This is a genomic window from Arthrobacter sp. Cza30 (genome assembly GCF_059090765.1).
This window is the reverse complement of record NZ_JBNHGA010000005.1, coordinates 456,712-681,090: the sequence shown is the minus strand read 5'-3', so window position 1 is coordinate 681,090 and position 224,379 is coordinate 456,712. Positions and strand designations below refer to the sequence as shown.

The following is a 224,379-nucleotide window of genomic DNA, read 5'->3' as shown; positions in this document are numbered from 1 at the left end:
CGTGCTCGTTTCCGACGACGTGGTCTTCACCCAGGCCGCCTACGAGGCATTCATCGCAGCTAAGGCAACTGCCAAGGAGGACGCCAAGTGAGCGCGACCACCACAAAAGATCCCCGCGACGTGATCCTTGCTCCCGTCGTTTCGGAGAAGAGCTACGGCCTGATCGACGAAGGTAAGTACACCTTCCTGGTCGACCCCCGCTCGAACAAGACCGAGATCAAGCTGGCCGTGGAGAAGATTTTCTCCGTCAAGGTCGACTCGATCAACACCATCAACCGTGCCGGTAAGCGCAAGCGGACCAAGTTCGGATGGGGACAGCGCAAGGACACCAAGCGCGCAATTGTCACCCTGAAGGAAGGCACAATCGACATCTTCGGCGGTCCGCTTTCTTAAGCGGAGACCACTTTAACGAGGAATTGAACTATGGGAATCCGTAAATACAAGCCGACTACACCGGGCCGTCGCGGCTCGAGCGTAGCCGACTTCGCTGAAATCACGCGATCGACGCCGGAAAAGTCGTTGCTGCGCCCGCTGACCAAGTCAGGTGGACGTAACAACTCCGGCAAGATCACTACCCGCCACAAGGGCGGCGGACACAAGCGCCAGTACCGTCTGATCGACTTCCGTCGCCACGACAAGGACGGCGTGCCCGCCAAGGTCGCTCACATCGAGTACGACCCGAACCGCACCGCGCGGATCGCCCTGCTGCACTACGTTGATGGCACCAAGCGCTACATCCTGGCTCCGGCCAAGCTGAAGCAGGGGGACACGGTCGAGGCCGGCGCCAGCGCCGACATCAAGCCGGGCAACAACCTGCCGCTGCGCAACATCCCCGTCGGTACGGTCATCCACGCTGTGGAGCTGCGTCCGGGCGGCGGTGCCAAGATGGCCCGCTCCGCCGGTGCCTCCGTGCAGCTGGTGGCCAAGGAAGGCAAGTACGGCCAGCTCCGCCTGCCGTCCGGTGAAATCCGCAACGTTGATGTGCGCTGCCGCGCAACCATCGGCGAGGTGGGCAATGCCGAGCAGTCCAACATCAGCTGGGGCAAGGCCGGCCGCATGCGCTGGAAGGGCGTCCGCCCGACCGTCCGCGGTGTGGCCATGAACCCGATCGACCACCCGCACGGTGGTGGCGAGGGCAAGACCTCCGGTGGCCGCCACCCGGTCAACCCGAACGGCAAGCCCGAGGGCCGCACCCGCCGCCCGAACAAGGAAAGCGACCGCCTGATTGTGCGTCGCCGTCGTACTGGCAAGAACAAGCGATAGGAGCCTGGGAACATGCCACGCAGCCTGAAGAAAGGCCCCTTCGTCGATCAGCACCTCTTCGTGAAGGTAGCTGCAGAGAACGAAAAGGGCACCAAGAACGTCATCAAGACGTGGTCCCGCCGTTCGATGATCGTGCCCGACATGCTCGGACACACGATCGCCGTACACGACGGACGCAAGCACATCCCGGTGTTTGTCACTGAGTCGATGGTCGGGCACAAGCTCGGCGAATTCGCCCCGACGCGGACTTTCCGCGGCCATGTGAAGGACGACCGCAAGGGCAAGCGCCGCTAGGCGCTGCTCTGACGGCAGAAGACGAGAGAAGGAAAGCAATGGAAGCCAAGGCTATTGCGCGCCATATTCGCGTGACGCCTATGAAGGCCCGGCGCGTCGTCAACCTTGTTCGTGGCAAGCAGGCGAATGAGGCTCTGGCAATTCTGAAGTTTGCCCCCCAGGCAGCTTCGGAGCCGGTCAGCAAGGTACTCGCGTCGGCAGTCGCCAACGCCCGCGTTATCGCGGACCGCGACGGCGTCGCCTTTGACGAGAGCGACCTGTACATCAGCGAAGCATTCGTAGATGAAGGCCCCACCATGAAGCGGTTCCAGCCGCGCGCCCAGGGGCGTGCCTACCGCATCAAGAAGCGGACCAGCCACATCACGCTTGTTGTCGCTACCCCGGAGAAAGAGGAGGACCAGTAAGTGGGACAGAAAGTAAACCCGCACGGATTCCGACTCGGTATCACCACCGACCATGTCTCCCACTGGTTCGCTGACAGCAACAAGGCCGGCCAGCGCTACAAGGACTTTGTCCGCGAGGACGTGAAGATCCGCCAGCTGATGTCCACGGGCATGGACCGCGCGGGCATCGCGAAGGTTGAGATCGAGCGTACCCGTGACCGCGTGCGTGTGGACATCCACACCGCCCGCCCCGGCATCGTGATCGGCCGCCGCGGCGCCGAAGCGGACCGCATCCGCGGCGAGCTGGAGAAGCTCACGGGCAAGCAGGTGCAGCTGAACATCCTCGAGGTCAAGAACCCGGAGATCGAAGCGCAGCTGGTAGCCCAGGGCATCGCCGAGCAGCTGACCTCCCGCGTGGCCTTCCGCCGCGCCATGAAGAAGGCCATGCAGTCCGCCACCCGCGCCGGCGCCAAGGGCATCCGTGTCCAGTGCTCCGGTCGCCTCGGCGGCGCCGAAATGAGCCGTTCGGAGTTCTACCGCGAAGGCCGTGTGCCCCTGCACACCCTGCGGGCGAACATCGACTACGGCTTCTTCGAGGCCAAGACCACGTTCGGCCGCATCGGCGTCAAGGTCTGGATCTACAAGGGCGACGTGACCGCGAAGGAACTGGCTGCCCAGCAGGCTGCCGCTCCGTCCTCGCGCGGCCGTGGCGACCGTCCGGGCCGCCCCGCTGCCGGTGGCGAGCGCCGTCGTCGTAATGACCGTGCTGCCGCTCCCGCCGCAGGCGAGGGCGCAGCCAAGGCCGAGGCACCTGCCGCTGAGGCAGCAGCGCCGGCGGCAGAAGGAGGAGAAGCTTAAATGCTTATCCCACGTCGAGTTAAGTTCCGTAAGCAGCACCACCCGGGTCGTTCCGGCGCTGCTTCCGGCGGCACCGAGGTCAGCTTCGGCGAGTGGGGTATCCAGGCTCTGACGCCGGCATACGTCACCAACCGCCAGATCGAAGCGGCCCGTATTGCGATGACCCGCCACATCAAGCGTGGCGGCAAGGTTTGGATCAACATTTATCCGGACCGCCCGCTGACCAAGAAGCCGGCCGAAACCCGCATGGGTTCCGGTAAGGGTTCGCCGGAATGGTGGGTCGCAAACGTCAAGCCGGGACGGGTTCTGTTCGAACTGTCCGGTGTCAATGAAGAGGTAGCTCGCGAGGCCCTGCGCCTGGCGATCCACAAGCTGCCGTTGAAGGCACGCATTGTGCGTCGCGAAGGTGGTGAATAGAAATGGCAGTTGGTTCAAAGGAACTGGCAACCGATCAGCTCGAGACTTTCGATAAGGACCGTCTCGCAGAGGAGCTGCGCAAGGCCAAGGAGGAGCTGTTCAACCTCCGTTTCCAGTCCGCCACCGGTCAGCTGGAAAACCACGGCCGCCTGAAGGCCGTCAAGCGGGACATCGCGCGCATCTACACCGTGCTGCGTGAGCGCGAGCTGGGCATTCGTCCCGAGGTCGTTGCTTCTGCGGAGGCTCCGGTTGAGGAGAAGAAGGCCAAGAAGGCTAAGAAGTCTGACAAGGCCGAAGCCGAAACCGCCGGGACCGAAACCCCCGCTTCGGAGGATGAGGCCAAGTGAGCGAAAACACGAACAAGGATGCAACTGTGGAAGAAGCCACTCAGGCTCGCGGTTACCGTAAGACCGCCCGCGGCTACGTCGTCTCGGACAAGATGGAAAAGACCATCGTGGTCGAGGTTGAGGACCGCGTGAAGCACGCGCTGTACGGCAAGGTGATCCGCCGGACCGAGAAGCGCAAGGCCCACGACGAGCAGAACTCCGCCGGCATCGGCGACCTGGTTCTGATCGCCGAGACCCGGCCGCTGTCCGCCACCAAGCGGTGGCGCCTGGTCGAGATCATCGAAAAGGCCAAGTAGGACTTACGTCCTGCGCGGGGCCCGCCTGCCGAGCGGGCGGGCCCCGCACCCTTTAAGTTTCCCTTCCGGCACCATGGATCCCGGTCCGCCGGAGCAGCCGGAAGGGTTTGGAAGGGACCGTGGTTTCGGCCGCGGACCCTTTGAAAAGCACAAGCCCCTGGCCGTGATTTCACGTCCGGGGTGTCTTGGTCATAAACTAGTAATCTTGCCTGTGCCGTTTGGAAAGACCATCCATCCTTCCGCATGGACAGAATAGGCAAATTCCCGCAACCGCCTTCGGACCGCACACGCGTGCGGCCAGGGGGAGTTACGGTGCGGGCTACCCATATCCGTTCCGCAAGGCTCAGCAATGAGAACCGGCGCGACGACAGGAGTAATAAGTGATTCAGCAGGAGTCGCGACTGAAGGTCGCCGACAACACGGGTGCCAAGGAAATCTTGACCATCCGCGTTCTCGGTGGATCCGGCCGTCGCTACGCAGGCATTGGCGACACCATTGTTGCCACCGTCAAGGATGCAATTCCCGGCGGCAACGTCAAGAAGGGTGACATCGTCAAGGCTGTCATCGTTCGCACCAAGAAGGAACGCCGCCGTGCGGACGGTTCCTACATCAAGTTCGATGAGAACGCAGCCGTGATCCTCAAGAACGACGGCGACCCCCGCGGTACCCGTATCTTCGGCCCGGTCGGCCGTGAGCTTCGCGACAAGAAGTTCATGAAGATCATCTCGTTGGCTCCGGAGGTGCTGTAGTCCATGGCTAAGTACAAGATCAAGAAGGGTGACCTGGTTCAGGTCATCACCGGTGCCAAGGCTGAGCGCGGCGGCGACCGCGGCAAGCAGGGCAAGGTCCTGAAGGTGTTCACGGAGTCCAACCGGGTGCTGGTCGAAGGCGTTAACCGCGTCACCAAGCACACCAAGGCCGGGCAGTCGGAACGCGGCACGAAGACCGGTGGCATCGAGACCGTTGAGGCCCCGATCCACATCTCGAACGTGGCGATCGTCGATCCCGAGACCAAGAAGCCGACCCGCGTTGGCTACCGCACCGAAACCGTCGAGCGTGATGGCCGTGAGCGCACTGTGCGCATCCGCGTGTCCAAGGCCTCCGGGAAGGACCTCTAATGACTGAGACTGTCACCAAGATCGTCCCCCGCCTGAAGACTCGCTACGCCGGCGAGATCAAGCAGGCTCTGCGGGACGAGTTCAAGTACGAGAACGTGAACCAGGTTCCCCGCCTGGTCAAGGTCGTAGTCAACATGGGTGTTGGAGATGCCGCCAAGGACTCCAAGCTCATCGACGGCGCCGTGCGCGACCTGACCCAGATCACGGGTCAGAAGCCGCAGATCACCAAGGCCCGCAAGTCCATCGCCCAGTTCAAGCTGCGCGAAGGCATGCCGATCGGCGCCCACGCGACGCTGCGCGGCGACCGCATGTGGGAATTCGTGGACCGCCTGGTCACCCTGGCCCTGCCCCGTATCCGCGACTTCCGCGGCCTCAACGGCAAGCAGTTCGACGGCAACGGCAACTACACCTTCGGTCTGACCGAACAGTCCATGTTCCACGAGATCGATCAGGACAAGATCGACCGCGTGCGCGGTATGGATATCACCGTAGTAACCACTGCAAAGACCGATGACGAGGGCCGCGCGCTGCTGAAGGCGCTGGGCTTCCCGTTCAAGACCGAAGATTAATTAGCTACGTGAAAGGTCCCGCCCCGGCGCCCAGCGCTGACCGGAGCGAGGAAACCGTTACGAGGAAGGGCAAGAGCCCACAATGACTATGACAGATCCTGTCGCAGACATGCTCACGCGTCTGCGCAACGCCAACTCGGCATACCACGACTCAGTGTCGATGCCGTACAGCAAGCTCAAGGCTCGCGTCGCCGACATCCTGAAGGCCGAAGGCTACATCGCCGGCTGGAAGGAAGAAGAGGCCGAGGTTGGCAAGAAGCTGACCCTGGAACTCAAGTTCGGTCCGAACCGCGAGCGTTCCATCGCCGGCATCCGCCGCATCTCCAAGCCCGGTCTGCGCGTTTACGCGAAGTCCACCAACCTGCCGCACGTACTCGGTGGCCTGGGCATCGCAATCCTGTCCACCTCTTCCGGGCTGATGACTGATCGTCAGGCCGGCAAGAAGGGCGTGGGCGGCGAAGTCCTCGCTTACGTCTGGTAACGGAAAGGAAGAGATTAAATGTCACGTATTGGACGTCTCCCCATCACCGTTCCCGCAGGCGTTGAGGTCAAGGTCGACGGCAACGTCGTCTCCGTCAAGGGCGCCAAGGGCGAGCTGAGCCACACTCTGGCTTCGCCCATCACGGCTTCCCTGGACGAGAACACCATCACCGTCTCCCGCCCGAACGACGAGCGCGAATCCCGGTCCCTGCACGGCCTGACCCGCACGCTGATCAACAACATGATCGTCGGCGTCACCGAAGGCTACAAGAAGGACCTCGAGATCGTCGGCACCGGTTACCGTGTGCAGGCCAAGGGCTCGGACCTCGAGTTCGCCCTGGGCTTCAGCCACCCGGTGATCGTCAACGCACCCGAGGGAATCACCTTCGCCGTGGAGGGCGCCACCAAGCTCTCCGTCTCCGGTATCAACAAGCAGCAGGTCGGCGAAGTTGCTGCCAACATCCGCAAGCTGCGCAAGCCTGACCCCTACAAGGGCAAGGGCGTTCGCTACGCCGGCGAGCAAATCCGCCGCAAGGTCGGAAAGGCTGGTAAGTAAACCATGGCGATCAGCATTAATAAGAAGCGGACCTCGAAGTCCAAGTCCGCAGCACGCGGCCGCCGCCACCTGCGCGTCCGCAAGCGCATCACCGGTACCGCGGTCCGTCCGCGCCTGGTGGTCAACCGCTCCGCACGCCACATCTTTGTCCAGGTTGTCGATGACAGCAAGGGCATCACCGTGGCTTCGGCTTCCACCATGGAAGCCGACCTGCGGGCGCTCGACGGCGACAAGTCCGCCAAGGCAAAGCGCGTCGGTGAGCTCGTTGCCGAGCGTGCCAAGGCTGCCGGTGTTGAGGCCGTGGTCTTTGACCGCGGCGGCAACCGGTACCACGGCCGTATCGCAGCGGTTGCCGACGGCGCACGTGAAGGTGGGCTGGCACTGTGACCGCTGAGAACAATGAAAAGGAAACTCAGGTGACTGAAGCAACTGAGACCGCTGCCGCGGGATCCGCTGAAACCACCGCTGCTTCCGGCCAGGAGGACCGCCGCGGCGGCCGTCGTGGCGAACGCGGTGGCAGCGACCGTGGTGGCAACGACCGTGGCGGCCGCGGCCGTGGCCGCGACAACGCCCGCGACGCCGAGAAGGACAAGTTCCTCGAGCGCGTCGTCACCATCAACCGCGTGTCCAAGGTCGTCAAGGGCGGCCGCCGCTTTAGCTTCACGGCCCTGGTAGTTGTCGGCGACGGCAACGGCATGGTCGGCGTGGGCTACGGCAAGGCCAAGGAAGTTCCGGCGGCGATCGCCAAGGGCGTGGAAGAGGCCAAGAAGTCCTTCTTCCGCGTGCCGATCATCGCCGGCACCGTCCCGCACCAGGTGCAGGGCGAAGCCGCTGCAGGCGTTGTCATGCTGCGTCCGGCTGCTGCCGGTACCGGTGTGATCGCCGGTGGTCCGGTCCGCGCCGTACTTGAGTGCGCCGGTATCCACGACGTGCTCTCCAAGTCGCTCGGCTCGGCCAACGCGATCAACATTGTGCACGCTACAGTCGATGCGCTGCGTCGCCTGGAGGAGCCCCGCTCCGTGGCTGCCCGCCGTGGCCTGCCCCTGGACGAGGTTGCTCCGGCTATCCTGCTGCGCAACATGCAGAAGGCAGGTGCGTAATGACCACACCCAAGAATCTGACTCCGTCGGATGCACAGTTGGAAATCACGCAGATCAAGTCCGTCATTGGCGGCAAGCAGAACCAGCGCGACACGCTGCGTTCACTGGGCCTGAAGCGCATCGGACACACCGTTGTCCGCAGCGCCGATGCAGTGACCGTCGGCATGGTCAACACTGTTTCTCACCTGGTGAAGGTTGAGGAGGCGAAGTAAAGATGGCAGAAGAGAACAAAACTCTGAAGGTCCACCACCTGCGTCCTGCCCCCGGTGCCAAGACCGCCAAGACCCGTGTCGGTCGTGGTGAAGGCTCCAAGGGCAAGACCGCCGGTCGCGGTACCAAGGGTACGAAGGCCCGTTACCAAGTCAAGGCTGGCTTTGCCGGCGGCCAGCTGCCGCTGCACATGCGCCTGCCGAAGCTGCGCGGCTTCAAGAACCCGTTCAAGGTGGAATTCCAGGTCGTAAACCTGGACAAGCTCAATGAGCTGTTCCCCGAGGGCGGCGAAGTGACCGTGGACGCCCTGGTGGCCAAGGGTGCGGTTCGCAAGAACCAGCCCGTGAAGGTCCTGGGCACCGGCGACATCACCGTCAAGGTCGATGTGAAGGTTGACGCCTTCTCCGCCAGTGCCGCTGAAAAGATCGCCGCCGCCGGCGGCACCGTGACGGCGCTCTAGCAGCCCGTGACTGGTGGGGTCTTTTAGCAGCCTCTGACTGAACTCGTGGTGGCCGGTTTACGCCGGCCGCCACGAGTTCAGCCGCTTTAAGGCACACCACGTATTCTTAACCCGTTTAATGCGAACGGGCCGAGCCGATAGACTCGGATCTTGTGACTTGCCGCGCAGCGGCATCAGAAACTTCTTGGGAGGACGCTTGCTTAGCGCAATTGGCCGGGCATTCCGGACGCCGGACCTGCGGCGCAAGTTGCTGTTCACGCTCGGCATCATGACGGTCTACCGCATGGGCGTCTTCATTCCGGCCCCCGGCGTGGACTACGGCAACGTGCAGCAGTGTCTGGCGCTGGGCAACACCAGCGGCGGGCTGTACCAGTTCGTCAACCTCTTCAGCGGCGGTGCGCTGCTGCAGGTGTCCATCTTCGCCCTCGGCATCATGCCGTACATCACCGCCAGCATCATCGTGCAGTTGCTGCGCGTCGTCATCCCCCGGTTCCAGGAGCTGCACCAGGAAGGCCCGCAGGGCCAGTCCAAGCTCACGCAGTACACCCGGTACCTGACCATCGCGCTGGGCCTGCTCAACGCCACGACGCTGGTGTCGCTGGCGCGGACCGGCGCCCTCCTGGGGGACTGCCCGGTTCCGATCATCCCCGAGGACAACCTGGTCACGATCTCGCTGATCATCCTGACCCTGACCGCAGGCACCGGCCTGATCATGTGGATGGGCGAACTGATCACCGAGAAGGGCGTCGGCAACGGCATGTCCCTGCTGATCTTCATCTCGATCGCCGCCGGTTTCCCGAGCTCGCTGGGCGAGATCTGGAACACCCAGGGCGTGAACGTTTTCCTGGGCGTGCTGATCGTCGGCCTGCTGACCGTCGCCGCGGTGGTCTTCGTGGAACAGTCGCAGCGCCGCATCCCCGTGCAGTACGCCAAGCGCATGGTGGGACGCCGCACCGTCGGCGGCACCAGCACGTACATCCCGATCAAGGTGAACATGGCCGGTGTCATCCCGGTAATCTTCGCGTCGTCGATGCTGTACCTGCCGTCGCTGATCGCCCAGTTCAACACGCCGGCCGACGGCACCACCGCGCCGCCGGAGTGGGTCAACTGGATCAACACCTACCTGGTCAGCGGGGACTCGCCGGTCTACATGGCGGTCTACTTCGCCCTGATCGTCTTCTTCACCTACTTCTACGTGGCCATCACGTTCAACCCCGAGGAAGTCGCGGAGAACATGAAGAAGTACGGCGGTTTCATCCCGGGCATCCGGGCCGGCCGCCCCACGGCCGAGTACCTGCAGTACGTGCTCGCCAGGATCACGCTGCCCGGCGCGCTCTACCTGGGCATCGTCTCGCTCATCCCGCTGATCGCCCTGGTACTGATCAACGCCAACCAGAACTTCCCGTTCGGCGGAGTCTCCATCCTCATCATGGTTGGTGTGGGCCTGGAGACCGTCAAACAAATCAACGCTCAACTACAGCAACGTCACTACGAAGGACTTCTGCGATGACACAAATGCTCATTATCGGCCCGCCCGGATCGGGCAAAGGCACCCAGGCCTCCCGCATCTCCGACCGGCTGGGCATCGTCGCGATCTCCACCGGAGACATCTTCCGCGCCAACGTGAAGGAAGAGACGCCGCTCGGCGTCGAGGCCAAGAAGTACATCGACAAGGGCGAGTTCGTGCCGGACAGCGTCACCAACAACATGGTGCGCGACCGGTTGAAGCAGCCCGACGCCGCCGACGGCTTCCTGCTGGACGGCTACCCCCGCACCAGCGGCCAGGTCGACGAGTTGGACAGCATCCTGGCCGAGGCCGGCTCGCAGCTGGACATCGTGCTGCAGCTGACCGCCGACGACGAGGAGCTGGTCAAGCGCCTGCTCGGCCGCGCCGCGCAGGAAGGCCGCAGCGATGACAACGAAACGGTGATCCGGCGCCGGCTGGCCCTGTACCACGAGCAGACGGAGGCCGTGGTGAGCCGTTACGCCGACCGCGGGATCGTCGCGACCGTTGACGGCATCGGCGACATCGACGAGGTCACCGAGCGCATCATGTCCGCGCTCAAGTCCGTCACGGCCTGACACCCGCCAGACAGTTAGAAGAGGCAGCCCATGGCCTTCGGCCAGCCCAGCATCGAATACAAGACCAAGGACCAGATCCGGAAAATGCGGACCGCCGGCCTGGTGGTTAGCCGCGCCCTGGACGCTGCGGTTGCGGCCGCCGTCCCCGGCGCGACGACGGCGGATGTGGACGCGGCCTTCGAAGCGGTGCTGGACGAGGCCGGGGCCAAGAGCAACTTCAAGGGCTACCACGGCTTTCCCGCAACGGTCTGCGTGTCCGTGAACGAGGAAGTGGTCCACGGAATCCCGGGCGGCAAGGTGCTCGGCGACGGGGACATCATCTCGATCGACGGGGGCTGCAGCATTGACGGCTGGCACGGTGACTCCGCCCGCGGGGTGATCGTAGGCACCGCCGATCCGGAAGACCAGCGGCTGTCCGACGTCACGGAGGAGGCCATGTGGCACGGCATTGCCGCCCTCGCCACCGGCCACCGCGTGGGCGACATCGGCAACGCCATCGACGACTACGTTTCCTCCGTGCCGGGCAAGCCGTTGGGCATCCTGGAGGACTACGTGGGCCACGGCATCGGCACCGCCATGCATCAGGCCCCGGACGTGCTGAACTACCGGACGAACCACCGCGGCCCGAAGATCCGTCCCGGGCTCTGCCTGGCGATCGAACCCATGCTGGTGCGCGGGGACATCGAGACCAAGGTGCTGGACGACGACTGGACCGTGGTGACCACGGACGGCTCCCGGTCCTGCCAGTGGGAGCACACCGTGGCCGTACACGACGGCGGCATCTGGGTTTTGACGGCCGAAGACGGGGGAGCGGCGAGGCTGGCTCCGCTGGGGGTTACCCCGGTGCCGCTGGACTAACCGCCCGCTGCCACTCCCTAGGCCTGACGTCATCGAAAGGCCGGACCCGCTGGATCCATCGTCCAGCCGGCCCGGCCTTTCGAGGTTAATCCGCCAGCCTGCGCACCGACACCGCACTCCCGAAAGGACCTTGCCCATCATGATGGGAGCCCACCACGCCCTCTCCGGCGCCGCCGCCTGGATCGCGGTCACCAGCCAAGTCCACGTGCCGCTGGATGTCCTGACAACGCCGATGGGCTGGGGCGCGCAGAGCCTCACCCTCGGCTGGGGGCTGCTGGACGTGGGGCCGCTCGGCCTGATCACCGGTGCCATGGTGACCGCCGGCGCGGCACTCGTTCCAGATGCCGACCACCGCCACGCCACCATCGCCCGCTCGCTGCCGCCGCTCTCCAATGTGGTCTGCGCGGGCATCGGCGCTGTGGCCGGCGGGCACCGCAGGGGCACCCATTCGCTGATCGGCTTGGCGGCGTTCGTAGCGATCGCGTGGGTCGCCGGGCTCTGGACGGCCGAGACCGAGCGGTTCGGCACGGTCTACCCGGGCGCCGGTCTCCTGTGCGTGTTGCTGGTGGCCTTTGCCGCCAAGGCCCTGAAGTTCCTGCCCGACGGGCTGCAGAAAATTCCGTGGGTCGTCGGCCTGTCGGTGGCGGTCTTCATCGCCCTGTACGCCCCGGAACAGCACAACTGGTTCCCGCTGGCCATGGGCATCGGCGTCATCATGCATGTGCTCGGCGACATGCTGACCACCGGGGGAGTGAACCTGCTGTGGCCGCTGCGGATCAAACCCCCGAAGGTGTGGCGCAGGATCCCGCTGCTCAACGCCATCTGGCGGCGGAACGGCTACTTCGCCCTGCCGCTGCTGGGCAATGCCGGTTCGGCACGCGAATGGGCGCTGCTGGTCCCGGTCAGCGCCTACGTGGTGGTCCTGCTCCTCGGGGCATGCCTCGACGTCGGGCAGCAGAGCCTGGTGGCCATCGGTGCCGGTTAGCTGCTAAACGCCGGACTTGGGATGAGTCTGAGGGCTGCACCGAGCCGCCAACGGGCTGGCCGCTTACGCCGCTTTCGTTCCGGGTGGAGGGGTGCCCGGCGGTGGCGGCGCGGTGTTGGTGTAGGTGTGCCCGGTGGGGGTCGTGGTTTCGACTTGGTGCGGGGGCCCGCCGACTGTCCGGTTAGACCAGTTTTCGGCTTCTTTGTCCTGGTTACAGCGTTCGCACAGGCCCTGTCCGTTGGTGATGGTGGTTTCCCCGCCGTCGGACCAGGCGACGATGTGGTCGATGTGCCGGATCGGGGCGTCGCACCAAGGGCCGGAGCAGACCTGGTCGCGGGCGATAACCATCCGGCGTAGTCCGGCCGGGAACCTGCGGGCTTTCGAATCCATGCCGAGCAGTTGCCCGGTGCCGGGGGCGGTGTAGAGGCGGCGGATCCAGACGTCCGCCACGCCGCCGGGTTTCAGCTCTTTGCTGCGTCGGGTGGTCTGCCGTGCGGTCTTCCAACCAGGTTCGGTGCCTGCCGGCGGCGCATTCTGCCGGTGCGCTTCGCCCGGCGGCTCCTGGTCGGTCAGCGTTCCTGCCGGTGCGCTGTGGTCGGGCGGCCTCTTGCCGGCCACGCCCGCTGCGTGGCCGATGCCGGCCCTGGCGTTGCCGGTTGGTATGGGCGGGTTTTGCGGGAGGCGGATGAGGTCCCGGGCGTATTGAGCCGGGACGACGCCGTAGCCAGTGAGCCAGACCGGTTCGCTGTCGCCTTGGAGCAGGGCGCGGTCCGTCATGACGAGCTGTATTTCGGTGCGGGCCGGGTCGGCGGTGGAGGCACCGGTGACGCGTTCGAACATGGTGTCGGCCATGGCCTGGCCGCGAGTCCTGGCGTCGCCGTTGTTGCGCAACCGGTCGGCTTCGCGGTGCAGCGCGGCCATCAGGGCCACGCCCTGGACGACGGGCAGCAGTGTCCGGACGGCCACCATGGTGTCGGGTTGGGGTCGGGCGGAGACGTGCCGGTCGGCTTCGGCTTTCGCGGCGCGGTTCACCACGGCGCGGGGGTCCAGACGGTAGGCGATCCGTTTGGCTTCGGCTTCGAGTTGCCGGTTGCCCAGCCCGTGCAGGCGGGCCGGGTTGCCGGCCAGTTCCTGGTCCACCGCGGCCCGGTCTTCCTTGGTCAGGCACGCGGTTTCACGGACCAGGGTCGCTGCGCGCCACTCGTTCAGGTGCCCGGTGGCCAGGGCGTTGAGGGTGTGCGGCATTTCGGTGACCAGGATCTTCGCGACGCCGAGCATGAGCGCGGCGCGGTGCGGGGATTCCCGCCGCGCCAGCCCGATCTGCTTTGCGATGCCCTGGCCCTGCCGGTTCTTCGGGACCCCGGCGGCGGCGCGCCGGGCCCGCGTGGCCTTATCCAGGGCTACCTCCAGCTTGGCCTGGGCGGCGGCGGCCGCGTCCTTGGCGTTTTCCAGCGCGGTGATCCGGTCCACCAGGTCCTGTTCGGAACCGAGCAGGTCGACCCGGGCCAGGGCGCCGGCGAAGGCGGCGATCCCGGGCGTCCGGACCGGCACACCGTCTGCGGTGAGTGCAGGCCGCGTTCCTTGGACTGCCTCGGCTTCTTCGGGTGCCGTGACTGCTTCTGGTGGCTCGGGTCCTGCCGGATCAAACATATCGGCGTCTCAATCTTCGGCGTGCCCGCGGCACGGCAACGACTACGAGAGGTTGTGGAACAAGGTCCACAGACGCCGCCGGGACCCCCGCCCCGTTGGCCAACGATGCTGCTGAACTACTAAGAACAGGCTATTAGCCGGGTACGACAGTTTCGGAACCCGCAGTGGACCGGTGGGCAGGGGAGATGTGCCGAGCATGCTTAACCGATGCACCTCGTCCTTGCTCATCCTCATCCTCCGGGCGAGGATGAGGCCATGGCTTCTTCCATTACCGATGTGCCCGGCATCCGCGTGGGTCAGGTCCAGAAGATCGGCGACGGCTGGCTCACCGGCGTCACGGTGGTGCTGCCGCCGGCCGGGACGGTTGGCGCCGTGGACGTTCGCGGGGGCGGGCCGGCCACGCACGAGACCGACGCGCTCGATCCCACCACGCTGGTGCCCACCGTGGATGCCGTGGTGCTCGCCGGGGGCAGCGCCTTCGGGCTGGTGGCCGCGCACGGCGCGCAGCGCTGGCTGGAGGAGCAGGGGCTCGGTTTTCGCACCCAGAATGCGGTGGTGCCGATTGTTCCGGCCGCTGCCATCTACGACTTGGGCCGCGGCGGGGACATCAAGGCGCGGCCTGATGAGCAGATGGGGTACGACGCCGCCGCCTCCGCCGGCGCGATGGAGGACTTTGGTGCGGTGCAGCGGGGCAATGCGGGCGCCGGCACCGGGGCAGCGATGGGCTTCCAGCAGTACAAGGGGGGAGTGGGGACCGCCTCCCTGCGCATGGGCGGCGCTAACGAGGGCATCGTGGTCGGCGCGCTTGCGGTGGCCAATGCCGCCGGCCATCCGTTCCATGGGACCAAGGGAGCCTCGCCCGCGGCGAAAGCAGAAGGACCGTCTGGAACACCCGGAGCACCGGGAGGAAGCGGCTCACAGGGAGCCGGGCCGCTGAACACCACCCTGTGCGTGGTCGCCACCAACGCAGTGTTGGATCCGGCACAGGCGAAGCGGACGGCCTCCGCCGCGCACGCCGGCCTGGCCCGGGCCGTTAGCCCGTCGCACACCCTGATGGACGGGGACGTGATCTTCGCCCTGGCCACCGGGGCGCAGCAGCTCGTGCAGGACGGGCCCATCGACCCCCGGGCGGAACTGCACGTGTTGGCCGCGGAAGCGGTCTCCGCGGCCATTTGGGACGCCGTGGTGAGTGCCGAACGGATGGAGGCGGCCGGCGTCGTACTGGAGAAGTATCCGCACCTCGGCTGAAGTCTGCCGCGCGGGTCCCCAGGCGTTACCCGGATTTAACTTTATCCGGCTTCCGGAGTACAGTTGTCTGTTGGTTGTCTCTACTTTCATGCCCATCTTCGGGTGCATGGCGCCCGCGAAAGCCTGCCGGAACGTACGGCTCAGTGGGAGTGTAGCGGCAAGCGAAACCCTAAAACTAGCCACCGCTCCGGCGATGGTTACTGACGTTAGCGGAGGATATGGCTAAGAAAGACGGTGTCATTGAGATTGAAGGCACTGTGCAGGAGGCTCTGCCCAATGCGATGTTCCGCGTTGAGCTGACCAACGGGCACGTTGTGCTGGCTCATATCTCGGGAAAGATGCGTCAGCACTACATCAGGATCCTCCCCGAGGACCGCGTTGTGGTGGAACTCAGCCCGTACGACCTCTCACGGGGCCGTATCGTCTACCGCTACAAGTAAAGGCTTATGCCGCAGGCAACTGCGGAGAACCGTAAGTAGTTACAAGGCAGCATCAGCTAACAACGCAAAGGAAAACCATGAAGGTCCAGCCGAGCGTCAAGCGGATTTGTGACAAGTGCCAGGTGATTCGTCGCAAGGGCAACGTCATTGTGATCTGCGAGAACCCGCGCCACAAGCAGCGCCAGGGCTAAGACTCCTGCTTCAAGCAGGGGCAGCACGCCCACGCGTAGTAACTCAAAGATAAAGGCAGCGCAGCAGGGCAACCTGCACACCCCCGGCACGGAGGCCGGGGACCCGAACAACGGGGCCGCGCTGCTTCAGACCTCCGGATACAACAAGGAGAACCGCCACTATGGCTCGTCTCGCTGGCGTAGATATTCCCCGCGAAAAGCGGGTAATTATCGCCCTGACTTACATCTACGGCGTGGGTAAGACCCGTGCAGAGCAGGTTATCGCGGAGACCGGCATCAGCCCGGAAACCCGTGTCAAGGACCTCACCGACGCTGAGCTCGTGCAGCTGCGTGACTTCATCGAGGGCAACTACAAGGTAGAAGGCGACCTCCGCCGCGAAGTTGCAGCCGACATCCGCCGCAAGGTTGAGATCGGCAGCTACGAAGGCATCCGCCACCGCCGTGGCCTGCCCGTCCGCGGACAGCGCACCAAGACCAACGCTCGTACCCGCAAGGGCCCGAAGCGCACCGTCGCCGGTAAGAAGAAGACCCGCTGATTCCCAGCCGGTCAGATAGCTACCAACCAACTTTGTAGGAGAAGCAATGCCCCCCAAGACTCGTGGAGCGGTACGCAAGCCGCGTCGCAAGGACAAGAAGAACATCGCGCTGGGCCAGGCGCACATCAAGAGCACCTTCAACAACACCATCGTGTCCATCACGGACCCGTCCGGTGCCGTCATCTCGTGGGCCTCGGCCGGCGAGGTTGGCTTCAAGGGCTCCCGCAAGTCCACCCCGTTCGCCGCGCAGATGGCTGCCGAGTCGGCCGCCAAGCGTGCCCAGGAGCACGGCCTGAAGAAGGTCGACGTCTTCGTGAAGGGCCCGGGGTCGGGACGCGAGACCGCAATCCGTTCGCTGCAGGCCGCTGGCCTCGAGGTTGGCTCCATCCAGGACGTCACCCCCAGCGCGCACAACGGTTGCCGTCCGCCGAAGCGCCGCCGCGTCTAAACAGCCCAAGGATACTTTTGGCCGCCGCACAGATTCCTCCCACTTTTGCGGGAGAGTCTGTCGGCGGCCGAAAGTTCCACGCTGGAGGCTGCCCAGCCGCCCTTTTCCACCAATTCGTGCTGCGTCATATAGCGGATGCTCGCTGAAAGGAAATCTAAGTGCTCATTGCACAGCGCCCCACCCTTACTGAAGAAGTAGTGGCCGATAACCGCTCCCGGTTCGTCATCGAACCGCTGGAGCCGGGCTTTGGCTACACCCTCGGAAACTCCCTCCGCCGCACGCTGCTGTCCTCGATTCCGGGGGCTGCCGTCACCAGCATCCGCATCGACGGCGTGCTGCATGAGTTCACCACCGTGCCGGGTGTGAAGGAAGATGTCACCGAGATCATCCTGAACATCAAGAACCTGGCTGTCTCCTCCGAGCACGACGAGCCCGTGGTTGCCTACCTGCGCAAGCAGGGACCCGGCGTCGTCACCGCCGCGGACATCGCGCCGCCGGCCGGCGTGGAATTCCACAACCCGGACCTGCACATCGCCACGCTGAACGAGAAGGGCAAGTTCGAACTCGAACTGACCATCGAACGCGGCCGTGGCTACGTGTCGGCAGCCCAGAACAAGTCCGGCGACCAGGAGATCGGCCGCATCCCGGTCGACTCCATCTACTCGCCGGTGCTGAAGGTGACCTTCAAGGTTGAGGCAACCCGTGTTGAGCAGCGCACCGACTTCGACCGCCTGATTGTCGACGTCGAAACCAAGGCCTCCATTGCACCGCGCGACGCCGTCGCCTCTGCCGGAACCACCCTGGTTGAACTGTTCGGCCTGGCCCGCGAGTTGAACACCGCCGCCGAAGGCATCGAGATTGGCCCGAGCCCCACGGACGCCGCCCTGGCTGCCGACATGGCCCTGCCGATCGAGGACCTGGAACTGACCGTCCGTTCCTACAACTGCCTTAAGCGTGAGGGCATCCACACCGTGGGTGAACTCGTTGCCCGCTCCGAGGCCGACCTGATGGACATCCGCAACTTTGGTGCCAAGTCCATCGACGAGGTCAAGGCAAAGCTGGTGGAACTGGGTCTGTCGCTGAAGGATTCGCCTCCTGGGTTCGATCTGGCTGCCCGCGCCGCAGCCATCGACGAGGACGAAACCTTCGAGGACGAACTCTAAAACGCAAGAATTCTGCCGCCACGGCGCTCGGGAGCGCACAGCGGCACCATTGAGGAGAAAACATAATGCCTACCCCCGCTAAGGGTCCGCGCCTCGGAGGCGGTCCTGCCCACGAGCGCCTGATGCTCGCCAACCTGTCCGCCGCGCTCTTCGAGCACAAGCGGATCACCACCACGGTCACCAAGGCCAAGCGCCTGCGCCCGTTCGCCGAGCGCCTGATCACGTTCGCCAAGCGCGGCGACCTGGCCTCGCGCCGCCGCGTGCTGGCAGTGATCAGCAACAAGGGCATCGTGCACGAGCTGTTCACCGACATCGCGCCGGTGATGACCAACCGCGACGGCGGCTACACCCGCATCACCAAGATCGGCAACCGCAAGGGCGACAACGCCCCCATGGCTGTCATCGAACTGGTGATGGAGCCGGTGTCCCCAAAGCAGGCCGTCGTGAACGAGGCCGAGAAGGCCACGGCCAAGGCTGCCCCGGCTCCGGTCGAGGAAGAGACCGCTTCGGCCGAGTCCGCTGACTCGCCCGAGTCGGCGCAGTCCGGCGATTCCGCTGACTCTCCCGAGTCCGCAGAGTCCGCTCCGTCAGCCGAGTCCGCTGAGGAAGCTGCCGAAGAGAAGAAGTAGTTCTTCGCCTTCACGCGTGAGGCCCGCCGCCCCCCTTTCGGGGCGGCGGGCTTTTGCGTACCTCAAAGACTCACATCACGACGCCGGTGCCCGCCGCGGGGGAGCGGGTTCCGTTCCCCCGCGGGAGCCTGTTGCGGCCGGTTCTTTGGGACGCGGTTCAGTGTTGTGGCGGGGAGTCGGCCGGCGTGGCTGCGGCGTGCGCCGGGGCCGCCACGTCGACACCAGCGCGAAGGCCAGCAACAGCTCGGCGACGTCCCCGCCGTAGTACATCAGTTCGCCGGCAAGCCTCAGCTCGGCCGCCGGCGCGGGGACCTGGACGAACAGCCCCGCGTAGAGCAGCTGGGACAGGACCGCATGGCCGGCGATCGCGACGCCCAGCACCACCAGCCTCGCCGGCACGGAGGGCCTGCGCGGCGCCGGGTCCGGCCCGGCGACCACCCAGGCGAAGAGGCAGCCGGCGGCCAAAAAGTGCAGGTGGATGGCGTGGTGCAGCAGCGGGGTGTCCGCCGCCAGTGAGTAGAGCGGCGTGAAGTACAGGCCCGCCAGCCCGCCGAGGGTGAGGATCAGCGCAGTCACCGGGTTGGTCACCAGGTGGGCCGGCCGTGAGCGCAGCACCCTGCCGATCATTTTGCCGCAACGGCGCGGCAACGACCTCAGCAGCAGGGTCACCGGCGCACCGAGCACCAGCCCGATCGGCGCATACATGCCAATCAGCAGGTGCTGGACCATGTGGGCCGGCAGCCCGTCCGGCGGCAGCGGCATCAGCTGTGGCGCGAGGCCCAGCGCCAGCAACAGCGAGCCGGCGAGGAACGAAGCTGTCCGCCAGCGGCTCCAGCCGCGGTCTTCCCGGCCCCGCAGCCACGCCAACGCCAGGTAGACGACGGCCGCCGCTGCCACGAGCGCCGGCGGCAGCACGCCGTCGTACACTGCTGGCTGGTGGTTGTGGGCAGAGTGGGCGCCGATCACGCCGATTCCTTTCCCGGGGCCCTCAGGTCCACCACCCGCCCGGACCGTTGCAGCAGCCAGCCGCCGATCACCAGCAGCGCCCCGAACAGCAGAAAGAGGATGTCGGCCAGCATCTGGTACTCGCCGCCGATGACGTGGTGAATCGCGAGGAGGTGGTGGTCGATGATCCCCTCCACGAGATTGAAGAGTCCCCAGCCGAGGAGCATCCAGCCCCAGAGGGTCCGGGATGCCCAGACCCGCCCGCGCGAGGACGTCACCCGCGAGTACAACAGCCCCAGCCCGATCAGCACGGCCAGCCAGGTCACCGTATGGAACAGGCCGTCCCACAGCGTGTTCATCTGCAAGCCGTGGACGGTGTTCGCCGGGTACGAACCGACGTCGATGTTCGCGGTGTCCGCGCTCGTGAGCATGTGGTGCCACTGCAGGATCTGGTGCAGCAGGATCCCGTCCACGAAGCCGCCCAGCCCCACCCCGAGGACGATCCCGGGCAGGGCGATCCGGCGGTTGTGATCTGTGGTGGTCGCCGTTCCGGGGCTGGCTGCCATGGCTCCTCCGAACCTCGCGATCCCGCCCGGGGTGCGGGCCTCGTCCCAGCAACATAGACCGAATGCCCGCCCCCGTCGACAGTCCGCCGACGTCTGCGGTCGCCCGCTCGCAATCGGGACGGGGCGCCGGCTGCATCCGGGACCCGCGGGGGCTCCCGGTAGCATGGAATCCATGCCTCCGACTGTCTCACCCGTCCCCGACCGGGACGGCGCGCCCTTGCGTATCCGCCTGGATCTTGCGTACGACGGCGGACCCTTCAGCGGGTGGGCCGTGCAGCCCGGCCGGCTGACCGTGCAGGGCGCGCTCGAGGAAGCGCTGGCGGTCATGATCCGCCGGCCGATCCGATTGACGGTTGCCGGCCGCACCGATGCCGGGGTCCACGCCCGCGGTCAGGTGGTGCATTTCGACCTGGACCCGGGGGAGTGGCACGGTTTGGCCCGCGGCCGGGAGGTCGATCCCGCCGAAGCCCTGGTCCGGCGCTTGCGCGGCGTGCTGGCCAAGGTGCTCGGCGGCCGCGTCGGCGCCCCGGTGCCCTATCGGGACCTTGCCGGGGCCATCGAGGTGAAGCGCGCCGTCGTCGCCCCCGACGGATTCGACGCCCGGTTCTCGGCCCTCTGGCGCCGCTACAGCTACCGGATCGCGGACCGGGCCGAGACGTGGGATCCGCTGTCACGCAACACCACGCTGTGGCACAAGCACGCCGTCGACGTCGATCTCCTGAACCTCGCAGCCGCTAAACTCCTGGGCATCGGCGACTTCCTGGCCTTCTGCAAACCCAGGGAAGGCGCCACCACCATCCGGGAGTTGCAGAAGTTCGAATTCGCCCGCGGCGCCGACGGCGTGGTCACGGCCACGGTGCAAGCCGACGCGTTCTGCCACAACATGGTGCGTGCCCTGATCGGCGCATCGTTGATGGTGGGCAGCGGCGAGCAGGCGCCGGAGTGGCTGCGCGACCGGATGTTGGCGAAGGTACGGGACTCGAAGAGCAAGCTGGCTCCGCCGCATCCGTTGGTGCTGGAAGAGGTGCTCTATCCCGACGGCGGTCAGCTGCTGCGCCGGGCGGAGCTGACGCGGGCAAAACGCGCGGACCCGGACGAGGGGTGAGGGTGGTTGCTTCCGGCGGTTCCCCCATAAGCCGCCGGAAGCCATTAACCGGTGATTCCGGATCCCCCAGCAGGTCCCTTGGACCGTGGGCATAACTCTTGCACGGTAGCTGCCGTCAGCTCAAGAGTTTCAGACGTCTGACTTCTCCTGGCGTTACTGCAGTGTCACGCGATCGGCGGGTGCAGCTAGGCGGCCTGCGGCGTCAGTTCGGCACGAAGCGGCCAGTCCTGGCCTTCCAGAATGACTTGGGCGCTGACGCCGGTGTGCACGTTGACCACGATCGGGGCCATCAGGTTCACGGTGGTGCCCGATTCGCCGGGGTTGGCCACCACCAGCAACATGGCGTCCTCGGAGGCGTTGAGGTCCAGGGCGGCACGGTCGTCGTCGGAAATCACGGGGGTGTACTGGTTCAGGTAGGTCGCCGCGTCCAGGACGAAGAGGCGCTTGCCCGGTTCGGCCACGGGCTGCAGGGAGTACAGGCCGGCCGCTCCCGCGATCTCGTCGAGGGTGAAGTCGACCAGTGGTGCCAGTCCCGGGGGAGGGGCCACGAAGGTCAGCGCGGCGCTCATCGCAGGAAGTCCATCAGCGTTGGCTGCAGCACCCGAGCCGTGACCTGCAGGGCGGCCTGATAGGCCACCTCCTGCATCTTCAGGTCCAGGATTACCTTTCCGATGTCCGGATCCTCGATCCCGGAGCGGCGGGCTTCAAGCGAAACAGCTTCGTCCAAGTTCGTCTCCTGCGCTTTCAGGATCTGGGCGTGACGGGTGCCGACCTCGGCGCGTGCGTTGATCACTGTGTTGAGGCGGGCGTCGATGTCGTTCAAGTCTTCGCTGACGCTGCCAGCGCCGTTGAGCTTTGCGATCATCGTATCCAGCAGGGCGAAGACCGATGGGCCCTTGCCCGTGGAATCATCGCCGAAGACCGCAGCAGCGCTGGCATCGACGCGTACCGTCTGGTGTTCCCCGGGTCCGATGCGGCGCTTCACGCCGGTGGCGCTCGGTTCGGTTACGGTGTACGGCGCGGTTGGGGGGTCTTCATATACGTTTGGCTTGTCGGAGTTCCCCGCAAACACGTTGCGTCCCAGGTACTGCGTCCGAGTCGCAGCCAAAAGGCTTTCCTTGATGCTTGCAAGCTCCAAGGCGACGGCCTCGCGTGCCGTTTGCGAGATGGAACCATTGGAAGCCTGGATCGTCAGGTCGCGGGCCTTGTTGAGCAAGTCGGTGACTGTGCCCAGCGCGGAGTCGGCGGTGGTGAGCCAACCATTGGCGTCGTCGATGTTGTGCTTGTATTGCGCGTTGGCGCGCATATCCGCACGAGTGCGCATGGAATCGGCGGTGCCCGTCGGATTGTCCGAGGGGCGGGCAATCAGCGACTCTCCGGCGGCCAGCTCCTGCAGCTTGGCTATACGCGCCATATTGTCCTGCAGGTTTCGCTGGGCGAAGCTGCTCATCGTTTGGTTGGTGACTCGTGAAATCATGGCTACCTCCCGACCAATCCGGTGCGGTTGATCAACGTATCGAGCATTTCATCAATCGCCGTCATGACCCGGGCTGCGCCCTGGTAGGCGTGCTGGTATGTCAGCAGGTTGACGTTCTCTTCGTCCATGTCCACCGACGCGTTGGACAGCTGCAAGGTCTTGGCGGACTGGGACGCAATATCTGCGAGGTTGGACTGCTGCAGCTCCGTCTTCGCGGCTACACCGATGGTCGTGACAATGTTCTCCCAAACGCGATCCGGAGATTTGGAGCCGATGCCGAGCTGGGCCATCTTGTCGGCATTCGAACCGTCGAGGCTGCCGTCCAAGACGGTGGAGCCGGTCGCCAGCTGTGCGACGCCGGTAACGGACACAGAAATTCCTAGCGCGGCAGGCACGCCATCGCCGGATGGCGGAAAGCCAAAGAAATCGCTTCCGGCTGTGCCACCGCGCGTGACGCCGGTCGTGTGGACGTCGTTCACAACTCGCGCCAGCTTGGTGGCGAAGTCGTTGTAGTCCTTGGCTGCGCTCCGCAGCGGACCGCCATCGGTGCCACTCAACATGGACAGTGCGCCCGCGATTTCGCCACCGTCGAGAACCACCGGCATGCCGTTCCGACTCGGACTCGCCCACTCAAGGCGCACACCTTTGGTGCCCGCAATGTCCGTATCCGAATCCGCTGTGACGGCGATTCTTTGGGCGCTGGAACCAGTGACAATCGCATTCCCGCCGATCAGCACATCCACCTGCCCGTCGCTGCCGTGGCGAACTGTGGCTCCGGTAAGGGCAGCCAGCCGTTCGGTCAACAGGTTGCGGTGGTCCATCAGCTCGTTCGCGGAGCCTCCGTTGGCAACAGCAAAACGAATCTTCTCGTTGAGATTGGCTACCTGGGACGCAGCGCCGTTGACCTCCGCGGTCATCGTGTCCACATCGGAGCGCAGGCGGGAGAACTGCTCGCGGACTTCCTGGTAACCGCGCTTGACCATGTTGGCCAGGATGTTCGCCTCTTCCAGCACCACCGCGCCGGCAGCGCCGTCATCCGGCCGGTTCGACAGGGCCTGCCAGGAGGCCCAAAACTCCTGAAGCTGCGTCGAGATGCCGTATTGGCCCGGCTCGCGCAAGGACGCTTCCAGGCCGGACATCGTATTGGCGCGCAGTGCAGAATACCCGGCGACACCGGCCGAGAACCGGACGCGCGTATCCAGGTGCATGTCACCCAGTCGCGCAATCGCGTCCACCGAAACGCCCTGGCCGATCCGCACTCCGCCGGTCAGCAGCCCGGTGCGGTCGAGGGCGCCGATGGACGACGTACTGACCCGCTGGCGGGTGTAGCCCTCGGTATTGGCGTTGGCGATGTTCTGGCCCACCACGTTCAACCCTTGGCGGGCGGCCACCAGACCGGTGTACGCGGTGTTCAGGCCGCTGAAGGTACTCACTGCGAAAACCTCAGATCGTTGTGTCGAACAGCTGGGAGCGGTTGCCCGAAAGCCCTGCCGTCCCCTGTGCGTCGTAGGTCCCGGCATCGGGATTGAAATTGGCCAGCGTTTCCTGGGTGGAACGGGCAGCCGCACGCAGGAACTTCTCGTTCACGTCGCGCAGTTCGCGGATCTGCAGGGTCAGCTGGGTCAGCGCCTGCAGATGCCCCGTGAAGATCTCGCCCCATGGCCCCACCGGAGCCTGCTCGGTCAGCTCCCGCAGCGTGGCGCCTTCCGGCGTACCCCACTCCCGGGCCAGTGCGGCCACCTCCACCGTGCGGGCCAGGCCGGCGTCGCGCAGCCGCTCCAACACCTGTTCCACCTCCCGGGTGGCGTGCTGCAGCCACCGGGACTTGCCGGCAGTCAGGAGCAGCTGCTCCTCCTCGAGTTTGAAGACCAGCAGTTCAAGAAGTTCGCGTTCGTGCCACAGCATGGCGGACAGTTCATGGGCTCCCATGTCAGGCACCTCCCCTGGTTGATTCTGCGGACACAACCCCCGCGGGTCCGCGTCAAAAAGCCGCACTAAATGAACAAAAAGTAACGGCATGGCTACATTCCTATCTATCGGCAGCACCACCCCCTTGCGTTAGGAGCATTTGATGGTAGGTTTCACCAAGAAATGAATCGTTCTTCCGGAGCCGCACCCTTCGGTAGCAGGGATGGTTCGTCCACGTATTTCTGGGCACGGAGGGGGACAAGTCAGTGAATCGTGCTGACCGTAATGCACTGGTGGTTGAAAACCTCCCGCTCGTCGGATACCTGGTCTCCGAAGTGTGTGCCAAAGCCACCCACCTCTCCCGCGACGACCTCGCCTCTGCCGGCTCGGTGGCGCTCATCACCGCCGCCGATGCCTTCAACCCGGATCTCGGCGTCCCCTTCGGCGCCTTTGCCCGCCGTCGCATCATCGGCGCCTTTGCTGACGAGATGCGGGCCATCGACTGGGCTCCCCGCTCCGTTCGCAAGCGGATCAAACAAACGCTGTCCGTCCGCGAAACCCTGACCGCCGAACTCGGGCGCTACCCGAGCGTTGACGAACTGGCTGCCGCCCTCGGGGTGGACCGCGAGACCGCGGAAGCCGCCATGGACGATGCCTCCCGCACCGTCTCCGCCCTGGATGACACCACGGCCGAATTCCTGGTCTCCGAGACGGCGTCGCCCGAAGGCTCGCTCCTCACCGAGGAGCGGCTCGCCTTCCTGAAGGCCGCCGTGCACCACCTTCCCGCGAAGATGCGCTACATCGTGGAGCAAATCTACTTCGAGGACCGCACCGTCAAGGAAATCGCCGAAGAGCTCGGCGCTACCCACTCGGCCGTCTCCCAGCAGCGCTCCGAGGCCATCCGCCTCCTCCGGGACGGCCTGCACACCCATTATTCCGACGACGACGGCGCCAGCCATGTGCCCGAGTCGCGGATCGCTCCCTCCCGTCGGAAGGCGTACCTGACTGCGCTGGCCGATCAGACCATCGGCGGGATTACACGCTTCGCCGCCACGCAGCCACGGGCCGCGGTTTCTTAGCCTGCTCGCGTCAGCGGGCCAGGACGGCCCCACCGCGAAAAAATTCTTTTGCACTTCTCCTAACGGTTCTTCGTTTTCCTCCGATAGCTACAAGTGCCAGCCCATGGACGGGCCGGTGAATTTGTACCATCTCATGGAGGAGTTTCATCATGGCTTTCGCCATTAACACCAACGTTGCGGCCCTGAACTCGTACCGCAACCTGTCCAACACCCAGAACGACATCTCCAAGTCCCTGGAGAAGCTCTCCACCGGCCTGCGCATCAACCGCGCTGCCGATGACGCAGCTGGCCTGTCCATCTCCGAGGGTCTGCGTTCGCAGATCAACGGCTACAACGTTGCCGCCCGCAACGCCCAGGATGGTATCTCGGTCATTCAGACGGCTGAAGGGGCACTCACCGAAGTCCACTCCATCCTGCAGCGCATGCGTGATCTTGCTGTTCAGGCGAGCAACGACTCCAATATTGGAGACGCGAGAACCGCAATTGCAGCCGAAGTCACTGAGCTTACGTCAGAACTGACCCGTATTTCGGAATCGACAAACTTCAACGGCATCCAGCTCCTCGACGGGTCTGTTGCAGAACTCAACTTCCAGGTTGGTGCCGACGGGGTAGATAGTGGCAGCTCGATTAAGGTGTCTCTTGCTGCTGCGGACGTCACCGCAGTGGTCGGTAGCCTCACTCTTGATTTTACCGATCATGGCACCTCCCAGGACGCCATTGACACCCTCGACGCCGCCATTGAGACCGTTTCTGGCGCTCGCTCGGGTCTGGGTGCTTCTCAGAACCGTCTCGAGCATGCGATCAAGAGCATCAACATCGCTGCCGAGAACCTGTCCGCATCAGAGTCTCGGATCCGCGACACCGACATGGCTCTGGAGATGGCGAACTTCACCAAGAGCCAGATCATGTCCCAGGCTGGTACTGCCATGCTGGCACAGGCCAACCAGATCAACCAGGGTGTGCTGCAGCTCCTCGGCTAAATCCGGGTAGCTAACGGCTGAATGCGGCCCGGCAGCGAGGCGAACGAATTGGACCTCACACTCTTCGCTGCCGGGCGTCAGCATTCGCTCTAGTAATCAGACTCTTCAGGAGGGACTGGCGTGGCCTTTTCGATAGGTGGTTTGGTCAGCGGATTGGATACCGCGACCATGATTAACCAGCTGATGCAGTTGGAAGCGCGTCCACAATCCCTCTTGAAAAACAAGGTCTTCAGCACGCAAACGCTGGTCAGTGCGCTACAAGCGCTCAACACACGCATCGCCGATCTGGGAAAAGTCGCCACTGAGACCGCAAAGCCTACGTCTCTGGACATCTTTGCGGGGACAAGCAGTTCTGACGAGATCTCAGTCACTACTACGGGTGGCGCATCGTCCGGCAGTATCGACCTGGATGTCGTCCGACTTGCAAAGGCACAGGTTTCGGTTTCGTCGCTGCTCAGCGACTGGCCGGAAAGCGCCACCATGCTCACCATCGCGCTTAAAGATGGCCAAGTCAAAGACGAGATCGATACCCGTGGGATGACTCTCGATCAGGTCGTCACAGCGGTCAATAAATCCGGCGCCGGCATCACTGCAACCAAAGTGTCGGTGAGCTCCGACCCCGCAAATCCACAGTTCCGTCTGCAGTTCGTTGCGAACGAGACCGGGAAAGCCGGAGGGTTTACCGTGACGCTCGCGGGCGATCCGTCGTTTTCTGCGCCGGACGTCCAAATGGCGCAAGATGCCCAGGTGTCGATTTGGGGCGGGCTACAGACAATCTCTTCGTCCACCAATACCTTCACCGATCTTCTTCCCGGCGTGAGTGTCACCATTGGTGCTGACGCAGTTCCAGGGGAGACAAAGTCAACCATCACAGTCACTCGCGACGACGAAGCCGTGACCGCAAAAGCTAAGGCCTTGGTCGACGGGTTGACAGACCTCTTCTCGTTCATCTCCAAGAACTCATCGGTTAACGTTTCCACGTCCACTGGGTCAACGACGACCAAGGGCGGGATCTTTACCGGCGACAGCAGCGTCCGCGATATTCAGCAGCGCATGATGACCGCTGCCATCAGCCCCATAGAGGGGCGGTCGCCGTCGGAAATTGGCATCAGCGTCACCAAGGACGGCTCGATTGAGTTTGATACCGAGAAGTTCAGCAAGGCGATGACGGAAGACTCCCTGTGGGTCGAGAAGGTCGTCCAGACCATCGCCGGTCGCGTGGCCACTGCCGCGACGGATGCCTCGGACAAGTACGACGGTGCCATCACGAAGCGAATCCAAGGCCAGGAATCGCTAGTACGCAGTCTCAACGACCAGGTAAGCAGTTGGGACACCCGGCTCGCATCGCGGCGCTCCACGCTGGAGCGTACCTGGGCCCAACTTGAAGTAACGCTGAACGGCCTGCAGTCGCAGGGGGACTGGCTCAACTCGCAGCTGGCCACTCTGCCCTCATGGGGGAGCATGAAGAAATGACACTGACATACGGGCCGGGCTTCGGCGCCCAGGCCAAGCGGAACCAGTTCCAGCGTGACGCGATCATGTCCGCCACACCGGCCCGGCTGCTGACCATGCTGTATGACCGGCTGCTCTTGGACCTGAACCGGGCGGAGGCCGCGCAGCAGAACCAGCACTGGTCGGTGGCGTCCGAGAACCTGATCCATGCGCAGGCCATCGTGTCCGAGCTGATGTCCTCGCTGAAGACTGACGTGTGGGACGGGGGCGAGGGCCTGAAAGCGCTCTACACCTACACGCTGACCGCGATGATGAACGCGAACATCCACCGCGACGCGGCCCGGACGCGCGAATGCATTGAACTGCTGGAGCCGCTGCGCGAGGCCTGGCACGAGGCCGCCGGGCAGCTTCCGGCACAGCCATCCCGTGGCGTCGGCCTCGGCGGCGAACTTGGCATTGCCTGACATGCCGGAGGGCGACGTTTCCGCGGTGGAGCGCTGGACAGCCGTGCTGGACGAACTCGAACTGGCTCTCGCCGAGGCGGCCGGAACCGGTGGCCAAGGCAGCGGACGCACCGAAACGGCCGAGCCCGCGGGCCACGCCAGCGGACTCACCGGGACGGCCGAGACCGGGAGCCAGGGCAGCAGCGCGCCCGCCGAGGTTGCCGGACCCGGGGACAAGACCGTTGAAGCGGCGGTGAGCAGCCCGCGCACCGCCGTCGCGCGGTGGAAGGCCCCGCAGGGGCTGGGGCCGATCCCGGACGAGCTGGTGGAGCGGGCGACAGCACTCGCGGCCGCGCAGCAGGAAGTGATCCGTGAATTGCGCGCCGAGATGCGGCAAAACCGGCAGGAGTCGGCGCTCTTGGATGCCGTCCCTACCCCCGGAACTTCGGGTCGTTCCGTCTATCTCGACGTAAACGGTTAACCAATCTCAAGATTTACCTAACGACTCCCGTCTCCGTGCCGATAACTGGTTAGTGAGCACGGATCGCTCACAGAACAGGCCATGGATCGGCCGCCCACATGCCAGTAGTAAGACGGGTCTTTGCTGTGTTCGAATCTGTGACGGGGGCTGCCATGCAGAGCGCCCTGGACGGCCTCGCCATGCGTCAGCGTGCCATCGCCAACAACATCGCGAACGTGAATACCCCCGGCTACCACGCGCAGCGCGTCCAGTTCGAGGAAGCACTCGCCACATCGGTGGCCCGCGGGAACGGCAGCGCCAGCGCCACGATGGAACGCTCGCTGGAGCCCACCCGGCTGGACGGCAGCAACGTCAACCTGGACACCGAGACGCTCTCCAACATCGAAACAGTGCTGCGCTACCAGTTTGCAGCCCGTGCCGCCGAGAGCCCTTTCAGCGGCGTCCGCACGGCGATGAGGACCAACTAATGACTTTCGACGCCATTGGAATCGCCGGCACCGGCCTGACCGTCCACCGCAAGTGGCTGGACGCCGTCTCCGACAACCTCGCCAACGCGAACAACGCCACCAGCACCGACGGCGCGGCCTTCCAAGCGCGCTACGTGATCGCTCAGGAAGGCCAGGGCGTCTCCGGCGTGTACGTGGCCGGCGCGGAATTCGGCGAGGCCGAGGGCCGCATGGTCCACGAGCCCGACCACCCGCTGGCGGATGAGGACGGCTACGTCCGCTACCCGGACATCGACCTGTCCCAGCAGATGGGCAACCTCATCCTGGCCCAGCGCGGCTACCAGGCCAACGCGGCCGTGGTGGACCGGGCGAAGACGACCTACGAGGCCGCCCTCCAGATTGGACGCAACTGATGCCGCTCTCTTCCATTCCGCCGATCCAGGGCGTCGCAGGCACCGGCTACCTGCCGGCCGCCGAAGCCCCGCAGGCCACCAACGGCGTCGGCTTTGCCACCTCCCTGACCGGTGCCATCGACAACCTGCAGCAGCTGCAGTCCGCCTCCAATGAACTGGCCATCCAGGCCGTTACGGGCGACCTGAACGACATCCACAACGCGACCCTGGCCTCCACCCGCGCCGCCGTGACGCTGGAACTCGTGGCAGCCGTCCGGAACAAGGGCGTTGACGCCTTCAACGAGATCATGAGGATGCAGGCCTGATGCCCGGAAAGGTCTCCTCCTGGTTCTCGCGGCTGGGTAAAACCATCAGCGAGTTCACCGTTGCCCAGCGCACCATCGCGATCATCGGTATTGCCGTCGTCGTGCTCGGCGTTGCCGCCCTGACGACGTGGGCATCCAAGCCCTCCTATACCCCGCTGTTCTCCGGGTTGGCCGCGGCCGACGCCAACATCATCGTGGAGCAGTTGCGCACCGACGGCGTGCCGTACGAGCTGACCAACGGCGGCGGGACCATCCTGGTGCCGGAAGACAAGGTCTACGACCAGCGGCTCAAGGCAGCCGCGGCCGGCCTGCCGAGCTCGTCCACCGGCGGCTACTCGCTGCTCGACGACATGGGCGTGACGTCCTCCGAGTTCCAGCAGTCGGTCACCTATAAGCGGGCCTTGGAAGGCGAACTGGCCAACACCATTCAAGCGCTCGACGGCGTCGAGACCGCTTCCGTACGGCTGGCCATCCCGGAGGAGACGGTCTTCGTCTCCGAGAAGGGCGAGGCCACCGCGTCCGTGTTCGTGGACACCCAAAAGACCACCCTGTCCGCCGACAAGGTCCAGGCCATCGTCCACCTGACCTCCGCCTCGATCGACGGCATGAAGCCGGAAAACGTCGCCGTCATCGACGCCGCCGGCACCGTGCTCTCCGCCGTGGGCGTGGGCGCCACCGGCTCCGCGGACAAGCAGGCCTCCGACTACGAGGAGCGCGTGCGCGCCTCGGTGCAGAGCATGCTGGACCGCGTGGTCGGTCCGGGCAATTCCTCCGTGGTGGTTGCCGCGGACATGAACTACGAGTCCGCCGAGCGTGTGGAAGAGACCTTCACGACGCCGGACGGCGCGCCGGCCCTGAACGAGTCCGCGCAGACCGAAGAGTACGAGGGAACCGGCGGGGGAGCGGCCGGCGTGCTGGGCCCGGACAACATCGCCGTACCGGGCAACGCCGGCGGCGACGGGACCTTCACCTCCGAGTCCGAGACCAAGAACAACGCGCTGAACAAGGTGACCGAGACCCGCGCCATCCCGGCCGGGGCGATCAACCGCCAGACCGTGTCCGTGGCCTTGGACGCCGACGCCGCCGGGGCCCTGAACGTGGCCAACATCGAGGACCTGGTGACCACTGCCGCCGGCATCAACGCCGACCGCGGGGACGAGGTCACGGTCGAACTCGTGCCGTTCAACACCGCCGGCGCACAGGAGGCCGCCGAGGCGCTGGCCGCCGCGCAGGCCGCCGAGGAAGCCGCGCGCCAGGCCGAGCTGATCCGCACCGCCATCATCACCGCCGGCATCATCCTGCTGGTGATCATCGCCCTGCTGGTCTACGCCCGCTGGTCCCGCAGGCAGAACCGCGAGCCGGTGGACCTGGGCGAGCTGCAGGACTTCCAGCCCGAGATCGAGGCACCGCAGGACCTGCAGCTTCCCGCGAAGCCCATCATCGTCCCGGAACCGATCCCCGTGGTCACCGGCCCGAACACCACCGCGCTGGAGCTCGCCGGCCCGCCGGAGCTGTCCGACGAACAGAAGGACATGAACCGCAAGCGGGCGGAAATCGACGCCCTGGCCGCCCAGGAACCGGACAAGACCGCCGACTTCCTGCGCTCCCTGATGGATGACAAGCAGAACGCATGAGCGAGTTACTGACCACGTTGACCGGCACCCAGAAGGTGGCCGTGGTGCTGATGCAGATGGAACAGGCCCGGGCCGCCGAGGTCATGAAGCGCTTCAGCGAGGCCGAGGCCGAGCTGATCACGGCCGAGCTCGTGAGCATGGGCCGGGTGGATCCCGAGACCGCCGAGGAGGCGTTCAAGGAATTCCACGACATGACCGTCAAGGGCCGGCGCCGGCCCCGCGGCGGCAGGGAGTTCGCCGCCGGGCTGCTGGCCGCCTCCTTCGGCGCGGAGAAGGCCGCCGGCGTGCTCGACCGGCTGGCCACCTCCATGGCCGGGAAACCCTTCGAGTTCCTGGATGACGCCGACCCCACCCAGCTGATCACGCTGCTGAACGGCGAGATCCCGCAGACCATCGCGCTGGTGCTCGCGCACGTGCGCCCGGAGCTCGCGTCCACGGTGATCGCCGGGCTGGAGGATTCGGTGCGGCCGGAGGTCGCCCAGTGCATCGCCACCATGGGCACCGCCACCCCCGAAGCCGTGTCGATCGTGGCGGACACGCTCAAGGTGCGGGCCGGCGCCGTCGTGCCGCGCCAACAGGTGGAGGTGGTGGGCGGCGTCGGGCCGCTGGTGGACATCATCAACCGCGCCGACGTCGCCACAGAACGCGCGCTCCTGGAAGCCCTGGAGGAACGCGATCCGGAGCTGGCGGAGGAAGTCCGCTCCCGGATGCTCACCTTCGAAGACATCACCAAGCTCGAACCGCGCGACGTGCAGCAGGTGCTGCGCGGCATCGAGATCGCGGTGCTCGCGGTGGCCATGAAGGGCGCCAGCGAACCGGTCACCGAGCTGATCCGCAAGAACGTCTCCGAACGCAACCGCGACATCCTCGACGACGAGATCAAGGCCACCGGCCCGCTGCGCATGTCGCAGATCGAAGAGGCCCGCGCGGACATCGTCCGCTCGATCCGCGAGCTCGAGGCCAGCGGCATCATCACCGTCCAGCGCGCGGCGGAGGAGGACGAGTATGTCTACTGACGCCGCGTTCTCCAGGATGAGCTTCCCGGAGCTGAACACCGGGACCGGGGCCTTCGCCAAGCTGCGCTACACGGAACTGCGCAGCGACGACTCGCAGGAACAGGCGCTCGAACAGGCCAGGGTCCGCGGCCACGCCGCCGGCTACACCGCCGGCATGCGCGAAGGCGCCGAACTGATGCGCGCACGCCAGCTCGCGATGGAGCAGGACCACGCCGCCGCGATGGCTGACGCCCGCGCCCGCCTGCAGCACGCAGTGGCCGCGCTCGGTGCGGCCGCCCGTGCGCTGGAGGAACGGACCGCGCCGGTACTTGCCGCCGCGCAAAACACCCTGGCCGCCGCGGCCATGGAACTGGCCGAAGCCATCCTGGGCCATGAATTGTCCGACGGCGCGGCCTCCGCCCGTTCGGCCCTCACCCGGGCACTGGCAGGGGTGGATGCCTCCCGCGTGCAGACCGTCCGGATGAATCCGACGGACCTGACCATGCTGGCGCCGGAGACGCGGCAGCAGGCCGGGGTGAGCTTCAGCCCCGATTCGTCGCTCGCGCCGGGGGACGCCGTCACCGAGTTCGCCGACGGCTTCCTGGACGCGCGGATCGGCACGGCGCTCGCCCGCGCCAAGGCCGCGTTGCTGGAGGCCCGGCAGTGACCGCGGTCGCCTGGCGCCCCCGCGCCGACCGGTTCGCCGACGCGCTGGCCGCGGCCCGGCCCCCGCGCTACGGGATGGTGTCCTCGGTGGTGGGCCTCGGCGTCGAAATCATTGGGCTGGATTGCGCCATCGGCGACCTCGTGCTTATCGGCGACGGCCAGGGCGTGGAGGCAGAGGTCGTGGCCACCGGCCGGGACAGCATCCGCTGCATGCCGCTGGGCCGGCTCACCGGGATCAATACCGGCACCCCGGCCAAGGCCAAGGGCGCGCCGGTGCTGGTGCCCACCGGCAACGGGCTGTTTGGCCGGGTGCTGGACGGGATGGGACGGCCGATCGACGGCAAGGGTCCGCTGGTCTTCGACTCGCTGGTCCCCCTGGACAACGACACCCCGTCGGCCATGCACCGCGCGCGGATCGAGACGCCGCTGCAGCTGGGCGTGCGCGTGCTGGACACGCTCACCACCGTGGGCAAGGGCCAGCGCATGGGCCTGTTCGCCGGCTCCGGGGTGGGCAAGTCCTCGCTGCTGTCCATGATCGCCCGCGGCACCGACGCCGAGGTCTCCGTGATCGCGCTGGTCGGGGAGCGCGGGCGTGAAGTCCGCGAGTTCCTCGAAGACGACCTCGGCGAGGCCGGCCTGGCCCGGTCCATCGTGGTGGTCTCCACCTCGGACGAGCCGGCGCTGATGCGGCTGCGCGCCGCCTTCACCGCCACCCGGATTGCCGAATCGTTCCGCGACCGCGGGGCGGACGTGGTGCTGATGATGGACTCGCTGACCCGCGTGGCCATGGCCCAGCGCGAGATCGGCCTCTCCGTCGGTGAGCCGCCCGCCACCCGCGGGTATCCGCCGTCGACCTTCTCCCTGCTGGCCCGGCTGCTGGAACGCGCCGGCACCGCCGAAACCGGTTCGGTGACGGGGATGTACACGGTGCTGGTGGACGGCGACGACCACAACGAACCCATCGCCGACTCGGCCCGCTCCATCCTGGACGGGCACGTGGTGCTGGACCGCAAGCTCGCCGTCTCCGGGCACTACCCGTCGGTGGACCCGCTCGGCTCGATCTCCCGCGTCGCGTCCAAGGTCAACAACCCGGAGAACTCCCGCGCCGCCGGCGCCCTGCGCAAGGTGCTGGCGGCCCGCAAGGCCGCGCAGGACCTGCTGGACGTGGGCGCCTACCAGCCCGGTTCCAACCCGCTGGTGGACGCGGCCGTCCAGCACGAAGACGACATCAACCTGTTCCTGCAGCAGCGGATGGATGACCAGACGCCGGCCGCGCAGTCGTGGGAGCAGTTGCACCGCCTGGCCCGCACCCTTGGAGGTATGTAGAGATGGCACGATCCTTCCCCCTGGCCGGGCTGCTGCGGCTGCGCCAGCTTCAGCAGGACCAGGCCGCCGGCAACCTCGCCGCCGCGAACCACCGCGCCCGCGAGTCCGGCGCCCGGGTGGTCGCTGCCCGCGACGAGTTGGGCGAGATCATGAGCGAAGTCTCCGATGCGGCCACGCTGCACGCGGTGGCGGCGGCCCGCTCGGCCTCGCGCAGCATGCTGGCCGACCTGGAAAATCTGGACCTGGCCCGGCGGAACGAGGCGCAGCAGGCCCAGCAGGAGTTCCTCGCCGTGCGCAAGCAGTCCGTGGGCCTGGAGAAGCTCGAGACGAGGCACCTCGCGGCCGAGGCGTTCGAAGAGCTGCGGCGCGAGCAGCTGGTGCTGGACGAGCTGTCCACCGGCGCCCGGGGCGGCGACGGACGATGAGCATGACCGATACCCTCGGGCGGATCCAGCAGATCCAGTCCACGCTGACCCAGCTCGCCCAGCCCGTCCCCGCCGCGGAGGCCGCGGCGAGGGCAACCGCGGCCGGCAGCACCGGCGGCGCCACGGCAAGCGCGTTCGCCGACGCGCTGACGGCAGCAGCCCAGGCCGCCGGCGCCGGCGCCGCTTCCGGGACAGGCGCCGCAAGCGGAACCGGTGCCGCGACCGGTAACGCCGCCGAGCTGATCAAGGCCACCGAGAAGTACGTGGGCCTGCCCTACGTCTGGGGCGGCAACGACGCGTCCGTCGGCCTCGACTGCTCGTCCTTCGTGCAGCACGCCTTCCGCGACATCGGCATCGACCTGCCGCGCGTCACGTGGGACCAGATGAAGGAAGGCACGCCGGTGGCATCCATGGCCGACGCCAGGCCCGGCGACCTGCTCTTCAGTTTCGACGGCGGCCACGTCTCCATCTACCTCGGCAACGGCAAGGCCATCGACGCCCCGCAGCCCGGCGACACGATTAAGGTCCGGGACGCCTGGGAGAACGACTCCAACCTCACCACCATCCGCCGCATCCTGCCCGAGGAATCCTCGGTCCAGGCCGCGGGCGCCGGTTCCGGCGTCGCTCCCGGCGCGGCGCTGACCGCGGACCAGCAGACCGCGCTGACCGACCTGATCGCCGCCGCGCAGCTGTCCACGTCCACCGGGCTGACCTCCATGCTCACCGGACAGAACGGCACGTCCGGCGCGATCACCGCCATGCTCAACGGCCAGACCGGCAACACCGGACTGGCCTCGATGCTCAACGGCGGCCAGGGCTCCGGCGGCGCCGGACTGACCGACCTGCTGGCCACCGCCCAGGCGGCCATGGCGAGGGGACGAACCGCATGAGCCTGCCCATAAACTCCCTGCCCATCGCCCCGGCGTCCTCCGCCCGTTCCGGCGGGCCCGCTGCCGCGCGCTCCTCTTCTCCCGGCTTCGACGCCGCCATGCAGGATGCGCTGCGGCACGGTTCCACTGCTTCGGCCAAGCGCAACAAGCACGACGGCGGTGCCTCCGCCGGGGGCGGCGCGGCTGCCGCGGGTGCCGCCGGGGCGGCCGGTGCGGCCGGAACTGCCCAGACCGAAACCGGTCGCGGTGCAGCATCGCAGCCAGGCGCCGGCACCACAGGCTCTGTCACAGGACCGCCGCCCCGCGGCACTGCGGCGACTGATCCGGCGGCCGCAGTCGCTGGTCTCGAAGGTTCTCCGGCGCCCTGGCCGCTCCTGGCCGGGCAGGGCCTCACCGCCGGCGATCCGACCAGCGCAGGCACTCCGATCAGCGAAGAGGGCGGCGACGCGGCTCAGCCCGCGGGGCCAGCCGATGCTGCCGCCGGAAGTGAGTCGTCGGCAGGTGCGGACACTTCAGCTGGCCTCGGTGCAACGGGTGCAACCGGTGCATTTAGCGGTACCGGCGGCTGGCCCGCCTCTGTCGACGGCACCGCAGGCGGCGCCGGAGCATCCGTTGGGGTCAGCCCGGTTGGCCCGGTTGGTTCCCATGCAGGAGCGGCCGCAACCCTGGCCGGTGCCCCGTCCGCAGCTAGCCCTGCTAACGGCGAGAGCGTCGCCGGGCAAGGCGCAGGAAGTCCGGCCGCCACCGTGGCAGGGGCTGCCGCCACCGACCCCAGTGCACCCCGACCGGCTGCCGGAGCAGGGACTGCCGCCGCGGCCGCTGCCGCCGGCGCCGGCGTGGTGCCGGCGGCCGGGACAGACGACGCTGCGCAGAACCAGCCGGCCGGCCCGGTTGGGCCGGCGGTTCCCACCCAGCCCGCAGCCCAGGCGACCATTCCCACGCAGCCGACCACCGGCGTCGTGCTTCCCGGACAACCCGTGCCGGGCACTCCTTCCGGCGGGGCAGCGACTGGTGCGGCCGTCACAGCAGCGGCCGCCACAACCGCGGCCAGCGCCGTGCGCGGCGAGACCGAACAGCTGCAGCAGGGCATTCAGGTGCCGGTCGCCGCACAGCCGGTCCCGGTGTCCCAGCCGGCCGCCGCCCCCGCCCCCGCCGCTGCTCCCGTCCCCCCGAACCAGCAGCTGCCGTTCACCGCGCAGGTGGCCCGCCCGCTCTTCACCCTCGCGCAGGCCAAGCCCGGCGAGCATGTGATGACCATCAGCGTCACCCCTGACAACCTGGGCCCGGTTACCGTCCGGGCCCACGTGACGGGGGAGGGCGTCCGTGTGGAGCTCTTCGCGCCGAATGACGCGGGCCGCGACGCCTTGCGCGCCGTCATGGCCGACCTGAAGCGCGATCTTGCGGCCACAGGCCTGAACGCGAACCTGGACCTGTCCAACCAGAACCGCCCGAATGATGCGCGCCCCGGCATGCAGTTCGGCCCCGACGGCCGGCCCTCCGGCGGCCCCCAGGGGCAGGAAGACCGCCCCGGCGCGGCCACCGGAACCGCCGCCGACGCGGCCCCGGACACCACCGACCCATCCGCCCTGAGACGTCCCTACGGGATATCGACCAGCCTCGACGTGCTGGCCTGAGACAAGGAGAACCATGCCCACCGACTCAGTCGCGCCCGTCGGCACAGTCGCCCCGACGTACACCGCCCCGCCGGTCCGAGCACCGAAACAGACCATGGACGGCGAGATGTTCATGCACCTGCTGGTCACCCAGCTGCAGAACCAGGATCCCAGCTCGCCGATGGACACCAACCAGATGATCTCCCAGTCCACACAGCTGGCCATGATGGAAAGCATCGCCACCATGACCACCACCAGCGAGGAGAACTTCTCCCTGCAGATGCGTGGCGTAGCCGCGGCGCTGGTGGGCCGCGAGGTCAGCTATTACGGTGCGGACGGTTCGCTCGTCACGGGAACCGCCACCTCGGTGTCCTATGCCGGGCCGGTCCCGCAGGTGACCGTGGACGGCCGGGAGATCCCGCTGGATCTGGTCGCCGGGATCACCGCCGCCGGCGCGCCGGGGGAGTCGGGTCTGGGTGAAACCACCAACGACGCCGGTGCCGGTTCGGGTGCCAACGACGCCGGTGCTGCCTCGGGTGCCAGCGGCACCGATATGCCGAGCGCCAGCGCCGCGGCCGGCGCCGCCGGTACCACCGGGGGTGCCGCCGCCTGAGATGTTCCCCGCTAAGCCGGCTTGTGCCGCCACCAAATTTTCCCAATCACTGAATTACTCGTCCGTTCCACGATCCGAAAGGCGCTGATCATGCTCCGCTCGCTCTACTCCGGAATCTCCGGACTCCGCTCCCACCAAACCATGCTTGATGTCACAGGCAACAACATCGCCAACGTCAACACCACCGGTTTCAAGGCCTCCTCCGTCCAGTTCCAGGACACCCTGTCCCAGATGACCCAGGGCGCAGGCGGCCCGCAGGCTCAGGCCGGCGGCACCAACCCCGCACAGGTGGGCCTCGGCGTGCAGGTGGCCGGCATCTCCACCAACTTCACCCAGGGCTCCTCGCAGGCCACGGGCAAGGCCACCGACATGATGATCTCGGGCGACGGCTTCTTCGTCACGACCAAGGGCGGCGAACAGCTTTACACCCGCGCCGGCGCCTTTGAACTCGATTCCACCGGACGACTGGTTTCCCCTGACGGCGCCATCCTGCAGGGCTGGATGGCTACGAACGGCCAGATTCCGGTCGGGGGTCCCATCGGCCCTATCGATCTGTCTCCCGAAGCCATCTCGGAAGCAAAGCCGACCACAGCTGCTCAAGTCACAGGCAACCTGCCTGCTGATGCAGCGACCGGTGCCCGCCTTGTCCGTGATGTAGAGACGTACTTGGCTGATGGAAGCAAATCGACCTTGTCTCTGGCTTTCCAGCGAACCGTAGCAGGCTGGGATGTCAGCCAAATTGATTCGAATGGAAACGAAACTCTGGCTGGTTCGTTGGCTTTCAGCAACGGCAAAATGACCGCCCCCGCCCCGACGGCGCCGCCGGCAGCCCCCGTATCCATGACCGTGGGCGGGATAGACGTGGACGTCAATGCGCTGACTGGCTACGCCGGCATGACCACTGTCGGTTTCGAGAGCCAGGACGGCCGCGCAGCCGGTTCACTCGAATCCTTCACCATGGCGAATGACGGAACCCTCATGGGTTCCTTCAGCAACGGTCAGCAGGCCGTCGTAGGCCGCATCGCTCTGGCGAACTTCACCAACCCGGGCGGCCTTGAAAAGGCCGGTTCGTCGTCATACCGGGCAACTGCCAACTCTGGCCAGGTCGAACTTGGAACTGCCGGAACGGGCGGCCTTGGCACGCTGGCCGGCGGCTCGCTGGAAATGTCGAACGTGGACCTGTCTCAGGAATTCACTAACCTGATCGTCGCGCAGAGGGGCTTCCAGGCCAACGCCCGCATCATCACCACCTCCGACGAGGTGCTGCAGGAACTCACCAACCTGAAGCGCTAAACCGAAGGCTCATCAACCACCACCGAAGTGTAGCTGCCCGACCGTTCGCGGGCAGCTGCAGCGGCCGCCTGCACCGTTCGCAGGCGGCCGCTTTTTCTTTGCGTCGGATGCAAACCTTGGTTGACCCGTTGCTTTAGCTTGCGTGGCACTACTCCTACACAATGGGCTCTTTCGATGGCTATCGAATGTGTGTACGAATAAAATTGTGGTATGGCTCTTGCACCGTCGGACCGCACCGGGGAGATGGAAGCATCTCTGGACCAGGCGTTTGTGCTGCTGCAGGATGCCGCCGACCGCTTTCCGGCCGAGGCGGTGTCCCTGTCTACCCGGGATCTGGCCAACACGGTGGCGGCGGTGGAGGGCGTTTCGAAGCTGGTGGAGTTCCTGCAGGCGGTCGGCGCCCACGCGGTGGAGCGGGCGGACATCGCCGCCACCGGGGAACACGCGACGGCAGGACTCGGAGCAAGCACAGGGGCCGGCGCAGAGCCCGTTGACGCCGGGTCGAACACCGCGGGGCCCGGCGCAGCGCCCGGTGCCGCCGGGCCGGGCACGGCGGGGGCGGGGGAGTGGGCGGACCCGGCGGCGGCGATCAGCACCGGGAGCGGGGACGCCGCGGCCCCGGAGGGGTCCGGGGCGCAGCAGGTGCGGCGCCGCCGCAAGACGGAGTTTGCGAACACGGCGGAGTATCTGCGCTCCCGGTTGGGGATCGGGATTGTCGAGGCGCGGCGCCGGCTGCGGGTCGGCAAGGCGATCACCGCGCCGGTGCGGTTGGACGGGGAACCGGGTGCGCCGACGCTGCCGGTCTTGGCCGAGGCCATGGCCGGCGGGGAGGTCAGCGGCCAGGCCGCGGCCCTGGTGGTTGATTCCCTGGACCGGGCCCGCCACGCCGGCACTCCGGAGGCGTTGCAGGCGATGGAAGCGTCGCTGGTCCGGCAGGCCGTCGACGCCGACGCGGACACCCTGGTGATGGTGGCCAGGACGTGGGAAACCGCCGTCGACCAGGACGGTGCCGAACCGTCCGAGAAGGAACTGCGGGCCCGGCAGGGCATGTTCTACCGGGGCCGGCGCCGCGGGCTGCACCAGTTCGTCATCAACACCACCGACGCCCAGTACGAAGCCCTCGCCACCGTGATGAACAGCGCCGCCAACCCACGGATCCGCCCCGACGCCATCGAAACCGCCGCCGTCTGCAGCACCCCTGCAGACACAGGGGAAGCAGACGGAACCGGCAACGCCAACACCGCAAAGGCGGGCCCGGCCGGTGCTGGGGAGTCCCGCACAGAAGGTGGCGGAGCCACGGTCGCCGGCACGGCCAACGGCGGCGGTAACCAGGATGTTCCCGGCACCGGAACCGGCACCGGCACCGGCACCGGCACCGGCACCGGCACCGGAACCGGAACCAGAACCGAAACCACGGAAGCAGGCAGGGGCGGAGCCGGTGCCGCTGATGCTGACCGCGGCGACATAACCGGCGCGAGTGGCGATCTGTCCTCCGGGGCCGAAGCCGGCAGCGATAGTTTCGCCGGTGTGGATCCGGCCGTGGTGGAGGCGATGGATGACGCCACCCGGGCGCAGAAGCTGCTCGCGGGACTGGTCGGGGCCTGCCGGATCGCGCTGAACACCGGCAGGCTTCCGGACTCGGGCGGGCACCGCACCCAGGTGATCGTCACCACCGGATATGAGCAGTTGGCCGGGCTGCTCTCCGGCGGCGGCAGCGCGGTCTTCAACGGCCCGGTCTCGGCCACCACGGTCCGCCGCATGGCCTGCGACGCCGAAATCATCCCGGCCGTCCTCGGATCCGAGGGCGAAATCCTGGACCTGGGCCGGTCACAACGGTTCTTCAACCGTGCCATCCGCCGGGCACTGGTCGCCCGGGACAAAGGCTGCGCCTTCCCGGGCTGCAGCATGCCCGCCTTCTGGACCGAAGCCCACCACATCATCCCCTGGTGGGCCGGCGGCCGCACCGACGTCAACAACGGGGTATGCCTCTGCCTGCTCCACCACGACCTGATCGAGCAAGGCAACTGGGAGATCAACGTCATCGACGGCATCCCCTGGTTCACCCCGCCGGACTACATCGACCCCCGCCGCAAACCGCTGCGCAACTCCTACTGGCAAACCCACATCCCACCCCAACCACTCCAAGCCACGTGATGATGCAGGCCTCCCGTAACGCCAGCCGTCCAGCCTTGGTGCGGGATGAATTACCACCCAAACAGCAGGGATGGCCGCCTTCACGGTCACTGAACGAATGTCTTGCTGCGGCAAAATCCGGCATCAGGACCAGGTCCAGCCACTCCGCGCGTGACACGCGCGACAAGTGGCCTGGGCAGCTAACCGCGGGGCGCTGGCGGTCGAAGGTAGTAGGTAGCGGCTCACCGGAGCCCTCGAGAGACCTGGGACGGGGCCAATGATCGTAGTAACGCGGCTGAATGACAGCCAGTTTGCGGTCAACCCTGACCTGATTGAGCGCGTCCATTCCAACCCGGACACCACTTTGGTGATGGTTGACGGCGCCAAGTACATCGTCACCGAGACGATGAGCCAGGTCATCGAGATGATCGCCAGCTACCGCGCCTACGTGCTGCACCTGGCCCGTGAGCTGCCGCCTTCAGTCCACCAGCACGGTCACCCCCAGCTCGGCCTCGTGCCGCCAGCCGCCCCGGCCCCCGGAGACGACTCCGTGGATTCCGGCAACACTGTGCCGCTGCGCCCTAGGAATATGTAAATGGATCCCGCAACACTTATTGGCCTCCTGCTGGCCTTCGGCTCGCTCTACGCCATGATCACCCTCGAGGGCGCCCACGTCTCGGCGCTCCTCATCCCGGCTCCCATGATCCTGGTCTTCGGTGCAACTATCGCCGTGGGCCTGGCCAGCACCACCCTCAGGGACGGGCTGCACGCCTTTAAAGCGTTGCCCCGGGCTTTTACCGGCAAGGTGGCGAAGCCCCAGACGGTCATTGACCGAGTCGTCGAGCTGGCCGAAAAGGCGCGCAGCGAGGGCCTGCTGGCACTGGACGCCGAGGCAACCGAGGAAAAGGACCCGTTCATGCAGCGCGCGCTGCAGAACATCGCCGACGGCACCGACGGCGAGGAACTGCGGATCCTTCTCGAAGACGAGATCAGCACGAAGGCGCGCGCCGATCGCCAATCCTCCAAGTTTTTCATGGGCATGGGCGGCTACGCCCCGACCATCGGCATCATCGGCACCGTCGTATCGCTGACGCACGTGCTGGAAAACCTCTCCACCCCGGACACCCTCGGACCGATGATTGCGACGGCGTTCGTCGCCACGCTGTGGGGCTTGCTCTCCGCCAACTTCATCTGGCTGCCGATCGGCGGCAAGCTGAGGCGCCTGGCCGACCTGGAAACCGAGCGCATGACCCTGCTGATGGAAGGCATGCTGGCCGTCCAGGCCGGCAGCCAGCCGCGCCTGTTGGGCGAACGCCTGCGTGCCATGGTTCCGGAGCATGAGATGGGCGCGGGGAAGCCGGGCAAGGAAGGCAAACCCGGGAAGTCCGACGACAATCCTGCGGTCAAGGCAGCATGAAGTCGCGGCGCCCGCGCCGGCCGCTCGGCGCGGAAGAGGACGAGCACCCGGACGAGCGGTGGATGGCCTCCTACATGGACATGGTCACCGTGCTGATGTGTATGTTCATCGTGCTCTTCGCCATGTCCACCGTGGATGCGGCGAAGTTCGAGAAGCTGGCCAACTCCTTGGCCACGGGTTTCGGCGTGGAACGCACCCAGGCGGTTGATACGGCCGAAGGGGTGGTGGTCCCGTCTGAACTCATCGACGAGGAGGGCCAGGGGTTTACCAGTGGTGACGCCGAAGAGGACACCGAGGGTGAACTGAAAACCGATCTCGACGTGGCCATCAAGGAAGTCAACGACCTGCGCAACATCCAGGAGAAGATCACCAAGGGGTTGCAGGAAGAAGGCCTTGAGAAAGCGGTCCGCTTCCAGCTTGACGAACGGGGCCTGACCGTTCGCCTGATTGGCAGCGAGACGTTCTTCGAGCCGGACTCGCCGGTGCTCACCCGGCAGACCATCAAGATCCTGAACGTGGTGGGTCCGGTGCTGAGGCCGGTCGGCTACGAGCTGAAGGTGGAAGGCCACACGGCCCAGGTGCGCCACCTGGACCCGAACGCATTGGACTGGGAGCTTTCCTCGGAGCGTGCCGTGAACGTGCTGCGCCATCTGGTGGAAGACAGCGGCGTGGTTTCGAAGCGCATCTCTGCCGTCGGATTCGGCGAATCCAGGCCGCTGACCAGCAGCGAGAGCGATGCAGATCTCGCCATGAACCGCCGCGTGGACATCGTGGTGCTCTCCGGCCAGCCGGAGGCCATCCGCAACCTGATCCCCGAAGTCTTGAAGGATCCTGCCGGCGCCGCCAAAGAGGCGGCTGCGGAACGGGCGAAGTTGGCCAAGCAGGCCGCCGAAGCCGAAGCTGCGGAAAAGGCGGAGGCCGAGGCGGCCGAGGGCGAGGCCGTCGAGGACAAACCTGCCGAGCGCGTGGCCGGCGAACCGGGTGGAAGCTCCGGGCGCGACGTGGTCACCGGCGGTGGCAGCAGCGGCGGCCCGGGGCCGGACGCCACCTATGCGCCGGCGCCCGGCGGGGCATCCTCCGGCGACTGAGCGCCTGCCGCCGGCACCGGCCTGCCGGCCTAGATCGTCCTCCGACCACTGAGCGCCCCTGCCATGGGGCCGCCGGTGTTGGACGCGCCGCGGGCACCCCACCCGCATTAGCCAAACTCCTAACATCCCCAACCAGGCTGCCGATAGTGCCTGCTGTGACGGTCCAGGAACATGCGCACTCTAGCGCGCCCGAAAAGCCGGCCAGAGCCGTCGAAGTTTACGACTTCCGGCGGCCGACCACCCTGGCACGCGAGCATTCCCGCGTGCTGGAGTTGGCCTTCGAAACATTCGCCCGACAGTGGGGCACCCAGCTGACCGCCAAGGTCCGCGTGATCTGCACGGTCACGTCGGAGCAGGTCCAGATGCAGACCTACGACGAGTACGCGGCCTCGTTGCCGGCCAGTACCGCAATGGTGCTCTGCGCCCTCGACGACATCACCGGCAAGGCCGTGATCCAGTTTTCGACCACGGCCGCTATGACGTGGGTAGACCACATGCTGGGCGGCAACGGCAGCCACGACTATCCGGACCGCAAGTTCACGCAAATTGAACAGGCACTGGTCAGCCGGTTGATGGAGGACGCGCTGGAGGACCTGCGCTACTCGCTGGGTTCCCTGCTCACCACGCCCATCAGCCTGGACCAGATCCATTACAACTCGCAGTTCGCGCAGGCCGCGGCCACCAACGACCTGATGATCGTCGCCACCTTTGAAATCCGGGTCGGCGACCTGTCCGCGCCCGCCACGGTGGCCATCCCTGCCGAGGTGCTGCTGACCCAGCTTCGCGATTCGTTCGCCATGAGCAGCCCGGCCAACGCCCGCAAACTGCTGGAAACCCAGCTGGTGCAGATCCCGGTGGACGTCGCCCTGCAGTTTGCCCCCATGCGCGTCCGGCCCGGCCAGGTCCTCGACCTGGCCATCGGCGACCTGCTGCCGCTGCCGCACCCGCAACACCGCCCGCTGGATGTTGCCGTCAACGGTGAACGGCTGGCACACGCCGCCGTCGGCGCCAATGGCAACCGCCTGGCCGGAGTCATTGTTACAACCGAGGAGAACGCCCGATGACACAGACCCAGACCCTTCAGGCTGCTGCCGCCGACGCGCTCCTGGGGCTGCTGCCCACCAACACGCCGCTCTACGCGGTGCGCCAGGACGAAGGCGGGCCCCTGCCCGGGCAGGTGGCCTCCGCCGTCGTCGGGTCCTTCGTCGGCGGAACCTCGGCCGATGTGGCCTTGGTGGTGGCCGACCAGGCCGCGCTGTCCGCCGCCGCGGGCACGGATTCCCCGCTGGTTTCGGCCGCCGACCTGCTTCGCCCGGCGCTGGAGGCGGCCACCTCCGTGCTCGGCGCCGGGGTGCTGGGGGAGGCACGCGTCGGCAACGCCGCGGCGCTGTTCTCCGATCCGGAAGCCGCCGTCTTCAAGCTCACCGGCGGCGACGGCGAGGCCGGCGGCTGGTTCGCCATCCGGCTGCGCGAGAACCCGGCCGGGCACGGCGCCGACGACTCGGTCTTGGCCAAGCTGGGCCGCATCAACAACGTCGAAATGGCGCTGACGGTGGAGATCGGCCGCACGCGGATGTCCGTGCGCGACGTGCTGAACCTGGAACCGGGCGGCGTGATCGAACTGGACCGCTCGGCCGGGGCCCCCGCCGACGTGCTGCTCAACGGCCGCCTGATCGCCCACGGCGAGGTCGTCGTCGTCGACCAGGACTACGCCGTGCGCATCACCAAGATCCTCGACGTGCCCGAAGGACTCCTCTAAATGGAGACAGTCGTCCTTGCCGTGCGGGTAGCGCTCTCGCTGGCCGTGGTGCTGGGGCTGCTCTGGGTGCTGCAGCGCCGCTTCAGCCGCGGCGCCCGCACCGGCGCCCGCAAGCTGGTGCGCGTGGTGGAACGCCAGACCATCGGGCCCAAGGCCGCCGTCGTGGTGGTGGACGCCGACGGCCAGCGCTTCGTGCTGGGCGTGACGGACCAGGCGGTGCATGTGCTGGACAGCCGCGAAGCGCCGGTCGAAGAGGCGGCCGAGCCCGCCCACCGCGCCCCACAGACCGCGGCCGACAGCTTCTCCCGGCTGCTGGATCTGGCCACCGGCCGCGCCTCGGGCCAGGACCAGGCGGCTGCGGCCGTCGCGGCGCCAGCCGGGTCCGTCGATGCCGTCGTCGCCGCCCGCCCGGCAACACCTTCCGACGGCGACGCCGGTGTCCCTCGCCGCGCGGCCCGTCGTGCCGCCGCGGCCATGCCCGAGCCGCCCGTCGAACAAACGTTTCAAGAGCACTGTGACATTGCGCAGGAGGTCGACGAGCCGCACCACGACGGCGACGTCATTCCCCTCCGGCAGGCCGGACTGTATCCGATCGACGGCGGGCGGCGTTCCGTCCGCACGGGCCGCCGGGCATCGCGTCCGGCCGGTCGGCAGGAGCAGGTGGCGGATTCCCCGCTGGCCGGGTCCATCCTGTCGCCGTCCACCTGGAAGCAGACCGCCGAAGCCCTGAAGCAGGTCCGTTCGCGTTGAGAAGCACCGGCATCATGGCCTTGACGGCGGGCCGCTGGCCGCGTCTGGCCACCGCAGCATTACTGGCGTTACTGCTGGCAGTGCTTTTGGCCGTGGCGGCCGCCATCCTGAGCGCGCCTTCGGCATTCGCGTCGCCGGTCGCGCCGGTTCCCCCGGTCGACCCGCTGGCCCCCGTCGAGCCGGGCTCGCCGGACGGCGACGGCGGCTTCTCGGTGGAAATCAACGGACCCAACGGCACGCCGTCGTCCGCCGTCATCACGCTGCTGGGCATCACCCTGCTGTCGGTGGCCCCCGCGCTGCTGCTGATGATGACGTCCTTCACCAAGATCTTCGTGGTGCTGGCGATGACCCGCAACGCGCTGTCCCTGCCCTCCATCCCGCCGAACCAGGTGCTGGCCGGGCTGGCGCTGTTCCTGTCGCTGTTCATCATGTGGCCGGTGCTGACCCAGGTGAACGAGTTGGGCGTCCAGCCGTACATGGAAGGGACCACGGACTTCACGGATGCGGTGGGCGCCGCCGCCGCTCCGCTGCAGAACTTCATGCTGGCCCACACCCGCGAAGAAGACCTGGCGCTGATGATGCGGGCCGCCGACCTGCCCAACCCGGAGAATCCCGAGGCCGTGCCGCTGCAGACCCTGATCCCGGCGTTCATGATTTCCGAGTTGCGCGCCGCGTTCATCATCGGCTTCGTCATCTTCGTGCCGTTCCTCGTGATCGACCTGGTGGTGGCCTCGGCGCTGATGTCTATGGGCATGATGATGCTCCCGCCGGTGATGATTTCGCTGCCGTTCAAGATCCTCCTGTTCGTGCTGGTGGATGGCTGGGGCCTGATCATCACCGCCCTGGTCGGAAGTTACGGTACCTAGCCGTGGATACAAACGCCGTCCTCGACATCGGCCTGCAGGGGCTGCTGGTCGCCGCCAAACTCTCCGCCCCGGTGCTAGTCACCGCGCTGGTGGTGGGCTTCGCCGTCTCTCTGGTGCAGTCCATGACGCAGATCCAGGAAATCACGCTCTCCTTCGTGCCCAAGGCCGTGGCGGTGGCCATGGCCCTGCTGATCTGCGGACACTGGATGATTTCCGAGATGGTCTCCTTCACCCGGGAAATGTTCGAGAGAATCCCCGGCCTGCTCGGCGGCGGATAATGAACATCCCGCTCGACCAGGCATGGATCGAGGCCACCATGCTGGCAGGTGTCCGCATGGTGGCTTTCCTGCTGATCGCCCCGCCGTTCTCCTACGGAGCCATCCCGGCCCGCATCAAGGCGATGCTCGGCGTCGGACTGGCCCTGGCGGTGTCCCCGCGGGTGGCCAACGGGTACGAGCCGATGAACACGGCGGGGTTCTTCGGCGCGCTGGTGCTGGAGATCCTGGTGGGCGCGCTGCTGGGATTCCTCGTGCTGGTGGTGTTCTCCGCGGTGCAGTCGGCGGGCACGCTGATCGACCTGTTCGGCGGCTTCTCCATGGCGCAGGCGTTCGACCCGCAGTCGATGGTCAACGGCGCCCAGTTCACCCGGCTGTTCCAGATGGCCGCGCTGGCGCTGCTGTTCGCCTCCGACGGCTACCAGCTGATCATCGGCGGGCTCGCGCGCAGTTTCACCGCGCTGCCGCTGGGCGGGGGAGTGGACCTCGCCGAGCCGGTGCAACTGATCATCACCGGCGTGACGCAGATGTTCCTGGCGGCGGTGCAGATCGCCGGACCCCTGCTGGTGGTGCTGTTCCTGGCCGACGCCGGCCTGGGCCTGCTCACCCGGGTGGCCCCGGCGCTGAACGCGTTTGCGCTGGGCTTCCCGCTGAAGATCTTCCTGACCCTGACCCTGGCCGGCGTGGTGTTCGTGGCGCTGCCCCGGATTGTCTCCTCGCTGGCCGCGCAGGCCGTGACTGCCCTGACGGGGGTGGGCTAGATGTCGCAGGAAACGTCCGAAGAACGCACAGAGCAAGCCACCCCCAAGCGGATGAAGGACGTCCGGCAAAAGGGCCAGCTGTCCAAATCCCAGGACCTCACCGCCTGGCTGGGCGTGGGCGCGGCCGCGGTGATGCTGCCGATGACCATCGACCGCGCCTCCCAAGCCGGCACCGACCAGATGTTCACCGTCACCCGGATGATCCAGTCGCCGGACCCGGGGCTGGTGGTGAAGGCGCTCGAGGACGGCCTAGGCACCATCATGTACACGCTCACGCCGATGTTCCTGGCCGTGGTCGCCGTGATCATCGCGGGCGCGGCGCTGCAGGGCGGCATCCACTGGAAGAAGTTCAAACCCGAGACCCAGCAGTTCAACCTGGTCAACGGGCTGAAGAAGGTGTTCGGCATGCAGGCGCTCTGGCAGGGTGCCAAGGCGCTGCTGAAGACCGTGGTGGTGGGGCTCGCCCTGTACTTCGTGATCCAGGGGCTGGTCCCGGTGCTGATGACCGCCGGCGGGCTCTCGGTCGCCTCGCTGCTCCAAGCTGCGGGCGGCGGCACCGCCGGACTGCTGCAGACCGCGATCATCGCCGGCCTGATGCTGGCCGCGCTGGACGTGATGGTGGTGATCCGGCGGAACCGCAAGAAGACCCGGATGACCAAGAAGGAAGTCCGCGACGAGAACAAGAACTCCGAGGGCGACCCGCTGATCAAGTCGCAGCGGCGCTCGCGGCAGCTGGCGATGAGCCGCAACCGCATGATCGCCGCGGTGGGAGGCTCCGACGTCGTGCTGGTCAACCCGACCCACTACGCGGTGGCGCTGAAGTACGAGCCGGGGAAGTCCGCGCCGCGCGTGGTGGCCAAGGGGGCGGGCAACATTGCCGCCCGCATCCGCGAGGAAGCCGAAACCACCCGCGTGCCGGTGGTGCGCGACGTCCCGCTGGCCCGGGCGCTGCACGGCGCCTGCGAGATCGGCCAGGAAATTCCCCTGGAGCTTTACAACGCCGTGGCACGCGTGCTGGCCTTCGTCATGAGCCTGAAGGCCCGCGGCGCCTCGGCCGGTACAGCCGCGGGCGTCCACACCATGGCGGAGCCGGCGATGACCGACGCCGACGCTGCCGCCCACGCTTCAACCCGGCAGGGCCGCCGAGCCTTGTCCCTACCGTCACCCGGAGGTGACTGATGAACCGCAACCTCTCCAAGCTCGCCGTCCCGATCGGCGTGGTGGGCATCATCCTGCTGCTGGTGGTGCCGATCCCGGCGGGACTGCTGGACGTGCTGATCATCGTGAACATCCTGCTGGCGCTGGTGATCCTGCTGACCACGATGTTCGTGAAGAAGCCGCTGGACTTCTCCGTGTTCCCGTCGCTGCTGCTGGTGGCCACGCTGTTCCGGCTGGGCCTGAACGTGGCGTCCACCCGGCTGGTGCTCGGCGACGGCTACGCCGGGCAGGTGATCGAGGCCTTCGGCCACGTGGCCGTGGGCGGTTCGATCATCATCGGCGCGGTGGTGTTCCTGATCCTGGTGGTCATCCAGTTCGTGGTGGTCACCAAGGGCGCCGAGCGCGTGGCCGAGGTGGGAGCACGCTTCACGCTGGACGCGATGCCGGGCAAGCAGATGGCGATCGACGCCGACCTGAACGCCGGCCTGATCACCGACGTGCAGGCCCGGGAACGCCGTGCCGCGGTATCCGCCGAGGCGGACTTCTACGGCGCGATGGACGGCGCGTCCAAGTTCGTCAAGGGCGACGCGATCGCGGGCATCATCATTATCATCATCAACATCGTCGGCGGCATCGCCATCGGCATGCTGCAGCGCGGCATGGAAATCGGCGACGCGGTCAGCACCTACACCCTGCTGACAATCGGCGACGGCCTGGTCACGCAGATCCCAGCGCTGTTGATGGCGGTGTCCACCGGCATGGTCGTGACCCGTTCAAATGCCGACTCCGAAATGGGCTCCGACGCCTCCGACCAGCTGACCCAGTCCCGGCAGGCGCTGATGATCGCCGGCGGCGCGGCCGTTCTGCTGGCCCTGATCCCGGGCATGCCCAAGATCCCGTTCATCCTGGTGGGCGCGTTCTTGATCTTCATGGCGCAGCGGCTCAAGGCAACGGAGGCTGCCAAAGCCAAGGACGACGACGCCGCTGCCGCTGCGGCGGGTCAGGCGGCTCCCGCTTCGGAGACTACCGAGGACCTGATTGAACAGATGCGGGTGCACGCGCTGGAGATCCAGCTGGCCCCGGACCTGGTGGATCTGGTCTCCGGCGCCTCCGACGACCTGCTGGCCCGGGTGCGTGCGCTGCGCCGCAAGATTGCCATGGAACTGGGCGTCGTGGTGCCGCCGGTGCGCACCCGCGACAGCATCGACCTGCCGATGTCCACCTATGTGATCCGGATTGCCGGCGTGGAGGCCGGCCGCGGCGAGGCACCCTCAGGCAAGGTGTTGGCGCTGGGGGACAACCTCGAATCGCTGCCGGGCATCGCCACGGTGGAGCCGGTGTTCGGGCTGGCCGGCAAATGGGTCCCGGCGGAGATGCGGCACAGCGCGGAGATGGCGGGAGCCACGGTGATCGACCGGGTTTCTGTGCTGGTCACCCACTTGTCCTCGCTGATCTCCGCCAACGCCGCCCGGCTGCTGACCCGTGAGGACGTGCGCGTGCTGACAGAGGGCGTGAAGTCGGTGAACCCGTCCGCGGTGGACGAACTCACCCCGTCGCTGCTGTCGCTGGCCGAAGTGCAGCGCGTGCTGCAGGGGCTGCTGGCGGAGCAGATCCCGATCAACGACCTGCCGCGGATCTACGAGGCGTTGGCGCTGAAGGCCAAGTCGTCCACCGACCCGGAGGGCCTGGTCGAGGCCGCCCGGCAGGCGCTGGGCCCGGCCCTGACCGCGCAGTACCTGGACGGGCAGTTGCTGCGGGTGATCATGATCGATCCCACGCTGGAGCAGTCCATGCTGGAGGGCATGCGCCCGTCCGAGCACGGCACGCAGATCCTGCTCTCGGTCGAGCGGACCGAAGCCGTGCTGGCCTCGCTGCGGGATGCGCTGGAGAAAGTGGAAGCCAACGGCCTCACCGCGGTGCTCGTGTGCGCGCCCGCGCTGCGCCCGGCCATCCGGCGCCTCGTCTCGGCGCAGGCCGGGGGACTTCCGGTACTGTCCTACCAGGAGGTCACCTCCGCCAACGTGAAGATCGAGACCGTGGGGGTAGTACGTGTCGGCCAGACGGCTGCAGCTTAAGGGCGCTTCCCTCCAGGAACTCAAGGCCAAGGTCCTGGCCGACCACGGACCCGACGCGAAGATTGTCGCGGCCGAGAAGGTCACGGTCGGCGGCATCCGCGGCTTCTTCGCCCGCGAACACTACGAGGTCACGGTGGAACTGCCGACCTCGACCGTGCGCGGACAACATGCCCTGGACCAAAAGGCCCGCGCCGGAATCGCGGCGCTGCTGGCCGACGCCGAGCGCACCGAATCCAGGCTGCACGGCAAGGCGCCGGAACTGCACGTCTCCACCCACACCGACCAGTTCGCGGTCATCATGGACAACCTGACCCTCAACACGGCGCGGCCCACCCGTCTGCCCAGGGGCGCCCGACTGGAGGAACCGCTGCCGGAGGCTGCCGGGCAGGCGGAGCGTCCCGGAGCCGCGGCGGCAAGGCCCGGCTGGGGACGGCGGCGGAACGACCCAAAGCCCCCGAAGGACGCTGCAGCAGATTCCGGCGGCGCAACCGCGCCGGGACCGGAGGCCGGTGCAGGGGCCCTGGAAGTGCCGGTCACGGCAGTCCCCGCCGCTGCAGTCCCCGTTGCGGAAGACTCGGCCGGGGCAGCGGCCGCCGGGGAAGTCGCAGCCGCAACCCCAGCGGCTCTGGCCATGCCCGCCGCCGCCCGGGCCGACGACGCCCCGGAGGCCGCCGGGCCCGTCAATCGGACGGCCGGGACGGGTCGGCGCGCGGCGGCCGCCGGAGCCCCTGCGGACGGGGCGTTCGAGGTGGAGCAGGTTGGGCAGGCGGGGCAGGACGACGAGGCCGGGCAGGCCGGGCAGGCCGGGCAGGCCCGACAGGCAGGCAGGGCGGCCACGGACCCGGCTGCCCACCGCTCGGCCCTCACCGGCGGCCACGCGGGCTCCGGCACGGGCTCCAGCGTCGTCGTTGGTGCCGTCCTGGAGGATGGGCAGCCGCCGGCAGTGGAGGCACAACCCGCCGCCGCCGAAAGGGCGCGCCAGCCGGCCGTTCCGGTGCCGCTCTACGGGCCCGGGGACCTGGTGCTGGTGATCGGCCAGGGCGACCTAGCCCTGGAGGCCGCCAACTCCATGGCCGCCGCGGCGCCGGCGGTCAACGGTGCGCCCTCGGAGGCCGCCGACTGGATTTCGGGCGGCGGGAACATGGTGAAGATGGCCGGCGCGCACGCCGGCGATGTCCGGCGACCGGTGCAGGACCGCAACAGCGCGATCGGTGCCCGCGCCCGGGGCGTGGAGCGGGGACAGAGCGTCTTCGTGGCCTTTGGCCTGGGCCAGGCGCTCACGCCGCCTGTGGAGCTGCTCGCGCTGCTGCCGGCACTGGGAGCCGACCAGGTCTGGCTGGCGGTGGACGCCGGGCGAAAGGCCGAGGACACCGACCGCTGGGTGCAGGCCGTGCAGCGGGTGGTGGTTCCCGACGGTTTGGCGGTTACCGGTACGAGGCACACCGGCTCGCCCAAGACCGTGAACACCCTGGGCGTGCCGGTGGGTTGGGTGGACGGCGTGCCGTCCGAGACCGCCTGGCTCTGACAGACGCGGCGGCGCGCGCGGGGCTGCCCGGGCGTCAAGTTCAGCTGCGATAGAGTTGACGCGTGCTGGTGCTGACGCGAAAACCCGGAGAGCGGATCCTGATCGGTGACGACATTGTCATCACCGTGCTGGACGCCCGCCGCGATGGCGTCCGCCTCGGCATCGAGGCCCCGCGCGGCGTGAAGATCCAGCGCGACGAAGTTGTCCAGGCGGTCAGCGAGGCCAATGTGGCTGCCGCCCAGAGCGGCCCGGAGGCCGAGGAACGCATCAAGGCCCTGCTGGGACTGAACCTCCCTGGCAGCAGCGGCCCCGGCGGCGCCGGCAGCTAAACGCTGCTGGCCACTAAAACACGTCACCGGCGGCCCCAGAGCCCCGGCCAGGCACCGGCGTCGTCGTGCTGTTGTGGGTCTTTTTGACCTAACCCGGCACGGCAGGATAACCTTGGTAGTCGTTGTGCGTGTCCAACCTCGATACGCTATGTCCGTGTGGCGGCCCAGTTGCAGGGCCAACCTGGTCCACGGAAATAGCCGAGACTTTCTGGGCCACTGGTTACATTTCAGTCCTCACCTGAAGTTCCGGTAGCGCATCACCAACTTTGCGCGTGTGTTCTGTGAAGAATGCGCCGCTACCTTAGAACACCAAACGAAGGCAAAAACCGTGCGTACGTACACTCCGAAGCCCGGCGATATCAACCGCCAGTGGCACGTCATTGACGCCACCGACGTCGTCCTGGGTCGTCTTGCCAGCCAGACCGCAACACTGCTGCGCGGAAAGCACAAGCCGACCTTTGCTCCTCACATGGACATGGGCGATTTCGTCATCATCATCAACGCTGAGAAGGTGGCCCTGACCGGCGCCAAGCTCGAACAGAAGCGTGCCTACCGCCACTCCGGTTTCCCGGGTGGCCTGTCCTCCGTCAACTACGCCGAACTGCTGGAGAAGAACCCGGTTCGTGCAGTTGAGAAGGCCATCAGGGGCATGCTGCCGAAGAACTCCCTGGCTGCCCAGCAGCTGTCCAAGCTGAAGGTCTACACGGGTGCCGAGCACCCGCACGCTGCCCAGCAGCCGAAGACCTTCGAAATCACCCAGGTCGCCCAGTAGCGCCGGCCACCACTAGAAACTTAATTCAAGGAGAATCGTGGCTGAAGAGCTGAACACCGCTGCTGAGGGCGAAACCCTCACCAGCTACACCTCGGAATCATCCGAGGTCACCGAGACCGCCAAGAAGGAACGCCCCGCCCTCACCGTAGGCGGAGGCGCCGTGGGTCGCCGCAAGCAGGCGATCGCCCGCGTACGTCTGGTTCCGGGTGCCGGCAACTGGACCATCAACGGCCGTGAGCTGGCGAACTACTTCCCGAACAAGCTGCACCAGCAGGAAGTAAACGATCCGTTCAAGATCCTGGATCTGGAAGGCGCTTACGACGTCATCGCCCGCATCCACGGCGGCGGCCCCTCCGGCCAGGCCGGTGCGCTGCGCCTGGGCGTTGCCCGTGCGCTGAACGAGATCGACCGCGAGAACAACCGCCCGACCCTGAAGAAGGCCGGTTTCCTCACCCGCGACGCACGCATCATCGAGCGCAAGAAGGCCGGCCTCAAGAAGGCCCGCAAGGCGCCGCAGTACTCGAAGCGCTAAACCGCTTCCGAAGCTTCTGCTTCCACGCGAGGCCCCGCAGCATGGCTGCGGGGCCTCGCGTGTATTTAAGCGGCTGTAGCGAGGGGGCGCGGGATGGAAGGCCGACGATGCCTAATTCCGGGTATTGCGCCGCCTCTTCCGCTGCCCGCTTCCACCTGTGGAAGGCCGCCCGCGGCAGGGTCAGCCGCCAAATCACGGCCTGGCACGGGACCGCCGGCGGGAGGTGAACCGGGTCCTTGGCGCGCTGCCGTAAAATGGTTCGCGATGTCTAGATTATTTGGTACCGACGGAGTCCGCGGACTGGCCAACGGATTGATCACTGCAGAGCTGGCGCTCGAGGTCGCGCAGGCGGCCGCAGTGGTCCTTGGCCACCGGCAAGTTGAAGACGGCAAGCGCCCGACGGCGGTGATCGCCCGCGACCCGCGCGCCAGCGGCGAGTTCATCAGCGCCGCCGTGGAGGCCGGCCTCGCCAGTGCGGGCGTCGATGTCTACGACGCCGGGGTGCTGCCCACCCCTGCGGCCGCTTACCTGGTGGGGGACCTGGCGGCGGACTTTGGCGTGATGATTTCCGCCTCGCACAATCCGGCCCCGGATAACGGCATCAAGTTCTTCGCCCGCGGCGGGCACAAGCTGCCGGACGAGGTCGAGGACGCGATCGAGCAGGAGATGGCGCAGCCGCGCGTCCGGCCCACGGGCGCGGAGATCGGACGTATCCAGCGTTTCGCGGACGCGGAAGACCGCTACATCCTGCACCTGCTGCAGACCCTGCCTTCCCGCCTGGAGGGCCTGAAAGTCGTTCTCGACTGCGCGCACGGCGCGGCCAGCGGCTGCTCGCCGGAGGTGTTCCGCGCCGCCGGCGCGGACATCGTGGTGATGGGTGCCGAGCCGGACGGGCTGAACATCAACGACGGCGTGGGGTCCACCCACCTGGAGAAGCTGCAGGCAGCCGTGGTCGAGCACGGCGCCGACCTGGGCATTGCCCACGACGGCGACGCCGACCGCTGCCTGGCCGTGGACGAGCGCGGCGACGTCGTGGACGGCGACCAGATCATGACCATCCTGGCGCTGGCCCTGCGCGACGCCGGCCGGCTCAAGGACGATGTCCTGGTCGCCACGGTCATGAGCAACCTCGGCATGAAGCTGGCCCTGCAGGATGCCGGCATCCGCATCCAGGAAACCGCGGTGGGCGACCGGTACGTGCTGGAATGCATGCGCGCCCACGGATATTCGCTGGGCGGCGAACAGTCCGGGCACGTGATCTTCTCGGAGTACGCGACCACCGGCGACGGCGTCCTGACCGGGCTGCAGCTGGCCGCGCAGGTGGCCAAGTCCGGCAAGCCCCTCTCGGAGCTGTCGCAGCGGATGGTCCGGCTTCCCCAGGTCCTGATCAACGTCAAGGACGTGGACAAGTCCCGGGTCGAAACCAACCAGCCCCTCCAGCAGGCCGTGGCGGCCGCGTCCGCCGCGCTGGGTGGGACCGGACGGGTGCTGCTGCGCCCCTCCGGCACCGAGCCGGTCGTGCGCGTGATGGTCGAAGCCGCTGACATGGAAACCGCCCAGGCTACCGCCGAGGAACTGGCCCGGACCGTGAAGGCGCACCTGTCGCTGGAGGCGGCCGCCGCCGCCGAGTAGGGCACCCGCGTGCGGGGCAGCCCTCAGCGCCAGGCCTTCACCACCACCACCTCGTAGCTGTCCGCCGTCGGCGGGTTCCCGGTGTCGAACTTCGCGTTCACGACGGCGAGTCGGTGGCCGAACAGCGCGGCGGTGGTCGGGGTCTGGAAAGCGTCACTGGTGATCACGGACCCGACCTCCCCGGAGTCAATCCGGCGGTCCAGCCTGATCACGCTGATCTGGTTGTCCATGTTTTGGACCGCCCAGAGCCAGCGGCCTTTCAGCACCAACCCGTCGACGTTGGGTACGCTGACGCCGGAGATTTCCGTGCTGGCACCGGTCCGCGGGTCCACGGCGTACAGCGCAGCGTTGGCCGAGTGGGCCACAATCAGCTGTCGCCCGTGGTCGGCCGCCACGATGCCGTTCAGGTTGAACGCCGCGGGGGTTTCCGCGGCAGGGCCGCTCAGTTGCAGTGTCCGCGGGCTGCCCAGCTGCCCGCGGTGGCCGATCGGTACGAAGTACAGCTCACCTTCGCGCGAGTTCGTAAACCACGCGCCGCCCCGGCCAAGGGTTACGTCGTTGATGAAGGAGCTGGCGGGGTCGTTCAACTGGAACTCGGCCACCGGTTCTGCGGTCCGGGTGTTGTAAACATAGGCCTTGCCGGTAGGTCCGCCGGCTACGAAGAGCAGGTTCCGCCGCGTGTCGGCAGCCATACCGACGGCGAACCGGCCGTCCGGTGCGTCGATGAACTTCTCGGCGGTGCCCCGCCGTATGTCGCCGCGGAAGATGTCGCCCGCCAGCAGGTCGCCGGCGTAGAAGGTGCTGCCCCGGCCGGCGGCGATACCCTCCGCGGACGTCGCGTCCGGCAGATCGATGATTCGGTCGGTGCACCCCGGTGACGAGCCGTGGGTGTCGGAGGCAACGTGGCCCGCGGAAGCCGGCAACCCCGTCAGCATTAGGGCGACGGCGGTCAGCAGGGCGGCGGCACATCGTGCCGCCAAGGAGAGGGGGAGAATGGGTCGCATGGAGGATCACCTGATTCTTGAGGGGAGGTGTCGGGAGCTCCCTCCAGCAGGCCCCCGATGGTGATGCTCATAGCGTACGCCGGACGCGAGGAAACGTCAGGCCCTCCGGGAGGCGCTGCCAAAACGGCCCGCAGCGGCGGTAGCGGCCGGCTTCCGGACGTCGCCCTTACGCCTGGTTGCGTGCCTGCAGTGCGTCTCGGATCTCGGTGAGCAGCGCGACGTGAGGGTCGACGGCCTCTTCTTCCTTGTTGATTCCCAGGCGGCGGTTGCGCCGCTCGATCATGTGGTTCATCGGTGCCACGATGACGAAGTAGATCGCCGAGGCGATGAGCAGGAAGTTCACGATGGCGGTCAGCAGGACGCCGAACGCGACGTCGTTCCCGTTGAAGTTCCACAGCAGGAAACTGTCGAAATTTGGCGAGCCGACCAACCCGGCGATGAACGGCATCAGCACGCTGTTGACCAAGGCGTTGACCACGGTCCCGAAGGCTCCGCCGATGATCACGGCCACGGCAAGGTCAATGACGTTGCCCTTCATAATGAACTCTTTGAATCCGTTTATCATGTGGCCAATGTAGCGCCTCGGGGAGGGGACCTGCGGCCGCCGGGGCAGGGACAGGAGGCCCCCCGCGGGATTGGGGCCGCCGCAGGTTGGGACCGCTGCGCCCGCTCACGAATAGCGGGCGGCTCCGGACAGCCCGAAGTACTCTTCGAGCGTTTCGATGCCCCGTTTGGCCATGTCCGCGGCCACTTTCTTGCCCACGTAGCGCAGGTGCCAGGGTTCCGGCGAATAACCGGTCATGGCCTCGGAGCCGGGCCGGTAGCGGATGATGAATCCGAAGCGGGCGGCGTTGTGGGCCGCCCAGCTGCCCGCTGCCGTGTCGGCGAAACACTGCTGCAGGTTGCAGACCCCGGTGGCGTCGCCGATGTCCAGGGACAGCCCGGTCTGGTGCTCCGAATAACCCGGCCGCGCCGAGACCATGTCCGCTGCCACCTCGCTGCCGTGTTGCCGGACCCAGTGGTTGTAGGTGCTCGCCTGCGTGGCGTAGGACCTGAAACCGCTGACCATGATCATGAAGGCGCCGTCGGCGGCGGCCGCGTTGAACATGTCCTCGGTGGCGGTCGCCACGGCGTCGCGCAGCAGCGCCGATTCCCCGCCGGTCCCCAGGGCCACCGCCGGCTGGCGCAGGTCTCCGGGGTGGTAGTTCAGGGGATCGAGCGGCCGGGCCTTGTTGACGACGACGGCGATGCTCGCCGGATCTGTGTGGTCTTCCCCGGCGGCCGCGGCGCCGTCCTTTTTCCCGCCGCCGCCCGCGCCGTCCTTCTTGCCGCCGGCCGAGGCCCCGCCCTTGCTTCCGCCGTCCTTCTTCCCGCCGCCGGTGGCGTCACCGTCGTTCTTCGGAACCTTCGGGCTCTGTTCGGGGACCGGAAGGGACGTGGTTCCCTCGGCCGGGGTCGCCGGCGCAGTCGGTGCGGGCGTCGTCGTCCCTGCGGACGCGGCGGGAGGCGGAGCGGTTTCCCCCGCCGGGGCGCAACCGGTGAGCAGGGCCAGCGCGGCGGCCAGGCCGGCTGCGAGCACCGGAGCCCTCAGAACGGCCATGTCAGGTTTTCCGCAGCAGCATTCTGCGGATCGAGTGGTCCGCGTCCTTGGTGAGCACCAGCTGTGCCCGCCCGCGTGTCGGCAGCACGTTCTCCCTCAGGTTGGGTTCATTAATCCGGCGCCAGATACCCAGGGCCGTCTCGGTGGCCTCCTCGTCCGTGAGCGAGGCGTAGCGGTGGAAATAGGATTCCGGATCCGTAAAGGACGTCCGCCGCAGTTTGTGGAAACGGTTGACGTACCACTGCTCAATATAGGACGTCTTGGCATCCACATAAATGGAGAAGTCGAAGAAATCGCTGAGCGCCAGCCCGGTGCGTCCGTCCGCCCGCGGGCGGGCCGGAGCCAGGACGTTCAGGCCCTCCACGATCAACACATCCGGACGGTGGACCACCACTTCCTTGTCCGGCACGATGTCGTAGGTCAGGTGCGAATACCACGGCGCATGCACTTCCTCGGCCCCGGACTTCACCTCGGACACGAACCGCAGCAGCGCCCGCTGGTCGTAGGACTCGGGGAAGCCCTTGCGCTCCATCAGCCCGCGCCGCGCCAGTTCGGCGTTGGGGTAGAGGAAACCGTCGGTGGTGATCAGCTCCACGTTCGGGGTGTCCGGCCAGCGGCGCAGCATCTCGCGCAGCACGCGGGCGGTGGTGGATTTCCCGACGGCGACCGATCCGGCCACGCCGATCACGAACGGTGTGCGGCGGCTGGTTTCGCCCAGGAACGTGGTGGTGGCCTTGTGCAGCTCGCCGGCCGCGCCCACATACAGGTTGAGCAGCCGGGAGAGCGGCAGGTAGACCTCGCGGACTTCGTCCAGGTTCAGGGCATCGCCCAGGCCGCGGAGCCGCTCGATATCGTCCTGGTCCAGGGGCTGTTCAATCTCGTTGGACAACCGGGACCAGGTCTGCCGGTCCAGCTCCACGAATGGTGTGAAGTTACTCTCACCGTTGGACGCCGTCGTCTTCGGTGTCGCATCAGTCACCTATGAATTGTGCCTGCTGCGGGATTCAAATCCCAAAAGGCGCCCCGCTGCGGCGCGCCGGATCGTCCCGTCCTACCGCCGCAGCTGCCGCCGGGAGGGCGTGCGGAACCCGCTGTCGGTGACGGTCCCGCGGGCAGGTACCCTTAATTCCATGTGTGGAATCGTAGGTTATGTTGGCCGCCGCGACGGCGGGGCCGGAGTCAGCGCTGCTGATCACAGCGCCCTGGACGTCGTTCTCGAGGGTCTTCGCCGCCTGGAATACCGCGGTTACGATTCCGCGGGAGTGGCAGTCATCTCCAGTTCCGGGATTGAGGCGCGGAAGAAGTCGGGCAAGCTGAGCAATCTGCTGGACGAGCTCAAGGCCGCCCCGCTGCCCGAGTCGCTGACCGGCATCGGCCACACCCGCTGGGCCACGCACGGCGGCCCCACCGACGAAAACGCGCACCCGCACCTGGCCGACGGCGACAAGCTCGCGGTGATCCATAACGGCATCATCGAGAACTTCGCCGAGATCCGCGCCTCCATGCTGGCCAAGGGCCACACGTTCCGCTCGGAAACGGACACCGAAGTGGCCGCGGTGCTGCTCGGGGACCTCTACCGGTCCCTGGTCGCGGAGGATCCCGCCACCGCGACCCTGGCCAAGGCCATGCAGCTCGCCTGCCAGCGGCTGGAGGGCGCCTTCACCCTGCTGGCCATCCACCAGGACCAGCCCGACGTCGTCGTCGCCGCGCGCCGTAACTCGCCGCTCGTCGTCGGACTGGGCGAGGGCGAGAACTTCCTGGGCTCCGACGTCTCCGGCTTCATCGACTTCACCCGCCGCGCCGTGGAGCTGGAGCAGGACCAGATCGTCACCATCACCCCCGACTCCTTCGAGATCACCGACTTCTTCGGCAACGCCGCCCAGGGCACCGAATTCGAGGTGAACTGGGATGCCGCCGCCGCGGAGAAGGGCGGCTACCCGTCCTTCATGGAAAAGGAAATCAACGACCAGCCCGAGGCGGTCGGCCAGACCCTGCTCGGCCGCTCGGACCTGCACGGCAGGCTGACCCTGGACGAGCTGCGGATCGACCCGGAGCTGCTCAAGACCGCCAACAAGATCATCGTGCTGGCCTGCGGCACATCGGCCTACGCCGGGCAGGTTGCGAAGTACGCGATCGAGCACTGGTGCCGCATCCCGGTGGAGGTCGAACTCTCGCACGAGTTCCGCTACCGCGACCCGATCGTGGACGCCAACACCCTGATTGTGGCCATCTCCCAGTCCGGCGAAACCATGGACACCCTGATGGCCGTCCGGTACGCCAAGGAGCAGGGAGCCAAGGTCCTTGCCATCTGCAACACCAACGGTTCGACGATCCCGCGCGAGGCAGACGCCGTGCTCTACACCCACGCCGGCCCCGAGATCGCCGTCGCCTCGACCAAGGCCTTCCTGGCGCAGATCACCGCCGCCTACCTGCTGGGCCTCTACCTGGCGCAGTTGCGCGGGAACAAGTTCCAGGGCGAGATCAAGGACATCCTGGCCGACCTGGGCAAGATCCCGGCGAAGATCCAGAGCGTGCTGGACAACGCCAAGGACATCAAGGACCTGGCCGTGCTCATGGCCGAAAGCAAATCGGTCCTGTTCCTGGGCCGGCACGTCGGCTTCCCCGTTGCCATGGAGGGCGCGCTGAAGCTTAAGGAGCTGGCCTACATCCACGCCGAAGGCTTCGCCGCAGGCGAGCTCAAGCACGGGCCGATCGCCCTGATCGAGGAGGGGCAGCCGGTCTTCGTGGTGGTACCTTCCCCGCGCGGCCGCAACTCGCTGCACGCCAAGGTCGTCTCGAACATCCAGGAAATTCGCGCCCGCGGCGCCAAGACCATTGTCATCGCCGAGGAGGGCGACGTCTCCGTCAAGGACTTCGCCGAGTTCGTCTTCTACGTTCCCGAGACACCGACGCTGCTGGCTCCGCTGCTCACCACAGTCCCGCTGCAGATCTTCGCCTTGGCACTGGCGACGGCCAAGGGCTACGACGTGGACCAGCCGCGCAACCTGGCCAAGAGCGTCACCGTCGAGTAGCGGGCAGTTGGCAGGCATGTCTACCCGCTTACTCTTCGCGGCGCCCCGATCTCCGTACAACAGGATCGGGGCCTGCTCCGTCCCGAGGCGCCCCGTCCGCGCCCGCCACGCGGCGGTCCGGCGGCACGTCCGGCTGCTGTCCGTGCCGCCCGTGCGGTGCACCCTGATATCCACCGGGGAGCCGGTTCTGGCTCCGCGGTGTGCCCGCTCGCCGTGGTCGGTTCGGGCGGGAGCCGAAGAATGATCGTGGGCATCGGCGTGGACGTGGTGGAAGTTTCCAGGTTCCGCCGGCAGTTGCAGCGCACCCCGGCCCTGCTCGAGCGACTGTTCACGCCGGCGGAACGGGAGCTCAACACCCGGTCCCTGGCCGCCCGTTTCGCCGCCAAGGAAGCGATCGCCAAGGCACTGGGGGCTCCAGCCGGCATGAACTGGCAGGACTGCACCATCTGCGTGGACGCCGGGGGAGACCCCTACCCGGAATTCACCGGCACCGTCGCCGCGGCATCGGCGGCCCGGGGCGTGAAGTTCTGGCACCTGTCCATGAGCCACGACGGCGATCTGGCAACGGCCATGGCGGTCGCCGAGAAGTAGCGGCCGGCAGCCGGGCGCGCGTTGAGGCCGGGCTAAGGTTCCACGCGGTAACGCAGGTACACGACGCCGTTGCCGAAGCGGCGCTCGTCCAGCAGCTCAAGCCCGAGCCTCAGGTCCTCGGCCAGAAAGCGCTTCCCGCCGCCCACCACGACCGGCGAGACGAAGAACAGGCATTCATCGACCAGTCCCGCCGCGAAGGCGTGGCCGGCGAGCTCGGGCCCGCTGATGCTCAGGTCCGCCGATGCCGAGGCCTTCATGCGCCGGACCGCCTCAGGCTCGAATGCCCGCTCAATCCGGGTGCGGGCGCTTGAAACCGTCTGCAAGGTCCGGGAATAGACCACCTTGTCCTTCCGCAGCCACGACTCCGCGAAGTCCCGCTCGACCGGGGGAACCTCCGGGCCGACGGGCACGGTTTCCCAGACGGCCATCACCTCGTACATGCGCCGGCCGAAGAGATAGGTGCCCACCCGTCCTTCCAGATCGTTGACGAAGGAGTGCACCTCCTCGTCGGGAACGCTCCAGTCGAAGTTGCCGTCCCGGTCGGCAATGTAGCCGTCCAGCGACATGATTGCGGAATACAGCAGCTGTGCCACGATGACTCCTGAGCTTTGGGCAGGACGGGGGAGCGTCCGCCCATTGTTCCCGACCTTGCGCATCGGCGGAAGGCCGGGCGGTCGTTCCGGCTCGCTGCGCCGTTCCGCGTCGCTGGGCCGTCGCGCTCGTCGTCGGCGGGGGACCGGTGCCGGGCCCTGTCCCGGGCAAAGCGTGCGATGTATCCTGACAGCCGGCGCCCGCTAGCCGCACATTGAGGGGAAGAGCCGTGCCAGCATCGGAGCAGTACGCCAGCGTCCGCTACCTCGTGGACGACGTCGGGGCAGCCGTGGACTTCTACACGGGCCATTTCGGCTTCACCGTCAACATGCGCTCGCCCGCCTTCGCCGACGTGACGCGGGGATCGCTGCGGCTGTTGCTCTCCGGGCCGGCAAGTTCGGGGGCGCGCGCGACCCCGGCGGATTATGCGGCCGCCGGGCGGAACCGCATCCACCTGGTCGTCCTGGACCTGGACGCGGAGATCGACCGGCTGCGCCGGGCGGGACTGTCGTTTCGCAGCGACGTGGTTGCCGGTCCCGGCGGACGCCAGATACTGCTCGCCGACCCGGCAGGAAATCTGGTGGAACTGTTCCAGCCCGCGCGGCAGTCGGCAGGGTAACGGGGCCCGCCTTCAGCTGCCGCCCAGGCCTTTGACGTACGCGTACGCCTCGTCGACGACGCTGAGCCACTGCTGCCCGGCCGCCGACGCGCCGTCGGCCACCGCCGGGAAAGCCACCCATTCCCTCATCGTCCGCTGTCCCATGGTGACCGGTTCCGCCGCTCCGGAAGCAACATACTCTTCCGCGCGGTGCCGCGGAACCTTCACGATCAGCCGGTCGCCGTGGCCGAGGAACGCGAAGACCTTTCCAGCCACCCTCAGCCCGCGACTGCGGAACATGGTGCCGCGTTCGACCAGCGGGTCATCCGCAAACCGGCCGGCGAGAGTTTCCAGCAGGACGAGGCCCTGGTCGTCGTCGGAGGGGGAGGCAGGCGTCATGGTTTCGTCCCGCATCAGGCCCGTATGAAGATGGCGGATGCCGCCGCGGATTCGACCATGAGGTCGCTCATGCCGACCACCACGTACCAGTACGTGCGTCCCCGGACGGCGCCCATGTCCACGAACCTTTCGGGATTGCCGCGGCGGCGGTGCACGCGCCGGAGGGCTCCAGCCTGCGAGGGAATGAACGCGGCCGCGGCGCCGTCGGACTCCCAGCGGTAGATGGCATAGTGCCTCGGCAGCGTCCCGCTCGTTGCGCCCCGCCAGATGAGCTCGACGCCGGATCCGTTCCACCGGGCGCTGGCGATCAGCGGCGCGTAGGGCCGCTGGGCGCCCAGATGGGACATCACCGGGGTCATCGCCACGCGCCGGTAGAACTTGTCCTGGACGAGGCCGATGCTGCCCAGCCGATTGGCACGGACGGACTTGGCGGAGAAGTACACCTGGCCGCGCACCGCCGGCGTCGCCCGGCATTTCGCCGTGTGGTTATAGAGCTCGCGCGGGTCCTGCCAGTCGGCCCCCTGGGCGGGATCGCCCACCTTGTAGGCCGCCTCGCCGATGTAGAGCTTGCAGACGGTGCCGCCCACCTGGGCCGCCCACCAGTTGACCAGCGTGTTGTAATCGGCCGCCGGGTTCCCCTGGTGCCAGTACAGCTGCGGGACCACGTAGTCCAGCCAGCCTTGCTTGACCCAGAGCCGGGAGTCGGCGTACGTGGCGTCGTAGCTCTGCAGGCCGGAGGTAGCGGAGCCCAGGCTGTCGGTCGATCGGTTGCGCCAGATGCCGAAGGGGCTGATGCCGAACAGCATCCGCGGTTTAGCCGCGAAGATCGCGGCGCTGAGGTCGCGGACGAACGTATTGACGCTGCGCCGCCGGAAATTGGCCACGCTCTCGCCGGCCAGCCGGTAGGCATTGTAGGCAGCGGAGTCCGGGATGCTTTGCCCCGCGACCGGGTAGGGGTAGAAATAGTCGTCGAGGTGGATACCGTCCACGTCGTACTTGGCCACGACTTCGGTGATCACCTTGATGATGTAACTGCGGACGGCGGGGATGCCGGGGTTGTAATAGCGCCGGCCTCCGTAGGCGAAGCTCCAGCTCGGGTTTTTCCGCGCCGGATGCCAGGAGATCAGGTCCGAAAGGCTCGTTGTCATGGACACGCGGAACGGATTGAACCACGCGTGCAGGTGCAGGTTGCGGGCATGCGCCTGGCCGATCGCGTAGGCCAGCGGATCGTAGCCGGGGCTCCGTCCCTGGGTGCCGGTCAGGTAGCGGGACCACGGCTCTCCCGCCGTCGACGGCCAAAAGACATCTGCCGCGGGACGGACCTGCAGCAGCACGGCGTTCAGGTTTCGGCTGCGGGCAAGGTCGAGCCAGCCGCGCAGTTCGGCCTGCTGAACGGTTGCCGCCAGCCCGGGGCGCGACGGCCAATCGATGTTCAGCACGGTGGAGAGCCAGAAGCCCCGGAACTCGTGCTTGGGCGCGTCCGTGACCCGCGCCCGTTCACGGGCGGTGATGCGGTAAACCCGGTTGATGACCGCCGCCGCGAGGCTGACTTCCAGCGGACCGCCGGGGGCTGTTGCCGCCCGGGAGAGGCTGCCGCCCAACAGGCCCGCCGCGCCGAGCATGGTGAGGGCGGTCGCCGTCGTGAATTGGCGCCGGGAGACAGCGCCTGGGGAACCGGAACCGCTGCCAGTCATGGCCAGCCCTGCCTCACGCGAACCTGATGGTAGCTCAACGATACGCCCGCATCCATCCCGCCGACAGTGGTCGAAACCGTGATGCCGACAGTGGCGGAGACCGTGACGCGGGCCGGCGGGGTGCCCGTGGCCCTGGCCGTCCCTCCCGGGTGTGCCGCCGCCCGTGTGTCCAACGCAACGAGCGCCGGACCGAGGGCCGCAAACGCCTGCCGCACCGCCTCGGGTTGCCCGCCGGGCGGACAACCCGGGATATCCATTGTCAGGACCATGGGGTATGAAGGGAACAGGGACCACAACCGATCATCAGGAGTTTGCACATGGAAGTTTGGCCGGGAGACGCCTATCCGCTGGGGGCCACGTATGACGGCAACGGCACCAATTTCGCCGTGTTCAGCGAGGCAGCGGAGGCCGTTTTCCTGTGCCTGTTCGACGACAACGGGGCCGAGACGCGGATCGAGCTCAAGGACGTCGACGGCTACGTCTGGCACTGCTACCTTCCGCAAGTCCAGCCGGGACAGAAGTACGGCTTCCGGGTGGACGGGCCATACGACCCGGGCCAGGGGCAGCGCTGCAATGTGAACAAGCTGCTGCTGGACCCCTACGCGAAGGCCGTCAGCGGCCAGATCGACTGGGCCCAGCCGCTGTTCGGCTACAACTTCGGGGACGAGAATTCCCGCAACGACGAGGACTCGGCCGGGCACATGATGCTCGGCGTCGTCGTGAATCCGTTCTTTGACTGGGACGGCGACCGCAAGCCGCGCACGCCCTACCACCGCTCGGTGATCTACGAGGCGCACGTGAAGGGCCTGACCCAGCTGCACCCGGAGATCCCGGAAGAGCAGCGCGGTACCTACGCGGGCATCGCGCATCCGGCGGTCATCGAGCACCTGCAGAAGCTGGGCGTCACCGCCATCGAGCTGATGCCGGTCCACCAGTTCGTCAACGACAGCACGCTCCAGGAGAAGGGGCTGTCCAACTACTGGGGCTACAACACCATCGGCTTCTTCGCGCCGCAGAACACGTATTGTTCCTCCGGCGATACCGGGCAGCAGGTGCAGGAGTTCAAGGCGATGGTCCGGGAACTGCATCTGGCCGGCATCGAGGTGATCCTCGACGTCGTGTACAACCACACGGCCGAGGGCAACCACCTGGGCCCCACGCTGTCCTTCCGCGGACTCGACAACGCGGCCTACTACCGGCTGGTCGAGGACCAGCAGCAGTACTACATGGACTACACCGGCACAGGAAATTCGCTGAACGTGCGCCACCCCCATTCGCTGCAGCTGCTGATGGACTCGCTGCGCTATTGGGCCTCGGAGATGCACGTGGACGGCTTCCGCTTCGACCTGGCCTCCACCCTGGCCCGCGAGTTCTACGACGTGGACCGGCTGTCGACCTTCTTCGAAATGGTGCAGCAGGATCCGATCGTGTCCCAAACCAAACTCATCGCCGAACCGTGGGACATCGGCCCGGGCGGCTACCAGGTGGGCAACTTCCCGCCGCTGTGGACCGAGTGGAACGGCCTGTACCGGGACACGGTCCGCGATTTCTGGCGGGGCGAGCCCTCCACCCTCGGCGAATTCGCCTCCCGCATCACCGGCTCTTCGGACCTGTACGAGGCCACGGGGCGGCGCCCGGTTGCCTCCATCAACTTCGTCACCGCCCATGACGGGTTCACGCTGCGGGACCTGGTGTCCTACAACGAGAAACACAATGAGGCCAACGGCGAAGACAATAACGACGGCGAATCGCACAACCGCTCGTGGAACTGCGGGGTAGAGGGGCCCTCGGACGACCCGGCGGTCCTCACCCTGCGCGCCCGCCAGCAGCGGAACTTCCTGGCCACCCTGCTGCTGAGCCAGGGCGTGCCGATGATCGCGCACGGGGATGAGCTGGGACGCACCCAGCAGGGCAACAACAACGTGTACTGCCATGACTCGGAATTGTCCTGGGTGGACTGGAACAACGTGGACCAGCCGCTGCTCGAGTTCGTGGCCACCGTCAACCGGTTAAGGGCCGAACACCCGACCTTCCGGCGGCGGTTGTTCTTTGACGGGAAGCCGGTCCGCCGGGGCCAGGGCGAGCCGCTGAGCGACGTCGTGTGGCTGACCACGGAGGGAACACCGATGGAGCCCGAGGACTGGGACGAGGCCCTCGGCCGCTGCATCGGCGTCTTCCTCAACGGCCAGGGCATCCGCGGGCGCGACGACCGCGGGCAGCGGATCACCGACGAGCACTTCCTGGTGTACTTCAACGCCGCCGACGACGACGTGCCGTTCGTGCTGCCGCCGCGGGAGTACTCGGCGGCCTGGGACATCATCATCGACACGGCCGGCGGCGACCAGCTGCCCGGCCCGCTGACGGCCGGGACGAAGGTGCCGGTCGCCGCCAAGTCCACGGTGGTCCTCAAGGCCCACACGGCGCCGGAAGAAGAGCCGGACCACTCGGTCGCCGCCTCCGTTGCGGCCATGGCCGAGGCGGAGCGGACGGTCGGGGCCGAGCCGGCCGCGGCCGAGCCGGACGGGGACCCCGGGCTGCAGGGCGCCGGGAGCGAGACGGGGCAGGAGAAGGGATGAGGGCCCCGGCGTCGACCTACCGGCTGCAGATCAGGGAATCGTTCACGCTTTATGACGCCGCCGAACTGCTGCCCTACCTGCACCGGCTCGGCGTCGACTGGGTGTACCTGTCGCCCCTGCTGACCGCGGAGCCGGGGTCCGATCACGGCTACGACGTGGTCGACTTCAGCACGGTGGACCCGGCCCGGGGCGGGATCGACGGGCTGCGGACGCTCTCCGCCGCCGCCCGGAAGAACGGGATGGGCGTCCTGGTGGACATCGTGCCGAACCACATGGGCGTGGCCACGCCGGCCAACAACCGCTGGTGGTGGTCGCTGCTGTCGGAGGGCCGCGGCTCCCGCTACGCGGAGGCGTTCGACATCGACTGGGACGCCGGCGGCGGCAAGCTCCGGCTGCCCGTGCTGGGCGACGGCGACGCGGAACTCGAGGCGTTGGAGCTGGCCGACGGCGAGCTGCGTTACTACGACCACCGCTTCCCCCTGGCTGAGGGGACCGGCGACGACGGCGCTACCGCCCGCGAAGTCCATGAGCGCCAGCACTACCAGCTGGTGAACTGGCGGCGGGCCGATGCCGAACTCAATTACCGCCGGTTCTTCGGCGTCAACTCCCTGGCCGGGGTCCGGGTGGAGGTGCCGTGGGTCTTCGACGAATCCCACGCGGAGATCAAGCGCTGGTTCGACGAGGGCCTGGTCGACGGGCTGCGCGTGGACCATCCCGACGGGCTGGCAGACCCGAAGGGCTATCTGCAGCGGCTGCACGAACTGACCGGCGGCGCCTACGTCCTGGTCGAGAAGATCCTGGAGCCGGGGGAGGAGCTGCCGGCAGACTGGGCCTGCGCGGGCACCACCGGGTATGACGCGCTGGCCGACGTGGACCGGCTGCTGGTCGATCCCGACGGGCGGGAACGCCTCACCGACGCGGCCCCCGTCGAGCCGTACCAGCACATGATCCACGACACCAAGCGGGGGATCGCCGACGGTATCCTGCGCTCCGAGGTGCTGCGCCTGGCCCGGCTGGTTCCGGCCGGCGCCGGCCTGGAGTTCGAGACGGCGGCCGATGCGATCGCCGAGCTGCTCAGCTGCTTCCCGGTGTACCGGAGCTACCTCCCGGTCGGCACGCAATACCTCGAGGAAGCCGGGATCGCCGCCCAGGTCCGCCGTCCCGACCTGGCCGAAGCCGTCACCACCCTGCTGCCGCTGCTGAATCCGCAGGGAGTGCTCACCGAACTCGCCGTGCGGTTCCAGCAGACCTCCGGCATGGTGATGGCCAAGGGGGTGGAAGACACCGCGTTCTACCGCTACACGCGCCTGACCTCCCTGAACGAGGTGGGGGCGGACCCGTCGATCTTCGCGGTGGAGCCGTTCGAGCTCCACACCCGGTTGATCCGCCGGCAGCAGGAACTGCCGCTCGCCATGACCGCGCTGTCCACCCACGACACGAAGCGCAGCGAGGACACCCGGGCCCGCATCTCGGTGCTCGCGGAACTGGCGGACCAGTGGCCGGATTGGCTGGCGGAGCTCGACCGGCTGGCACCCTTCGGGGATCTGCCGTTCGCGGACCTGCTCTGGCAGGCGGCGCTGGGGGCGTGGCCGTTCAGCCGGGCCCGGGCCCACGCCTACGCGGAGAAGGCCGCCCGGGAAGCGGGCAACAGCACCTCGTGGATCGACCCGGACCATGACTTCGAAAAACAACTCCACGCCGCCGTGGACGCGGCCTTCGACACCCCGGAGGTGAACCGGCTGCTGGTCAGCCTGGCCGAGAAGATCAAGCCCTTCGGCTGGAGCAACTCCCTCTCGGCAAAGCTCATCCAGCTGACCATGCCCGGAGTGCCCGACGTCTACCAGGGCACCGAGTTCTGGGACCATTCGCTGGTGGACCCGGACAACCGCCGGCCGGTGGATTTCACCGCCCGGCGCCAGGCGCTGGACAACCTGGACCGGGACGGGACGCCGCCGGTGGACGACGGCGCGGCGGCCAAGCTGCTGGTGGTCGCCCGGGCACTTCGGCTGCGCCGTGACCGGCCGGAGCTGTTCACCGGCTACGAAGTCGTCCCGGTCCAAGGCCCCGCGGCCGACCACGCGTTCGGCTTCGACCGCGGCGGCGCCATCACGCTGGCCACCAGGCTCCCGGTGCGGCTGCAGCGAGACGGCGGGTGGCGGGACACCGCCGTCGTCCTGCCCGCCGGACGATACCGCGATGTGCTGAGCGGGCGGAGCCACGCAAACAACGGCGTCCTGCCGTTGGCCGGCGTGCTGACGGAATTGCCGGTGGCGCTGCTGGTGCGCGAACAGGAGGACAAGTCATGAGCCGGAACTTCGCGGTGTGGGCCCCGCGTGCCGGAAGGGTGGAACTGCAGGCCGGCGCCGCACGGCTGCCGATGCAGGGCCCGGACGACGCCGGCTGGTGGCGTCTGGCGGACCCCGCCGCAGCGCCCGAGGGGGAGTGTGACTACGGCTATCTGCTGGACGGCGGGGACGCGGTGCTGCCGGATCCACGCTCGCGCCGCCAGCCGGACGGGGTGCACGGGATGTCCCGGACCTTCGACGCGGGGGCCCATCGCTGGCAGGACCAGGACTGGGTTTCGCCGGGGCTGGGCGGGGTGATCTACGAACTGCACATCGGCACGTTCACCTCCGAGGGCACGCTGGATTCCGCCGCGGCCAAGCTCGACTACCTGGCCGGACTCGGGGTGGATTATGTGGAACTGCTGCCGGTCAACGCGTTTAACGGCACGCACAACTGGGGCTACGACGGCGTGCTCTGGTACGCGGTGCAGGAGAGCTACGGCGGGCCGGCCGCCTACCAGCGGTTCGTGGACGCCGCGCACGCCAAGGGCATCGGCGTCATCCAGGACGTGGTCTACAACCATTTGGGTCCCAGCGGAAACTACCTGCCGCGGTTCGGGCCGTACCTGAGCAGCAGCAGCGCCAACACCTGGGGCGAATCCGTGAACCTGGACGGCCCCGGATCGGACGAGGTCCGCCGCTTCATCATCGACAACGTGCTGATGTGGTTCCGCGACTACCACATGGACGGCCTGCGCCTGGATGCGGTGCACGCGCTGCGGGACGAGCGCGCCGTGCACATCCTCGAGGAGATCGCGGCGGCGACGGACGCGTGTGCCGCCGAGCTGAACAAGCCGTTGTTCCTGGTCGCCGAGTCCGACCTCAACAATCCGCGGCTGATCGAGTCCCGGCAGGTGAACGGCTATGGCCTGGCCGGCCAGTGGAGCGACGACTTCCACCACGCCGTGCACGTGAACCTCACCGGCGAAACCAGCGGCTACTACGCCGACTTTGCCGGGCTGGGCGCGCTGGAAAAGGTGCTGCGGGACGGCTTCTTCCACGACGGCGGCTATTCCTCGTTCCGGGAACGGCACCACGGCCGGCCGATCAACAAGGACCGGGTGACCGCCCGGCAACTGGTGGTCTGCACCCAGAACCACGACCAGATCGGCAACCGTGCCGCCGGAGACCGGCTCACCGGCACCCTCGGCTACGGGCAGCTGGCGCTGGCAGCCGTGCTGAACCTGATGTCTCCGTTTACGCCGATGGTGTTCATGGGCGAAGAGTTTGCGGCCTCCACGCCGTGGCAATTCTTCACCTCCCATCCCGAACCGGAGCTCGGCGAGGCGACCTCTGCCGGCAGGCTCAAGGAGTTCGAGCGGATGGGCTGGGACCCTGCGGTAGTGCCCGATCCGCAGGACCCGGCGACGTTCCACAACTCGAAACTGGACTGGGCCGAGCCCGGCACGGGCGACCACGCCCGGCTCCTCGAGCTCTACACCCGGCTGATCGCCCTCCGGAAGCAGCATCCGGAGCTGACGGAACCGGACTTCGCGTCCTTGTCAGTGGAGTCCCAGGCGGAGGAGGGCTGGCTGATCCTCCGGCGCGGCTCCTTCGCGATCTGCTGCAACTTCTCCGCCGAGCCGCGGCGGCTCCCCGCCCGGCCGGGCACGCTGGTCCTGACCACCGACGACGGCGCCGCGCTCGCCGCCGACGACGGCACCACGATCGCCGGGGACGGCGCCAGCGGGATTGGGTCCGAGGAGGCCGCACCCGGCGGGACCGGGTCAGCGGCGGCCGCAGCAGCCGGCCGGCTGACGCTGCCCGCACACTCGGCCGCCATAGTCCGCAGCGCGCCCGCCCGCTGAACCGAGGGGATGGCATGATCCGCGCCTGGTCTCCGGAGGACATCCGCGCCGCCGAACGGCCGCTGCTGGACGCCGGGCAGGGACCGCTGCTGATGGCCCGCGCCGCGGCCGGACTGGCGGCCGCCGTCATCCGGGAACTGAAGCGTGTCCGGGGCCGGGTCTATGGTGCCCGGCTGGTGGTGCTGGCCGGCAGTGGCAACAACGGCGGAGACGCCCTCTTCGCCGCTGCTTCGGTGGCCCGCCGCGGCGCCACGGCGACGGCGGTGCTCACCTCGGAGCGGGTGCATGCGGCGGCGTTGGCCGCGTTCGAGAGGGCAGGAGGATTGGTGCTGCGGCTGGCGGCAGAGGGAGCCGGCGAGGACCCGGCCCGCCGGGCCCCGGAGGTTTCCACAGCTCCGCATTTACGGGAGGTCGCGCGGGCCATCCGCGAGGCGGCCGCGACCTGTTGTGCCGCCGACGTGCTGGTCGACGGGATCTTGGGCACCGGCGCGTCCGGGGCGCTGCGGGGACCGGCCCGGGAGCTGGCCCAGGCGGTCCTTGACGCGGAGCCGGGCCGCCGCCGCCCCGGCGTCGTGGCGTGCGACCTGCCCAGCGGCGTCAACGCCGAGACCGGCGAGGTGAACCACCCCGTGCTGCCGGCTGACCTCACGGTCACCTTCGGTGGAGCGAAGACCGGCCTGTTGCTGGATCCTGCGGCGGCGCTCGCGGGCCGGGTGGAAACGGTGGACATCGGCATCGGGGACCTTCTTCCGCCGCCGCGGCTGCGGCGGCTCCAGGTACAGGATCTGGCCCGGTTGTGGCCCGTGCCGCGCCGAACCGACCACAAGTACACCCGCGGAGTGCTCGGCGTCGCCGCCGGATCTGCGTCCTATCCCGGGGCCGCCTTGCTCGCGACCCAGGCCGCCGCCGCCACCGGTGTGGGCATGATCCGCTATCTCGGCCCGGCCGAGGTGTGCCACCAGATCAACGTGCTGACCCCCGAAGCAGTCTGCTCGCAGGAGTCCGTCGCCGCTTCGCGCGTCCAGGCGTGGCTGGTGGGACCGGGAACCGACGGTGACGCGGAGCAGCGCCAGCGCGCCAGGGACGCCCTGGCATCCGGGCTGCCGGTGATTGCCGACGCCGGTGCCTTCGACGTGCTGCCCGCAGAGCCCGGACCCCGGGTGGTCCTGACGCCGCATGCCGGCGAACTGGTGCGCATCCTCTCAGCCCAGGGGGTGGAGACCGACCGGGAGCACATCGAAGCGGCCCCGGCGGAGTTTGCCGCGCTGGCCGCCGGGCTCACCGGGGCCACCGTGCTGCTCAAGGGCTCCGTGACGGTGATCGCCGCACCGGACGGCGCCCTGTTCAGCCAGGACGACGGGCCCGTATGGCTGGCCACGGCCGGTTCGGGCGACACGCTGGCCGGGATCCTCGGAGCGCTCGCGGCGACCATCCGGACCGAGGACCTGGACGCTGCCGGTTTCGCCGCGGCCGAGCACGGGGCGGTGGTCGCTGCCATGGCTGCCTGCCTGCACGGGCTCGCCGCGTCGGAGGCATCGGGGCGGGACAGCGCAGGGCGGGACGGCGGGGCGCAGCCGCAGCCTTTGGAGTCGGAGAACCGCCGCGGACGCGCCGGAAGGCGGGCAGCGCCGTCGTCGTCACCGGGTGCACCCCTGGCCGCCTCCGATATCAGCGCCGTCCTCCCCGCGGTTGTGGGCAGGATCATCGCCGGTCGGAACCGGTAGCCGCACGATGGCATGATGAGGGGATGGCGTATGAGGCTGCAGAGAACCGGTACCAGAACATTCCCTACCGCCGGGTGGGCCGCAGCGGGCTGAAGCTGCCCGCCGTCTCGCTGGGCCTCTGGCACAACTTCGGCGACGACAAGCCGTTCGAAGTGCAGGGCGCCATCCTGCGCCGGGCCTTCGACCTCGGGGTGACGCACTTCGATGTGGCCAACAACTACGGCCCGCCGGAGGGCAGCGCCGAAACCAATTTCGGCCGGCACATGCGCCAGGATTTCCTGCCCTACCGGGACGAACTGGTGATCTCCACCAAGGCCGGCTACCTGATGTGGCCCGGCCCGTACGGCGAGTGGGGTTCGCGCAAATACCTGCTCTCCAGCCTGGACGCCTCGCTGAAGCGGATGGGTCTGGACTATGTGGACATCTTCTACAGCCACCGGCCGGACCCGAACACGCCGCTGGAGGAGACGATGGGCGCGCTGGACCAGGCCGTCCGCTCCGGCAAGGCCATGTATGCGGGCATCTCTTCCTACACCCCCGAGCAGACCCGGGAGGCCGCACGGATCATGCGCGCGCTGGGGACCCCGCTGCTGATCCACCAGCCCTCGTACTCCATGCTCAACCGCTGGGTGGAAGGCGGCAGCCCGAACCTGCTGGAAGTCCTGGACGACGAAGGCATGGGTTGCATCGCGTTCTCGCCGCTGGCCCAAGGCATGCTCACCGACCGCTACCTGAACGGTATCCCCGGTGACTCCCGCGCCGCACAGGACAAGTCGCTGTTCCCGCAGATGCTCTCCGACGAGAATCTGGACCGCGTCCGCGGACTGAACCAGCTGGCGGCGGACCGCGGCCAGTCACTGGCGCAGCTGGCCATCGCCTGGGTGCTTCGCCGGCAACCCAAGGGCGCCCCGGTCACCTCGGCCTTGATCGGGGCCTCGAGCGTGCAGCAACTGGAGGACAGCCTCGCCGCCGTGGCCAAACTGGACTTCACGACCGAGGAAGCCGACGCGATCAACCGGTTCGCGGTGGACTCCGACATCAACATCTGGAAGCCGAAGGGCTGAAGGCGGATGGTCCCGCCGCGATGATCCAGCGCGGAAAAACCGCGTGACGGGGTACCCGGCGATACCTGTTTCCACTACGCTGTAGACGTGCCAACCGCACCTTGGGGCAGGGTGCGGGGCACCGGAGGCAGGATCCTCCCGAGGGATGGCAACCTCAAGTAACTTCTGTTGGGCCGGGGGCAGTCCCGTCTTTTTTCCGGCACCAGTGAGCGGCAGCGGCGATAGGAAGCCGGGGGGCCCCGCCAGGCCGCTCATCGATGACAGGCGGACGCGCCTTCCGCGTTCCTGGCCTCCCGTAAAAGCACGGAAGCACTCTCAGTAATGAAAACTTCAGCAAGACTGCGCGTGTGGTTGATGGTGACCGGCGTACTCCTGGGACTTCTCGCATCAATCGGCCTGGCGGCACCGGCCGGTGCCAGCAGCGTGGCGGTGCCTGCTTCGCATTCCCACGAAGACAAAGGTGACCACGGCAACGGCAACGGCGACGCCGAGCTGTCGCTGCGCATTTATGATGACGGCGATTACCGGGTAAGGGGCGAGGGCTACGAAGCGAACCGCGTCCATGTCTGGATCATCAACGTCTCCAAGCATAAGGTCGTGGATCATTTCCGCGTCCGGACCGATGACGGCGACTTCACCGTCCGTGGCGACGACCTGAAGTGCGGCAAGACGTATAAGGCGGTCAGCTACAGCCGCGCCGACGGATGGGTATCGAGCGACCGCGTGAAGTTCCGGTGCGACGACGACGACAACGGCCACGGCCACCACTAGGAGACCGCCCTTAGGGTAGGTATCCCTCGGGTGTACCCCAACGGTGGGGAGGACAGGGATCTCCCGGTCCTCCCCACCGTCTTGGGCCACCGCATCACTCAAACGGCAGCGAGGAGCCGTCGGCACCCGGAACGGTGTGCCGGCGGCTCCTCGCTGGTGCGGTCGGGCTGTGGTCCGGTTCTAGGCGAACCAGGTATCCGGCGGACCCAGGTAGAGCAGCAAGCCGAAGACGGCGGCGACGGCGACGACGACGACGGCGATGGCCGCCAACGGGCGGGCGAGCACTGCCGCCTGCAGCTTCTCGAGGAAACCGCGCGGCGCGTCACCGCCGGCGCCGAGCCGCCACACGTCGCCGAGCAGGCCGTTGCGGTCCATCGACTTCTCCACGGGAATCGTCGCAAACGGGATGGCGGCGGAGACCACGGCCAGGATGCCGCGGCCCGCAGACCACCTTTGGTTCACCCACGTGAAGCAGGTGCTGACGACATAGCAGAGGAAAACAAAGCCGTGCAGGCCGCCCGCGATACTGACCGCCAGGCGTGCTTCCGGCACCAGCGCCCGCAGCAGCAGGGCCAGCAACAGCAGCGTCCACGTCACGGCTTCGGCGAAGGCGACGGTGCGGAACAGGGTGCGGGGAGACATGAACGTCCTAGGAGATTAGTCGGCGTCGGCAAGGTGCCAGGGGGTGTCCTACGGGGAGGGGCATCCCCACTAATTTAGCCGAGGACCCGGCCACACCTGAAATATCATGCACCCAAGGCAATTTTGCATGGTGTGCAACTTAGCCCTACACTGGCCCGATGAGCGCAGGAACCTCGGTGCCCCTGGAAGGGCTCCGTGAACGCAACAAGGCGGCCACGCGGGGCGCCATCACCGCGGCCGCGTTGCGGCTGACCAGGGAACAGGGGCCGGGCGGCTTCACGGTGGACCAGGTGGCAGCAGAGGCGGGCGTCTCGCGCCGGACCTTCTTCAACTACTTCCCCTCCGTCGAGGCGGCGGTCACGCGGCCGGTGGAAGAATTCCTGGCCGAGTCCTTTAAGCGGCTCGATGAGCGGCCGGACGACGAACCGATCATGGACGCGGTCCTGGCCACTTTCGGCGGGGAGATCAGCCAGAGCCGGCTTGCGCTGCTGTGCGAGATCTACCAGATGGGTATAGACGACGCCCAGTTGGAGCGCGTGCAACTGCAAGCCTGGAGCCAGGCCAGGCAATCACTCGAAGACGGGCTGCGCCCCCGGCTGCCGGACAGCGCCGGCGAGCTGATGGTCACGGCGCTTGCCGGATCGCTGATCGCCTGCGCGCAGGCGGCCATGCGCATGGCCGCAACCCAAACCCCCGCCGGCGGGGCACCCGAACCGTCGGCCTTCCGCCAGCAGTTGCTCGAGAGCCTTGACATGCTGCGCAGCGGCTTCAACCACTATCCCAAGGACTGACCCCGTGGCCTCACTGCTCTACAGACTCGGTAAGCTCGCCGCGCGGAAACGCTGGTGGTTCGTCTCCGCGTGGCTGGTGGTCATGGTCGCCGTCGGCGGATCCGTCGCTGCCTTCATGGGCACCCTCTCCAACAGCTTCACCATTCCCGGCACTCCCGCCCAAGCGGTGGCGGACGACCTGCGGGAGAAAATGCCGGCCGCCTCGGGCGGCCTCGGCACGATCGTGTTCACGACGGTGGACGGCCGCGCGTTCACCGCCGGGCACCAGGACGCCATCGCGGCCATCGCCGCGGACCTGACGAAGCTGGACGCGGTCAAGAACGCCACGAACCCGGTGGAACTGCAGGCCGCCCTGGACAAGGCGCCACGGACGATCGCCGACGGCGAAGAGAAGCTCGAAGCCGCCGCACAACGGCTTGAGGACGCCCAGGCCGAGCTGGATGCGGGCAAGGCGCAGCTAAAGCCGGGCCTGCAGCAGCTGAAGGCGGCGGAGGCGCAGATCGGGCAGCTGGAGGCAGCCGGCCAGGCGGCGATGGCCGAGCAGGCACGTGCCCGGCTGGAGCCGCAGCGGGCGCAGCTGGAGACGGCACGGGCCCGGTTGGCGGAAGCCGAACGGCAGCTGGCAGACGGCCGGGCGGAGTACGAGTCAGGCGTCGCCGATCTGGAGGCGGGGAAGCTGCGGGAGCAGTCCTCGGCGGGGCTGCGGTTCGTATCCGGGGACGGCTCGGCCGCCTTCGTCCAGGTCCAGTTCGAGCAGGGCATGATGGAGGTTTCCAAGGAGGACCGCGAACAGGTCCAGCAGGTCACCGAGGCCGGCCTGGTGCCGGGCCTGCGGGCGGAGTACAGCAAGGACATCGTCGAAGACATCTCCAGCCTGTTCGGAGCAGCCGAGATCATCGGCATCGCCGTGGCCGCCGCGGTGCTGGTGCTCATGCTCGGCACGCTCATCGCGGCCGGACTGCCGCTGCTGATGGCGATCGTGGGCGTCGGGGTCGGCGTGGGCGGCACCATGGCGCTCAGCGGTGTCATCGAGATGAGTTCCGTCTCGCCGGTGCTGGCGCTGATGCTGGGCCTGGCCGTGGGCATCGACTACTCCCTATTCATCGTCAACCGCCACCGCACCCAGCTGCTCTCCGGCGTGCCGCTGGTCGAATCGATCGGCCGGGCCACCGGCACCTCCGGCAACGCAGTGCTCTTTGCCGGGCTCACCGTGATCATCGCCCTCGCCGCGCTGGCGGTGCCGGGCATCCCGTTCCTGACGGTGCTGGGACTGGCCGGAGCCGCAACGGTGGCGGTCGCCGTCGTCGTCGCCCTGACCCTGACCCCGGCGATGCTGGCCATCATGGGCAGGCGCATCCTCTCCCAACGCGCGTGGGCCAAGGCCGGCCTGCCCGGCCCGGTGGCCGCCGATGCGGAGACCACGGAGCGTGAGGCGCACTTCCACAACGACCCCAAGCGCAGCTGGGGCAAGACGGTGACGAAGCACCCGTGGCTCGCGCTGGTCGCGGGCATGGCGGTGCTGGGCGCGATGGCGGTGCCGGCCGCCGAGCTGCGGCTGGGCCTGCCCGACGGCAGCTCCGAGCCTGCGGACTCGACGGCCTACCAGTCCTACCGCCAGCTGGGCGAGAGCTTCGGCGAGGGAATTAACGGCCCGCTCATCGTGGTGGCCGACCTCCCGGCGGGACTGGAAGGCAGCGAGACCGATGAGGCGCTGCTGCGGCTCTCGCAGGAGCTGCGGGCGATGGACCACGTCGCCGCGGCCGTTCCGACCGGCACCAGCGGAGACGGGCGCACCGCCGTGCTCCAAGTCATTCCCGCAGAAGGCCCGGCCGCCGAAAGCACCGAGGAGCTGGTCCATAACCTTCGGGCGCAGGCCGGCGCACTCGAGCAGGATACCGGCGTCGCGATCTCCGTGACCGGGCAGCCGGCGATGCAGATCGACGTCTCCGACAAGCTGGCGGACGCCATGCCGGTCTACCTGGCCATCGTGATCGGGCTCTCCCTGATCCTGCTGCTGCTGGTCTTCCGCTCCGTCCTGGTGCCGCTGCTGGCCACCGCGGGCTTCCTGCTGTCACTCGGTGCCAGCTTCGGCGCCGTGGTGGCGATCTACCAGTGGGGCTGGCTGGGCGGCATCTTCGACGTCCACGACCCCGGGCCGATCCTGAGCTTCCTGCCGATGATCATGATCGGCGTGCTGTTCGGGCTGGCGATGGACTACCAGATGTTCCTGGTCGCCGGCATGCGCGAATCCTATGCACACGGCGAGGACGCCAGGGCCGCCGTGGTCAGCGGCTTCAACCACGGCGCCAAGGTAGTCACGGCCGCGGCGATCATTATGGTCTCCGTGTTCGCCGGATTCATCTTCTCCCACCTGACCATGGTCCGGCCGATCGGCTTCGCGCTGGCCCTGGGCGTGCTGCTGGACGCGTTCGTGGTGCGGATGACGCTGATCCCGGCGGCGATGCACCTGTTCGGCAAGGCGGCCTGGTGGATGCCGGCGTGGCTGGACAGGGTGCTCCCGGACGTGGATGTGGAAGGCGCCCAGCTGGTGCAGCACGCCCGGCGGCCCGAGCGGGCCGAGGCGCAGCCCGCCGGGGCGCGCTAAGGCCCCGGACGGGCTCGGCCCCGCCGCAGGGCGGCTGCGCTGGTCGGAGGCGGGCAGCGACTGTGCCGGCCAACGCCAATGCAGGTCAGCGGCTGTGCCGGCCTCCGGCGAGCCGGAACGATTCGTCGAGCAATTCTTCGAGATGGCCGGGCTCGACTTTGTCCAGGCGCATCAGCACCAGCAGCGGCGAACGCTCGTGGTGCGGGGTCCAGAAAAAGACGTCCGGGGCCGTCGCGGCCAGGGCGTCGCGCTCGTCGGACTTGACGGTCAGCACGCCCGGCTCCCACATCCGCGCCATCAGCGACTTGACGAACCAGGCGGGCTGGCCCCAGCTGGGCCGCTCCGTGACGCCGGGCAGGGCCAGGCAGAGGCGGCGCACATCGTCCTCGGTGGGCATGCCCTCACCCTGCCACGCGCGGCGCCAGCGGGCCAGCCTCCCCGGCGGGCCGACCTGACCGGCCGGCCCGAGGCGGCGATCAGGTCCCGGTCAGCTCCAGCGGTATCCGTGGGCCTGTTCATAGGCCGCGAGCAGGCGGTGGGCCACGTGGCCGGAGGTAATCAGCGGGTGGATCATGAAGGCCCGCAGGGCCGCCGCGCGGTCTCCCTGCCCGCCGCGGATGACCTCCTGCTCCACGGCCTTGATCTGCGTCATCAGTCCGGCCTGGTGCAGGGTCAGCGGCTTCACCGGCAGGGGCCGGGCGCCGTCCGCACCGACCACCGACGGCACCTCGATGACGGCGTTCTCCGGCAGCTGCGGGATGGTGCCGGCATTCCGGACGTTGAGGATCAGCTCGCTGCGCTCGCCGGACAGCAGGGCGCGCATCACGTCCAGGGCCACCTGCTCATAGCCGCCGGCGGCCAGGTCCTGTTCGTCGCGCGAGACGCCGATGTCGCGGGCCTCGGACAGGTAGCCCTCCTCGCGGCGGCGCAGGGCATCCTCCCAATCCGCGTAGGGGGTTCCGGAAGCCTGCAGCCTGGCGTACAACTCCTGCTGCAATTCGTGGATGGACTCGCCACGGGTCTGGGCGGCGCCGGCCAGGGCCAGGGTGGCCTCCCGGCGAAAGTAGTAATAGAACAGGTAGGCATTCGGAATGGCACCGAGCACCTGCAGTTCGCGCGTGCCGAAGATCCGGCCTTCTTCGAACGACTGGAGCCGCCCCGGGTCGCCGAGCAAAGCGGGAAGCCGGTCCCGGCCCTCGTGCTCCAGCCCGCGCAGCCACCCCAGGTGGTTGAGGCCCGCATAATCCACGCCCGCCAGCGAGCCGCGGTGCAGCGTGACCCCGGCTGCCCTCGCCGCGCGGCGCACCAGCCCGATGGGCGTGTCACAGATCCCGACCACCTGATGGCCGAGCAGCGGCAGGACGGCTTCGGTGACCAGCCCGGCGGGATTGGTGAAGTTGATCAGCCACGCACCGGGGCAAAGCTCGCGCATCCGCCGGGCGATGTGCAGGGCGGCGGGGACAGCGCGCAGGCCCGCGGCTATCCCGGCAGCGCCGGTGGTCTCCTGGCCCAGCAGGTTCAGCCGGGTTGCCACGCGTTCGTCCAGCGTCCTGCCCAGGGTGCCGCCGGGACGGATGGCCGAGAAAACGACGTCGGCGCCGGCCAGGGCGCTATCCAGGTCCCGGGCGGACTCTATCTTCGGCGGTCGGCCGCCTCCGGGCAAGGGCGCGTCCTCCAGCACCCGGACGATCGCCTGCTGGCGGCTTGCGTCGGCGTCGTGGAGCACCAGCCGGTCCACCAGGCCGGCCGCGGATCCGTTGGCCAGCGCGCGGTAGACCAGCGGCACCCGGAACCCGCCGCCGCCCAGTATGGCAAGTGTTGCCACTGCTTCCCCCGAACGATTGACATTGCATAACGATCGGCCGCCCGCAGCCCGGGACGCGGCCCTTGCTTGTATTGTGCCAGCAAGGGCCAACCACAAGCCCTGGCGGCTGAACCTGCGCCCGGGCCGAAGATCGTTGACCGCGCTCGCCGCGGTGCATTGCGCTCCGCGGCGCAGGCCTTCAGCCGGAAGCATGCTTCGGATGGGAGAATGGATCCGTGAGCTCTACAACGTCACCGTTGCCCTATGACCGCCAAGCCGTCATCAACCTTGCCGCCATCCGCGCCAACGTGCGGCACCTGCGCGAGGTCGCGGCCCCCGCCCGCGTGATGGCGGTGGTCAAGGCGGACGCCTATGGCCACGGTGCGGTCCCGGTGGCCCGGGCGGCACTGGAAGCCGGTGCGTCCTGGTTGGGCACTGCGCACTTCACCGAGGGGCTGGCCCTGCGCGCGGCGGGCATCGATGCCCCCATCCTGGCCTGGCTGCACACCCCGGACACTGACTTCGCCGCGGGCATCGAGGCGGGGATCGACGTCGGCGTGTCCGGTTGGGAACTCGAGCCGGTGGTCAAGGCGGCCCGGCGGCTCGAACGGCCGGCACGCGTGCACCTGAAGATCGATACCGGGCTGGGTCGCAACGGCTGCCCGCCGGCCCTCTGGGAAGACCTGATCAACCGGGCCGTGGAGTACCAGGAACAGGGGCTGCTGCGGGTGGTCGGCGTCTTCTCCCACCTGGCGGTCGCCGATGAACCGCACCGGCCTGAGACGGACGGGCAGGTGGACCGCTTCCGCGAGGCTGTAGCGGTGGCCGAGAACGCGGGGCTGGATCTGGAGGTCCGACATCTGGCCAACACGCCCGGTACGCTCAGCCGCCCGGACGCGCACTTCGACATGGTCCGCGTGGGGCTGGGCATTTACGGGCTCTCGCCCTTCGAGGGGCAGACCCCCGAGGAACTCGGGCTGGTTCCGGCCATGACGTTGCGCGCACGGGTGGCCAACTGCAAACAGGTGCCCAGCGGCCAGGGCGTCTCCTATGGGCTCAGCTACCTCACCTCCGGGCCGACCACGCTGGTGCTGGTACCGCTGGGCTATGCGGACGGCATTCCGCGCAGCGCCGCCAACGTCCAGGTGTCCATCCGCGGCCGCCGCTATGACGTGGTGGGCCGGGTGGCCATGGACCAGTTCGTGGTGGACCTGAGGACCACCGACGCCGAAGACCTCGTGGGCGAGGAAGTGATCGTTTTCGGGCCGGGCCGGGACGTCCCGGACGCGCAGGACTGGGCGGCGGGCGCCGGAACCATCAACTACGAGATCGTCACCCGCGTCAGCCAGCGGGTCCCGCGCTACTACACGGGAACCGCCGACCAACGGGAGGGCGGCGAGGTCGGCACTCCGGCGGCCGCGGCACCCGGAGTCACGGCATCCGCGGCCGAGCAGGCAGCGGCGGCGGCCCAAGTCCGGGCGGCGCTGGCGGCGATCGACGACCGGAACACCGACAGCGCCGGGGATCCCGGCGCCGTGCTGGCATGAAGGCGCCGCTGACATGAACGATGACGCCGACCGGACAGGGGGAGCACCTGCCATGACGCAGCAGCAACCGGCCTCGCCGGTGTGGGAGCGCGAGTTCCACGTGGGCTCGGCCGAGGAAACCCAGGCGCTCGCCGCCCGGCTGGGCAGGATCCTGCGCGCGGGCGACCTGGTGGTGCTCAGCGGCGGGTTGGGGGCGGGCAAGACCACCTTCACCCAGGGGCTGGGAGAAGGACTCGGCGTCCGTCCCGGCATCATTTCCCCCACCTTCGTGCTGGTCCGCAGCCACCCCAGCATGAACGGCGGGCCGGACCTGGTCCACGTGGATGCCTACCGGCTGCAGTCAGACGGGGAGATCGACGACATCGACCTGGAAAACACCATGGACCAGGCCGTGACCGTGGTCGAGTGGGGCCGCGGCCGGGTGGAGCACCTCTCCGAGAGCTGGCTGGACATTTCGCTGGTCCGGGCCACCGGGGCAGACCTGGCGAACCGGCCCGCCGAGGGAGCGCCGGCCGGGCCGCAGGGTGCGGCACCGGGCGCCGCCGTGCCGGGCGACGCCGCCGTCCAGGCCGCCGCGGGTGGCGCCGCCGCAGCGCAGCGCAGCACCGGCGTCGTGCTCGACTTTGACGAGCCCGACGACGGCGAGCCGCGGCTGATCCGCATGGCCGCCTACGGGCCGCGCTGGGCCGCGTACATGTTTGCCTGACCCGCAGGACATTTTCCCCGCGCGCCTCTTGCGGAGGCGCCGCCGGGCGGCCAGACACCGCCGTTTCATCGGCGCGGGCGAATTTAGCCGGGCGGGGACCCCGGGGGAGCCCGCGGTCTTCACGGCCCCCGGGCGCAGGTCCATAATCGATGGCGTCATCAGACCACGAGGAGGCCCGCCATGGAGACCAAGCTGAACCCGTACCTGGGATTCCGCGACCAGGCCAGGGAAGCCATGACGTTCTACCAGTCGGTGTTCGGCGGCGAATTGACGCTGAACACTTTCGGCGACTTCCAGGCCAGCGACGACCCGGCGGAGACCGACAAGATCATGCACTCGCAACTGTCCACCGAGCGCGGGCTGGTGCTCATGGCAGCGGACACCCCCGCCAGCATGGAATACACCCCCGGGTCCAGCCATTCGCTCTCGCTCAGCGGCGACAACGAGGCCGAACTGCGAGGCTACTGGGAAAAGCTGATCGACGGCGCCGACGTCACGGAGCCGCTGCAAAAAGCGCCCTGGGGCGACACCTTCGGCATGTGCACGGACAGGTTCGGCATCCAATGGCTGGTCAACATCGCCGGCACGCCGCAGGAAGCCGGCACACCGCAGGCGTGAGAGCCGACCCGAAAACATGGCCCGCCTCCGCGGCCGCCGGTCGGGCCCTCACCCTGTCCCGGCCGCGGCCCGGCACCCTGTCCAGGCCGCGGCCCGGCACCTCCTGATCGGCGCCCGAAAGTCACCCCGCGTCCCTCAAGTAAAATTGACGCGTGCTCATTCTCTCCATTGATACCTCCGCCATCGCCAGCGCCGCGTTGCTGGCCGGACAAGGGGAGACCCTGGCCGCGTTTGCCACCGAGGACACGCGCACCCACGCCGAGGTGCTGGCCCTCGGAATCAGCAAAATCATGACGACGGCGGACGTCACCGGCGCCGACATCGACGCGTTGGTGGTGGGGGTTGGCCCGGGACCGTTCACCGGCCTGCGCTCCGGCATCACCACCGCACGGGCGCTGGCCTTCGCCTGGGGCAAGCCGCTGCACGGGGCGATGAGCCTGGACGCCATCGCCGTGGACGCCGCACCGGACGCGTGGCGCGCCGGCGTGGACGAGTTCGTGGTGGCCACCGACGCCCGGCGCAAGGAAGTGTATTGGGCGCGCTACCGCAGTACCGGCGGCACGCACGAACTGCTCGATGGCCCGCATGTCGGCGCGCCCTCGGACGTTCCGCGCCTGCCGGCCTACGGCATGGGCGCCGGGCTGTACCCGGAGCAACTGCTGGCCGTCACCGAGTACGGCGGCACCCAGCCGACCGCCGAAGCGCTGGGCCGCACCGCCGTCGCCCGCCTGGACAAGGGGCTTGCCCTGCCGGACACCACGCCGCTGTACCTGCGCGAGTCCGATGCCAAGGTTCCCGGACCGCGGAAGCGCGCCCTGTGACCGCCCGCACGCTACGGCCGGCGGGCGGCATCCGGCCGATGACCGAGGCCGACGTACCGGCCGTGGACGCGCTGGAACGGAAGCTGTTCCCGGACGACGCGTGGCCGACGGAGATGTTCTACGAGGAACTGGCACAGGACACCCGCAGCTACTATGTGGCCGAGGACGCGCTCGGCACGGTGATCGGCTACGCCGGGCTGATGTGCGTGCGGCCGATCGCCGATGTGCAGACCATTGCGGTGGTCCCCGAGCGCGAGGGGCAAGGCATCGGCACCACGTTGCTGACCCTGCTGATCGACCTGGCACGCAGCCAGCGGGCCGACGACGTCTTGCTGGAAGTGCGCGCGGACAACCCCCGGGCGCAGCGGCTCTACCGCTGGTTCGGCTTCGAGCAGATCCACGTGCGCCCGCGTTACTACCGCGGCGGCGTTGATGCCCTGATCATGCGGCTGCGCCTCAAGGACTGGGCAGGTGCTCCCGGCGCCGGGGCCCGCACCGGCACCGGCACCGACGGCGGCACCGGGACCGGCCGGACAAACCACGAACCCGAGACGACGGAGGACACGCGATGAACCGCACCGAACCGCTGGTGGTGGGCATCGAGTCCTCCTGCGACGAAACGGGCGTGGGCATCGTCCGCGGGGATACGCTCCTGGCCAACACGGTGTCCTCCTCGATGGAGGAACACGTGCGCTTCGGCGGAGTGATCCCGGAGATCGCCTCGCGCGCCCACCTCGACGCCTTCATCCCCACGCTGGAACAGGCGCTGGACACGGCCGGCGTCACCCTCGGCGAGGTGGACGCGCTCGCGGTGACCTCCGGCCCCGGGCTGGCCGGCGCCCTGATGGTCGGCGTGTGCGCGGCCAAGGCCCTGGCGCTGGCCACCGGCAAGCCGCTGTACGCCATCAACCACCTGGTCGCCCATGTGGGCGTCGGCGTGCTGGACGGGGGAGCGCTGCCGGAGAACCTGGGCGCGCTGCTGGTCTCCGGCGGACACACGGAGATCCTGCGCGTGCGCTCCCTGACCGACGACGTCGAACTGCTCGGCTCCACCATCGACGACGCGGCGGGTGAAGCCTACGACAAGGTGGCCCGCATCCTGGGCTTGGGCTATCCCGGCGGCCCGGCGATCGACAAACTGGCGCGGGAGGGCGACCCGAGGCGCATCCGGTTCCCCCGCGGACTGAGCCAGCCCAAATACATGGGCTCGGCCGAGGCCCCCGGCCCGCACCGCTATGACTGGTCCTTCTCCGGCCTGAAGACGGCCGTCGCCCGCTGCGTGGAGCAGTTCGAGGCCGCCGGGGAACCACTGCCGGTGGCCGACATCGCCGCGTCCTTCCAGGAAGCCGTGGCGGACGTCATCACCGCGAAGGCGATGCTGGCCTGCACCGAAAACGGCGTCACCAACCTGCTGCTCGGCGGCGGCGTTGCGGCGAACTCGCGGCTGCGGGCGCTGACCGAGGAACGCTGCGCGGCGCACGGCATCTCCCTGCGCGTGCCCCCGGTGTCCCTGTGCACGGACAACGGGGCGATGGTCGCCGCGCTCGGCGCCCAAGTCGTCATGGCCGGCGGCAGGCCCTCCGGCCTCGAATTCGCTCCGGATTCGTCGATGCCGGTCACCAGCGTGCACCTCTAGGCGCGCAGGCGCCGGACCAGGCCCCTGGCCGCCAGCGCGGCCAGGCCGCCTGCCGCCAGCCAGGGACCGGCCACGATGACCGGGTCGAGCCATTGATGGCTCAGGTCCGCGCGCTTCGTCCCGGTCCGGGAGGCCAGCCCATGATGGCTGAACTCGCTGCGCACACCGGATTCAGTGACGGGATTGTCCGGCCGCCGGGTCGCGAAGGAGCGAAGGTGGCTTTCCCAGGCATCGACCCGGTCGGCGGCCAGCAGGATCAGCCAGTGGGCCGCCCGCGCCTCGCTGTACTTCCGGTAGGAGTACCGCCGCATCGCACCCGAGAGTCCCTTGGGCGGCGTCGACGTGCCGAAGACGGGCGTCAGCATGCGGTGCTCAAGGGATCGCTCGCGCGGCCATTTCTCCTCCTGGCGGTCTGGGAAATCCCAGTGCGCGCCGGTGGCTCCGGGATCGAAGCGTTCCTTCGGCACGGCCGGACGGTCCTTCGGATCCAGGTCGGCACCCCAGCCCGGGATCCGGGCGCGGAGTTCTTCGCTGGTATGCCTGCGCTCGGGTTTTTCGGCTCTGTAGGGCATCGCGGAGTCTCCTAGCCGGCATTCGGCACGATGAGCGGCTTGATGCAGCCATCGAGTTTCGACGAGAAAATGTGATAGCCGTCGGAGATATGCTCCAGCGGTATGCGGTGGGTGACGATGTCGTTGGGTTTCAGGTAACCGTTGCGGATGTGCTCGAACAGCCGCGGCCACTGGCGCTTGACCGGACACTGGTTCATCCGCAGCGTCAACCCCTTGTTCAGGGCGTCCCCGAACTTCACGGCGCTGAACATCGGACCGTAGGCGCCCATCACGGAAATGGTCCCGCCCTTACGGACCGAATCGATGGCCCAGTTCAGGGCGACGGGCGAGCCGCCCTGCAGCTTGAACGTCGCGGAGGTGAGGTGCTGGGCCAGGTTGCCGTCCGCCTCGGCGCCCACGGCGTCGATCGCCACGTCCGCCCCCAGGTCATCCGTCACCTTCTTCAGGTGCACCACGATGTCGTCGTACTCGACGAAGTTGTAGGTTTCCGCATGCGCGAAGGAACGGGCCATCTCCAGCCGGTACTCCAGGTGGTCGATGACGATCACGCGCCCCGCTCCCATCAGCCAGGCGGACTTCGCGGCAAACAGCCCCACCGGTCCGGCCCCGAACACCACCACGGTGTCGCCTTCGACGATGTCGCCCAACTGCGCCCCGAAGTAGCCGGTGGGCAGGGCGTCGGTGAGCATCACGGCGTCCTCGTCGTCCATCCAGTCCGGGATCAGGGCGGGTCCGACGTCGGCGAAGGGCACCCGGACGTATTCGGCCTGGCCGCCGTCGTAGCCTCCGCAGGTGTGGGAGTAGCCGTAGATGGCGCCCACCGCCGTGGCATTCGGATTCACGTTGTGGCAGTTGGAGTACAGGCCCCGCGCGCAGAAGTAACAGGAGCCGCAGTACACGTTGAACGGGACCATGACCCGGTCGCCCGGCGCGAGGTTCCGGACCGACGGCCCCACCTCGTGGACCACACCGATGAACTCGTGGCCGAACGTCATCCCGACCCGGGTATCGGGCATCATGCCGTGGTAGAGGTGCAGGTCCGAGCCGCAGATCGCGGCCAGCGTCACCCGGACAATGGCATCGTTGGGGTGTTCAATGGCGGGAATGTCTTTTTCTTCCACCCGAGTCTTATAGGGCCCGCGGTACACCATGGCTCTCATCGGTGCCTCCTTGAGGAAGCGGATAGTCGAGTGCCCGCAAGCTTCACACGCCCGGTGAGCAACGGTCAAGGGCCCTCAGGCGTCGAAGAGGCCAGCGCCCGGGAGACCGTGCGGCCGGAGACGGGGATGGCCGGTCCTAGCCGCCGTCTTCCGGTTCCTGGGGGGACGCCGGGTCCTTGTCGCCGTCTTCCGGCCGGTCCTCGGGCCCGCGCTCGACGTCCGGTTCGATGGCGGCATCCAGGCTGGCCGAGCCGGCGTGCGGCGGCGCGTCGGAGTCCTGCTCCGGGACAGGGGCCTCCGCCTGGTACAGCGCCTCGTCGTCAGCATGCTTTTCCCCGGCCATGCCCAGCCCTTTCCCGCATCCGGCTCTGTTTCCTCGGGTGTTTCCTTGGGGCAGAGCCTACGCCTGTTCGGGACCAAACGGGACCGGTTTCGGGCTCTCAGTTGCTCCCGCGAAGCTGGCTGACCACGTCGAGGACGACGGCGCGCAGGTCGCCGTCGTGTTCGGCGGCAACCCTGCGCTGGCGCTGGTAGCCGGCGCCGGCCTCGAGGATCTTCTCCACGTCTGCCAGTTCGTCGCTGCAGCCAAGCTTCCGGGCGACCGGTTCCAGTCGGTTCAGCACGTGTTCGCGCAGGTGCTCCGTGACCGGCATTTCCTTGCCGGCTGCGTTGAGGATGATGATGGCGTCCATGCCGTAGCGGGCGGCACGCCACTTGTTCTCCTGCACGTGCCACGGCGGCATGGTGGGGATGGCCCAGCCGTTGTCCAGGGCGGTGGAGAACTCGTCCACCAGGCACTGCGTCAGCGCGGCCACGGCCCCGACGTCCTGCAGCGTGGACAGCCCGTCGCACACCCGCATCTCGATGGTGCCCAGCGCGGGAACCGGCCGGATGTCCCAGCGGATCTCGCTGATCGTGTCGATCACCCCGGTGGTGAACATGTCCTCGACGTAATCCTCGTACACCGCCCAGCTGGGGAACTGGAACGGCAGCCCCGCGGTGGGCAGCTGCTGGAACATCAGCGCGCGCTGCGAGGCGTAGCCGGTGTCCTCTCCCGCCCAGAAGGGGGAGGAGGCGGAGATCGCCTGGAAGTGCGGGAAATAGTTGACCAGCCCGTCCAACACCGGCAGGGCCTTGTCCCGGTGGTCAAGGCCCACGTGCACGTGCACGCCGTAAATCACCATCTGGTGCCCCCACCACTGGGTACGGTCGATCAGCTTGGCGTAGCGTTCCTTGTCGGTAACCGGCTGCAACCGCGGCGCGGCAAACGGATGGCTGCCCGCGCAGAAAAGCTCCACCCCCATCGGGTCGGTGACGTCGCGGACGGCCGCCAGGGCGCTGCTCAGGTCCGCTTTGGCCTCACGGACGGTGTTGCAGACACCGGTGACCAGCTCCACGGTGTTCAGCAGCAACTCCTGCTTCACGTGCGGGTGCTCGTCATCGTCCCGCAGCTCCGGATGCCCGGCGCGGACGGCGTCCAGCACCTGCTCGGCCACCGAGACCAGTTCGCCGGTCTGGGCATCCACCAGCGCCAGCTCCCACTCAACCCCGAGGGAAGATTGGGCGGACCGTGCGAAATCGATGTACAAACGTTGCTCCGTCTTTGGCTGGACCGGCTGCCGCCGGAGGTATGGGTCTGCTGGGGCCGCGGGGCCAAGACACAGCTTGATTCTAGTGCGTCAAGGCCTCGCGCTGCGCTCGCGGCTGCGGGCCCCGGCGGCGGGGACGGGCTCGACGACGATGGCGATCCGGTCCTCGCCGACCCTCGTCAGCACCAGGGTCGCCTTGTTCGGCCCCTTGCCGGAACCGGTCAAGAGGGTCTTGCGCAGCTCGTCCGGGGCAACCGAAGTGCCGCGCTTCTTGATCTCCAGCGTGCCGATCCGGCTCGCCTTCACCCAGGCCTTGAGCTTCTTGACGTTGTACGGCTTGACCTCCAGCACCCGGTATGCCCGGGCGAACGGCGTTGGCTGCAGGTGCGGGGCGCAGATATACGCGATGTGCTCATCCAGCAGGTGCCCGCCCAGCCCGCGGGCGAGGTCTGCCACCAGCCCGGCGCGGATCACCGCGCCGTCGGGCTCGTACAGGTAGCCCGCCGCCGGTCCGATTGCCACGTCCTGGTTGGCCGGGTCGTAGCTGACGGCGCTGGTCAGTTCGGCGGTGCCGCCGGCTCCGGTGACCAAGGCCGCCCGCCGGATGCCCGGCCGCGCCAGCCGGTTGAACCACAGCGCCGCCTCGACCACGTCGCCGTCGACGGATACCCATTGGGCCTCGCAGTTGTCCGGCAGCGCCTCATGGGGAATCCCCGGGCCCAGCTTGACCCCCACCGGCATTCCCCGGTCGGCCAGCCTCTCCACGAAGGACAGCGGCGGAGAAAACGCCTCCGGGTCGAAGATGCGGGTGGTGCCCGAGGCCGTCGTCGTCCGCCGCGCCGGATCCAGCCACACGCCGTCGATCCCGGTGAGGTCCAGTCCCTCCGCATCGGCGTTGACCACGGTCGCGGTCGGCCACGGCATCAGGTTGATGGTGGCCACCGCGGCGGTCGTCTCGTCCCGTTCCACGGCGGTGACCCTGCGGTCCAGGCTGGCCAGCGCCATGGCGTCTGCGCCGATTCCACAGCCCAGGTCCGCGACGTGCTCCACCCCGGCGGCCTGGAACCGTCGGGCGTGCAGGGCCGCGATGTTCAGCCGCGTGGCCTGTTCCAGCCCCGCCGGGGTGAACAGCATTTTTTCCGCGAAGGGACCGAACTTCGCCGTGGCCTTCGCACGGAGGCGGGACTGGGTCATGGCGGCGGAGACCAGTTCGGGGGAGTGGCCGGCCTTGCGCAACTCGGTGCCGGTGTGCAGGCTTTCCGCTTCGGAATAGGGGCCGAGCGAATTCAGCAGCTCCCAGCCTTCCGGAGTGAGGATCGGTGCAATGCTCTCGGCGTGGGTCTCGGGTGCCATGGTTTCAAGCCTAGTGCAGCGGATTCAGGCCGGCGGACCGGCCGATTCGTGCCTTTAAAGCGGCGATGGGTAGTTCTCCCCATAGCGGGATATGCTGGGACTCCGTAGGGTCGGTAAGGAAGCTTACTGTGAGGAGGCGTGCACGATGTCCACATCCATCGACGGGTACGACATTGATACAGACGCTTGCCAAGCCGAGATTGAAGCGGAACTTGGCGAGCTGATCGAAGCCGGCAACAGGGCACACCGGGGCTGGCAGGCCCTCTGGGATGACGTCGCAGCAGGCGTCGCTGCGCCTGCTGCGGGCTGGAAGCCGGAGCTGCGGCGCCTCGCCTGAACGACCCGCGACGGCCGTTTCCGGCAGGATCGGCCAGGACGAAGGGCGACGCTGGTCGCGGCCGCCTGCCGGCCGTAGCATGGGCGCATGATCGAATCGGCGGCAACGTTCCTGTCCGCGGGCCGGTACTTCCGCGAGGTGCTGGCAAACGTGCCGCCGACCGCATGGAACGCACCCGGGCTGGACGATTGGAGCGTCCGGACGCTCGCCGGACATACCAGCCGGGCGCTGTCCACGGTGCTGACCTACTTGGGGCGCCCCGCCAAGACAATCCAGGTAGAATCGGCAGCTGACTATTACCTGGCCACCGGACTGGCCAATGATCCCGGCGTCACCGAGCGGGCCATGGCAGCCGGCAAGGAGCTGGGCCCGGACCCGGTGGATATGGTGGACCGGCTGCTGGCCCAGCTGGAAAACACGCTGCCGCTGACCGAGGACCGGGTCATCGAGACGGCCGCCGGCGGGATGCGCTTCAGCGACTACCTGCCTACCCGGATCTTCGAACTTGCGGTGCACACCCTCGACCTGTCCCGGGCCTGCGGCCTGGTGGCGGAACTGCCGCGCAATGTGGAGCTGGAAGCCGGGCGGCTGGCGATGGAGATTGCCGCCGAACGCGGCGACGGAGCCCAGGTGCTGCTGGCCCTGACCGGGCGGACCATGCTGCCCGGCGATTTCTCCGTGGTCTGACGCCGTGCGGGCGTCGGGTGGGACTGCGCCCGCCACAACCCCGCCGGCCCGGGCCGGCACCAACCCCGCCGTCCGGCGTCAGGCGAAGTAGACGCCGATCCGGTTGCCCTCGATCTCCTCGATGCGGATGTCGATGTCGTACACGTCGCGCAGCACGTCCGGCTGCATGATCTGCGCCGGCGGACCCTGGTGCACGAGGCGGCCGGAGCGCATGGCGATGATCGAGTCCGAGTAGCAGGACGCGAAGTTGATGTCGTGGATGACCAGCACCACGGTCTTGCCCAGTTCGTCGGTCAGCCGGCGCAGCAGCCGCATCATTTCCACCGAGTGCTTCATGTCCAGGTTGTTTAGCGGCTCGTCCAGCAGCAGGTAGTCGGTGTCCTGGGCCAGCACCATGGCGATGAACGCCCGCTGCCGCTGGCCGCCGGAGAGCTCGTCCACGAACTTGTCCGCCATCGCCGTCAGGTCCAGGTACGCCAGCGCCTGCTCGATCTGCACGAGGTCGGCCGGGCCCGGCCGGCCGTTGTTGTGCGGGAAACGGCCGAAGCCCACCAGGTCCCGCACGGTCAGGCGGACGGTCAGCTGGTTGTCCTGGCGCAGGATGGCCATCTTGCGGGCCAGTTCCTTGCCCGCGGTCTTGCCGACGTCGAGCCCGTCGATGGTCACCGCCCCGGCGTCCATGGGCAGCAGCCGGGAGACCATGGACAGCAGCGTGGACTTGCCGGCGCCGTTCGGCCCGATGATCGAGGTGATGCCGCCGTCCTTGATGTAGCAGCTGACGTCGTCCACCACGGTCTGCGTGCCGTAGGTCTTGGAGACTCCGGAGACGTGGATCATTTGATGGAGCCTTTCAGCAGCAGGGCGATGAACAGGACGCCGCCGGCGAATTCAATGACGATGCTCAGCGCGGTATCGAAACTGAACACCTGCTCGAGGACCAGCTGGCCTCCGACCAGGGCGATGGCGCCCAGCAGCACGGCGATGGGCAGCACGTACACGTGCCGGAAGTGCGAGCACAGCAGGTAGGCAAGGCTGGCCACCAGCAGGCCAAAGAACGTGATCGGGCCCACCAGCGCGGTGGAAACGGCGACCAGGATGGCGCAGAGCATCAGGACGGTGGTGACGGCCCGCCTGTGGTCCACGCCCAGGTTCAGCGCCGTGTCCCGGCCCAGCGCCAGCACGTCCAGCTGCCGGCGCATCCGCCAGACCGGGACGGTGGCCGCGGCCACGGCCACCACGGACACGGCCAGCAGCACGCCGTCCACGTTGTTGAAGCTGGCGAAGAACAGGTCCTGCAGGATGATGAATTCGCTCGGATCGATCAGCCGCTGCAGCAGCGAGGAGATGCCGCGGAACATGGTCCCGAACACGATGCCCACCAGCAGCATCAGGTGCAGGCTCTTGCCGCCGCCGGTGAACAGCCAGCGGTAGATCAGGAAGGAGAAGCCCACCATCAGCATCACTTCGATCACGAAGCGCACCGGCGCGCCCAGGCTCAGCAGCGCCTGCCCGCCGATGGCGAAGGTCAGCCCGGTCTGGATCAGCATGTAGAGGGCATCGAAGCCCATGATCGACGGGGTCAGGATCCGGTTGGCGGTCACCGTCTGGAACAACACGGTGGACACGCCCACGGCGTACGCCACCAGCAGCATCGAACCGACCTTGATGGCACGCCGGGGCAGGATGTAGCCGAGGTTGCCGCGCAGGTCGATGGTCATGAACACCGCCACGAGGCCGGCCGTCAGCAGGCCCAGCAGGATGATCCAGGTCCGCGGCCGGACCGTGGTGAGGGTGCGGCGCTTGTGCGGCGTCAGCGCGGCCGGAAGTACCGAATCAGCCATTCTTGCGGGTCCTCAGCAGCAGGTACAGGAAGACGGCGCTGCCCACGGCGGAGACGATCACGCCCACCGGGATCTCGTAGGGGTAGCGGATGGTGCGGCCGATGATGTCGCACAGCAGCACAAAGCCCGCACCGAAGACTGCCACCCAGGGAACGGCTCGGCGGGCGCTGTCACCGAATGCCAGCGACACCAGGTTGGGCACCACCAGCCCCAGGAACGGAATGGCGCCGATGTTGACCACCACCACGGCGCTGATCAGCGAGACGATGACCAGCCCGAGCGTCAGGATCCGGCCGTAGTGCAGGCCCAGATTGGTGGAGAATTCCTGCCCCATGCCGGCCATCGTGAACCGGTCCGCGCACAGGTAGCCGATCACCGCGAGCAGCGCGACAATCCAGAGGAGTTCGTAGCGGCCGCGGAGCACGCCGGAGAAGTCGCCGATCATCCAGCTGTTCAGCGTCTGCAGCAGGTCAAAGCGGTAGGCGAAGAACGTGGTCACCGCGGCGATGACGCCGCCCAGCATGATGCCCACTAGCGGCACAATGAGCGTGTTGCGCAGCGGGATCCGGCGCAGCACCAGCAGGAACAGGCCGGTCCCGGCGGCCGCGAACACGGTCGCCACGGACATCTTGGCCAACAAGGTGGCACCGGGGATCGCCACCGTGACCACCAGGATGCCCAGCGAGGCGGACTCCACGGTGCCCACGGTGGACGGCTCCACGAATTTGTTCCGCGCCATCAGCTGCATGATCAGCCCGGCAATCCCCAGCGCCGCGCCGGCCAGGATGACCGACAGGGTGCGCGGCAGCCGGCTGATCCAGAAGATGTCCCAGGCCTTCTGGTCACCGGCCAGCAGCGCGGGCAGCGACACGTCGCTGACGCCCACGAACATGCTGGCAATGGCCAGGACGACGACGGCGGTGGCCGCCCAGGCGAGCTGGGAACCGGATCCGCGGGCGCGGGAGCGTCCCGCCGCGGCTGCTGCCGCCGGGGCCGGACTGGAAATCGTGGAGGAAGCCATGGGTCGGGCCACCGCGCAGGCCGCCGGCGGACGCCGGCGGCCGTACGGGTGCTACTTCGTGATGGCTGCCTGGACGGCGCTGATCATGGCGTCCGTATTATTCAGGCCGTAGCCCACCAGGTACCAGGAGGCCGAATCCAAATAGGTGATGCTGTCGTTCTTGGCGGCGCTGGTGCCGTTGACCAGGTCGTTGTCCAGGACGGCCGCGGCGGCCTCCCCGGATTCGCCGACGGCGGAGTCGCGGTCGATCACGAACAGGTGGTCCGGGTTGGCCTCGGCCACGAATTCGTGCGAGATGGCCTCGCCGTGCGGGCCCTCGGACTTCACGTCCGCGGCGGTCTGCACGCCCAGGACATCGTGCACGATGCCGAACCGGGACCCGGCGCCGTAGGCCGTCATCTCGCCGCCGCTCGTCATCAGCACCAGGCCGGTGCCGGCGTCGGCAGCTGCGGCCTTGGTGTCCTCGATCCTGGTGTCGATGGCCGCCAGCTTTTCGTCGACTTCGGCTTCCTTGCCGAAGATCTCGCCGAGGGTCGCGGAGACTTCCTTGAAGCTCTCGATCGGAGCGGCGGTGTCCACGCTCAGGTCGATGGTCGGGGCGATTTTGCTCAGTTCCCCGTAGGCCTCGGCGGTACGGCCCGAGATGATGATCAGGTCGGGTGCGCCTTCGCTGATCGCCTCGAAGTCGGGTTCCTTCATGGAGCCGATCTTGGTGTATTCGTCCCCGGCGTACTGTGCCAGCGATTCGGGGAACACGGCCGCCTCCGGGACGCCGTCGACCTCGACGCCCAGGGCGGTGAGGCTGTCCAGCACCCCCAGATCGAAGGTGTAGACGGTCTCCGGGTTCACCGGCACGTCGGTGGTGCCGGAGGCGTGCTCTACGCTGATCGTCTCGGCGTCGGTGCCTGCCGCGGCGTCGGTCTGCTGGCCGCAGGCGCTCAGGGCGAGCATGGAAACGGCTGCGGTCATGGCCACCAGGCCGGACTTCAGGGGCTTTTTCACTGACTCTCCATTGTTCGTCAACGCCGCCCCGGGCGGGACCGGCATTAGGCAACATAAACGTTTGCTATTTGCGCGCAGCTTGAAAGCTACCGGGTTAGGTTAGCCTTACGCAACTTGGGCCCCGGGCAGCGGAGCCGATTTTCGTCACACAGGCGGCGGCCGGGGAAGCCGGAGGGCCCGCCGCTGGCACTCGCCTTGACCGAGTGCTAATCCTTCTCATAGAGTCGCAGTTAGCACTCACCCCGTGTGGGTGCTAATCAAGGAACCGCCTGCCGGCACCGCGACGACGGCAGACATCTCCTTGGCCAACCTATTCGTAGCGCATGAAAAGGAGAGAGCCGAGTGTCGGTCTCCATTAAGCCTCTTGAGGATCGTATTGTTGTCCAGCCGCTCGAAGCAGAGCAGACCACGGCCTCCGGCCTGGTCATTCCGGACACCGCCAAGGAAAAGCCGCAGGAAGGCAAAGTTGTCGCGATCGGCCCCGGCCGCGTCGATGACAATGGCAACCGGGTTCCCGTTGACGTAGCCGAGGGTGACGTCGTCATCTACTCGAAGTACGGCGGAACCGAGGTCAAGGTCGGCGGGGAAGAGTACCTGGTGCTCTCCGCCCGCGACGTGCTGGCCATCGTCACCAAGTAAGGCCCATCAGCTGAGTCCGGCGGCTCGGGCGCGCGCAGTCGACGCCCGCAGCCGGAATCACGGACAACCGAAATGCCCCGGCTGCCTCCTATAGCAGCGCAGCCGGGGCATTTTGCGTGAAAGGAACAAATTCATGGCAAAGCAGTTGGAGTTCAACGACGCCGCCCGCAAGGCGCTGGAAGCCGGCGTCGACAAGCTCGCCAATACCGTCCGGGTCACCCTCGGTCCGCGTGGCCGCAACGTGGTCCTGGACAAGAAGTGGGGCGCCCCCACCATCACCAACGACGGCGTGACCATCGCCCGCGAGGTGGAACTCGACGATCCGTACGAGAACCTCGGCGCGCAGCTGGCCAAGGAAGTCGCCACCAAGACCAACGATGTTGCCGGTGACGGCACCACCACCGCTACCGTCCTGGCCCAGGCACTGGTGAAGGAAGGACTCCGCAACGTGGCCGCCGGCGCCGCACCCGGCGCCCTCAAGCACGGCATCGAGGTAGCGGTCGAGGCCGTGGCCGCCCGCCTGCTGGAGAACGCCCGCGAGGTCGGAGGCAAGGTCGCCGAGGTCGCGACCATCTCTGCCCAGAGCCCCGAGGTCGGCAAGCTGCTGGCCGAAGCGTTCGACAAGGTGGGCAAGGACGGTGTCATCACCATCGAAGAGGGCTCCAGCATGGAGACCGAACTGGTGCTCACCGAGGGCATGCAGTTCGACAAGGGCCTGCTGTCGCAGTACTTTGTCACCGACCAGGAGCGCCAGGAGGCAGTCCTCGAGGACGCGCTGATCCTGATCTCCCAGGGCAAGATCTCCACGGTGCAGGAGTTCCTGCCGCTGCTGGAAAAGGTGCTGCAGGCCAACAAGCCGCTGTTCATCATCGCCGAAGACATCGACGGCGAAGCCCTCTCCACCCTGGTGGTCAACAAGATCCGCGGCACCCTGAACGTTGCCGCCGTGAAGGCACCGGGCTTTGGCGACCGCCGCAAGGCCATGCTGCAGGACATCGCGGTGCTCACCGGTGCCCAGGTCGTGTCCGCGGACCTCGGTTTGAAGCTGGACCAGGTGGGCCTCGAGGTGCTGGGTACGGCACGCCGCATCACCGTCACCAAGGACAACACCACCGTTGTGGACGGCGCCGGTTCCGAGGCCGACGTGGCCGACCGCGTGGCCCAGCTGCAGGCAGAGGTGCTGCGCACCGATTCCGATTGGGACCGCGAGAAGCTCCAGGAGCGCCTGGCCAAGCTGTCCGGCGGCATCGGCGTGATCAAGGTCGGCGCTGCCACCGAGGTCGAAATGAAGGAGAAGAAGCACCGGATCGAGGACGCCGTGTCCTCCACCCGCGCTGCCCTGGAAGAAGGCATCGTGGCCGGTGGCGGCACCGCCCTGGTGCACGCCGCCCAGGCTCTGGAGACCGACCCGAACGTGCTGGCGCTCGAGGGCGACGCAGCCACCGCCGTCGGCCTGGTCCGCCGCGCACTGGCCCAGCCGCTGCGTTGGATCGCCGAAAACGCCGGCCACGAGGGCATGGTCGTCGTCTCCAAGGTCGGCGAGCTGGAGGTTAACAACGGCTTCAACGCCGCCACCGGCGAATACGAGGACCTCGTCGCCGCCGGCATCATCGACCCGGTGAAGGTAACCCGTTCGGCGTTGCGCAACGCAGCCTCGATCGCGGCACTGGTGCTGACCACCGAAACCCTGGTCGTCGAGAAGCCGGCCGAAGAGGACGGTCACAACCACCAGCACTAGCGCACGCCGCCAGCTGCTGGTCGGGCCTCGCCCGTCCGGAGGGGATCCTGCCCGTGGCAGGGTCCCCTCCGTCGTCGTGGGCGCCCCGGTGTTGTCCGCCCGCGTTAGCTCCGCCACATCGGTGCCCGCGGGAAATAGTGGGCGGGGCGGAATCGTTTTAGGATGTAACCAACCCCGGAAACCGATTCTCGCTGTCGGTGACTGGCGGCCGCCACCGGTATCGTTCGAAAGGCCCTGCAGTGTCCGAAGAATTTAATCCGTTCGCTTTCGAGGGTCTGACCTACGACGACGTGCTCCTGCTGCCCGGCCCGACGGATGTGATTCCGTCCGAGGCCGACACCAGCTCCAGGCTGACCCGCCGCATTACGGTCCAGACCCCGCTCCTCTCCGCCGCCATGGATACCGTGACGGAATCGCGGATGGCCATCGCCATGGCGCGCCAGGGCGGCCTGGGCGTCATCCACCGCAACCTGTCCATCCAGGACCAGGCCGAGCACGTGGACCGGGTCAAGCGCAGTGAGTCCGGCATGATCACCAACCCGGTGACCATCGCCCCGGATGCCACGCTGGCGGAACTGGACGAGCTTTGCTACAACTACCGCGTGTCCGGACTGCCCGTGGTGGACTCCGAGGGCAAGCTCGTGGGCATCTGCACCAACCGCGACACCCGTTTTGTGCCCCGCGCCGACTATCCCACCACCAAGGTGCATGAGGTGATGACCTCCATGCCGTTGATCACGGGCAAGGTGGGCATCAGCCGCCCGGAAGTCATCGAACTGCTAGGCAAGAACCGGATCGAGAAACTCCCGCTGGTGGACGACGCCGGCATGCTGCAGGGTTTGATCACCGTCAAGGACTTCGACAAGGCGGAGCAGTACCCGCTGGCCACCAAGGACGACGACGGCCGGCTGCGCGTCGGCGCGGCGGTCGGCTTCTTCGGCGACGGCTACGAGCGCTCCATGACCATGATCGAGGCCGGCGTGGACGTGCTGGTGGTAGATACCGCCAACGGCCACAGCCAGGGCGTGCTGGACATGATCGCCCGGCTGAAGAAGGACCCGGCCGCGGCCCATGTGGACGTGATCGGCGGCCAGGCCGCCACCCGCGAAGGCGCGCAGGCACTGGTCGACGCCGGCGCCGACGCCATTAAGGTGGGCGTGGGTCCGGGCTCCATCTGCACCACCCGCGTGGTCGCCGGCGTGGGCGTACCGCAGATCACCGCGATCTACGAGTCGGCCAAGGCGGCCATACCGGCCGGCATCCCGGTGATTGCCGACGGCGGCCTGCAGCACTCCGGGGACATCGGCAAGGCCCTGGTGGCCGGCGCGGATACCGTGATGCTCGGTTCGCTGCTGGCCGGCGCCGCGGAGTCCCCGGGCGACCTGGTGTTCGTCAACGGCAAGCAGTTCAAGGCCTACCGCGGCATGGGCTCGCTGGGGGCGATGCAGACGCGGGGGAAGAATACCTCCTACTCGAAGGACCGCTACTTCCAGGCCGATGTGCCGGACGACGAGAAGCTGATCCCCGAGGGCATCGAAGGCCAGGTGCCCTACCGCGGCCCGCTCTCGGCCGTCGCGCACCAGCTGGTCGGCGGCCTGCGCCAGACCATGTTCTACACCGGTGCCCGCAACATCGCCGAGCTGAAGGCCAAGGGCAAGTTCGTGCGGATCACGGCGGCGGGGCTGAAGGAGTCCCACCCGCACGACATCATGATGACCGTGGAGGCGCCGAACTACAAGCGGTAGTCCCGCAGCCGTCGGCGGCGCCGCTCCCCGCATCAGGGGAGCGGCGCCCCTCGCGTTAACCAGCGGCAGGACTTTCGTCGGCGCTTAGCGGGGCGACCAGCCGCGCGTATGGACGGGACAGCGCCCCGGTGCGTGGGCGCGGGCCTGCACGCGGCCGCCGACCGCGACGCGGGTGAGCCAACGGAGCCGGCGTCGGAAGGTCAGAAGCGCGATGATCGCGAGGGCCGCGGTGTCGGGCCAGCGCGGCGCCGGCCAGTTATCCGGCGCCGGCGGATACGCCCCGTCAGACAGTCCGGCGGCCCGCTCGAAGTGGTTGCGTGAGGAGGGGAACAGCGCCCCGTCGATGATGTACGCCGCCGGAAAGGCGAACGGGCCGGCGAGCACATTAGCTACGGCCCACTGGTCAACATGCCGCGACTCGTGGATGGCGAGGGCCTCATCCCCGCTCCGGGTCTGGGAGATGTTCGGGCCGTAGCGGACATACTGGCCTTCGTCGGTGATGCCATATCCGTTGACGCTCAAGGGGCCGGCCGGGTCTACCGGCGGCATCCACGCCACGAACACGTCGCCGAGCATCGTTCCGCCGCCGCTGGTTCGCGGCGGGGGCCAGAACATGACCAACAGCGACGGCCCTGAGCACGCCTCCATATCAAGGCTGCGCCCGGTCAGGACCCCGACGCCGCTGATGGGTGCGACCAGAAAATTGCGGGTGATGCGCCACGGGGCCGGCGGAGAAATCTGCAGGCGCGGCTCAGGCTTGATTTGCCCGTCGGCAGTGATATGGCTGTGGCAAACGATCTGCGGGGAGAGTGCCTCCTGGACGCGGGCACCGGCCCCGGCGACCAGGAGGGCCGCCACCACAAAGAGGGCGGTACCGCGAACCCGCTGGTGCGAAGCGCAAACGGTACACGAGGCGGCTCTCCGCAACCGGCGCGAATGAAGGGAGGGCATGGACCAGATCAGCCCGGCGATGCCAAAACACAGGGTGGCCGCCAAGCCGCTCGCGAACGGCCGCATGCGCCCCACGGACCGCCGGAATCTTCCTCCCATGACTGACCACTTCCCGCTCCGGCTACCTGAGCCGGCCAGCGGCAACCGTCAAGAGAGAGGGCCTGCGGTGCGCTTGCCGGCCGTGCGGCAGGTTGAGCGTACCGCCTGCGCCGGGACGACGCCAGCAGTCGGTACAGGCCAGCCGTGCAGCCGACACGAGGGGTCCGCCCTGTCCGCCAGGCGCCGGCGCAAGTCCCGTCCCTGCCCGTTCCAGGGTGAAGCGTTCCAGCGGTGGGATAACCTAGAGCCGTGACTTACGAGATTGAAATTGGCCGTGGCAAGCGTGGGCGCCGAGCCTACTCCCTCGATGATGTGGCGATCGTCCCCTCGCGCCGGACGCGTGATCCCAAGGATGTCTCGGTCAGCTGGCAGATCGACGCCTACACGTTCGACGCGCCGGTGATCGCCGCGCCGATGGACTCGGTCATGTCGCCCGCCACCGCCATCGCGCTGGGCAAGCTAGGCGGCCTGGGCGTACTCAATCTCGAGGGCCTGTGGACCCGGTACGAGGATCCGCTGCCGGTGCTGGACGAGATCGCCGCGCTGGGCACGGAGAACTTCAGCCCGGCCGCGACCAAGCGGATGCAGGAGCTCTACTCCGCCCCCGTGCAGCCGGAACTGATCACCTCCCGGCTGGCCGAGATCCGGGAAGCCGGGGTGACCGTCGCCGGTTCGCTGACGCCGCAGCGCACCCAGGAGTTCTACAAAACCGTGGTGGCCGCCGGTGTGGACATCTTCGTGATCCGCGGCACCACCGTCTCCGCCGAACACGTCTCCAAGACGCAGGAACCGCTGAACCTGAAGCAGTTCATCTACGAGCTGGACACCCCGGTGATCGTCGGCGGTGCCGCCGGCTACACCCCGGCGCTGCACCTGATGCGCACCGGCGCCGCCGGCGTGCTGGTGGGCTTCGGCGGGGGAGCGACGACGACCACGCGCCGGGCGCTGGGCATCCACGCCCCGATGGCCTCGGCCATCTCCGATGTGGCGGCCGCGCGCCGGGACTACATGGACGAATCGGGCGGCCGCTATGTGCACGTGATCGCCGACGGCGGCGTGGGCTTCAGCGGGGACATCGTCAAGGCCATCGCCATGGGGGCCGACGCCGTGATGCTCGGTTCCGCGCTGGCCCGGGCGGAGGAAGCGCCGGGACGCGGCTGGCACTGGGGCCAGGAGGCCCACCACGACGAACTGCCCCGGGGCGACCGCGTGAACGTGGGAACCGTGGGACCGCTGGAGCGGGTGCTGCACGGCCCGTCCAACCACACCGACGGAACCTCCAACCTGGTCGGTGCGCTGCGCCGGTCGATGGCGACCACCGGGTACTCGGACTTGAAAGAGTTCCAGCGCTGCGAAGTGGTGCTGGCGCCGTTCCAGGCCCGCGACTGATCTGATCATGCTGGGAGGCTGATAGGCGATGACCACCGGAGCCCTGAGTCCCGAGAGCCGCGAGCAGGCGCTGGCCGCGCTGCGCGCCACACAGGAGCGCGGGGCCGAGCTGGACGTGCTGATCGTCGGCGGCGGGGTGGTGGGCGCCGGGGCCGCCCTGGACGCGGTCACCCGCGGGCTCGACGTGGGCATCGTGGAGGCCCGGGACTGGGCCTCGGGCACGTCGTCGCGGTCTTCCAAGCTGATCCACGGCGGGCTGCGGTACCTGGAGATGCTGGATTTCGCCCTGGTCCGCGAGGCGCTGCAGGAGCGGGGACTGCTGCTGGAGCGGATCGCGCCGCACCTGGTGCGGCCGGTTCCGTTCCTGTACCCGTTGACGAAGCGGTACGTGGAGCGGCCCTACGTGGGCGCCGGCGTCGCCTTGTACGACGCCCTGGCCATCGCCTCGGGCCGCGGCCGCGGCGTTCCCTTCCACAAGCACCTCTCTCGGCGGGGGACCCTCCGGGCGGCCCCCAGCCTGAAGAAGGACGCCATGGTGGGGTCCATCCGCTACTACGACGCGCAGGTGGACGACGCCCGGCTGGTGGTCAACCTTGTGCGCACGGCAGCGGCGTTCGGGGCGCACGCGGCAAACCGGCTGGCAGTGGTCGATTTCCTGCGCGAGGGCGAACGGGTGGTCGGCGCCCGGGTGCGGAACCAGGAGGACGGCAGCGAGTTCAACATCCGGGCCAAGCAGGTGGTCAACGCCACCGGCGTGTGGACGGACGAAACCCAGGCCATGGTGACCGAACGCGGCCAGCTGAGCGTACGTTCCTCCAAGGGGATCCACCTGGTGGTGCCGCGGGACCGGTTCCAGTCCACGGTGGGGCTGATCCTGCGCACCGAGAAGTCCGTGTTGTTCGTGATTCCGTGGGGCCGGCACTGGATCATCGGCACCACCGACACCGACTGGAACCTGGACAAGGCCCACCCCGCGGCCTCGTCCAAGGACATCGACTACCTGCTGGAACACGTCAACCGGGTGCTCCAGCGCCCGCTCACCCGCGAGGACGTCGAGGGTGTCTACGCCGGGCTCCGGCCGTTGCTGGCGGGCGAGAACGATTCCACCGCCAAGCTCTCGCGCGAACACGTGGTGGCGCACCCGGTTCCCGGGCTGGTGGTGGTGGCCGGCGGCAAGTACACCACGTACCGCGTGATGGCCAAGGACGCCGTCGACGAGGCGGCCCGGGCCCTCGACGAGCGCGTCCCGCCCAGCTGCACGGACACCATCCCGCTGCTCGGCGCCTCCGGTTTCAAGGCGGCCTGGAACAGGCGCAGCCGCACGGCGGACCACACGGGCATCCACGTTGCCCGGGTCGAACACCTGCTCAACCGGTACGGATCCATGGCCGGCGAGGTGCTGGACATCATCACCGAACGGCCCGAGCTTGCCGAACCGCTGCCCGGCGCCGACGACTACCTGGCGGCCGAGGTGGTCTATGCGACCACGCACGAGGGAGCCCGGCACATCCACGACGTGCTCACCCGCCGGACCCGGATCTCCATCGAGGCCTGGGACCGCGGTGTCTCCGCCGCCCCGGTCGTCGCCGGGCTGATGGCGCCCCTCCTCGGCTGGAGCGAAGGACAGGTGGAACGCGAGGTGAAGCACTACCTGGCCCGGGTCGAAGCCGAACGGCTCAGCCAGGAGCAGCCCGACGACGTCACGGCCGACAGCGCCCGGATGGACGTCGACGACATCGTTCCGCTGGCCTGAGGTACCCGGGCAGGATTCGTTTTCTACATGGTTGCGAAGTACCTTTAATGGGTGCTCAAGACTGCCCTGAAACCCCGCTGGATAGCGGCGCTGGTGCTTGCGCTGGCGCTGTCCACGGTGTTCGTGCTGCTGAGCCAGTGGCAGTTTTCCACGTCGCAGAGCGAACCGCCGCCGCCCCCGGGCGAGACGGAAACCGTCAAGCCGCTGACCGACGTTTTTGAACCCGGCATCCCGATGATGGCCGCCACCGCGGACCAGATGGTCACCCTCGACGGCAGCTTCGTCCCGGGCGGGCAGGTGCTGGTCCGGAACCGCCTGCAGGACGGCGAGGAAGGCCTCTGGGTGGTTGACCCGTTCGCGGTGGACGGCGTGGAGCAGTTTGGCGAAGACGTGGTCATCCCCGTGGTCCGCGGCTGGGTGGAGGAACCGGCGGATGCCGTTCCCGCCCCGGAAGGCGAGGCCACCGTCGTCGGGCGGCTGCTGCCCACGGAAGCCCCGCTGCCCGGAAGCCTGCCCGCCGGCCAGGTGGCTTCGCTCTCGGCGGCCGAGCTGATCAACCGCTGGAACGCGCCCGGCTACTCCGGCTTCGTGGTCGGCACCGGCTTTACCGTCGGCGGGACGGACCTTGGCACCGCGACCGAGGGGACCTCGATGCAGCCGGTGGTCGTCGGACCGCAGCCCCAGGAAGCACCGGTCAACTGGATGAACGTCTTCTACGCGGTGGAATGGGTCGTGTTCGCCGGATTCGCCATCTTCCTCTGGTGGCGGCTGGTGGCCGACGACTACCGCCGCGACCTGGAGGCGGCCGAAGACGCGGCCGAAGCGGCCCGCCATGCTGCCGAGACCGGGCGGGGGAGCGCGGCAGGCCCCGCCGGCACCCGCCAGGATGGCGACGCCGCCGCCGACCAGACCACATCCAGCACACCCCACACAACGAGGTAGTCCACGTGACCGAAAACGCCCCCGACCGTTCCGCCGCGACCCAGCGTCCGGCCAAACGCCGCTTCGGCGGAACCCACGCCCAAATCCGCTCCGCCCTGACCTTCTACAAGGTCACCTCCTACATCACCGGCATCATGCTGCTGCTGCTCTGCGTGGAGATGGTGCTGCGGTACGGCTTCAACCTGTTCCTGTTCGCCGGGGCCACCAACACCCTGACGGGCGAGACGTTCGCGCTCGGGCTGGCGCAGGCCGAGCCGTCGGTGATTGACGGCCTGAACCTGTCCATCGCCGTGCTGGTGGCACACGGCTGGCTGTACGTGTTGTACCTGATCGCCGATTTCCGGCTCTGGTCGCTGATGCGCTGGCCGTTCACCAAGTTCGTGTTGATCGCCCTGGGCGGCGTGATCCCGTTCCTGTCCATCATCCTGGAACGCAAGATTCACCGCGAGGTGGAAGAAGAACTGGCCGCCCACCCCGAAGCCGCCAAGCGCTACTGACCGGAGCCGGGCGCCCGGCTCCGGGAGCTGCCGCCGCGGTGCCGGGCACGGCGCGCGCACCCGCCGGGCGTGCGCTAGCTCACGCGGCGGGACCGGACGCCGGCGTGCGGGGCCCCGGACACGGCGACTATCCTGTAAGGGTGACTACTCCTCCCCCCGCCACTACGGACCACCGGCCCGTCCTCGTCGTCGACTACGGGGCCCAGTACGCGCAGCTGATCGCCCGCCGCGTGCGCGAGGCCAACGTGTATTCCGAAATCGTTCCGCACACCTACACCACCGAACAGCTGATGGCCAAGAACCCGGTGGCCATCATCCTCTCCGGCGGGCCCTCCAGCGTCTACGCCGAGGGAGCGCCGAGGATCGGCCCGGACCTGTTCGAGGCCGGCGTCCCGGTGTTCGGCATCTGTTACGGCTTCCAGGCCATGGCGAACGCCCTGGGCGGCAAGGTGGCCAAGACCGGGCTGCGCGAATACGGCGCCACGGACGCCACCGCGGTGGGGGAGGGCCGCTCCATCCTGGCCGGCGTGCCCTCCGTCCAGAACACCTGGATGAGCCACGGCGACTCGGTGCAGGAGGCACCCGCAGGCTTCGACGTGCTGGCCAGCACGGCCGGCGCCCCGGTGGCCGCCTTCGCGAACGACGAGAAGAAGCTCTACGGCGTGCAGTGGCACCCCGAGGTCAAGCATTCGGCCCACGGCCAGCGGGTGTTGGAGAACTTCCTGTTCCGCGGTGCCGGGCTCGAGCCCAACTGGACCACCGGCAACATCGTGGAGGAGCAGGTGGAGCGCATCCGCGCCCAGATCGGCGACTCCCGCGTGATTTGCGGGCTGTCCGGCGGCGTGGACTCCGCCGTCGCCGCGGCCCTGGTGCAGCGCGCGGTCGGCGACCAGCTGACCTGTGTCTTCGTGGACCACGGACTGTTGCGCGAGGGCGAAGCCGAGCAGGTGGAGCGTGACTTTGTCGCGGCCACGGGCGTGAAGCTGTACGTAGCCAACGAACAGCAGCGCTTCCTGTCCGCGCTGGCCGGCGTCACCGACCCCGAGACCAAGCGCAAGATCATCGGCCGCGAGTTCATCCGCGCCTTTGAAGCCGCCGAGAAGGCGGTGCTGGCCGAGGCGGCCGCCGAGGGTGAGTCGGTGAAGTTCCTGGTGCAGGGCACGCTCTACCCGGACGTGGTCGAGTCCGGCGGCGGCGAGGGCGCCGCGAACATCAAGAGCCACCACAACGTGGGCGGGCTGCCCGAAGACCTGCAGTTCGAGCTGGTCGAACCGCTGCGGACGCTGTTCAAGGACGAGGTCCGTGCGGTCGGCGCCCAACTGGGCCTGCCGGCCGAAATCGTCGGGCGCCAGCCCTTCCCCGGCCCGGGACTAGGCATCCGGATCATCGGCGAAGTCACGCAGGAGCGGCTGGACCTGCTGCGCAAGGCGGACGCGATCGCGCGCGCCGAACTGACCGCTGCGGGCCTGGACCAGGAAGTCTGGCAGATGCCGGTGGTCCTGCTGGCCGACGTGCGCAGCGTGGGCGTCCAGGGCGACGGCCGCACCTACGGACACCCGATCGTGCTCCGTCCGGTCTCCTCCGAGGACGCGATGACCGCGGACTGGTCGCGGCTGCCCTACGACCTGCTGGCCAGGATCTCCAACCGCATCACCAACGAGGTGGAGGGCGTCAACCGCGTGGTGCTCGACGTGACAAGCAAACCGCCGGGAACCATCGAGTGGGAGTAGCCACAACGGGCGACCGCTGCCCGCCCGCAGCGCGGCTGCGGGTGAACTGCGAGGCAATTTCGCCGAGCAGTGTTGCGGTCGCCCGTTTGGCGTTTAAAGTCCGATACCTTGTTTGACATGCCGTTGTGGTCCAGGCAAGTCGCCGAGAGTGAAGTAAAGGGGGCAGCCGTGTCGCTGGCCAGCGTAGCTGAGGCTGCTGAAGACGTTGTGGCATCGTGGCTGGAAAACCTGGGCGATCTCGCCGGGTCGGACACCCTGCTGCGGTTCGCGCCGACGTCGTCGAACAGCATTGACCTGACGCATGCCCACCCTTCCGGCCTGGCGCAGTTGCTGGCCGGCCGCCGCACCCGTCTTTCCACCCTGCTGCGCGAGCCGAACCAGTACGCTGCGGCCATGCGCACCGCCCGCAGCCTGCGCGCCAAAATCTACGAACTGGGTTCGGACCGCGGTATCGACGTCGGGTATCTGGCCGCCGGAACCGCGTCCTGGCGGGTTCCCGAGATCGGACGGTCGGAGTCCCTGAATGCCCCGGTGATGCTGATCCCGGTGGCGCTGACCGTCCGCCCCAGCCAGGACGACTTCGAACTGCAGCTGACCGACCGCGCCCGGCTGAACCCGGCGCTCGTCCGCCACCTCTCCGCGGAGCAGGGGATCGGCATCGATGCCGAGGCGACCGCCCGGCTGGCCTACAGCACCGCCCGCCTCGATCCGCACCCGGTGCTGGAACGGCTGCGCCTGCTCACCGCCGACGTGCGGAACATGACCATCGAACACCATTTGCTGGTGTCGACCTTCGCGGATCTGGAAGCAGTCACCGACCCGGTCCTGCTCGACGCCGGGCACCCGGTGATCCGCATGCTCGCCGAAGCCGGGGCCGGATCCCAGGCCGGTCCCCGTCCCTTGGCCGGCCGGAACGCCGTGCCCGTGCCGGAGGTGGAGCTGCCGCCGATCGACGAACGCGATCCGCAGGATGAATTCCTGCTGCTCGACGCAGACGCCGCGCAGCAACAGGTGCTGGACATGGTCCAGGCCGGGCACTCGCTGGTGGTTTCGGCGCCGCCGGGCACCGGACAAACCCAGACCGCACTCAACGCCGCGGCGGCCCTGGCCTACGAGGGCAAGAGCGTGCTGGTGGTCGCCGAACGCCGAGGCACGCTGACCGAATTCGCACAGCAGCTCGAAACCGTGGATTTGGGCTCGCTGGCGCTGCAGCTTAGCGCGGACCTGACGCCGGAGCAGCTGCGCCGGGCGATGATCCGCGCGATCAGCCGCAACGAAAAGGCGCAGGAGCCGCAGCTGCAGAAGCTGCACACCACCCTCACCGAGCACCGGCACAAGCTGATGGAGCATGTGAAGTCGCTGCACAATGTGCGCAGCCGCTGGCGCTGTTCCCCCTACCAGGCGATGCAGTCGCTGGCCAAGCTCACCTCGCTCGACCCGGCTCCGGCGACCACCGTGCGGCTGAAGCGGTCGGTGCTGGACAACATCACCGACCGGGCGGAGCTGGCGGCACGGCTGGTCCGGGCGGCCGAGTTGGGCAGCTTCAGCAAGTCCGCGACCACCAGCCCGTGGTTCGGCGCCAAACTGCTCAACCGCAAGGAAACCGAAGACGCCCACCAGCTGGCCGCCGAGCTGGCCAAGGACGTCCCGCGGCTGCGCGAACGGATGAACAAGGTCGCCGAACACTCGCAGATCGCCCTCGCCGGGACGTTCCGCGAGTGGGGGGAGCAGCTCCAGCTGCTGGTGGAGGTACGCGGCAGCCTGGACAAGTTCACCCCGGACATCTTCGACCGGCCGGTCACGGACCTGATTTCCGCGACCGCGCCGAGTTCCTGGCGGCGCGACCGCGGAATCGAAATGAGTTCGATGACGCGTTCCCGGCTGCGCAAGGTGGCCAAGGAATACATCCGTCCGGGCGTGCACATCTCGGATTTGCATGAGTCCCTCTTCGAGGTGCAGCAGCAGCGGACAAAGTGGGCCGACTACGCAACGTCGCAGCGGCATCCGGCGGTGCCCTCCGGGCTGGCGGACCTGAACGGCTTTTACCGGGAGGTGGCGCAGCGCCTCGAGAAACTGGCCGCCCTGCTGGCACCGGTGCCCGAAGACCGTGCCCTCGCGGCCCTGCCCGACGGCGAACTCCAGGAACAGCTGGACGCCCTGGCAGTGGACCACGAAACGCTGGTGAACCTGCCCGAACGGACGCTGCTGCTGGAGCAGATGCGCGAACACGGCCTGACCGAACTGCTGGACGATCTGGCCAAACGCGAAGTCGGCGCGGGCGAGGTCAGCGCCGAACTGGACTTGGCGTGGTGGCAGTCGGCACTCGAAGCCATGATCAGCGGCGACGACTACCTGGCCATGTCCGACGGCGACAATCTGCGCAAGCTCGAGGCGGTCTACCGGCTCGCGGACAACGCGCACATCGCGTCCGGGCCCGCCCGGCTGCGCTGGGAACTGGCACAGAACTGGCGGCATTCGCTCAAAAGCAAGCCCAAGGCCGCGCAGCGGTTGCGCGACCTGCTCAAGGCCGGCGAACCCACCCTGGCCGCGTTGGGACAACAGTCGGAGTCGCTGGTTTCGGCGCTGTTGCCGATCTGGACTGCCTCCCCGCTGGTGCTGCCGCTCCTGCTCCCGGAAGGCAAGCACTTCGATGCCGTCATCATCCTCGACGCCGAGGCCACCAGCCTGCCGTCGGCGCTGACCGCGGTCTCCCGGGCGCACCAGGTGGTGGCGTTCGGCGACGGCGAGTTGGGCCGCGCCGAGCCCTTCGAAGTCAACGTGGACCGTCGAAACGACCCCGTGACCGGCGAAGCACCGCAACCGTTGGCCAGCTGCTTCCACGCGCTCTCCGAGGTGCTGCCGGTGGTGGCGCTGACCACGGCCTATCGCGCCGTGGACCTGGACCTGACCCGCTCGCTGAGCGAGAAGTTCTACGGCGGATCGCTGTCCCGGCTGCCCGGCGCCAGCTCCATCCGCGGGGGCGGCCTGGAAGTGGAATATCTGCCCGACGGCACCGGGATGCCCGGCGCCGGACACGAAGGCGTGGAGAGCGTCCCGGCCGAACTCAACCGGGTGGTGGACCTTGTCTTCGAGCACATCAGCCTGCGGCCGTCGCGGTCGCTGGCGGTGGTGACGGCCAGCGCCCGGCACGCCGCCCGGGTGGCGGAGGCCATCCGGCTGCAGATGCCCAATCATCCGTCGGCGGCGGACTTCTTCCACCGCCGGCAGGAGCCCTTCCGCGTGGTTCCCGTCGAACGCGCGTCCGGACTGGTCCGCGACGACGTGATCTTCTCGCTCGGCTTTGGCCGGACGCCGCACGGGCGGGCCGTCCACGACTTCGGACCCCTGTCGGCGCCGCACGGGCGGGCGCTCTTCGCGACCGCGGTCACCCGTTCCCGGCAGTCGCTGCACGTGCTCAGCTGCTTCCGCCCGGAGGATCTGGACCCCGAGCGGCTGCGGCATGGGGCCGCCGACTTCCATGACCTGCTGGACCGCCACCTCGGCGACGGCCGGTTCACGGCGCCCGAACTGTCTCCCGGGATCGACGACCCGCTCGTCGCGGACCTCGTGGAGCGCATCCGCACCCGCGGCGCACGCGTCTGGGACCACTATTACGGGGTCATCGACATCGCCGCCAGCACCGGAACGGTGCAGTATTCGCCGGATGTTGAACCGGCCCTGCCCGTGGCACTGGAGTCTGACGGCAGCCCGCAGTACCAGGAGCTGACGGTGCGGGAGCGCAGCCGGCTGCGCCCGCAACAGCTCGAGCGGCTGGGCTGGCGGCCGCTGACGCTGTGGACGATCGAGGTGTTCACGGATCCGGAGAAATGCGCAGACCTGATCGGAGGCTACTTGGGACTGCAGAAGCCGGAAGAACCGGCAGACAAGGACGACCGTCCCGCCACCGCACGGGGCCCGAAGCCGGCGGCCGGGCAGGCCCGGCAGGGGGAGGAGTCCCCGCACTCCGCGCACTCCGCGGACTCTGCGGACGAGGCAGGCGAGGCCGGCGAGGCGGGCGACGACCGGTTGCGGCCGCGCCGGGCCCGGCGGAACCAGTCGCCGACGCTGCCGACCAAGGCAGCGGAGGACGACCCCCGTGCGTGGGGCGAACGGGACGAGGACCGGGACGCCTGGCTGCGCGAGCAGCGCCCGCCGCACTGGGGCTAGGCCGGGAGCCGGTCCGCGGGCCGGCCGGTCCGCGGCAGTCATCAGCCGACCAACACGAGGAAGACGTTGCCCCGGCTGGAGGCGCCGGCCAGCGCGGTAGCGTCGGACGGTGCCGCCGCCACCACCACGAGCCCGTCGGGCTCGCCCGCGCCGAGCAAGCCGGCCGCGGCAGCGCCGTCGTCGGCCTTCCACAGCACCGGAACGGCCCGCGCCAAGACTGTGGTTTCGGCAGGCTCTTCGAACCCGTTGCCGCTGCTGAGCACGATGTCCACCAACTGGCCCGGCGACACCAACTGGACGGTGGAGGGGTCTGCGGGGCGCACGGGCACGGCCACCGTTCCCGGCGGCGCCCCGGTCAACAGGCCGGGGCCGACGATCGAGGTGTCCACAACCGGAGAGCCGGCGCGCAGCGCCGTCGCAAGCCGCTGGCCCACCACCAAGGCCGGACTGTCGGCAGTTCCCTCGGGTACTGAACCGGCCGGCAGCTCGCCCAGAACGACATCGTCGGCGGACAGGAGGGCGCCTGCCGGGAGGTCGGACGCGGCGACCACCACGGAGTCGGTGGGGCTCGGTGCAGGGGTCAGCTGCTGCACCACCAATGCCGCGGCCGCACAGAGCAGCAGGGCGGCCAGCAGCCGGTAATGCCGGCGCAGCAGGCGGCGCGGCGACAGCGCAGGGCGGGCGGTGCGGGATACGGCAGCAACGGGCATGCGGCCACGCTAGAAGCATCCGGCCCGCACTGTCAGCGGGGTACGCTCACCTGTGGATCAAGCGCCGCCGCCGCTTCGCGGTGTAGGAGCGGCCGCCGGCGTCCAATGCGGCTAGCTGGCTGCTGCCGCCGGAGCCGGGGCGGCTGCCGGCTTGGTGGTTTCGGAGGCGGCGGGCTTCGTCGACTCGGAAGAAGCGGCTGACCCGGTGCCGGCCGACCCCGAGGCGGCAGCGGGAACGGAGCCTGCCGTGGAAGAGTCGCGCGAATCGGTGCGGTAGAAGCCCGAGCCCTTGAAGACGACCCCGACGCTGTTGAACTTCTTGCGCAGGTTGCCGCCGCATTCGGGGCAGACGGTCAGCGACTCATCGCTGAAGGACTGCTGGATGTCGAAGGCATGGGCGCAGTCTTTGCAGGCGTAGGCGTACGTGGGCACAGTAATTTCCTCCTGAAAAAAACTTGGCAGGAGCAGGAAGCGCCCGGCCAGGCGTTGGCACTCACCCGCTCAGAGTGCCAATTCTACACCGTCCGCCGGGGGAACCACGTCCAGCCGTCGGGCGACACGGCGCCGTCCAGCGGCGCGTCGAGCGCCGTAAACTCGAAGGCTCCCGCCGCCACCACCTCGTCGGCGTAAAAAACCCCGACAAACCTCGGGCGGTCGTCGCCGTCGCCGAGCGACGCCAGGAACCGGTCGTAATAACCGCCGCCCTGGCCCATCCGGTTGCCCTCGGAGTCCACGGCCAGCCCGGGCACGAGCACCAGCGGTGCACCGGCCATGATCTCCGCTCCAAAACGTTCACCGACGGGCTCGTCGATCCAGGCCCGGGGGCTGCGGACCAGCTCCACGCCGCTGAACCAGCGTGCCCACCTGAGCCGGTAGTCCGGTTCGCAGATCGGGACCACCACCTGGTAGCCGGCCTCCTCAAGGGCCGGAAGCAGCATGCGCGTGGACGGCTCGGAACCGACGGACAGGTAAGCCGGCACGATGGTCCCGGCCGGGACGTTCAGCCGCCGGAGACCGTCCACCACCTGCTGCGCCAGGGCGGCCCCGGCGCTGATCTGCTCTTCCTCGGGGCGTGCCCGGCGGCGGGCCCGGAAGAATGCGCGGGCGGTTTCCTTGTCCATGCCGGTCTGCATCTCCATGGCCGACATCGTAGTTGCTTCCCCCCGGATCGGCTTGCTTCGCACCTTCGTTCGGTAGTCTGAACCCATGACGTCTCATCGCACGGTACGCAAAGCTGTCATTCCGGCCGCTGGTTTGGGAACCCGTTTCCTGCCCGCCACCAAGGCCATGCCCAAGGAAATGCTCCCCGTCGTGGACAAGCCGGCCATCCAGTACGTGGTCGAGGAAGCCGTGCGCGCAGACTTGAGCGACGTCCTGGTCATCACCGGCCGCAACAAGCGCCCGCTGGAAGACCACTTCGACCGCGTGCCCAACCTTGAGCAAATCCTGGAGGAGAAAGGCGATCTGGAGAAGCTCGCCGCCGTGCAGGCCGCCTCGGAGCTCGCCGACATCCACTACCTGCGCCAGGGGGATCCGCTGGGCCTCGGCCACGCAGTCCTGCGGGCCCGTCAGCACGTGGGCGACGAACCGTTTGCCGTGCTGCTCGGCGACGACCTGATCGATGAACAGGACGACTTGTTGACCCAGATGATCGAGGTCCAGCAGCAGACCGGCGGCTCCGTGGTCGCCCTGATGGAGGTGGACCCCGCCCAGATCAGCGCCTACGGTTGCGCGGACGTTACCCCGATGGGCGACGGCGGCTACGTGCGGATCAACGAACTGGTGGAGAAGCCTTCGCCGGACGAGGCCCCGTCCAATCTGGCGGTCATCGGCCGCTACGTCCTGCACCCGTCCGTCTTCGACGTGCTGGAGGACACCAAGCCGGGCCGCGGCGGCGAAATCCAGTTGACCGACGCGCTCGAAGCCCTGGCCGGCCGCGAGGGCGAAGGCGGCGGCGTTTACGGCGTGGTCTTTTCCGGGCGCCGGTACGACACCGGCGACAAGCTCAGCTATCTCAAGGCCGTCGTGACCATCGCCTCCGAGCGTGAAGACATCGGCACGGAACTGCGGACCTGGCTGAAGAGCTTCATCGACGGCTCGGGCGACTGAGCCCCGTCGCGACCGCAAAGAACTTCACATGGGGTACGGACCGGCCATCTGGCCAGCGACGCTGGCATGCGGGGACTTGTCGCTGCGCCCGATCCGGTATCGGGATCGGAGCGAGTGGACGGCCGTGCGGCGCCGCAACGCCCGCTGGCTGGAACCGTGGGAGGCCACGAATCCGGCTCCGGACGGGTATCTGCCCTCGTTCTCGGAGATGGTCCGCTCGCTCAAGCACCAGGCTCGCCTGGCCACGGCCCTGCCCTGGATCATCACCGAACTGCAGGAGGGGAGGCCCCGGCCGGCGCTGGTCGGGCAGCTGACTGTCTCCAGCATCGTCTGGGGCTCTGCGATGTCGGCCACTTTGGGGTACTGGGTGGATGAGGCGCGTGCCGGCCGCGGGATAGCGCCGACGGCGGTGGCCATGGCGACCGACCATTGCTTCCAAACGCTCGGGCTCCACCGGATGGAGATCAACATCAGGCCGGAGAACCGCGCGAGCCTGCGCGTCGTGGAGAAGCTCGGCTTTCGAGACGAAGGACTGCGTCCGCGGTACCTGCATATCAACGGGGCCTGGGCAGACCACCGCAGCTTCGCGCTCACTGCCGAGGAGGTTCCCGGCGGCCTGCTGGACCGCTGGCTGGAGCACGGCGACGTCGGACCGACGCCATAGTCGGGCCGACACCGTAGCCGGGCCGACACCATAAGGCAGCGCCGCACGGAATCGTTATCCGACACACCGTGATGAATGCCGCGTACGGCATGCTTGAGCTTCTACGGTTTTGAGAGTGGACATTCAGAGCTCTGTGATCTTGGCGGTCATCGTTGGGCTGTGGTTTGTCTGGGTAGGACCGTACGTGCTCCGCGGAGCATTCCGTCCCGCGATGGCTGAACCGGCGCCGGGACACGCAGCACCACTAGTTTCAGTACCCGCAACCGCCTCGGGCGGCAACCAGGGGATCATCATGGAATACAACGCCCAGCCGGCACCCTCGACATCGTCGCCCGTCCCCCCGCCCGCCCGGCAGCCCGAGTTCCGCATCCGCTACGGCCGGACCGCGCTGGCCCTTGCCGGGGCCTCCGCCCTGTTGGTTTTCGTCGTCGGCGGCGCCCTCGCGCTGGCCGGCGCAGTGTCGGGCCGCGTGCCGGGCTTCGCGCTGCTGGCGGTGGCCGCCGTCGTCGTTATCCTGCGCTCCCTGGCGGTCCGCGACCGCAGCAAGCGCGCCGCCGCACGCGCCCGGCAGGCCGCCCGCGCGGCAGCGGCGTCGCAGCCGGCGGGCGCCGCGAAGACTCCCGGGAAGCCCACCGAACTGTTTGACGGGGCTGCGGGGGACACCGGGTCGGCGGACCAGGCCGCCCAGCCCGGGCCGGTCCCGCTGACGGCCGCCGAGCTGCGCGAGGAAGCCTTGAAGGTTGCCGCCGACGCCGGCGACACCGCCGCGCCGGGCCAGCCGTCCGGCACCCCCTGGCAGCCGGTCGACGTGCCCAAACCGACGTACGTCGCCGCGGCCAAGGCCACCCGCCCGGCTCCCGCGCCGCTCCCGGTTCCCGAGGTCAAGAAGCCGCAGACCAAGACCTCGATCAAGCAGACCGCCGCGCAGCGGACCGACGAGGCCGCCGCCCGGACGTCAGAGAAGACTGCCGCCACACAGCAGCCGTCGGACGGCACCTCGGCCGCCGAGGCATCCGCCCAGCAGTCGGCCGCGAACCGGCTCAACCTGGACGACGTCCTGCAGCGCCGGCGGGCCTGACCCGAGGCGCCCGGCAGGTAAGCTGCGGCCCGTCCACACCGCACGGGCCGCAGCTTTGTCCGGTGCGCGGTACCGAGCGTTCCGGGCCGCGATGGTGTGCAATGGAGACATGGACGCACCGAACGTTGACCTGATGGCTACCGAGACCGCCGGCATCGACCTGTTGGAAAGTGCCGGCATGCGCGAAGCGCTGGAACTTGCAGTCGGCACCGTCGGCGGCACGGTCCAGTCCTGGCGCCTGGCGAAGCTGCAGCACCGGCCCGGGGCCGGGGCGACCGGGATCTACACCGTGCGGCTCCGCGGGCACGACGGCGGAGAGCGGACCGAGTACGTCTGCGTCACGACGGCGCCGGTGCCCGACTGCGGGCTTCCGCTGGTACGCCTGGACGGCGGGCCCGTCCCGCTGACCGCCTGGCTGTATCCGTCCGACCCGGTGCTGGTCGGACTGCCTGCGGCGTGCGACCCGGCGGCGGTGGGCCGCAGCGTCTTCGGCGGGGGAGAAGCGGACCTGACAATGGTCAGCTACCGGCCGCTGAGGCGGGCCGTGCTGGAAGCCGTCCAGGACGGACACCGGGTCTTTTTGAAGGTGGTCCGTCCGGACCGGGCGGCGCAACTGATGCGCCGGCACCGGCTGCTGACCGACGCCGGCCTGCCGGCCCCCGTTGCCTCCGCCGGCCCGGCCGACGGCGTGGTGGTGCTCACGGAGGCGAAGGGGACGCCGCTGGCCCAAGCCCTGATGGACGACGGCGCCGCCAGCCTGGCGCCCGAAACCCTCCTGGCGCTGCTGAATGCCCTCCCGGCCGGCGTGCTGGAACTCTCGCGGCGCCCGGCCTGGGCTGACCGCGCAGCCGACTACGCCAAGGCAGCGGCGGCCGTGCTCCCCGACGAGCAGGACCGGGTGTTCAACCTGGCAGATCGGGTGGAACGGCTGCTGGCGGCCACCGACGCCGGCCCGCTGGTCCCGACGCACGGCGACTTTTACGAGGCGAACCTGCTGGTGGACGGCGGGAAGATCACCGGACTCATGGACGTGGACTCGTTGGGTCCGGGCCATCTGGTGGACGACCTGGCCTGTTTCCTCGGGCACCTGGCCGTGCTGCCCGCCGTGCACCCGGGGTACGTGCATGTTCCGGCGGCGCTGGAACGTTTCGCGGCCGCCTTCGACACCGTGGTGGACCCGGCGGCCCTGCGCGGCCGCGCCGCCGGCGTGGCGCTGTCGCTGGTGGCCGGAGCGAAGACCTCCGGGGAGGGTGACGGGTGGCAGCAGGACGCCCGGCAGCGGCTTGCCATCGCCGAGGACCTGGCCGCCGGCGCGGCCTGACCGGACCCTTGCCTCAGGCGTCGGCGACGAGGCGGTAGCCCATGCCGCGGACGGTGGCGAACTTCTCCGCCCCGAGCTTGTTGCGCAGGTAGCGGACGTACACGTCCACTATGTTCGAGCCGGGGTCGAAGTCGTATCCCCAGACCCGCGAGAGCAACTGCTCGCGGCTGAGCACCTGGCCCGGATTCCGCAGGAAGGCCTCGGCGAGGGCGAACTCCCGGGCGGAGAGATCCACCTCCCGCCCGCCGACGCTGGCCCGCCGGGTCCGCAGGTCCAGGCTCAGCGTGCCGCTGCCGAGGATGGCCAGGTCGGCCGGCTGCGCCTCGGAGCGCAGGCGCAGCCGCACCCGGGCCAGCAGCTCCTCGAACCGGAACGGCTTGGACATGTAGTCGTCCGCGCCGTTCTCCAGCCCGGCAACGGTGTCGTCCACCGAGCTGCGGGCGGTGAGGATGATCACCGGGATGTCGTTGCGGCCCTCGCGCAGGCGGCGCAGCACGGTGAAGCCGTCTTGGTCGGGCAGCCCCAGGTCGAGGATGGCCAGCTCGAAGTCCCCGGTCATGGCCAGATGGTAGCCCTCCCGCCCGGTGCCGGCGACGGTGGGCACGTAGCCGGCGGCCTTCAGGCCCTTGGCCACGAAGGAACTGATCCTGTCCTCGTCCTCAATGATCAGAATCTGGCTCACGCTGTCTCCTCCTTGTCTGCGCCCGCCTCCGGGCCGGTGAGCACGACCGTGAAAGTGGAACCGGCGCCCGGCGCCGAGGCCAGTTCAACGCTGCCGCCGTGCGCCGCGGCGATGGCGCTGACGATGGTCAGCCCCAGTCCCGAGCCTTCCGCCCGCGTCCCGTTGCTGCCGCGTGCGAAGCGGTCGAAAATCCTGCCCTGGTCCTCCGGGAGGATGCCCGTTCCCTCGTCCCTGACCCACAGCCGCAGCTCGTTGCCGCGCACGGCCGAACCGATCGCCACCGTGGACCCGGGCTCGGAGAATTTCACGGCGTTGGCCGCCAACTGCAGCCAGGCCTGCGTGATCCGCCGCCCGTCGAGCGGCCAGCGGGTTTCGGCCCGTGCATCGACGGTCCAGCGCTTGGCGCCCAGCGGCCGAGCCTTGTCCAGCACGTCGTCGGTCAGCTGCCCCACCTCGACGTCGGACGGGCTCACGAAGCCGGGACGTTCCGCCTTGGCCAGCAGGACCAGGTCGTCGACGAGCAACCGCATCCGGTCCAGCTCGTCCAAGGCGATGCCGCGCACCGACTCGACGTCCGCCGGGTCGCGCGGGTCCTGCAGTTCCAGGTGGCCCTGCAGGATGGTGATGGGAGTGCGCAGTTCGTGTCCGACGTCGTCCAGCAGTTGCCGCTGCGCCGTCATGGATGCCTCCAGGCGGTCCAGCATGTCGTTGAAGGTGCGGGAGAGTTCGGAGATGTCGTCGTTGCCGCTCACCGGGATGCGCTGGGTTAGGTCCGCGTCGGTGATCCGTTGTGCCGTTTCGCGCACCAGCCGGATGGGTGCCAGCAGCCGGCCGGCCACCTGCCAGCCGACGACGCCGATCAGTACCAGCGAACCGAACCCGATTAGTGCGTAGGTCAGGAAGATGTCGTCAAGTTGCTGCAGCTCGGCGTCGTAATCGTAGGCCAGCACGAACGTGCTGTGGGCGGGGTCGGAGGAGAGTTGCACCGGCACGGTGACCACCCGGTACGTCGTGGTCGACGTCTCCATGGTGGTGAGCACCACCCGGTCGGACGCCGTTGCGTCCGGGCCCAGCAGGGCGACGAGTTCGGCATCCCGCTCGAGCCTGAGCCGCACGGACGGGCTCGCCGTGTATGTCACCTTCCCGTCGACGAGGCCAAGCATGCCTTCGTTGGCGGAGGGAAGCGTCCGCTCCATCGCCAGGAAGACCAACCGGCTGGCCTGCGTGAAGGGTTCGCCCGTGTCCGGGTCGATGCCTGTTGCCGCCAGGGTCTTGAACTCGCTGACGCTGCGCTGCAGCGAGTCGTCCACCCGCTGGATGATGTGGGAGCGCTGCAGCGCGAACGCCACCGATCCGGCGACCAGCAGGCCCAGGGCCGAAAGGGCGAGCACGGCAGCCAGTACCCGGACGCGGACGGACAGCCCGCCCGCCGGCCTACGCACGGCCGCCGGACAGGACGCGGGCGCCGGAAAGGACGCGGGCGCCACGCGGAGCGCGCCCGCCGTGCGGGCCGCCGCCGCCACGCGGAGCGCCGCCGCGCTGCCGGACGGTGTGGGGGTGTGGGGATAGCGGTGCGGACTCAGTCATCGTCCCCGCCATCGTCCCAGTCGTCCACGTCATCGTCGTCGTAGTCCTGCGGCGGCGCCGGCTGGACCGGAACCGGCCCGTTGCCTTCCGGCGGGCGGGTCGGAGCGGCCGGGGACGAGGGGGCGGCCGGCGTGGGCGTGGGCGACGGCGGCTCGCTGCCGGCCGGCCCCGGGTCGCCGGCAGGGGACGGCGGCCCGGACTGCGTGACGCTGATGGAAGGGCCCAGGTCGGTGGGCCCGGGCTCGCGCAGGGTCGCGGCCAGTGCGGCGCCTCCGGCGCCCAGCCCGAGCAGCACGGCCAGCGTCACCAGGACGGTGCGGATGGCGGTACGAGGCATGACACCAGTATCCACGGCGCAGATGAGACCAAGATGAGAACCCGGTCCGCTCGGCGCAACGGGCCGCGTCAGCCGGCGGTCAGTCGGGGCTGTCCGCCGCGGCGTCCGCGGCCCGGCGGGCGATGTCCGCCTCGACCGTCCGGCCCAGGGCGTCCAGCGCCGAGGCCAGCCCCAGCTGCGCCGCGACGCGGAGTGTGCGGCCGACGTCGGGCTCCTGCAGCACCAGCTTGAACATCGGCACGGCGTCGTCGGCCCGCCCCATCTCGGCCAGCACATGGGCGGCGAACAGTTCGGCGTTGCCGGCCGAGGCTGCGTCGTCGGCAGCCGAGTAGAGGTCCGCCGCCTGCAGCGCCGCCGAGACCGCTGCCGTGCCGTCCTCCAGCGCCCACAGCCCCCTCGCCCGCGTGTCGCTGTAATCCGCCTCGTACCACCGGGCCCCGTAGAGGTGCGCCAGCCGGATCGCCTCGTCCAAGACCGTGAGCCCGTCCGGGTCGCCGGCCTCGCACAGGGCATGTCCGAGGGCATGCAGGGCCTGCGGCAGCGCGGCGTCGTCGTCCTCGGCCTTGCGGGCCGCGGCCACCGCCGCCTCGAAGCAGACCAGCGCGTCCGTGTCGCGGTCCTCGCGGGAGAGCAGCGTGCCGGTCGCCAGCAGGCCTCGGGCGGCCTCGCCGAACTCCCCGCCGTGGCTGAATTCGGCCACCGCCCGGCGCCAGCAGTCCAGCGCATCGGCGGTCCGGCCGGCGTGCCGGTGCGCGTGGCCCAGGCTCATCAGCGCCCTCGCCACCTGCGCATGGGGCGCCTTGGTGTGTTCCAGCCGCGCCAGCAGCTTGGACAGCACCTCGCCCGCCAGTTCGTACTCTTCCGCCTCCAGCAGTTGGTTTCCCAGCGCCAGCCGCAGCGTGAGCTCTTCCTGGACCTCACCGCGTTCGGCCTGGGCGACCGCCGCCTGCCAGGCCAGCACCGAGTCTTCATAGTCGCCGATGCCGGCGCAGAGCCGGGCCAGCACGACGGCGGCACTGATGGCACCCTTGCGGACCCCGGCGGCCGCATACAGTTCCAGCGCCGTCAGCGCTTCCTCCAGCCCGGCCGCGCCGTCGCCGCCGGCGGCATTGGCCTTCAAGAGCCACATGCTGGCGGTGGTGGCACGGTTGCCGGGCAGCGCCAGCATCCGGTCGGCAACTGCGGTGGCCCGTTCCGGCTGGTCGGCCTGCAGGTAGGTATTGGCCAGGTACATCAGCGCGCCGGACAAGCTGTCCGTCCGGCCGGAATGCTCGTAGCCGGCCACCGCGTCTTCCAGCAGCGCGATCGCCTGCTTCGCTTCCCCGCGCTGGGAACGGACGACGGCGATGGCCAGCCGGACGTCCGCCGTCACCGACCCCGGGGCATGGGCCTCCAGCAGGCGGTCCAGTTCAGCCTCCAGGAGCGGGAGGTCGTCGTCGCCGGCTTCGCGGAACAGCGCCGTTCCCAGCCGCTCACCGGCCGCGGCCTCGGCCTCCAGCCCGTGGCTGCGGAGCAAGGCGATGCGGGCGTGGAGATATTCCCGGGCCTGCTTCTCTTCGCCGGCCAGCTGGGCGAGCGCAATCAGCACCGAGTACAAGCCCAACCGCACGTCAAGGTCGGTGTCCGAGGAGCGGGCGAGGCCGGCCCTGGCCAAGGCACGGGCGCCCGCGTGGTTCTCGGCATAGGCTGCCTCATAAGCGCGGTCCAGGCAGTCCCTGGCAGACGACGGGAACCGTGCCGGGTCGGGGCCGGCGCTCTCCAGCACGGCGCGTAGGCGGTCGGCGATCAGCCCGCGCGGCACCGTTGCGGCGGACTCAGGCACGGCGGCCCCGCCTCCGCAGCGCTGTGCCGTGGAACCCTGCTGGCGCGTTCCCCATGGTCTTAGTTCTAGCCGCGAACAGGGGTGGGCGCAATGCCCCGGCGCTCCCCGAACCGATGCGCAGGCGGCGGCGCACAGCGGCCTCAGCCTCCGGTAGCCGCCTCGCCCGCCGCCCTACACTGGGGGACATGGAATTCGACACGCGCGTGGCCGCCTACGGCGTGATCGTGGCCGACGGCGCGGTGCTGCTGGTCCGCTGGACCGGCGCAGGCTGGCTGCGCTGGACCCTGCCCGGCGGCGGCCTGGAATACGGCGAAGACGCCGCAACCGGCGCGGTCCGCGAGATCCGGGAAGAAACGGGCTACGCCGCCAGGCTCGGGCAGTTGCTGGGCGTGGACAGCAAGCACATCCCGGCCGCGAAGCGCCTGCACGGGCACCGGCCGCTGCACGCCTTCCGCGTCATCTACGCGGCCAGCGTTGTCGGCGGCGAACTGACCGACGAGGCCGACGGGTCCACGGACCTGGCCCGGTGGATCCCGCTCCATGAGGTTCCGACGCTGGACCGGGTCGACCTGGTGGACCTGGGGCTGCGGCTCTACTTCCCGGACGGCGTGCCGGCCGGCCATTCCGCAGACGGCCGGTGAGCGCTATGCTGATCCAGTTGCCGGGCTGACCAGCCCGCCGGACAATCTCGAGGAGGTGGGTGTGATGACCGTTTATCCCGCAGATCCTGCTGCCATCACCAGCCCAGCCTCCGTACCCCGCCCGCGCCGCGGCTAGCGGCCGGAACGTCCGGCGCTGAGGCCTCACGTCCCGAGGTAACCGTCGTGACCGACACTTCTCACCCGCACTCCCTGCTGCGCAGCTACGGCTACACCCGACACACCGCCGCGCAGTTCGACCTCCATTTTCCCGATCCGGTGCTCCGCCCCGCCCGGGTGGTGCGCACCGACCGGGGCCGCGTCCTGCTGGCGGCCGAAGGCGGCCTGCTGCACCTGTCCACCGCAGGCGTCAGTCCGCAACCGGCCACCGGTGATTGGGTGGCGTACGACGCCGCCCGCCCGGCTTCCGCAGGCGGCCCGGCCATCGCCGGGCTGCTTCCGCGGTTTTCCGCCCTGTCCCGCAAACAGGCCTACGACCCGCTGGCAGCCGAGCAGATCCTGGCCGCCAACATGGACCTGGTCGGTATCGCGGTGCCCTTCGACCGCCCGCTGTCGGCCAACCGGCTGGAGCGCACCCTGGTGGCAGCGTGGGATTCCGGCGCGCTGCCGGTGGTCATCCTGACCAAGGCAGACCTGAGCGGCCGCCATGACGAGGTCGCCGCCCAGATCGTCGAGCAGGCCGCCGGCGCGGACATCCTGGCGACGAGCGCGGAAACGGGCGACGGACTCGATGCCGTGGCCGAATACCTGGGCCCCGGCCGGACGATGGTGCTGCTCGGACCCTCGGGCTCGGGCAAATCCAGCCTGATCAACGCGCTCGCAGGCCGGGCGGTACAGGACACCGGAGCAGTCCGGGCCGGCGACGGGAAGGGTCGGCACACCACCACGGCGCGCGAGCTCATTCCCCTGCCCAACGGTGCCGTGCTCATGGACACGCCGGGCATCCGCGGCTTCGCGCTGTGGGACGCGGAGGAGGGGCTGGCCACCATGTTCGCCGACATCGAAGACCTGGCCGCCGGCTGCCGGTTCAACGACTGCGCCCATGATGCCGAACCCGGCTGCGCCGTGCTCCGGGCCCTCGCCGCCGGAAGCCTGGAGCAGCGGCGCTGGGACAGCTACCGGAAGATGGAACGCGAGTTGGCCCGCCTGCACCTGCGGCAGAACGTGGCGGAGCAGCGCCGGGCCGGCCGGCAGTTCGGCAGGATGGCCAAGGCCGCCGCGCAGGCCAAGGACCATCGCGGCAGGCGCTGAGCGGGTGCTCGCGGGCCGCACCGTTGACTAGACTCGGTGCCAGCACCTGTGGGCCTGCCGGCCGCGCAGGACCCCCCACGGAAGGTTCAGCATGCCCGAGCCCACGAGGCCGGCCGTTCGGCCGGAAGAGCTGCCGGCCGCCGTCGCCGAGGCCGGAGCCGGCCCCATGGTGCAGTTCCGCGCAGTCACGAAGACCTACGCCGGACAGGCGGCGGTCCAAGACCTGACGCTGGACATCGACCGCGGCGCGATCACCGTCTTCGTGGGCCCTTCGGGCTGCGGCAAGACCACCTCGCTGCGGATGATCAACCGGATGGTGGAGCCAACCTCCGGGTCCGTCCTCGTGGACGGCCACGACGTCTCCGACCGGCCCGCAGCGGCCCTGCGCCGGTCCATGGGCTACGTCATGCAAGCTGCCGGGCTGCTGCCGCACCGCACGGTGCTGGACAACATCGCCACCGTGCCGCGGCTGGACGGAGTCCGCCGGGCCGCGGCCCGCAAGCGGGCCGACGAGCTGCTCGCCGTCGTCGGGCTGTCCCGGGAGCTGGGCGGCAGGTATCCGGCCCAACTCTCCGGCGGCCAGCAGCAGCGCGTCGGAGTGGCGCGGGCACTCGCGGCGGACCCGCCGATCCTACTCATGGACGAGCCGTTCAGCGCGGTGGACCCGGTGGTCCGCGCCGAGCTGCAGCAGGAACTGCTGCGGCTGCAACAGCAGCTGGCGAAAACCATCGTCTTCGTCACGCACGATATCGACGAAGCGGCCCTCCTCGGCGACAAGCTGGCCGTCTTCGCCACCGGCGGCCGGCTGGCCCAGTTCGCCCCGCCCGAGGAGGTCCTGCGGGCGCCGGTGGACGATTTTGTCGCCGGCTTCGTCGGCCGGGACCGCGGTTTCCGCTCCCTGTCCTTCAGCAGCGCGCACGGGCTGCCGCTGCTGCCTGCCCGCACCGCGACCGCGGACAGGGCCGGCGAGGCGTCCCGGGAGGGCTGGCTGTTGTTGACCGACGACGGCGCACCCGCGGGGTGGCTGCCGCCCGGGGAACGGGACCCGGCCCGGGCGCGCATCGGCGGGTCGCTGTTCACCGTGGGGTCCAGCCTGCGCCAGGCGCTGGATGCGGCATTGTCGTCGCCGTCCGGGGCCGGCGTCGCCGTCGACGCCGACGGGCGGGTGGCCGGCTTGGTCGATCCCGCGGCCGTGCTGCAGAGGCTCCGGGCGGGCGGCAGTTGATGGAGTGGCTCCTGGCGAACCTGCCGTATGTGCTGGAACTCAGTGCCCTCCACCTGTTCCAGTCCGCGCTCCCGCTGGTGTTCGGGCTCGTGCTGTCGCTGCCGCTGGGCTACCTGGCCTGGCGGATCCGCGCCGTGCGCGGCCTGGTCCTGTCCCTCTCCTCGGTGCTGTACACGATCCCCTCGCTCGCCCTGTTCGTGATCCTGCCGGTCATCCTCGGCACCGGCATCCTGGAAATGTCCAACCTGATCGTGGCGCTGACCGTGTACTCGGTCGCGCTGCTGGTCCGCGCCGTGGTGGACGCGCTGAACTCCGTGGACGACGGCGTCAGGCAGGCTGCGGTGGCCATGGGCTACCTGCCGGTCCGCCGGTTTTTCAGCGTGGACCTTCCGCTGTGCATTCCGGTGCTGGTGGCCGGGCTGCGGGTGGTGTCCGTGAGTAACATCTCGGTAGCCAGCGTCGGCGCGCTGATCGGTGTCCGGAACCTCGGTTTCCTGTTCACCGACGGGCTGCAGCGCTATTTCATGACCGAAATCGTGGTGGGGATCCTGATGACTTTGGTGCTGGCGGCGCTGATGGACGTGCTCCTGGTGGCGCTTGAGCGGGTGCTCACCCCCTGGCGGCGCCCGGGGGCCGCCGCCGACGGAACCGGGCCGCGGACTCGCGGCACGACCGGCGCGTTGCCGGCGGCCGGTGGCGCCGGGCCTGGCTCCCTTGCTGCCGCAGGGGAACGGCCCGACGCCGCGGAAGCGGCGGTGCGCGGATGAACCTGTTCCAGGAGACCGCGGCGTGGCTGGCGGATCCGGTCAACTGGGCCGGGCCGGCGGGTGTGCCGGCCCGGCTGGCCGAGCACCTGTACTACAGTGCCCTGACCCTGGTCATCGCCGCGGCCATCGCCGTGCCGCTGGGGCTGTTCGTCGGTCACACCGGAAGGGGGCGCATCGCCGTCGTCGGCATTGCCAGCGGCCTGCGGGCCATGCCCACGCTGGGCCTGTTGACCCTGTTCGTCATCCTGATGGGCCTGGGCCTGATGCCGCCGATCTACGCCCTGGTGATCCTGGCCATCCCGCCGCTGCTGGCCGGCACCTATTCGGGGATCGCCGCCGTCGACCGCCAGCTGGTGGACGCCGCCCGGGCGGTGGGCATGACCGAGTGGCAGGTCCTGTTCCGCGCCGAATTGCCCAACGCGCTGCCCGTGCTGCTGGGCGGCGTGCGCGCCGCGGTGCTGCAGGTCATTGCCACGGTGGCCGTCGTGGCCTACATCAACCTGGGCGGCCTGGGCCGGTATCTGATCGACGGGCTGGCGGTCCGGGACTCGGTGCGGCTGTTTGCCGGTGCGCTGCTGATCGCGGCGCTGGCACTGGTCGTGGACGCCTTGCTGGCAGCGGTGCAGAAAGTGGCCGTATCGCCCGGCCTGCGCGACTTGAGGGGGCGGGCCGAAAGGCAGAACAAGTAAGGTTGGAACAGCCAGTGCCGGCACATGAGGAGATGAGTATGAAGGACCACCCCGGGAACAACGCCCGCAACCGCGGAAACGACACACAACCCGCCGCGCGGCGCAGCGTGCTCGCCGCAGGGGCGGCCGCCCTTGCCCTGGTGCTGACTGCCTGCGGCGGGGGATCCGACCCCCTGCAGGACGCGACGCCGGCACCCGAAGGCAGCGCCGGCGGGTCCCTGGTGGTCGGTGCCAGCGGCGGCACGGAGAGCCAGATCATCGCCGAAATCTATGCTGGCGCCCTGACCGCCGCCGGCTATGACGTCACCACGCAACCGGGCATCGGCTCGCGCGAGGTCTATGTCAGCGCCGTCCAGGAAGGGTCTGTGGATGTCATCCCGGACTACAGCGGCAACCTCTTGCTGTTCCTGGACACCGAGGCGACGGCGGCCTCCGCCGGGGACGTGATGACAGCCCTGGCTGATGCCCTCCCCGAGGGGCTCGGCGTGCTGGAGCCCGCGTCGGCGGAGAGCAAGGACGCGATGGTGGTGACCAAGGCTACGGCGGAGGAATACCAGCTGACGTCGATCGAGGACATGGGCCCGGTGTGCGGCGAACTGGTGCTCGGCGCCAACCCCGAATTCGCCGAGCGCGAGTACGGGCTGCCGGGGCTGGAGGCCAACTACGGCTGCGTGCCCAAGTCCTTCGAGCCGATCAACGACTACGGCGGACCGACCACGCTCAACGCCCTGATCACCGACAAGATCCAGGTGGCCGACATCTACACCACCACCCCGTCCATCGAGGACAACGACCTGGTGGTGCTGGAAGACCCGAAGAACAACTTCATTGCCCAGCAGGTGCTGCCGCTGATCCGCAGCGACGCCGTGGACGAACAGGCTGCCCAGGTGCTCAACGAGGTCTCGGCAGCGCTGACCACCGAGGACCTGATCGATCTCAACCGCCAGGTCAGCGGGGACGAGAAGCGCAATCCGGCCGACGCCGCCGCGGACTGGCTGGCGGAAAAGGGCCTGGCCGGCTAGGCTCCCGGCTCCCGTTCACGCGCCGCTTCGGTCTCCGGGGCGGCGCGTGCCGTGTGCGAAGATCGTTGGATGGCCCAGTTCAAGCAGTCCAACAAGCTCCACAACGTCCTCTACGACATCCGCGGTCCGCTCCTCGAGCATGCCCAGCGGATGGAGGCCGAGGGCCAGCGCATCCTCAAGTTGAACATCGGCAACCCGGCGCCGTTCGGATTCGAGGCTCCGGACGCCATCCTGGTGGACATGATCCGCAACCTGCCCACCGCGCAGGGCTACAGCGATTCGCGCGGCATTTTCTCCGCCAGGACCGCCGTGTCGCAGTACTACCAGACCCGCGGCATCCAAGAGATCGGCGTGGACGACGTGTACCTGGGCAACGGGGTCAGCGAGCTGATCACCATGAGCCTGCAGGCGCTGCTGAACAACGGCGACGAAGTGCTCATCCCGGCCCCCGACTACCCGCTCTGGACCGCGTCGGTGTCGCTGGCCGGCGGCCACCCCGTGCACTACCTCTGCGTCGAGGAAGAGGGCTGGCTGCCGGATCTCGAAGACATCGAACGGAAGATCACGCCCAACACCAAGGGCATCGTGATCATCAACCCGAACAACCCCACCGGCGCCGTCTATCCGCGGCACATCCTCGAGGGGATGCTGGAACTGGCGCGCCGGCACAACCTGGTGGTGTTCTCGGACGAGATCTACGAGAAGATCCTGTACGAGGATGCGGAGCATGTGAACACGGCGCTGCTGGCCGACGACGTGCTGGTCATGACGTTCAGCGGCCTGTCCAAGGCCTACCGCGTGTGCGGCTTCCGCAGCGGCTGGATGGCCATCTCCGGGCCGAAGCACCTGGCCGCGGACTACATCGAGGGCATCAACCTGCTCACCAACATGCGGTTGTGCGCGAACGTGCCCGCCCAGCATGCCATCCAGACCGCCCTGGGCGGCCACCAGAGCATCAACGACCTCATCCTGCCCGGCGGCAGACTGCTCGAGCAACGCAACAAAGCCTATGAGCTGTTGAACGCCATCCCCGGCGTCAGCACGCAGCAGGCCAAGGGCGCGCTCTACCTGTTCCCCAAGCTCGACCCGGAGGTTTACGGGATCAAGGACGACGAACAGTTTGCCCTGGATTTGCTCAAGCAGCAGAAGATCCTGATCTCGCACGGCCGGGCGTTCAACTGGACGCAGCCGGACCATTTCCGGCTGGTCACGCTGCCCAACGTGGACGTGCTGACCGAAGCCGTGGGGCGGATCGAGGAGTTCCTGGCCGGATACCGGCAGTAACGGCCGCGTCCGCGTAGCCGCGCCGCCGGCGGCTCGGTAGGCTGTCGCCAGCCGCACCGCCGGCTCGGTAGGCTGTCGCCAGCCGCACCGCCAGCCGCACCGCCGGCCAACCGAACAGGAGGACCAGGTGGAACAGACCGGATTGCCCGAGTTCACGCGGACGCCGTCGGAGATGCTGCGGGTCGGCCCGGGATTCGGCCTGGCCGGCGTCGATACCGGCTCCACGCCCGGATTCCTCGGCGACAGGACCCAGGGGAAACTCCTGCTCAGGGCCTCCGACCGCCGGCTGTCCGAACTGCAGGAACGCCTCTTCGCGCAGAGCCGCGCCGGGGCACAGGACGCGGTCCTGCTGGTGCTGCAGGGGATGGACACCTCCGGCAAGGGCGGGATCGTCCGGCACGTGGTCGGAGCCGCCGACCCGCAGGGCATTTCCCACCGGGCCTTCAAGGCGCCGACGCCGGAGGAGCTGGATCACGATTTCCTCTGGCGGGTGGAACGGGCCTTGCCCGGCCCCGGCATGATCGGGGTGTTTGACCGGTCGCACTACGAAGATGTGCTCATCCACCGCGTGCACGGGCTCTCGCCCCTCGAGGAGGTGGAAGCACGCTACGGGCAGATCAACGACTTCGAGGCGATGGTAACCCGCCGGGGCATCCGGATGGTCAAGGTCATGCTGCACCTGGGCAAGCGCGAACAGGGCAAGCGGTTGCGCGCGCGGCTGGACCGGGCCGACAAGCACTGGAAGTACGATCCCGGCGACGTGGACGCGCGGCGGCGCTGGGACGAATACCAGCAGGCCTACCAGGTCATGCTGGAGCGGACCAGCACCGTCGACGCCCCGTGGTTTGTGGTGCCGGCCGACCACAAATGGTATGCGCGGATCGCCGTGCAGGAGCTTCTGCTGCAGGCACTGGAAGACATCGACCCGCAGTGGCCTCCGGCGGACTTCGACGTCGAGGCGGAAAAGGCCCGCCTGGCCGCCTCGTAACGGGGCCCGCCGCGCCCCCGGTCCGATGCCCGGGAACCGGGCGGGCCGGGCCGGACCAGTGGGGTGACGCCGGGGCGGGCGGGCCGGGGCGACTAGAGGGGTGACACCGGGGACGCGGCGGTGCGGGGGCTGCCCGGGCTGGCCGGCGACGGCTCGGTCCCTGCCGCCTCGCGTGCCCCGTCGAGCCGCTGCCGCGCGCCTTCCAGCCATGCCTCGCAGCGGGCCGCCAGCGCCTCGCCGCGCTCCCACAGCGCCAGGGACTGTTCGAGGCTGGCGCCGCCGGCTTCCAACTGGCTGACGACGGCCACCAATTCCTCGCGCGCCTGCTCATAGGAGAGGGAGGCGACGTCGGGCGGTGCGGGCTGCTCTGCCATAAGGGTCTCGCTTTCGGTTCCGGTGATGTCTGGTGGTGTCTGGGATTCCGGGAGGGGCGTCAGGGAAGGGCTTCGGCGGAGAGTTCGCCGACGGCCACGCGGAGCCGCAGCCGTGTTCCGGCCGGTGCGTCCGCCGCGTCGCGCAGCACGCTGCCGTCGGGCAGCTGGGCCACGGCATAGCCGCGGTCCAGGGTGTTTTGGGGGGAAAGCGCACGCACCTGCGCCTTCAGGTGGGCGACCCGGTCGGTGTCACGGTGAACCGCCGCCGAGACGGCCTGGTGGGCCCGCGAGACGAGCCGGTGGAGATCTTCCGCCCGGACGTCCACCATGCCCGTGGGGTTTGCCATCACCGGGCGGCTGCGCAGCGCGGCCAGGCGTTCGGTTTCGCGGTGGACCAACTGCTCCACCCGGCGGGCAAGCAGGGCGCGGGCCTGCCCGATCCGATGCAGTTCCTCGCTGACGTCCGGGACGATGCGCTTGGCGGCGTCGGTCGGCGTGGAGGCACGCAGGTCCGCGACGTCGTCGAGCAGGGGCCGGTCCGCTTCGTGTCCGATGGCGCTCACGACCGGGGTGGCGGCGGCGGCCACCGCCCGGACCAAGTCCTCATTGCTGAAGGGCAGCAGGTCCTCCAGCGAACCTCCGCCGCGGGCGATGACGATGACGTCAACATCGTTGCGGGCGTCGAGCTCTGCGAGTGCCTGCATCACCTGGGCCACGGCATTCACGCCCTGGACGGCAACTTCCCGGACCTCGAACTCGACGGCGGGCCAGCGCAGTGAGGCATTCCGGATGACGTCCTTCATGGCGTCGGAATCGCGTCCGGTAATGAGGCCGATGCGGTGCGGCAGCAGGGGCAGCCGCCGCTTCCGGGACGGATCGAAAAGGCCTTCGGCGGCCAGCGCCCGGCGCAGCCGCTCCAGCCTCACCAGCAGGTCGCCGAGCCCCACCGGCCGGATGTCCCTGGTCTGCATGGTCAGCCGCCCGGTCTTGACGTACAGGTCCGGTTTGATCTGGGCCACCACCCGGGAGCCCGGTTCCAGCGGCATCTCCAGGCGCGCCATCACGCTGCCCCAAACCACCAGGCTGAAGGATGCCTCGGCGTCCGTGTCCCGCAGCGTCAGGTAGGTGGTGGCGTTCCGGCGGTTGAGCTCAATGACTTGGCCTTCCACCCAGGTGGGCGGCACGCGGTCGATGTGCATCTTGAGCTTTTGGGACAGCAGCCGCAGCGGCCACGGGTTGTCCGCCGTCGTCTGGTTGGCAGTCGGGGGCAGGGTCGATTGTCCGGTGCCGGCGCCTTGGACCGCGCTTGACTCCATGAATTGCCCCTTCCGGAGGTGTGATTCCGACGGCTGCCGGAGACCCTCCATTCTTACCAGTTATCCCTGTCAATCGGATTCTCTGTTGTACTGGGTAGGGGTAGGCGGCGCTCCTCGAGCCCCGCCGCATCTGTGTGAAGCAAGCAAGGAAACGGAGGCGACCGTGCGGACGTTGTTGGCTGCGGTCGGCGGGCTGCTGGCCGTGCTCCTCGCCGGGGCCGCGCTGTGCGGGGCCTGGGCCGACCAACGGGTGCTCGACCGGGCGGGCTTCGTGTCGCTGGCCGCCCCGCTGGGCGACGACGCCGGGTTCCGGTCGGCGCTGGCCGCGACCATCACGGAAGAAGTTGCCGGCAGTGCAGAGTTGCCGGCCGGTCTGCAGGAACTCGTGCGGCCGATCGTGGAGCGAACCGCGGAGGCGATGACCGAACTGGCCGGATTTCCGCGGGCCCTGAACGAGTCGCTGGCCCTGTCGCACGCGCATACGTTCTCCGGGACTTCCGGGGGAGAGGCGGCCGTCACGCTGGATATCGCCCCCATGGTGGCGCTGGCGGTTTCGCGGGTAGCGGACGCGCTGGGTACTAATATCCGGAGCCCCGAGCAGGTGTTGTTGCCGCTGGGCTCTGCGGAGGCAGGCGGCGTCCTGGCCTCGGTGCGGGACCTGCCGTCGCTGTGGTGGGTCGCGGCGGTGGCAGCGGCTGCGGCACTGGTGCTGATGCTGCTGGCCGCCCGGCGTCCCGCCACGGCGCTGGCCTGGGCCGGTATTGGCGCGGGATTACTGGGCGCGGTCCTCTGGCTGGCCGCCGGGCTTGCGCCGCCGCTGGCAGTGAATGCGGCGGGCGAAAGTGCGTTGGCCCAGGTGTTCCTGGGGAGGCTGGTCGAGCTGGCCGTTGCCGACTTCCGGCCCTGGGCCGCCGTCTTCGCCGGCGCCGGAGTGGTGGTCGCGGTGGCCTGTTTCACTCTGCGGGCGGTGCTGGGCGGGGCCCGGCGGGCCGGGCCCACGGGCTAGCATAGAGGCATGGCCAGTACTGCTGTTTCCCTTTCCATGCCTACCATTCCCCGCAAGCGCCGCACCCCGGACGACGTCTGGGCTGCCGCACCCGTGGACGGTGACAAGAAGGTGCTGCTGGCGGCCCCGCGTGGTTACTGCGCCGGCGTCGACCGCGCCGTGATCGCCGTGGAAAAGGCGCTGGAGCATTATGGCCCGCCCGTGTACGTGCGCAAGCAGATCGTCCACAACGTGCACGTGGTCTCCACGCTGGAGGAAAAGGGCGCGATCTTCGTCGAAGAGACCGACGAGGTGCCCGAGGGCGCCCTGGTCGTTTTCTCGGCGCACGGCGTTTCGCCGGCCGTGGTGCAGTCAGCCGAGGACCGCCAGCTGCGGACCATCGACGCGACCTGCCCGTTGGTGACCAAGGTGCACCGGGAAGCCGTGCGGTTCGCCCGCGACGGCAACGAGATCCTGCTGATCGGTCACGAGGGACACGAAGAAGTCGAAGGGACCTACGGGGAAGCGCCGGACCACACCACGATCGTCAACAACCCGGACGAGGCGCGGACAGTGCAAGTGCGCGATCCGGAAAGGCTGATCTGGCTGTCGCAGACGACCCTCTCGGTCGACGAGACGCTGGAAATCGTGTCCATCCTGCGGGACCGCTTCCCGGCTCTGCAGGATCCGCCGAGCGACGACATCTGCTACGCAACCTCCAACCGCCAGGCCGCAATTAAGAAGATCGCACCCCAGGCGGACCTGGTGATTGTGGTCGGCTCCGAAAACTCATCCAACTCCGTGCGGCTCGTCGAGGTGGCCCTCGAATACGGCGCCAAGGCGGCCTACCGCGTGGACTTCGCCAACGAGGTTGACGAGTCATGGTTCGAGGGCGTGGCCACCGTAGGCGTGACCTCCGGAGCCTCCGTTCCGGAGGTCCTGGTGCGCGAGGTGCTGCGCCTGTTGGGCGACTACGGCTACGGCGACGTGGAAGAAGTGGTCACCGCCCAAGAGGACATCCTCTTCTCGCTGCCAAAGGAACTGCGCGCCACGCTCAAGGAACGCGGCGACGAATCCCGCGGCCTCGGGGGACGCGTCACCCACCCGGCCCGCTAACCCTGGCATCCGCTGCGCAGGGTGGCCCCAATGGGCCGCCCTGCAAGGCGTACCGATTGCCCTGCTACGCGGCCGGGTCCCGGCCTTCAATCAGTTCGGGGGCCGAGAGCAGCCGGGGCGTGTTCTCCAAGGCCGCCGGGGCGGCGGGTTCCTCCAAGGACGTGCCGTCGAAGGCGTAGATCTTCCGCGCGGTCGGCAACACCCGTGATTCCAGCGTCCCCACAAACGAGTTGTAGCGCTCGACCGAGCTCTTGAGCGACGAGCCCAGCCGGGTGACATGATCGCCCAGCGTGCCGAGCCGCTCGTAGAGCTGCCGCGAGAGGTCGAAGATCTCGCGTGCGTTGTCCTTGAGCACTTCCTGCCGCCAGGTAAAGGCCACCGACTTCAGCGTGGCCAGCAGCGAGACGGGGGAGACCAGCGCAACGCTGCGGGCAAAGGCGTGGTCGAGCAGGCCTGGATCGGCATGCAGGGCGGCGGAGAGCACCGCCTCCGAGGGCAGGAAACAGAGCACCAACTCCGGGGAGGCCTGCAGGCTCTCCCAATACTTCCGCGCCGCCAGGGCATCCACGTGCGCGCGCACCGCCTTGGCATGCGCGTTCAGCAGATCCACCCGTTGCTGCTGTTCCGCAGCCGATGCGGCTGCCGGGATTTCCTGCGCCTGCAGGTAGGCACGCAGCGGGACCTTGGCATCCGCGACGATGGACTTTCCACCCGGCAGCCGGATGATCATGTCCGGGCGGCCGGTCCGGTCCGCGCCGGCGAGGTGCACCTGCTCATCAAAGTCCACCCGGGCGAGCATGCCGGCAGCCTCCACCACCCGGCGCAACTGGACCTCGCCCCACTGGCCGCGGGCGGAATTGGACTGCAGGGCGGACGCGAGCGTCTGCGTGGAACGCATCAGCGCCTCGTCGCTGCGCTGGGCCGCGCGCAATTGTTCGGCCAGCTGGCCGAACTGCTCCACCCGGTCCCGTTCCAGCAGGCTGACCTGCTGCTGGACGAGCTTGAGCTTCTCACCGACCGGGATCAGGGCGCGCAGCACGGTGTTCTCTTGCTCATCATGGGCGTAGAGCTGCGCGTTCTGCTCGGCGAGCATCCGGCGCTCCGCCTCCGCCCCGGCGAGGCGGGCCGAGAGCTCTGCCAGCCGATCGCCGTCGTCCTTCGCGGCGTCCTGCAGATCCGCCAGCCGGCGGCGGAGAAGGACGGCCACGGCCGCGGCGCCGGCGGCGGCACCCACGAACAGGGCCAGAAGGGCGAGAAGTACATGCGATGCATCCATACCTTCACCATGCCAGCCGCCTCGGACAAAATACGGCACGCGGGTCGATGTGTCCGGGCCACGGTATCCTTGACTACCGTGGCTCTAACTATTGGCATCGTCGGACTGCCCAACGTCGGCAAATCAACTCTCTTCAACGCACTGACCCGCAACAGCGTGCTCGCGGCAAACTACCCGTTCGCCACCATCGAGCCGAACGTCGGCGTGGTCTCGCTGCCGGACCCGCGGCTGGAGAAGCTGGCGGAGATCTTCGGGTCGCAGCGGATTCTGCCCGCCACCGTGTCCTTCGTGGACATTGCCGGCATCGTCAAGGGCGCTTCCGAAGGTGAGGGGCTGGGCAACCAGTTCCTGGCGAACATCCGCGAAGCGCAGGCGATCGCCCAGGTCATCCGTGTTTTCGACGACCCCGATGTGGTCCACGTGGACGGCAAGGTCGACCCGCGTTCGGACATGGAAACCATCAACACCGAGCTGATCCTGGCCGACCTCCAGACCTTGGAGAAGGCCCTCCCGCGGGTGGAGAAGGAAGTCAAGATCAAGAAGCGCGACGCCGCGGAGCTGACCGCCCTGCACGCGGCGCAGAAAGTCCTGGAGCGCGGCGACACCGTCTTTTCCTCGGTCGAGAGCGACAAGCTGGACATGGAAAACCTCCGGGAACTGAGCCTGCTGACCGCCAAGCCTTTCATCTATGTGTTCAACGTGGACGACGCCGTGCTCGGCAGCCCCGAGCGGCAGGCCGAGCTGCGCGGGCTGGTGGCACCCGCCGACTGCGTGTTCCTGGATGCCAAGCTGGAAGCGGACCTCGTGGAATTGGACGAGGAAGAGGCCCGCGAGATGCTGGAGATGAACGGCCAGGACGAGTCCGGGCTGGACCAGCTGGCGCGGGTGGGCTTCCACACGCTGGGCCTGCAGACCTATCTGACGGCCGGGCCGAAGGAAGCGCGCGCCTGGACCATCAACCGCGGGGACACTGCTCCGCAGGCCGCCGGCGTGATCCACTCGGACTTCCAGCGCGGTTTCATCAAGGCCGAGGTCGTTTCCTTCGCCGATCTGGTGGAGGCCGGGTCGATGGCCGAGGCCAAGGCCCGCGGCAAGGTGCGGATCGAAGGCAAGGACTACGTCATGGTCGACGGCGACGTGGTTGAATTCCGCTTCAATGTCTGATGCTCTGCCGGCTTGCCCGGAGTGCCGCGAGGCGTTCACCTACGAGCAGGGCGCCTTGCTGGTGTGCCCGATGTGCGGCCATGAATGGCCGAAAGACTCGGCCGAGAACATGACGCCGGAGGCCGCTTCGATCAAGGATGCCGTTGGCAATGTGCTCGCTGATGGTGACACGGTCACGGTCGTCAAGGACCTCAAGGTCAAGGGCGCCGGTGGCGGTGTGGTGAAGGTCGGCACTAAGGTGCGCGGCATCCGACTCATTGAGGACGGCGTGGGCGATCACGACATTGATGCGACTGTTCCCGGGTTTGGGCGGATGCAACTAAAGTCCAGTGTGGTGAAGAAGGTCCTCTGATCCGCGGCACTCCCAAGGGGCCGGGGTTTCGTTATCGATGCGGATGCTCGATTGCGTCAGATCAATAGTGGGTTGGTGATTCGTAAAGGTCCGATTCCTGCCACGCTCCTGGCGCTCGGATTAGCGTTCGGCAGACGTCGTTACAAGCGGACCGCGACACCCGCACGGGGGAGCGAGATCATCGCACCTCGTGGAGCATCACGGTTGCAGACGTGGCCCGTCCCAGGTTCCATTTGTCGGTTTGGGACCCAGCCGGAAGACTTGGCCCATGGTTCCTATTCAGCGGAATGTCCTCACGCTGCGGCCGACCCTTGTGACCATCGAGACGCACATATCGGCACGGCGAAGCCGAAGGGTTCCTGTTCCATTCCTTGACTTCATCGTCGACGGCGTCCCGCTGGCCGAAGGGATTTTTGGTGACGGTCTGGAACGGCTTCCTACACGATTGCAGCCGGAGTGGGCGGAGCTCAGCCTCGAACAGCAGTTAGGGAAGCTGCTTGGGAACGGGGTAGCTGACTACCCCGACGGTCGAACAGCAATGTATGTCTGTAGGTGCGGCGATCTCGATGATGCCGGCGTCGGTGCGCGAATCTATCGAAACGAAGGCAGCATCATCTGGACGGATTGGGCGTGGAAAGACGGCTTTGACTTAACCGAGCCCATCGGTGGGCTCGGAACAATGTCCTTTGACTTGAACGCGTATGAGCAGACACTTGTCGAAGCTCGGGAACGGCTTGCGTCCATTCCGGACTGGGACCCGCCCAAGGACAAATTTCTGTGGCCGTGGCAATGGGGATGGTCCTTGGCTGGCAATAGTCCTGTGAGGGGCAAGCCGGACATACTGCTGCTCAGGGAGGCGGTGCTCAGGGCTTTTCTCCATACAGACCCGGCCGGGATGGGGGGCGGAGGTACGTGGTTTCCCGAATCCGAATATGACACCGAGGTCGACAGGGCAACGAGTTGGCTCGCCAAAGGCGTGCCGCCGGGGGAGATCGCCGCGAGGACGATGCGCTTCCTAGTCCGTGATTGGGGAGTCGAGGAGCAAGCCGACAAGCAGGAACAGCTCACACACGCCCTGGAATCAATCGGCCCTCTGCCCTGATTTAACTACAAACCCTTGAAGGATCCGTGAACGCGAGAGTCCCGCAGGGGAGCCGGCGCTGGAGATTGCGGGGTGGCGGATAAATCCACTACATAATGTCAGTTATGTTGTGGATGGGGCGATATCACGCCACCTGACTCATGGAACAATCACCTCCTCGCCGGGGGTGAGTCCACTGCTGTGTAAGCTCCTGATATGCCAGTGAATAGAGCGGGAGAGCAGCACATTGCAGTGTTCGGCGAGAGCGGGAGCGGCAAGACCGTCATGCTCTCCTCGTTCTACGGAGCCACGCAAGAGTCGCAGTACCTGCAGAAGAGTTTGTTCCATGTAGTGCCGGACGACATTGGCCAAGGCAATCGGCTGCACAGAAATTACCTTGGGATGAAAAATTCGGCGCGACCACCTGAGGCGACCCGTTTTGCTGCCACGTCATATTCTTTCAAGATCAAAATGAAGGATGGGCTGAGACCAAGCAGAAGGGGCAGAGGCGCTACGCCGATCGACGCCCTTCGCCTCGTCTGGCACGACTACCCTGGGGAGTGGTTCGAGGAGGAAGTAATCGGGTCTGAAGAGGCGCAGCGCAAGGTTGACACGTTCAGGTCTTTGCTGGGATCTGACGTTGCCCTCTTGCTGGTAGACGGCCAGCGATTGCTGGACAACTCCGGCAAGGAAGAGCGATACCTGAAGTCCTTATTAACGAATATCCGCAACGGACTGCTGTCCCTGAAAGATGACCTATTAAAGGATGGCCAGCCTCTTGTGGTGTTTCCGCGCATATGGATTATGGCGTTGTCCAAGTCCGATCTGCTGCCCAACCTGGATGTGTTCAAGTTCAGGGATCTCCTCATTGAGAAGTCGTCCGACGACATTGAGGAGCTTCGGAAAGTTCTCGCTGGGCTAGTGGAAGATAGCGAGGCACTGTCCGTGGGTGAGGATTTCGTGCTGTTTTCGTCAGCGAAGTTCGACGCAAACAAAATTGAGGTGAACAAGCGCGTTGGTCTGGAGTTGATCCTGCCGCTGGCCGCGATGCTCCCGTTAGAACGGTACGCACGGTGGGCCCAAGCAAGGCGGATCCGTGGAAAAGTGGTAGAGAATCTGCTGGTCGGCACCGAATTCTTGGCCGCAGTGCTGATAGCGGGCGAAGGTCAACTGCCTGGTCGGTTAGGTCAGCTGCTGAACCGTTTTGATGCCAATCGGGTGAAAGATGCGGCCCGGCTAGCTAGCGAAGCGGCAAAGCTGGCAGGAGACAAACTCAGAAAGATCAATTCTGAAGCGCGGGCGAAGCAGGACAATCTCAAAGCCACGCTGTCCGGTTTCCGGATGGACTTGGACAAGGGTGAAGAGGAGCAGACTCTTCTGAGGAGTCGTAGGTGAAGCTCATCTGGGCCACCCGTGGACGAACCTGGGGATTTAGGTTTCTTCGAGACGGGGGAGTAGAGGATTTGCTCCTGGTCTACGACGAGGCCTTTTCTGGTGCCGAGGATGAGCGGGAGGTATGTCGCCGTCTCGACAAAAAGGTGGCACTTCGTTTCCCCGATCCAGAGGGGCGGCAAGATCGGGCGGGCCGAGTGATCTCGCACGATTTTGTAGTTTTCGAGCCGTTGGCCGATCGGCTCAACTCGGCAGAAGACGGCATTCAATTGGTCTGGCCCGCGGTTGCCGGCGAATATGCCCGGGTGTGGGATCGGACCGAACCGCCGTAGACGTTGACTGGGGAAGGGGATGCCTCTCAGCCCGTATGAATGTTGAGACGACGACCAGCGCTGGCGTTCTTTTCGGGATCGAACGATGTACATAGGGGATCTCAAGGCCGGCTGATCTGCACGGTTCTTAGGCCGAACGCCTTAACACCTCGGGATGCGGGAAGCGCCGTACTTGGCACAAGGTGTCGATTAATGACCGCAGTGCACCGAGATATGAAGTCCAGCGGACGTGTAAACATGCGGCCGGTCACATCCGGGAGAATCGGATAACAGGCCGGCGACAGCGAACAGGAGCAGGGGCAGTGACGATGGGACGGACGGACACGGGGACATACCTCGACTTCGGGCAGTTGCGGCTGAGACCGCTGGATCATGACGAGTCGAAAGCCGACCTGATTGCTGACTACTGGCAGAACGAGGTCCAGGACGGAGACCTGGTTTTTCCCATCGCGGTCAAGGATGTCCTGAAGCTGGCTGATGGCGTTGCGAGCGCCTCCCGGCTGCCCGCTCATGTTGCCCGGTTTGTCACCGCCGAACTGACGGGACTGCTTTGCCCCCGCTGCGGCGGGGCGCTGGGTCCGGTGCAGGTGAGGAACCGGACCCAGGCCCAGCAGGCATGGAAGGATCGCGCCGCAGCCTCCACCAGCTGCGCGCACTGCTGGGAGCTGATCGAAGGATGGATTGGGGACTGCGACCGTCCGCTACCGGAGGAGGCTTCTCTGGTCGCGTTACTGGCCGCCCACGACCTGCGCGGGACCGACGCCTATGGCGACCTGATTGCCGGCCAGACGCTGGAACGCCAGCTCGGCCACCAGGATGCTGAGCGGCTCAGTTGGTCCGTGCTGGTGCCGCACTCGGCGACCGGTGCGGACGCGTTGATCTTCACCGAGGACGGCCGTCCCTCGTACTACATCGCCCGCCTGAACTGGAAGTTCGCTGGCGAAGGCGGTCCCGCCGCACGTCGGCAGGCGTTCGAAGATTGGCTGGACGAGCGGCTGGAAAACATCCTGTGGGAATTCTTCGACGATGTGGCTGCCGCGGCGGCGACCGCGATCGAGGACGAGGTGCTGCGGTTGATCCGCCAGTACCTCGAAGAGCGGTCATTCCCGGCTCTCGATGCGCCGCAGCAGGCCCGGGTCCGGCAGCTCGTCGCCGACTACTGGGGCCGGCTGAACCTAGGCCATTTCTTCAGCATCGCTTGGTCGGCGGTGCGATCAGCTACGGACATCAAGGCCGTGCAGCCGAGGATGGGCCGCGCCTCAGTGGCCGGCTATGTGATCAACGAGTTCGGCCGCGGCATCGAGAAGATGCTCACGGGTGAGTGGGAGCGGCGTGAATACGGTCCGCACCGGAAGCTGCCGCACACGGACCGGTCCCTGACCCTGTTCCGGACCGTCTTTGGCTTGGACATCCTCAAAGCCCTGCCCTCCGACATCGAGGACCTGCGTCCGGCGGCGGATCCGCGCGAGGTGAATCGGCTGCTGCTGGAGATCATCGACCGCCGCCGCGACGAGGCCGGTGAGAACAAGGCCGGGCTGATGGAGTCTTTCACCAGGGTTTACGGCAGAAACCTGGAACGGATGGAGGAGCCCCTGGCTTTCGCGGCCGCCCTGCATGGGATGGACTATTTGGAAGAGTTCATTCCGGCTGCCATCGTGCAGGGGGTGGCCGGGGAGATCGTCTCCATGCGGGAATCCGCCGAGGCAAAGGCCCTGCGCGATATGGTCTAGGTTGCCGGCTTCACCACCTTCGGCGACATGATCGATCTCGGAATTGTCATCAAAGACAGTGCTATCGAAGAAACGGTGCTCGAGGTGTGCGAGGCGAATAAGGCCTCGCTGACAGTCGTTATGGTGCACCGTCGAAGGTCCTAACCAATTGTCAGCGTGGGTGGGCGAAGGATCTGTTGATCTGATTTAGAGTACTGAAATGGGACACAAAGAACCGATGTCGATCGCCAGCGCTTTGCGGCAGATCCAGGACCGACGACTCATACTTCCTGCGATTCAACGCGAGTATGTGTGGAAACCCTCACAGATTATCCGGGTATTCGACTCAGTCATGCGTGGGTACCCCGTCGGCAGCTTTCTATCCTGGAAGGTGTTGCCGGAGACGATCGGCAAGTTCAAGTTCTATGGATTCATGACGGAATACAGCGCCTTCGACAACCGCCACAACCCGGTGATCGATATTCCCACAGACCGTGAAGTGGTCGCCATCCTTGATGGTCAACAGCGTTTGACCTCTCTCAATATCGGGCTTCGCGGGACCTACGCGTACAAGAATCACGGTGGTTGGGCGAATAAGTCGTGGTCTTATCCGGAACGCCGTCTGCATCTGAACCTGGCCAGCGAGGCCCCGGAGAACGAGCTCGGCCTCAAGTACCATTTTCAATTTCTGACGAAGAAGGACGCTTATGCGGCGTCGGACGACGAGAGCAAGAAATGGTTGCCGGTTTCCGACATCTTCGACGCATCGGACACGGCATCTTTAATACAACTGTTGGCCAAGCACGAAGTCGGTAATGACCCTGAAGCTGCGGCATTGGTCAGTAAGCTGTGGGAGGCAGTCCACAAGACCGCCAGCCTTCATTTCTACGAAGAGAACGACCAGGACATCGAGCGTGTCCTGGACATCTTCGTGCGGGTTAACTCCGGCGGCACCGTCCTGTCGTATAGCGACCTACTGCTGTCTATCGCTACCGCACAGTGGGAAGGTGACGCTCGAGCCGCCGTTCACGGGCTGGTGGATGCCCTCAACCACACCGGGAACGGATTCAGCTTCTCCAGAGACACGATTCTGAAGTCAGGGCTGATGATGGCTGACGTTCGTGATATTGGATTCAAGGTCAAGAACTTCACTACGACAAACATGGCGAAGCTCGAGTCTGACTGGGACGTCATGAGCAAATCGCTCCAGGTTGCGGTCGGCCTACTCAGTGATTTCGGTCTGTCCGATGGATCGCTCACCGCAGATAGCGTGTTGATCCCGGTGGCTTACTACGTCCACCACCGTCGGCTCGATCACTCTTACCGCGAATCGCCTAAATCTCGCGAGGACCGCGAGTCTCTCCGGTCATGGGTTCTGAGATCGCTGATCGTGCGTGGCGTGTGGGGCTCCGGCTTGGACACCTTGCTCCGCGATCTCCGCGAGATCATCAAATCGCAGGGCAATTCCGCGTTCCCCGTGGCCGAGATCGAGCGGGCGATGTCTCGGCGTGGCAAGCCGCTCACCGTTACCGACGCCCTTGTGGACGACATCTTGAGTCTGTCGTACGGAAAGGCACGTACCTTCGCCGTACTCGCAGCGCTTTTCCCACATGTCGACACGCGCAACCAGTTCCATGTAGACCACGTCTTTCCAGCCGCGCTGCTCGACAGGACAGCCCTACGACGTCAGAAAAAAGACGACGGTACGGCGAGGTTCACGCCCGATGAGATCGATGAGCTAATCGATCGGAGAGACCGTCTGCCGAACTTGGAACTCCTCCCCGGTCTCGAGAACATCGGAAAGTCGGCTAAATTACCGGAGAAGTGGCTGGCGGCGGAGTATCCCTCAGCGCACGACCGCAGTGCTTTCCTGGAACGCAACGCGTTACCTGAGTCGCTTCCCCTCTCGGTAGAGGAGTACATGGACTTCTTCGACGAGCGAAGTGTGAAACTTGCTGCTCGTATCCACAGTTTGCTCAAGCCTCAAACAAAAGACCCATCAAATACAGAATCGACAGTGCTCATTGACCTTGACGAGGAGCTCTCCGAAGGGGACGATTCCGACTAACGGGTCGAAACCGAGATTCGCCTCGCCCCACCCATTGAACTGTTGATCGTGAGAGGTTATTCCGCTACGGAACGTGGTGGAATTTAGGTTTGCGCTCTAACCTCTGGTGATGGTTTCGTCGCAAGAACTGTCAGGGCCGGGACCGTGACTGCCCCGTCCTGGCAGTCAAGGCCCGCTTATCCACACGGGTCAGCCTGCCGGTGATTCCGCCGTTCCACTTCGCCGCCGTTCTGGCCGCCTTGGCCACACAAGGTGCCCGGGATCGAAACGGTCGATCCGGCGGTAGGGACCTGTACGCCGCCTTTCACGACCAGCGGGGGAACCGTTTGGGCCACCGCATCACTGGCGCCTGATGCCGTCGGTCTAGACATCGGCAGCGACGACCGGTCCGTCATGGGGAAATCACGACGGCGGCGCGCGGCTGGCTCGATCTGGGTACGGAACCAGCGCGTGCCGGCTGCGGGTCTGTGCGGGGACCCGCCGCCGGCACGCTACTCGCCGCCCGCGCGGGCCGCGGATCCTCGGCTACCTGGACGGCTTCGGGGGCGTCTCAACCGTTTTCGGCCAGCCGATGATCAGGGTGTGGTAGCGCTGGGCCAATACGAGGTTGGACGCGTCGGCCACCCCAAACTGTCGTGGTCGCTGTCTAGCGCCGTTAGCTACCCTGAACTGATCAAACGTGTGTTCCATTGAGATCGAGTGCGATGTCTACGAGCATGTCTTCCTGACCACCTATGAGTCCGCGCCGACCGACCTCGACCAGCAAGGTACGCGCATCGGTACCATAGGTTTGCGCCGCGTGCTCGGCATGACGGAGAAAGCTCGAATACGCGCCGGAATAACCAAGGGTCAGTGTCTCCCGATCCACCTGAACCGGGCGATCATGGAGTGGACGTACAAGGTCGTCAGCCGCATCTTGGAGGGCAAAGAGGTCGGCTGCGACCTGCCAACCTGTCAGTTTTGCCACCGCCACGAACGGTTCGATCGGGGTGTTCCCGGCACCGGCGCCGTGACCGGCTAGCGAGGCGTCGACGCGGAAGGCACCATCCTCGACTGCCGCGACCGAATTCGCGACAGCAAGGGACAGGTTCTGGTGGGCGTGAATCCCGATTTGAGTACTCTCGTGCAGCACATCGCGATAGGCGCGGATGCGCTCCCGCACGCCATCCACCGTGAGGGCACCGGCGGAATCGGTGACGTAGACGCAATCGGCCCCATAAGATTCCATGAGTTTCGCCTGAGCGGCTAGCGAGTCCGCATCGGTCAGATGTGCCATCATTAGGAACCCCGAAACATCCATGCCCCACGACTTCGCGGTCTCGATGTGCTGTCGGGAAACATCAGCTTCGGTGCAGTGGGTGGCGATCCGCACTGAGCGGATCCCGCGTTCATAGGCCTCACGCAGGTTCTGTATGGTCCCAATCCCGGGCAACAGGAGTGTCGTAAGCTTTGCACGCGTCACAGCTTCCGCCGCCGCGTCGATCCATTCTAGGGTGTCATGCGACCCCGGTCCGTAGGTGAGGCTCGCACCGGCTAGCCCATCGCCGTGGGCAACCTCGATGGCGTCGACGCCTGCCGCGTCGAGCGCCCTGGCAATGCGGCCGACCATTTCCGGTGTGATGTGGTGCCGGACAGCGTGCATTCCGTCGCGAAGCGTCACGTCTTGTAAGTAGATGCGTGGGGTGGTCATACGATCGCCTCCTGGGTTGCGAGCGAGATGCGCTCTGCCGCTTGGAGCGCGGCCGAGGTCATGATGTCGAGGTTCCCTGCATAGGCAGGCAGGTACATGGCTGCGCCTTCCACCTCGAGGAACACGCTCACTCGCGTGTAGCCTGCCTCGTGGCGCAGGGACTCGGGTACAAGGATCGCGCTGTCGGCCGGTTCAGCCTCGAAGACGACCTTTTGTTTGAGCCGGTAGCCGGGGACATAGGCTGCGACCTCGGCGACGCGTGCGTGCACTGCCTCGGTTATCCGGGCGCGAGCTTCCCCGTCCGTGGGCCCGGTGAGCACCTGCACCGTGTCGCGCATGATCATGGGCGGATCCGCGGGGTTTAGGACGATGATCGCCTTGCCGCGGGCAGCTCCGCCCACTTCCTCGATCGCGGCCCGGGTTGTCTCGGTGAACTCGTCGATGTTTGCCCGGGTGCCGGGCCCGGCCGAGCGGGAGGATATCGATGCGACAATCTCGCCGTAGAGGACGGGGGTCACGGTTCCAACCGCGTGGATGACCGGGATCGTGGCCTGGCCACCGCAGGTGACCATATTGATGTTCGTCTCGCCCAGGTGTTCCTCGAGGTTGACCGAGGGGATAACGTACGGACCGATCGCCGCGGGCGTGAGGTCGACCAGGCGTTTGTCGAACGGAGCGAGTTTCCTTGCATTCTCCTCATGCGCCGAGGCGCTTGTCGCGTCGAATACGATCCGGATATCGGCAAAATAGGGGCTGGCGATGAGCCCTTCCACTCCATCTGCCGTGGTGGCAATACCCATCGATTCAGCACGTGCGAGCCCGTCCGATGCGGGGTCGATGCCCACGAGCATTCCCATTTCCAAGTTCCTGCTTGTGCGCATTACCTTGAACATCAGGTCCGTTCCAATATTGCCGGACCCGATGATGGCGACCTTCGTCTTCGACATGCTCCTCATTCCGTTCAGTCGGGTGGCCGGTTTCAGGCCAAGGTGGTAAGTGTCGCGGGCGTGAAGCCGGGTGCGCCAGCGGCCCAGCTGCCGCCTGACTCCAGCGGGAACGAGGCGGTGACGGCACCGGCGAGTACGATGGAACCGCGGTGCAGCGCCTGGCCGTAGCCACCGATGGTGGCCGCGAGCCAGTGGAGCGCGTTGACGGGATCCTTCAGCACTGCGGAGCCGGGGCCGGAGACGAGGGTTTCCCCGTCGTGGGTGAGCGTGATTTCCGTCGAGATGATCCGCTCTAGCAGCTCCGGCGTGGCTTCGCACCATTCGCCCACGACAATCCGCGCAGAGGACGCATTGTCCGCCACCGTATCCACGAGACCAATGCGCCAGTCGGCGACCCTCGAATCGATCACCTCGATGGCGACCGCGACCGCCCCGATCGCCTCCCGCACCTGGGCAGGGCTCGGAGAAGCGGGCAGTTGGTGGTCGATGCGGAAGGCGAACTCCGGTTCCAGGCGCGGGGCGACAAGGTCCCCACATTGGATCGCATCCCCGTTGCCGACCACCATGGCGTTGGTGATGACCCCGAAATCAGGGCTGTCGACGCCGAGCTGCTGCTGCATCGCGGCCGAGGTCAAACCGACCTTGCGCCCGATAACCAACTCACCGTTCTCGAGCCGCCGGGCCAGGTTGATGTTCTGTACTGCGTATGCATCGTCCAGGCTTAGCTTCGGGTACGCCAGGGACGGTTGCGGTATCGGCTTCCGAAAGGTTTCCGCTTCCCACAATGCGTCGGCTATTTCCCTGATTTCCAGATCGGTGAGTCCCACGCCCTTCAGAGCTCCTTGGCCAGGAACGCGTGCACCAGCATGAGCATGGCATCCCGCCGCTCGATTTGGACCCAGTGTCCACACTTTTCAAAGATATGCACTTGGGCGTTTTCGAGATGTTGACTGAAGTAGATCGAGGCATCGGGGGTGATGAACCGGTCTTCCTGCCCGTGGACCAGGAAGACCCTGTGGTTGATCCGGCGAAGCGCCGACGGGGGCACGGTCATTTCGGCCGGCGAGGTCGGGAGCGCATACATCGACTGGAACGAGCGGCGCACCTCGGGCCGGTGCACCTCGGTGTAACGCTCTTCAACGATCTCGTCAATCGAGGCGCCGAGGACGTCTTCGTCATACACGAACCAGCGCGTGAGCGACTCGATGCCTTCTCGCGTGGCATCCTTGTAGAAGGAGACCATGCGAATCACCTCGGGGGTGGGTGCCATCATCTGGCCGCCTGCGCTCCCCATGAGAATGATGTCGCCAACGCGTTCGGGTGCGGTAGTGGTGATCCACAGCGAGAGCGCTCCGCCTGCTGAGTTCCCAACCAGATGCACCTTTTCGATGCCGAGCGCATCAAGCAGGGCCAGCACCTGGCGCACCCGGGCACGCATCCATTGCGTCATGGAAGCGGGCGCATCTTCGGCTTGGGGGTGTTCGGTATTACCGAAGCCGTAGAGGTCCGGGGCGATGACGCGGTACCGGTCCGAGAGGCCGGGGATGAATTCCCGCCAGTTGGTGGAGGCGTTCGCGCCCGGGCCGCCGCCGTGAAGCAACAGCACGACATCGCCGTCGCCATTTGAGTCGATATACTCGGTCATGAACCCGTTGGTTTGTACGTGCTCGATTGTGAATTCGGCCATTGGCGTTACGCCTCCGTCGTCGTATTCATGATGTGGTCATCGGTATGGGGCACGTAGTCGGTCGGGCCCCACATGGTCAGCGCCGTGGCAATGTCGTCGACACCCCATTCCACGGGCTCCCAATCCGGGTCGAAGATCAGGTAGCCGTTGCTGAAGATCTCCACCCGGTGGCCGGATCCCGGGTCGCGCACGTAGAGGAAGAACGCCTGGCTCACCCGTGCTTGCCGGGGCCCTGGTCAGGCTTGATCCCGGCCTCGACCATGATGTCGGCGGCACGGAGCACGTCTGCAGCATTATCGAGCCAGAACGCCAGGTGGTGCATGCGGGCCGGGGTTGTTTCACGCGGTCCGGCCTGCATGAGTCCGATGTCGTGGACCAGTGGGGTCACGCTCATCCAGCCGCCCAGACGGCCGTTCGGGGTTTGGATGTACTCGCGCAGCTTGAACCCAAGATTGTCGGTGAGCCACTCGTGCTGGGCTTCGGGGTCCTGTGTCGTCCAGAGGTTGACGTGATCGACGCGGCGCACGCCAATGCCGCGGTTCCACGACTTGTAGCGCTGGTTCAGCAGCACCGAGCGGTCCGCCTCGGCCACTCCCGGCTTGTCCACGTCGTAGTACAGGCGGAATTTGTGTCCTGACGGCATTTGCACACGCAGGGATTCGCCGTAGCCGTCTTCCCTGTTCGGGGCTTCGACGGTCACGTCGTTACCGTTGTCGGTGAGCAGCGTGTGGAAGCCTTCGAGGTCCTCGGGCCGCTTGACCCGCCAAGAAACGTGGTCGAGCCGAGCGCGGTCCGATGCCTCGAGTACGAGGCTGTGGTGCTCACGCTCCATTGCAGCACGGAGGTAGACCTTGTTTTCGGTGCAGGCGGTGACTTCGAGGCCAATGACGTCGCGGAAGAACCAGAGTGACTTCTCCAGGTCCGGGGTCATCAAGTGTGCGGCGCCGAGCTTTGCGATTTCGGGTGCGTACGCGAACGTCATGATCGCTCCTTTGGATGAATGCTTCAGTGGCTGATGAGGTTAGGCAGTGAATTCTTCGAGGCGGGCCATGCCGGAGTGGCCAGCCCGGATACGTCGGCGGCCGCGGCGAACCGGTCCGGGCGAAGCGCCACAACCCGCGTGCCGAACTTCCGCATCCAAGCCAGCAGGCTTCCGCCCAGGTCCACGAACTCCTCGGCGCGTTTGGTGCCCTGGCTCCGCTCGCGCACCGTGAGGTATCTGGCACCCAGCGCGTCCCAGCCGGCCCGCTCTTCGGATGAAAGGACCCCGAGCGGGTCGACCCCGTCGCCGAGCAGCACATAATCGCGGCCGAGGACCTCGTCGAGCCGCAGCATCCAGCCGTCCGCGGTTTCCACCTTCGGCTGTGGCGCCATCGTGCCGATGATGCTCGACTCCCCAACAGGGCCGTTAAGCCATCCGTCGATGAGAAACGGCGGGGCAATGAGCGGCGGTTCGATGCCTTCCGGTGGCGGGGCCGTCGCTGCGGCGAGTTCTTCGTCGGTCAGCTCCTGCTTGATGATCCTGCCCAGTCCCACCGCTAGCCCGGTAAAGTGTTCCACGTTCGGGCGCCGTTCGGTCTCATACGTGTCAAGGAGTGCCTCGGGGGCAGTGCCGGCGAGCACACGTGCGATCTTCCACGAGATGTCATACGCGTCGCGCATACCTGACTGCATTCCGGCCCCCGCCCAGGGCGGCATGAGATGGGCCGCATCGCCGACGAGGAAGACCCTGCCCTCGCGCCAGCGCTCGGCCATGCGCTCATGGTGCCGGTAGAAAGCATGCTGATGGATGTCAACATCCTCGCGGGTCACGCCAAGGTCGTTGAGCAGGCGCCAGACGTCTTCTTCGGTCTGGAAGTCGGCCTCGCTCTCGGTGGGTCCAAGTGGCAGTTCCCAACGGTGATTGCCCAGCGGGAGGGGCAGGTCCACCACAGGGCGCTCCTTGTCGGACCAGAAGGTGAGGAAATCACGGTCCGGCCACCAGCGCTTGACCCGGCAATCGACGACGATCCACTGGACATCCAAGGTGTCCCCTTCGAGTCTGATGCCCAGGTCATGGCGGGTGCGGCTCGCGCCGCCGTCGCACGCAAGGACATAGCGGACCCGGATGTTGCGCTCTTCGCCGGTTCCCGGGCTGCGATACGTGACCGTGGCTCCGTGTTCGTCTTGCCTGGTTCCGGTGACCTCCCAGCCGTAACGCACGTCTATCAGTTCGGGGAAGCGTTCACTACCTTCGCGCAGGACCGGTTCGAGGGCTGGCTGGTAGACGTTGTAGAAGCGGGTGCCCTCGATCGTTCCGAGCGACGATGGGGGAAACTCGATGTGCAGCAGTTCCGTGCCATCGTAGGTGATCCAGCGCAGTGCGCGCTGGGGATCGAGCACCTTCAGCGCGGCCTCGTCCAGACCCAGGTCCTGGAAGATGCGCATCGTCCAGTCGTTGACTGTTACCGCACGTGCTCGGGGGTAGATCTCGACGTCCCGTTCGATAGCCACCACCGAAAGCCCGCGCGTGGCCAGCGTGTTGGCGGCCGTGACCCCGGAGGGCCCGTACCCGATAATCGCGACGTCCGCATCAAAGTGCCCGTGTGATTCGAAACTCTGCACTGTCCTGCCTCCAGATCCTCATTGATCGTTACTGGATGTGTGCGACGGGGCGTCGCGAATGGACTCACCATACGTACGCTGGTGGCACAGCTGCGAGCACCCGTGCCACTGGGTGGGCCGAGCATGGCTGGCCCACCGGTTATGTGGGGCAGACTGAATTTGGCAGGTAAGGCCGCCACGGAGCGCATCGCGAAGGAGCCGAAGAATTGCAGCATCCCACCCAGCGGGACAACCCGATTGCAGTGGTCGACCGGATCGCCTCCATCGTGAACTGCGTGGCCGAGCAGAGCCACCCGATCTCGGTCAGCGAGGTCGCTCGGAAGACCACGCTGCCGAAGTCGACCGTTTCACGCATCGTGCGCTCGATGGTGCCCCATGGCCTGCTCGAATTTCAGGACGAGGGGCTCGTGCTCGGGCTGAGGTTCTTCGAGCTCGGGGAACAGGCCTCCCGTCCCCGCACGCTGCGCCGGCTCACCTACGCGCATATGGAAAGCTTGCGCCGGGTCACAGGCCATACGGTGCACCTGGCAGTACTCGACGGACCCCATGTGGTGTACATCGAGATCTTGCGCTCCCGCTCCACCCCGCCGCTGCCTAGCCGCATCGGCGGCAGGGTTCCAGCCCACGCGACAGCGGTCGGCAAGGCGATCCTCGCGTTCTCCCCACCGGAGGTGACCGAGGGCATCATCGAGAACGGGCTGGCGCGGGTCGGCCCGTGCACCATCACGGATCCCGATGGGCTGCGTGCGGCGCTGTGGCGCGCCCGCGCCGCCGGGAGCGCCGTTGAAAAGGAGGAATCCGGGCCGGGCCTGGCTTGTGTCGCCGCACCGGTGCTCGTGGGCGAAGAGCAGGCACCGATCGCCGCGATCTCAATCTCAGGGGTCTTGGCGGATATGGATTTCACCTCCAGCACGCAGGCACTCAAGGAGGCCCTGGCCGCGCTGCGTCGCCAGTCAACTCTGCTGCCGCGAAGCGGACGCACCCTGTAGCCCGACTGGCATGCCACAGCGCCTGTACAGCAGACTCCTGATGGCCGCCCCACCTCTGGGCGTGGTGATGAGAGGTTTCTCTGTGACGGAATGTGGTGGTGGAGTTCCGCTTCAACTGTAGCCGGGCGTTGTCTCCATCGTGATCGGTAATGCCGCCCAAGGCTAACTTACTGCCGGTAACAAATGGACGAGTCGATCAACGTTCACTGCCTAGCGTGGCCGTCCCTTTGAGCCGGCGAATCACACCTCATCAATTGCTTCCATGGTCCTACCCCGCCCTAGGGGAAGCACCTTTCCGGTCTGTCATAACGGGGTCGCAGCGCCGAGTCGCTGTTGAGGGCCATCCTGGTTCGTCAACATAAACTTTGGTCGATTGCGTCATCGCGCCATTCTCATCCCTGCTCTAAATAGGCGAAGGCCCTGCTGCAGCAGAGCTTACTCGGCTACGGAACGCGGTTGAATTTCGGTTTGCGATATAACGTCTGGGCTCCCGAAACGTGGCGGGTGGTGATGTGGGGAACTTCCGGGTGACGCGCCGGAGGCTGGAGCTGACTACCGACCCGCACACCGCCGCAAAATGGTTCGAAGAACTGCCGGCCACCGGTATCGAAGGACTTTTCACGTCGAACAGCTGCGGTACTACGTATTCGAGCTGAAGACCGGCCGGTTCCAACCCGAGTACGCCGGGAGACTGACTTACCGGCCTGCGCGGCTTGGAAAAACAGTGCTCTTGAACCGCCCGCGAGGCATTGCCGAGAACCACAACAGGTTTGTCGGTGAGCTGTTCCTCCGCGGCTGTCAGCCGGATATGAGATCGGCAACGCTGACTCTTTCAGATGCTGCACCCATCCCCTTAATGAGAATGGTGCCTTCGTGCAGATCGGTGACTGTTGTACACAGCGTTGCCAGAGGGTCGTTGTTGCGAGCGGTCCGCAGCACGCCATTGGGCAATTCATCACCTGCCAGGATGTCCAGGAACCAGTCGGCGTCGGGTTCCTTTGCAGGCAATGGCAGGGAAGACAGGAAGCGGCCCCTCGCCATGCTTTCTCCGACCTGACCCAACTGGGCGGTGGTGCCGTTAGGCTGTTCGTCTCGCGGGTTCGACGCCAGGTTTTGGGGGAGCTGGCGGATGTGGTTGGTGTGCCAGTCGAAGGGATCCTCAAGATGCGGGCGTTGAACGGCGACCTTCCCTGCGGCACTCTCGACCACGGCTACGTCCCCGGTTTCTAGTTCGCCGAGGTTGAAGCTGAAGCCGCCGGAAATCGGGTGCGTTTGCAGGAATTCGAGGGCTTCCTCCATGGATTGCGTTTGCTGCAGTCGGCGGGCAACAAAGTGTCGTCCGGCGCCGTTGCCCGGCTTTGAGATTGGCAGGTGGTTGATTCCCCAGACAAGATTTCCTGCTGTGGCAGCGAAGGCGTTCGAGGCGATAAAGCCGGGATACCACTGCACGGCAACCGCCTGTTCGCCGTCGATATTTAGGCTCAGGAACATGAGGTCGGTTCCGACTGCCGGCGCGCCGTCTTCGTTGTGGGCCACAAAGGACTTGCCGCGGCGCCAGACGAGGTCGGTGCATCCGGTTCCGTCGTAGGCGCCGATGTCTCCGCGGATGTTGGCCAGGAACAGGTCTTCGGCATCGAGGCCAGCCCCGTCTGCCATGGCGGTAAGTTCCGAGAGCACCTCTGGATAGGATTGCTCTGCGGCCGACAAAAGGTCCTTATAGCGGCGCATGCCGTCTGCAGAATCCCTCCACCTGCGCAGGCCTGAGCGCTCGGGCATTGCGCCCTGCACGGCCCAGATCTCCCGAGCGCACAGGCGTCCCAATTCGGTGAAGACTTCGCGCCTGCTGCCCCGCAGAGTCAGCCACCGCAGGCCCGACAGCTGCGTGTCCCTGACCAGAGTCTTCATACCCGTTGTCCCTTCTTCGCGGCAGTTACGCAGAAAAAATGTATTGACGAAACGCAATTGCAATTGCATGCTTGCGTACACAGGCAATTGTAGTTGTATCACCCGAATGCTTCATCCGGAACCCGAGCTGTCCTGGAGGACACTATGCGATCTGCGTTGCGCACTAAAACAATCTTGGCCGGTGTCGGCATTATGGCTTCCGCCGCTCTCGCACTAACCGGATGCGGGGGCGGTTCGGATGCGGCCTCCGAAAAGGACCCGCTCACGGTCGCGACCGATACCGCGTTCGTTCCCTTTGAATTCAAAGAAGGCGATACCTACGTCGGCTTCGACATCGATCTCTGGACGGAAATCGCGGGGGTGATGGGCCGTGAGTTCAACCTGCAGCCCATGGACTTTAACGGGATCTTGCCGGCTCTGCAGACCGGCCAAGTCGACGTAGGTCTCGCGGGCATCACCATCACGGAGGAACGCAAGGAAGCCATCGACTTCTCCGACGGCTACTACGACAGCGGTTTCATGCTCATGGTTCCCAGCGATAGCGAGATTACCGGTACCGAGGACCTGGCCGGCAAGACGGTGGCCATGAAGACCGGAACGTCCGCGAACGAATGGGCAAAGGAAAATCTCTCCGACACCGAACTGCGCCTGTTCCCAAACATAGACAATGCCTACCTGGAACTTCAGTCCGGCCGAGTGGATGCCGCCATGCACGATACGCCCAACGTCCTCTACTACATCAAGGAGAACGGCGGCGGCAAGGTCAAGGCAGTGGGCGAGCAACAGATGGCCCATGAGTACGGCATCGCTTTCCCCAAGGGAAGCGAGCTGGTTCCGCAGGTCAATGAAGCCCTGGCGGCAATCAAGGCAGACGGCCGGTACGACAAGCTTTACGAAAAGTGGTTCGGCGAAGCCCCGTCCAAGTAGGACATGCTCGTACGCCAAACCAGGGGGGGGGCCGCGGCGCGGCCCCCCACTTAGATCGGAGACCCATGCAATTCGACTGGTCAGTTATTGCCGAGGCATTGCCCGAGCTGCTGCGCGGGGCCTCTGTGACCATTTACATCACCGCTGGCGGCCTGGCCGGCGGCCTCGCGCTCGGCCTGATCATAGGCCTGCTGCGCGCGTATGCGCCCAAGGCCATCAACGCACTGGCGTTCACCTACGTGGAAGCGATCCGCGGCACGCCCATCGTCGTACAGGTCATGTTCATCTACTTCGCGCTGCCGATGCTCATAGGTTTGCGCGTTGACCCGATGGCCGCCGCGTTCACGGCCATCATCATCAACGCAAGTGCATACATCGCCGAAATCGTCCGCGGCGCCTTTCTTTCCGTCCCAACCGGGCTGAAGGAAGCAGGCTTGGCCATGGGCCTGCCGATGTGGAAGGTCCTAGTGTTTGTGCTCGGACCGGTGGCATTCAGGAGGCTTATCCCGCCTCTGGGCAACCAATGCATCGTCAGCCTCAAAGACACTTCGCTGTTCATCGTGATAGGGGTCGGAGAACTGACCCGTACCGGCCAGGAAATCATGGCCACCAACTTCAAGGCGGTCGAGATCTGGACCGCCGTGGCTGTGCTCTACCTGATCATGACCGGTTTCCTCAGCGCCGTGCTGCGCTACACCGAACGAAGGGCGAAGATTCTGTGAGCATCGTCGAATTCCACAGCGTCACCAAGACTTTCGGCGACCTGACGGTCTTGGAGAGCATCGACCTCTCGATCGATGCCGCGGAAGTCGTCGTCGTGATTGGGCCCTCCGGCTCCGGCAAGTCGACTCTGTTGCGCTGTATCAATGCCTTGGAAGGCATTGACTCGGGGGACCTGGTGGTTGATGGAACCAGCGTTAGATCTTCCCCTTCCAAAGTGCGTCTGATCCGCCAGGAAGCGGGCATGGTTTTTCAGCAGTTCAACCTCTTCCCGCAGCTGACCGCCCTGGAAAACGTTGCCTTCGGTCCCCGCAGGGTCCGGGGCGCGACGCGCGCCGAGGCACGTGAACAGGCCCGACAGCTGCTAGCCAAAGTGGGCTTGGCCGAACGGGCGGACCACTTGCCCAGCCAGCTCTCCGGCGGCCAGCAACAGCGCGTGGCAATTGCGAGGTCACTGGCCGTCAAACCCAAGGTCATGCTCTTTGACGAGCCGACCTCCGCCCTGGACCCCGAACTGCGCCAAGAAGTGCTCAGGGTCATGCAGGGACTTGCCCAAGAGGGCATGACCATGATCGTTGTCACCCACGAGATGAGCTTTGCCCGCGAGGTAGGAACACGCCTGATTTTCATGGAGGGCGGCCACATCGTTGTAGACGACGACCCGCGGAAGATCTTGGCCGATCCTGAAAACCCGCGTCTGCGCGAATTCCTCAAGCACGTTTCCTAGACCACAGCACAGAAGGAAAGAGCAACCGATGACGATGCATTCGGCCACCCTGGCCATCAATGAAACCATTCGTGCCAAGGCCGCCGCCGGAGAAAAGGTCCTGCACTTGGGCTTCGGAGAGGCAGGCCTGCCCGTGCCGTCGTTCGTCCTGGACATACTGCGCCAAGCGGCACCCCTCAACAGCTACGGAGCGGTTGTCGGTTCCGAAGCCGCCCGTGCCGCCGCCGCCGGCTGGTTCACACGACGCGGATCCGTGACCCGCGCCGCCCAGGTGATTTTCGCACCCGGATCCAAGCCGCTGCTGTTTGCTCTGATCGCGGCGCTTGAAGGCGACTTGGTAATCCCGCAGCCAGCCTGGGTCAGCTATGCCGCTCAGGCGGAACTGCTCGGAACCGGAATCATCCGGGTTCCGGTGACCGAAGGCGCCGGCGGCGTCCCGGCGCCGGAGCTGTTGAGGACCGCACTGGAAACCGCCAAGGCGAAAGGGCAAAAGCCCGGGATCCTGCTGCTGACGGTACCGGACAATCCCACGGGCACGGTGGCCGCTGACCGTGATGTCAAAGCGGCAGTGGAGATTGCCCGGGAATACGGCATGGCCGTAATCTCCGACGAGATCTACGCCGAGGTCGTCCACAACGGTTCCGCACCGAGCCCACTCACCCATTATCCCGAACGCACCATCGTCACCTCTGGACTGAGCAAGTCCATGGCCCTAGGCGGCTGGCGGATCGGATTCGCGCGCGTACCCGACAACCATTGGGGCCACGACCTGATGGACCGACTGGTTGGGGTGGCCAGCGAAATCTGGTCAGCCCTCGCCGCGCCCATGCAAGCCGTTGCGGCATACGTCCTCTCCGATCCCCAAGAGGTTACCGAGCACATTTCCATAGCGACACGCTTGCATGCAAAGATTGCCCGGGCCGTCCATGGCGAGTTCGTGCAAGCCGGCGCCATCTGCCGCCCGCCAACAGCGGGCTTCTACCTCTATCCCGACTTCGAACCGCTCCGTGGCCACCTGGCGGCCCAAGGCATCCACACCAGCCAAGATCTGGCCACATCACTTCTAGAACGTTTTGGTATCGGTGTTCTGCCAGGATCAGCCTTCGGCGACCCCGACGGCGCCCTCAGGCTCCGCGTTGCCACCAGCTTGCTCTACGGCACCACCGACGAACAACGCTGGCAAAGCCTTCAGAGCGAAGACCCCGCCTCGCTTCCGTGGATCGCCGAGTCCCTTACCTTCCTGCGCGAAGGACTGCACCGCCTGGCCCGGAATGGGTAGGTTGAATCCATGAATGATGCCCCCTGGCCAAAGACCTATGCAGGGCTACGCGAACAGCTCCAGCAAGGATTAACCGGCTTTGCCCCCGGTCAGGGGCGCATCGCCCGACTTATACTCACAGACCCTGAGGGCACGGCCATGCGCAGCTTGGCCGAAAACGCCCACGCTGCAGGAGTCCACGAATCCTCACTTGTGCGCTTTGCTAAAGGACTCGGCCTGGAGGGCTATCCCGCGCTGGTCAGACTGTGCCGAGAGTACATCTCCGAACAGGCGCATCTGGTCCAACGCTTCGACAGTGCGCTGAAAGAGGCTGCCTCCCCTTCAGCGGACCTGGCCTTGAACGTTCTTGCGCAAGCGACGCAGCTCGAACAGCGCAACATCGCGGAAACCTTCGGGCGCATTGATCCGACCGACTGGGAACGGGCCGTCACGCTATTGGCCGAAGCCCCGGCCGTGCACGTGATGGGACTGCGTAAATGCCGGGCCGTCGCCGAGTTGCTCTCCTACCTGCTGCACATGGTCCGAAACCGCGTCTACCACGTCGACCCGCCCGCTGCGGGCCTGATTGACTGCGTGCGCGAATTCAATGCCGGCGACGTCTTCGTTGCCGTTTCCATCCGGCGCTATACACGCGCCACCATCAACGCCGCGCAGGAAGCGCGTCGCCGGGGGCTTAGAACCATCGCGCTGACAGATAACCCCGCCTCCCCCTTGGCGAAAAACGCGGATGTCGTGTTTTATGTACACAGTGACAGCCCCTACATCCTCCGTTCGATCACCGCCTTCATTTCCCTGGCCCAGTCACTGGCCGGTGCGACATCACTCAAGCTCGGAGCAAGCAGCCGCTCCCAGCTGCTAGTCGACGAAGAACTGCTTGAGTCTTTTGACGTCTACGCCGAAGCCTGGCCCGAAGGCGGCGACTAAAACACCCGGGCATCGGCTCCGAAGTAAGCAATCCTATTCCGCACTCGCCTCACCGCCTACGTTCAGCCCACTCCTATTGGCACATCATTCCGGGGACAACATATGCGCCGTTATCGGCGTCCAGGACCTGCCAGTTCAGCAATGTCGGCGACCGCCTCTACGATCAGAGAAAGTTAGCCGTCGAAAAGGTTATTCGGCCACGGAACGTGGTCGAATTTAGGTTTGCGCTCTAACCTCTGGGCCCAAGCTGCACGAATGCATCACGACGGAGGAGTGGAAAAGCGGAGGGTACACTCGGCAACACCTCTCGTAGTGTGCTGACGGTCGCAGGTTCACGGCTCAAGGTCACGCTGGACAGGAAACTGGGCCGTGAGACCTCGCCGCAGGTGAAGCTGCTGGCCGGGATGACCCTGCCGCCGCTCGTCAGGCAGTCCCGCCGTGCCCGTAATGCCCAGACTGATGAAGGCGGGCCGGCCGCCTCGCCGGAATAGAAGCTGGTGGTCGAGGCTGAAGCCATGACGGTCAGCGGGAGTCTGATTTCAGCAGTTCTGCATGGCGCATGATGAGGGAAGGGCCATCAGGACAGCAGAAAATATGACACATGCGGCTGTCGCCAAGAGCCAGGTTAAGGCCATCCTGCGTAAGTGTCCTTCTGTGAGTTCTTGGTAGTTCTCGCTGACCTTCGCACGATGGCTTTTCACATCGCCGGAGCGACACATCAAGCCCGGGAAACTACACCACTGCCAGGGACGCTACCTGCAATTATGTTGGCCAGGCGGTTCGGCTGGCACTCACGCGTCCTCGGCAGATTTCGGGAACCGCCGTCGAAGATCGTCCAGACGTGCCTGTGTTTCCTCTGCCTCGACGGAGAGTCCTAGGTCGCGAAGGCAAGTTCCGAGACGATCGAGAAGATGTATGAGGTGTTGCATGTGGTCATCTGGGTTTAGCTCAGCAGGCAACTGGAGATGGCCAACAGCTCGGGTAATTGCCTGCACGGCCTCATTACGACGGTCGAGTGCGCTTAACGATTCTCCTAGGAGAGCAAGCGCGTGTGCGAGCGAGACTTGGAGTTCGTTGTCGCTGGGGTCGCCGTCAACTAGTGCCTGCCACACGTTGGCTGACTGTTCGGCGGCGATAGCGGCTTCGGAATGCTCCAGGAGCCGGTTGTGGGCGTAGGCAAGCATGAAAAAAACAGCCGCCATGCTCCTGCGTTGGTCCCTGGCTCCACTCGACATGGCCCGATAGATCGCGATGGCGTCCATTAGAGGTTGAATAGAATCCTGCCATCGGCCTGCGGCGAAAAGAGTCTTCCCCAATTCTTGAAGGGCATCGCCGAGCGTTCTCATTGAATCGTGGTCATCGGGAGTCTCAGCAAGTGACGCCCGGCAGGATTGCACTCTTTGTGTCAAAGACACTACGGCTTCGTCCGCATCGCCCTTCTGGAGGAGGGCCTGCCCGAGAACTGAAGTAGCTGCGCTCAACCAGATCCGGGCTTCATCTTCCAGTCCTTCGAGCCCTTCAAGGACTTCGAGGGCTTTTCGCGCGTGCCTTACTGCAGCATCCGGTTGGCCAACCCTGGCGTGAGATGAAGCCAGCCAATAGAGTGATTGCCCGTACTCCAACCGTCTCTTGTGGTGTGCGGGAGACATCTGCCAAAGCAATTCCGCGATGTTCGCCCCACTCGCGAAGTGCGTGGCAGCCACCTGAAAGCGGCCAGCCTTTAACGAGGTATATCCGGCGTGGCGGTAGGCGTTGGAGAGTTTGATGGGATCTTCGCCGGGGGACGCGTCAGACTTGGCTCGAGCGAGTTCGAGGCCTCCTTCTGCCAAGTCGGCTGCATCCTCCCACCGCTCGTGCTTCATCGCCGTTTGAGCCAGATAAGCGAGCAAGAACGGGAGTTCGTCCTTAATCAATTCGCGAATCTCCGAGTCAACCTCCCGATCGTCGCGATCGGGGTTCTGATTTGAGCGGGCGGAGTATTTCGACGCGGAAGAATCGATGTTGGCTCGTGCCTCTCTTACTCGCCCCTGGTGCAGCTGAACGCTGGCAAGGAGAAGAGGGTCGCATTCCGTTCGCTCGAACCATTTTTCAGCTTCCCGCCACTCGCCCAACTGGGAGCACACGTACGCCAACCTTGTGTGGATAGGCTTGAGTCGGACCAAGCGGCCAATTTCCGTCTTTTCGTTGAGGCGGGCTGCCTGAAGCAAATAACTTTTCGCCTCGGTGAGTCGTCCTGCTATTGCCAGCTGCTGCCCAAGCTTTGCGAGCGTTGATGCCTCCTCATCCGCATTACTATCTTCAACTGCGCCGGCGGGCGGTCGGCTCTTCCAGAGTGATAGAGCGCTATCGAGCGCGGCCCGGGATTCGTTATCGTCAGACAGGTTCTGATAAATCTCGGCCAGTGCCAACCTGTCCGAAATCGGGGCATCGCTCGTCGACTTTCGTCCGGCCCATCGTTTTAGCAGTTCTGCAGCCTTTCTACGACGTTCCAGAGACAGTTCGGGCTGATCCATTTCTGCATCGATGTCTGCCAGGGAGACGAGGTATTCTGCCCGCAAATTGTCGTTGAGATCCGGGAGTGCCGCAAGGTCGCGGTATATCGAGGAAGCGGCATCCAGATTCTTGTGCGCTTCCGAGTGTCGTCCCAGTTCGCGTTGAGCGCGTCCAATGTTCGCTAAGCGCTCCGCCAGGTCAGCACGCCCTACAGCACCGCCACGGACTAGGTGCGGTTCCAGTATCTCCAGTTCCCACAGTCCCCGCTCGATATTTGTTTGGTCCGTCGATGGCGCGGAGAACCCCACAAGTGCGGTTGCCGTGCTTCGTGTCAAAGCGTTCAGCTTGGGTAACGCCGCGATGGGTCCTACGGCCGCCCGAATATTCTGGTTCTGTGCGTTGGCTGGATTCGACGTGAGCTCCCGCAGCCACTGCTCGGTCAGGACGGCGCCAGCTTGGGCGAGTTCCTCGGGTGCTGAGGTCTCACGGATGGCGCGAGCTGCCAATTGATGAATCGCGAGGCGGCCAGCCTGCCAGCTTCCTGTGAGCTGGATGATTTCGTAGTCAACGAGGCGTTTGACCCCGGCATGCATTCTCGTTCTGGTTGCCGGCAGATCTGTCTCACCTGCAACCCACTCGCAGATACTATCCCGCTGCCAGAGCCACGTGGGGTGTCCATCTGGATCCTGCAGGGCCGCGACCATTGCTGTCCGTTCCACCACGCCGTTCGGCATGTCTCGAGCAGCTTTGTCTAGTGCGACCTTCCAAGTGGCGCCAATGAGCGTTGGATAGCCTCCGGCATCAGAATAATCGGCCGCTTCATCCATTCGCGGGGACTCATGGAACTCTTTGACCCAGTCAGAGACAGTCATCCTGTTGGCGGCAATTGTGGAAGCCGCAATGGACAGCGCCAACGGGTGGTGCCTCACTGTGTCGGACAACCCGGCCCTGTCATGCACGGACGTCTCGGGCAGGCGGGTATTGAGAAATTCTTCAGCCTCGCCCGGAGAGAACAGCTCCGCTTCGACCTGATGGCCAGAGCCGCTGATCCGATGGGAGGCGCTCAATGTTGTGATGAGAACCCGTCCCCTCGGATTCGTCCCGGGTGGGACCAATTTGCGCTCAATTAGCTCTTCGGCGTTCGCGTCGTCTAAGACGATCAGCCAGCGCATGTCGGCCGTTCTCAGATGATGGAGTAATCCGCGCGCAAGCTGTTCTTCGCGATCCCCGGCGTGTGCTGCGACGGAGTTTTTGGGGCCACCATCAAGTCGTTCCGCTGCCCGTGCCAATTCCCGGGTTACGGCCACGGCATCGGCGGACTCCACCCAAATCAGCAAGTTGTGACGCTCGTCGTCTAAACCCCTGAGCGCTTCCTGCATGATCTTGCGAGCCGCGTAGGATTTCCCCAAACCAGGCCCGCCACGCAACCACACACGCCGATCGCCGCTGTCGTCGCTCCAATGGCGGTCAATCTCGTTCTCGAATGCACGAGGCTGATAGTGACCCCCCACCTCCGCAAAGTTACCAACAAGTATCTGATCGGTTGACGATCCTTTTGGTTCTGGCGGTAACGCGTCAGTTGGTACTTGGACCGCAGAGATGGGGAGGCCGGCGTCATCCACCTTGTCAGCCGTTGTCGATGCCCAAACAATCCTTCTGCTTCCTGGCTTGTCACCGTTCAGCATTCTCGCTCCGCCAACCGCTGGCGCTGACTTCGTTAGGGAGCCGAGGAACCATTGGGCGGCCAGTACGGCGAGCCTAGCCGTCTGCCTGCGGAAGGTGTCACCGGAAGATTTTCCTGAAACCCCCTTTTGGTTTCCGCGATCGGTCCAATGCATCCTCGCAAAGTCCTTGTGGGCGCCGGGGACTGGAATGTCGACCGTGACCTGCTTCCCATCCTTCAGGATTCTTCCTGGAAGCAACGGCAGCGAAGGACGCTGGTCATTGCGTTCCAGATTCCAGGCCACCTGAGCCAGAAGAAGGACCTCACGCTGGCTCAGGGCGCGGTTCTTATTGAGAACGCTACGCACCGTTCCGTCATCAGCCAGATTCTCGAAAGCCTCATAAAGCGAGTTCCTAAGCGATTCGGTGTTGGCGGAATCGACAAAGCTGTCGACAAATTGTCGCGCTGCGAAGGGCAATACTGGGCGCTCGAACTCATTGGGATCGAGGTGTTGACTGTCCGTCAGGCCGTATCGTGCGACCAAACTATGCAGATAGGCGGCGAGAACCACCACAGGCTCCGCTGTGTTCGGAGAGTCTCCCAAAATGAATTCGATTGCTTGTGTGAGTGTGCCGTTTACACGCAGCTCCGCGTTTCCCATGACTGGATTTTCTCACCTGTCGCACTTAATCTGCGCCAAGGCATCGCTAGGCATACGGGCAGTTGATGCCTAGCGATGCCCCGTTCGATCGTGGAACCAGCGTCAAACTGACGCAACCGGAACGGAAGGAACGCAGGACATGAACACAACCATTGCAGCGCTACTTATCGGGGCGGCTATTCTCGCTGCTTTTTCTCTTTGGCTTCTCACTTACCTGAGAAGCCAACGGTCATCCCGGCCCCGATTTGCCGTACCGCCCGTATACACGAAACATGCAAAGGAACGGATGCTCGAACGCCAGGTACAGCAGCACCACATCGAACAGGTTCTTGCCAAGCCCACTCGACAGATCCCGGATCGGGATAATGAGAGCGTGCGCCTCGAAGCCCAGATTGATGGACGGATCCTGAAGGTCTGGGTAGTAGCAGAACCCTGGATTACAGCAAAGAAAGCGACAGTAAAGACGACGGCGTGGGCTGACCTAGTCCAGACGTTTCAGATCCCGGCTGGTCAAACTGGAATCGTCATCGGGCCTGGGGGCTCCAGCATTCGCCAGATCGAGGCCGCCACGAACGCTCGGATAAGTATCGGCAGGACTGGGATGGTGACAGTTTCGGCCGGCTGTGCTGCGTCCGTTGAAGAGGCCAAACAGATGATCTTCAGAGTCATCGATCGCGCCCATGGCGCGGGCCCCAGCGGCTATCGAGCAGCCTGAAGTGCTCGTGCACAATCCTACGAAAAACGTAAGGAGGTGATCATGATGACCAGCAAGAATTCCAATGGCGCAGCTAAAGCGGGAGCCGTACCCCGCACGGTTTCTCCGGCGCGCCTTCAGCAGAAGACTGGCTCAGCCAACGCGTTCGGCGGCTACGAAAAGGTGAAGCATTCTAACAACACCTTCAGCATGCGTACAACGAAGAAGTGACTCGGAAGTAGGAAAGCGCCTCGTCCGGATAGCCTTAATGGCGGCCCCGGACGGGGCGCTATTCATAGGAAAGAAGATGCGTCCCCTCTAGATGAGGTTATTCGGTTACGGAACGTGGTTGAATTCCGCTTCAATGTCTGACGGTCTGCCGGCTTGCCCGGAGTGCCACGAGGCGTTCACCTACGAGCAGGGCCCCTTGCTGGTGTGCCCGATGTGCGGCCATGAATGGCCGAAAGACTCGGCCGAGACCACGCCCGAGACCACGCCCGAGACCGCTTCGTTCAAGGATGCCGTTGGCAATGTGCTCGCCGATGGTGACACAGTCACGATCGTCAAGGACCTCAAGGTCAAGGGCGCCGGTGGCGGTGTCGTGAAGGTCGGCACGAAGGTGCGCGGCATCCGACTCATTGAGGACGGCGTGGGCGATCACGACATTGATGCGACTGTTCCTGGGTTTGGGCGGATGCAACTAAAGTCCAGTGTGGTGAAGAAAGTCCTCTGACCCGCGGCCATTGCCCATGGATAGGGGTTTCGTCGTCGACGATCCTGTTCACAACTGGATCATCTAAACCAGTCGATGCGTCGTCCGCTGCGCTATCTGCGGCCGGGCCTCGGCGCCGGCCAACCTTTGGCGAGGAAACGGTCCGCCGCCCTGACAGGCTTTTTAGCCGAACTGCTTGCGCAGTGCTGCCCAGGCTTGGAAACCGCCGATAAGGTCGGTCGCACGGGTCAGTCCCAGCCGTTGCAGGGTGTGGGCAGCGAGGCTGGAGCTGTAGCCCTCATTGCAGACGACCACGATCCGTCGAGCGGGGTCGTCAGCGATCGGGAGCCGGTGGGGGCTGGAAGGGTCGAGCCGCCACTCGAGAACGTTTCGGTCAATGACGACCGCTCCCGGCAGATCTCCGTCGCGTTCTCGCTGATCGACCGGCCGTGTGTCAACAACAAGGGCGCCCCCAGCCATCTCCCGCTCAAGATCCGAAGCGTGAACACGCTCGAGCCCGATGCGGCTCTCAAGGAGTAGTTGGTCGATCGTAAGAGCCCCGGGGGAATCGTCGGGATCTGGACTGCGTTGGCAGGTCACGCCGCCGTCGTCGGAGATGTGACGCTGCTTCACCGTTTTCCTCGCTTTGCCTGCTTATCGGTCGGTCGTTCCAAGCGCAATGATGAGCTACTTTGGTCGTCAATTTCAAGGGTATGTCGTTGGCCGCAGCGCTCGGCACCGACTCGACCGCGTATGTGAGTCCTTGCTGTTGGTCACGGAAATGTCCCGGCAGGCTTGGACAGGGCTGAATGTCCAAGGACAGAAGCGCCGTTGCCGGCGTTCTCCGCCTGGCGGCTAAACGGTGCTGGTTCTAGGCCTGCGTGGCCTGTTCATGATGAAGTGGGACCATGGCAGCTGTCCGGGCGGCGAGGCGGATTCCGGGGCTGGCCTTGTATTTTCGACGGGGTCGGTGCACGGTGGGCATCCACTAGTTTTTACTGGAGTGCGTGATGGATTCTGCACGGAGCTTTGAATCGATTGTCATCATCTTCAATCCCAACAGCACCGGTGATGCACCGAAGTTGGCGGAGCAGTTGTGCGACGGGTTGAGGGAGCTGTTGTCCTATGCCCCGGATATCAGGCTGCAGCCAACGGGGCATGCGGGCCATGCCGTCACGCTGGCGCGTGAGGCGGCTGCCGGAGGCCGCGACGTGCTCATCGTGTCCGTCAGCGGTGACGGCGGGTACAACGAAGTGGTCAACGGTGTCATGCAGTCCGGCAACCCTAACGCGGTGTGTGCTGTGATGGCGGCTGGAAACGCGAATGATCACCGGCGGACCACGGGCACGATGCCGCTGGCAGAAGCGATCGCCCAGGGCCGGGTGCGGCATATCGACCTGCTGCGCATCCACACCGGCCAAGGGCCGGACGCTCCGGATGAATACGCGCACTCCTATGTCGGATTCGGTCTGACGCCGGTGATGGCGATCGATCTGGAAAAGGGGAGCAAAGGCGCCCTCAAGGAGATGTTCTCCGTGGTGCGGACATTTTCGAAGTTTCAGCCCTTCGCAATCCTCCAGAGCGACGGCAAGCGCCGGAAGTTCGACAGCATCGTCTTCGCTAACATTGCCGAGATGGCGAAGTACGCCACGCTCAGCGAGGCCGACGACAAGCTCTCGGATGGAAAATTCGAAGTGGTTATCTTCCCGCACATGTCCAAGTGGCGGGTCCTGCTGAAGGCCCTGCGCGCCACCACCCAGGGGCTCGGGGACCAGCCCAGCGTAAGCAGCTACGAGTTCACCACGCTCAAGCCCCTGCCCTATCAGATCGACGGTGAAGTGAAGTCCGTAGACGCCGGCACCTTCGTCAAGGTCGAGAGCGCACCCTCGGCCCTGCCGATTCTCGGCTAAACACGTTGCTTAGGCCGTCCCGCTACCCGCGGACGCGCCTGAGTCTGCGCGGCTTGCCTGGTGGGTGAACCTTCGCGGCCCCGAGTACTCCGCGGTCCCGATGACCTGGACCGGCCGTGATAGCGAACGTGAAGTGTCCAGGGCTACCGGGCAAGCCCGAGCGCTGCAGGGCAGCAGGGTCAAGCGCTGAAGCCGACTGCTTGGCTCCAGCGCCGCTTTCATCCTCCCTCCCGTTGTCGGAGGCCCCGTTAAGATTCCGTATTGGATAGCTTCGAAGGTTTAGGTACGGTAGGTCCGGGAATAAGTGGTGTCCGATCTGCCGGCCCGGTCTGCTCCTTCCCGTAAGGTGACCTGATGGATCCCAAAAGCGCAGAAACTCCAGCCGCGGCTGGAAGGCGCGGCACGCGCGGAACCCCGGGTGGGGACGCGGACACCAGAATATCGGCAAGGATCGTGACCACCGGCCGTTGGGACGCCCATGTTTACTCTCTGGCCGGGCCGCACGCCACGTCGGGAAACCCTGTTTTCGTGTTGCTGCACGGTATCGGCATGTCCCACCGCTACTACCGCAGGCTGCAGCGGATCTTGGCGGGACACGGAGAAGTCCATTCCTTCGACCTACCGGGATTCGGTGCTGCCGCGAAGCCGGACCGGCAGATTTCCGTCGCAGAGTATGCTGCTGTCATCGCGGGCACCCTCGTTGAGCTGGGCACCGGACCGGTCGTGGTGGTCGGGCATTCCATGGGAACGCAGTTCGCCACCGAACTTGCCCTGATACGGCCTGACCTGGTCTCGCACGTTGTGCTGATCGGCCCCGTTGTCGATTCAGCACGCCGAAGCGTCTTACTCCAAGCCCTCGCCTTGGGGGCCAACTCGCTCACGGAAAGCCCGGTGGGCAATGCCATCGTATTCACCGACTACGTGCGCTCCGGCATACGCTGGTACCTGACCGAACTTCCGGTGATGATGTCCTACGATCTGGAAGCGAGAGTGAGCCGGATCGCCCAGCCCGTTCTGGTAGTCCGCGGCTCACGCGATCCGGTGGCGCCCCGGTCCTGGTGCCAAAAACTGGCAGCCATCGCTGCGCACGGCCGCTTCCTGGAAATACAGGGCAAGCCGCACATCGTCCAGCACGGAGCGGCAACCAGAATGGCAGCCGGCATACTGGCATTCACCCGCTCCTAAGACCCGACCAAACCTGGGAAAGCGAACCTGATGAAGAAAGGGGCGCTCAGCATCAAGGAAACGGCAGGCCGTGAAACTGTCCCTGTTCGTGCCGACCCTGGCCGCATCCTGGCTGTTCTTCGTTATGTCCGGGTTCTATCCGATCTTCGGCCCCTCCTGCTCACCGCGGTGCGGTGGGTGCCGCTGACACTTTTCATCGCATCTCCTGTCTATCGGGGGCAGCCGGTGCGGGCTGGCACTGAGTTCCTGCTCTCCTGCTTGGTCATTACGGTCGCACTGACCAAGCCGTCCACTGACTGGACCTCGTCGGAAGGCTTTGCCGGGGCGGCGGTGCTGACAGGACTCCTGATGGCGGCCTGGGCCGGGCGCAGCAGCCGGTAAACATGCAAAAGGGCTGGTCGAACGCAGCGCCTGCGAGAAGGGTTGTACATAGAGAGTTCCCTTATGCTCGCTCTACCCTTGGCAAAGGCTAAGACCCGTTGAGGGGTACATAATAGCGAGTCGCCGCCGTTATCCGCTCCGGTTCGCCCAGGCTGGGTCCGCGGCTCGTCCGCGCCGCGGACCTGTTGGCCCAGGCGCTGGCGGATTCAACAATTCGGGAAAATACTCATTTTTGGTGGTTGCTTTCGCCTGGTTGGCGGGGCGATCCGCCTAGACGGAGAGCGAGGCCTCGGGCCGAAAGCGAGTCACTGGCCAACAGTCCTTGAACCGGGGATCCCGGAATGGCAGACGCTGCTGCCCGGCGTTCCGACACTTAGAAGGACATCGGGTGCCGGGGTTAGCTCGACGTCGTACCCGAGTGGAGCCTCTCCGCCGCCTGCCAGAACTCATCCACCCGCGCGTTCCAGGCGTCCGGGACCTCTTGGAAGGGCTGGTGCGCTTCCTCCTCCATTACCTCGAACCGGGCTCCGGGGATCTCATCGGCCACCGCCTTACCGAGCTCAGGGCGGCTCATCCTGTCGGCGCCGCCGGCGAGCACCAGTACTGGAACCTGAATGGCGTTCAGTCTGCCGGCCGTTACGTGCCGCGCGCAGGCATCGGCGAACGCGAGGAAGTCCTCCGTGCTCTGCTTGTGCGGGAAGGCCATGGCGTCCTCGATGAACCGGTTGACCGTCCCGTCATTGTGGGCCCTGGCGGTGTAGACCCAGATGAAGAACCCCTCCAGGAAGTCACGCTCGCTGGGCGCCAGCTCGGCTTGCCAGTGGAAGGCCCGGATCATCGTCTTCATGAAGTCGTCCATCGCTGACCACGTGCTTTGCAGCACCATGCTGCGGACGGCTTCGGGGTGGCGCAGCGCGAGCTCCTGGGCAATGATGCTGCCGCCGGAGAACCCGGCCACATGGGCCGAGGAGACTCCCAACGAGTGCAGCACCGCGGCAGCGTCGTCAGCCATCGCCTCCACGGTCGGCTGCCCCTGGGGCATGGCCGTCCGGCCAGCCCCGCGGTTGTCGAAAGCCGTCATCCGGTAACGGTCCGCCAGCCCGTCCAGCTGGAACTGCCAGGACTCCACTGTGTCCCCGAGCCCGCCGATCAGCAGCACGTCGGGGCCCTGGCCGACCTGCTCCGTCCAGGTCTCCAGCTCCCCGGCCTTCACATGCTGTCCCATACGACCCTCCAGGCTAGTGCGGTTGCCCGCTTGGCGGTCCCTGGCAGTGGCGGCGCCAGCCCTTGCCCGGCATCTCCCGGGTGATCCATTTCGGTATGCTACTCCCGCTCTGACCGGGCTGCCTAGGGGTTGTCGTTTCCTGCATGATGACGGCGGACGGCGGCTTCCCGGACCACCCTCAGCTTGTCTGAGTAGGGCGGAGGGGTGCTCCATGTCAGGGTCTTCAGGGAAGATCCGCCAATTCGCTCTTCCTTGAAAAGCAGGCACTCCGGTGGGTCTGTTGTCCGGTGACTCGGGCGAATCTATACTTGAGGCCACCACGCGCTGTTCCAGTGCATTGTCGGCTGGACCGTATTCCCGGGCCGGAACACCTCAGGGCGCGTCCTGGGCAGGTACCGCCCCGGGCATCGCCGGCACCGGCGAATTTTAATCCACTGCTGGATTAAGGGACGTCAAACCCCCGCGTCAGGGAAGCAACAGACCAATGAACACAATGGATCATGGCGACCAGGACGGCGAAACCGACCGCGCCCTGCAGGAGCTGCGCAGCCATCTGGCCGGGTCGGTGGTTGAACCGCAGGATCCGCTCTTTGACGAGGCCCGAGCAGTGTGGAACGGGATGATCGACGTGCACCCGCGGGCGGTTATCCGGGCGGGCACGGTTGCTGACATCGACCACGTCCTGGACATGGCGCGGAGCACCGGGCTGCCGCTGGCTGTGCGCGGGGGCGGGCATAACATCGCCGGCCATGGCACGGTCGAAGGCGGCCTGGTGCTGGATTTGGGCCAGTTGCGCGGTGTGGAGGTCGAAGCAGGGCAGCGGCTTGTGACCGTCGGACCCGGTGCGACTTTGGCGGACGTCGACCATGCCACTGTTCCGCACGGACTTGCCGTCCCGCTCGGGGTGATCAGCGCGACCGGGGTCGCCGGGCTGACCCTTGGTGGTGGTGTGGGCTGGCTGACCCGGTCCAACGGGCTGAGCTTGGACAACCTTGTCTCCGCCGACGTCGTCACCGCCACAGGCGAGCACTTGCAGGTCAGCGAGGAGCAAAACCCCGAGCTGTTCTGGGGCCTGCGCGGTGGGGGCGGGAACTTCGGAGTGGTCTCATCTTTCACCTTCCGGGCCCGTCCGTTGCCGGCTGCCGTACTGGGGGGAAATTTCTTCTACCGCCCGGAGCGTTGGAGGGACGCCCTGCAGGCCTTTGATCGCTGGACCCAGGACCTGCCCGATGAGATGAACCCGATCATCTCGATCCTGGTGCTGCCGCCCGACTTCGAGATGGGGGAGGAGCCGTGGATGATCATCGGCTTTGCCTGGGCCTCCGAGAACCATCAGCCAGGGCTCGAGTTGATTGGGCAGCTGCGGGAAGCGGCACCCCCGGACGAGGAGGAAGTGGGGCCCGCGGCCTGGCTGGAGTGGCAGTCCGCCATGGACAGCCTCTTTCCCAAGGGAGCCCGGGGGTACTGGAAGAACGTGTCATTCTCCAGACTGGATGAAGAGGCCGTCGATGTCCTGGTCGGCTTCGCCTCCGAGGTGACGTGGTTCGGAACGGGGATCGACATCCACCACATGCAAGGGGCCTTCGGACGTGTGCCCGAGGATGCGACAGCGTTTCCCAACCGTTCGGCGAAGTACTGGCTGAATGTCTACGGCTTCTGGAAGGACCCAGCGGAGGACGAGCGGCTCAGCGGGTTCGCCCGGAAGGCCTACGCCAATATGCAGCCGCTTGCCGAACACGGCCAATACGTCAACTTCCTCGGTGCAGAAGTCGGTTACGACGCCACCGACGCCGCGCGCCAGGCCTACGGGCCGAAAACGTACGACCGGCTGGTGGCCCTGAAAAACCGCTTCGACCCGCAGAACCTGTTCCGCCTCAACCACAACATCGTGCCGACGCCCTCAACGGCGGGGTCGCGGCCCTCTACGTCGCCATGAACTGGGGCGAGATGGCATCGAGTGCGCCCCGCCGCGTGTAGTCAAGGTGATTGCGGCGACCGTAGATTTCAAATGGTCGAGCCGGCCACGTAAGTCTCCGGCTTTATTGCCATGGAGCCGCCCACCTGTTGGACTGTTGGCCCGCGCCGAGAACCGCATGTCGGACGCGTCGAGACCGTTGGAGACTGGGCCTGCTCTCAGCTGATGAAGGGCATGACTTGGAATGTCACGAGGTTGTACACCAGGACACCGAGCACGCCTGTCGCGCCGATACCGATCGCGGCACCTGAGAGCACCTTCCCTGTGGGCTGCCGTGCGCCTCTGGTTCCAAGGACAAGGGCTAAGAGATCGAGGACGAGCACAATGCCCCAGGCGATGGTCCAGAACGTGAAAAGGTTGCCGTAGTCCCCACGGGCCGCCGCCTGCTGCGCGGCCAAGGGCGCGGCGAATGTGGTGAATCAGGTGAACACGACCGCGACCAGCGCGCACGCGAATGCCACCCGCGTGGTCACGTCAGCGCGCGGCCGGGTCGAAACCGGTTGTGTGGGTGAGTCTGACGAGGCATCAGGGAAAGTCTGCGGATTGCTCATACTCCGGAGTCTAGTGTCGGCCTAGTATCAATCCCGGAACCAAAGGGCTTCAGTCAATCCGCACTCAGGGCCGGGAATCGTGAACCATGGCCTAACTGGGTCATCGCCTGCGCTCGGTATCGGCCGCGCGGGCGGATTCCAGAGCCGACATGAGACGGTGCGCGTTCCTGGGCGACGCCAGCAGGTAGCTTGTTTCCATCAACGAGTCGTACTCGGCTTTCGACGTCAAGACCGCGGACCCACGCTTTGACACAATCTCTACTGCGGTGCGGTCGAGGTGGACTCGTCAATGAAACTGTCAAGGTTGCGCCGGGCTTCGCTCGCTGTGACGGCCACACCCGCCTCCTGTTCGTACAGAAATGCTACTGGTTGGCCTTTGTTAGGTTCTGGACAAGCATCGGATTGGTAATTCATATCGCGAAGCGGAAAGTTCGACGAACTCCGTGGGGAGCGAGCGGAACATTAGCCACATGAAGACTTGCCTATGCCCGCGCCAGAGGTTATTCGGTTACGGAACGTGGTTGAATTTAGATTCAATGTGTAGTTCCTGATCTCCCTCGGACCTTTTGCGATAGCCGCTAAGAACACGTGTTCTTAGCGGCCAGGCGCAGCAGTCGAGGCGAAGGCTGCTCGGCATGCCGCAATTGTCCTCGGTGTCATCATGGTTTCCTGTGCTGTAGGGAGTGCCCGCACGCTTTCGCGATGGCTATGCAGGCGGACGGGACCATAGCCGGCCGAAGGAGGTACCACTCCCTCCTCCTCAGGTTTAGGCTCGGGGCATGGCGACATGGAAGCCGGACCCCCTGTGGTGGGCCCGCTTGCGATCTGTCTACTCGGGCTGACAGTGGCGAATCTGATTCTGATCCTCGTATCCGCCCCCGTCTGGGCGCGGTTAATCCCCGCATGGCTGTACATCCTTTTCTTTATTGTCGCCATGCCGGTGCTCCTGCGGCGGCGCGCGCTACCTAAGAGGGACAGCACTAGCCAGTCCCGGAGACGCACCCCGTAGGTTGTGGTCATGCCATTTCCCGGCAATCTTCAAGTACCGCGGAGCCATCCCGATCTGCCGGCAGCCGCCTTCCACAGCACCCCGGTGCAGCCCAAGTGCGTCACCTGCCGTTTCGACGATTATCTGGACGGCAGCGGACGCCAGACCACGGGCCCGCGTAGGCGCCATCCGTCCAGTAACCCAGACCTGCACATCGGAACGGTCCACGCACGATGCCTGCCAAGTTGAATCTGCGGCATGGACGTCGCCAGCAATAACCCAAAAGGGAACCCTCGACCCCGGCCCGAGCGCCTGTTCCCGAAAAAAGAATCCGGCGGGTCGAGGTTCGCTACGCCAACGTCCCGTCGCGGCTCTGTCGCGGCGAAGCAGAGGTTAGCTAATACCGGGGTCTTCGTGTGGTGTGGGCGCGGGATCAGTTGCCCAAGTGGGGCAGGATAGGAAGCATGCGATTTATTCCGAAGCGTCAGGCATCGACCGCTCGCTCGGTGTCGAGCACTCTCAAGGCTGATCCCGAGGCGGTGGAATCCGCCACCGGACCCGGAGTGAAGCCGCAGGAACCGCGCGGGATTTTCGCCGCCGGCGTTGACCGCACGGCTCTGTGGACTGGACGGGCCGTTGTCATCGCTATCGGTTTAGTGCTGGCCTGGTGGCTGGTCCGTTCGCTGTGGTCGGTGGTTTTCCCGACGATCCTGGCCCTGCTGCTGGCCAGCATCCTGTGGCCGGTGAACCGCCTGGCCCGCCGCCTCATGCCCAAGGCGCTGGCGGCCTTTGTCACCGTGCTCGCTGCGCTGGCTGCCGTCGTCGGAGTGCTGATACTGGTAATTCCGTCGCTGGCCTCGGGAACCGCGGGGCTGGCCGGGAAGGCACGCGAAAACCTCGGGCAGATCACCCAGTTCCTGGCCGGGCCACCGTTCAATCTTGAAAACGCGGACCTGAATTCCCTGGTGGACAGCGCGGTATCCCAGATCCGCGAGCACGCCGGAGACATCGCCTCCGGGATCACCACCGGACTGGGGGCCATCACTTCGGGCACCATCATCTTTGTGCTGGTCCTGGTCTTCACGTTCTTCTGCCTCAAAGACGGCGACCGCTTCCTCGCTTGGACCAGCCGATGGACGGACGCCAAGGTCTACGTGCACGCCGCCGCCGTGACCTCCCGGGCCTGGCAGACTCTGTCCGGCTACATCGCGGCGCAGGCCGCCGTCGCCCTGGTCGATGCTGTCTTCATCGGCGCCGCCCTTTTCATCCTGGGCATTCCGCTCGCCTTGCCGCTGACCATCCTGATCTTTATCGCGGCCTTCATCCCGGTCGTCGGTGCGGTGGCAACAGGTTTGCTCGCCGCCCTGATCGCGCTGATCTCCCACGGCTGGGTCACGGCCCTGATCGTGCTCGGCGTGGTGATTGTGGTCCAGCAACTGGAGAGCAACCTGCTGCAGCCGTTCCTGGTGGGAACTAAGCTGAAGATCCACCCGGCCGTGGTGCTGGCCTCGGTAACAGTCGGCGGCACCCTGTTCGGCATCGTCGGAGCTTTCCTATCGGTACCAACAACAGCGGTGGGAATTGTGGTGCTGCGTTATCTGCGGGACGTAGTCTTCCCCGTCCAACCGGAAGGGGAAGCAGAGGTAGACGGTTCTAACAGCAGCCGGCCGGAAGCCAAGGCAACCGTGGCAGGCGCGCAGGGCTAACCGCAGACCTAACCCGCCGCACCCTCCAGCGGCCAGGTGTGCACCGCCCCGTTGGTATGCATGTTGTGCGAATTCTGCCGCGTCATCTCGGCCTGCGCTGCCGGACGGTCCAGCCCGCCTCCTACAAACAGCCGCAGGGTCTTGATCTGCCAGCTGGCGCCGTTTTGTTCCGTCTAGGCGCGGGCGCGCAGGATCTCCATGTACCTGTCGATCAGATCCGGGCCCACACGAAGATCGGCCAGTCCGTCGGCGGCCAGCGGCAGCAGGCGGCGGACAATCAGCTCCACCACCTCGAATATCTCCGACACGGAAGGTGGGTTGAATTCCGCTTCAATGTCTGACGGTCTGCCGGCTTGCCCGGAGTGCCACGAGGCGTTCACCTACGAGCAGGGCCCCTTGCTGGTGTGCCCGATGTGCGGCCACGAATTGTCAAAAGACTCGGCCGAGACCACGCCCGAGGCCGCTTCGGTCAAGGATGCCGTGGGCAATGTGCTAGCCGATGGTGACACGGTCACAATCGCCAAGGACGTTAAGGTCAAGGGCGCCGGTGGCGGTGTCGTGAAGGTCGGCACGAAGGTGCGTGGCATCCGACTCATGTAGGACGGCGTGGGCGATCACGACATGAATTCGACAGTTCCCGGGTGTGGGCGGATGCAACTGAAGTCCAGCGTGGTGAAGAAGATCCTCTGACGCGCGGCCATCCAGTGGGTAAGGGGTTTCGTCGTTGACGAGCCTGTTCACGGTACGACACCCTGACACGCAGGGATGAAGTCGTCCTGAGATTTCGTATCCTCGATGGCTCCAGCGCGGGCAAGATATTTAGTCGGACTGCTTGCGCAGTACTGCCCAGGCTTGGAAACCGCCGATGAGGTCGGTCGCACAGGTCAGGCCCAGAGGACGGCTCAACGTCGCACAGCCCGCGAAGCCCGTAGCCCCAATCCCCTTAGAACAGCGGCCAGGGCACCGCAGACATCTCACCGCTCGGAGCCGGAAACCGCTCTGCCAAGCGCAACCGGGCGCAGCGCTCCGCGAGCGAAGCGATTTCTTCGGCGCTGAGCAACTCCGCCAGGTTTCGGCCCAGCCCACCGTGCAGTCCCTCGCTGACACGATCTATGCCGTCGCGCTCCTCGGCGGTCAGAGCGTCTCCCAACCATCCCCACAGCACCGTGCGCAGCTTGTGGTCACGGTGAAAGGTGAGCCCATGGTCCACGCCGTGCCGGTGTCCGCCCGTCATGGCAAGAATGTGGTCGCCTTTGCGGTCGGCGTTGTTGACGACGATGTCGAAAACCGCCATGCGTCTGAGCGCCGGCGAGTCTTCGTGAACGAGGGCGACCATCTGTCCGCTCTCGTCACGACCCTTGAGAACGTGTTTCCAGCCCGTCTCCGGCACCCGGTCAGCGGCGACCAGGTTCACGGCGCTTTGGGCGGAGTCTTGCTCCTGCCAGAGCTGCACCATTCCTTCGCCCAGTGGACCATCGCGGAGCCAGGTGTGCGGCACGACGTCCCAGCCGAAGGCCTGCGAGACCAGGTAGGCGGCCACCTCCCGGTGGGCCAGGGTGCCGTGGGGAAAATCCCACAGCGGACTTTCGCCTGCTATCGGCTTATAGACGACCACCACGTCGCCGATGCTGCCCAAAAATGTCGCGTTTGAAGCCGTCGTGATGCGGCCGGTGAGCTCCAGTTCGGCGGTCACCAGGTCCGGCGCTGGCATCAGGCCTCGGGAAGGGGGCAAATGTGCCCGTCGGCGTCTATGGGGTAACCGCAAAGCGGGCACGTCGGACGTCCGGCGGCCACGACCTCGCGGGTGCGCTTGGCGAATGCGCGGGCGGTGCCGACCGGCATTCGCACCAGCAGCATTTCGGCCGCCTCAGCGTCGCCCTCATCAGGCGATTCGTCGTCGTCGGCATCGGCGTCGGTGATGGGGTAGGCCTCGATGACGACCTGGGCCGTCGTCGGGTCCCAGCCTAAGCTCATGGAGCCGGTGCGAAACTGCTCCTGAACGGCCTCGAGTTGGTCATCGTCGACAAGTTCAATGGGAGTACTCGTGGGAACGCTGAAGGGGTTGCCCTCCACGGTGATGAGCTGGTCGAGAATTTCGTCGATCTTCTCCGCGAGCAGGGCCGACTGCTGCTTCTCCAGGGCAACGCTCACGATCTGCGTCCCCGAACGCACCTGGAGATAGAACGTCCGCGCCCCCGGAAGGCCAATGGTGCCAACGACGACCCGATCAGGCCAGGCGAACTCGTGAACACGTGTAGGCATCTCACAATCTTAGGTCATGAGGTTCATGGCGCCTTTTGCCCCGCACCGCCGCCCACCGGTGCTTCGGCAGAGCCGATGCCGTCCGCCAGCCACGAGAGATCACCGGCGTCGGTGTTGGTCGCGTAGACGCTTGGCCGACTAGCGCCGTAGTGAACGATCGATACGGACGCTGGGCCCACGTTGATACGCTGGAACAGGTCAAGGTGCATGCCGAGCGCGTCGGCGAGGATTGACTTGATGATGTCACCGTGACTGACCGCAACCCACACGGCCCCTGGCCCGTACTCGGCCTCAAAGGCTGCATCGTGGCGTCGAATCGCTGCCACCGACCGTGCCTGCATCGCGGCCAGGGATTCACCGCCGGGAAAAACGACGGCGGACGGTTGCGACTGCACGACCGGCCACAAATCCTCGGTCGCGAGATCACTGAGCTTCCGGCCCTGCCACTCGCCGTAATCACACTCGGTGAGATCGAGATCGATCGGCGCGTACGGCGAGCCGGCCTGGCGATCGAGGATGAACCGGGCGGTCTGCCGACAACGCTCCATAGGGCTCGACACCACCCCGGCTACTGGCACGGCCGCGAGACGGTCTCCGGTCAGGGCCGCCTGATCGCGCCCGATCTGGTCCAGGCAGACGCCGTCGGCCCGACCGGCCAGCAGTCCCGTGGCATTGGCTGTGGTGCGGCCGTGCCGCACGAGAATAACTGTCGCCATCCACCCAGCTAACCACCCGCTCGATGGCGGCGTGAACCGCGCAGGTCGCGCGTCGAACAAACAAATAAAGCATTCATAAAGGGACAGACCAACCTGAGGTCTGCGTCCACGTCGAACTGTGGACAAAGTTTGACTGGTTGTGTACCTATTGAAAGGCCGAGCAGCAGACGGGCGTGCTTACCGGATCTGTCGGTGAGTTCCAGCCTGTTCCCACGGCTTCGGACGCATCCACCATCCACGCGGGGACTCTGGAGGCACGTTGAAACTTTTGCTTACCTCAGGCGGCGTGACGAACCCGAGCATTCACTCTGCGCTCGTGCAGCTTCTCGACAAGCCGGTGTCCCAGTGCCGCGCCCTGATCGTCCCGACAGCGCAGTGGGGTCACCCGATGTGCGGACCGGCATCGGTGCGGAACCTCCTGGCCGCCGAACACGACTTCCGTCATTTGTCCGGCTTGGGCTGGGCGTCGCTCGGCGTTCTCGAGCTCACTGCGCTGCCCACCATTGGCGCGGATCGGTGGGTCCCGTGGCTTCGGGAGACCGACGTGCTCTTGGTCGACGGCGGCGACGCGACCTACCTGTCCCATTGGATGCGGGAGTCCGGAGTGGCCGAGCTGCTCCCGTCACTTCCCGACACGGTGTGGGTGGGGGTGAGTGCCGGAAGCATGGTGATGACGCCGCGGATCGGAGAATACTTCGTCGAGTGGCCGTCCGCTCCGGATGACCGGACTCTGGGGGTGGTGGATTTTTCAATCTTTCCGCACCTGAACGCTTTCCCGAGCAACACCCTGACCCACGCAGAGCGGTGGGCCGCCGACATAGGTGTCCCTGCCTACGCCATCGACGAACAGACAGCGATCAAGGTCGTCGACGGCTCCGTCGAGGTGGTTTCCGAAGGACAGTGGAAGAGGTTCGTGTGATGGGTGCCCGGCATGTGTGACGCCGCGTGGCTGTATAGGACGTGGCCGGGCATTGCAAATGGTTTGTTGGGGGGAGACCGAGGGGACCCACAGGTTGTTGCAGGGAATCGGCGCCGGGACGTGAAATCATGCGGGCATGACCGACAAAACGGATTCGGCCACCCTACGGGAAGCTGTGGCATCGAAGAGGAATCAGTACCTGTCACTGAAGAGATGCACCGCGGCATGAGGGCGAAAACCTGGACGCTGCCGCTGCTGGTGGCCGTCTTCGCAATTGCCGGCTGCGGCCCCGGTGAGGAGGTGGCGGCGCCAGCACCCTGCGGCGGCGTCGCCAGCATCGAGGACGGCGGCTTCTGGGACATTATCGAAAGAACGCGCGCGGCCTCGGACGGAAGCATCCAGAGGCAGGCGACCGAGCTGAAAGAATGCCTGTCGGAGCTTTCCGCCGACGAAGTCGCCGCGTTCGACGCTGAGTTCGTCCGCCACAACCAGGGGCTGTATTCCTGGGATCTCTGGGGCGCGGCCTTCGTGCTGTTGACACTCTGCGGTGACGACTGCTTCACGGATTTCCGCAGCTGGGTCGTCGCCCAGGGCCCGGACTACTACGAGGCTGTCCGGGATAACCCGTCTGCGCTGGCAGACGGACGCCTGACCGACCAGGAAGAGGTGGCCGAGGCCGAACTTCTCTCCTACGTCGCCTCCGACACCTACACGCACCTCACCGGGAGGAAAATCTGGGACGACTACCCGGACCATCCCGGCGTCTTCGACGTCGACGAACCCGCAGGCAAACGATGGAAGGAGCCCGACGTCGATGCCATGTTCCCGGAGCTGACACCGCTGCCGCTGGAATGACCTGGCTACGCCGGTCCAGGCTCCCTGAGTGAAGCGCTCCCGCGCCTGCGGGTCGCGGATTCGCCGCGGCGACGGTGCCTTGGACTGTCACTCTTCGGGGAAGCGACGGACGATCATCGGTGGAAAGGCTTGTAGCAGGACAGTACGAAGGTTATTGCTGTTTTTCCATTGACTGACGTCGAGGTCGGTGCTTCGTCCCCGGCAGTCCATCAGCGCGATGCAGCCGCAGCTGCGGTCCCCGACGAGGGCGACGTCGGCGAGCTTGATGGCCTTGGAGCTGCCTGACCGATGTTTGACGAGGTGGGTGTCGGTGAGCTGCAGGCGGGTCCTCGTGGTCTTGCTGCGCCATTCCCTGTTCTCCGTGCCTGTAGTGTCGGCTTGCCGGGGTTCCCCGTAGTCGGCCTGCCATATTTCATATGGATCGACCGCCAGTCCGAGATTTCTGGTGTCTTTCTTTCGGAGTTTCACGTCGCGGTCGACGGCGACGATGAGGGACTGCAGGCTGGTTTTCAACATCGCTGTCAGGTCAGCCGAAGTCATGCTCGTTGCACGGTCGAGCAGCTCCTGCCGGGCAGGGGTGGTTCTCCCGAAGAAGCCGTCGTGGGCCACCTGGTCCAGATAGCTCACCGGGACCGTGTCATCCCAGGCGTTCTCCGCCTCGTACGCCTGGCGGGCGCAGTCGATGGCGGCCTGGCTGAAGCCGGACGCGGCAATAGCGCGGAGGGCCTCGACGCTTTCGTTGAGCGTCTGACCGGTGTTTTCCTCGATCGGGTCCAGCACAAGCTCAAGCTGGAGGGACCCGCCATCGAGCACAGTTGTGATTTTCTCGATGGAGTAGATCAGGCCGCGGTCAAGACGCAACCGTCTATTCAGCTCATAGGCCAGTGCCTCGGCGAGAAGCCCGGCGTCGCGGCGGGGAACGACCAGCGACAGGGCGACGCCGGCCTTTAGCGATTTGACCAAGGTTGGCGCGGTGATGACCGGGGCCGGCTGGTCTCTGACTACAGGCACGCCGGGTGGAAGCCGGACGTCCAGGGAATCTGGGATGGGTCCGGTGAAAGTCAGCGCGGCGTTGGCCCACGTGAACCATCTCTTGACCCAATCGATGGTCTCATCCATGCTGATCCCGATGGTTCCGGGTGCACCGAACTGGCCAATCCCTGGCCCGCGCGGGCCGAATCGGTAGGTCAGCAGCCCCGCCGACACCTGGTGGAAACTGCGCGGGTTCTCTGCCTGGATAATGGCCTTCTCCAGAATGAGGTCCTTCTCCGACAGCGTAGAGAAGTTCCTGATGACTTCGGCGAGGGCATTGAGGAAAGCGGCAACGGCCTCGGGCTTTCCGGAAGCATGGAACTCGGTCGTGTTCGTATCAACCGTGCCCCCGTGCTGCACCGTAACCGGTTGCACCTGGCGCAGGACGAGATGTTCGACCAGATGCGTGATACCGGCCAAAGGAGCTGGTTCATCACGTAATCCAAGGCCGAACACCAGCACGCCCGTACACAGCCCCGGCTTATCGAGCCAATAGGACTGAATGCCGTTGTGTTCGGTGCTATTGACCGTCTGCATCATAAACGAATTCTCCCAGCGCTTTAGATCCTTACATCAGGCAGACGGCACTCAGCTGTTACCGCGATAGCTGGCCTTCGGAATGGTACGAGACATGCTATTGCTCGGCCTTAGTAGCCAGGTCCCTTCGTGAGGAAATACTTATTCTTGCGGAGGCGTGGCGCCCGCCCATCCCAGATCCCAGCCGGGGTTGTGCTCCTTATAGAACGAGCAGGAAGTATTGAAGTACCCTTTGAGGGGCCTGTCATTGCCAAGCTTGGCCGGACCAACTATTTCCTTGCGCCAAACTTCGTCCGGGTCTTCGACGTGCTTCCGGTAATACGGAAGGTCCTCCCAATCGGACGTCAGTCTGTGAAAGGCTGCGTCGGCTGCCGCTTCGTCGCCCGCTGCCTCGGCGGTCAAGTACTCATCCTGCCACGCGCACAACCAATAGAAGGCAGCGACGCCTTCACCAACGCCAGCTGGTGCTACGTAGTTATCCTCCATGTATAGGGGAGGCAGAGTGTTAGGGAAGCTGACGCCGCCGGGAAGTGCTTCAGGGAACTCGGACGCTGCCTTCTGGTACTCGGCCATGAGTTCCTTGGACTGCATGGTCAGTGGCTTTCGGGTCTCCTCTGACGCCGACGGCATTGCCATTATCGCCGGACCTGAAGAACCGGCTGGTTTGCCACAGGACATCAGCATGAGGGAACTAGTGAGGACACCTACCAAACCCAAAGAAGAAGTCAGCTTGATCATTAGATTGCTTCCCCTCGCAACGTAGGAATAGTGATTCGTGCGCCCTTTCCCGCGACTATGTCCGGAAGGAAAAGGATCGCAGGGGATCTGTTTGTGCTGCCACAGCGACCTACCTCACTCTAGGCGCGGAATCCTATAGAAGGTTGGAGTGAGGGCGTTGCGAAACAATAACTTCCTACAATAGCCTGACAATGATTATGGCGCGAAATGATGGCATCGCCACTTCGCATCAGTGCCCTGGCATGGGACCGACGGTCGGCTTCGCAGCTGTCCATGCTGTCTCTGGAAGATAAGGACCACACCGCAGACGCGTTTTTGACCCGACAAGACAGCCGTGTCCGCAGCTGGAATAATTCCCCGGCAGAATCAGGTCAGCACCTGAGCGAAAAGTTCTGGATACCGGTCATCAACAAGGTCCAAAGATATTGCCTCATCCAAACTGAACCATCCGAAGGTGTCGTGTTCATCGGGTGCAGCATTGATAATCTCACCTTCCCAAACGTCAACCCTCCATATTTCCTGGAATATCTCGGCATCTTCGCGGGTCAGTAGCGGATTCCCAACAGGCAGAGTGATTTCTATACCCAACTCTTCTCGAAGCTCACGCACAAGCGCTTGACGGCTATTCTCGCCTGGCTCAAGGTGACCTCCCGGGAAGTCCCAGACATTGGGATACCGTCCCTTCGACGGTGATCGATGCACGAGAAACACTCGGCCTGCGCGTGTTAGCACGCCACATGACACGTAGTGCACCAGAGATTCACCCATAAGACGAGTTTACGAACGGCCCCGCCCGTGGGTGACACGTCTGGTACCCGAAACGTGAACGTTCAGCGGGCGTTGACGGACCTTGCGGCGGTTTGGGGCAGTGGCAGGGCCATGAGGACTTTGTCTTGGTCACCTTCCGGAAACCACCCAGACGGACTCTCACTGGAGCAGAGGCATGATCTGGAACGTCACTAGGTATACACCAGGACACCGAGCGCGCCTGTCGCGCCGATACCGATCGCGGCACCAGAGAGAACCTTCCCCGCGGGCTGCCGTGCGGCCCTGGCTCCAAGGATCAGAGTTCGGGCGTACCGAAGCCGCGGCTTCAGCCTTCGCTTGTGACGGGATTCTTTAGGATTGCAACTTCAGTTTCCGGGGATGTGGTTGGTGGCTGATTCGTCGTTGACTGGCGGCTCGACGCTGTTTTGTAGCTGCCCAGTTAGCCAGCAGCCGCAGTCCGTCGTGGGACGCGGAGCCTGGTTCCGCGGAGAACACGAGCATCTGGAGAGTTCGGTCGGAGGCCAGGCTGCTGACCCGTGGGCACGACGTCGCCCCGATCCCGGGCACCCGCCGGGTCTTCCGGGTCGAGGAGAACACCGCTGCCGGCTGCATCGAACTCACCGGAGACCAGCTGGAGCGGCTGAACAACCTGCGGTCTGCCGCAGGCGAACGCCATGATGAAGCCAACATGGCCTCCATCGACCGCTGATCCCTGGCCGTGTCCCGCGAAGGCGTCCCGGTACCAAGAAATGACGACAAACACTGCTGGTTCAAAGACCCCAGCCGCTGCACCAATCCAGCTCAGGTGTCGTCTGGGGTTGCTTCGTAACGATCCGGTCGGGATCGTGTTCGGCGGCCCTTAGCGCGTGCCCCGCTCTGTTGGTAGAGCGCCAGCACGACGGTCAGCACGGCCGCGGCCGCGATCTGCTGCCACTCTCCCTCGAACGCCTTGAGCTTATCCGAGGCGGAGGCGTTGAAGGATCCGTGAAGGAGGCCGACGATGAGGATGCTTCCGCCCGTGCCCAGATACACCATGCCCGCCAGGAGCCTGAAAATCGGGGCGAAGAGGAACAAGACCGCCCAATTGAAAAGCACCTCCCGGACGGGCGTCCCGGTGAAGCCCTTATCCGCGAAGGCGAGGGGGAGATGGATCAGGGCAAAGGGTACGGCTGTCAGCAGCGAGCCGGCGATCAGGCCCCACCGTTCCATCAGCCGGTGCTGTACCACGGCGGTCCAGGCCAGTTCCTCCCAAATATTCGCCAGAACAGCCCCGACGAGGATGGTATTGAGGAAATAGTTGCCCGTTTCAGCGGCCCATCCGGCTTCCGGTTGCCGAAAAGACCCGGTTGCCGCGGCGATCAACAGGGTCAGCACGGGTATGGCGAGCAGGGCGGCGATATACCAGCCGACGCCTACCCGCCAGCGGACAACCTGCCGAAAAAGGTCCCGGACGGCCTTCCTGCCGCCCCAAGCTCCGGTAACCAGGACCGCAGTACCCGGCAGGATCAGCAGCTCTGCCAGGAGCCCCGGCAAAACATTGCCCAGCACAACGATCGATAGCACCTGCGCTGCCCACGTCAGCCCGATCGCAATGACCACGAAAGCAGTTACCGGATGCCGGGCGATCAGGCGTCGCGCATGGCCTCCGCGGCGAGAGGGCGGCGGTTCGGCTCTCGAAGAATTGTTAGCCATGCTCACCCCATTCCATGATCAAGCGGCCAAACCCGGCTCCCGGGCACTGCTGACGGGGCGTCCGCTAAGGGGGCGGGGGAATCACGAGCGGGCGGTATGGCCGACACTTTTCTCCGCTGCCGGACCTGTGTCAAGCGCTGAAATCCCACTGGCCACGCTCACCGGAAACATCCCCGGGGCGCGAACAGCCAGGTCATTCGGGGTCTGGGCGCCTGCGGCTGCGCTTGGTCTCGGAGCGCAACCGTTTTGCTTCGAGCCGGCGGCGCCGCGAGCCAGCCGTGGGCCGGGTTGCCCGCCGGACGACGGGCGGAGTCACCGCGTCCCGCAGGAGTGCTACGAGGCGTTGCCGCGCCGCAGCCCTGTTTTGCCGCTGGGAGCGGTGCTCGGAGGCGCTGATGGTGAGCACCGTGCCCGAGATTCTCTCGGAGAGCCTGGCGACGGCCCGTTCGCGTTGAATCTCGCTGAGGGCCGTTGTGGTGCCCAGATCGAGACTGAGTTGAACACGTGAGTCGGCGGTGTTGACGCTCTGGCCGCCCGGGCCCGAGGCTCGGGAGAACTGCTCGACCAGCTCTCCCGCCGGCACCCGAAGGCCGCGGGGCGCGCCGGGGCCCGGGGGCACAAACAGGTCGTCCACACGATTTATTGTGCCGCAACTCCGACGCGGCGCAGTTGGCAGGGGGCTTCTTTTTTGTCCCCTCGGCTCGCTAGCATGTCGCGCATGGCCATCAAACTGGAGAACGTCGGTATCGCCGTCCGCGACCTCGAAGCAGCGATCGCCTTTTTCACAGACCTCGGCCTGACGGTCCTCGGCCGCGACACGGTCAGCGGTGACTGGACCGACACCGCCGTCGGGCTTGATGGCAACCACGCCCACATTGCGATGCTCCAGACCCCGGACGGTCACGGCCGGCTCGAGCTCTTCGAATACCTCCACCCCCAAGCGATCGAGTCGACGCCCACCCGCCCCAACGAGATCGGCATGCACCGGGTCGCGTTCTCCGTCGATGATTTGGACAAGGCCCTTGAAATAGCCGCGAAACACGGCTGCCGTCCGCTTCGCGGCGTGGCGGCCTACGAGGACGCCTACAGGCTCACGTACGTCCGCGGTCCGAGCGGCATCATCGTGATGCTCGCCGAGAAACTGAAGAAGAACTGACGTGTGCCGGTGTCGCTGCCGGCCCAAGTAAGGACCGTGAAAAGGCGGAACGATCATGGGAACCCTCGCCTATGTCGCAACAACGTCCATCGACGGCTACGTCGCCGATGCCGACGGCGATTTCCAGTGGACGGGCCCGAGTGATGCCGTGTTTGCTGTGCACCTCGAGCGCATGGCCGAGATATCGACCGAGGTGCTCGGGCGGAAAACCTATGCGTTGATGGGGTACTGGGACACCTATCCGGACGGCGAGGACCGTCCTGCGGCTGAGCGGGAGTTCGCCCGGCGCTGGCGGGACCTGGACAAGGTCGTGGTGTCGTCGACCATGACGGCCGAAGAGCTCACCTCGGACCGGGCGCGCATCGTGCCGCGCCTGAGCTTGGGAGAGCTGCAGCGGATCGTGGAGCGCGCGGAGGGTGTGGTCCAGATCTTCGGGCCCACGGTTGCGGCAGACGCGATCCGTGCGGGCATGGTTGACGACTTCCGGTTTTTCGTGGTGCCGAAGATGGTGGGCGGCGGCCTGCACGCCCTGCCCGACGACGTGCGCCTCGACCTCAGCCTCGCCGAACACAGAATCTTCGACAACGGCATCGCGTACCTGCGATACGTGCCTCGACAACCCGCGACGGCACGGTAAGGATGGAGTGGTGCCTGTCATCGGATTCCATGCATCCCACGAACAGATTTCGCCCGCCCAGCTGCTGCAGGACGTGAAACTGGCAGAAGAAGCGGGTTTTGACGCCGCCATGTGTTCGGACCACATCGAGCCGTGGTCCGCGCGGCAGGGGCATTCCGGCTTCGCCTGGTCCTGGCTCGGTGCGGCGCTGGCCACCACCGCGCTGCGGTTCGGCGTCGTCACCGCCCCCGGCCAGCGCTACCATCCGGCCATCATCGCGCACGCCTCGGCCACCCTGGCCGTCATGTTCCCGGGGCGGTTCTGGATGGCGCCGGGCAGCGGCGAGAACTCCAACGAGCACATCACGGGCGACGCCTGGCCCTCCAAGGACGTGCGCCAGCAGCGGCTGGAGGAGTCCGTGGAGGTGATCCGCCGCCTGCACGACGGCGGGGAGGTCACCCACCGCGGACTGGTCACCGTGGAGCACGCCCGGATTTGGGATGTGCCCGAGCCCAAGCCCGAGCTGATCGCCCCCGCCATCAGCGTGGAGACCGCCCGCCGCGCCGCGCGCTGGGCGGACGGGCTGATCACCGTCAACCAGGCGCCGGAGCAGCTCAGGAAGGTCCTCGCCGGTTACCGGGACAATGGCGGACGCGGGAAGGCCGCGCTGCAGGTGCACTTGTCCTGGGCGCCGTCGGAGGAGGCCGCCGTCGACATCGCCTTGGACCAGTGGCGCTCCAACACGTTCGCCCCGCACGTGGCCGCGGACCTGGCCACGGCCGGCCACTTCGACGCCGTGAGCGAGCACGTCGGCGAGGACCAGCTGCGCACGGCGGTCAACGTATCGGCCAGCACGGGCCGGCATGTGGAGTGGCTGCAGGAGTACCTGGACCTGGGCTTCGACGAGCTGTACCTGCACTTCGTGGGCCAGGAGCAGCGGCCCTTCATCGAGACGTTCGCCGGCGAGGTCCTGCCGAAGCTGCGCTGACGGACTCGACCGCCCGGACGGAAAGCGAGGAGAAGCCAGTGAGGATTACCGACACTTCCGACCTGTGGTGGAAGACGGCCGTGGTCTATTGCCTGGACGTGGAGACGTACTTCGATTCCGACGGCGACGGCGTGGGCGACTTCGCCGGCCTGGCGCAGCGCGTGGATTATCTGGCCGAACTGGGCGTCACCTGCATCTGGCTGATGCCCTTCTATCCGACGCCGGAGCGGGACGACGGCTATGACGTCACGGACTTCTACGGCGTGGACCGGCGGCTGGGGGACCACGGCGACCTGGTGGAGTTCCTCCGCACCGCCCGGGACCGCGGCATGCGGGTCATCGCGGACCTGGTGGTCAACCACACCTCCGACCAGCATCCGTGGTTCCAGTCCGCGCGCCAGTCCACGGACAGTCCGTACCGGGATTACTACGTGTGGCGGTCCGACCCGCCGCCGGACACCTCCCGGGAGGTTGTGTTCCCGGACCAGGAGCAGTCCATCTGGACCCAGGACAAGCCCACGGGGGAGTGGTATCTGCACCGCTTCTACAAGCATCAGCCGGACCTGAACGTGACCAACCCCGAGGTCAGGAACCATATCGCCAAGGCCATGGGCTTCTGGCTGGAGCTGGGGCTTGACGGTTTTCGGGTGGACGCGGTGCCCTTCTTCCTTGAAACCACCGGGCAGGACGGGTCCGGGCTGCCGGATCCGCACGAATTCCTGCGGGACCTTCGCCGTTTCCTGAGCCGCCGCCGCGGCGGTGGAATCCTGCTGGGCGAAGTCAACCTGCCGTACGAGGAGCAGCTGACCTTCTTCGGCGGCACCGACGGCGACGAACTCAACGTGATGTTCGACTTCATCGGCATGCAGAACATGTACCTCTCCTTGGCCCGGCAGGACGCGGGCCCGCTGGCGAAGGCCCTGCAGGGCAGGCCGGCCATCAACCCGGACAACCAGTGGGCTACCTTCGTGCGCAACCACGACGAGCTGACGCTGGACAAGCTCACCGAGGAGGAGCGCCAGGAGGTCTTCGCGGCCTTCGGGCCCGAGGAACAGATGCAGCTTTACGGCCGCGGACTCAAGCGCCGACTGCCGCCGATGCTGGGCGGGGACCCGCGCCGGATCAGAATGGTGTATTCGCTCCTGTTTTCGTTGCCCGGCACCCCGGTGCTGTATTACGGCGAGGAGATCGGCATGGGGGAGAACCTGGACGCGGAAGGCCGCCTGGCCGTCCGCACCCCCATGCAGTGGACGAACGGTCCGAACGCGGGCTTTTCCACCGCGGAGCCCGGACAGCTGATCTCGCCGCTGGCGGACGGCGGCTTCGGCCCGCAGTTCGTCAACGCCGCCCAGGCCAAACGGGACCCGGAGTCGCTGTGGAACTTCATGGCCACGCTGATCAAGCGCTACCGCGAGTGCCCGGAGCTGGGCTGGGGGCACTTCGAGATCCTCGACCAGCCGGAGAAGCCCGTGCTGGCCCACCGCTGCACGTGGGAGGAGTCCAGCATGGTCCTGCTGCATAACCTCTCGCCCGATCCGGTCACCGTCGCGCTGGACCTGGCGACGGAGGACCGGCCGGCGGAAATGCTCCGGACCGTGCTGCTGGACCTGCTGGGTGACGCGGACGTGAAAATCGCCGAGGACGGCACCTGCACCCTGCCCCTCGAAGGGTTCGGCTACAAGTGGCTGCGCCTGCAGCATCCTGGGGACCGGCGGCTCCCGTAGGTCGGCGTGAACGACGACGGCGCGGGAAGGCGTCGGCGACCCACTGCTTCAGGGTCCAAACACCATCCCTTGAACTACGCCCGCTTGACCGTTCTGCAACTGCAAGTAGACCTACCGCTGACGAAGGGCAGGCATTATTGTCGAGTCCCGGTATTGTCCGCAGGCGCTGAGGGGTGCCTACTGGTGGGAGGAGCCCGAACTAGCGGATGGCTTGCCGAGAGGTTGTGTCCATCCTCGAAATTGCGCCTGTACCAAAGCAGCGGCAGGCGAGGCTCCGGATAATAAACCACTGGAGGTAACATGTTCGCTCGAATCAGCACTTACCGAGGCAGCCAGGACACTACCAGCGGGCCCCCGGAGGAGCTCGTCAAACGGGTGCTGGAACTCCCCGGTTGCCGGGGCTTTTATTTCATGAACGGGAAGGGGAACGGCAAATCCTTATCCATCGCGCTGTACGACACGGAAGAAAGCCTGGCTGCAAGTAAGGAAAAGGCGAAAAGTCTCCGGTCTGAGGCAAGCAACTCCCTGGCGTTGGAGATCCTCGAAGTCGAAGAGTACGAAGTCGCCACCGCCGAGCTCAACGACTAAGCGCATGCAGGCGGTCGGATGATCGATCAGGGTACGGCCCTGTGGCGCGGGCTGTTCGGGTTCATGAGTGAGTGCTTGCGGCTGTACAGCAGGTAGATGACCAGGCCGATGATCAGCCAGATCAGGAAGCGCACCCAGGTTTCCCAGTCGAGCTGCAGCATCAGGAACCCCGAGGCCAAGACGCCGAAGGCCGGGACCACCGGCATCCACGGCAGCCGGAAGGTCCGCGGTACCTCCGGCCGGGTGCGCCGCAGCACGATCACGGCGACGCAGACCACCACGAAGGCGGCCAAAATGCCGATGTTGGTCAGGTCGGCCACGGCACGGATGGGGAACACCCCGGCCAGCAGCGCTGACGCGATGCCGGCGATCCACGTCACCCGCTGCGGGGTGCCGTGCCGATCCGTCGCCGCGAACCAGCCCGGCAGCAGCCCGTCGCGGCTCATCGAGAACCAAACTCTGGTCACGCCCAGCAAGAAGGTGAGCATCACGGTTAGGATCGAAACAACGGCGAAGGCGGCAATGATCGTGGCCACGACCGGCAGCCCGACCGACTCGAAGGCGGACGCGAACCCCGCGGTGGGGCTGATGTCCGCGTAGTTCTGCATTCCGGTCAGCACCAGGGTGGCCAGCACATAGAGTGTCATCGCGATCGCCAGCGACAGCAGGATCGCCTTCGGCATGTGCTTCTTGCCGTCTACGGATTCCTCCGCCGCCGTGCTCATCGCGTCATAGCCGAAGACCGCGAAGAATACGGTGGCGGCTCCCGCCAGCACCGGACCGAATCCGGAGGGCATGAACGGGTTGTAGTTGCCCGGGTTCACGAAGAAGAAGCCCAGCCCGATGATGAAGAGGATCAACAGGATCTTCAGCCCCACCGCTATCAGTTCGAACCGGCCGAAGGTGCGGGTCCCGCGGCTGAGGATCCAGGTGATCAGCAGGCAGACCACAATGGCCGGCAGGTTGACCAAGCCGCCCTCGACCGTGTCGGCGGTGCCCTCCATCCACGCCGGGACCTGGACGCCGATGCCCTCCATAAAGGCGCTGAAATAGCCCGAGATGCCGATGGCGACGACGGCGACGATGGCCGTATATTCCAGCAGCAGGTCCCAGCCGATAAACCAGCCGATGACCTCACCCAGGGCCACATAGCCATAGGTGTAGGCCGAGCCGGCAAACGGGATCATGCCCGCGAATTCCGCATATGACAGGGCCGCCGCCGCGCTGGCCAGGCCTGCAATGAGGAAGGAAATGAGCACCGCCGGTCCGACCGGATCCGCGTCGGCGCCGCCGTTGGCCACCAGCCCGGCCAACGTGAAAATGCCGATGCCGATGATCCCGCCGACGCCGATCGCGGTCAGCTGCCACACGCCCAGGCTTTTGGACAGATGGCTTTCCCCGCTCTCCTCCACCAGCTCCGTGATCGGCTTGCGCCGGAGAAGGGACTGGGAACCGCTCCAATTAGCCATGCCAGACTCCGATGTTCGCGCCTGCATCTGCGGCCGGAGCCTGCGCCAGGGGCGGCTCCGCCCCGCCGATGCCCCGTACGTGTCCGAGTATGGACCGCGCGCTGCCCGCAGGGAATACCTGACCGGCCCTAACGGGCGAAACCGGCACACACCGGCCCCGGTCTGCCCGTGGCAGGGTAACTTCGAGACATGGACAAGCCTAAGACCGTGGACGAGTACCTGGCGGCGTTCCCTGCAGACGCCCGCACGCTGCTGGAGGAGCTGCGGTCGCTGAGCCGCGGGCAGGTTCCGGAAGCCGAAGAGTCCTTAAAGTGGGGTTCCCCGGCGTACTCTCTCGACGGCACCATCATGTTTGTTTTCGCCGGATACAGCCGGCACGCGAACATGGTTTTCACTCCCGGCACCCGGGTGGCGTTCGCCGACGAATTGGCTGGCTTCCGGACAGGCAAGGGATCGGTGCAGCTGCCCTACACGCAGCCTGTGCCCGCGGAGCTGCTGGGGAGGATGATTGCCCACCGCGTCCGGGAGTTCCGGGAAGACGGTGTCCTGTGGATGTAGGGCACAACCTCCGCCGCCTCATCGGGGTCCGCGCGAGCCTCCGGCGTCGTCGTTTCCCCTGTTGTGGGCGAATTGGATGGGTTAGGGTGGGCCCATGTCGCGGTTCAGCTTCCTGGAGTGGCCGGTTGTACGGCAGTTCCGCACGAGTGATTCGCTCGGGCGGGGCGAGGCCGTGACCTCGCGGCGGACCCGTGAAATCGCTCCCCGGACGTCCACCGCGGACCGCGTGGTGCAAAGCGTGTGTCCATACTGCGCGGTGGGATGCGGTCAGCGCGTCTTCGTCAAGGACGAAAAGGTTGTCCAGATCGAGGGCGACCCGGATTCGCCGATCTCCCGCGGCCGGCTCTGCCCCAAGGGATCTGCCAGCGAGCAGTTGGTCAACGCGCCCGGCCGGCAGACGAGGGTGCTCTACCGGGCGCCCCACGCCAAGGACTGGCAGCACCTTGACCTGGACACCGCCGTCGACATGATCGCCGACAGGTTCCTCGAAGCCCGCCGGAACACATGGCAGCAAAGCGATGAGCACGGCCGGCCGCTCCGTCGGACCATGGGCATCGCCGGGCTGGGCGGGGCGACCCTCGACAACGAAGAGAACTATCTGATCAAGAAGCTCTTCACCGCTGCGGGCGCCATCCAGCTCGAGAACCAAGCCCGCATTTGACACTCCGCAACGGTTCCCAGTTTGGGAACCTCGTTTGGACGCGGCGGCGCGACGCAATCGCTGCAGGACATGGCCAACGCCGACTGCATCGTCATCCAGGGCTCCAACATGGCCGAGTGCCATCCCGTGGGCTACCAGTGGGTGACGGAAGCCAAGGCCCGCGGTGCGAAGGTCATCCACGTGGATCCGCGGTTTACCCGAACCAGCGCGGTGGCAGACAGGCACGTGCCCATCCGTGCCGGTTCGGACATCGTGCTGCTGGGCGCCCTGATCAATTACGTGATCCGCAACGATCTGTGGTTCAAAGACTACGTTCGGGCCTATACCAACGCGGCGACCCTGGTGAACGAAGACTTCCGTGACACCGAGGACCTCGACGGGCTGTTCTCCGGATTCGATCCGGAAACGGGCCAGTACGACCTCGCGTCCTGGGCCTATGAGCGGAAGTCGGAGGCCGGAGCACCCGGGGGCTACGAACACGGCGCCGACACCGCGGAACGGGCAGCGGGGCACCAGTACGGCAGCGGAGGGCCGACCCTGGCCCACCCCGATTTCGAGCAGGACCCCACGCTGGAGCACCCGCGGACGGTGTTCCAGATCCTGAAACGGCACTATGCCCGGTACACCCCGGAGATGGTCCGGGACGCCTGCGGCATTTCCCTGGCGGACTTCGACTACCTGGCGCGGGCCGTCACGGAGAACTCAGGCCGCGACCGGACCACGTGCTTCGCGTATTCCGTCGGCTGGACCCAGCACACCGTGGGCGCGCAGTACATCCGGACCGCTGCGATCCTGCAGCTCCTGCTGGGCAACATGGGCCGGCCGGGCGGGGGAATCATGGCGCTGCGCGGCCATGCCAGCATCCAAGGTTCCACCGATATTCCGACACTGTTCAACCTGTTGCCCGGCTACCTCCCCATGCCGAAGGCCGAGATGGAGACGTTGCAGGACTACCTCGGCGGCATCGCGTCGCCGGACCAAAAGGGTTACTGGGCCGACGCCGATGCCTACACCATCAGCCTGCTCAAGGCCTGGTGGGGCGACGCGGCCCGTGAGGACTCGGAGTGGGGCTACGGCTACCTTCCGCGGATCACCGGCGCGCACGGGACCTACCAGACAGTCATGGGCATGCTTGCCGATGAGGTCGAGGGCTACTTCCTCTTCGGCCAGAACCCCGCGGTCGGGTCGGCCAACGGCCGGATGCAGCGTCTTGGCATGTCCCATTTGAAATGGCTGGTGGTGCGCGACCTGAACCTCATCGAGTCGGCGACGTGGTGGAAGGACGGCCCCGAGATCGCCACGGGCGAGCTGCGGACCGAGGACATCGGCACCGAAGTCTTCTTCCTGCCGGCGGCGACGCACGTGGAAAAGGCGGGAACCTTCACGCAGACCCAGCGGCTGCTGCAATGGCGGCACCAGGCCATCCAGCCGCCGGGGGACTGCCGGAGTGAACTGCAGTTCTTCTACGAGCTGGGCCAACGCCTCCGGGCCAAGCTGGCGGATTCGACCGATGAACGGGACCGGCCGCTGCTGGACTTGACGTGGGACTATCCCACCGACGAACACGGCGACCCCGACGGCGAGGCGGTGCTCGCGGAAATCAACGGCCGGCATCTCACCGGTCCCCGAGCCGGCATGCCCCTCTCGTCGTACACCGAGATGCGTCCCGACGGCTCGACCTCGGGAGGATGCTGGATCTATACCGGCGTGTATGCCGACGGCATTAACCACGCCGCCGACCGCAAGCCCGGCCAGGAACAAGGGCCGGTCGCCTCCGAGTGGGGCTGGGCCTGGCCGGCGAACCGGCGGATCCTCTACAACCGCGCGTCGGCGGACCCTGACGGCAAGCCCTGGAGCGAACGCAAGAAGTACATCTGGTGGGACCCGGAGCAGAACCGGTGGACCGGAGAGGACGTCCCCGATTTCCCGCTGGACCGCGCTCCCGGGAGCAGGCCGGACCCGACAGCCGGCGGCGCCGCCGCGCTGGCAGGAGACGACCCCTTCATCATGCAAGCCGACGGCAAGGGATGGCTGTTCGCGCCCAAGGGCATGGTGGACGGGCCGCTGCCGACCCACTACGAGCCGCAGGAATCTCCGGTCGCCAACCCGCTCTACCGGCAGCAGCAGAATCCCGCCCGGATCACCTTCCCGCGCGCAGACAACCTCAGTGCGCCGAGTGCCAACGTGCGCGGTTCGGACATCTACCCCTACGTGTTCACCACCTACCGCTTGACCGAACACCACACGGCCGGCGGGATGAGCCGCTGGCTGCCGTACCTCTCGGAGCTGCAGCCGGAAATGTTCTGCGAAGTGTCGCCGGAACTGGCGGCCGAACGCGGCCTGGAACCCTACGGTTGGGCGACAATCGTCTCGCCACGGGCAGCCATCGAGGCCAAGGTGCTCGTGACCGAACGGATGAAGCCGCTGGTCGTCGGCGGGCGCACGGTGCACCAGATCGGGGTGCCCTACCACTGGGGCGTCGGACAGGAAGCGGTCATCAGCGGGGACGCAGCCAACGACCTGCTGGGCGTGACCCTGGACCCGAACGTACAGATCCAGGAATCCAAGGCCGGATCGTGCGACATCTTCCCGGGCCGCCGGCCTCAGGGCCCGGAACTGCTCGCCCTGGTCGCCGAATACCGGGCCCGCGCCGGGGTGACGCCCGAGACCGGCAGCGACAAGATCACCCATCCCGGCCCCGTGCCGGGTGATGACACCACGAGGGAAGGCTTATGAAACGGCTGACCGAAGCGCCCGGGGACATTCCGCACACCGGACACCCGCGCAAGGGCTTCTTCACGGACACCTCGATCTGCATCGGCTGCAAGGCGTGCGAGGTGGCCTGCAAGGAATGGAACCGCAATCCCGCCGACCCGCAGTACGAACTGCTGCAGTCCTCCTACGACAACACCGGCGCGCTGGGAGCCGACACGTGGCGCCACGTCGCCTTCGTCGAGCAGGACCGCGGGCGGATCGAAAAGGCACGCGACTCCGGGCGGGCACTCGTCAGCCTCGGCATGCCCGGCATCGGACCGCCGGGAAGCGCGGCTGCAGCGGTGAAGCCTTCGGGCGTGGATACGACGCCCCCCGATACGCCCGATTTCCGCTGGCTGATGTCCTCGGATGTGTGCAAGCACTGCACCAACGCCGGGTGCCTGGACGTGTGCCCCACCGGTGCGCTGTTCCGCACAGAACACGGCACGGTGGTGGTGCAGGACGACGTCTGCAACGGTTGCGGCACCTGCGTCGCGGGATGCCCGTTCGGCGTGATCGAACGGCGCAGCGACGGCACGGCAGGACCGAAGACGCAGCGTGACTTCACCCCGGGGGAACAAGCCCCGACCCGCAACGTCGGTGTCGCCCAGAAATGCACGCTGTGCTACGACCGGATCACCGACGACCAGACGCCGGCCTGCGCCCAGGCCTGCCCCACGACGTCGATCAAGTACGGCGAGCGCGAGGAATTGGTGGCCACCGCGAAGCAGCGGGTAGCTGAACTGCACTCGCAGGGGCTGACCGAGGCACGCCTCTACGGGGCCAACGATTTCGACGGCGTGGGCGGCACCGGTTCCGTGTTCCTGCTGCTCGACGAACCGGAGGTGTACGGGCTGCCGCCGGACCCGCGGGTGCCCACGGCGGACCTGCCGCGCATGTTCAAACGGGCGGGCATCGCCGCGGCCGGCATGCTGGCCGCGGCCGCGGCCGCCTTCCTGACGGGAGGCCGCGGGTGACAGTCTCCGACTTCGATAGCTACCGCCCGCCCGAACCGCCTCGCCGCTCCCGGCGCGGCGGCAAGCGGCGCCGCGCCGGGACCGGAGACGGCTCGGGCGAAATGCCGGTGGTTCCGGACGCCCGGTTTGACTCCTACTACGGCCGGCCCGTGGTCAAGCCGCCGCCGTGGGGCGACCCGATAGCCCTCTACCTCTTCCTCGGCGGCGTGGCCGGCGGCTCGGCGCTGCTCGGACTCGGCGGGCAACTGACGGGCCGGCGTGCGCTGTGCCGCAACAGCCGCCTGTCCGCCCTCACGGCAGTCGGCCTCGGCGCCGTCGCGCTGATCGAAGACCTGGGCCGGCCCGAGCGGTTCCTCAACATGCTGCGCACCATCAAACCCACCTCGCCCATGAGCCTGGGCTCCTGGATCCTTGCCGCGTTCAGCGCCGGTGCCGGGATCTCCGCGGCGTCCGAAATCGACCGCCTGACCGGCTCCCAGCTGCCGCTGGGGCCGCTGCGCCCGGTGCTGCGCGCGCTCGAGGGCCCGGCGGGAGTCGAGGCAGCGGTGTTCGCGGCACCGCTCTCCGCCTACACCGCGGTTCTGTTGTCGGACACCGCGAACCCGACCTGGAACGCCGGTCGCGACAACTTGCCCTTCGTTTTCGTCAGTTCTGCCAGCCTCGCCGCGGCCGGTCTTGCCATGATCACGACCCCCGTCCGCGAAGCCGGGCCCGCCCGGGCGCTCGCGGTCCTGGGCGTTGCCGGTGAGGTCATCGCCACCCGGGCCCTGGAACGCGGCATGGACCCGGTGGCCGCGGAACCCCTCCACGAGGGTGGTCCCGGGCACATGCTTAAGTGGAGCGAGCGGCTGGCCGTCGCCGCCGGTGTGGGGGTGCTCGCCGTCGGCAGGCACAGGCCGGCGGCCGCGGCCTGCGGCACGGCGCTGCTGGCCGCGTCGGCGCTGACGCGGTTCGGCATCCTGCGTGCCGGTATCCGCTCGGCGGAGGATCCCCGCTACACGATCGAGCCGCAGAAAACCCGGCTCGCCGCCCGTCGCCGCGCGGGCACCGTCCACGATTCGATCACGACCGCCGGCTGAGCCAGACTGGCGCCAGCCAGGCTGGCGCGGGCCTAGCGCACCTCGATCCCGGCTCCCGGAACGGTCTGCCCCACCACGGGGTGCCCGGGCAGTTCCCCGACCACGAGCAATCCGCCGGAAGTCTGCGCGTCGGCCAGCAGCAGCAGGTCATCCTCCGTGATGCCGGCCCCCGGCCGCAGGTGCGGGCGGACCCATTCGAGGTTGCGCCGGGTGCCGCCGGAGATGTAGCCATCCCGCAGCGACTCCCGCGCGCCGTCGATGAGCGGCACGGCCTTCCGGTCGATGACCGCACCCACGCCGGACGCGCGGCACATCTTGTAGAGGTGGCCGAGGAGGCCGAACCCGGTGACGTCGGTCGCCGCGCGGACGCCGCCGCGCACGGCCGCGTCGGCGGCCTCCCGGTTCAGCTGCGTCATCACGGCGACCGCCTCGTCGAAGACCTCCCCGGTCCTCTTGTGCCGGTTGTTGAGCAGGCCGAGGCCGATCGGCTTGGTCAGCGTGAGGGGCAGCCCGGGCCGGGCCGCGTCATTGCGCATCAGCTTGCCGGGGTCGGCGATGCCGGTCACCGCCATCCCGTACTTCGGTTCCGGGTCGTCAACCGAGTGCCCGCCCGTCACCGGACAGCCCGCACCGGACGCCACGGCGAGCCCGCCCCGCAGCACTTCGGTCAGCAGTTCCATCGGCAGGACGTCACGGGGCCAGCCAACCAGGTTGATCGCGCTGACCGGACGGCCGCCCATGGCATAGATGTCGGAGAGGGCGTTCGCCGCCGCGATCCGGCCCCAGTCGTACGCGTCGTCGACCACGGGAGGGAAGAAGTCCGCCGTCGAGAGCACCGCGAGGTCCTCGCCGACCCGCACGGCGGATGCGTCGTCGCCGTCGTCGAGCCCCACCAGGACGTCGGGGTTGGTTTGGCCGGTCAGGCCGCGGACAACGTCCTCGAGCTCGCCGGGCGGAATCTTGCAGGCACAGCCTCCGCCGTGTGCGTATCCCGTGAGCCGGACTGCTGCGGCGGACTCTTCTGCGAGGCCGGTGAACCCGTTCATGATCACAGCATAGGAGCGGCGGGCCGGTGTTACCATGCTCGTGGAGGCGTCCGGGTCCTGGTGGGCCCCCCGGTCTTCAAAACCGGTGAGGCCGAGTACCTCGGCCTGGCGGGTTCGATTCCCGTCCGCTTCCGCCAGCTGCGCAGCTGAAGGTGACCCGGAAGGAGGGCCGTGGGCCAGAACGACCCGCGCCGGCACATTCCGCGCACCGACCAGCTGCTCGCCCACCCGGAACTTCTCCACGCACGCGTGCGCCTCGGCGACGACGCCATCCGTTCCACCGTCCGGGAGGTGCAGGAACAGGCGCGTCGCGGCGACCTTGCGCCGGAAGACGTCGAGGCGACGGTCCTGTCCGCGGTGGCTTCCCGCGCGGCCAGCTCGTTGCGGCCGGTGCTGAACGCCACCGGCGTCATCGTCCACACGAATCTGGGACGAGCTCCGCTCTCCGCGTCCGCACGCCAGGCGGTGCTGTCGGCGGCCGGTTATGTCGACGTCGAGATGGACCTGCCCACCGGCGGACGGTCCCGGCGCGGGGCCGGTGCGCGGAAGGCTTTGCTGGACGCCTGCCCGGCCGCCGAGGAAGCGCTGGTGGTGAACAACGGCGCCGCAGCCCTGGTGCTGGCCACCACCGCCCTGGCCGGATCGCGCGAAGTGGTCATCAGCCGCGGCGAACTCATCGAGATCGGGGCCGGTTTCAGGCTGACCGAGCTGATTGAATCGACCGGTGCCCGGCTGCGCGAAGTGGGCACCACCAACCGGACGCACCTGGAGGACTACGCCTCGGCGATCGGCGCGCAGACCGGCTGCCTGCTCAAGGTGCACCCGAGCAATTTCCGGGTCAGCGGGTTCACCGCGGACGTCGGCGTCGGCCGGCTCCGGTCCCTGGCCGAAGAGCACCGGATCCCGCTGGTCGTGGATCTGGGCAGCGGCCTGCTCCAACCAGACCCGGTGCTGCCCCAGGAACCGGACATCTCCGGCGCGCTCGCCGCCGGGGCCGACGTCGTCATCGCCAGCGGCGACAAACTCCTGGGCGGTCCCCAGGCGGGGCTGCTTTTGGGCCGGGCCGCGGTCATCACCCGGCTGGCCCGCCATCCGCTCGCGCGGGCGATGCGGGCAGACAAACTGACGCTGGCCGCGGTGGAGGCGACGCTCACCGGAGAACAGACTCCGGTGGCGGCGGCCCTGCACGCCGATCCCGCCCGGCTGCGGCAGCGCACGGAGCGCCTGGCGGCCAGCGTTGGCGGCCGTATGGTGGAGCACGACGGAAGGGTCGGCGGCGGGGGAGCGCCCGGGGTGCCGCTGCCCGGGTGGGCCCTCCAGCTGCCCGAAGCGGCCGCCCGACGGCTGCGGACGGGCGACCCCGTGGTGTTGCCCCGGGTCCACCGCGGTGCCTGCCTGGTCGACCTGCGCTGCGTGCCCGAGGCCGACGACGAGCGGCTCGCCGCCGCTGTGCGCTCGGCGTTGGCACACGTCGACGACCAGCAGCGAACCACGGAGTCCTGACATGTTCGTGGTGGCCACCGCTGGACACGTCGATCACGGCAAAAGCACCCTCGTGCGCGCGCTCACCGGAATGGAGCCCGACCGGTGGGCCGAGGAACGGCGCCGCGGTCTGACCATCGACCTGGGTTTCGCCTGGACCGTGCTCCCGTCGGGCAGGGACGTGGCGCTCGTGGACGTGCCCGGGCACGAGAAGTTCCTGGGCAATATGCTGGCCGGACTCGGTCCCGTTCCCGCCGTGTGTTTCGTCGTCGCCGCGGACGAAGGCTGGCAGGCCCAATCCAGCGACCATCGGGACGCCGTCGCGGCGTTGGGGATCAACCACGGGCTGGTGGTGCTGACCCGCAGCGACCGCGCGCCGGGCCGGGCCGGCGAGGTCCTCGCGCGGGTTCGGGCGGAGCTGGCCGGCACCGGGCTGCACGACGCCCCGGCAGTCGCCGTGTCCGCGGTCACGGGAGCCGGCCTCGACGAGTTGCGCAAGGTACTGGATACGACCTTGTCCTCGATCCCCGCTCCCGACCCCTCGGGCCGCGTGCGGTTGTGGATCGACCGATCCTTCACGATCAGCGGCGCGGGAACGGTGGTGACCGGGACGCTGACGGCCGGCTCCCTTGCCGTGGGCGACCGCCTGCAGCTCGCGGGCCACGGCTGCCTCCGGCCGGTGTCGGTGCGGGGCCTGCACAGCCGTAACGAAGCCTTATCGTCCATCGGTCCGAGCAACCGGGTCGGCGTCAATGTGCGTGGTATGGCCGCCGGCGGCATCCATCGCGGCGACGTCCTCCTGTCCGAAGACGCCTGGCTCCTCGTGGACAGCATCGACGTCCGCCGCACGATGGGTGCGGCGTTCCCCGACGGGCCGCGGCACCTGCTCGCCCACATCGGCACCGCGGCCGTGCCGTGCCGGGTGCGTCCGTTCAACGAGGACCACGCCCGGCTGACCCTCGAGCGGCGGCTCCCGCTGGCGATCGGGGACCGCCTGGTGCTGCGGGCCGAAGGCAGCCGGTCGGTGCTGGCCGGGGTCCAGATCCTCGACGTCGACCCGCCGGCGCTCGACCGCCGCGGGGACAGCGCCAGGCGCGCCGAAAGCCTCGCGGCGATGCCTCCCCGGGGCGACGCGCTCATCGAGGTGGTCCGCCGGGGGGCTGTCCGGAGTGACCACCTCCGCCGGATGGGTGTCTCGACGTCCGGCAGGGTCCCCGACGACGTCCGGGCGTTCGGCGAGTGGTGGGTGCACGCACCCCTCTTCGACGACTGGCGGCGGCGGCTTCGGGACGCAGTGCTGGAACTGGGGGAGCGGGACCCGCTTGCGGCCGGCCTGTCCCGCGGGGCCGCCGTTGACCTGCTCGGACCGGCAGGGAACGCGGTGCTCGGTGCGGCCGTCCGGGAGGCGGGGCTGGAACAGGTCGGCGGATACGTCCGGCTGGCGGGCCGGCACGGCGATCTCGGTGCCGCCGAGGACGCTGTCAGCACGCTGGAGCGCCGCCTCGGGGCCGAACCCTTCGCCGCCCCGGAAGCCCACGACCTGAGGGCCCTGGGTCTCGGCAACCGTGAACTCGCCGCCGCGGAACGCAGCGGGCGTCTGCTCCGGTTTGCCGGCGGGGTTGTGCTGCTCCCGCAGGCGCCCGCCCTGGCGATGCGCGAATTGGCCCGCCTGCCCCAGCCCTTCACGGCCAGTGAGGCACGCCGCGCGCTGGGCACGACCAGGCGGGTGGCCATCCCGCTGCTCGAACACCTCGACGCACGCGGCTGGACCCGGCGGCTCGACTCCGGCCACCGGACCCTCGTGCGGCGGGCAATACCGACGGGCTAAGGTCGCGAGGGCCGGCGGCGGGGACACAAATCGGTTAGCGTTCGATAACTGAAGCTTGTCTGAGGCAACCGTTTCCGGCGGCGTCCCGAGCCCTCCAGCAGGCCGGGATCCCCGTGTTTCCGGGCATCCGGCCATGGCACCCTGCCTGGGGCCGAAGTTTTCGCCCGGTGGCGGCCCGTGGCTTTAAGGTTGCATCTCGGTAACAACCGGATATGAAGCGAAGTTTTTATACCCAAGCCGAGGGGTTCCGGTTTACGCTCTATTGCGTGTGAGACATGCCACGTTCGGCGGGAAGCTCGTTGAACTTCAGGCGACGCGGTCTATGTCCGTCCCCTGCAGCACTGCAGGGGACCTTCCAAAGACAGAAACAAGGAGGCGGAATGCGTTTCGGACGTACTTCCAAAGCTATCGGGGTCGCGGCTGTTGCAGCCCTGGCCCTGAGCGCCTGCGCGACTTCGGGTGGCGGAAATTCCCCCGAGGGCACAGGCGATTCCACCGCGGCTGGAGCCGGTGGTTCCATCAGCGTCGCTGAAGTGAACGCCTTCAGCTCCTTTAACTCGGACACCGCCGTCGGCAACGTCGATATCAACTCGAAGATCTCGTACCTGACCCACGCGGACTTTAACTACATCGACAACGAACTCAACGTGGTCAAGAACGAAGAGTTCGGCACCTACGAGAAGGTCAGCGAAGACCCGCTGACCATCAAGTACACGGTCAACGAGGGCGTCGCCTGGTCGGACGGCAACCCGGTCGACGCCGGCGACCTGCTGCTGGCCTGGGCCGTCTACTCCGGCCATTTCGACGACGCCACCTACAACGACGAGGGTGAAGTCGACAAGGGCACTGCCTACTTCTCCTACGCCGGCGACACTTCCGGCCTGGGCCTGACCGACAAGCCCGAGATCAGCGACGACGGCCGCTCCATCACGCTGAAGTACTCCAAGCCGTTCGCCGACTGGGAGATCTCCTACGGAGTCCTAGACAGCCCGGCTCACGTAGTGGCCGAGAAGGCCGGACTGGCGGACGAGCAGGCACTGGTCGACCTGATCAGCGAGAGCCCCAAGGGTAATCCGGACAAGCCGGCCGAGAACGAAGAGCTGAAGGCCGTCGCCGATTTCTGGAACACCGGTTTCGACAGCAAGACCCTCCCATCGGACGCCAGCCTCTACCTCTCCACCGGCCCGTTCATCGTGGACAGCATCACTCCTGATCAGTCCATGACCCTGGTCCGCAACGAGGCCTACGAATTCGGACCGATGCCGAACGTGGAGGAAATCACCATCCGCTACATCGGCGCCGCTCCGGACCAGGTCCAGGCGCTGAAGAATGGCGAAGTGGACATCATCGCCCCGCAGGCGTCCGCCGACACCGTGGAACTGCTCGAAGGCCTGGAGGGCGTGACCGTCAACCGCGGCGAGCAGCTCTCCTACGACCACATCGACCTGAACTTCTCGGGCGTCTTCAAGGAAGCCAACGTCCGCGAGGCGTTCATGAAGGCCGTGCCGCGCAAGGCCATCGTCGACCGCCTGATGGCTCCGCTGGATCCGGAGGCCACGCCGCTGGATTCCCAGTTCTTCGTGCCGGCGCAGGCCGCCTACGAGGACTCCGCCGCCAACAACGGCTCCGAGAACTACCAGGAAGCCGACATCGAGGGTGCCAAGGAGCTGCTGGCCGGCGCCACCCCCGAGGTCCGGATCATGTACAACAAGGACAACCCCAACCGCGTGGACGCCTTCACGCTGATCGAGGAATCCGCCTCCAAGGCCGGCTTCAAGATCGTCGACGGCGGCCTGGGCGGCTCCGACTGGGGCTCGGCCCTGGGCGGCGGCACCTACGATGCCACCATCTTCGGCTGGATCTCCCCGGGCGTGGGCGTCAGCGGCGTGCCGCAGATCTTCCGCACCAAGGCCGACTCCAACTACAACGGTTTCTCGAGCAAGGAAGCCGACGCCCTGATGGACGAGCTGATCGTCACCACGGAGCCGGAGAAGCAGGACGAACTCATCAAGCAGATCGACAAGATCGTCTGGGATTCGTTCTACGGCCTGCCGCTGTTCCAGCCGGTCGGCATCGATGCCTACAACAGCGACCGGATCGACGGTGTGAAGTACATGCCGAACCAGACCGGCGTCTGGTGGAACTTCTGGGAGTGGAAGGTTAAGTAACCGCCCCGCCTGTTCCTCGGCAGATAGCATGCAAGGCGTCGGGACCTTGAGTACCACGGTCCCGGCGCCTTGCGGCATTTACCACCGGATTTTCCCGCATAAGTGATTGGGATTCCCCAAATTCCGCTCGTGTGTAACCTGCATTACACTCACTGTGAAAATGCCGGATCCACAAGATCCGCAAACACATACCAACGAGGTTAAAAACGCTATGGTGACCTACATTGTGCGGCGGTTATTCACCGCCGTGCTCATTCTCCTAGGTGCCTCTTTCCTGGTCTATCAGTTGACGGCGCTGTCGGGTGATCCCCTGCACGACCTCCGGGAGAGCAATGCCGCGAATAAGGAGCAGCTCATGCAGCAGCGCATTGCGCTGCTCGACCTGGGAACGCCGGCACCCATCCGGTACTTCGGCTGGCTGGCGGGCGCCGCCAAGTGCGTCGTCCCGTTCGTGGCGCAGTGCGACCTGGGCTATGCCGTCAACGGCCAGCCGGTCACCGTAGAACTCGGCCGGGCCATGGGCATGACCATTCTGCTGGTCACTGCGGCGACAGTCCTCGCCATCATCATCGGTGTTTCCCTGGGTATTGTTTCGGCACTGCGGCAGTACAGCGCCCTGGATTACGGCATCACCTTCATGGCGTTCCTCTTCTTTTCACTTCCCGTTTTCTGGGTAGCCGTCCTGCTGAAAGAATTCGGTGCCATCGGATTCAATAACTTCCTGAGAGACCCAAACATACCCCTGCAATCCATCCTCATCATCGGGTTGGTCAGCGCGGTCGTGTGGTTCGTCTGCGCCAACGGCAGCTACAAACGGAAACTGGGCGCCGCCGGGATCGGTTTCCTGCTGGCTGCCGCAGTGTTCTGGGGTCTGTCGGTCACCCAGTGGTTCAAAACTCCCGGGCTCGGCCTGGTAGTTATTGCCATCAGCGGCGTCGGCATCGCCTTCGGCATCACCCTGCTGGCCGCGGGCCTGAAGAACCGCAAGGCGCTCTACTCTGCGCTCATCAGCGTCGGCGTCGGCGTGGTCATCTACTTCCCGATCCAGCCGCTCCTGGCCCAGGCCACCGGGCTGATGATCTTCCTGCTGGCCCTTGCCGCCGTCCTGGTCGGACTCGCGGTCGGATGGTTGATGGGCGGGTATGACCGCCGCCAGAGCATGAATGCTGCGGCGATAACCTCCTTCCTGGTCGGATGCCTCATCGCGCTCGACCGCTTCATGCAGGCATGGCCCACTTACTTCACCAACGGGCGTGTCAACCAGCGCCCCATCGCCACCATCGGCTCGGAAACGCCGAACCTGAAGGGCGACTACTGGGTCCACGGCCTCGACACGTTCACCCACCTGCTGCTGCCCACCATCGCGCTGCTGCTGATTTCCCTGGCGTCCTACAGCCGCTACTCGCGGTCGTCGATGTTGGAGATCATGAACATGGACTACATCCGCACCGCCCGGGCCAAGGGCCTGGGCGAGCGCACCGTGGTAATGCGCCACGCGTTCCGCAACGCGCTGATTCCGATCGCCACGATCGTTGCCTTCGACATCGGCGGGCTCATCGGCGGCGCGGTGATCACCGAGCAGGTGTTCGCGTTCGCCGGCATGGGGCAGCTGTTTATCCAGGCGCTGCAAAGGGTCGACCCGAATCCGGTGATGGGTGTCTTCCTCATCACCGGCATCTTGGCACTGGTCTTCAACCTTGTCGCGGACCTGGTCTACTCCGCGCTTGATCCGCGAGTGAGGGTAAAGGCATGAGCACCACGGCAACGAAACCCGTCGCAGCCACCAACGAGAACAAGGCCGGCCTCAGCCAGGGCCAGATCGTCCGCAGGCGCTTCATCGGCAATACGGCCGCCGTCGTCAGCCTGGTGGTCTTCGGCCTGATCCTGCTGATCGCCTATTCGTCCAGCGGGATGTTCGGCCTGCCGGGCTGGTGGAAGTACACGCACAACGGCGTCAACGACATGGTGAACTCGGGAGCGCCCACCCTGCAGCTGTTCCCGTTCAGCCTGGGCGAACATCCGTTCGGCCAGGACCGGCTGGGCCGCGATACGTTCGCCCAGACCATGCGCGGCATCCAGATTTCCGTGGCGGTAATGTTCATCATCGGCCTGGTCGGCGGCGCCATCGGGGTGGTCATCGGCGCCCTCGCCGGCTACTTCCGCGGCTGGGTCGAAGCGGTGCTGATGCGGCTGACCGACGTCGTCATCGTCATCCCACTGATCATCATCGCGGCGGTGCTCGGCCAGGTCGCCGGGCGGGCCGTCGGGCCCGGCATCCAGCCGTATTTCCTGGGCCTGTTCGTGGGCTGCGTGATCTGGACCGGCCTGGCGCGACTGGTCCGGGCGGAATTCCTGTCCCTGCGCGAGCGCGAATTCGTCGACGCCGCACGGATCGCCGGCGCGTCCAGCGCCCGGATCATCTTCAAGCACATCCTGCCGAACGCCGTGGGCGTCATCATCGTCTCGGTGACCCTGAGCATGTCGGCCGCGATCCTGCTGGAGACCAGCCTGTCCTACCTGGGCCTGGGCGTGAAGGCACCCGACGTCTCGCTGGGCCTGCTGATCAGCCAGAACCAGGAAGCGTTCCAGACCCGTCCGTGGCTGTTCTGGTGGCCGGGCATGTTCATTGTGGCCATCTGCCTGTGCATCAACTTCATCGGCGACGGACTGCGCGACGCGTTCGACCCGCGGCAGAAGAAGTTCAATGCCAAGCGGGCGAAGGCGGCAGCGGTTTCCGCGCACCCCGAGACCGGAACCACCGCGACGACGGGTGTCTAGGATGGGCACCCGTCGCCTGCCCGGCCCCCCGAGGCCCGGCTCAGCGGGCCAGCGCCACGACGCTGAGTACCGCGAGCGCCGTCCCGACGGCGAGGACCACCCAGTTCGGTGTCCGTCCCACCGGGACGTTGTCGGCATCTCCGATGCTGATGCTGCCCGCAGCCAGCAGCTCCGCCCAGCGTTTGCGGACGTAGTACGCGGCTGCCCCGGAATCGGTGTTCGCGAGATCGCCGGGGCGGATCGACTGCGCCGGCCCGTAGGTGGTCTCGGGAAGCCCCTGGACGTGATCGGCGCGGGCGCGGTGGACGCCGAACATGCCGGGAGCCGGTGCGGCCCACGAAGTGTACTTTCCGCGCGGGGTGACCAACGTCAGCGCATACTTGGTGTCCACCGTGGCCAGTGCTCCCCAGGGCACGGAGGTTGTCCGCACCGGGTTGCGCAGCACCACGCCGTCGTCGCCGATTACGACGGCGGGATACCAGGCCAGCCACCAGGTCAGATAGGCAATAGTGAGCAGCGGCCAGGAGACGAGCAGGCTGCCCGGGCCGTGCGTGAGGACCGAGGACGCCAGGCTGACCGCCACGATCGCCCAGACGATTCCCGTGAACCAGGTCGCGGAGCGCGGACGGAAGACCGTGGTGCCGGCGGCAGCAGACGTTGTCATGCCCCCATAGTTTCAGGACCGGGTGCCGGTTCTCCACTAGCCACAACCAACTGCGACAAGTTGGAAGGGAAAGACCAGCCATGACTGAAATCATCGATCCGACGCTGCCGGCAGGAAAACTGGAGACGGCCGGCGGAACACCACCCGTCCTGGAGGTCACCAACCTCAGCGTGGACTTCGGCGTGGACAAGGAGTGGGTGCCGGCCGCGATCGGCCTCACCTACGATGTCAAGGCCGGCGAGGTCCTGGCGATCGTGGGCGAATCCGGTTCGGGCAAGAGCGCCAGCTCGATGGCGTTGTTGGGCCTGCTCCCGGGCAACAGCCGTGCCACCGGAAGCGTCAAGCTCAACGGCCGGGAGATCCTGGGCCTTAGCAGCGCAAAGCTCCGGCAGGTGCGCGGCAAGGACGTCGCCGTGATCTTCCAGGAACCCATGACGGCGATGAACCCGGTGTACACCATCGGGTTCCAGATCGTGGAGACGCTGCGGCTGCACTATGCCATCTCGCCCGGCGAGGCGAAGAAGCGGGCACTGCGGCTGCTGGAGCTCGTCGAGCTGCCCGACCCGGACAAGGCCTTCCGGTCCTACCCGCACCAGCTTTCCGGCGGCCAGCGCCAGCGCGCCATGATCGCCCAGTCGCTCTCCTGCGACCCCAAACTGCTGATCGCCGACGAGCCCACCACCGCCCTGGACGTCACGGTCCAGGCCGAAATCCTCGACCTGATGCGCAACCTGCGCAACAAACTGGACAGCGCCATCGTGCTGATCACCCATGACATGGGCGTGGTCGCCGACCTGGCCGACAAGATCGCCGTGATGCGCCGCGGCCGCATCGTGGAGGCCGGCACCGCGATGGAAATCTTCAACAACCCCCGGCACGAATACACGCAGGCCTTGCTGGCCGCCGTGCCGCACCTGGGCGGGCGCCCGGAGGACGGAACGGAAGTCGACCTCACGGCGGCGCTGGCCGCCGCCACCGGGGTCTCGCTGAGCATCGACGAGACCGAGCTGCAGCGGCGCGAACGCGAAAACGCCGAAGCCCTGGCGCAGTCACGCCATGAATCGGCCAAGGGCGACCCCGTGCTTCAGCTGACCAATGTGGCCATCGAATACCCCAAACAGGGGCGGGTGCCCGCCTTCCGCGCCGTGGAGGGGGCCAACTTGTCCATCTACCCCGGACAGGTGGTCGGGCTGGTCGGAGAATCCGGATCGGGCAAGACCACGATCGGCCGCGCCGCCGTCGGACTGCTGCCCGTCGCGGAGGGCTCCCTGCGGGTGGTGGGCCACGAGATCGCCGGCGCCCGGCCCAGACAGCTGCACGCGCTTCGCCGCCACGTGGGCATGGTGTTCCAGGACCCGTCGTCCTCGCTGAATCCCCGGCTGCCGATCGGCGAGAGCATCGGCGAACCGATGTACCTCGCCGGTGTCGCCAAGGGCGCCGCCCTGCAGCGGAAAATCGAGGCGCTGCTGGACCAGGTGGAGCTGCCGCGCGCGTACCGCAACCGCTACCCGCACGAACTCTCCGGTGGCCAGAAGCAGCGCGTGGGCATCGCCCGGGCACTGTCGCTGGAGCCGAAGCTGATGGTGGCGGACGAACCCACCTCCGCGCTGGACGTGTCGGTCCAGGCGACGGTGCTGGATTTGTTCCAGAACCTGCAGCAGGAACTGGGCTTCGCCTGCCTGTTCGTCACCCACGACCTGGCTGTCATCGACGTGCTCGCGGACCGCATTTGCGTGATGCGCCACGGCCGGATCGTTGAGCAGGGCACCCGCGACGAGATCCTGCGCAACCCGCAGGAACTGTACACCCAGCGGCTGCTGGCTGCAGTGCCGTTGCCCGATCCGGAAAAGCAGCGCGAACGCCGCGAGCTGCGCGCCCAGTTGCTGGCCGCCGGCGACTGACCAGACCCGCAAAGCCCGCCATCCATAGTGCCGGCCCCCCGCCCATGATGAAATGGCGGCGGGGGCTCAGCCGCCCCTGGCCGGTGCGCTGCCACGACGGCGCCGCCGGCCATCGCGCAATCCAGGAGGTTTAGTGGTACGCAGCATGAACATCGAGGCGATCGAAAAGGGCATCGGCGTCAGCTGGGCCGAGGTGGAGGAGTACTTGGCCGGAATCGGCGCCAAGGAACTCAGCCACAAGGACATCGCCGCTGCCTTGCATGAGTCGGGGCTCGCGGACGGCTGGTGGGCGCAGACGGCTACCGTCGCCTACGAACAGCAGATCGGCCGCCGCCAGCCCGGCCAGGACTGCGACGGGGAGTTCCAAACCTCGGTGAGCAGGACCGTCACCGGAAACATGGATGAGGCGCGCAACAAGTGGGTGGCCGTGGTGGGCGCGGCCGAGGAATTCTCGGGCATCGCGGTCACCCGCGGACCCGAGTTGAGCGACACCGCCAAGTGGCGGTACTGGCGCTGCGGCTTGGCCGACGGCTCCCGGGTCAGCGTCCATATCTACGAGAAGCCCTCGGGCAAGTCCTCGGTTGGCGTGCAGCATGAACGGCTCGAGTCGACCGAGCAGCTTGACCACTGGCGTGCCTACTGGAAAGCGAAGCTCGCCGAGCTGTCCTGAGGGGACCGCGACCGGTCCGTCGCCGTCGCCCCGGTAATGTTCGTGGCCAGGCCCCCGGCACACCGGCCCGGAAACCCGGTCAGCGGCCGCGTTAGCACCCCTTTTCACCAAATCGCAACCCAATTGGAAGCAAGGCCTGTTATCAGCGTCACAGTTGGCGCCTATGCTGGTGCCACCTGAGCCTGCGCGGCTGCGATCCATGCCGGCGCGGACCGGTCCGGCGTCACAAGCCGCCGGATGGAGCACGGTACCTGAGGAGGCGGCATGCGTTTCGCTCGAACATCCCGACTGGTTGGACTGGCAGCCGCGGCAGTGCTCGCGGTCACGGCCTGTGGGGGCGGCGGTGGTGGCGGCGGCGGCACGGAGGCCGGCGGCGGCAATGCCGAGGCGGTGATCACGGCCAACAGCACGGAGCCGCAGAACCCGCTGGTCCCCACCAACACCAACGAGGTCGGCGGCGGCCGCGTGGTTGACCTCATCTTCGAGGGCCTGATCAGCTACGATCCCGAGGGCAAGCCGGTCAACGAGGTGGCGGAATCCATCGAGACCGAGGACGCGCAGAATTACACGATCACCCTCAAGCCGGACCAGACGTTCACCAACGGCGACCCGGTCACCTCCAGCTCCTTCGTGGACGCCTGGAACTACGGTGCCGCCGTCGAGAACGCCCAGCTGAGTGCCTATTTCTTCGAAAGCATCGAAGGATACGACGAGGTCAGCTCCGAGGGCGCGACCACGAAGGAGATGTCCGGGCTCAAGGTCGTCGATGACACGACCTTCACCGTGGCGTTGAGACAGCCCGAATCCGACTGGCCGTTGCGCCTGGGCTACACGGCCTTCGTGCCGCTGCCGCCCGTGGCCTTCGAGGACATGGAGGCCTTCGGGGAGAACCCGGTCGGGAACGGACCCTACATGCTGGGCGGCGACGGCGCGTGGCAGCACGACGTGCAGATCGAACTGGTGCCGAACCCGGACTACCAGGGCACCCGGACCCCGCAGAACGGCGGGATCACGTTCAAGTTCTATTCGTCCTTTGAGGCGGCCTACCAGGACCTGCTCTCGGACAACCTGGACGTGCTCGACACCGTCCCGCCGAGCGCGCTGGCAAACTTCAAGACCGACCTCGGCGAGGGCCGCTGGCTGGAAAAGCCCTATGCCGGCAACCAGACCATCGTTATTCCGCAGTACCTGGACGAATGGACCGGCGAGGCCGGCCAGCTGCGGCGCCAGGCCATCTCCATGGCGATCAACCGGGACGAGATCACCGAGGTGATCTTCCAGGGCGGCCGGCAGCCGGCCACCGAGTTCACCGCCCCCGTGCTCACCGGCTACAGCGACAGCATCCCGGGCAACGAAGTGCTGCAGTACAACGAGGAGGAGGCCAAGCGGCTGTGGGCGGAAGCCGACAAGATCGAACCGTGGGGCGACAAGACGTTCACCATCGCCTCCAACGCCGACGGCGGCCACAAGGAATGGATCGAAGCAGTCGCTAACGGCCTGAAGAACGTGCTCGGCATCGACGCCCAGTTCGAGTCGTACGCCACCTTCCCCGAGCTGAGGACCAAGGTCACGGCGAAGGAGATGACCGGCGCCTCGCGTGCCGGCTGGCAGGCCGACTACCCGTCGCTGTACAACTTCCTCGGCCCGCTGTACGGCACCGGGGCGGGATCCAACGACGGCGACTACTCGAACAAGGAGTTCGACCAGAAGCTGCGCGACGGGCTGGGGGCGGCCACACCGGAAGAGGGCAACCAGATCTTCAACGAGGCGCAGGAGATCCTGATGCAGGACCTGCCCGTCGTCCCGTTGTGGTACCAGGTCCGGCAGGTCGGCTGGAGTTCCGTCGTCGAGAACGTGGACACCGCCTGGAACGGGGTGCCGATTTACCACCAGATCACCGGCAAGTGACCCCGGGGCGGCGGCGGGCCCGGCCCCCCGCGGGCCCCCGCCCCGCGCCCCAACTCCCGATCCCACCGAGAGGCAGGGTTGATGATCCATCACTTGGCGGCACGCAGGGCGCAAGGAGGAAGCTAGTGCTCTGGTACATCTTCCGGCGCTTCCTGCAGATGATCCCGGTGTTCTTCGGCGCCACGTTCCTGGTCTATTTCCTCGTTTTCTCGCTGCCGGGCGATCCCATCCAGGCCCTGTTCGGCGACCGCACGGTCAACCCCGCGGTGGCCGCCCAGCTCCGGGCGCAGTACAACCTGGACCAGCCGTTCCTCATTCAGTACGTCCTCTATCTGAAAAACCTCGTCACCTTCAATCTCGGCAACGACTTCTCCGGCAGGCCCGTCGCCGAGGTGCTGGCCCAGATCTTTCCGGTCACGGTCAGGCTCGCCATCCTCGCGCTGATCTTCGAAGCCGTCTTCGGCATCCTCTTCGGATTGATCGCCGGGCTGCGGAAGGGCCGGATGTTCGACGGCACCGTGCTGGTCGCCTCGCTGATCGTCATCGCGATCCCGATTTTCGTCCTCGGTTTCGTCCTGCAGTTCGTCGTCGGCGTCAAGCTCGGCTGGGCCAGACCCACGGTCGGCGCCCAGGCGGGCTGGTCCGACCTGATACTCCCCGCCGTCGTGCTGGGCCTGGTGTCGCTGGCCTACGTGCTGCGCCTGACCCGAACCTCCATCATCGAGAACATGAACGCCGACTACGTGCGCACCGCGATGGCCAAGGGCTTGTCCCGGCCGCGCGTCGTCGTCGTACATATCCTGCGGAACTCGATGATCCCGGTCGTGACGTTTTTGGGCGCCGATCTCGGGGCCCTGATGGGCGGGGCGATCGTGACCGAGGGCATCTTCAACGTCCCCGGCGTCGGCCAGCGCCTGTACCAGTCGGTGCTGCGGGGCGAGGGCCCCACCATCGTGTCCATCGTCAGCGTGCTCGTGCTCGTCTACATTCTGGCCAACCTGCTGGTGGACGTGCTCTATGCCTGGCTCGACCCGAGGATCCGTTATGCCTAGAGAACCGCTGGAACGCGACAACCAGGCCATCGAGCATTTCGTGGCGCCCCTGGACGAAACGCCGCTGCTGGCCACCGACAAGGTCGACGAGGATGTCCAGCCGCTGAGCCTGTGGGCCGAAGCCTGGCGGAACCTGCGGAGACAGCCGCTGTTCATCATCTCGGTGCTGCTGCTGGTGCTGGTCATTGTCGTGGCGCTCTTCCCGTGGATCTTCACCCAGACGCCGCCGGCGCAGAATTGCCTGCTGGCCAATTCCGACGGCGGACCGGCGCCCGGGCACCCGCTGGGGTTCACCAAACAGGGCTGCGACGTCTATTCGCGCATCATCTACGGGACCCAGGCGTCGCTGACGGTGGGTATCTTCGCCACGCTCGGCGCCCTGCTGATCGGCGGGACGCTCGGCGCCATTGCCGGGTTTTACGGCGGCTGGCTGGACTCGGTGATCGCCCGGATCGGCGACGTCTTCTTCGCGCTGCCGCTGATCCTCGGCGCCATCATCATCATGCAGCTGCCGTTGTTCCGGGCCAACCGCAACGTCTGGACGGTGGTCATCACGCTGGTGGTCTTCGGCTGGCCGCAGGTGGCACGCATCACCCGGGGCGCTGTCATTTCGGTGCGGAACGCCGACTTCGTCACGGCGGCCCGGTCGCTGGGCGTCTCCAAGCTTGCCGCCCTGGTCAAGCACGTCATTCCCAACTCGCTGGCGCCCGTCATCGTGGTGGTGACGGTGAACCTGGGCATCTTCATCGTCGCCGAGGCCACCCTGTCCTTTTTGGGCATCGGGCTGCCGCCGGACGTGATGTCCTGGGGCAATGACATCTCCACGGCCCAGGTGTCGCTGCGCTCCAACCCGGCCAGCCTGCTCTGGCCGGCACTGGCGCTCTCCGTCACCGTGCTGAGCTTCATCATGCTCGGCGACGCCCTCCGCGACGCCCTTGACCCGAAGGCGAGGAAGCGATGACGCACATCCGCGAAGTCGAGGGTGCCGCGCCCCTGCTGCAGATCAAAGACCTGGCGATTACGTTCCGAACGTCCACCGGTGACGTGGAGGCGGTCAAAAACGCCCACCTGACGGTCATGCCGGGGGAGACCGTGGCGATCGTGGGCGAATCAGGCTCGGGGAAGTCGACCACCGCGCTGGCGGCCATCGGGCTGCTCCCGGAGAACGGCCGGGTCTCCGGAGGGCAGATCGTCTTCGCCGGGGAGGACCTGGCCGGCGCCAGCAGCCAGCGGATCGTGGAACTGCGCGGCAATTCGATCGGCATGGTGCCCCAGGACCCCATGTCCAACCTCAACCCGGTGTGGAAGATCGGCTTCCAGGTCAGGGAAACGCTGCGCGCCAACGGGCTCCGGTCCGATAACGCCGCGGTGGCCAAAGTGCTGGCCGAGGCGGGCTTGCCCGATGCCGCCAGCCGATCCCGGCAGTTCCCGCACGAGTTTTCCGGCGGCATGCGCCAGCGCGCCCTGATCGCCATCGGCCTGTCGTGCCGGCCGCGGCTGCTGATTGCCGACGAACCGACCTCGGCCCTCGACGTAACGGTGCAGCGCCAGATCCTGGACCACTTGGAATCGATGACCCGGGAGCTCGGCACCGCCGTCCTGCTGATCACGCATGACCTGGGCCTGGCCGCCGAACGTGCCCGCAAAGTGGTGGTGATGTACAAGGGCCGAGTGGTGGAATCGGGTCCCGCCCTGCAGATATTGCAGAACCCGCGCCACCCCTACACCCGGCGGCTGGTCGAGTCCGCGCCCTCCCTGGCCTCGCGGCGGATCCAGTCGGCGAAGGCCGCCGGCATCGAAACCACGGAACTGCTGGCCCCGGCCGGCCAGGAGGCCCAAGCCGCGGACAACGTCATCGAGGTCAAGGACCTGACCAAGGTCTTCAAACTGCGCAGCGGGTTTGGGAAGTCCACCGACTTCACCGCCGTGGACAACGTGTCCTTCACTATCAAGCGCGGAACCACGATGGCGTTGGTGGGGGAGTCGGGATCCGGCAAGTCCACGGTGGCAAAGATGGTCCTGAACCTCGAGTCGCCGACCAGCGGCCGCATTGTCTTCGACGGCGTGGACATGACCGGCCTTAACGCCAAGGCCCTGCTGGCCTTCCGCCGGCGGGTCCAGCCGATCTTCCAGGATCCGTACGGATCGCTGGACCCCATGTACAACATCTTCCGCACCATCGAGGAGCCGCTGCGCGTGCACAACATCGGCGACCGCTCCAGCCGCGAGGCAAAGGTCCGGCAGCTGCTGGACCAGGTGGCGCTTCCGGCGTCGGCCATGCGCCGGTTCCCCAACGAGCTCTCCGGGGGCCAGCGCCAGCGGGTCGCCATCGCCCGTGCGCTGGCCCTGGATCCCGAGGTCGTGATCTGCGACGAGGCCGTATCCGCGCTGGACGTGCTGGTCCTGGCCCAGATCCTGGACCTGCTGGCGGGCCTGCAGCAGGACCTGGGGCTGAGCTACCTGTTCATCACGCACGACCTGGCCGTGGTCCGGCAGATCGCCGACCACGTCACCGTGATGGAAAAGGGCAGGGTGGTGGAGGCCGGAACCACGGACGGCGTCTTCGACTCACCGCAGCAGCGGTACACGCAGGAGCTGCTGGCCGCCATTCCCGGCGCGACCCTGGAGTTGCCGCCGGAGGTGGCCTGACACGGGATTCCGGCCCCGCCGCCGGCCCCGGCTCCGGGCCCCCGTTAGGCCCTGAGTGGCGTTGCGGATTACAATGGAGTGCCTACCCGCATCCGGGCACGGCGCTGGCTGTCCGATATTAGGCCCAGGTTCCATGTAATCCACGGAAGAGTAATCCCGCATGTCTGAAACCACCGCATCGACGCAGAGCGCCGTCCGCAGCGACCTTCGCAACGTCGCGATCGTAGCCCACGTCGACCACGGGAAGACCACCCTCGTAGACGCCATGCTGAAGCACACCGGTGCCTTCTCCAGCCACGGCGAGACCGAAGAGCGCGTCATGGACTCCGGGGAACTGGAACGTGAAAAGGGCATTACCATCCTGGCCAAGAACACCACCGTGTTCTACTCCGGCCCGTCTGCCCAGGGCGAGACCATCACCATCAGCGTGATCGACACTCCCGGGCACGCCGACTTCGGCGGCGAGGTGGAGCGCGGCCTGTCCATGGTGGACGGCGTGGTCCTGCTGGTCGACGCCTCCGAGGGCCCGCTGCCGCAGACCCGTTTTGTGCTGCGCAAGGCGCTGGCCGCCAAGCTCCCCGTCATCCTGGTGGTCAACAAGACCGACCGTCCGGACGCCCGCATCGACGCCGTCGTCGCCGAGGCGATGGACCTGCTGCTGGGCCTGGCCTCCGACCTTGCCGACGAAGTCCCCGACCTGGACCTGGATGCCGTCCTCAACGTTCCCGTTGTCTATGCATCCGGCAAGGCCGGCCGCGCCTCGCTGACCCAGCCTGCCGACGGCTCCCTGCCGGAAGACGAGGACTTGGAGCCGCTGTTCGCCACCATCATGGAGCACGTGCCGGCCCCGTCCTACGATCCCGACGGCGTGCTGCAGGCCCACGTGACCAACCTCGACGCCTCCCCGTTCCTGGGCCGCCTGGCGCTGCTGCGCATCTACAACGGCACCCTTCAGAAGGGGCAGACCGTGGCCTGGGCCCGCCAGGACGGCCAGTTGAAGAACGTCCGGATCTCCGAGCTGCTGGCCACCAAGGGACTGACCCGTGTTCCGGCCGAATCGGCCGGCCCGGGCGAGATTGTCGCCGTCGCCGGCATCGAGGACATCACCATCGGCGAGACCCTGACCGACGCCGAGAACCCGCAGCCGCTGCCGCTGATCAAGGTGGACGATCCGGCCATCTCGATGACCATCGGCATTAACACCTCGCCGCTGGCCGGCAGGGTCAAGGGCGCCAAGGTGACGGCCCGCCAGGTCAAGGACCGGCTGGACAAGGAACTGGTGGGCAACGTCTCGCTGAAGGTGCTGCCGACCGAGCGCCCGGACGCCTGGGAGGTCCAGGGCCGCGGCGAGCTGGCGCTGGCCATCCTCGTGGAGCAGATGCGCCGCGAAGGTTTCGAGCTGACCGTGGGCAAGCCCCAGGTGGTCACCAAGACCATCGACGGTAAGGTGCACGAGCCGATGGAGCACATGACCATCGACGTGCCCGAGGAGTACCTCGGCGCCGTCACGCAGCTGCTGGCCGCCCGCAAGGGACGGATGGTCAACATGGCCAACCACGGCACCGGCTGGGTCCGGATGGAGTTCATCGTTCCGGCCCGCGGCCTGATCGGTTTCCGCACCCGGTTCATGACCGAAACCCGGGGCGCCGGCATCGCCGCGTCCATCTCCGAGGGCTATGAGCCGTGGGCCGGGCCGATCGAGTACCGCACCAACGGTTCGATGGTGGCCGACCGGGCCGGCGTGGTCACGCCGTTCGCGATGATCAACCTGCAGGAACGCGGCTCCTTCTTCGTCCAGCCCACCTCGGAGGTCTACGAAGGCATGATCGTCGGCGAAAACTCGCGGGCTGACGACATGGACGTGAACATCACCAAGGAGAAGAAGCTCACCAACATGCGTGCCGCTTCCTCCGACAGCTTCGAGAACCTCACCCCGCCGCGGAACCTGACCCTGGAAGAGTCGCTCGAATTCGCCCGCGAGGACGAGTGCGTGGAGGTCACCCCGGAAGCGATCCGCATCCGCAAGCTGGTGCTGGACGCCAACGAGCGGCTCAAGGCGGCCCGGGCGCGCGCTAGGGCATAAGCTGGACCGTATGACAGAGCAGAGGCAACCCGCCGGAGACCGCGGCGGGTTGCCTTCCGCTGTTTTCGGGCCAGGCCTCGAACGGCGCCCCGCACGACGGCGGCGTCCCGCCCTTCAGGGGTGGGGCACGGCCGTCTTCGGCGCGGTGGCGACGGCGGTCGCCGGAACGGCCCTTCACTCCCAGATTCTCTATGCCGGCGAGTCCGGGTACCCGTGGGGCGCCGCGGCGGCCCTGCTGTTCGCCCTGGCGGTGATGGTCTGGGCCGGACTCAAGACGCACAACGTCCTGACGGCCGGCCTGACGGGTGTTCTCTCGTACGTCCTCGTCGGGCTGATGGCGATGGCTCCCGGTGGGGAGCCGCTGATCGTCACGGGGACCACCGCAGCGGTGGAATTGCCGATCGCCGTGGCCGGCCGGATCTGGATGATCGGGCTGGTTTTCGCCACCATCGTGGCGCTGCTGGCCTGTGCCTGGGCACTTAGGCCGCGGCGGGCCGGGGCCTGATCCGCGTCGCCCGCGCGCCGGGCGTCAGTTCGCCGTCTGGTCCAGATGGTGGGCCATGAAGATGGAAGTTGCGGTCCCGTCTTCGTCGGCGGGCAGCATCGCGTATTCCTCGAAGATTGCGCGGATCTTCGCCAGCATCTCCTCGCGATGCGCGTCGTTGAGCTTGATGCCCATCCGCGTGGTTTCGATCTGGTCAGGGGCCAGGCCGTCGATTTCCTGCAGGAAGGTCTCTACCAGCACCGGTGCCGCGTCCGGCATCTTCGCGCCCCACGACATCCGGGTGGCACGGTAGGGGACCTCCTTGGCGCCCCGGTTGCCCTTCCGCGGTTCCTCGGCCTCCAGGAAGCCGGTGTTGAGCAGCGTGCGCACATGGTGCAGCGAGGTGGCCGGATTCAGGCCGAGCAGTTCCGCGATCTCCTTGTTGGTCCGGGACCGGTGAAGGCAGAGCCGGAGTATACGCAGCCGTACCGGGGAGCTGAGCGCCCGCCCGGTGGCTTGCAGGTCCTGATCCGTAGGCATGTCTCCAGCATACGACACCGACACCTAATGATTGACTTTCCCCAATCGCTGTCTGAGACTGTGACCTGTGACCCAGCTACCCGCGCCAGGGGCCTCCGGAACAGCTCCGGCGGCCGGCGCCACCCACCCGGGCGGCGCACCGCCGTCGTTATGGCGGGACCGGAACTTCCGTACCTTCTGGTCGGCCCAGACGCTCAGCCAGGTCGGGGCCCAGGTCGGCCAGCTGGCCGTCCCGGTGCTCGCCGTGGCCGTGCTCGGGGCCACCGAATTCCAGGTGGGTGTCCTCACTGCCAGCGCCACCGCCGCCTTTCTGCTGATCGGGTTGCCGGCGGGCGCCTGGGTGGACCGCTGGCTTAAGCGGCGGGTCATGATCACGGCCGACCTGGTCCGTGCCGCCGCGATGCTGTCCGTGCCGCTGCTGTGGTGGGCGGGCGTGCTGCAGATGTGGCACCTGTACGCGGTGGCGGTCGTGCTCGGCTGCGCAACGGTGTTCTTTGACGTGGCCTACCAGAGCTACATCCCGGTCCTGGTGCGCAGCGACCAGGTGTCGTCGGCGAACTCCAAGCTGGAGAGTACCGCGCAGCTGGCGAGGATGGGCGGACCCGCCGCGGGCGGCGGCCTGCTGCAGGTGATGGCGGCCCCGCTGCTGTTCCTGGCGGATACGCTCGGCTACCTGTTCTCGGCCCTGTTTTTGGTCCGCACCTCGGACCGGGAAGTGCCTGCTCCGCGGCACGGCCGGCGGCCGCTCGCGGTGGAAATCAAGGAGGGGCTCGGCTTCGTGGTGCGGCACCCGCTGATCAGCCGGATAGCCGCGTGCACGGGCCTGACCAATTTCTTCGCCGGCTTGGCCTTCACGTTGTTTCCCATCCTGGTGCTGCGCGAACTGGGCCTGGGCCCGGCCGCGCTGGGGCTGGTCTACTCGGTCGCCGCGGCCGGCGGACTGCTGGGCGCGGTGGTCGCGCCGCGGCTGGCGAAGCTGACCGGCGAGGGGGCCCTGATTCCGCTGGCGAGCGTCGCGTCGGCGGTCTTCCTGGCGGCGATGCCGTTGTCGGTGCTGATGCCGGACACCGCCTCGGCACTGCTCCTGCTGATCGTGGGCGAGGCCGGCGTCTCCTTCTGCTCCCTGGTCTACAACGTGATGCAGGTGACGATGCGCCAGCGGGTCTGTCCGCCGCGGCTGCTCGGGAGGATGAACGCCTCGATCCGCTTCGTGGTGTACGGCGTGTTGCCTCTCTCCGGACTGCTGGCGGGCCTGCTCGGCGGAACCATCGGGTTGGTGCCCACCCTGTGGATCGGTGCGGCCGGGTCCGCGCTTGCCGCGGCGCCGGTGCTGTTCTCGCCCCTGTGGGCCCTGCGGAAACTGCCGGACAGTTACGAGGGCTGACCGCCGGCCCGCGGGCGGCGCCGCGGCGGGGCGGGCGGCACCTGCTTGGCCGCGGCCACGGCCGACAGGGAGACGACGACGTCGCCGCGCCTGGTGACCACCGTGCAGCTTTCGGCGTCGACGGCGCGCAGTTCGCCGAGCACGTCGGTGAATCCGCCCTCGATCCGGTATCGGACCACCACGCGCGTTCCCGGTGCTGCTGCGGCCAGAAACGCGGCGGGGGTAGCGGGTATCACGTGACCATCTTAGGCAGGCCGTGCCCGGCTGGGGAGATAATGGTCCGAACGGATACGCTGGTGGGAACTGTTCAGAAAGGTGCTGACGGACGTGACGTACGTAATCGCACAGCCGTGCGTGGATGTAAAAGACAAGGCATGTATCGAAGAATGCCCGGTGGACTGTATCTACGAAGGCGAACGGGCCCTGTACATCCACCCGGATGAATGTGTCGATTGCGGCGCCTGCGAGCCGGTCTGCCCGGTTGAAGCCATCTACTACGAGGATGACACCCCCGAGGAGTGGGCCGACTACTACAAGGCCAACGTGGAGTTCTTCGACGATCTGGGTTCCCCAGGCGGTGCCGCCAAGCTGGGCAACACGCACAAGGACCACCCGCTGATCGCCGCGCTGCCGCCGCAGAACCAAGACTGAACTCGATGAGTCCCTTCGGCCTGCTGCTGCCGGAATACCCGTGGGACGCCATGGCGCCCTACGCGCAGAAAGCGGCCGCGCACCCGGGCGGCGCGGTGAACCTGTCCATCGGCACGCCGGTTGACTCCACTCCGGCCGTCGTCCGGGAGGCCCTGGCCGCGGCCGCCGACGCGCCGGGCTACCCCACGACCCACGGCACCGCCGAACTGCGGGAAGCGATCGTGGATTGGTTCGGCCGCCGTCGCAACGTTCCCGGCATGGACCCGGAAGCGGTCATGCCCACCGTCGGCTCCAAGGAACTGGTCGCCTGGCTGCCCACCTTGCTGGGACTCGGGGCGGGCGACGTGGTGGTGCGCCCCGTCGTGGCGTATCCGACCTACGACATCGGCGCCATCCTCGCCGGCGCGACCCCGGTGGCGGCGGACAACTTGGCGGACCTGGATCCGCAGACCAGGAGCCGGGTCAAGCTGGTGTGGGTCAACTCGCCGGGCAACCCCACGGGCATTGTCCGGGACCGGGCAGAGCTGCGCACCCTGGTGGAGGACGCCCGCGGCCTGGGCGCCGTGGTCGCCTCCGACGAATGCTACGCGGAGCTGGGCTGGGGCGCCTGGGACACCGCGCGCGGCGGGCAGGCCGTGCCGAGCGTGCTGGACCCGTACGTCGCGCAGGGCTCGCACGAGGGCCTGCTGTGCGCCTACTCGCTCAGCAAGCAGTCAAACCTCGCCGGGTACCGTGCCGCGTTCCTGGCCGGCGACCCGGCGCTGATGCCGAACATCATTAACAGCCGCAAGCACGCCGGCATGATCGTGCCGTTCCCGGTGCAGGCCGCGATGCGCGCCGCCCTGTGCGACGACGCGCACGTCCAGGAGCAGAAGGACCTGTACCGGAGCCGGCGCGAGCGGCTCTTGCCAGCGCTGGAGAATTTCGGCGTGCAGATCCGCCACTCCGAGGCCGGCCTGTACCTGTGGGGGAGCGCGGGGGAAGATACTTGGACCACCGTGGGCCGTCTGGCCGAGCTGGGCATCGTCACCGGACCCGGCGTGTTCTACGGCGAGGCCGGCAACGGCCATGTCCGGGTGGCGCTGACCGGCAGCGACGAACGGATCGACGCCGCCGTCGAACGGCTTTCCTGACCCGGCCCGGCGGTGCCTGACTGTGGATATGAACAAAAATATATGTCGCGGATTAGATATATCCGTGACTCTACGGGTAGCGTTTTACCCGAGTATGTGCATGCTCAGTGCCACAAGCGCCCGGCGTGCCGTAAGCTTCTAAACCTCCTGAAGGGGACTCAATGACTGAGCAGACCGGTGCCAAGCTGCACTTCGATGGCGGCGAACTCGAACTCCCACGGCTCAAGGCCGCCGAAGGCAACGACGGTTACGACGTATCCAAACTGCTGAAGCAGACCGGCGCGGTCACCTTCGACCCGGGGTTCATGAACACGGCGGCGACCACCTCAGCGATCACCTACATCGACGGCGACGCCGGGGTGCTCCGCTACCGCGGCTATCCGATCGAGCAGTTGGCCGAGCACTCGAGTTTCCTCGAAGTGTCCTACCTGCTGATCTACGGCGAACTGCCCACCCCCACTGAGTTGGAGGAGTTCGACCACAAGATCCGCCGCCACACGCTGCTGCACGAAGAGCTCAAGGGCTTCTTCGGCGGGTTCCCGCGCGACGCGCACCCGATGCCGGTGCTGTCCTCGGCTGTCAGCGCCCTGTCCACCTTCTACCAGGACTCGCTGGACCCGTTCGACGACAAGCAGGTGGAGCTGTCCACCATCCGCCTGATGGCGAAGCTGCCGGTGATCGCCGCCTACGCGCACAAGAAGTCGATCGGCCAGGCGCTGCTCTACCCGGACAACTCCATGAACCTGGTGGAGAACTTCCTGCGCCTGAGCTTCGGCCTGCCCGCCGAGCCCTACGAACTGGACCCGACCGTGGTCAAGGCCCTGGACCTGCTGCTCATCCTGCACGCCGACCACGAGCAGAACTGCTCCACGTCCACCGTGCGCCTGGTGGGCAGCTCCAACGCCAACATGTTCGCGTCCGTCTCCGCCGGCATCAACGCCCTGTTCGGCCCGCTCCACGGCGGCGCCAACGAGGCGGTGCTGAACATGCTCCGCCAGATCCAGGCCAGCGGCCAGGAGCCGGAGCAGTTCATGGAGAAGGTCAAGAACAAGGAAGAAGGCGTGCGCCTGATGGGCTTCGGGCACCGCGTCTACAAGAACTACGATCCGCGCGCCCGCCTGGTCAAGGCCACCGCGCACGAGATCCTGGGCAAGCTCGGCGGCAACGACGAGCTGCTGGACATCGCCATGCGCCTGGAAGAGAAGGCGCTGGCGGACGACTACTTCATCGAGCGCAAGCTGTACCCGAACGTGGACTTCTACACCGGCCTGATCTACAAGGCCATGGGCTTCCCGGAGAAGATGTTCACGGTGCTGTTTGCCATCGGGCGCCTGCCCGGCTGGATCGCCCAGTGGCGGGAAATGATCAAGGACCCGCAGACCAAGATCGGCCGCCCGCGGCAGCTGTACACGGGTGCGCAGGAGCGCGAGTACCCGGCCCGCTAGTACGACGGCGGAGCACGCCTTGACGCCGATGGCCCCCGGAGCAATCCGGGGGCCATTCGTTTGCTTCAGGCGGAGTTCATCGGCGCCTGCCGCCTGCAGCGTTTGGTCAGCCGGCGTAGCCGTTCGGGTTGTTCTTCTGCCAGCGCCAGTGGTCTTCGCACATCTGCTCGAGGTTCTTGACGGCCGACCAGCCGAGCTCGGCCAGCGCGGCCGAAGGGTCGGCATAGCTGATGGCGGCGTCTCCGGGGCGCCGGTCGGTCAGCTCGTAGGGGATGTCGTATCCCGCGGCCTTGCCGAACGCGGCGAGGACCTCCAGCACGGACGAGCCCTTGCCGGTGCCCAGGTTCCATCGGCGCACTCCGGGCCGGCCGGCGATGAAGTCTAGGGCCGCCAGGTGTCCGGCGGCCAGGTCCATGACATGGATGTAGTCGCGCACGCCGGTGCCGTCCGGCGTCGGGTAGTCGCTGCCGAAGACCCGGACCTTGTCCCGGCGGCCCACGGCCACCTGCGCCACGAACGGCAGCAGATTGTTGGGCACACCCGTCGGGTCTTCGCCGATCCGCCCGCTCTCGTGCGCGCCCACGGGGTTGAAGTAGCGCAACAGGGCCACGTGCCAGCGCGGGTCGGAGTCGCCCAGGTCGGACAGGATGTCCTCGATCTGTTCCTTGGTCCGGCCGTACGGATTGATGGCGTCCAACGGAAGCTTCTCGGTCAGCGGCACCTCCTCTGTGGCGCCGTACACCGTGGCCGAGGAACTGAACACGATCGTGCGGACGTTGTGGGCGTCCATCGCGCGGAGCAGGTTCAGCGTGCCGCCCACGTTGTTGTGGTAGTAGTGCAGAGGTTTCTCAACGGACTCGCCGACGGCCTTCAGGCCGGCAAAGTGGATCACGGCGTCCACGGATTCGGTCTCCAATACCCGGTTGAGCGCGGCCTCGTCGAGCAGGTCGGCCTGGTGGAACCGTGCCTGCCGGCCGGCCAGCTCCTGGACCCGTCGCAGCGACTCCTCGCTGGAATTGGCCAGGTTGTCGAGCACCACCACGTCATGCCCCGCCTCCAGCAGGGCGAGCGTGGTGTGCGAGCCGATGAAGCCGGTTCCTCCGGTGACCAGAATTCTCATGCCCACCAGCTTAGTAGCTCACCCCCGATCGCCCCGCCACGGACCGCAGCGGGGTAGGTACAGGGCTGGACAGCAAGGTCTAGAGTTGAGCTACAGGCGGCAGTGGAAATCCCCGCGGGCGGCACCCGCAGCGGGGCCACTGCAGATGAGCTGCGTCGTCGGTCCGAGCGAAAGGACGCGGACAGCATGCACCAGACGGGTGGGCCGGGGTGGCGGATCACCGCAGACACCTCGGGACATATGCTGCTGGCACTCTACCTTCGCGACGTCGCCGGCCTGGCCGGAGCCGGCTGGCCCGCGGTCTCGCCGGTGTTGCCGACGGTCCGCACCGCCGATCCCACCCAGCTGACCGCGCATGTCGGCGGCCCGGCAGCGCTGCGGGACGAATGGGAGAAGTGGTGGGAGGACCTGGTCCGTGACCGCCCGGGCAACGCCGCGAAACTGGCCCCGCCGTCCTTTCCCGCCTTCGCCGGCAGCCCCGCGCTGCAGCGGCTTCTGCAGGCCCACTTCGGCG

The 224,379-nt window shown here is 66.8% G+C and carries 223 protein-coding genes, 1 tRNA gene and 1 pseudogene (2 of these 225 cut by a window edge); 159 read left to right on the top strand and 66 right to left on the bottom strand.

Features of this window, described 5'->3' with window-relative positions; genetic code table 11:
* The 22 genes from rplD to AC5RVZ_RS20350 all read left to right on the top strand — a co-directional run.
* Positions 1-91: the 3' portion of a 50S ribosomal protein L4 gene (rplD, locus tag AC5RVZ_RS20455; RefSeq protein WP_494067518.1), read on the top strand. The gene continues 527 nt to the left of window position 1, outside the view; 91 of the gene's 618 nt are visible here — the last part of the coding sequence; its start codon lies beyond the left edge, outside the window; its stop codon occupies positions 89-91.
* On the top strand, positions 88-393 hold the full coding sequence (gene rplW / locus AC5RVZ_RS20450) for a 50S ribosomal protein L23 (protein ID WP_493941555.1): 306 nt from the start codon (positions 88-90) through the stop codon (positions 391-393). Before rplD ends, rplW begins: the two co-directional genes overlap by 4 nt.
* A gap of 30 nt (positions 394-423) precedes the next feature.
* Positions 424-1,263: a 50S ribosomal protein L2 gene (rplB, locus tag AC5RVZ_RS20445; protein ID WP_493979217.1), complete on the top strand. Its 840-nt coding sequence runs from the start codon at positions 424-426 to the stop codon at positions 1,261-1,263.
* A 12-nt stretch (positions 1,264-1,275) separates the two neighbouring features.
* A complete protein-coding gene (gene rpsS / locus AC5RVZ_RS20440) occupies positions 1,276-1,557 on the top strand; it encodes a 30S ribosomal protein S19 (RefSeq protein WP_074701289.1) in 282 nt (93 codons plus the stop codon).
* Positions 1,558-1,595: 38 nt separating this feature from the next.
* Entirely contained in the window at positions 1,596-1,961 is a 366-nt protein-coding gene (gene rplV, locus AC5RVZ_RS20435; RefSeq protein ID WP_136784918.1) for a 50S ribosomal protein L22, read from the top strand.
* Positions 1,962-2,798 carry a 30S ribosomal protein S3 gene (gene rpsC / locus AC5RVZ_RS20430; protein ID WP_493979216.1) on the top strand — a complete coding sequence of 279 codons (837 nt, stop codon included), beginning with the start codon at positions 1,962-1,964 and terminating at the stop codon, positions 2,796-2,798. It abuts the gene before it with no gap.
* Entirely contained in the window at positions 2,799-3,215 is a 417-nt protein-coding gene (rplP, locus tag AC5RVZ_RS20425) for a 50S ribosomal protein L16 (RefSeq protein ID WP_493979215.1), read from the top strand.
* Between the two features lie 2 nt (positions 3,216-3,217).
* Entirely contained in the window at positions 3,218-3,562 is a 345-nt protein-coding gene (gene rpmC, locus AC5RVZ_RS20420; protein ID WP_493979214.1) for a 50S ribosomal protein L29, read from the top strand.
* Positions 3,559-3,858 carry a 30S ribosomal protein S17 gene (gene rpsQ / locus AC5RVZ_RS20415; protein WP_493979213.1) on the top strand — a complete coding sequence of 100 codons (300 nt, stop codon included), beginning with the start codon at positions 3,559-3,561 and terminating at the stop codon, positions 3,856-3,858. The genes rpmC and rpsQ overlap by 4 nt, the downstream gene beginning before the upstream one ends.
* 380 nt (positions 3,859-4,238) lie before the next feature.
* The gene (gene rplN / locus AC5RVZ_RS20410; RefSeq protein ID WP_127511069.1) at positions 4,239-4,607 is read left to right on the top strand and encodes a 50S ribosomal protein L14; all 369 of its coding nucleotides are present in this window, start codon (positions 4,239-4,241) and stop codon (positions 4,605-4,607) included.
* Between the two features lie 3 nt (positions 4,608-4,610).
* Positions 4,611-4,976: a 50S ribosomal protein L24 gene (gene rplX, locus AC5RVZ_RS20405; protein WP_493979212.1), complete on the top strand. Its 366-nt coding sequence runs from the start codon at positions 4,611-4,613 to the stop codon at positions 4,974-4,976.
* On the top strand, positions 4,976-5,545 hold the full coding sequence (gene rplE, locus AC5RVZ_RS20400) for a 50S ribosomal protein L5 (RefSeq protein WP_493989348.1): 570 nt from the start codon (positions 4,976-4,978) through the stop codon (positions 5,543-5,545). Before rplX ends, rplE begins: the two co-directional genes overlap by 1 nt.
* An 82-nt stretch (positions 5,546-5,627) precedes the next feature.
* Positions 5,628-6,026 (top strand): 30S ribosomal protein S8, encoded by a 399-nt coding sequence (gene rpsH / locus AC5RVZ_RS20395; protein WP_136784914.1) that lies wholly within the window; start codon positions 5,628-5,630, stop codon positions 6,024-6,026.
* An 18-nt stretch (positions 6,027-6,044) separates the two neighbouring features.
* Complete coding sequence (gene rplF, locus AC5RVZ_RS20390; protein ID WP_494067517.1) at positions 6,045-6,581, top strand: 50S ribosomal protein L6; 537 nt, start codon at positions 6,045-6,047, stop codon at positions 6,579-6,581.
* Positions 6,582-6,584: 3 nt separating this feature from the next.
* A complete protein-coding gene (gene rplR / locus AC5RVZ_RS20385; RefSeq protein WP_127511074.1) occupies positions 6,585-6,968 on the top strand; it encodes a 50S ribosomal protein L18 in 384 nt (127 codons plus the stop codon).
* A complete protein-coding gene (gene rpsE / locus AC5RVZ_RS20380; RefSeq protein WP_493989347.1) occupies positions 6,965-7,681 on the top strand; it encodes a 30S ribosomal protein S5 in 717 nt (238 codons plus the stop codon). Before rplR ends, rpsE begins: the two co-directional genes overlap by 4 nt.
* Positions 7,681-7,893, top strand: coding sequence for a 50S ribosomal protein L30 (rpmD, locus tag AC5RVZ_RS20375; RefSeq protein ID WP_127511076.1), 213 nt, complete (start codon positions 7,681-7,683; stop codon positions 7,891-7,893). Before rpsE ends, rpmD begins: the two co-directional genes overlap by 1 nt.
* Before the next feature lie 2 nt (positions 7,894-7,895).
* The gene (gene rplO, locus AC5RVZ_RS20370) at positions 7,896-8,351 is read left to right on the top strand and encodes a 50S ribosomal protein L15 (protein WP_493979208.1); all 456 of its coding nucleotides are present in this window, start codon (positions 7,896-7,898) and stop codon (positions 8,349-8,351) included.
* A 196-nt stretch (positions 8,352-8,547) separates the two neighbouring features.
* Positions 8,548-9,861 (top strand): preprotein translocase subunit SecY, encoded by a 1,314-nt coding sequence (gene secY, locus AC5RVZ_RS20365; RefSeq protein WP_494067516.1) that lies wholly within the window; start codon positions 8,548-8,550, stop codon positions 9,859-9,861.
* Positions 9,858-10,433, top strand: a complete 576-nt coding sequence (locus AC5RVZ_RS20360; RefSeq protein ID WP_494022495.1) for an adenylate kinase — start codon at positions 9,858-9,860, stop codon at positions 10,431-10,433. Before secY ends, AC5RVZ_RS20360 begins: the two co-directional genes overlap by 4 nt.
* A gap of 30 nt (positions 10,434-10,463) precedes the next feature.
* Positions 10,464-11,291 carry a type I methionyl aminopeptidase gene (gene map / locus AC5RVZ_RS20355; RefSeq protein WP_494000473.1) on the top strand — a complete coding sequence of 276 codons (828 nt, stop codon included), beginning with the start codon at positions 10,464-10,466 and terminating at the stop codon, positions 11,289-11,291.
* Between the two features lie 139 nt (positions 11,292-11,430).
* A complete protein-coding gene (locus AC5RVZ_RS20350) occupies positions 11,431-12,276 on the top strand; it encodes a metal-dependent hydrolase (RefSeq protein WP_494067515.1) in 846 nt (281 codons plus the stop codon).
* A 63-nt stretch (positions 12,277-12,339) separates the two neighbouring features.
* On the opposite strand, the gene AC5RVZ_RS20345 is transcribed toward AC5RVZ_RS20350, so the two are convergent.
* Positions 12,340-13,926, bottom strand: a complete 1,587-nt coding sequence (locus AC5RVZ_RS20345) for an HNH endonuclease (RefSeq protein WP_494067514.1) — start codon at positions 13,924-13,926, stop codon at positions 12,340-12,342.
* Positions 13,927-14,181: 255 nt separating this feature from the next.
* Between AC5RVZ_RS20345 and AC5RVZ_RS20340 the strand changes: the two genes are divergently transcribed.
* From AC5RVZ_RS20340 to rplQ, 7 genes are all read left to right on the top strand, one after another.
* Positions 14,182-15,174 (top strand): P1 family peptidase, encoded by a 993-nt coding sequence (locus tag AC5RVZ_RS20340; protein ID WP_494067513.1) that lies wholly within the window; start codon positions 14,182-14,184, stop codon positions 15,172-15,174.
* Positions 15,175-15,392: 218 nt separating this feature from the next.
* On the top strand, positions 15,393-15,614 hold the full coding sequence (gene infA / locus AC5RVZ_RS20335; RefSeq protein WP_005267757.1) for a translation initiation factor IF-1: 222 nt from the start codon (positions 15,393-15,395) through the stop codon (positions 15,612-15,614).
* A 77-nt stretch (positions 15,615-15,691) separates the two neighbouring features.
* Positions 15,692-15,805 carry a 50S ribosomal protein L36 gene (gene rpmJ / locus AC5RVZ_RS20330; RefSeq protein ID WP_005267758.1) on the top strand — a complete coding sequence of 38 codons (114 nt, stop codon included), beginning with the start codon at positions 15,692-15,694 and terminating at the stop codon, positions 15,803-15,805.
* 161 nt (positions 15,806-15,966) lie between these two features.
* Positions 15,967-16,341, top strand: a complete 375-nt coding sequence (rpsM, locus tag AC5RVZ_RS20325; protein ID WP_493979201.1) for a 30S ribosomal protein S13 — start codon at positions 15,967-15,969, stop codon at positions 16,339-16,341.
* Positions 16,342-16,387: 46 nt separating this feature from the next.
* Positions 16,388-16,789, top strand: a complete 402-nt coding sequence (gene rpsK / locus AC5RVZ_RS20320; RefSeq protein WP_429594060.1) for a 30S ribosomal protein S11 — start codon at positions 16,388-16,390, stop codon at positions 16,787-16,789.
* Between the two features lie 158 nt (positions 16,790-16,947).
* Complete coding sequence (locus AC5RVZ_RS20315) at positions 16,948-17,952, top strand: DNA-directed RNA polymerase subunit alpha (RefSeq protein ID WP_493979200.1); 1,005 nt, start codon at positions 16,948-16,950, stop codon at positions 17,950-17,952.
* Between the two features lie 65 nt (positions 17,953-18,017).
* Positions 18,018-18,581, top strand: a complete 564-nt coding sequence (gene rplQ, locus AC5RVZ_RS20310) for a 50S ribosomal protein L17 (protein WP_494022499.1) — start codon at positions 18,018-18,020, stop codon at positions 18,579-18,581.
* Positions 18,582-18,656: 75 nt separating this feature from the next.
* Here the strand turns inward: rplQ and AC5RVZ_RS20305 are convergent, their stop codons facing one another.
* Both AC5RVZ_RS20305 and AC5RVZ_RS20300 read right to left on the bottom strand, forming a co-directional pair.
* Positions 18,657-19,547 (bottom strand): cytochrome c oxidase assembly protein, encoded by an 891-nt coding sequence (locus AC5RVZ_RS20305; RefSeq protein ID WP_494067512.1) that lies wholly within the window; start codon positions 19,545-19,547, stop codon positions 18,657-18,659.
* Entirely contained in the window at positions 19,544-20,092 is a 549-nt protein-coding gene (locus tag AC5RVZ_RS20300; protein ID WP_494067511.1) for a DUF2243 domain-containing protein, read from the bottom strand. Before AC5RVZ_RS20300 ends, AC5RVZ_RS20305 begins: the two co-directional genes overlap by 4 nt.
* Before the next feature lie 172 nt (positions 20,093-20,264).
* Here AC5RVZ_RS20300 and AC5RVZ_RS20295 point away from each other — a divergent pair, with 172 nt between their 5' ends.
* Positions 20,265-21,197, top strand: a complete 933-nt coding sequence (locus AC5RVZ_RS20295; RefSeq protein WP_494067510.1) for a tRNA pseudouridine synthase A — start codon at positions 20,265-20,267, stop codon at positions 21,195-21,197.
* A 185-nt stretch (positions 21,198-21,382) separates the two neighbouring features.
* Here AC5RVZ_RS20295 and AC5RVZ_RS20290 read toward each other — a convergent pair whose 3' ends face one another.
* From AC5RVZ_RS20290 to AC5RVZ_RS20275, 4 genes are read right to left on the bottom strand one after another with little or no spacing between them, the layout of a single operon-like run.
* The gene (locus AC5RVZ_RS20290; protein WP_494067509.1) at positions 21,383-21,766 is read right to left on the bottom strand and encodes a flagellar assembly protein FliW; all 384 of its coding nucleotides are present in this window, start codon (positions 21,764-21,766) and stop codon (positions 21,383-21,385) included.
* Entirely contained in the window at positions 21,763-22,647 is an 885-nt protein-coding gene (locus AC5RVZ_RS20285; protein ID WP_494067508.1) for a flagellin N-terminal helical domain-containing protein, read from the bottom strand. Before AC5RVZ_RS20285 ends, AC5RVZ_RS20290 begins: the two co-directional genes overlap by 4 nt.
* Before the next feature lie 29 nt (positions 22,648-22,676).
* Positions 22,677-24,107: a flagellar hook-associated protein FlgK gene (flgK, locus tag AC5RVZ_RS20280; RefSeq protein ID WP_494067507.1), complete on the bottom strand. Its 1,431-nt coding sequence runs from the start codon at positions 24,105-24,107 to the stop codon at positions 22,677-22,679.
* Between the two features lie 10 nt (positions 24,108-24,117).
* Entirely contained in the window at positions 24,118-24,603 is a 486-nt protein-coding gene (locus AC5RVZ_RS20275) for a flagellar protein FlgN (RefSeq protein WP_494067506.1), read from the bottom strand.
* A 245-nt stretch (positions 24,604-24,848) separates the two neighbouring features.
* Between AC5RVZ_RS20275 and AC5RVZ_RS20270 the strand changes: the two genes are divergently transcribed.
* From AC5RVZ_RS20270 to glmM, 34 genes are all read left to right on the top strand, one after another.
* A complete protein-coding gene (locus AC5RVZ_RS20270; RefSeq protein ID WP_493979254.1) occupies positions 24,849-25,661 on the top strand; it encodes a sigma-70 family RNA polymerase sigma factor in 813 nt (270 codons plus the stop codon).
* Between the two features lie 149 nt (positions 25,662-25,810).
* Complete coding sequence (locus AC5RVZ_RS20265; protein WP_494067505.1) at positions 25,811-26,641, top strand: flagellin N-terminal helical domain-containing protein; 831 nt, start codon at positions 25,811-25,813, stop codon at positions 26,639-26,641.
* 120 nt (positions 26,642-26,761) lie between these two features.
* A complete protein-coding gene (gene fliD, locus AC5RVZ_RS20260; protein ID WP_494067504.1) occupies positions 26,762-28,114 on the top strand; it encodes a flagellar filament capping protein FliD in 1,353 nt (450 codons plus the stop codon).
* Entirely contained in the window at positions 28,111-28,557 is a 447-nt protein-coding gene (gene fliS / locus AC5RVZ_RS20255; protein ID WP_493979190.1) for a flagellar export chaperone FliS, read from the top strand. The genes fliD and fliS overlap by 4 nt, the downstream gene beginning before the upstream one ends.
* Positions 28,544-29,017 carry a hypothetical protein gene (locus AC5RVZ_RS20250; RefSeq protein ID WP_494067503.1) on the top strand — a complete coding sequence of 158 codons (474 nt, stop codon included), beginning with the start codon at positions 28,544-28,546 and terminating at the stop codon, positions 29,015-29,017. The genes fliS and AC5RVZ_RS20250 overlap by 14 nt, the downstream gene beginning before the upstream one ends.
* A gap of 125 nt (positions 29,018-29,142) precedes the next feature.
* Entirely contained in the window at positions 29,143-29,484 is a 342-nt protein-coding gene (locus AC5RVZ_RS20245; RefSeq protein ID WP_494067502.1) for a flagellar basal body rod protein FlgB, read from the top strand.
* Positions 29,484-29,876, top strand: a complete 393-nt coding sequence (locus tag AC5RVZ_RS20240) for a flagellar basal body rod protein FlgC (protein WP_493979188.1) — start codon at positions 29,484-29,486, stop codon at positions 29,874-29,876. Before AC5RVZ_RS20245 ends, AC5RVZ_RS20240 begins: the two co-directional genes overlap by 1 nt.
* Complete coding sequence (gene fliE, locus AC5RVZ_RS20235) at positions 29,876-30,181, top strand: flagellar hook-basal body complex protein FliE (RefSeq protein ID WP_494067501.1); 306 nt, start codon at positions 29,876-29,878, stop codon at positions 30,179-30,181. The genes AC5RVZ_RS20240 and fliE overlap by 1 nt, the downstream gene beginning before the upstream one ends.
* The gene (gene fliF, locus AC5RVZ_RS20230) at positions 30,181-31,815 is read left to right on the top strand and encodes a flagellar basal-body MS-ring/collar protein FliF (protein WP_494067500.1); all 1,635 of its coding nucleotides are present in this window, start codon (positions 30,181-30,183) and stop codon (positions 31,813-31,815) included. The genes fliE and fliF overlap by 1 nt, the downstream gene beginning before the upstream one ends.
* Positions 31,812-32,831 carry a flagellar motor switch protein FliG gene (fliG, locus tag AC5RVZ_RS20225; protein WP_493979185.1) on the top strand — a complete coding sequence of 340 codons (1,020 nt, stop codon included), beginning with the start codon at positions 31,812-31,814 and terminating at the stop codon, positions 32,829-32,831. Before fliF ends, fliG begins: the two co-directional genes overlap by 4 nt.
* Positions 32,821-33,477, top strand: a complete 657-nt coding sequence (locus AC5RVZ_RS20220) for a FliH/SctL family protein (protein ID WP_494067499.1) — start codon at positions 32,821-32,823, stop codon at positions 33,475-33,477. The genes fliG and AC5RVZ_RS20220 overlap by 11 nt, the downstream gene beginning before the upstream one ends.
* Positions 33,474-34,802, top strand: coding sequence for a FliI/YscN family ATPase (locus AC5RVZ_RS20215; RefSeq protein ID WP_494067498.1), 1,329 nt, complete (start codon positions 33,474-33,476; stop codon positions 34,800-34,802). The genes AC5RVZ_RS20220 and AC5RVZ_RS20215 overlap by 4 nt, the downstream gene beginning before the upstream one ends.
* Positions 34,803-34,804: 2 nt before the next feature.
* Entirely contained in the window at positions 34,805-35,227 is a 423-nt protein-coding gene (locus AC5RVZ_RS20210) for a flagellar FliJ family protein (protein WP_494067497.1), read from the top strand.
* Positions 35,228-35,229: 2 nt separating this feature from the next.
* On the top strand, positions 35,230-36,117 hold the full coding sequence (locus tag AC5RVZ_RS20205; protein WP_494067496.1) for a C40 family peptidase: 888 nt from the start codon (positions 35,230-35,232) through the stop codon (positions 36,115-36,117).
* Positions 36,118-36,863: 746 nt separating this feature from the next.
* Positions 36,864-37,751, top strand: a complete 888-nt coding sequence (locus tag AC5RVZ_RS20200; RefSeq protein WP_494067495.1) for a flagellar hook-length control protein FliK — start codon at positions 36,864-36,866, stop codon at positions 37,749-37,751.
* Between the two features lie 13 nt (positions 37,752-37,764).
* Entirely contained in the window at positions 37,765-38,343 is a 579-nt protein-coding gene (locus AC5RVZ_RS20195; RefSeq protein WP_494067494.1) for a flagellar hook assembly protein FlgD, read from the top strand.
* A 90-nt stretch (positions 38,344-38,433) separates the two neighbouring features.
* Entirely contained in the window at positions 38,434-39,636 is a 1,203-nt protein-coding gene (locus tag AC5RVZ_RS20190; protein WP_494067493.1) for a flagellar hook protein FlgE, read from the top strand.
* A gap of 210 nt (positions 39,637-39,846) precedes the next feature.
* Entirely contained in the window at positions 39,847-41,790 is a 1,944-nt protein-coding gene (locus AC5RVZ_RS20185; protein ID WP_494067492.1) for an HNH endonuclease signature motif containing protein, read from the top strand.
* A 256-nt stretch (positions 41,791-42,046) separates the two neighbouring features.
* Positions 42,047-42,364 (top strand): flagellar FlbD family protein, encoded by a 318-nt coding sequence (locus AC5RVZ_RS20180; protein ID WP_494067491.1) that lies wholly within the window; start codon positions 42,047-42,049, stop codon positions 42,362-42,364.
* On the top strand, positions 42,365-43,186 hold the full coding sequence (locus AC5RVZ_RS20175) for a motility protein A (protein ID WP_494067490.1): 822 nt from the start codon (positions 42,365-42,367) through the stop codon (positions 43,184-43,186). It abuts the gene before it with no gap.
* The gene (locus AC5RVZ_RS20170) at positions 43,183-44,274 is read left to right on the top strand and encodes an OmpA/MotB family protein (RefSeq protein ID WP_494067489.1); all 1,092 of its coding nucleotides are present in this window, start codon (positions 43,183-43,185) and stop codon (positions 44,272-44,274) included. Before AC5RVZ_RS20175 ends, AC5RVZ_RS20170 begins: the two co-directional genes overlap by 4 nt.
* A gap of 146 nt (positions 44,275-44,420) precedes the next feature.
* Positions 44,421-45,338, top strand: coding sequence for a flagellar motor switch protein FliM (locus AC5RVZ_RS20165; protein WP_494067488.1), 918 nt, complete (start codon positions 44,421-44,423; stop codon positions 45,336-45,338).
* On the top strand, positions 45,335-46,033 hold the full coding sequence (fliN, locus tag AC5RVZ_RS20160; RefSeq protein WP_493979153.1) for a flagellar motor switch protein FliN: 699 nt from the start codon (positions 45,335-45,337) through the stop codon (positions 46,031-46,033). The genes AC5RVZ_RS20165 and fliN overlap by 4 nt, the downstream gene beginning before the upstream one ends.
* A complete protein-coding gene (locus AC5RVZ_RS20155) occupies positions 46,034-46,783 on the top strand; it encodes a FliO/MopB family protein (RefSeq protein WP_494067487.1) in 750 nt (249 codons plus the stop codon).
* Between the two features lie 14 nt (positions 46,784-46,797).
* Positions 46,798-47,649, top strand: a complete 852-nt coding sequence (fliP, locus tag AC5RVZ_RS20150) for a flagellar type III secretion system pore protein FliP (protein WP_494067486.1) — start codon at positions 46,798-46,800, stop codon at positions 47,647-47,649.
* Between the two features lie 2 nt (positions 47,650-47,651).
* Complete coding sequence (gene fliQ / locus AC5RVZ_RS20145) at positions 47,652-47,927, top strand: flagellar biosynthesis protein FliQ (RefSeq protein ID WP_493979151.1); 276 nt, start codon at positions 47,652-47,654, stop codon at positions 47,925-47,927.
* Positions 47,927-48,685: a flagellar biosynthetic protein FliR gene (locus AC5RVZ_RS20140; RefSeq protein WP_494067485.1), complete on the top strand. Its 759-nt coding sequence runs from the start codon at positions 47,927-47,929 to the stop codon at positions 48,683-48,685. Before fliQ ends, AC5RVZ_RS20140 begins: the two co-directional genes overlap by 1 nt.
* Complete coding sequence (locus AC5RVZ_RS20135) at positions 48,686-49,864, top strand: EscU/YscU/HrcU family type III secretion system export apparatus switch protein (RefSeq protein WP_494067484.1); 1,179 nt, start codon at positions 48,686-48,688, stop codon at positions 49,862-49,864.
* Positions 49,864-51,918 carry a flagellar biosynthesis protein FlhA gene (flhA, locus tag AC5RVZ_RS20130; RefSeq protein ID WP_494067483.1) on the top strand — a complete coding sequence of 685 codons (2,055 nt, stop codon included), beginning with the start codon at positions 49,864-49,866 and terminating at the stop codon, positions 51,916-51,918. Before AC5RVZ_RS20135 ends, flhA begins: the two co-directional genes overlap by 1 nt.
* Positions 51,893-53,443: a hypothetical protein gene (locus AC5RVZ_RS20125; protein WP_494067482.1), complete on the top strand. Its 1,551-nt coding sequence runs from the start codon at positions 51,893-51,895 to the stop codon at positions 53,441-53,443. Before flhA ends, AC5RVZ_RS20125 begins: the two co-directional genes overlap by 26 nt.
* Before the next feature lie 62 nt (positions 53,444-53,505).
* Positions 53,506-53,772, top strand: coding sequence for a carbon storage regulator (locus AC5RVZ_RS20120; protein ID WP_494067481.1), 267 nt, complete (start codon positions 53,506-53,508; stop codon positions 53,770-53,772).
* 328 nt (positions 53,773-54,100) lie between these two features.
* Positions 54,101-54,544 (top strand): 50S ribosomal protein L13, encoded by a 444-nt coding sequence (gene rplM, locus AC5RVZ_RS20115; RefSeq protein WP_493979145.1) that lies wholly within the window; start codon positions 54,101-54,103, stop codon positions 54,542-54,544.
* Positions 54,545-54,581: 37 nt separating this feature from the next.
* Positions 54,582-55,076 carry a 30S ribosomal protein S9 gene (gene rpsI, locus AC5RVZ_RS20110; RefSeq protein ID WP_493979144.1) on the top strand — a complete coding sequence of 165 codons (495 nt, stop codon included), beginning with the start codon at positions 54,582-54,584 and terminating at the stop codon, positions 55,074-55,076.
* A gap of 264 nt (positions 55,077-55,340) precedes the next feature.
* The gene (glmM, locus tag AC5RVZ_RS20105; RefSeq protein ID WP_494067480.1) at positions 55,341-56,708 is read left to right on the top strand and encodes a phosphoglucosamine mutase; all 1,368 of its coding nucleotides are present in this window, start codon (positions 55,341-55,343) and stop codon (positions 56,706-56,708) included.
* A 23-nt stretch (positions 56,709-56,731) separates the two neighbouring features.
* Here the strand turns inward: glmM and AC5RVZ_RS20100 are convergent, their stop codons facing one another.
* From AC5RVZ_RS20100 to coaA, 4 genes are all read right to left on the bottom strand, one after another.
* Positions 56,732-57,712, bottom strand: coding sequence for an SMP-30/gluconolactonase/LRE family protein (locus AC5RVZ_RS20100; RefSeq protein ID WP_494067479.1), 981 nt, complete (start codon positions 57,710-57,712; stop codon positions 56,732-56,734).
* Positions 57,713-57,878: 166 nt separating this feature from the next.
* Positions 57,879-58,277, bottom strand: a complete 399-nt coding sequence (gene mscL, locus AC5RVZ_RS20095; RefSeq protein WP_494067478.1) for a large conductance mechanosensitive channel protein MscL — start codon at positions 58,275-58,277, stop codon at positions 57,879-57,881.
* Between the two features lie 105 nt (positions 58,278-58,382).
* Positions 58,383-59,312 (bottom strand): M15 family metallopeptidase, encoded by a 930-nt coding sequence (locus tag AC5RVZ_RS20090; protein ID WP_494067477.1) that lies wholly within the window; start codon positions 59,310-59,312, stop codon positions 58,383-58,385.
* A 1-nt stretch (position 59,313) separates the two neighbouring features.
* Positions 59,314-60,291 carry a type I pantothenate kinase gene (coaA, locus tag AC5RVZ_RS20085; RefSeq protein ID WP_494067476.1) on the bottom strand — a complete coding sequence of 326 codons (978 nt, stop codon included), beginning with the start codon at positions 60,289-60,291 and terminating at the stop codon, positions 59,314-59,316.
* Between the two features lie 151 nt (positions 60,292-60,442).
* On the opposite strand from coaA, the gene glmS reads away from it, so the two are divergent.
* Both glmS and AC5RVZ_RS20075 read left to right on the top strand, forming a co-directional pair.
* Complete coding sequence (glmS, locus tag AC5RVZ_RS20080) at positions 60,443-62,344, top strand: glutamine--fructose-6-phosphate transaminase (isomerizing) (RefSeq protein WP_494067475.1); 1,902 nt, start codon at positions 60,443-60,445, stop codon at positions 62,342-62,344.
* A gap of 240 nt (positions 62,345-62,584) precedes the next feature.
* Positions 62,585-62,935: a holo-ACP synthase gene (locus AC5RVZ_RS20075; protein WP_494000425.1), complete on the top strand. Its 351-nt coding sequence runs from the start codon at positions 62,585-62,587 to the stop codon at positions 62,933-62,935.
* A gap of 32 nt (positions 62,936-62,967) precedes the next feature.
* Here the strand turns inward: AC5RVZ_RS20075 and AC5RVZ_RS20070 are convergent, their stop codons facing one another.
* Positions 62,968-63,528: a dihydrofolate reductase family protein gene (locus AC5RVZ_RS20070; RefSeq protein ID WP_494067474.1), complete on the bottom strand. Its 561-nt coding sequence runs from the start codon at positions 63,526-63,528 to the stop codon at positions 62,968-62,970.
* A gap of 227 nt (positions 63,529-63,755) precedes the next feature.
* On the opposite strand from AC5RVZ_RS20070, the gene AC5RVZ_RS20065 reads away from it, so the two are divergent.
* Positions 63,756-64,145 carry a VOC family protein gene (locus AC5RVZ_RS20065; RefSeq protein ID WP_494067473.1) on the top strand — a complete coding sequence of 130 codons (390 nt, stop codon included), beginning with the start codon at positions 63,756-63,758 and terminating at the stop codon, positions 64,143-64,145.
* A 12-nt stretch (positions 64,146-64,157) separates the two neighbouring features.
* Here AC5RVZ_RS20065 and AC5RVZ_RS20060 read toward each other — a convergent pair whose 3' ends face one another.
* Complete coding sequence (locus AC5RVZ_RS20060) at positions 64,158-64,538, bottom strand: TfoX/Sxy family protein (RefSeq protein WP_494067472.1); 381 nt, start codon at positions 64,536-64,538, stop codon at positions 64,158-64,160.
* Positions 64,538-66,217, bottom strand: a complete 1,680-nt coding sequence (locus AC5RVZ_RS20055) for a glycoside hydrolase family 10-like protein (protein WP_494067471.1) — start codon at positions 66,215-66,217, stop codon at positions 64,538-64,540. Before AC5RVZ_RS20055 ends, AC5RVZ_RS20060 begins: the two co-directional genes overlap by 1 nt.
* 317 nt (positions 66,218-66,534) lie before the next feature.
* Here AC5RVZ_RS20055 and glgX point away from each other — a divergent pair, with 317 nt between their 5' ends.
* The 6 genes from glgX to AC5RVZ_RS20025 all read left to right on the top strand — a co-directional run bounded on the left by glgX (position 66,535) and on the right by AC5RVZ_RS20025 (position 76,505).
* Positions 66,535-68,793, top strand: a complete 2,259-nt coding sequence (glgX, locus tag AC5RVZ_RS20050; RefSeq protein WP_494067470.1) for a glycogen debranching protein GlgX — start codon at positions 66,535-66,537, stop codon at positions 68,791-68,793.
* On the top strand, positions 68,790-71,099 hold the full coding sequence (treY, locus tag AC5RVZ_RS20045) for a malto-oligosyltrehalose synthase (RefSeq protein WP_494067469.1): 2,310 nt from the start codon (positions 68,790-68,792) through the stop codon (positions 71,097-71,099). The genes glgX and treY overlap by 4 nt, the downstream gene beginning before the upstream one ends.
* Positions 71,096-72,946 (top strand): malto-oligosyltrehalose trehalohydrolase, encoded by a 1,851-nt coding sequence (treZ, locus tag AC5RVZ_RS20040; RefSeq protein WP_494067468.1) that lies wholly within the window; start codon positions 71,096-71,098, stop codon positions 72,944-72,946. The genes treY and treZ overlap by 4 nt, the downstream gene beginning before the upstream one ends.
* A gap of 14 nt (positions 72,947-72,960) precedes the next feature.
* Positions 72,961-74,670 carry a bifunctional ADP-dependent NAD(P)H-hydrate dehydratase/NAD(P)H-hydrate epimerase gene (locus tag AC5RVZ_RS20035; RefSeq protein WP_494067467.1) on the top strand — a complete coding sequence of 570 codons (1,710 nt, stop codon included), beginning with the start codon at positions 72,961-72,963 and terminating at the stop codon, positions 74,668-74,670.
* Between the two features lie 23 nt (positions 74,671-74,693).
* Entirely contained in the window at positions 74,694-75,734 is a 1,041-nt protein-coding gene (mgrA, locus tag AC5RVZ_RS20030; RefSeq protein ID WP_494067466.1) for an L-glyceraldehyde 3-phosphate reductase, read from the top strand.
* Positions 75,735-76,055: 321 nt separating this feature from the next.
* On the top strand, positions 76,056-76,505 hold the full coding sequence (locus tag AC5RVZ_RS20025) for a hypothetical protein (protein WP_494067465.1): 450 nt from the start codon (positions 76,056-76,058) through the stop codon (positions 76,503-76,505).
* Positions 76,506-76,685: 180 nt separating this feature from the next.
* Here AC5RVZ_RS20025 and AC5RVZ_RS20020 read toward each other — a convergent pair whose 3' ends face one another.
* On the bottom strand, positions 76,686-77,147 hold the full coding sequence (locus tag AC5RVZ_RS20020; RefSeq protein WP_494067464.1) for a DUF3817 domain-containing protein: 462 nt from the start codon (positions 77,145-77,147) through the stop codon (positions 76,686-76,688).
* Positions 77,148-77,305: 158 nt separating this feature from the next.
* On the opposite strand from AC5RVZ_RS20020, the gene AC5RVZ_RS20015 reads away from it, so the two are divergent.
* Together AC5RVZ_RS20015 and AC5RVZ_RS20010 are read left to right on the top strand one after the other, a co-directional pair.
* The gene (locus tag AC5RVZ_RS20015; protein ID WP_494067463.1) at positions 77,306-77,938 is read left to right on the top strand and encodes a TetR family transcriptional regulator; all 633 of its coding nucleotides are present in this window, start codon (positions 77,306-77,308) and stop codon (positions 77,936-77,938) included.
* A 4-nt stretch (positions 77,939-77,942) separates the two neighbouring features.
* Entirely contained in the window at positions 77,943-80,543 is a 2,601-nt protein-coding gene (locus tag AC5RVZ_RS20010) for an MMPL family transporter (protein ID WP_494067462.1), read from the top strand.
* 85 nt (positions 80,544-80,628) lie between these two features.
* Here AC5RVZ_RS20010 and AC5RVZ_RS20005 read toward each other — a convergent pair whose 3' ends face one another.
* Together AC5RVZ_RS20005 and AC5RVZ_RS20000 are read right to left on the bottom strand one after the other, a co-directional pair.
* Positions 80,629-80,940 carry an MmcQ/YjbR family DNA-binding protein gene (locus AC5RVZ_RS20005; RefSeq protein WP_494067461.1) on the bottom strand — a complete coding sequence of 104 codons (312 nt, stop codon included), beginning with the start codon at positions 80,938-80,940 and terminating at the stop codon, positions 80,629-80,631.
* A 90-nt stretch (positions 80,941-81,030) separates the two neighbouring features.
* Positions 81,031-82,368 (bottom strand): family 4 glycosyl hydrolase, encoded by a 1,338-nt coding sequence (locus AC5RVZ_RS20000; protein ID WP_494067460.1) that lies wholly within the window; start codon positions 82,366-82,368, stop codon positions 81,031-81,033.
* Between the two features lie 215 nt (positions 82,369-82,583).
* Between AC5RVZ_RS20000 and alr the strand changes: the two genes are divergently transcribed.
* The 6 genes from alr (at position 82,584) to tsaD (ending at position 87,675) form a co-directional block, all read left to right on the top strand.
* Positions 82,584-83,894 (top strand): alanine racemase, encoded by a 1,311-nt coding sequence (gene alr / locus AC5RVZ_RS19995; protein ID WP_494067459.1) that lies wholly within the window; start codon positions 82,584-82,586, stop codon positions 83,892-83,894.
* A gap of 13 nt (positions 83,895-83,907) precedes the next feature.
* Positions 83,908-84,600 (top strand): tRNA (adenosine(37)-N6)-threonylcarbamoyltransferase complex ATPase subunit type 1 TsaE, encoded by a 693-nt coding sequence (gene tsaE / locus AC5RVZ_RS19990; protein ID WP_494067458.1) that lies wholly within the window; start codon positions 83,908-83,910, stop codon positions 84,598-84,600.
* A 180-nt stretch (positions 84,601-84,780) separates the two neighbouring features.
* Positions 84,781-85,218 (top strand): VOC family protein, encoded by a 438-nt coding sequence (locus AC5RVZ_RS19985; RefSeq protein ID WP_494012659.1) that lies wholly within the window; start codon positions 84,781-84,783, stop codon positions 85,216-85,218.
* Between the two features lie 152 nt (positions 85,219-85,370).
* Positions 85,371-86,039, top strand: a complete 669-nt coding sequence (gene tsaB / locus AC5RVZ_RS19980) for a tRNA (adenosine(37)-N6)-threonylcarbamoyltransferase complex dimerization subunit type 1 TsaB (protein ID WP_494067457.1) — start codon at positions 85,371-85,373, stop codon at positions 86,037-86,039.
* 38 nt (positions 86,040-86,077) lie between these two features.
* On the top strand, positions 86,078-86,611 hold the full coding sequence (rimI, locus tag AC5RVZ_RS19975; RefSeq protein ID WP_494067571.1) for a ribosomal protein S18-alanine N-acetyltransferase: 534 nt from the start codon (positions 86,078-86,080) through the stop codon (positions 86,609-86,611).
* Positions 86,608-87,675 carry a tRNA (adenosine(37)-N6)-threonylcarbamoyltransferase complex transferase subunit TsaD gene (gene tsaD / locus AC5RVZ_RS19970; RefSeq protein WP_494067456.1) on the top strand — a complete coding sequence of 356 codons (1,068 nt, stop codon included), beginning with the start codon at positions 86,608-86,610 and terminating at the stop codon, positions 87,673-87,675. The genes rimI and tsaD overlap by 4 nt, the downstream gene beginning before the upstream one ends.
* Here tsaD and AC5RVZ_RS19965 read toward each other — a convergent pair.
* The 5 genes from AC5RVZ_RS19965 to AC5RVZ_RS19945 form a co-directional block, all read right to left on the bottom strand.
* Positions 87,672-88,247 (bottom strand): hypothetical protein, encoded by a 576-nt coding sequence (locus tag AC5RVZ_RS19965; RefSeq protein WP_494067455.1) that lies wholly within the window; start codon positions 88,245-88,247, stop codon positions 87,672-87,674. The genes tsaD and AC5RVZ_RS19965 overlap by 4 nt on opposite strands.
* Positions 88,248-88,258: 11 nt before the next feature.
* The gene (locus AC5RVZ_RS19960; RefSeq protein ID WP_494067454.1) at positions 88,259-89,407 is read right to left on the bottom strand and encodes a zinc-dependent alcohol dehydrogenase; all 1,149 of its coding nucleotides are present in this window, start codon (positions 89,405-89,407) and stop codon (positions 88,259-88,261) included.
* 136 nt (positions 89,408-89,543) lie between these two features.
* Positions 89,544-89,750 (bottom strand): hypothetical protein, encoded by a 207-nt coding sequence (locus tag AC5RVZ_RS19955; RefSeq protein ID WP_494067453.1) that lies wholly within the window; start codon positions 89,748-89,750, stop codon positions 89,544-89,546.
* A 97-nt stretch (positions 89,751-89,847) separates the two neighbouring features.
* On the bottom strand, positions 89,848-90,996 hold the full coding sequence (locus tag AC5RVZ_RS19950) for a glutamate--cysteine ligase (protein ID WP_494025465.1): 1,149 nt from the start codon (positions 90,994-90,996) through the stop codon (positions 89,848-89,850).
* A 90-nt stretch (positions 90,997-91,086) separates the two neighbouring features.
* Positions 91,087-92,349 (bottom strand): THUMP-like domain-containing protein, encoded by a 1,263-nt coding sequence (locus AC5RVZ_RS19945; RefSeq protein ID WP_494067452.1) that lies wholly within the window; start codon positions 92,347-92,349, stop codon positions 91,087-91,089.
* Between the two features lie 145 nt (positions 92,350-92,494).
* On the opposite strand from AC5RVZ_RS19945, the gene AC5RVZ_RS19940 reads away from it, so the two are divergent.
* Entirely contained in the window at positions 92,495-92,686 is a 192-nt protein-coding gene (locus AC5RVZ_RS19940) for a hypothetical protein (RefSeq protein WP_494067451.1), read from the top strand.
* 87 nt (positions 92,687-92,773) lie between these two features.
* Positions 92,774-93,373 (top strand): maleylpyruvate isomerase family mycothiol-dependent enzyme, encoded by a 600-nt coding sequence (locus AC5RVZ_RS19935; RefSeq protein WP_494067450.1) that lies wholly within the window; start codon positions 92,774-92,776, stop codon positions 93,371-93,373.
* Between the two features lie 78 nt (positions 93,374-93,451).
* Here the strand turns inward: AC5RVZ_RS19935 and AC5RVZ_RS19930 are convergent, their stop codons facing one another.
* The 4 genes from AC5RVZ_RS19930 to AC5RVZ_RS19915 are packed head-to-tail and all read right to left on the bottom strand — an operon-like array spanning position 93,452 to position 97,237.
* On the bottom strand, positions 93,452-94,210 hold the full coding sequence (locus tag AC5RVZ_RS19930) for an iron ABC transporter ATP-binding protein (protein ID WP_494067449.1): 759 nt from the start codon (positions 94,208-94,210) through the stop codon (positions 93,452-93,454).
* Positions 94,207-95,214 carry an iron chelate uptake ABC transporter family permease subunit gene (locus tag AC5RVZ_RS19925; protein ID WP_494067448.1) on the bottom strand — a complete coding sequence of 336 codons (1,008 nt, stop codon included), beginning with the start codon at positions 95,212-95,214 and terminating at the stop codon, positions 94,207-94,209. Before AC5RVZ_RS19925 ends, AC5RVZ_RS19930 begins: the two co-directional genes overlap by 4 nt.
* Positions 95,207-96,235 (bottom strand): ABC transporter permease, encoded by a 1,029-nt coding sequence (locus AC5RVZ_RS19920; protein WP_494000395.1) that lies wholly within the window; start codon positions 96,233-96,235, stop codon positions 95,207-95,209. The genes AC5RVZ_RS19925 and AC5RVZ_RS19920 overlap by 8 nt, the downstream gene beginning before the upstream one ends.
* 51 nt (positions 96,236-96,286) lie before the next feature.
* A complete protein-coding gene (locus tag AC5RVZ_RS19915) occupies positions 96,287-97,237 on the bottom strand; it encodes a siderophore ABC transporter substrate-binding protein (RefSeq protein WP_494067447.1) in 951 nt (316 codons plus the stop codon).
* Between the two features lie 342 nt (positions 97,238-97,579).
* Between AC5RVZ_RS19915 and groES the strand changes: the two genes are divergently transcribed.
* The 3 genes from groES to guaB all read left to right on the top strand — a co-directional run bounded on the left by groES (position 97,580) and on the right by guaB (position 101,359).
* Positions 97,580-97,876 (top strand): co-chaperone GroES, encoded by a 297-nt coding sequence (gene groES / locus AC5RVZ_RS19910; protein ID WP_127511177.1) that lies wholly within the window; start codon positions 97,580-97,582, stop codon positions 97,874-97,876.
* 133 nt (positions 97,877-98,009) lie between these two features.
* Entirely contained in the window at positions 98,010-99,614 is a 1,605-nt protein-coding gene (gene groL / locus AC5RVZ_RS19905; protein WP_494067446.1) for a chaperonin GroEL, read from the top strand.
* Positions 99,615-99,853: 239 nt separating this feature from the next.
* Positions 99,854-101,359: an IMP dehydrogenase gene (gene guaB, locus AC5RVZ_RS19900; protein WP_494000392.1), complete on the top strand. Its 1,506-nt coding sequence runs from the start codon at positions 99,854-99,856 to the stop codon at positions 101,357-101,359.
* Between the two features lie 84 nt (positions 101,360-101,443).
* Here the strand turns inward: guaB and AC5RVZ_RS19895 are convergent, their stop codons facing one another.
* Positions 101,444-102,220 (bottom strand): hypothetical protein, encoded by a 777-nt coding sequence (locus tag AC5RVZ_RS19895; protein ID WP_494067445.1) that lies wholly within the window; start codon positions 102,218-102,220, stop codon positions 101,444-101,446.
* Positions 102,221-102,658: 438 nt separating this feature from the next.
* Between AC5RVZ_RS19895 and AC5RVZ_RS19890 the strand changes: the two genes are divergently transcribed.
* The 6 genes from AC5RVZ_RS19890 (at position 102,659) to AC5RVZ_RS19865 (ending at position 112,887) form a co-directional block, all read left to right on the top strand.
* Positions 102,659-103,798: a GuaB3 family IMP dehydrogenase-related protein gene (locus tag AC5RVZ_RS19890; RefSeq protein WP_494067444.1), complete on the top strand. Its 1,140-nt coding sequence runs from the start codon at positions 102,659-102,661 to the stop codon at positions 103,796-103,798.
* A gap of 28 nt (positions 103,799-103,826) precedes the next feature.
* Positions 103,827-105,551 carry a glycerol-3-phosphate dehydrogenase/oxidase gene (locus tag AC5RVZ_RS19885; protein WP_494067443.1) on the top strand — a complete coding sequence of 575 codons (1,725 nt, stop codon included), beginning with the start codon at positions 103,827-103,829 and terminating at the stop codon, positions 105,549-105,551.
* A gap of 51 nt (positions 105,552-105,602) precedes the next feature.
* On the top strand, positions 105,603-106,493 hold the full coding sequence (locus tag AC5RVZ_RS19880) for an SURF1 family protein (RefSeq protein WP_494067442.1): 891 nt from the start codon (positions 105,603-105,605) through the stop codon (positions 106,491-106,493).
* Positions 106,494-106,498: 5 nt separating this feature from the next.
* Positions 106,499-106,990, top strand: coding sequence for a DUF3817 domain-containing protein (locus AC5RVZ_RS19875; protein WP_494067441.1), 492 nt, complete (start codon positions 106,499-106,501; stop codon positions 106,988-106,990).
* Positions 106,991-107,130: 140 nt separating this feature from the next.
* Complete coding sequence (guaA, locus tag AC5RVZ_RS19870; RefSeq protein ID WP_494067440.1) at positions 107,131-108,720, top strand: glutamine-hydrolyzing GMP synthase; 1,590 nt, start codon at positions 107,131-107,133, stop codon at positions 108,718-108,720.
* Between the two features lie 117 nt (positions 108,721-108,837).
* The gene (locus AC5RVZ_RS19865) at positions 108,838-112,887 is read left to right on the top strand and encodes a DUF4011 domain-containing protein (protein ID WP_494067439.1); all 4,050 of its coding nucleotides are present in this window, start codon (positions 108,838-108,840) and stop codon (positions 112,885-112,887) included.
* A 41-nt stretch (positions 112,888-112,928) separates the two neighbouring features.
* Here AC5RVZ_RS19865 and cpaB read toward each other — a convergent pair whose 3' ends face one another.
* The 3 genes from cpaB to AC5RVZ_RS19850 all read right to left on the bottom strand — a co-directional run bounded on the left by cpaB (position 112,929) and on the right by AC5RVZ_RS19850 (position 114,736).
* Positions 112,929-113,597, bottom strand: coding sequence for a Flp pilus assembly protein CpaB (gene cpaB / locus AC5RVZ_RS19860; protein ID WP_494067438.1), 669 nt, complete (start codon positions 113,595-113,597; stop codon positions 112,929-112,931).
* Positions 113,598-113,708: 111 nt separating this feature from the next.
* Positions 113,709-114,029 (bottom strand): FmdB family zinc ribbon protein, encoded by a 321-nt coding sequence (locus AC5RVZ_RS19855; protein ID WP_494067437.1) that lies wholly within the window; start codon positions 114,027-114,029, stop codon positions 113,709-113,711.
* A gap of 83 nt (positions 114,030-114,112) precedes the next feature.
* Entirely contained in the window at positions 114,113-114,736 is a 624-nt protein-coding gene (locus tag AC5RVZ_RS19850; protein WP_494067436.1) for a 5-formyltetrahydrofolate cyclo-ligase, read from the bottom strand.
* A gap of 67 nt (positions 114,737-114,803) precedes the next feature.
* Between AC5RVZ_RS19850 and galU the strand changes: the two genes are divergently transcribed.
* The 4 genes from galU to AC5RVZ_RS19830 all read left to right on the top strand — a co-directional run bounded on the left by galU (position 114,804) and on the right by AC5RVZ_RS19830 (position 118,769).
* Entirely contained in the window at positions 114,804-115,706 is a 903-nt protein-coding gene (gene galU, locus AC5RVZ_RS19845) for a UTP--glucose-1-phosphate uridylyltransferase GalU (protein WP_494067435.1), read from the top strand.
* Between the two features lie 28 nt (positions 115,707-115,734).
* Positions 115,735-116,370, top strand: coding sequence for a GNAT family N-acetyltransferase (locus AC5RVZ_RS19840; RefSeq protein ID WP_494000381.1), 636 nt, complete (start codon positions 115,735-115,737; stop codon positions 116,368-116,370).
* A 292-nt stretch (positions 116,371-116,662) separates the two neighbouring features.
* Positions 116,663-117,448 (top strand): hypothetical protein, encoded by a 786-nt coding sequence (locus AC5RVZ_RS19835; RefSeq protein WP_494067434.1) that lies wholly within the window; start codon positions 116,663-116,665, stop codon positions 117,446-117,448.
* Between the two features lie 109 nt (positions 117,449-117,557).
* Complete coding sequence (locus AC5RVZ_RS19830) at positions 117,558-118,769, top strand: phosphotransferase (protein WP_494067433.1); 1,212 nt, start codon at positions 117,558-117,560, stop codon at positions 118,767-118,769.
* Between the two features lie 13 nt (positions 118,770-118,782).
* Here AC5RVZ_RS19830 and AC5RVZ_RS19825 read toward each other — a convergent pair whose 3' ends face one another.
* The 4 genes from AC5RVZ_RS19825 to AC5RVZ_RS19810 form a co-directional block, all read right to left on the bottom strand.
* Complete coding sequence (locus tag AC5RVZ_RS19825) at positions 118,783-119,451, bottom strand: response regulator transcription factor (RefSeq protein ID WP_494067432.1); 669 nt, start codon at positions 119,449-119,451, stop codon at positions 118,783-118,785.
* Entirely contained in the window at positions 119,448-120,842 is a 1,395-nt protein-coding gene (locus AC5RVZ_RS19820) for a sensor histidine kinase (RefSeq protein ID WP_494067431.1), read from the bottom strand. The genes AC5RVZ_RS19825 and AC5RVZ_RS19820 overlap by 4 nt, the downstream gene beginning before the upstream one ends.
* Before the next feature lie 188 nt (positions 120,843-121,030).
* A complete protein-coding gene (locus tag AC5RVZ_RS19815; RefSeq protein ID WP_494067430.1) occupies positions 121,031-121,375 on the bottom strand; it encodes a hypothetical protein in 345 nt (114 codons plus the stop codon).
* 79 nt (positions 121,376-121,454) lie between these two features.
* Positions 121,455-123,197 (bottom strand): hypothetical protein, encoded by a 1,743-nt coding sequence (locus AC5RVZ_RS19810; protein WP_494067429.1) that lies wholly within the window; start codon positions 123,195-123,197, stop codon positions 121,455-121,457.
* 185 nt (positions 123,198-123,382) lie between these two features.
* Here AC5RVZ_RS19810 and AC5RVZ_RS19805 point away from each other — a divergent pair, with 185 nt between their 5' ends.
* The 8 genes from AC5RVZ_RS19805 to AC5RVZ_RS19770 all read left to right on the top strand — a co-directional run bounded on the left by AC5RVZ_RS19805 (position 123,383) and on the right by AC5RVZ_RS19770 (position 131,082).
* On the top strand, positions 123,383-123,838 hold the full coding sequence (locus AC5RVZ_RS19805; RefSeq protein ID WP_494067428.1) for an NUDIX hydrolase: 456 nt from the start codon (positions 123,383-123,385) through the stop codon (positions 123,836-123,838).
* 183 nt (positions 123,839-124,021) lie between these two features.
* A complete protein-coding gene (gene rsgA / locus AC5RVZ_RS19800; protein WP_494067427.1) occupies positions 124,022-125,107 on the top strand; it encodes a ribosome small subunit-dependent GTPase A in 1,086 nt (361 codons plus the stop codon).
* A 166-nt stretch (positions 125,108-125,273) separates the two neighbouring features.
* A complete protein-coding gene (locus tag AC5RVZ_RS19795; RefSeq protein ID WP_494067570.1) occupies positions 125,274-126,332 on the top strand; it encodes an ABC transporter ATP-binding protein in 1,059 nt (352 codons plus the stop codon).
* Positions 126,332-127,099, top strand: a complete 768-nt coding sequence (locus tag AC5RVZ_RS19790; protein ID WP_494067426.1) for an ABC transporter permease — start codon at positions 126,332-126,334, stop codon at positions 127,097-127,099. Before AC5RVZ_RS19795 ends, AC5RVZ_RS19790 begins: the two co-directional genes overlap by 1 nt.
* Entirely contained in the window at positions 127,096-127,788 is a 693-nt protein-coding gene (locus AC5RVZ_RS19785) for an ABC transporter permease (RefSeq protein ID WP_494067425.1), read from the top strand. The genes AC5RVZ_RS19790 and AC5RVZ_RS19785 overlap by 4 nt, the downstream gene beginning before the upstream one ends.
* 38 nt (positions 127,789-127,826) lie before the next feature.
* Positions 127,827-128,810, top strand: a complete 984-nt coding sequence (locus tag AC5RVZ_RS19780) for an ABC transporter substrate-binding protein (RefSeq protein WP_494067424.1) — start codon at positions 127,827-127,829, stop codon at positions 128,808-128,810.
* 69 nt (positions 128,811-128,879) lie between these two features.
* Positions 128,880-130,094: a pyridoxal phosphate-dependent aminotransferase gene (locus AC5RVZ_RS19775; protein WP_494067423.1), complete on the top strand. Its 1,215-nt coding sequence runs from the start codon at positions 128,880-128,882 to the stop codon at positions 130,092-130,094.
* A 172-nt stretch (positions 130,095-130,266) separates the two neighbouring features.
* Positions 130,267-131,082: a polyphosphate kinase 2 family protein gene (locus AC5RVZ_RS19770; protein WP_494067569.1), complete on the top strand. Its 816-nt coding sequence runs from the start codon at positions 130,267-130,269 to the stop codon at positions 131,080-131,082.
* A 92-nt stretch (positions 131,083-131,174) separates the two neighbouring features.
* Here the strand turns inward: AC5RVZ_RS19770 and AC5RVZ_RS19765 are convergent, their stop codons facing one another.
* Both AC5RVZ_RS19765 and xseA read right to left on the bottom strand, forming a co-directional pair.
* Positions 131,175-131,456, bottom strand: a complete 282-nt coding sequence (locus tag AC5RVZ_RS19765; protein ID WP_494067422.1) for an exodeoxyribonuclease VII small subunit — start codon at positions 131,454-131,456, stop codon at positions 131,175-131,177.
* 59 nt (positions 131,457-131,515) lie between these two features.
* Positions 131,516-132,772 (bottom strand): exodeoxyribonuclease VII large subunit, encoded by a 1,257-nt coding sequence (xseA, locus tag AC5RVZ_RS19760; protein WP_494067421.1) that lies wholly within the window; start codon positions 132,770-132,772, stop codon positions 131,516-131,518.
* Positions 132,773-132,935: 163 nt separating this feature from the next.
* On the opposite strand from xseA, the gene AC5RVZ_RS19755 reads away from it, so the two are divergent.
* Both AC5RVZ_RS19755 and AC5RVZ_RS19750 read left to right on the top strand, forming a co-directional pair.
* The gene (locus AC5RVZ_RS19755) at positions 132,936-133,778 is read left to right on the top strand and encodes a hypothetical protein (RefSeq protein ID WP_494067420.1); all 843 of its coding nucleotides are present in this window, start codon (positions 132,936-132,938) and stop codon (positions 133,776-133,778) included.
* Between the two features lie 9 nt (positions 133,779-133,787).
* Positions 133,788-134,873, top strand: a complete 1,086-nt coding sequence (locus AC5RVZ_RS19750) for a 4-hydroxy-3-methylbut-2-enyl diphosphate reductase (protein ID WP_494067419.1) — start codon at positions 133,788-133,790, stop codon at positions 134,871-134,873.
* 64 nt (positions 134,874-134,937) lie between these two features.
* On the opposite strand, the gene AC5RVZ_RS19745 is transcribed toward AC5RVZ_RS19750, so the two are convergent.
* Positions 134,938-136,149: a DNA recombination protein RmuC gene (locus AC5RVZ_RS19745; protein WP_494067418.1), complete on the bottom strand. Its 1,212-nt coding sequence runs from the start codon at positions 136,147-136,149 to the stop codon at positions 134,938-134,940.
* A gap of 78 nt (positions 136,150-136,227) precedes the next feature.
* Between AC5RVZ_RS19745 and ychF the strand changes: the two genes are divergently transcribed.
* From ychF to AC5RVZ_RS19710, 7 genes are all read left to right on the top strand, one after another.
* On the top strand, positions 136,228-137,313 hold the full coding sequence (gene ychF, locus AC5RVZ_RS19740) for a redox-regulated ATPase YchF (protein ID WP_494067417.1): 1,086 nt from the start codon (positions 136,228-136,230) through the stop codon (positions 137,311-137,313).
* Positions 137,306-137,665 carry a zinc ribbon domain-containing protein YjdM gene (locus tag AC5RVZ_RS19735; RefSeq protein ID WP_494067416.1) on the top strand — a complete coding sequence of 120 codons (360 nt, stop codon included), beginning with the start codon at positions 137,306-137,308 and terminating at the stop codon, positions 137,663-137,665. The genes ychF and AC5RVZ_RS19735 overlap by 8 nt, the downstream gene beginning before the upstream one ends.
* Before the next feature lie 268 nt (positions 137,666-137,933).
* Complete coding sequence (locus AC5RVZ_RS19730; RefSeq protein ID WP_494067415.1) at positions 137,934-138,767, top strand: hypothetical protein; 834 nt, start codon at positions 137,934-137,936, stop codon at positions 138,765-138,767.
* A gap of 195 nt (positions 138,768-138,962) precedes the next feature.
* Positions 138,963-140,141: an ATP/GTP-binding protein gene (locus AC5RVZ_RS19725; RefSeq protein WP_494067414.1), complete on the top strand. Its 1,179-nt coding sequence runs from the start codon at positions 138,963-138,965 to the stop codon at positions 140,139-140,141.
* Positions 140,138-140,470, top strand: coding sequence for a hypothetical protein (locus tag AC5RVZ_RS19720; protein WP_494067413.1), 333 nt, complete (start codon positions 140,138-140,140; stop codon positions 140,468-140,470). The genes AC5RVZ_RS19725 and AC5RVZ_RS19720 overlap by 4 nt, the downstream gene beginning before the upstream one ends.
* A 302-nt stretch (positions 140,471-140,772) precedes the next feature.
* Positions 140,773-142,200, top strand: a complete 1,428-nt coding sequence (locus tag AC5RVZ_RS19715) for a hypothetical protein (RefSeq protein WP_494067412.1) — start codon at positions 140,773-140,775, stop codon at positions 142,198-142,200.
* A 199-nt stretch (positions 142,201-142,399) separates the two neighbouring features.
* The gene (locus AC5RVZ_RS19710; protein ID WP_494067411.1) at positions 142,400-144,247 is read left to right on the top strand and encodes a DUF262 domain-containing protein; all 1,848 of its coding nucleotides are present in this window, start codon (positions 142,400-142,402) and stop codon (positions 144,245-144,247) included.
* 673 nt (positions 144,248-144,920) lie between these two features.
* Here the strand turns inward: AC5RVZ_RS19710 and dmpG are convergent.
* From dmpG to AC5RVZ_RS19675, 7 genes are read right to left on the bottom strand one after another with little or no spacing between them, the layout of a single operon-like run.
* On the bottom strand, positions 144,921-145,937 hold the full coding sequence (gene dmpG, locus AC5RVZ_RS19705; protein WP_494067410.1) for a 4-hydroxy-2-oxovalerate aldolase: 1,017 nt from the start codon (positions 145,935-145,937) through the stop codon (positions 144,921-144,923).
* Positions 145,934-146,884: an acetaldehyde dehydrogenase (acetylating) gene (locus tag AC5RVZ_RS19700; RefSeq protein ID WP_494067409.1), complete on the bottom strand. Its 951-nt coding sequence runs from the start codon at positions 146,882-146,884 to the stop codon at positions 145,934-145,936. Before AC5RVZ_RS19700 ends, dmpG begins: the two co-directional genes overlap by 4 nt.
* Before the next feature lie 32 nt (positions 146,885-146,916).
* Entirely contained in the window at positions 146,917-147,711 is a 795-nt protein-coding gene (locus AC5RVZ_RS19695) for a 2-keto-4-pentenoate hydratase (protein ID WP_494067408.1), read from the bottom strand.
* Between the two features lie 5 nt (positions 147,712-147,716).
* Positions 147,717-148,571 (bottom strand): alpha/beta fold hydrolase, encoded by an 855-nt coding sequence (locus AC5RVZ_RS19690; RefSeq protein ID WP_494067407.1) that lies wholly within the window; start codon positions 148,569-148,571, stop codon positions 147,717-147,719.
* A 5-nt stretch (positions 148,572-148,576) separates the two neighbouring features.
* Positions 148,577-148,786: a hypothetical protein gene (locus tag AC5RVZ_RS19685; RefSeq protein WP_494067406.1), complete on the bottom strand. Its 210-nt coding sequence runs from the start codon at positions 148,784-148,786 to the stop codon at positions 148,577-148,579.
* Positions 148,783-149,553, bottom strand: a complete 771-nt coding sequence (locus tag AC5RVZ_RS19680; protein ID WP_494067405.1) for a VOC family protein — start codon at positions 149,551-149,553, stop codon at positions 148,783-148,785. Before AC5RVZ_RS19680 ends, AC5RVZ_RS19685 begins: the two co-directional genes overlap by 4 nt.
* Positions 149,554-149,576: 23 nt before the next feature.
* Entirely contained in the window at positions 149,577-151,175 is a 1,599-nt protein-coding gene (locus tag AC5RVZ_RS19675; protein ID WP_494067404.1) for a bifunctional 3-(3-hydroxy-phenyl)propionate/3-hydroxycinnamic acid hydroxylase, read from the bottom strand.
* A gap of 206 nt (positions 151,176-151,381) precedes the next feature.
* On the opposite strand from AC5RVZ_RS19675, the gene AC5RVZ_RS19670 reads away from it, so the two are divergent.
* Positions 151,382-152,164, top strand: coding sequence for an IclR family transcriptional regulator (locus AC5RVZ_RS19670; protein ID WP_494067403.1), 783 nt, complete (start codon positions 151,382-151,384; stop codon positions 152,162-152,164).
* A 798-nt stretch (positions 152,165-152,962) separates the two neighbouring features.
* Here the strand turns inward: AC5RVZ_RS19670 and AC5RVZ_RS19665 are convergent.
* A complete protein-coding gene (locus tag AC5RVZ_RS19665) occupies positions 152,963-154,150 on the bottom strand; it encodes a C45 family autoproteolytic acyltransferase/hydrolase (RefSeq protein ID WP_494067402.1) in 1,188 nt (395 codons plus the stop codon).
* 63 nt (positions 154,151-154,213) lie between these two features.
* Between AC5RVZ_RS19665 and glnH the strand changes: the two genes are divergently transcribed.
* From glnH to AC5RVZ_RS19635, 6 genes are all read left to right on the top strand, one after another.
* The gene (glnH, locus tag AC5RVZ_RS19660; protein ID WP_494067401.1) at positions 154,214-154,996 is read left to right on the top strand and encodes a glutamine ABC transporter substrate-binding protein GlnH; all 783 of its coding nucleotides are present in this window, start codon (positions 154,214-154,216) and stop codon (positions 154,994-154,996) included.
* A gap of 65 nt (positions 154,997-155,061) precedes the next feature.
* Positions 155,062-155,718 carry a glutamine ABC transporter permease GlnP gene (gene glnP, locus AC5RVZ_RS19655; RefSeq protein WP_494067400.1) on the top strand — a complete coding sequence of 219 codons (657 nt, stop codon included), beginning with the start codon at positions 155,062-155,064 and terminating at the stop codon, positions 155,716-155,718.
* On the top strand, positions 155,715-156,443 hold the full coding sequence (gene glnQ, locus AC5RVZ_RS19650) for a glutamine ABC transporter ATP-binding protein GlnQ (protein ID WP_494067399.1): 729 nt from the start codon (positions 155,715-155,717) through the stop codon (positions 156,441-156,443). The genes glnP and glnQ overlap by 4 nt, the downstream gene beginning before the upstream one ends.
* 28 nt (positions 156,444-156,471) lie before the next feature.
* Positions 156,472-157,722, top strand: coding sequence for a pyridoxal phosphate-dependent aminotransferase (locus AC5RVZ_RS19645; protein WP_494067398.1), 1,251 nt, complete (start codon positions 156,472-156,474; stop codon positions 157,720-157,722).
* A 9-nt stretch (positions 157,723-157,731) separates the two neighbouring features.
* Positions 157,732-158,646: a MurR/RpiR family transcriptional regulator gene (locus AC5RVZ_RS19640; protein WP_494067397.1), complete on the top strand. Its 915-nt coding sequence runs from the start codon at positions 157,732-157,734 to the stop codon at positions 158,644-158,646.
* A gap of 314 nt (positions 158,647-158,960) precedes the next feature.
* Positions 158,961-159,137, top strand: coding sequence for a hypothetical protein (locus tag AC5RVZ_RS19635; RefSeq protein WP_494067396.1), 177 nt, complete (start codon positions 158,961-158,963; stop codon positions 159,135-159,137).
* 300 nt (positions 159,138-159,437) lie between these two features.
* On the opposite strand, the gene AC5RVZ_RS19630 is transcribed toward AC5RVZ_RS19635, so the two are convergent.
* The gene (locus AC5RVZ_RS19630) at positions 159,438-163,463 is read right to left on the bottom strand and encodes a tetratricopeptide repeat protein (protein ID WP_494067395.1); all 4,026 of its coding nucleotides are present in this window, start codon (positions 163,461-163,463) and stop codon (positions 159,438-159,440) included.
* Positions 163,464-163,602: 139 nt separating this feature from the next.
* Here AC5RVZ_RS19630 and AC5RVZ_RS19625 point away from each other — a divergent pair, with 139 nt between their 5' ends.
* From AC5RVZ_RS19625 to AC5RVZ_RS19615, 3 genes are all read left to right on the top strand, one after another.
* Positions 163,603-164,178 (top strand): KH domain-containing protein, encoded by a 576-nt coding sequence (locus AC5RVZ_RS19625; RefSeq protein WP_494067394.1) that lies wholly within the window; start codon positions 163,603-163,605, stop codon positions 164,176-164,178.
* A gap of 42 nt (positions 164,179-164,220) precedes the next feature.
* Positions 164,221-164,388 (top strand): hypothetical protein, encoded by a 168-nt coding sequence (locus AC5RVZ_RS19620; RefSeq protein ID WP_493995442.1) that lies wholly within the window; start codon positions 164,221-164,223, stop codon positions 164,386-164,388.
* Positions 164,389-164,521: 133 nt separating this feature from the next.
* On the top strand, positions 164,522-164,890 hold the full coding sequence (locus tag AC5RVZ_RS19615) for a zinc ribbon domain-containing protein YjdM (RefSeq protein ID WP_494067393.1): 369 nt from the start codon (positions 164,522-164,524) through the stop codon (positions 164,888-164,890).
* Between the two features lie 162 nt (positions 164,891-165,052).
* Here AC5RVZ_RS19615 and AC5RVZ_RS19610 read toward each other — a convergent pair whose 3' ends face one another.
* Positions 165,053-165,349 (bottom strand): rhodanese-like domain-containing protein, encoded by a 297-nt coding sequence (locus tag AC5RVZ_RS19610; protein ID WP_494067568.1) that lies wholly within the window; start codon positions 165,347-165,349, stop codon positions 165,053-165,055.
* A gap of 530 nt (positions 165,350-165,879) precedes the next feature.
* Here AC5RVZ_RS19610 and AC5RVZ_RS19605 point away from each other — a divergent pair.
* The 3 genes from AC5RVZ_RS19605 (at position 165,880) to AC5RVZ_RS19595 (ending at position 168,345) form a co-directional block, all read left to right on the top strand.
* Positions 165,880-166,779 (top strand): diacylglycerol/lipid kinase family protein, encoded by a 900-nt coding sequence (locus AC5RVZ_RS19605; RefSeq protein ID WP_494049624.1) that lies wholly within the window; start codon positions 165,880-165,882, stop codon positions 166,777-166,779.
* A gap of 453 nt (positions 166,780-167,232) precedes the next feature.
* A complete protein-coding gene (locus AC5RVZ_RS19600; protein WP_494067392.1) occupies positions 167,233-167,964 on the top strand; it encodes an alpha/beta fold hydrolase in 732 nt (243 codons plus the stop codon).
* 30 nt (positions 167,965-167,994) lie between these two features.
* Positions 167,995-168,345: a hypothetical protein gene (locus AC5RVZ_RS19595; RefSeq protein WP_494067391.1), complete on the top strand. Its 351-nt coding sequence runs from the start codon at positions 167,995-167,997 to the stop codon at positions 168,343-168,345.
* Positions 168,346-168,742: 397 nt separating this feature from the next.
* On the opposite strand, the gene AC5RVZ_RS19590 is transcribed toward AC5RVZ_RS19595, so the two are convergent.
* A complete protein-coding gene (locus tag AC5RVZ_RS19590; RefSeq protein ID WP_494067390.1) occupies positions 168,743-169,570 on the bottom strand; it encodes an alpha/beta fold hydrolase in 828 nt (275 codons plus the stop codon).
* Positions 169,571-170,054: 484 nt separating this feature from the next.
* On the opposite strand from AC5RVZ_RS19590, the gene AC5RVZ_RS19585 reads away from it, so the two are divergent.
* Positions 170,055-171,506 (top strand): FAD-binding oxidoreductase, encoded by a 1,452-nt coding sequence (locus AC5RVZ_RS19585; RefSeq protein WP_494067389.1) that lies wholly within the window; start codon positions 170,055-170,057, stop codon positions 171,504-171,506.
* A gap of 197 nt (positions 171,507-171,703) precedes the next feature.
* Here the strand turns inward: AC5RVZ_RS19585 and AC5RVZ_RS19580 are convergent, their stop codons facing one another.
* From AC5RVZ_RS19580 to AC5RVZ_RS19570, 3 genes are all read right to left on the bottom strand, one after another.
* Positions 171,704-171,943 (bottom strand): hypothetical protein, encoded by a 240-nt coding sequence (locus AC5RVZ_RS19580; protein WP_494067388.1) that lies wholly within the window; start codon positions 171,941-171,943, stop codon positions 171,704-171,706.
* Positions 171,944-171,964: 21 nt separating this feature from the next.
* A complete protein-coding gene (locus tag AC5RVZ_RS19575; RefSeq protein ID WP_494067387.1) occupies positions 171,965-172,096 on the bottom strand; it encodes a hypothetical protein in 132 nt (43 codons plus the stop codon).
* 100 nt (positions 172,097-172,196) lie between these two features.
* Complete coding sequence (locus AC5RVZ_RS19570; RefSeq protein ID WP_494049631.1) at positions 172,197-172,349, bottom strand: type II toxin-antitoxin system Phd/YefM family antitoxin; 153 nt, start codon at positions 172,347-172,349, stop codon at positions 172,197-172,199.
* 1,151 nt (positions 172,350-173,500) lie between these two features.
* Between AC5RVZ_RS19570 and AC5RVZ_RS19565 the strand changes: the two genes are divergently transcribed.
* A complete protein-coding gene (locus AC5RVZ_RS19565; RefSeq protein WP_494067386.1) occupies positions 173,501-174,790 on the top strand; it encodes an AI-2E family transporter in 1,290 nt (429 codons plus the stop codon).
* A gap of 173 nt (positions 174,791-174,963) precedes the next feature.
* Here AC5RVZ_RS19565 and AC5RVZ_RS19560 read toward each other — a convergent pair whose 3' ends face one another.
* Positions 174,964-175,098, bottom strand: coding sequence for a hypothetical protein (locus AC5RVZ_RS19560; protein ID WP_494067385.1), 135 nt, complete (start codon positions 175,096-175,098; stop codon positions 174,964-174,966).
* A gap of 25 nt (positions 175,099-175,123) precedes the next feature.
* On the opposite strand from AC5RVZ_RS19560, the pseudogene AC5RVZ_RS19555 reads away from it, so the two are divergent.
* Positions 175,124-175,480 (top strand): annotated as a pseudogene (locus AC5RVZ_RS19555) (zinc ribbon domain-containing protein YjdM).
* Positions 175,481-175,733: 253 nt separating this feature from the next.
* On the opposite strand, the gene AC5RVZ_RS19550 reads toward AC5RVZ_RS19555, so the two are convergent.
* Genes AC5RVZ_RS19550 through AC5RVZ_RS19540 form a run of 3 tightly spaced genes read right to left on the bottom strand, consistent with a single transcriptional unit; the run spans position 175,734 to position 177,768 of the window.
* Positions 175,734-176,501 carry an SCO1664 family protein gene (locus tag AC5RVZ_RS19550; RefSeq protein ID WP_494067384.1) on the bottom strand — a complete coding sequence of 256 codons (768 nt, stop codon included), beginning with the start codon at positions 176,499-176,501 and terminating at the stop codon, positions 175,734-175,736.
* Entirely contained in the window at positions 176,501-177,052 is a 552-nt protein-coding gene (locus tag AC5RVZ_RS19545; protein WP_494067383.1) for a DUF3090 domain-containing protein, read from the bottom strand. The genes AC5RVZ_RS19550 and AC5RVZ_RS19545 overlap by 1 nt, the downstream gene beginning before the upstream one ends.
* A 23-nt stretch (positions 177,053-177,075) precedes the next feature.
* Positions 177,076-177,768, bottom strand: a complete 693-nt coding sequence (locus AC5RVZ_RS19540; RefSeq protein WP_494067382.1) for a histidine phosphatase family protein — start codon at positions 177,766-177,768, stop codon at positions 177,076-177,078.
* A gap of 259 nt (positions 177,769-178,027) precedes the next feature.
* Between AC5RVZ_RS19540 and AC5RVZ_RS19535 the strand changes: the two genes are divergently transcribed.
* A complete protein-coding gene (locus AC5RVZ_RS19535; protein ID WP_494067381.1) occupies positions 178,028-178,687 on the top strand; it encodes a Type 1 glutamine amidotransferase-like domain-containing protein in 660 nt (219 codons plus the stop codon).
* Between the two features lie 213 nt (positions 178,688-178,900).
* Positions 178,901-179,542, top strand: coding sequence for a DUF4240 domain-containing protein (locus tag AC5RVZ_RS19530; protein WP_494067380.1), 642 nt, complete (start codon positions 178,901-178,903; stop codon positions 179,540-179,542).
* Between the two features lie 87 nt (positions 179,543-179,629).
* Here AC5RVZ_RS19530 and AC5RVZ_RS19525 read toward each other — a convergent pair whose 3' ends face one another.
* The 5 genes from AC5RVZ_RS19525 to arfB all read right to left on the bottom strand — a co-directional run bounded on the left by AC5RVZ_RS19525 (position 179,630) and on the right by arfB (position 184,943).
* Positions 179,630-181,114: a M16 family metallopeptidase gene (locus AC5RVZ_RS19525; protein WP_494067379.1), complete on the bottom strand. Its 1,485-nt coding sequence runs from the start codon at positions 181,112-181,114 to the stop codon at positions 179,630-179,632.
* A gap of 138 nt (positions 181,115-181,252) precedes the next feature.
* Positions 181,253-181,849, bottom strand: a complete 597-nt coding sequence (locus AC5RVZ_RS19520) for a hypothetical protein (RefSeq protein WP_494067378.1) — start codon at positions 181,847-181,849, stop codon at positions 181,253-181,255.
* Positions 181,850-182,215: 366 nt separating this feature from the next.
* A complete protein-coding gene (locus AC5RVZ_RS19515; protein ID WP_494067377.1) occupies positions 182,216-182,617 on the bottom strand; it encodes an NUDIX domain-containing protein in 402 nt (133 codons plus the stop codon).
* Between the two features lie 801 nt (positions 182,618-183,418).
* Positions 183,419-184,216: a CPBP family intramembrane glutamic endopeptidase gene (locus AC5RVZ_RS19510; RefSeq protein ID WP_494067376.1), complete on the bottom strand. Its 798-nt coding sequence runs from the start codon at positions 184,214-184,216 to the stop codon at positions 183,419-183,421.
* A gap of 286 nt (positions 184,217-184,502) precedes the next feature.
* Positions 184,503-184,943 carry an alternative ribosome rescue aminoacyl-tRNA hydrolase ArfB gene (gene arfB, locus AC5RVZ_RS19505; RefSeq protein WP_494067375.1) on the bottom strand — a complete coding sequence of 147 codons (441 nt, stop codon included), beginning with the start codon at positions 184,941-184,943 and terminating at the stop codon, positions 184,503-184,505.
* Positions 184,944-185,027: 84 nt separating this feature from the next.
* On the opposite strand from arfB, the gene AC5RVZ_RS19500 reads away from it, so the two are divergent.
* The 5 genes from AC5RVZ_RS19500 (at position 185,028) to AC5RVZ_RS19480 (ending at position 189,381) form a co-directional block, all read left to right on the top strand.
* The gene (locus tag AC5RVZ_RS19500) at positions 185,028-185,465 is read left to right on the top strand and encodes a VOC family protein (protein WP_494067374.1); all 438 of its coding nucleotides are present in this window, start codon (positions 185,028-185,030) and stop codon (positions 185,463-185,465) included.
* Positions 185,466-185,520: 55 nt separating this feature from the next.
* Entirely contained in the window at positions 185,521-186,102 is a 582-nt protein-coding gene (locus tag AC5RVZ_RS19495) for a dihydrofolate reductase family protein (protein WP_494067373.1), read from the top strand.
* Between the two features lie 10 nt (positions 186,103-186,112).
* Positions 186,113-187,069, top strand: coding sequence for a TIGR03885 family FMN-dependent LLM class oxidoreductase (locus AC5RVZ_RS19490; protein ID WP_494067372.1), 957 nt, complete (start codon positions 186,113-186,115; stop codon positions 187,067-187,069).
* Positions 187,070-187,107: 38 nt separating this feature from the next.
* Positions 187,108-188,793 carry an alpha-amylase family protein gene (locus AC5RVZ_RS19485; protein WP_494067371.1) on the top strand — a complete coding sequence of 562 codons (1,686 nt, stop codon included), beginning with the start codon at positions 187,108-187,110 and terminating at the stop codon, positions 188,791-188,793.
* Between the two features lie 300 nt (positions 188,794-189,093).
* Positions 189,094-189,381 carry a hypothetical protein gene (locus AC5RVZ_RS19480; RefSeq protein WP_494067370.1) on the top strand — a complete coding sequence of 96 codons (288 nt, stop codon included), beginning with the start codon at positions 189,094-189,096 and terminating at the stop codon, positions 189,379-189,381.
* Between the two features lie 26 nt (positions 189,382-189,407).
* Here the strand turns inward: AC5RVZ_RS19480 and AC5RVZ_RS19475 are convergent, their stop codons facing one another.
* Positions 189,408-190,850, bottom strand: coding sequence for an amino acid permease (locus tag AC5RVZ_RS19475; RefSeq protein ID WP_494067369.1), 1,443 nt, complete (start codon positions 190,848-190,850; stop codon positions 189,408-189,410).
* A 189-nt stretch (positions 190,851-191,039) separates the two neighbouring features.
* Between AC5RVZ_RS19475 and AC5RVZ_RS19470 the strand changes: the two genes are divergently transcribed.
* The 4 genes from AC5RVZ_RS19470 to nrfD all read left to right on the top strand — a co-directional run bounded on the left by AC5RVZ_RS19470 (position 191,040) and on the right by nrfD (position 196,879).
* Positions 191,040-191,408 carry an iron chaperone gene (locus AC5RVZ_RS19470; RefSeq protein WP_494067368.1) on the top strand — a complete coding sequence of 123 codons (369 nt, stop codon included), beginning with the start codon at positions 191,040-191,042 and terminating at the stop codon, positions 191,406-191,408.
* A 94-nt stretch (positions 191,409-191,502) separates the two neighbouring features.
* Entirely contained in the window at positions 191,503-194,805 is a 3,303-nt protein-coding gene (fdh, locus tag AC5RVZ_RS19465) for a formate dehydrogenase (RefSeq protein ID WP_494067367.1), read from the top strand.
* Positions 194,802-195,800 (top strand): 4Fe-4S dicluster domain-containing protein, encoded by a 999-nt coding sequence (locus AC5RVZ_RS19460; RefSeq protein WP_494067366.1) that lies wholly within the window; start codon positions 194,802-194,804, stop codon positions 195,798-195,800. The genes fdh and AC5RVZ_RS19460 overlap by 4 nt, the downstream gene beginning before the upstream one ends.
* Entirely contained in the window at positions 195,797-196,879 is a 1,083-nt protein-coding gene (gene nrfD, locus AC5RVZ_RS19455; RefSeq protein WP_494067365.1) for an NrfD/PsrC family molybdoenzyme membrane anchor subunit, read from the top strand. Before AC5RVZ_RS19460 ends, nrfD begins: the two co-directional genes overlap by 4 nt.
* Positions 196,880-196,911: 32 nt before the next feature.
* Here the strand turns inward: nrfD and selD are convergent, their stop codons facing one another.
* Positions 196,912-197,925 (bottom strand): selenide, water dikinase SelD, encoded by a 1,014-nt coding sequence (selD, locus tag AC5RVZ_RS19450; RefSeq protein ID WP_494067364.1) that lies wholly within the window; start codon positions 197,923-197,925, stop codon positions 196,912-196,914.
* 42 nt (positions 197,926-197,967) lie between these two features.
* Between selD and AC5RVZ_RS19445 the strand changes: the two genes are divergently transcribed.
* The 6 genes from AC5RVZ_RS19445 to AC5RVZ_RS19420 all read left to right on the top strand — a co-directional run bounded on the left by AC5RVZ_RS19445 (position 197,968) and on the right by AC5RVZ_RS19420 (position 206,181).
* Positions 197,968-198,062: transfer RNA gene (locus AC5RVZ_RS19445), tRNA-Sec, on the top strand.
* Between the two features lie 34 nt (positions 198,063-198,096).
* Positions 198,097-199,428, top strand: a complete 1,332-nt coding sequence (selA, locus tag AC5RVZ_RS19440) for an L-seryl-tRNA(Sec) selenium transferase (RefSeq protein WP_494067363.1) — start codon at positions 198,097-198,099, stop codon at positions 199,426-199,428.
* Between the two features lies 1 nt (position 199,429).
* Entirely contained in the window at positions 199,430-201,235 is a 1,806-nt protein-coding gene (selB, locus tag AC5RVZ_RS19435) for a selenocysteine-specific translation elongation factor (RefSeq protein ID WP_494067362.1), read from the top strand.
* Positions 201,236-201,615: 380 nt separating this feature from the next.
* Positions 201,616-203,403 carry an ABC transporter family substrate-binding protein gene (locus AC5RVZ_RS19430; RefSeq protein ID WP_494067361.1) on the top strand — a complete coding sequence of 596 codons (1,788 nt, stop codon included), beginning with the start codon at positions 201,616-201,618 and terminating at the stop codon, positions 203,401-203,403.
* A 211-nt stretch (positions 203,404-203,614) separates the two neighbouring features.
* Positions 203,615-205,156, top strand: coding sequence for an ABC transporter permease (locus AC5RVZ_RS19425; RefSeq protein WP_494067360.1), 1,542 nt, complete (start codon positions 203,615-203,617; stop codon positions 205,154-205,156).
* A complete protein-coding gene (locus AC5RVZ_RS19420) occupies positions 205,153-206,181 on the top strand; it encodes an ABC transporter permease (RefSeq protein ID WP_494067359.1) in 1,029 nt (342 codons plus the stop codon). Before AC5RVZ_RS19425 ends, AC5RVZ_RS19420 begins: the two co-directional genes overlap by 4 nt.
* A gap of 40 nt (positions 206,182-206,221) precedes the next feature.
* Here the strand turns inward: AC5RVZ_RS19420 and AC5RVZ_RS19415 are convergent, their stop codons facing one another.
* Positions 206,222-206,845: a PH domain-containing protein gene (locus AC5RVZ_RS19415; protein WP_494067358.1), complete on the bottom strand. Its 624-nt coding sequence runs from the start codon at positions 206,843-206,845 to the stop codon at positions 206,222-206,224.
* A gap of 80 nt (positions 206,846-206,925) precedes the next feature.
* Between AC5RVZ_RS19415 and AC5RVZ_RS19410 the strand changes: the two genes are divergently transcribed.
* From AC5RVZ_RS19410 to AC5RVZ_RS19375, 8 genes are all read left to right on the top strand, one after another.
* Complete coding sequence (locus AC5RVZ_RS19410; protein ID WP_494067357.1) at positions 206,926-208,746, top strand: ABC transporter ATP-binding protein; 1,821 nt, start codon at positions 206,926-206,928, stop codon at positions 208,744-208,746.
* Positions 208,747-208,879: 133 nt separating this feature from the next.
* Positions 208,880-209,416, top strand: a complete 537-nt coding sequence (locus AC5RVZ_RS19405) for a hypothetical protein (protein WP_494067356.1) — start codon at positions 208,880-208,882, stop codon at positions 209,414-209,416.
* Between the two features lie 264 nt (positions 209,417-209,680).
* Complete coding sequence (locus AC5RVZ_RS19400) at positions 209,681-211,324, top strand: peptide ABC transporter substrate-binding protein (RefSeq protein WP_494067355.1); 1,644 nt, start codon at positions 209,681-209,683, stop codon at positions 211,322-211,324.
* A gap of 125 nt (positions 211,325-211,449) precedes the next feature.
* Positions 211,450-212,376 carry an ABC transporter permease gene (locus tag AC5RVZ_RS19395; protein ID WP_494067354.1) on the top strand — a complete coding sequence of 309 codons (927 nt, stop codon included), beginning with the start codon at positions 211,450-211,452 and terminating at the stop codon, positions 212,374-212,376.
* On the top strand, positions 212,369-213,337 hold the full coding sequence (locus tag AC5RVZ_RS19390) for an ABC transporter permease (RefSeq protein WP_494067353.1): 969 nt from the start codon (positions 212,369-212,371) through the stop codon (positions 213,335-213,337). The genes AC5RVZ_RS19395 and AC5RVZ_RS19390 overlap by 8 nt, the downstream gene beginning before the upstream one ends.
* Positions 213,334-215,025, top strand: a complete 1,692-nt coding sequence (locus AC5RVZ_RS19385) for a dipeptide ABC transporter ATP-binding protein (RefSeq protein WP_494067352.1) — start codon at positions 213,334-213,336, stop codon at positions 215,023-215,025. The genes AC5RVZ_RS19390 and AC5RVZ_RS19385 overlap by 4 nt, the downstream gene beginning before the upstream one ends.
* 160 nt (positions 215,026-215,185) lie before the next feature.
* Positions 215,186-217,108 carry a translational GTPase TypA gene (gene typA, locus AC5RVZ_RS19380; RefSeq protein ID WP_494067351.1) on the top strand — a complete coding sequence of 641 codons (1,923 nt, stop codon included), beginning with the start codon at positions 215,186-215,188 and terminating at the stop codon, positions 217,106-217,108.
* 10 nt (positions 217,109-217,118) lie between these two features.
* Entirely contained in the window at positions 217,119-217,613 is a 495-nt protein-coding gene (locus tag AC5RVZ_RS19375) for a hypothetical protein (protein WP_494067350.1), read from the top strand.
* A gap of 24 nt (positions 217,614-217,637) precedes the next feature.
* Here AC5RVZ_RS19375 and AC5RVZ_RS19370 read toward each other — a convergent pair whose 3' ends face one another.
* Positions 217,638-218,132, bottom strand: coding sequence for an ArsR/SmtB family transcription factor (locus AC5RVZ_RS19370; RefSeq protein WP_494067349.1), 495 nt, complete (start codon positions 218,130-218,132; stop codon positions 217,638-217,640).
* A 67-nt stretch (positions 218,133-218,199) separates the two neighbouring features.
* On the opposite strand from AC5RVZ_RS19370, the gene AC5RVZ_RS19365 reads away from it, so the two are divergent.
* A complete protein-coding gene (locus tag AC5RVZ_RS19365; protein ID WP_494067348.1) occupies positions 218,200-219,516 on the top strand; it encodes an MFS transporter in 1,317 nt (438 codons plus the stop codon).
* Here AC5RVZ_RS19365 and AC5RVZ_RS19360 read toward each other — a convergent pair.
* Entirely contained in the window at positions 219,504-219,752 is a 249-nt protein-coding gene (locus AC5RVZ_RS19360) for a putative acetyltransferase (protein ID WP_494067347.1), read from the bottom strand. The genes AC5RVZ_RS19365 and AC5RVZ_RS19360 overlap by 13 nt on opposite strands.
* Before the next feature lie 91 nt (positions 219,753-219,843).
* Between AC5RVZ_RS19360 and fdxA the strand changes: the two genes are divergently transcribed.
* The 3 genes from fdxA to AC5RVZ_RS19345 all read left to right on the top strand — a co-directional run bounded on the left by fdxA (position 219,844) and on the right by AC5RVZ_RS19345 (position 222,745).
* Complete coding sequence (gene fdxA, locus AC5RVZ_RS19355) at positions 219,844-220,167, top strand: ferredoxin (protein WP_494067346.1); 324 nt, start codon at positions 219,844-219,846, stop codon at positions 220,165-220,167.
* A gap of 5 nt (positions 220,168-220,172) precedes the next feature.
* Positions 220,173-221,300, top strand: a complete 1,128-nt coding sequence (gene dapC, locus AC5RVZ_RS19350; protein WP_494067345.1) for a succinyldiaminopimelate transaminase — start codon at positions 220,173-220,175, stop codon at positions 221,298-221,300.
* A gap of 161 nt (positions 221,301-221,461) precedes the next feature.
* Positions 221,462-222,745, top strand: coding sequence for a citrate synthase (locus tag AC5RVZ_RS19345; protein WP_494000304.1), 1,284 nt, complete (start codon positions 221,462-221,464; stop codon positions 222,743-222,745).
* 106 nt (positions 222,746-222,851) lie between these two features.
* Here the strand turns inward: AC5RVZ_RS19345 and galE are convergent, their stop codons facing one another.
* Complete coding sequence (galE, locus tag AC5RVZ_RS19340) at positions 222,852-223,865, bottom strand: UDP-glucose 4-epimerase GalE (protein ID WP_494067344.1); 1,014 nt, start codon at positions 223,863-223,865, stop codon at positions 222,852-222,854.
* A gap of 186 nt (positions 223,866-224,051) precedes the next feature.
* Here galE and AC5RVZ_RS19335 point away from each other — a divergent pair, with 186 nt between their 5' ends.
* On the top strand, positions 224,052-224,379 hold the 5' portion of the coding sequence (locus AC5RVZ_RS19335; protein WP_494067343.1) for a hypothetical protein. 284 nt of this gene lie beyond the right edge of the window; only the first 328 of its 612 coding nucleotides appear in the window; it begins with the start codon at positions 224,052-224,054; its stop codon lies off the right edge, out of view.

What these genes read in the sequence shown, in the direction of transcription:
- rplB (WP_493979217.1), top strand. Translation starts at nt 424, where the DNA reads ATGGGAATCCGTAAATACAAGCCGACTACACCGGGCCGTCGCGGCTCG.
- rpsS (WP_074701289.1), top strand. Translation starts at nt 1,276, where the DNA reads ATGCCACGCAGCCTGAAGAAAGGCCCCTTCGTCGATCAGCACCTCTTC.
- rplV (WP_136784918.1), top strand. Translation starts at nt 1,596, where the DNA reads ATGGAAGCCAAGGCTATTGCGCGCCATATTCGCGTGACGCCTATGAAG.
- rplP (WP_493979215.1), top strand. Translation starts at nt 2,799, where the DNA reads ATGCTTATCCCACGTCGAGTTAAGTTCCGTAAGCAGCACCACCCGGGT.
- rpmC (WP_493979214.1), top strand. Translation starts at nt 3,218, where the DNA reads ATGGCAGTTGGTTCAAAGGAACTGGCAACCGATCAGCTCGAGACTTTC.
- rplX (WP_493979212.1), top strand. Translation starts at nt 4,611, where the DNA reads ATGGCTAAGTACAAGATCAAGAAGGGTGACCTGGTTCAGGTCATCACC.
- rplE (WP_493989348.1), top strand. Translation starts at nt 4,976, where the DNA reads ATGACTGAGACTGTCACCAAGATCGTCCCCCGCCTGAAGACTCGCTAC.
- rpsH (WP_136784914.1), top strand. Translation starts at nt 5,628, where the DNA reads ATGACTATGACAGATCCTGTCGCAGACATGCTCACGCGTCTGCGCAAC.
- rplF (WP_494067517.1), top strand. Translation starts at nt 6,045, where the DNA reads ATGTCACGTATTGGACGTCTCCCCATCACCGTTCCCGCAGGCGTTGAG.
- rplR (WP_127511074.1), top strand. Translation starts at nt 6,585, where the DNA reads ATGGCGATCAGCATTAATAAGAAGCGGACCTCGAAGTCCAAGTCCGCA.
- rpmD (WP_127511076.1), top strand. Translation starts at nt 7,681, where the DNA reads ATGACCACACCCAAGAATCTGACTCCGTCGGATGCACAGTTGGAAATC.
- rplO (WP_493979208.1), top strand. Translation starts at nt 7,896, where the DNA reads ATGGCAGAAGAGAACAAAACTCTGAAGGTCCACCACCTGCGTCCTGCC.
- AC5RVZ_RS20360 (WP_494022495.1), top strand. Translation starts at nt 9,858, where the DNA reads ATGACACAAATGCTCATTATCGGCCCGCCCGGATCGGGCAAAGGCACC.
- map (WP_494000473.1), top strand. Translation starts at nt 10,464, where the DNA reads ATGGCCTTCGGCCAGCCCAGCATCGAATACAAGACCAAGGACCAGATC.
- AC5RVZ_RS20350 (WP_494067515.1), top strand. Translation starts at nt 11,431, where the DNA reads ATGATGGGAGCCCACCACGCCCTCTCCGGCGCCGCCGCCTGGATCGCG.
- AC5RVZ_RS20345 (WP_494067514.1), bottom strand. Translation starts at nt 13,926, where the DNA reads ATGTTTGATCCGGCAGGACCCGAGCCACCAGAAGCAGTCACGGCACCC.
- AC5RVZ_RS20340 (WP_494067513.1), top strand. Translation starts at nt 14,182, where the DNA reads ATGGCTTCTTCCATTACCGATGTGCCCGGCATCCGCGTGGGTCAGGTC.
- infA (WP_005267757.1), top strand. Translation starts at nt 15,393, where the DNA reads ATGGCTAAGAAAGACGGTGTCATTGAGATTGAAGGCACTGTGCAGGAG.
- rpmJ (WP_005267758.1), top strand. Translation starts at nt 15,692, where the DNA reads ATGAAGGTCCAGCCGAGCGTCAAGCGGATTTGTGACAAGTGCCAGGTG.
- rpsM (WP_493979201.1), top strand. Translation starts at nt 15,967, where the DNA reads ATGGCTCGTCTCGCTGGCGTAGATATTCCCCGCGAAAAGCGGGTAATT.
- rpsK (WP_429594060.1), top strand. Translation starts at nt 16,388, where the DNA reads ATGCCCCCCAAGACTCGTGGAGCGGTACGCAAGCCGCGTCGCAAGGAC.
- rplQ (WP_494022499.1), top strand. Translation starts at nt 18,018, where the DNA reads ATGCCTACCCCCGCTAAGGGTCCGCGCCTCGGAGGCGGTCCTGCCCAC.
- AC5RVZ_RS20300 (WP_494067511.1), bottom strand. Translation starts at nt 20,092, where the DNA reads ATGGCAGCCAGCCCCGGAACGGCGACCACCACAGATCACAACCGCCGG.
- AC5RVZ_RS20295 (WP_494067510.1), top strand. Translation starts at nt 20,265, where the DNA reads ATGCCTCCGACTGTCTCACCCGTCCCCGACCGGGACGGCGCGCCCTTG.
- AC5RVZ_RS20290 (WP_494067509.1), bottom strand. Translation starts at nt 21,766, where the DNA reads ATGAGCGCCGCGCTGACCTTCGTGGCCCCTCCCCCGGGACTGGCACCA.
- AC5RVZ_RS20285 (WP_494067508.1), bottom strand. Translation starts at nt 22,647, where the DNA reads ATGAGCAGCTTCGCCCAGCGAAACCTGCAGGACAATATGGCGCGTATA.
- AC5RVZ_RS20275 (WP_494067506.1), bottom strand. Translation starts at nt 24,603, where the DNA reads ATGGGAGCCCATGAACTGTCCGCCATGCTGTGGCACGAACGCGAACTT.
- AC5RVZ_RS20265 (WP_494067505.1), top strand. Translation starts at nt 25,811, where the DNA reads ATGGCTTTCGCCATTAACACCAACGTTGCGGCCCTGAACTCGTACCGC.
- fliS (WP_493979190.1), top strand. Translation starts at nt 28,111, where the DNA reads ATGACACTGACATACGGGCCGGGCTTCGGCGCCCAGGCCAAGCGGAAC.
- AC5RVZ_RS20240 (WP_493979188.1), top strand. Translation starts at nt 29,484, where the DNA reads ATGACTTTCGACGCCATTGGAATCGCCGGCACCGGCCTGACCGTCCAC.
- fliE (WP_494067501.1), top strand. Translation starts at nt 29,876, where the DNA reads ATGCCGCTCTCTTCCATTCCGCCGATCCAGGGCGTCGCAGGCACCGGC.
- fliF (WP_494067500.1), top strand. Translation starts at nt 30,181, where the DNA reads ATGCCCGGAAAGGTCTCCTCCTGGTTCTCGCGGCTGGGTAAAACCATC.
- fliG (WP_493979185.1), top strand. Translation starts at nt 31,812, where the DNA reads ATGAGCGAGTTACTGACCACGTTGACCGGCACCCAGAAGGTGGCCGTG.
- AC5RVZ_RS20220 (WP_494067499.1), top strand. Translation starts at nt 32,821, where the DNA reads ATGTCTACTGACGCCGCGTTCTCCAGGATGAGCTTCCCGGAGCTGAAC.
- AC5RVZ_RS20210 (WP_494067497.1), top strand. Translation starts at nt 34,805, where the DNA reads ATGGCACGATCCTTCCCCCTGGCCGGGCTGCTGCGGCTGCGCCAGCTT.
- AC5RVZ_RS20205 (WP_494067496.1), top strand. Translation starts at nt 35,230, where the DNA reads ATGACCGATACCCTCGGGCGGATCCAGCAGATCCAGTCCACGCTGACC.
- AC5RVZ_RS20195 (WP_494067494.1), top strand. Translation starts at nt 37,765, where the DNA reads ATGCCCACCGACTCAGTCGCGCCCGTCGGCACAGTCGCCCCGACGTAC.
- AC5RVZ_RS20190 (WP_494067493.1), top strand. Translation starts at nt 38,434, where the DNA reads ATGCTCCGCTCGCTCTACTCCGGAATCTCCGGACTCCGCTCCCACCAA.
- AC5RVZ_RS20185 (WP_494067492.1), top strand. Translation starts at nt 39,847, where the DNA reads ATGGCTCTTGCACCGTCGGACCGCACCGGGGAGATGGAAGCATCTCTG.
- AC5RVZ_RS20180 (WP_494067491.1), top strand. Translation starts at nt 42,047, where the DNA reads ATGATCGTAGTAACGCGGCTGAATGACAGCCAGTTTGCGGTCAACCCT.
- AC5RVZ_RS20175 (WP_494067490.1), top strand. Translation starts at nt 42,365, where the DNA reads ATGGATCCCGCAACACTTATTGGCCTCCTGCTGGCCTTCGGCTCGCTC.
- AC5RVZ_RS20170 (WP_494067489.1), top strand. Translation starts at nt 43,183, where the DNA reads ATGAAGTCGCGGCGCCCGCGCCGGCCGCTCGGCGCGGAAGAGGACGAG.
- fliN (WP_493979153.1), top strand. Translation starts at nt 45,335, where the DNA reads ATGACACAGACCCAGACCCTTCAGGCTGCTGCCGCCGACGCGCTCCTG.
- AC5RVZ_RS20155 (WP_494067487.1), top strand. Translation starts at nt 46,034, where the DNA reads ATGGAGACAGTCGTCCTTGCCGTGCGGGTAGCGCTCTCGCTGGCCGTG.
- fliP (WP_494067486.1), top strand. Translation starts at nt 46,798, where the DNA reads ATGGCCTTGACGGCGGGCCGCTGGCCGCGTCTGGCCACCGCAGCATTA.
- AC5RVZ_RS20140 (WP_494067485.1), top strand. Translation starts at nt 47,927, where the DNA reads ATGAACATCCCGCTCGACCAGGCATGGATCGAGGCCACCATGCTGGCA.
- AC5RVZ_RS20135 (WP_494067484.1), top strand. Translation starts at nt 48,686, where the DNA reads ATGTCGCAGGAAACGTCCGAAGAACGCACAGAGCAAGCCACCCCCAAG.
- flhA (WP_494067483.1), top strand. Translation starts at nt 49,864, where the DNA reads ATGAACCGCAACCTCTCCAAGCTCGCCGTCCCGATCGGCGTGGTGGGC.
- glmM (WP_494067480.1), top strand. Translation starts at nt 55,341, where the DNA reads ATGTCTAGATTATTTGGTACCGACGGAGTCCGCGGACTGGCCAACGGA.
- AC5RVZ_RS20100 (WP_494067479.1), bottom strand. Translation starts at nt 57,712, where the DNA reads ATGCGACCCATTCTCCCCCTCTCCTTGGCGGCACGATGTGCCGCCGCC.
- mscL (WP_494067478.1), bottom strand. Translation starts at nt 58,277, where the DNA reads ATGATAAACGGATTCAAAGAGTTCATTATGAAGGGCAACGTCATTGAC.
- AC5RVZ_RS20090 (WP_494067477.1), bottom strand. Translation starts at nt 59,312, where the DNA reads ATGGCCGTTCTGAGGGCTCCGGTGCTCGCAGCCGGCCTGGCCGCCGCG.
- glmS (WP_494067475.1), top strand. Translation starts at nt 60,443, where the DNA reads ATGTGTGGAATCGTAGGTTATGTTGGCCGCCGCGACGGCGGGGCCGGA.
- AC5RVZ_RS20075 (WP_494000425.1), top strand. Translation starts at nt 62,585, where the DNA reads ATGATCGTGGGCATCGGCGTGGACGTGGTGGAAGTTTCCAGGTTCCGC.
- AC5RVZ_RS20060 (WP_494067472.1), bottom strand. Translation starts at nt 64,538, where the DNA reads ATGCGGGACGAAACCATGACGCCTGCCTCCCCCTCCGACGACGACCAG.
- AC5RVZ_RS20055 (WP_494067471.1), bottom strand. Translation starts at nt 66,217, where the DNA reads ATGACTGGCAGCGGTTCCGGTTCCCCAGGCGCTGTCTCCCGGCGCCAA.
- glgX (WP_494067470.1), top strand. Translation starts at nt 66,535, where the DNA reads ATGGAAGTTTGGCCGGGAGACGCCTATCCGCTGGGGGCCACGTATGAC.
- treY (WP_494067469.1), top strand. Translation starts at nt 68,790, where the DNA reads ATGAGGGCCCCGGCGTCGACCTACCGGCTGCAGATCAGGGAATCGTTC.
- treZ (WP_494067468.1), top strand. Translation starts at nt 71,096, where the DNA reads ATGAGCCGGAACTTCGCGGTGTGGGCCCCGCGTGCCGGAAGGGTGGAA.
- AC5RVZ_RS20035 (WP_494067467.1), top strand. Translation starts at nt 72,961, where the DNA reads ATGATCCGCGCCTGGTCTCCGGAGGACATCCGCGCCGCCGAACGGCCG.
- mgrA (WP_494067466.1), top strand. Translation starts at nt 74,694, where the DNA reads ATGGCGTATGAGGCTGCAGAGAACCGGTACCAGAACATTCCCTACCGC.
- AC5RVZ_RS20025 (WP_494067465.1), top strand. Translation starts at nt 76,056, where the DNA reads ATGAAAACTTCAGCAAGACTGCGCGTGTGGTTGATGGTGACCGGCGTA.
- AC5RVZ_RS20020 (WP_494067464.1), bottom strand. Translation starts at nt 77,147, where the DNA reads ATGTCTCCCCGCACCCTGTTCCGCACCGTCGCCTTCGCCGAAGCCGTG.
- AC5RVZ_RS20015 (WP_494067463.1), top strand. Translation starts at nt 77,306, where the DNA reads ATGAGCGCAGGAACCTCGGTGCCCCTGGAAGGGCTCCGTGAACGCAAC.
- AC5RVZ_RS20005 (WP_494067461.1), bottom strand. Translation starts at nt 80,940, where the DNA reads ATGCCCACCGAGGACGATGTGCGCCGCCTCTGCCTGGCCCTGCCCGGC.
- tsaE (WP_494067458.1), top strand. Translation starts at nt 83,908, where the DNA reads ATGAACGATGACGCCGACCGGACAGGGGGAGCACCTGCCATGACGCAG.
- AC5RVZ_RS19985 (WP_494012659.1), top strand. Translation starts at nt 84,781, where the DNA reads ATGGAGACCAAGCTGAACCCGTACCTGGGATTCCGCGACCAGGCCAGG.
- rimI (WP_494067571.1), top strand. Translation starts at nt 86,078, where the DNA reads ATGACCGAGGCCGACGTACCGGCCGTGGACGCGCTGGAACGGAAGCTG.
- tsaD (WP_494067456.1), top strand. Translation starts at nt 86,608, where the DNA reads ATGAACCGCACCGAACCGCTGGTGGTGGGCATCGAGTCCTCCTGCGAC.
- AC5RVZ_RS19965 (WP_494067455.1), bottom strand. Translation starts at nt 88,247, where the DNA reads ATGCCCTACAGAGCCGAAAAACCCGAGCGCAGGCATACCAGCGAAGAA.
- AC5RVZ_RS19960 (WP_494067454.1), bottom strand. Translation starts at nt 89,407, where the DNA reads ATGAGAGCCATGGTGTACCGCGGGCCCTATAAGACTCGGGTGGAAGAA.
- AC5RVZ_RS19955 (WP_494067453.1), bottom strand. Translation starts at nt 89,750, where the DNA reads ATGGCCGGGGAAAAGCATGCTGACGACGAGGCGCTGTACCAGGCGGAG.
- AC5RVZ_RS19945 (WP_494067452.1), bottom strand. Translation starts at nt 92,349, where the DNA reads ATGGCACCCGAGACCCACGCCGAGAGCATTGCACCGATCCTCACTCCG.
- AC5RVZ_RS19940 (WP_494067451.1), top strand. Translation starts at nt 92,495, where the DNA reads ATGTCCACATCCATCGACGGGTACGACATTGATACAGACGCTTGCCAA.
- AC5RVZ_RS19935 (WP_494067450.1), top strand. Translation starts at nt 92,774, where the DNA reads ATGATCGAATCGGCGGCAACGTTCCTGTCCGCGGGCCGGTACTTCCGC.
- AC5RVZ_RS19930 (WP_494067449.1), bottom strand. Translation starts at nt 94,210, where the DNA reads ATGATCCACGTCTCCGGAGTCTCCAAGACCTACGGCACGCAGACCGTG.
- AC5RVZ_RS19925 (WP_494067448.1), bottom strand. Translation starts at nt 95,214, where the DNA reads ATGGCTGATTCGGTACTTCCGGCCGCGCTGACGCCGCACAAGCGCCGC.
- AC5RVZ_RS19920 (WP_494000395.1), bottom strand. Translation starts at nt 96,235, where the DNA reads ATGGCTTCCTCCACGATTTCCAGTCCGGCCCCGGCGGCAGCAGCCGCG.
- groL (WP_494067446.1), top strand. Translation starts at nt 98,010, where the DNA reads ATGGCAAAGCAGTTGGAGTTCAACGACGCCGCCCGCAAGGCGCTGGAA.
- AC5RVZ_RS19885 (WP_494067443.1), top strand. Translation starts at nt 103,827, where the DNA reads ATGACCACCGGAGCCCTGAGTCCCGAGAGCCGCGAGCAGGCGCTGGCC.
- AC5RVZ_RS19865 (WP_494067439.1), top strand. Translation starts at nt 108,838, where the DNA reads ATGCCGTTGTGGTCCAGGCAAGTCGCCGAGAGTGAAGTAAAGGGGGCA.
- cpaB (WP_494067438.1), bottom strand. Translation starts at nt 113,597, where the DNA reads ATGCCCGTTGCTGCCGTATCCCGCACCGCCCGCCCTGCGCTGTCGCCG.
- AC5RVZ_RS19850 (WP_494067436.1), bottom strand. Translation starts at nt 114,736, where the DNA reads ATGGAGATGCAGACCGGCATGGACAAGGAAACCGCCCGCGCATTCTTC.
- galU (WP_494067435.1), top strand. Translation starts at nt 114,804, where the DNA reads ATGACGTCTCATCGCACGGTACGCAAAGCTGTCATTCCGGCCGCTGGT.
- AC5RVZ_RS19840 (WP_494000381.1), top strand. Translation starts at nt 115,735, where the DNA reads ATGGGGTACGGACCGGCCATCTGGCCAGCGACGCTGGCATGCGGGGAC.
- AC5RVZ_RS19835 (WP_494067434.1), top strand. Translation starts at nt 116,663, where the DNA reads ATGGAATACAACGCCCAGCCGGCACCCTCGACATCGTCGCCCGTCCCC.
- AC5RVZ_RS19830 (WP_494067433.1), top strand. Translation starts at nt 117,558, where the DNA reads ATGGACGCACCGAACGTTGACCTGATGGCTACCGAGACCGCCGGCATC.
- AC5RVZ_RS19815 (WP_494067430.1), bottom strand. Translation starts at nt 121,375, where the DNA reads ATGCCTCGTACCGCCATCCGCACCGTCCTGGTGACGCTGGCCGTGCTG.
- AC5RVZ_RS19805 (WP_494067428.1), top strand. Translation starts at nt 123,383, where the DNA reads ATGGAATTCGACACGCGCGTGGCCGCCTACGGCGTGATCGTGGCCGAC.
- AC5RVZ_RS19795 (WP_494067570.1), top strand. Translation starts at nt 125,274, where the DNA reads ATGGTGCAGTTCCGCGCAGTCACGAAGACCTACGCCGGACAGGCGGCG.
- AC5RVZ_RS19790 (WP_494067426.1), top strand. Translation starts at nt 126,332, where the DNA reads ATGGAGTGGCTCCTGGCGAACCTGCCGTATGTGCTGGAACTCAGTGCC.
- AC5RVZ_RS19785 (WP_494067425.1), top strand. Translation starts at nt 127,096, where the DNA reads ATGAACCTGTTCCAGGAGACCGCGGCGTGGCTGGCGGATCCGGTCAAC.
- AC5RVZ_RS19780 (WP_494067424.1), top strand. Translation starts at nt 127,827, where the DNA reads ATGAAGGACCACCCCGGGAACAACGCCCGCAACCGCGGAAACGACACA.
- AC5RVZ_RS19775 (WP_494067423.1), top strand. Translation starts at nt 128,880, where the DNA reads ATGGCCCAGTTCAAGCAGTCCAACAAGCTCCACAACGTCCTCTACGAC.
- AC5RVZ_RS19770 (WP_494067569.1), top strand. Translation starts at nt 130,267, where the DNA reads ATGCTGCGGGTCGGCCCGGGATTCGGCCTGGCCGGCGTCGATACCGGC.
- AC5RVZ_RS19765 (WP_494067422.1), bottom strand. Translation starts at nt 131,456, where the DNA reads ATGGCAGAGCAGCCCGCACCGCCCGACGTCGCCTCCCTCTCCTATGAG.
- xseA (WP_494067421.1), bottom strand. Translation starts at nt 132,772, where the DNA reads ATGGAGTCAAGCGCGGTCCAAGGCGCCGGCACCGGACAATCGACCCTG.
- AC5RVZ_RS19750 (WP_494067419.1), top strand. Translation starts at nt 133,788, where the DNA reads ATGGCCAGTACTGCTGTTTCCCTTTCCATGCCTACCATTCCCCGCAAG.
- AC5RVZ_RS19745 (WP_494067418.1), bottom strand. Translation starts at nt 136,149, where the DNA reads ATGGATGCATCGCATGTACTTCTCGCCCTTCTGGCCCTGTTCGTGGGT.
- AC5RVZ_RS19735 (WP_494067416.1), top strand. Translation starts at nt 137,306, where the DNA reads ATGTCTGATGCTCTGCCGGCTTGCCCGGAGTGCCGCGAGGCGTTCACC.
- AC5RVZ_RS19730 (WP_494067415.1), top strand. Translation starts at nt 137,934, where the DNA reads ATGGTTCCTATTCAGCGGAATGTCCTCACGCTGCGGCCGACCCTTGTG.
- AC5RVZ_RS19725 (WP_494067414.1), top strand. Translation starts at nt 138,963, where the DNA reads ATGCCAGTGAATAGAGCGGGAGAGCAGCACATTGCAGTGTTCGGCGAG.
- AC5RVZ_RS19710 (WP_494067411.1), top strand. Translation starts at nt 142,400, where the DNA reads ATGGGACACAAAGAACCGATGTCGATCGCCAGCGCTTTGCGGCAGATC.
- dmpG (WP_494067410.1), bottom strand. Translation starts at nt 145,937, where the DNA reads ATGACCACCCCACGCATCTACTTACAAGACGTGACGCTTCGCGACGGA.
- AC5RVZ_RS19700 (WP_494067409.1), bottom strand. Translation starts at nt 146,884, where the DNA reads ATGTCGAAGACGAAGGTCGCCATCATCGGGTCCGGCAATATTGGAACG.
- AC5RVZ_RS19690 (WP_494067407.1), bottom strand. Translation starts at nt 148,571, where the DNA reads ATGGCCGAATTCACAATCGAGCACGTACAAACCAACGGGTTCATGACC.
- AC5RVZ_RS19680 (WP_494067405.1), bottom strand. Translation starts at nt 149,553, where the DNA reads ATGACGTTCGCGTACGCACCCGAAATCGCAAAGCTCGGCGCCGCACAC.
- glnH (WP_494067401.1), top strand. Translation starts at nt 154,214, where the DNA reads ATGCGATCTGCGTTGCGCACTAAAACAATCTTGGCCGGTGTCGGCATT.
- glnP (WP_494067400.1), top strand. Translation starts at nt 155,062, where the DNA reads ATGCAATTCGACTGGTCAGTTATTGCCGAGGCATTGCCCGAGCTGCTG.
- AC5RVZ_RS19645 (WP_494067398.1), top strand. Translation starts at nt 156,472, where the DNA reads ATGACGATGCATTCGGCCACCCTGGCCATCAATGAAACCATTCGTGCC.
- AC5RVZ_RS19640 (WP_494067397.1), top strand. Translation starts at nt 157,732, where the DNA reads ATGAATGATGCCCCCTGGCCAAAGACCTATGCAGGGCTACGCGAACAG.
- AC5RVZ_RS19630 (WP_494067395.1), bottom strand. Translation starts at nt 163,463, where the DNA reads ATGGGAAACGCGGAGCTGCGTGTAAACGGCACACTCACACAAGCAATC.
- AC5RVZ_RS19625 (WP_494067394.1), top strand. Translation starts at nt 163,603, where the DNA reads ATGAACACAACCATTGCAGCGCTACTTATCGGGGCGGCTATTCTCGCT.
- AC5RVZ_RS19620 (WP_493995442.1), top strand. Translation starts at nt 164,221, where the DNA reads ATGATGACCAGCAAGAATTCCAATGGCGCAGCTAAAGCGGGAGCCGTA.
- AC5RVZ_RS19615 (WP_494067393.1), top strand. Translation starts at nt 164,522, where the DNA reads ATGTCTGACGGTCTGCCGGCTTGCCCGGAGTGCCACGAGGCGTTCACC.
- AC5RVZ_RS19610 (WP_494067568.1), bottom strand. Translation starts at nt 165,349, where the DNA reads ATGGCTGGGGGCGCCCTTGTTGTTGACACACGGCCGGTCGATCAGCGA.
- AC5RVZ_RS19605 (WP_494049624.1), top strand. Translation starts at nt 165,880, where the DNA reads ATGGATTCTGCACGGAGCTTTGAATCGATTGTCATCATCTTCAATCCC.
- AC5RVZ_RS19595 (WP_494067391.1), top strand. Translation starts at nt 167,995, where the DNA reads ATGAAGAAAGGGGCGCTCAGCATCAAGGAAACGGCAGGCCGTGAAACT.
- AC5RVZ_RS19590 (WP_494067390.1), bottom strand. Translation starts at nt 169,570, where the DNA reads ATGGGACAGCATGTGAAGGCCGGGGAGCTGGAGACCTGGACGGAGCAG.
- AC5RVZ_RS19585 (WP_494067389.1), top strand. Translation starts at nt 170,055, where the DNA reads ATGAACACAATGGATCATGGCGACCAGGACGGCGAAACCGACCGCGCC.
- AC5RVZ_RS19575 (WP_494067387.1), bottom strand. Translation starts at nt 172,096, where the DNA reads ATGAGCAATCCGCAGACTTTCCCTGATGCCTCGTCAGACTCACCCACA.
- AC5RVZ_RS19550 (WP_494067384.1), bottom strand. Translation starts at nt 176,501, where the DNA reads ATGCCAGCGCCGGACCTGGTGACCGCCGAACTGGAGCTCACCGGCCGC.
- AC5RVZ_RS19545 (WP_494067383.1), bottom strand. Translation starts at nt 177,052, where the DNA reads ATGCCTACACGTGTTCACGAGTTCGCCTGGCCTGATCGGGTCGTCGTT.
- AC5RVZ_RS19540 (WP_494067382.1), bottom strand. Translation starts at nt 177,768, where the DNA reads ATGGCGACAGTTATTCTCGTGCGGCACGGCCGCACCACAGCCAATGCC.
- AC5RVZ_RS19530 (WP_494067380.1), top strand. Translation starts at nt 178,901, where the DNA reads ATGCACCGCGGCATGAGGGCGAAAACCTGGACGCTGCCGCTGCTGGTG.
- AC5RVZ_RS19525 (WP_494067379.1), bottom strand. Translation starts at nt 181,114, where the DNA reads ATGATGCAGACGGTCAATAGCACCGAACACAACGGCATTCAGTCCTAT.
- AC5RVZ_RS19520 (WP_494067378.1), bottom strand. Translation starts at nt 181,849, where the DNA reads ATGATCAAGCTGACTTCTTCTTTGGGTTTGGTAGGTGTCCTCACTAGT.
- AC5RVZ_RS19515 (WP_494067377.1), bottom strand. Translation starts at nt 182,617, where the DNA reads ATGGGTGAATCTCTGGTGCACTACGTGTCATGTGGCGTGCTAACACGC.
- AC5RVZ_RS19500 (WP_494067374.1), top strand. Translation starts at nt 185,028, where the DNA reads ATGGCCATCAAACTGGAGAACGTCGGTATCGCCGTCCGCGACCTCGAA.
- AC5RVZ_RS19495 (WP_494067373.1), top strand. Translation starts at nt 185,521, where the DNA reads ATGGGAACCCTCGCCTATGTCGCAACAACGTCCATCGACGGCTACGTC.
- AC5RVZ_RS19480 (WP_494067370.1), top strand. Translation starts at nt 189,094, where the DNA reads ATGTTCGCTCGAATCAGCACTTACCGAGGCAGCCAGGACACTACCAGC.
- AC5RVZ_RS19475 (WP_494067369.1), bottom strand. Translation starts at nt 190,850, where the DNA reads ATGGCTAATTGGAGCGGTTCCCAGTCCCTTCTCCGGCGCAAGCCGATC.
- AC5RVZ_RS19470 (WP_494067368.1), top strand. Translation starts at nt 191,040, where the DNA reads ATGGACAAGCCTAAGACCGTGGACGAGTACCTGGCGGCGTTCCCTGCA.
- AC5RVZ_RS19460 (WP_494067366.1), top strand. Translation starts at nt 194,802, where the DNA reads ATGAAACGGCTGACCGAAGCGCCCGGGGACATTCCGCACACCGGACAC.
- selD (WP_494067364.1), bottom strand. Translation starts at nt 197,925, where the DNA reads ATGAACGGGTTCACCGGCCTCGCAGAAGAGTCCGCCGCAGCAGTCCGG.
- selB (WP_494067362.1), top strand. Translation starts at nt 199,430, where the DNA reads ATGTTCGTGGTGGCCACCGCTGGACACGTCGATCACGGCAAAAGCACC.
- AC5RVZ_RS19430 (WP_494067361.1), top strand. Translation starts at nt 201,616, where the DNA reads ATGCGTTTCGGACGTACTTCCAAAGCTATCGGGGTCGCGGCTGTTGCA.
- AC5RVZ_RS19425 (WP_494067360.1), top strand. Translation starts at nt 203,615, where the DNA reads ATGGTGACCTACATTGTGCGGCGGTTATTCACCGCCGTGCTCATTCTC.
- AC5RVZ_RS19420 (WP_494067359.1), top strand. Translation starts at nt 205,153, where the DNA reads ATGAGCACCACGGCAACGAAACCCGTCGCAGCCACCAACGAGAACAAG.
- AC5RVZ_RS19415 (WP_494067358.1), bottom strand. Translation starts at nt 206,845, where the DNA reads ATGACAACGTCTGCTGCCGCCGGCACCACGGTCTTCCGTCCGCGCTCC.
- AC5RVZ_RS19410 (WP_494067357.1), top strand. Translation starts at nt 206,926, where the DNA reads ATGACTGAAATCATCGATCCGACGCTGCCGGCAGGAAAACTGGAGACG.
- AC5RVZ_RS19400 (WP_494067355.1), top strand. Translation starts at nt 209,681, where the DNA reads ATGCGTTTCGCTCGAACATCCCGACTGGTTGGACTGGCAGCCGCGGCA.
- AC5RVZ_RS19390 (WP_494067353.1), top strand. Translation starts at nt 212,369, where the DNA reads ATGCCTAGAGAACCGCTGGAACGCGACAACCAGGCCATCGAGCATTTC.
- AC5RVZ_RS19385 (WP_494067352.1), top strand. Translation starts at nt 213,334, where the DNA reads ATGACGCACATCCGCGAAGTCGAGGGTGCCGCGCCCCTGCTGCAGATC.
- typA (WP_494067351.1), top strand. Translation starts at nt 215,186, where the DNA reads ATGTCTGAAACCACCGCATCGACGCAGAGCGCCGTCCGCAGCGACCTT.
- AC5RVZ_RS19375 (WP_494067350.1), top strand. Translation starts at nt 217,119, where the DNA reads ATGACAGAGCAGAGGCAACCCGCCGGAGACCGCGGCGGGTTGCCTTCC.
- AC5RVZ_RS19370 (WP_494067349.1), bottom strand. Translation starts at nt 218,132, where the DNA reads ATGCCTACGGATCAGGACCTGCAAGCCACCGGGCGGGCGCTCAGCTCC.
- dapC (WP_494067345.1), top strand. Translation starts at nt 220,173, where the DNA reads ATGAGTCCCTTCGGCCTGCTGCTGCCGGAATACCCGTGGGACGCCATG.
- AC5RVZ_RS19345 (WP_494000304.1), top strand. Translation starts at nt 221,462, where the DNA reads ATGACTGAGCAGACCGGTGCCAAGCTGCACTTCGATGGCGGCGAACTC.
- galE (WP_494067344.1), bottom strand. Translation starts at nt 223,865, where the DNA reads ATGAGAATTCTGGTCACCGGAGGAACCGGCTTCATCGGCTCGCACACC.